This is a genomic window from Modestobacter sp. VKM Ac-2985, assembly GCF_026967925.1.
Classification (GTDB): domain Bacteria; phylum Actinomycetota; class Actinomycetes; order Mycobacteriales; family Geodermatophilaceae; genus Modestobacter.
This window is the reverse complement of sequence record NZ_JAPVBI010000002.1, coordinates 1-226380: the sequence shown is the minus strand read 5'-3', so window position 1 is coordinate 226380 and position 226380 is coordinate 1. Positions and strand designations below refer to the sequence as shown.

At 74.2% G+C, this 226380-nt stretch carries 224 protein-coding genes, 3 tRNA genes, 1 pseudogene and 1 riboswitch (1 of these 229 only partly in view); of the genes and pseudogenes, 116 read left to right on the top strand and 112 right to left on the bottom strand.

Features of this window, described 5'->3' with window-relative positions; translation table 11 throughout:
• The 8 genes from O2V61_RS10310 to O2V61_RS10275 all read left to right on the top strand — a co-directional run.
• Window positions 1-702: the 3' portion of a DUF6049 family protein gene (locus tag O2V61_RS10310; protein WP_269183219.1), read on the top strand. 1635 nt of this gene lie to the left of the window's left edge; the window shows 702 of its 2337 coding nt (coding positions 1636-2337); the start codon falls outside the window, past its left edge; it ends in the stop codon at window positions 700-702.
• Between the two features lie 233 nt (window positions 703-935).
• Window positions 936-2735 (top strand): murein biosynthesis integral membrane protein MurJ, encoded by a 1800-nt coding sequence (gene murJ / locus O2V61_RS10305; protein ID WP_269183218.1) that lies wholly within the window; start codon window positions 936-938, stop codon window positions 2733-2735.
• 70 nt (window positions 2736-2805) lie between these two features.
• A complete protein-coding gene (locus O2V61_RS10300; protein ID WP_269183217.1) occupies window positions 2806-4413 on the top strand; it encodes a protein kinase family protein in 1608 nt (535 codons plus the stop codon).
• A 52-nt stretch (window positions 4414-4465) separates the two neighbouring features.
• The gene (gene trxB, locus O2V61_RS10295) at window positions 4466-5482 is read left to right on the top strand and encodes a thioredoxin-disulfide reductase (RefSeq protein ID WP_269183216.1); all 1017 of its coding nucleotides are present in this window, start codon (window positions 4466-4468) and stop codon (window positions 5480-5482) included.
• Between the two features lie 58 nt (window positions 5483-5540).
• Entirely contained in the window at window positions 5541-5870 is a 330-nt protein-coding gene (trxA, locus tag O2V61_RS10290; protein ID WP_014743508.1) for a thioredoxin, read from the top strand.
• Between the two features lie 235 nt (window positions 5871-6105).
• The gene (locus O2V61_RS10285) at window positions 6106-7236 is read left to right on the top strand and encodes an N-acetylmuramoyl-L-alanine amidase (protein ID WP_269183215.1); all 1131 of its coding nucleotides are present in this window, start codon (window positions 6106-6108) and stop codon (window positions 7234-7236) included.
• A 52-nt stretch (window positions 7237-7288) separates the two neighbouring features.
• Complete coding sequence (locus tag O2V61_RS10280) at window positions 7289-8731, top strand: aminotransferase-like domain-containing protein (RefSeq protein WP_269183214.1); 1443 nt, start codon at window positions 7289-7291, stop codon at window positions 8729-8731.
• Complete coding sequence (locus O2V61_RS10275) at window positions 8728-9732, top strand: D-alanine--D-alanine ligase family protein (RefSeq protein WP_269183213.1); 1005 nt, start codon at window positions 8728-8730, stop codon at window positions 9730-9732. The genes O2V61_RS10280 and O2V61_RS10275 overlap by 4 nt, the downstream gene beginning before the upstream one ends.
• A gap of 37 nt (window positions 9733-9769) precedes the next feature.
• Here O2V61_RS10275 and O2V61_RS10270 read toward each other — a convergent pair whose 3' ends face one another.
• The 8 genes from O2V61_RS10270 to rpmH all read right to left on the bottom strand — a co-directional run bounded on the left by O2V61_RS10270 (window position 9770) and on the right by rpmH (window position 15564).
• A complete protein-coding gene (locus tag O2V61_RS10270; RefSeq protein WP_269183212.1) occupies window positions 9770-10813 on the bottom strand; it encodes a ParB/RepB/Spo0J family partition protein in 1044 nt (347 codons plus the stop codon).
• A 67-nt stretch (window positions 10814-10880) separates the two neighbouring features.
• Window positions 10881-11996 (bottom strand): ParA family protein, encoded by a 1116-nt coding sequence (locus O2V61_RS10265; protein ID WP_331254222.1) that lies wholly within the window; start codon window positions 11994-11996, stop codon window positions 10881-10883.
• A gap of 76 nt (window positions 11997-12072) precedes the next feature.
• Complete coding sequence (gene rsmG, locus O2V61_RS10260; protein WP_269183211.1) at window positions 12073-12711, bottom strand: 16S rRNA (guanine(527)-N(7))-methyltransferase RsmG; 639 nt, start codon at window positions 12709-12711, stop codon at window positions 12073-12075.
• A 74-nt stretch (window positions 12712-12785) separates the two neighbouring features.
• Window positions 12786-13427 carry a Jag family protein gene (locus O2V61_RS10255; protein WP_269183210.1) on the bottom strand — a complete coding sequence of 214 codons (642 nt, stop codon included), beginning with the start codon at window positions 13425-13427 and terminating at the stop codon, window positions 12786-12788.
• Window positions 13428-13517: 90 nt separating this feature from the next.
• Window positions 13518-14615 (bottom strand): membrane protein insertase YidC, encoded by a 1098-nt coding sequence (gene yidC, locus O2V61_RS10250; RefSeq protein WP_269183209.1) that lies wholly within the window; start codon window positions 14613-14615, stop codon window positions 13518-13520.
• Window positions 14608-15036, bottom strand: a complete 429-nt coding sequence (gene yidD / locus O2V61_RS22425) for a membrane protein insertion efficiency factor YidD (protein WP_269183208.1) — start codon at window positions 15034-15036, stop codon at window positions 14608-14610. Before yidD ends, yidC begins: the two co-directional genes overlap by 8 nt.
• The gene (rnpA, locus tag O2V61_RS10240) at window positions 15033-15425 is read right to left on the bottom strand and encodes a ribonuclease P protein component (protein WP_269183207.1); all 393 of its coding nucleotides are present in this window, start codon (window positions 15423-15425) and stop codon (window positions 15033-15035) included. The genes yidD and rnpA overlap by 4 nt, the downstream gene beginning before the upstream one ends.
• Window position 15426: 1 nt before the next feature.
• Window positions 15427-15564, bottom strand: a complete 138-nt coding sequence (rpmH, locus tag O2V61_RS10235; protein ID WP_036333061.1) for a 50S ribosomal protein L34 — start codon at window positions 15562-15564, stop codon at window positions 15427-15429.
• A 719-nt stretch (window positions 15565-16283) separates the two neighbouring features.
• On the opposite strand from rpmH, the gene dnaA reads away from it, so the two are divergent.
• The 15 genes from dnaA (at window position 16284) to O2V61_RS10160 (ending at window position 33892) form a co-directional block, all read left to right on the top strand.
• Window positions 16284-18056, top strand: coding sequence for a chromosomal replication initiator protein DnaA (gene dnaA / locus O2V61_RS10230; RefSeq protein ID WP_269183206.1), 1773 nt, complete (start codon window positions 16284-16286; stop codon window positions 18054-18056).
• Window positions 18057-18787: 731 nt separating this feature from the next.
• Window positions 18788-19960: a DNA polymerase III subunit beta gene (gene dnaN / locus O2V61_RS10225; protein ID WP_269183205.1), complete on the top strand. Its 1173-nt coding sequence runs from the start codon at window positions 18788-18790 to the stop codon at window positions 19958-19960.
• A 17-nt stretch (window positions 19961-19977) separates the two neighbouring features.
• Window positions 19978-21072 carry a phosphogluconate dehydrogenase (NAD(+)-dependent, decarboxylating) gene (gnd, locus tag O2V61_RS10220; protein ID WP_442929173.1) on the top strand — a complete coding sequence of 365 codons (1095 nt, stop codon included), beginning with the start codon at window positions 19978-19980 and terminating at the stop codon, window positions 21070-21072.
• A 68-nt stretch (window positions 21073-21140) separates the two neighbouring features.
• Window positions 21141-22337 carry a DNA replication/repair protein RecF gene (gene recF / locus O2V61_RS10215; protein WP_269183204.1) on the top strand — a complete coding sequence of 399 codons (1197 nt, stop codon included), beginning with the start codon at window positions 21141-21143 and terminating at the stop codon, window positions 22335-22337.
• A complete protein-coding gene (locus tag O2V61_RS10210; RefSeq protein WP_269183203.1) occupies window positions 22330-22830 on the top strand; it encodes a DUF721 domain-containing protein in 501 nt (166 codons plus the stop codon). Before recF ends, O2V61_RS10210 begins: the two co-directional genes overlap by 8 nt.
• Window positions 22831-22882: 52 nt before the next feature.
• Window positions 22883-23932, top strand: a complete 1050-nt coding sequence (locus tag O2V61_RS10205) for a hypothetical protein (RefSeq protein WP_269183202.1) — start codon at window positions 22883-22885, stop codon at window positions 23930-23932.
• Window positions 23933-23945: 13 nt separating this feature from the next.
• Window positions 23946-25733: an ABC transporter ATP-binding protein gene (locus O2V61_RS10200; RefSeq protein WP_269183201.1), complete on the top strand. Its 1788-nt coding sequence runs from the start codon at window positions 23946-23948 to the stop codon at window positions 25731-25733.
• 261 nt (window positions 25734-25994) lie between these two features.
• Window positions 25995-28031 (top strand): DNA topoisomerase (ATP-hydrolyzing) subunit B, encoded by a 2037-nt coding sequence (gyrB, locus tag O2V61_RS10195; protein ID WP_269183200.1) that lies wholly within the window; start codon window positions 25995-25997, stop codon window positions 28029-28031.
• 134 nt (window positions 28032-28165) lie between these two features.
• The gene (gyrA, locus tag O2V61_RS10190) at window positions 28166-30634 is read left to right on the top strand and encodes a DNA gyrase subunit A (protein WP_269183199.1); all 2469 of its coding nucleotides are present in this window, start codon (window positions 28166-28168) and stop codon (window positions 30632-30634) included.
• Window positions 30635-30793: 159 nt separating this feature from the next.
• Complete coding sequence (locus O2V61_RS10185) at window positions 30794-31855, top strand: DUF3566 domain-containing protein (RefSeq protein WP_269183198.1); 1062 nt, start codon at window positions 30794-30796, stop codon at window positions 31853-31855.
• 81 nt (window positions 31856-31936) lie between these two features.
• Window positions 31937-32010, top strand: a tRNA-Ile gene (locus tag O2V61_RS10180).
• A 116-nt stretch (window positions 32011-32126) separates the two neighbouring features.
• On the top strand, window positions 32127-32270 hold the full coding sequence (locus tag O2V61_RS10175) for a DLW-39 family protein (protein ID WP_269183197.1): 144 nt from the start codon (window positions 32127-32129) through the stop codon (window positions 32268-32270).
• Between the two features lie 38 nt (window positions 32271-32308).
• Window positions 32309-32381: transfer RNA gene (locus tag O2V61_RS10170), tRNA-Ala, on the top strand.
• 96 nt (window positions 32382-32477) lie between these two features.
• Complete coding sequence (locus O2V61_RS10165) at window positions 32478-33014, top strand: peptidylprolyl isomerase (protein ID WP_269157674.1); 537 nt, start codon at window positions 32478-32480, stop codon at window positions 33012-33014.
• Window positions 33015-33148: 134 nt separating this feature from the next.
• Window positions 33149-33892 carry a rhomboid family intramembrane serine protease gene (locus tag O2V61_RS10160; RefSeq protein ID WP_269183196.1) on the top strand — a complete coding sequence of 248 codons (744 nt, stop codon included), beginning with the start codon at window positions 33149-33151 and terminating at the stop codon, window positions 33890-33892.
• On the opposite strand, the gene O2V61_RS10155 is transcribed toward O2V61_RS10160, so the two are convergent.
• Window positions 33889-34293 carry a PH domain-containing protein gene (locus tag O2V61_RS10155; protein WP_269183195.1) on the bottom strand — a complete coding sequence of 135 codons (405 nt, stop codon included), beginning with the start codon at window positions 34291-34293 and terminating at the stop codon, window positions 33889-33891. The genes O2V61_RS10160 and O2V61_RS10155 overlap by 4 nt on opposite strands.
• A 98-nt stretch (window positions 34294-34391) precedes the next feature.
• Between O2V61_RS10155 and O2V61_RS10150 the strand changes: the two genes are divergently transcribed.
• On the top strand, window positions 34392-35552 hold the full coding sequence (locus O2V61_RS10150; protein ID WP_269183194.1) for a thiolase family protein: 1161 nt from the start codon (window positions 34392-34394) through the stop codon (window positions 35550-35552).
• Between the two features lie 614 nt (window positions 35553-36166).
• Here O2V61_RS10150 and crgA read toward each other — a convergent pair.
• Window positions 36167-36439, bottom strand: a complete 273-nt coding sequence (gene crgA, locus O2V61_RS10145; protein ID WP_269183193.1) for a cell division protein CrgA — start codon at window positions 36437-36439, stop codon at window positions 36167-36169.
• A 148-nt stretch (window positions 36440-36587) separates the two neighbouring features.
• Here crgA and O2V61_RS10140 point away from each other — a divergent pair, with 148 nt between their 5' ends.
• Both O2V61_RS10140 and O2V61_RS10135 read left to right on the top strand, forming a co-directional pair.
• The gene (locus tag O2V61_RS10140; protein ID WP_269183192.1) at window positions 36588-37334 is read left to right on the top strand and encodes a DUF881 domain-containing protein; all 747 of its coding nucleotides are present in this window, start codon (window positions 36588-36590) and stop codon (window positions 37332-37334) included.
• Window positions 37335-37415: 81 nt separating this feature from the next.
• A complete protein-coding gene (locus tag O2V61_RS10135; RefSeq protein ID WP_269183191.1) occupies window positions 37416-38078 on the top strand; it encodes an aminodeoxychorismate/anthranilate synthase component II in 663 nt (220 codons plus the stop codon).
• 48 nt (window positions 38079-38126) lie between these two features.
• Here the strand turns inward: O2V61_RS10135 and pknB are convergent, their stop codons facing one another.
• The 7 genes from pknB to O2V61_RS10100 form a co-directional block, all read right to left on the bottom strand.
• A complete protein-coding gene (gene pknB / locus O2V61_RS10130) occupies window positions 38127-39908 on the bottom strand; it encodes a Stk1 family PASTA domain-containing Ser/Thr kinase (RefSeq protein WP_269183190.1) in 1782 nt (593 codons plus the stop codon).
• A 136-nt stretch (window positions 39909-40044) separates the two neighbouring features.
• Complete coding sequence (locus tag O2V61_RS10125) at window positions 40045-41781, bottom strand: serine/threonine-protein kinase (protein ID WP_269183189.1); 1737 nt, start codon at window positions 41779-41781, stop codon at window positions 40045-40047.
• Window positions 41781-43226: a peptidoglycan D,D-transpeptidase FtsI family protein gene (locus tag O2V61_RS10120; protein WP_269183188.1), complete on the bottom strand. Its 1446-nt coding sequence runs from the start codon at window positions 43224-43226 to the stop codon at window positions 41781-41783. The genes O2V61_RS10125 and O2V61_RS10120 overlap by 1 nt, the downstream gene beginning before the upstream one ends.
• Entirely contained in the window at window positions 43223-44650 is a 1428-nt protein-coding gene (locus O2V61_RS10115; RefSeq protein WP_269183187.1) for an FtsW/RodA/SpoVE family cell cycle protein, read from the bottom strand. Before O2V61_RS10115 ends, O2V61_RS10120 begins: the two co-directional genes overlap by 4 nt.
• On the bottom strand, window positions 44650-46077 hold the full coding sequence (locus O2V61_RS10110) for a PP2C family protein-serine/threonine phosphatase (RefSeq protein ID WP_269183186.1): 1428 nt from the start codon (window positions 46075-46077) through the stop codon (window positions 44650-44652). Before O2V61_RS10110 ends, O2V61_RS10115 begins: the two co-directional genes overlap by 1 nt.
• On the bottom strand, window positions 46074-46535 hold the full coding sequence (locus O2V61_RS10105) for an FHA domain-containing protein FhaB/FipA (protein WP_269157662.1): 462 nt from the start codon (window positions 46533-46535) through the stop codon (window positions 46074-46076). The genes O2V61_RS10110 and O2V61_RS10105 overlap by 4 nt, the downstream gene beginning before the upstream one ends.
• Window positions 46536-46569: 34 nt before the next feature.
• Window positions 46570-47367, bottom strand: a complete 798-nt coding sequence (locus tag O2V61_RS10100; protein WP_269183185.1) for an FhaA domain-containing protein — start codon at window positions 47365-47367, stop codon at window positions 46570-46572.
• Window positions 47368-47591: 224 nt separating this feature from the next.
• On the opposite strand from O2V61_RS10100, the gene O2V61_RS10095 reads away from it, so the two are divergent.
• Window positions 47592-47677, top strand: a tRNA-Leu gene (locus tag O2V61_RS10095).
• A gap of 82 nt (window positions 47678-47759) precedes the next feature.
• On the opposite strand, the gene O2V61_RS10090 is transcribed toward O2V61_RS10095, so the two are convergent.
• A complete protein-coding gene (locus O2V61_RS10090) occupies window positions 47760-48146 on the bottom strand; it encodes a nuclear transport factor 2 family protein (protein ID WP_269183184.1) in 387 nt (128 codons plus the stop codon).
• A 76-nt stretch (window positions 48147-48222) separates the two neighbouring features.
• Complete coding sequence (locus O2V61_RS10085) at window positions 48223-48738, bottom strand: DUF1707 SHOCT-like domain-containing protein (protein WP_269183183.1); 516 nt, start codon at window positions 48736-48738, stop codon at window positions 48223-48225.
• Window positions 48739-48900: 162 nt separating this feature from the next.
• Here O2V61_RS10085 and O2V61_RS10080 point away from each other — a divergent pair, with 162 nt between their 5' ends.
• From O2V61_RS10080 to O2V61_RS10070, 3 genes are read left to right on the top strand one after another with little or no spacing between them, the layout of a single operon-like run.
• The gene (locus O2V61_RS10080) at window positions 48901-49836 is read left to right on the top strand and encodes an aldose epimerase family protein (protein WP_269183182.1); all 936 of its coding nucleotides are present in this window, start codon (window positions 48901-48903) and stop codon (window positions 49834-49836) included.
• On the top strand, window positions 49833-50561 hold the full coding sequence (locus O2V61_RS10075; protein ID WP_269183181.1) for an MOSC domain-containing protein: 729 nt from the start codon (window positions 49833-49835) through the stop codon (window positions 50559-50561). Before O2V61_RS10080 ends, O2V61_RS10075 begins: the two co-directional genes overlap by 4 nt.
• A gap of 19 nt (window positions 50562-50580) precedes the next feature.
• A complete protein-coding gene (locus O2V61_RS10070; protein ID WP_269183180.1) occupies window positions 50581-50796 on the top strand; it encodes an RNA-binding S4 domain-containing protein in 216 nt (71 codons plus the stop codon).
• A 177-nt stretch (window positions 50797-50973) separates the two neighbouring features.
• Here O2V61_RS10070 and O2V61_RS10065 read toward each other — a convergent pair whose 3' ends face one another.
• The gene (locus tag O2V61_RS10065; RefSeq protein WP_269183179.1) at window positions 50974-51948 is read right to left on the bottom strand and encodes an endonuclease/exonuclease/phosphatase family protein; all 975 of its coding nucleotides are present in this window, start codon (window positions 51946-51948) and stop codon (window positions 50974-50976) included.
• 128 nt (window positions 51949-52076) lie between these two features.
• Between O2V61_RS10065 and O2V61_RS10060 the strand changes: the two genes are divergently transcribed.
• Window positions 52077-53642, top strand: coding sequence for a CYTH and CHAD domain-containing protein (locus tag O2V61_RS10060; RefSeq protein ID WP_269183178.1), 1566 nt, complete (start codon window positions 52077-52079; stop codon window positions 53640-53642).
• 36 nt (window positions 53643-53678) lie between these two features.
• Window positions 53679-55013 (top strand): metallophosphoesterase, encoded by a 1335-nt coding sequence (locus tag O2V61_RS10055; protein WP_269183177.1) that lies wholly within the window; start codon window positions 53679-53681, stop codon window positions 55011-55013.
• 16 nt (window positions 55014-55029) lie between these two features.
• Here the strand turns inward: O2V61_RS10055 and O2V61_RS10050 are convergent, their stop codons facing one another.
• On the bottom strand, window positions 55030-56058 hold the full coding sequence (locus O2V61_RS10050) for an ATP-dependent 6-phosphofructokinase (protein WP_269157651.1): 1029 nt from the start codon (window positions 56056-56058) through the stop codon (window positions 55030-55032).
• 85 nt (window positions 56059-56143) lie between these two features.
• On the opposite strand from O2V61_RS10050, the gene O2V61_RS10045 reads away from it, so the two are divergent.
• A complete protein-coding gene (locus O2V61_RS10045; RefSeq protein WP_269183176.1) occupies window positions 56144-56884 on the top strand; it encodes a GntR family transcriptional regulator in 741 nt (246 codons plus the stop codon).
• 16 nt (window positions 56885-56900) lie between these two features.
• Here the strand turns inward: O2V61_RS10045 and O2V61_RS10040 are convergent, their stop codons facing one another.
• The gene (locus tag O2V61_RS10040; RefSeq protein ID WP_269183175.1) at window positions 56901-58019 is read right to left on the bottom strand and encodes a GAF domain-containing protein; all 1119 of its coding nucleotides are present in this window, start codon (window positions 58017-58019) and stop codon (window positions 56901-56903) included.
• A gap of 105 nt (window positions 58020-58124) precedes the next feature.
• Between O2V61_RS10040 and O2V61_RS10035 the strand changes: the two genes are divergently transcribed.
• A complete protein-coding gene (locus O2V61_RS10035; protein ID WP_269183174.1) occupies window positions 58125-59993 on the top strand; it encodes an EAL domain-containing protein in 1869 nt (622 codons plus the stop codon).
• Here the strand turns inward: O2V61_RS10035 and O2V61_RS10030 are convergent.
• A complete protein-coding gene (locus O2V61_RS10030) occupies window positions 59954-60592 on the bottom strand; it encodes an MBL fold metallo-hydrolase (RefSeq protein WP_269183173.1) in 639 nt (212 codons plus the stop codon). The genes O2V61_RS10035 and O2V61_RS10030 overlap by 40 nt on opposite strands.
• Window positions 60593-60737: 145 nt before the next feature.
• Between O2V61_RS10030 and O2V61_RS10025 the strand changes: the two genes are divergently transcribed.
• Entirely contained in the window at window positions 60738-60953 is a 216-nt protein-coding gene (locus tag O2V61_RS10025; protein ID WP_269183172.1) for a hypothetical protein, read from the top strand.
• A gap of 20 nt (window positions 60954-60973) precedes the next feature.
• Here the strand turns inward: O2V61_RS10025 and O2V61_RS10020 are convergent, their stop codons facing one another.
• From O2V61_RS10020 to O2V61_RS10010, 3 genes are all read right to left on the bottom strand, one after another.
• The gene (locus tag O2V61_RS10020) at window positions 60974-61774 is read right to left on the bottom strand and encodes an enoyl-CoA hydratase-related protein (RefSeq protein WP_269183171.1); all 801 of its coding nucleotides are present in this window, start codon (window positions 61772-61774) and stop codon (window positions 60974-60976) included.
• A 10-nt stretch (window positions 61775-61784) separates the two neighbouring features.
• On the bottom strand, window positions 61785-62678 hold the full coding sequence (locus O2V61_RS10015) for a 3-hydroxyacyl-CoA dehydrogenase family protein (RefSeq protein ID WP_269183170.1): 894 nt from the start codon (window positions 62676-62678) through the stop codon (window positions 61785-61787).
• Between the two features lie 337 nt (window positions 62679-63015).
• The gene (locus tag O2V61_RS10010; RefSeq protein ID WP_269183169.1) at window positions 63016-63414 is read right to left on the bottom strand and encodes a hypothetical protein; all 399 of its coding nucleotides are present in this window, start codon (window positions 63412-63414) and stop codon (window positions 63016-63018) included.
• A 187-nt stretch (window positions 63415-63601) separates the two neighbouring features.
• On the opposite strand from O2V61_RS10010, the gene O2V61_RS10005 reads away from it, so the two are divergent.
• The 3 genes from O2V61_RS10005 (at window position 63602) to O2V61_RS09995 (ending at window position 68529) form a co-directional block, all read left to right on the top strand.
• The gene (locus O2V61_RS10005) at window positions 63602-64705 is read left to right on the top strand and encodes a glycerate kinase (RefSeq protein ID WP_269183168.1); all 1104 of its coding nucleotides are present in this window, start codon (window positions 63602-63604) and stop codon (window positions 64703-64705) included.
• Between the two features lie 148 nt (window positions 64706-64853).
• The gene (locus O2V61_RS10000; RefSeq protein WP_269183167.1) at window positions 64854-66581 is read left to right on the top strand and encodes a protein kinase domain-containing protein; all 1728 of its coding nucleotides are present in this window, start codon (window positions 64854-64856) and stop codon (window positions 66579-66581) included.
• Window positions 66582-66801: 220 nt separating this feature from the next.
• Entirely contained in the window at window positions 66802-68529 is a 1728-nt protein-coding gene (locus O2V61_RS09995) for a SpoIIE family protein phosphatase (RefSeq protein WP_269183166.1), read from the top strand.
• Between the two features lie 9 nt (window positions 68530-68538).
• Here O2V61_RS09995 and O2V61_RS09990 read toward each other — a convergent pair whose 3' ends face one another.
• Together O2V61_RS09990 and O2V61_RS09985 are read right to left on the bottom strand one after the other, a co-directional pair.
• Window positions 68539-68910 (bottom strand): hypothetical protein, encoded by a 372-nt coding sequence (locus O2V61_RS09990; RefSeq protein ID WP_269183165.1) that lies wholly within the window; start codon window positions 68908-68910, stop codon window positions 68539-68541.
• Window positions 68907-69752, bottom strand: a complete 846-nt coding sequence (locus O2V61_RS09985) for a hypothetical protein (RefSeq protein WP_269183164.1) — start codon at window positions 69750-69752, stop codon at window positions 68907-68909. The genes O2V61_RS09990 and O2V61_RS09985 overlap by 4 nt, the downstream gene beginning before the upstream one ends.
• A gap of 147 nt (window positions 69753-69899) precedes the next feature.
• Here O2V61_RS09985 and O2V61_RS09980 point away from each other — a divergent pair, with 147 nt between their 5' ends.
• The gene (locus tag O2V61_RS09980) at window positions 69900-71183 is read left to right on the top strand and encodes a competence/damage-inducible protein A (protein WP_269183163.1); all 1284 of its coding nucleotides are present in this window, start codon (window positions 69900-69902) and stop codon (window positions 71181-71183) included.
• 7 nt (window positions 71184-71190) lie between these two features.
• Here the strand turns inward: O2V61_RS09980 and O2V61_RS09975 are convergent, their stop codons facing one another.
• The gene (locus O2V61_RS09975) at window positions 71191-71730 is read right to left on the bottom strand and encodes a GNAT family N-acetyltransferase (RefSeq protein WP_269183162.1); all 540 of its coding nucleotides are present in this window, start codon (window positions 71728-71730) and stop codon (window positions 71191-71193) included.
• Between the two features lie 190 nt (window positions 71731-71920).
• Here O2V61_RS09975 and O2V61_RS09970 point away from each other — a divergent pair, with 190 nt between their 5' ends.
• Window positions 71921-72316, top strand: coding sequence for an SRPBCC family protein (locus O2V61_RS09970; protein ID WP_269183161.1), 396 nt, complete (start codon window positions 71921-71923; stop codon window positions 72314-72316).
• A 177-nt stretch (window positions 72317-72493) separates the two neighbouring features.
• On the top strand, window positions 72494-73192 hold the full coding sequence (locus O2V61_RS09965) for an NYN domain-containing protein (protein WP_269183160.1): 699 nt from the start codon (window positions 72494-72496) through the stop codon (window positions 73190-73192).
• A 33-nt stretch (window positions 73193-73225) separates the two neighbouring features.
• On the opposite strand, the gene O2V61_RS09960 is transcribed toward O2V61_RS09965, so the two are convergent.
• The 3 genes from O2V61_RS09960 to O2V61_RS09950 all read right to left on the bottom strand — a co-directional run bounded on the left by O2V61_RS09960 (window position 73226) and on the right by O2V61_RS09950 (window position 74997).
• A complete protein-coding gene (locus tag O2V61_RS09960) occupies window positions 73226-73573 on the bottom strand; it encodes a PRC-barrel domain-containing protein (RefSeq protein ID WP_269183159.1) in 348 nt (115 codons plus the stop codon).
• Between the two features lie 444 nt (window positions 73574-74017).
• Window positions 74018-74500: an ATP-binding protein gene (locus O2V61_RS09955; RefSeq protein ID WP_269183158.1), complete on the bottom strand. Its 483-nt coding sequence runs from the start codon at window positions 74498-74500 to the stop codon at window positions 74018-74020.
• 98 nt (window positions 74501-74598) lie between these two features.
• Complete coding sequence (locus O2V61_RS09950) at window positions 74599-74997, bottom strand: STAS domain-containing protein (protein ID WP_269183157.1); 399 nt, start codon at window positions 74995-74997, stop codon at window positions 74599-74601.
• Window positions 74998-75432: 435 nt separating this feature from the next.
• On the opposite strand from O2V61_RS09950, the gene O2V61_RS09945 reads away from it, so the two are divergent.
• Genes O2V61_RS09945 through O2V61_RS09930 form a run of 4 tightly spaced genes read left to right on the top strand, consistent with a single transcriptional unit; the run spans window position 75433 to window position 79064 of the window.
• Entirely contained in the window at window positions 75433-76074 is a 642-nt protein-coding gene (locus O2V61_RS09945; RefSeq protein WP_269183156.1) for an ABC transporter permease, read from the top strand.
• On the top strand, window positions 76067-77260 hold the full coding sequence (locus tag O2V61_RS09940; RefSeq protein WP_269183155.1) for an ABC transporter ATP-binding protein: 1194 nt from the start codon (window positions 76067-76069) through the stop codon (window positions 77258-77260). The genes O2V61_RS09945 and O2V61_RS09940 overlap by 8 nt, the downstream gene beginning before the upstream one ends.
• The gene (locus O2V61_RS09935) at window positions 77257-78084 is read left to right on the top strand and encodes an ABC transporter permease (RefSeq protein WP_269183154.1); all 828 of its coding nucleotides are present in this window, start codon (window positions 77257-77259) and stop codon (window positions 78082-78084) included. The genes O2V61_RS09940 and O2V61_RS09935 overlap by 4 nt, the downstream gene beginning before the upstream one ends.
• Entirely contained in the window at window positions 78084-79064 is a 981-nt protein-coding gene (locus tag O2V61_RS09930) for a glycine betaine ABC transporter substrate-binding protein (protein ID WP_269183153.1), read from the top strand. Before O2V61_RS09935 ends, O2V61_RS09930 begins: the two co-directional genes overlap by 1 nt.
• Here O2V61_RS09930 and O2V61_RS09925 read toward each other — a convergent pair whose 3' ends face one another.
• Window positions 79065-80009 (bottom strand): nucleoside hydrolase, encoded by a 945-nt coding sequence (locus O2V61_RS09925; protein ID WP_269183152.1) that lies wholly within the window; start codon window positions 80007-80009, stop codon window positions 79065-79067.
• Between the two features lie 1201 nt (window positions 80010-81210).
• Between O2V61_RS09925 and O2V61_RS09920 the strand changes: the two genes are divergently transcribed.
• Complete coding sequence (locus tag O2V61_RS09920) at window positions 81211-83031, top strand: gamma-glutamyltransferase family protein (RefSeq protein ID WP_269183151.1); 1821 nt, start codon at window positions 81211-81213, stop codon at window positions 83029-83031.
• 43 nt (window positions 83032-83074) lie between these two features.
• Here the strand turns inward: O2V61_RS09920 and O2V61_RS09915 are convergent, their stop codons facing one another.
• On the bottom strand, window positions 83075-84214 hold the full coding sequence (locus tag O2V61_RS09915) for a hypothetical protein (RefSeq protein WP_269183150.1): 1140 nt from the start codon (window positions 84212-84214) through the stop codon (window positions 83075-83077).
• 140 nt (window positions 84215-84354) lie between these two features.
• Here O2V61_RS09915 and O2V61_RS09910 point away from each other — a divergent pair, with 140 nt between their 5' ends.
• Complete coding sequence (locus tag O2V61_RS09910) at window positions 84355-86862, top strand: SpoIIE family protein phosphatase (protein ID WP_269183149.1); 2508 nt, start codon at window positions 84355-84357, stop codon at window positions 86860-86862.
• Window positions 86863-86883: 21 nt separating this feature from the next.
• Here the strand turns inward: O2V61_RS09910 and O2V61_RS09905 are convergent, their stop codons facing one another.
• The 7 genes from O2V61_RS09905 to O2V61_RS09875 form a co-directional block, all read right to left on the bottom strand.
• Window positions 86884-87324 carry an ATP-binding protein gene (locus O2V61_RS09905; protein ID WP_269183148.1) on the bottom strand — a complete coding sequence of 147 codons (441 nt, stop codon included), beginning with the start codon at window positions 87322-87324 and terminating at the stop codon, window positions 86884-86886.
• Between the two features lie 143 nt (window positions 87325-87467).
• Entirely contained in the window at window positions 87468-88046 is a 579-nt protein-coding gene (locus O2V61_RS09900) for a thiamine phosphate synthase (protein ID WP_269183147.1), read from the bottom strand.
• Window positions 88043-88870, bottom strand: a complete 828-nt coding sequence (locus tag O2V61_RS09895) for a thiazole synthase (RefSeq protein ID WP_269183146.1) — start codon at window positions 88868-88870, stop codon at window positions 88043-88045. The genes O2V61_RS09900 and O2V61_RS09895 overlap by 4 nt, the downstream gene beginning before the upstream one ends.
• A gap of 1 nt (window position 88871) precedes the next feature.
• Entirely contained in the window at window positions 88872-89078 is a 207-nt protein-coding gene (gene thiS, locus O2V61_RS09890) for a sulfur carrier protein ThiS (RefSeq protein WP_269183145.1), read from the bottom strand.
• Window positions 89075-90178 carry a glycine oxidase ThiO gene (thiO, locus tag O2V61_RS09885; protein ID WP_269183144.1) on the bottom strand — a complete coding sequence of 368 codons (1104 nt, stop codon included), beginning with the start codon at window positions 90176-90178 and terminating at the stop codon, window positions 89075-89077. The genes thiS and thiO overlap by 4 nt, the downstream gene beginning before the upstream one ends.
• A 5-nt stretch (window positions 90179-90183) precedes the next feature.
• Window positions 90184-90810 (bottom strand): thiamine phosphate synthase, encoded by a 627-nt coding sequence (gene thiE, locus O2V61_RS09880; RefSeq protein ID WP_269183143.1) that lies wholly within the window; start codon window positions 90808-90810, stop codon window positions 90184-90186.
• Window positions 90807-92150 (bottom strand): purine-cytosine permease family protein, encoded by a 1344-nt coding sequence (locus O2V61_RS09875; protein ID WP_269183142.1) that lies wholly within the window; start codon window positions 92148-92150, stop codon window positions 90807-90809. Before O2V61_RS09875 ends, thiE begins: the two co-directional genes overlap by 4 nt.
• A riboswitch (TPP riboswitch) is annotated at window positions 92141-92251 on the bottom strand. (Overlaps the previous gene by 10 nt.)
• A 44-nt stretch (window positions 92252-92295) precedes the next feature.
• On the opposite strand from O2V61_RS09875, the gene O2V61_RS09870 reads away from it, so the two are divergent.
• The 3 genes from O2V61_RS09870 (at window position 92296) to fabG (ending at window position 94428) form a co-directional block, all read left to right on the top strand.
• Window positions 92296-92892, top strand: coding sequence for a TenA family transcriptional regulator (locus tag O2V61_RS09870; protein WP_269183141.1), 597 nt, complete (start codon window positions 92296-92298; stop codon window positions 92890-92892).
• The gene (locus O2V61_RS09865; RefSeq protein ID WP_269183140.1) at window positions 92889-93518 is read left to right on the top strand and encodes a TenA family protein; all 630 of its coding nucleotides are present in this window, start codon (window positions 92889-92891) and stop codon (window positions 93516-93518) included. The genes O2V61_RS09870 and O2V61_RS09865 overlap by 4 nt, the downstream gene beginning before the upstream one ends.
• Window positions 93519-93672: 154 nt before the next feature.
• Window positions 93673-94428, top strand: a complete 756-nt coding sequence (gene fabG / locus O2V61_RS09860; RefSeq protein WP_269183139.1) for a 3-oxoacyl-ACP reductase FabG — start codon at window positions 93673-93675, stop codon at window positions 94426-94428.
• A 161-nt stretch (window positions 94429-94589) separates the two neighbouring features.
• Here the strand turns inward: fabG and O2V61_RS09855 are convergent, their stop codons facing one another.
• A complete protein-coding gene (locus O2V61_RS09855) occupies window positions 94590-95369 on the bottom strand; it encodes an SDR family NAD(P)-dependent oxidoreductase (RefSeq protein ID WP_269183138.1) in 780 nt (259 codons plus the stop codon).
• A gap of 26 nt (window positions 95370-95395) precedes the next feature.
• Between O2V61_RS09855 and O2V61_RS09850 the strand changes: the two genes are divergently transcribed.
• On the top strand, window positions 95396-95872 hold the full coding sequence (locus O2V61_RS09850; protein WP_269183137.1) for a hypothetical protein: 477 nt from the start codon (window positions 95396-95398) through the stop codon (window positions 95870-95872).
• A gap of 127 nt (window positions 95873-95999) precedes the next feature.
• Here O2V61_RS09850 and O2V61_RS09845 read toward each other — a convergent pair whose 3' ends face one another.
• The 5 genes from O2V61_RS09845 to O2V61_RS09825 form a co-directional block, all read right to left on the bottom strand.
• A complete protein-coding gene (locus O2V61_RS09845) occupies window positions 96000-96554 on the bottom strand; it encodes a dihydrofolate reductase family protein (RefSeq protein WP_269183136.1) in 555 nt (184 codons plus the stop codon).
• Between the two features lie 81 nt (window positions 96555-96635).
• Window positions 96636-97334 (bottom strand): hypothetical protein, encoded by a 699-nt coding sequence (locus O2V61_RS09840; RefSeq protein WP_269183135.1) that lies wholly within the window; start codon window positions 97332-97334, stop codon window positions 96636-96638.
• A gap of 24 nt (window positions 97335-97358) precedes the next feature.
• Window positions 97359-98651 (bottom strand): Nramp family divalent metal transporter, encoded by a 1293-nt coding sequence (locus tag O2V61_RS09835; protein ID WP_269183134.1) that lies wholly within the window; start codon window positions 98649-98651, stop codon window positions 97359-97361.
• Between the two features lie 115 nt (window positions 98652-98766).
• On the bottom strand, window positions 98767-99375 hold the full coding sequence (locus tag O2V61_RS09830; RefSeq protein ID WP_269183133.1) for a GNAT family N-acetyltransferase: 609 nt from the start codon (window positions 99373-99375) through the stop codon (window positions 98767-98769).
• A 7-nt stretch (window positions 99376-99382) separates the two neighbouring features.
• A complete protein-coding gene (locus tag O2V61_RS09825; RefSeq protein ID WP_269183132.1) occupies window positions 99383-100129 on the bottom strand; it encodes a Mut7-C RNAse domain-containing protein in 747 nt (248 codons plus the stop codon).
• A gap of 110 nt (window positions 100130-100239) precedes the next feature.
• On the opposite strand from O2V61_RS09825, the gene O2V61_RS09820 reads away from it, so the two are divergent.
• The gene (locus O2V61_RS09820) at window positions 100240-100752 is read left to right on the top strand and encodes a VOC family protein (RefSeq protein WP_269183131.1); all 513 of its coding nucleotides are present in this window, start codon (window positions 100240-100242) and stop codon (window positions 100750-100752) included.
• Between the two features lie 100 nt (window positions 100753-100852).
• Here O2V61_RS09820 and O2V61_RS09815 read toward each other — a convergent pair whose 3' ends face one another.
• Window positions 100853-101362, bottom strand: a complete 510-nt coding sequence (locus O2V61_RS09815; RefSeq protein ID WP_269183130.1) for a PaaI family thioesterase — start codon at window positions 101360-101362, stop codon at window positions 100853-100855.
• 150 nt (window positions 101363-101512) lie between these two features.
• Between O2V61_RS09815 and O2V61_RS09810 the strand changes: the two genes are divergently transcribed.
• From O2V61_RS09810 to O2V61_RS09800, 3 genes are read left to right on the top strand one after another with little or no spacing between them, the layout of a single operon-like run.
• On the top strand, window positions 101513-102697 hold the full coding sequence (locus O2V61_RS09810) for an N-acetylglucosamine-6-phosphate deacetylase (RefSeq protein ID WP_269183129.1): 1185 nt from the start codon (window positions 101513-101515) through the stop codon (window positions 102695-102697).
• Between the two features lie 2 nt (window positions 102698-102699).
• On the top strand, window positions 102700-103497 hold the full coding sequence (gene nagB, locus O2V61_RS09805) for a glucosamine-6-phosphate deaminase (protein WP_269183128.1): 798 nt from the start codon (window positions 102700-102702) through the stop codon (window positions 103495-103497).
• Entirely contained in the window at window positions 103494-104219 is a 726-nt protein-coding gene (locus O2V61_RS09800) for a GntR family transcriptional regulator (protein WP_269183127.1), read from the top strand. Before nagB ends, O2V61_RS09800 begins: the two co-directional genes overlap by 4 nt.
• A 67-nt stretch (window positions 104220-104286) precedes the next feature.
• Here the strand turns inward: O2V61_RS09800 and O2V61_RS09795 are convergent, their stop codons facing one another.
• The gene (locus tag O2V61_RS09795) at window positions 104287-104940 is read right to left on the bottom strand and encodes an FMN-dependent NADH-azoreductase (RefSeq protein ID WP_269183126.1); all 654 of its coding nucleotides are present in this window, start codon (window positions 104938-104940) and stop codon (window positions 104287-104289) included.
• Between the two features lie 101 nt (window positions 104941-105041).
• Between O2V61_RS09795 and O2V61_RS09790 the strand changes: the two genes are divergently transcribed.
• On the top strand, window positions 105042-105395 hold the full coding sequence (locus O2V61_RS09790; RefSeq protein ID WP_269183125.1) for a winged helix-turn-helix transcriptional regulator: 354 nt from the start codon (window positions 105042-105044) through the stop codon (window positions 105393-105395).
• Between the two features lie 3 nt (window positions 105396-105398).
• On the opposite strand, the gene O2V61_RS09785 is transcribed toward O2V61_RS09790, so the two are convergent.
• On the bottom strand, window positions 105399-105839 hold the full coding sequence (locus O2V61_RS09785; protein ID WP_269183124.1) for a rhodanese-like domain-containing protein: 441 nt from the start codon (window positions 105837-105839) through the stop codon (window positions 105399-105401).
• 110 nt (window positions 105840-105949) lie between these two features.
• Between O2V61_RS09785 and O2V61_RS09780 the strand changes: the two genes are divergently transcribed.
• The 3 genes from O2V61_RS09780 to O2V61_RS09770 all read left to right on the top strand — a co-directional run bounded on the left by O2V61_RS09780 (window position 105950) and on the right by O2V61_RS09770 (window position 108673).
• Window positions 105950-106609, top strand: a complete 660-nt coding sequence (locus tag O2V61_RS09780) for a GntR family transcriptional regulator (protein ID WP_269183123.1) — start codon at window positions 105950-105952, stop codon at window positions 106607-106609.
• On the top strand, window positions 106593-107615 hold the full coding sequence (locus O2V61_RS09775) for a 1-aminocyclopropane-1-carboxylate deaminase (protein ID WP_269183122.1): 1023 nt from the start codon (window positions 106593-106595) through the stop codon (window positions 107613-107615). The genes O2V61_RS09780 and O2V61_RS09775 overlap by 17 nt, the downstream gene beginning before the upstream one ends.
• A 113-nt stretch (window positions 107616-107728) precedes the next feature.
• Complete coding sequence (locus O2V61_RS09770) at window positions 107729-108673, top strand: UDP-glucuronic acid decarboxylase family protein (RefSeq protein ID WP_269183121.1); 945 nt, start codon at window positions 107729-107731, stop codon at window positions 108671-108673.
• Window positions 108674-108691: 18 nt separating this feature from the next.
• On the opposite strand, the gene O2V61_RS09765 is transcribed toward O2V61_RS09770, so the two are convergent.
• Entirely contained in the window at window positions 108692-110473 is a 1782-nt protein-coding gene (locus O2V61_RS09765) for an ABC transporter ATP-binding protein (protein ID WP_269183120.1), read from the bottom strand.
• 155 nt (window positions 110474-110628) lie between these two features.
• Here O2V61_RS09765 and O2V61_RS09760 point away from each other — a divergent pair, with 155 nt between their 5' ends.
• Both O2V61_RS09760 and O2V61_RS09755 read left to right on the top strand, forming a co-directional pair.
• The gene (locus O2V61_RS09760; protein ID WP_269183119.1) at window positions 110629-112155 is read left to right on the top strand and encodes an NAD(P)/FAD-dependent oxidoreductase; all 1527 of its coding nucleotides are present in this window, start codon (window positions 110629-110631) and stop codon (window positions 112153-112155) included.
• Window positions 112152-113042, top strand: coding sequence for a glycosyltransferase family A protein (locus O2V61_RS09755; RefSeq protein WP_269183118.1), 891 nt, complete (start codon window positions 112152-112154; stop codon window positions 113040-113042). The genes O2V61_RS09760 and O2V61_RS09755 overlap by 4 nt, the downstream gene beginning before the upstream one ends.
• Here O2V61_RS09755 and O2V61_RS09750 read toward each other — a convergent pair.
• Window positions 113028-113906 (bottom strand): glycosyltransferase family 2 protein, encoded by an 879-nt coding sequence (locus tag O2V61_RS09750; protein WP_269183117.1) that lies wholly within the window; start codon window positions 113904-113906, stop codon window positions 113028-113030. The genes O2V61_RS09755 and O2V61_RS09750 overlap by 15 nt on opposite strands.
• 100 nt (window positions 113907-114006) lie before the next feature.
• On the opposite strand from O2V61_RS09750, the gene O2V61_RS09745 reads away from it, so the two are divergent.
• Window positions 114007-115665, top strand: a complete 1659-nt coding sequence (locus O2V61_RS09745; protein ID WP_269183116.1) for an FAD-dependent oxidoreductase — start codon at window positions 114007-114009, stop codon at window positions 115663-115665.
• A gap of 3 nt (window positions 115666-115668) precedes the next feature.
• Here O2V61_RS09745 and O2V61_RS09740 read toward each other — a convergent pair whose 3' ends face one another.
• Window positions 115669-116685 carry a glycosyltransferase family 2 protein gene (locus tag O2V61_RS09740; protein WP_269183115.1) on the bottom strand — a complete coding sequence of 339 codons (1017 nt, stop codon included), beginning with the start codon at window positions 116683-116685 and terminating at the stop codon, window positions 115669-115671.
• A gap of 193 nt (window positions 116686-116878) precedes the next feature.
• Here O2V61_RS09740 and O2V61_RS09735 point away from each other — a divergent pair, with 193 nt between their 5' ends.
• Genes O2V61_RS09735 through O2V61_RS09705 form a run of 7 tightly spaced genes read left to right on the top strand, consistent with a single transcriptional unit; the run spans window position 116879 to window position 123298 of the window.
• Window positions 116879-117925, top strand: coding sequence for a Gfo/Idh/MocA family protein (locus O2V61_RS09735; protein WP_269183114.1), 1047 nt, complete (start codon window positions 116879-116881; stop codon window positions 117923-117925).
• Entirely contained in the window at window positions 117922-119130 is a 1209-nt protein-coding gene (locus tag O2V61_RS09730; protein ID WP_269183113.1) for a glycosyltransferase family 4 protein, read from the top strand. Before O2V61_RS09735 ends, O2V61_RS09730 begins: the two co-directional genes overlap by 4 nt.
• Complete coding sequence (locus O2V61_RS09725; protein ID WP_269183112.1) at window positions 119127-120125, top strand: hypothetical protein; 999 nt, start codon at window positions 119127-119129, stop codon at window positions 120123-120125. Before O2V61_RS09730 ends, O2V61_RS09725 begins: the two co-directional genes overlap by 4 nt.
• A complete protein-coding gene (locus O2V61_RS09720; RefSeq protein WP_269183111.1) occupies window positions 120122-121030 on the top strand; it encodes a glycosyltransferase family 2 protein in 909 nt (302 codons plus the stop codon). Before O2V61_RS09725 ends, O2V61_RS09720 begins: the two co-directional genes overlap by 4 nt.
• On the top strand, window positions 121027-122637 hold the full coding sequence (locus O2V61_RS09715) for a glycosyltransferase 87 family protein (RefSeq protein ID WP_269183110.1): 1611 nt from the start codon (window positions 121027-121029) through the stop codon (window positions 122635-122637). The genes O2V61_RS09720 and O2V61_RS09715 overlap by 4 nt, the downstream gene beginning before the upstream one ends.
• A gap of 35 nt (window positions 122638-122672) precedes the next feature.
• A complete protein-coding gene (locus tag O2V61_RS09710) occupies window positions 122673-122921 on the top strand; it encodes a type II toxin-antitoxin system Phd/YefM family antitoxin (RefSeq protein ID WP_269183109.1) in 249 nt (82 codons plus the stop codon).
• Window positions 122918-123298, top strand: a complete 381-nt coding sequence (locus O2V61_RS09705) for a PIN domain-containing protein (RefSeq protein ID WP_269183108.1) — start codon at window positions 122918-122920, stop codon at window positions 123296-123298. Before O2V61_RS09710 ends, O2V61_RS09705 begins: the two co-directional genes overlap by 4 nt.
• A gap of 3 nt (window positions 123299-123301) precedes the next feature.
• Here the strand turns inward: O2V61_RS09705 and O2V61_RS09700 are convergent, their stop codons facing one another.
• Window positions 123302-123835 (bottom strand): putative immunity protein, encoded by a 534-nt coding sequence (locus tag O2V61_RS09700; RefSeq protein WP_269183107.1) that lies wholly within the window; start codon window positions 123833-123835, stop codon window positions 123302-123304.
• 11 nt (window positions 123836-123846) lie between these two features.
• Window positions 123847-124320: a DUF6194 family protein gene (locus O2V61_RS09695; RefSeq protein ID WP_269183106.1), complete on the bottom strand. Its 474-nt coding sequence runs from the start codon at window positions 124318-124320 to the stop codon at window positions 123847-123849.
• 46 nt (window positions 124321-124366) lie between these two features.
• On the opposite strand from O2V61_RS09695, the gene O2V61_RS09690 reads away from it, so the two are divergent.
• A complete protein-coding gene (locus tag O2V61_RS09690; RefSeq protein ID WP_331254221.1) occupies window positions 124367-125104 on the top strand; it encodes a MerR family transcriptional regulator in 738 nt (245 codons plus the stop codon).
• A gap of 74 nt (window positions 125105-125178) precedes the next feature.
• On the opposite strand, the gene O2V61_RS09685 is transcribed toward O2V61_RS09690, so the two are convergent.
• From O2V61_RS09685 to O2V61_RS09665, 5 genes are all read right to left on the bottom strand, one after another.
• Window positions 125179-125556, bottom strand: coding sequence for a hypothetical protein (locus O2V61_RS09685; protein ID WP_269183104.1), 378 nt, complete (start codon window positions 125554-125556; stop codon window positions 125179-125181).
• A gap of 50 nt (window positions 125557-125606) precedes the next feature.
• Complete coding sequence (locus O2V61_RS09680; RefSeq protein WP_269183103.1) at window positions 125607-126335, bottom strand: alpha/beta hydrolase; 729 nt, start codon at window positions 126333-126335, stop codon at window positions 125607-125609.
• Between the two features lie 26 nt (window positions 126336-126361).
• Window positions 126362-126562 carry a hypothetical protein gene (locus O2V61_RS09675; protein WP_269183102.1) on the bottom strand — a complete coding sequence of 67 codons (201 nt, stop codon included), beginning with the start codon at window positions 126560-126562 and terminating at the stop codon, window positions 126362-126364.
• A 115-nt stretch (window positions 126563-126677) separates the two neighbouring features.
• Window positions 126678-127700 (bottom strand): NADP-dependent oxidoreductase, encoded by a 1023-nt coding sequence (locus O2V61_RS09670; protein ID WP_269183101.1) that lies wholly within the window; start codon window positions 127698-127700, stop codon window positions 126678-126680.
• Window positions 127697-128479 (bottom strand): SDR family NAD(P)-dependent oxidoreductase, encoded by a 783-nt coding sequence (locus tag O2V61_RS09665; RefSeq protein ID WP_269183100.1) that lies wholly within the window; start codon window positions 128477-128479, stop codon window positions 127697-127699. Before O2V61_RS09665 ends, O2V61_RS09670 begins: the two co-directional genes overlap by 4 nt.
• Before the next feature lie 55 nt (window positions 128480-128534).
• On the opposite strand from O2V61_RS09665, the gene msrA reads away from it, so the two are divergent.
• Together msrA and O2V61_RS09655 are read left to right on the top strand one after the other, a co-directional pair.
• Complete coding sequence (msrA, locus tag O2V61_RS09660) at window positions 128535-129188, top strand: peptide-methionine (S)-S-oxide reductase MsrA (protein ID WP_269183099.1); 654 nt, start codon at window positions 128535-128537, stop codon at window positions 129186-129188.
• 56 nt (window positions 129189-129244) lie between these two features.
• Window positions 129245-130159, top strand: a complete 915-nt coding sequence (locus O2V61_RS09655) for a haloalkane dehalogenase (RefSeq protein WP_269183098.1) — start codon at window positions 129245-129247, stop codon at window positions 130157-130159.
• Between the two features lie 42 nt (window positions 130160-130201).
• On the opposite strand, the gene O2V61_RS09650 is transcribed toward O2V61_RS09655, so the two are convergent.
• Entirely contained in the window at window positions 130202-131050 is an 849-nt protein-coding gene (locus tag O2V61_RS09650) for a LysR family transcriptional regulator (protein WP_269183097.1), read from the bottom strand.
• Between the two features lie 106 nt (window positions 131051-131156).
• On the opposite strand from O2V61_RS09650, the gene O2V61_RS09645 reads away from it, so the two are divergent.
• Entirely contained in the window at window positions 131157-131888 is a 732-nt protein-coding gene (locus O2V61_RS09645) for an SDR family oxidoreductase (RefSeq protein ID WP_269183096.1), read from the top strand.
• Between the two features lie 523 nt (window positions 131889-132411).
• On the opposite strand, the gene O2V61_RS09640 is transcribed toward O2V61_RS09645, so the two are convergent.
• Window positions 132412-134004: a methyl-accepting chemotaxis protein gene (locus O2V61_RS09640; RefSeq protein ID WP_269183095.1), complete on the bottom strand. Its 1593-nt coding sequence runs from the start codon at window positions 134002-134004 to the stop codon at window positions 132412-132414.
• Window positions 134005-134158: 154 nt separating this feature from the next.
• On the opposite strand from O2V61_RS09640, the gene O2V61_RS09635 reads away from it, so the two are divergent.
• A complete protein-coding gene (locus O2V61_RS09635; protein ID WP_269183094.1) occupies window positions 134159-135280 on the top strand; it encodes a class I SAM-dependent methyltransferase in 1122 nt (373 codons plus the stop codon).
• A gap of 13 nt (window positions 135281-135293) precedes the next feature.
• On the opposite strand, the gene O2V61_RS09630 is transcribed toward O2V61_RS09635, so the two are convergent.
• Window positions 135294-135785, bottom strand: a complete 492-nt coding sequence (locus O2V61_RS09630) for a phosphoribosyltransferase (RefSeq protein WP_269157570.1) — start codon at window positions 135783-135785, stop codon at window positions 135294-135296.
• A 190-nt stretch (window positions 135786-135975) separates the two neighbouring features.
• Between O2V61_RS09630 and O2V61_RS09625 the strand changes: the two genes are divergently transcribed.
• Window positions 135976-137586 (top strand): methyl-accepting chemotaxis protein, encoded by a 1611-nt coding sequence (locus O2V61_RS09625; protein WP_269183093.1) that lies wholly within the window; start codon window positions 135976-135978, stop codon window positions 137584-137586.
• 34 nt (window positions 137587-137620) lie between these two features.
• Here O2V61_RS09625 and O2V61_RS09620 read toward each other — a convergent pair whose 3' ends face one another.
• The 4 genes from O2V61_RS09620 to uraD form a co-directional block, all read right to left on the bottom strand.
• Window positions 137621-138355, bottom strand: a complete 735-nt coding sequence (locus O2V61_RS09620; RefSeq protein ID WP_269183092.1) for a GAF domain-containing protein — start codon at window positions 138353-138355, stop codon at window positions 137621-137623.
• 115 nt (window positions 138356-138470) lie between these two features.
• A complete protein-coding gene (pucL, locus tag O2V61_RS09615; protein ID WP_269183091.1) occupies window positions 138471-139376 on the bottom strand; it encodes a factor-independent urate hydroxylase in 906 nt (301 codons plus the stop codon).
• A 54-nt stretch (window positions 139377-139430) separates the two neighbouring features.
• Window positions 139431-139748, bottom strand: a complete 318-nt coding sequence (gene uraH / locus O2V61_RS09610; RefSeq protein ID WP_269157566.1) for a hydroxyisourate hydrolase — start codon at window positions 139746-139748, stop codon at window positions 139431-139433.
• Complete coding sequence (uraD, locus tag O2V61_RS09605; protein WP_269183090.1) at window positions 139745-140248, bottom strand: 2-oxo-4-hydroxy-4-carboxy-5-ureidoimidazoline decarboxylase; 504 nt, start codon at window positions 140246-140248, stop codon at window positions 139745-139747. The genes uraH and uraD overlap by 4 nt, the downstream gene beginning before the upstream one ends.
• A 20-nt stretch (window positions 140249-140268) precedes the next feature.
• Between uraD and O2V61_RS09600 the strand changes: the two genes are divergently transcribed.
• The 4 genes from O2V61_RS09600 to O2V61_RS09585 all read left to right on the top strand — a co-directional run bounded on the left by O2V61_RS09600 (window position 140269) and on the right by O2V61_RS09585 (window position 144237).
• Complete coding sequence (locus O2V61_RS09600; protein ID WP_269183089.1) at window positions 140269-141471, top strand: DUF6986 family protein; 1203 nt, start codon at window positions 140269-140271, stop codon at window positions 141469-141471.
• A 173-nt stretch (window positions 141472-141644) separates the two neighbouring features.
• On the top strand, window positions 141645-142655 hold the full coding sequence (locus O2V61_RS09595; protein WP_269183088.1) for a sensor histidine kinase: 1011 nt from the start codon (window positions 141645-141647) through the stop codon (window positions 142653-142655).
• Between the two features lie 113 nt (window positions 142656-142768).
• Window positions 142769-143617 (top strand): SDR family oxidoreductase, encoded by an 849-nt coding sequence (locus O2V61_RS09590; protein ID WP_269183087.1) that lies wholly within the window; start codon window positions 142769-142771, stop codon window positions 143615-143617.
• The gene (locus O2V61_RS09585; protein WP_269183086.1) at window positions 143614-144237 is read left to right on the top strand and encodes a MarR family winged helix-turn-helix transcriptional regulator; all 624 of its coding nucleotides are present in this window, start codon (window positions 143614-143616) and stop codon (window positions 144235-144237) included. Before O2V61_RS09590 ends, O2V61_RS09585 begins: the two co-directional genes overlap by 4 nt.
• On the opposite strand, the gene O2V61_RS09580 is transcribed toward O2V61_RS09585, so the two are convergent.
• The 3 genes from O2V61_RS09580 to O2V61_RS09570 form a co-directional block, all read right to left on the bottom strand.
• Window positions 144238-144471, bottom strand: a complete 234-nt coding sequence (locus tag O2V61_RS09580) for a hypothetical protein (RefSeq protein WP_269183085.1) — start codon at window positions 144469-144471, stop codon at window positions 144238-144240.
• 76 nt (window positions 144472-144547) lie between these two features.
• Window positions 144548-144943 (bottom strand): STAS domain-containing protein, encoded by a 396-nt coding sequence (locus O2V61_RS09575; protein WP_269183084.1) that lies wholly within the window; start codon window positions 144941-144943, stop codon window positions 144548-144550.
• A gap of 29 nt (window positions 144944-144972) precedes the next feature.
• Entirely contained in the window at window positions 144973-145554 is a 582-nt protein-coding gene (locus tag O2V61_RS09570) for an NUDIX domain-containing protein (protein WP_269183083.1), read from the bottom strand.
• A 52-nt stretch (window positions 145555-145606) separates the two neighbouring features.
• Here O2V61_RS09570 and O2V61_RS09565 point away from each other — a divergent pair, with 52 nt between their 5' ends.
• The gene (locus O2V61_RS09565; protein ID WP_269183082.1) at window positions 145607-146092 is read left to right on the top strand and encodes a J-domain-containing protein; all 486 of its coding nucleotides are present in this window, start codon (window positions 145607-145609) and stop codon (window positions 146090-146092) included.
• Here O2V61_RS09565 and O2V61_RS09560 read toward each other — a convergent pair.
• The 4 genes from O2V61_RS09560 to O2V61_RS09545 all read right to left on the bottom strand — a co-directional run bounded on the left by O2V61_RS09560 (window position 146051) and on the right by O2V61_RS09545 (window position 151005).
• Window positions 146051-146230: a hypothetical protein gene (locus tag O2V61_RS09560; protein ID WP_269183081.1), complete on the bottom strand. Its 180-nt coding sequence runs from the start codon at window positions 146228-146230 to the stop codon at window positions 146051-146053. The genes O2V61_RS09565 and O2V61_RS09560 overlap by 42 nt on opposite strands.
• Window positions 146231-146332: 102 nt before the next feature.
• Complete coding sequence (locus tag O2V61_RS09555; RefSeq protein ID WP_269183080.1) at window positions 146333-146869, bottom strand: hypothetical protein; 537 nt, start codon at window positions 146867-146869, stop codon at window positions 146333-146335.
• A 189-nt stretch (window positions 146870-147058) separates the two neighbouring features.
• Window positions 147059-148945 (bottom strand): hydantoinase B/oxoprolinase family protein, encoded by a 1887-nt coding sequence (locus tag O2V61_RS09550; protein WP_269183079.1) that lies wholly within the window; start codon window positions 148943-148945, stop codon window positions 147059-147061.
• On the bottom strand, window positions 148942-151005 hold the full coding sequence (locus O2V61_RS09545) for a hydantoinase/oxoprolinase family protein (RefSeq protein WP_269183078.1): 2064 nt from the start codon (window positions 151003-151005) through the stop codon (window positions 148942-148944). Before O2V61_RS09545 ends, O2V61_RS09550 begins: the two co-directional genes overlap by 4 nt.
• A 123-nt stretch (window positions 151006-151128) precedes the next feature.
• On the opposite strand from O2V61_RS09545, the gene O2V61_RS09540 reads away from it, so the two are divergent.
• Window positions 151129-151638, top strand: a complete 510-nt coding sequence (locus tag O2V61_RS09540; protein WP_269183077.1) for a hemerythrin domain-containing protein — start codon at window positions 151129-151131, stop codon at window positions 151636-151638.
• Window positions 151639-151693: 55 nt separating this feature from the next.
• Here the strand turns inward: O2V61_RS09540 and O2V61_RS09535 are convergent, their stop codons facing one another.
• From O2V61_RS09535 to O2V61_RS09485, 11 genes are all read right to left on the bottom strand, one after another.
• On the bottom strand, window positions 151694-154129 hold the full coding sequence (locus O2V61_RS09535; RefSeq protein WP_269183076.1) for an FAD-dependent oxidoreductase: 2436 nt from the start codon (window positions 154127-154129) through the stop codon (window positions 151694-151696).
• A complete protein-coding gene (locus O2V61_RS09530; RefSeq protein WP_269183075.1) occupies window positions 154126-155367 on the bottom strand; it encodes a beta-ketoacyl synthase N-terminal-like domain-containing protein in 1242 nt (413 codons plus the stop codon). Before O2V61_RS09530 ends, O2V61_RS09535 begins: the two co-directional genes overlap by 4 nt.
• Window positions 155364-156656 carry a beta-ketoacyl-[acyl-carrier-protein] synthase family protein gene (locus O2V61_RS09525; protein ID WP_269183074.1) on the bottom strand — a complete coding sequence of 431 codons (1293 nt, stop codon included), beginning with the start codon at window positions 156654-156656 and terminating at the stop codon, window positions 155364-155366. Before O2V61_RS09525 ends, O2V61_RS09530 begins: the two co-directional genes overlap by 4 nt.
• The gene (locus tag O2V61_RS09520) at window positions 156653-157084 is read right to left on the bottom strand and encodes a cupin domain-containing protein (RefSeq protein WP_269183073.1); all 432 of its coding nucleotides are present in this window, start codon (window positions 157082-157084) and stop codon (window positions 156653-156655) included. The genes O2V61_RS09525 and O2V61_RS09520 overlap by 4 nt, the downstream gene beginning before the upstream one ends.
• Entirely contained in the window at window positions 157081-158055 is a 975-nt protein-coding gene (locus O2V61_RS09515; protein WP_269183072.1) for an ACP S-malonyltransferase, read from the bottom strand. Before O2V61_RS09515 ends, O2V61_RS09520 begins: the two co-directional genes overlap by 4 nt.
• Complete coding sequence (locus O2V61_RS09510) at window positions 158052-158546, bottom strand: SRPBCC family protein (RefSeq protein WP_269183071.1); 495 nt, start codon at window positions 158544-158546, stop codon at window positions 158052-158054. The genes O2V61_RS09515 and O2V61_RS09510 overlap by 4 nt, the downstream gene beginning before the upstream one ends.
• 61 nt (window positions 158547-158607) lie before the next feature.
• Complete coding sequence (locus tag O2V61_RS09505) at window positions 158608-158862, bottom strand: acyl carrier protein (RefSeq protein WP_269183070.1); 255 nt, start codon at window positions 158860-158862, stop codon at window positions 158608-158610.
• Window positions 158829-160349, bottom strand: coding sequence for an acetyl-CoA carboxylase biotin carboxylase subunit (locus tag O2V61_RS09500; RefSeq protein WP_269183069.1), 1521 nt, complete (start codon window positions 160347-160349; stop codon window positions 158829-158831). The genes O2V61_RS09505 and O2V61_RS09500 overlap by 34 nt, the downstream gene beginning before the upstream one ends.
• A complete protein-coding gene (locus O2V61_RS09495; RefSeq protein ID WP_269183068.1) occupies window positions 160346-160876 on the bottom strand; it encodes an acetyl-CoA carboxylase biotin carboxyl carrier protein in 531 nt (176 codons plus the stop codon). Before O2V61_RS09495 ends, O2V61_RS09500 begins: the two co-directional genes overlap by 4 nt.
• Window positions 160873-162600, bottom strand: coding sequence for an acetyl-CoA carboxylase carboxyltransferase subunit alpha/beta (accA, locus tag O2V61_RS09490; RefSeq protein WP_269183067.1), 1728 nt, complete (start codon window positions 162598-162600; stop codon window positions 160873-160875). Before accA ends, O2V61_RS09495 begins: the two co-directional genes overlap by 4 nt.
• A 32-nt stretch (window positions 162601-162632) precedes the next feature.
• Window positions 162633-162959: a TcmI family type II polyketide cyclase gene (locus O2V61_RS09485; protein ID WP_269183066.1), complete on the bottom strand. Its 327-nt coding sequence runs from the start codon at window positions 162957-162959 to the stop codon at window positions 162633-162635.
• 375 nt (window positions 162960-163334) lie between these two features.
• Between O2V61_RS09485 and O2V61_RS09480 the strand changes: the two genes are divergently transcribed.
• On the top strand, window positions 163335-164045 hold the full coding sequence (locus O2V61_RS09480; protein ID WP_269183065.1) for a LuxR C-terminal-related transcriptional regulator: 711 nt from the start codon (window positions 163335-163337) through the stop codon (window positions 164043-164045).
• A 136-nt stretch (window positions 164046-164181) separates the two neighbouring features.
• Window positions 164182-164997 carry a response regulator transcription factor gene (locus O2V61_RS09475; protein ID WP_269183064.1) on the top strand — a complete coding sequence of 272 codons (816 nt, stop codon included), beginning with the start codon at window positions 164182-164184 and terminating at the stop codon, window positions 164995-164997.
• Between the two features lie 50 nt (window positions 164998-165047).
• Here the strand turns inward: O2V61_RS09475 and O2V61_RS09470 are convergent, their stop codons facing one another.
• Both O2V61_RS09470 and O2V61_RS09465 read right to left on the bottom strand, forming a co-directional pair.
• On the bottom strand, window positions 165048-166004 hold the full coding sequence (locus O2V61_RS09470; RefSeq protein ID WP_269183063.1) for an ABC transporter permease subunit: 957 nt from the start codon (window positions 166002-166004) through the stop codon (window positions 165048-165050).
• A complete protein-coding gene (locus O2V61_RS09465; protein WP_269183062.1) occupies window positions 166001-167014 on the bottom strand; it encodes an ABC transporter ATP-binding protein in 1014 nt (337 codons plus the stop codon). Before O2V61_RS09465 ends, O2V61_RS09470 begins: the two co-directional genes overlap by 4 nt.
• A gap of 335 nt (window positions 167015-167349) precedes the next feature.
• Here O2V61_RS09465 and O2V61_RS09460 point away from each other — a divergent pair, with 335 nt between their 5' ends.
• Together O2V61_RS09460 and O2V61_RS09455 are read left to right on the top strand one after the other, a co-directional pair.
• Window positions 167350-168627: a right-handed parallel beta-helix repeat-containing protein gene (locus O2V61_RS09460; RefSeq protein WP_269183061.1), complete on the top strand. Its 1278-nt coding sequence runs from the start codon at window positions 167350-167352 to the stop codon at window positions 168625-168627.
• Window positions 168628-168733: 106 nt separating this feature from the next.
• Window positions 168734-169108, top strand: a complete 375-nt coding sequence (locus O2V61_RS09455; RefSeq protein WP_269183060.1) for a VOC family protein — start codon at window positions 168734-168736, stop codon at window positions 169106-169108.
• Window positions 169109-169126: 18 nt separating this feature from the next.
• Here O2V61_RS09455 and O2V61_RS09450 read toward each other — a convergent pair whose 3' ends face one another.
• The gene (locus tag O2V61_RS09450; RefSeq protein WP_269183059.1) at window positions 169127-169963 is read right to left on the bottom strand and encodes a dienelactone hydrolase family protein; all 837 of its coding nucleotides are present in this window, start codon (window positions 169961-169963) and stop codon (window positions 169127-169129) included.
• Between the two features lie 140 nt (window positions 169964-170103).
• On the opposite strand from O2V61_RS09450, the gene O2V61_RS09445 reads away from it, so the two are divergent.
• On the top strand, window positions 170104-171675 hold the full coding sequence (locus O2V61_RS09445; protein WP_269183058.1) for a molybdopterin-dependent oxidoreductase: 1572 nt from the start codon (window positions 170104-170106) through the stop codon (window positions 171673-171675).
• Window positions 171676-171689: 14 nt separating this feature from the next.
• On the opposite strand, the gene O2V61_RS09440 is transcribed toward O2V61_RS09445, so the two are convergent.
• From O2V61_RS09440 to O2V61_RS09425, 4 genes and pseudogenes are all read right to left on the bottom strand, one after another.
• A complete protein-coding gene (locus O2V61_RS09440; protein WP_269183057.1) occupies window positions 171690-171893 on the bottom strand; it encodes an alpha/beta fold hydrolase in 204 nt (67 codons plus the stop codon).
• 44 nt (window positions 171894-171937) lie between these two features.
• Window positions 171938-172693 (bottom strand): annotated as a pseudogene (locus tag O2V61_RS09435) (alpha/beta fold hydrolase); the annotation flags it as partial.
• A gap of 174 nt (window positions 172694-172867) precedes the next feature.
• Window positions 172868-173479, bottom strand: a complete 612-nt coding sequence (locus O2V61_RS09430) for a hypothetical protein (protein ID WP_269183056.1) — start codon at window positions 173477-173479, stop codon at window positions 172868-172870.
• 108 nt (window positions 173480-173587) lie between these two features.
• Window positions 173588-174241, bottom strand: a complete 654-nt coding sequence (locus O2V61_RS09425; RefSeq protein ID WP_269183055.1) for a hypothetical protein — start codon at window positions 174239-174241, stop codon at window positions 173588-173590.
• A 134-nt stretch (window positions 174242-174375) separates the two neighbouring features.
• Between O2V61_RS09425 and O2V61_RS09420 the strand changes: the two genes are divergently transcribed.
• On the top strand, window positions 174376-175860 hold the full coding sequence (locus tag O2V61_RS09420) for a phosphatase PAP2 family protein (RefSeq protein WP_269183054.1): 1485 nt from the start codon (window positions 174376-174378) through the stop codon (window positions 175858-175860).
• Entirely contained in the window at window positions 175860-176732 is an 873-nt protein-coding gene (locus O2V61_RS09415) for a metallophosphoesterase (RefSeq protein WP_269183053.1), read from the top strand. The genes O2V61_RS09420 and O2V61_RS09415 overlap by 1 nt, the downstream gene beginning before the upstream one ends.
• Before the next feature lie 26 nt (window positions 176733-176758).
• On the opposite strand, the gene O2V61_RS09410 is transcribed toward O2V61_RS09415, so the two are convergent.
• Window positions 176759-177175: a MarR family winged helix-turn-helix transcriptional regulator gene (locus O2V61_RS09410; RefSeq protein WP_269183052.1), complete on the bottom strand. Its 417-nt coding sequence runs from the start codon at window positions 177173-177175 to the stop codon at window positions 176759-176761.
• Window positions 177176-177242: 67 nt separating this feature from the next.
• Between O2V61_RS09410 and O2V61_RS09405 the strand changes: the two genes are divergently transcribed.
• Together O2V61_RS09405 and O2V61_RS09400 are read left to right on the top strand one after the other, a co-directional pair.
• Window positions 177243-179090, top strand: coding sequence for an ABC transporter ATP-binding protein (locus O2V61_RS09405; RefSeq protein WP_269183051.1), 1848 nt, complete (start codon window positions 177243-177245; stop codon window positions 179088-179090).
• A 29-nt stretch (window positions 179091-179119) separates the two neighbouring features.
• On the top strand, window positions 179120-180526 hold the full coding sequence (locus tag O2V61_RS09400) for a metallophosphoesterase (protein ID WP_269183050.1): 1407 nt from the start codon (window positions 179120-179122) through the stop codon (window positions 180524-180526).
• On the opposite strand, the gene O2V61_RS09395 is transcribed toward O2V61_RS09400, so the two are convergent.
• The gene (locus tag O2V61_RS09395; RefSeq protein ID WP_269183049.1) at window positions 180527-180979 is read right to left on the bottom strand and encodes a hypothetical protein; all 453 of its coding nucleotides are present in this window, start codon (window positions 180977-180979) and stop codon (window positions 180527-180529) included.
• Window positions 180980-181119: 140 nt separating this feature from the next.
• Between O2V61_RS09395 and O2V61_RS09390 the strand changes: the two genes are divergently transcribed.
• Window positions 181120-182370 (top strand): methyl-accepting chemotaxis protein, encoded by a 1251-nt coding sequence (locus tag O2V61_RS09390; RefSeq protein ID WP_269183048.1) that lies wholly within the window; start codon window positions 181120-181122, stop codon window positions 182368-182370.
• 142 nt (window positions 182371-182512) lie between these two features.
• Window positions 182513-183853 (top strand): pectate lyase family protein, encoded by a 1341-nt coding sequence (locus O2V61_RS09385; protein ID WP_269183047.1) that lies wholly within the window; start codon window positions 182513-182515, stop codon window positions 183851-183853.
• Between the two features lie 42 nt (window positions 183854-183895).
• Here O2V61_RS09385 and O2V61_RS09380 read toward each other — a convergent pair whose 3' ends face one another.
• From O2V61_RS09380 to O2V61_RS09365, 4 genes are read right to left on the bottom strand one after another with little or no spacing between them, the layout of a single operon-like run.
• A complete protein-coding gene (locus O2V61_RS09380) occupies window positions 183896-184987 on the bottom strand; it encodes a M24 family metallopeptidase (protein WP_269183046.1) in 1092 nt (363 codons plus the stop codon).
• A gap of 19 nt (window positions 184988-185006) precedes the next feature.
• Window positions 185007-186104 (bottom strand): LacI family DNA-binding transcriptional regulator, encoded by a 1098-nt coding sequence (locus O2V61_RS09375; protein WP_269183045.1) that lies wholly within the window; start codon window positions 186102-186104, stop codon window positions 185007-185009.
• Window positions 186101-187018, bottom strand: coding sequence for a PmoA family protein (locus tag O2V61_RS09370; RefSeq protein ID WP_269183044.1), 918 nt, complete (start codon window positions 187016-187018; stop codon window positions 186101-186103). Before O2V61_RS09370 ends, O2V61_RS09375 begins: the two co-directional genes overlap by 4 nt.
• A 2-nt stretch (window positions 187019-187020) precedes the next feature.
• Window positions 187021-188202, bottom strand: a complete 1182-nt coding sequence (locus O2V61_RS09365; RefSeq protein ID WP_269183043.1) for a Gfo/Idh/MocA family protein — start codon at window positions 188200-188202, stop codon at window positions 187021-187023.
• A 414-nt stretch (window positions 188203-188616) separates the two neighbouring features.
• Here O2V61_RS09365 and O2V61_RS09360 point away from each other — a divergent pair, with 414 nt between their 5' ends.
• The 11 genes from O2V61_RS09360 to O2V61_RS09310 all read left to right on the top strand — a co-directional run bounded on the left by O2V61_RS09360 (window position 188617) and on the right by O2V61_RS09310 (window position 201068).
• Window positions 188617-189582 (top strand): carbohydrate ABC transporter permease, encoded by a 966-nt coding sequence (locus tag O2V61_RS09360; RefSeq protein ID WP_269183042.1) that lies wholly within the window; start codon window positions 188617-188619, stop codon window positions 189580-189582.
• Between the two features lie 19 nt (window positions 189583-189601).
• A complete protein-coding gene (locus tag O2V61_RS09355) occupies window positions 189602-190462 on the top strand; it encodes a carbohydrate ABC transporter permease (RefSeq protein ID WP_269169747.1) in 861 nt (286 codons plus the stop codon).
• A gap of 56 nt (window positions 190463-190518) precedes the next feature.
• Window positions 190519-191877: an ABC transporter substrate-binding protein gene (locus tag O2V61_RS09350; protein ID WP_269183041.1), complete on the top strand. Its 1359-nt coding sequence runs from the start codon at window positions 190519-190521 to the stop codon at window positions 191875-191877.
• Window positions 191878-191959: 82 nt separating this feature from the next.
• Window positions 191960-193378 carry a Gfo/Idh/MocA family protein gene (locus O2V61_RS09345; RefSeq protein WP_269183040.1) on the top strand — a complete coding sequence of 473 codons (1419 nt, stop codon included), beginning with the start codon at window positions 191960-191962 and terminating at the stop codon, window positions 193376-193378.
• Window positions 193379-193407: 29 nt separating this feature from the next.
• On the top strand, window positions 193408-194556 hold the full coding sequence (locus tag O2V61_RS09340; protein ID WP_269183039.1) for a Gfo/Idh/MocA family protein: 1149 nt from the start codon (window positions 193408-193410) through the stop codon (window positions 194554-194556).
• Entirely contained in the window at window positions 194553-195713 is a 1161-nt protein-coding gene (locus O2V61_RS09335) for a dihydrodipicolinate synthase family protein (RefSeq protein WP_269183038.1), read from the top strand. Before O2V61_RS09340 ends, O2V61_RS09335 begins: the two co-directional genes overlap by 4 nt.
• Entirely contained in the window at window positions 195710-196561 is an 852-nt protein-coding gene (locus O2V61_RS09330) for a sugar phosphate isomerase/epimerase family protein (RefSeq protein WP_269183037.1), read from the top strand. Before O2V61_RS09335 ends, O2V61_RS09330 begins: the two co-directional genes overlap by 4 nt.
• A complete protein-coding gene (locus O2V61_RS09325) occupies window positions 196558-197442 on the top strand; it encodes an NAD-dependent epimerase/dehydratase family protein (protein WP_269183036.1) in 885 nt (294 codons plus the stop codon). The genes O2V61_RS09330 and O2V61_RS09325 overlap by 4 nt, the downstream gene beginning before the upstream one ends.
• Window positions 197439-198530: a mandelate racemase/muconate lactonizing enzyme family protein gene (locus tag O2V61_RS09320; protein WP_269183035.1), complete on the top strand. Its 1092-nt coding sequence runs from the start codon at window positions 197439-197441 to the stop codon at window positions 198528-198530. The genes O2V61_RS09325 and O2V61_RS09320 overlap by 4 nt, the downstream gene beginning before the upstream one ends.
• A gap of 101 nt (window positions 198531-198631) precedes the next feature.
• A complete protein-coding gene (locus tag O2V61_RS09315) occupies window positions 198632-199741 on the top strand; it encodes an ABC transporter ATP-binding protein (RefSeq protein ID WP_269183034.1) in 1110 nt (369 codons plus the stop codon).
• 136 nt (window positions 199742-199877) lie between these two features.
• Complete coding sequence (locus O2V61_RS09310; RefSeq protein ID WP_269183033.1) at window positions 199878-201068, top strand: MFS transporter; 1191 nt, start codon at window positions 199878-199880, stop codon at window positions 201066-201068.
• Window positions 201069-201175: 107 nt separating this feature from the next.
• Here O2V61_RS09310 and O2V61_RS09305 read toward each other — a convergent pair whose 3' ends face one another.
• Window positions 201176-201604 (bottom strand): hypothetical protein, encoded by a 429-nt coding sequence (locus O2V61_RS09305; protein WP_269183032.1) that lies wholly within the window; start codon window positions 201602-201604, stop codon window positions 201176-201178.
• 128 nt (window positions 201605-201732) lie between these two features.
• Here O2V61_RS09305 and O2V61_RS09300 point away from each other — a divergent pair, with 128 nt between their 5' ends.
• Window positions 201733-202815 carry an alkene reductase gene (locus O2V61_RS09300; protein ID WP_269183031.1) on the top strand — a complete coding sequence of 361 codons (1083 nt, stop codon included), beginning with the start codon at window positions 201733-201735 and terminating at the stop codon, window positions 202813-202815.
• A 276-nt stretch (window positions 202816-203091) separates the two neighbouring features.
• Window positions 203092-203772, top strand: a complete 681-nt coding sequence (locus O2V61_RS09295; RefSeq protein ID WP_269183030.1) for a hypothetical protein — start codon at window positions 203092-203094, stop codon at window positions 203770-203772.
• 81 nt (window positions 203773-203853) lie between these two features.
• Here O2V61_RS09295 and O2V61_RS09290 read toward each other — a convergent pair whose 3' ends face one another.
• Together O2V61_RS09290 and O2V61_RS09285 are read right to left on the bottom strand one after the other, a co-directional pair.
• Complete coding sequence (locus O2V61_RS09290; RefSeq protein WP_269183029.1) at window positions 203854-204195, bottom strand: hypothetical protein; 342 nt, start codon at window positions 204193-204195, stop codon at window positions 203854-203856.
• A 98-nt stretch (window positions 204196-204293) separates the two neighbouring features.
• Complete coding sequence (locus O2V61_RS09285) at window positions 204294-204932, bottom strand: TetR/AcrR family transcriptional regulator (RefSeq protein WP_269183028.1); 639 nt, start codon at window positions 204930-204932, stop codon at window positions 204294-204296.
• An 80-nt stretch (window positions 204933-205012) separates the two neighbouring features.
• Between O2V61_RS09285 and O2V61_RS09280 the strand changes: the two genes are divergently transcribed.
• A complete protein-coding gene (locus O2V61_RS09280; protein ID WP_269183027.1) occupies window positions 205013-205420 on the top strand; it encodes a RidA family protein in 408 nt (135 codons plus the stop codon).
• A gap of 39 nt (window positions 205421-205459) precedes the next feature.
• Here O2V61_RS09280 and O2V61_RS09275 read toward each other — a convergent pair whose 3' ends face one another.
• Window positions 205460-206491 (bottom strand): aldo/keto reductase, encoded by a 1032-nt coding sequence (locus O2V61_RS09275; RefSeq protein ID WP_269183026.1) that lies wholly within the window; start codon window positions 206489-206491, stop codon window positions 205460-205462.
• A gap of 87 nt (window positions 206492-206578) precedes the next feature.
• Here O2V61_RS09275 and O2V61_RS09270 point away from each other — a divergent pair, with 87 nt between their 5' ends.
• Window positions 206579-207118 carry a TetR/AcrR family transcriptional regulator gene (locus O2V61_RS09270; protein ID WP_269183025.1) on the top strand — a complete coding sequence of 180 codons (540 nt, stop codon included), beginning with the start codon at window positions 206579-206581 and terminating at the stop codon, window positions 207116-207118.
• A gap of 21 nt (window positions 207119-207139) precedes the next feature.
• On the opposite strand, the gene O2V61_RS09265 is transcribed toward O2V61_RS09270, so the two are convergent.
• Window positions 207140-207754, bottom strand: coding sequence for a hypothetical protein (locus O2V61_RS09265; RefSeq protein WP_269183024.1), 615 nt, complete (start codon window positions 207752-207754; stop codon window positions 207140-207142).
• Window positions 207755-207954: 200 nt separating this feature from the next.
• On the opposite strand from O2V61_RS09265, the gene O2V61_RS09260 reads away from it, so the two are divergent.
• Complete coding sequence (locus O2V61_RS09260; protein WP_269183023.1) at window positions 207955-208245, top strand: hypothetical protein; 291 nt, start codon at window positions 207955-207957, stop codon at window positions 208243-208245.
• Here the strand turns inward: O2V61_RS09260 and O2V61_RS09255 are convergent.
• Genes O2V61_RS09255 through O2V61_RS09240 form a run of 4 tightly spaced genes read right to left on the bottom strand, consistent with a single transcriptional unit; the run spans window position 208196 to window position 212701 of the window.
• Window positions 208196-208855 carry an SRPBCC family protein gene (locus O2V61_RS09255; protein WP_269183022.1) on the bottom strand — a complete coding sequence of 220 codons (660 nt, stop codon included), beginning with the start codon at window positions 208853-208855 and terminating at the stop codon, window positions 208196-208198. The two genes, O2V61_RS09260 and O2V61_RS09255, sit on opposite strands and share 50 nt — an antisense overlap.
• Window positions 208852-211269, bottom strand: a complete 2418-nt coding sequence (cutA, locus tag O2V61_RS09250) for an aerobic carbon-monoxide dehydrogenase large subunit (protein WP_269183021.1) — start codon at window positions 211267-211269, stop codon at window positions 208852-208854. The genes O2V61_RS09255 and cutA overlap by 4 nt, the downstream gene beginning before the upstream one ends.
• Window positions 211266-211829, bottom strand: coding sequence for a (2Fe-2S)-binding protein (locus O2V61_RS09245; protein WP_269183020.1), 564 nt, complete (start codon window positions 211827-211829; stop codon window positions 211266-211268). The genes cutA and O2V61_RS09245 overlap by 4 nt, the downstream gene beginning before the upstream one ends.
• Window positions 211826-212701 carry an FAD binding domain-containing protein gene (locus O2V61_RS09240; protein ID WP_269183019.1) on the bottom strand — a complete coding sequence of 292 codons (876 nt, stop codon included), beginning with the start codon at window positions 212699-212701 and terminating at the stop codon, window positions 211826-211828. The genes O2V61_RS09245 and O2V61_RS09240 overlap by 4 nt, the downstream gene beginning before the upstream one ends.
• 164 nt (window positions 212702-212865) lie before the next feature.
• Between O2V61_RS09240 and O2V61_RS09235 the strand changes: the two genes are divergently transcribed.
• From O2V61_RS09235 to O2V61_RS09220, 4 genes are all read left to right on the top strand, one after another.
• Entirely contained in the window at window positions 212866-214335 is a 1470-nt protein-coding gene (locus tag O2V61_RS09235) for an FdrA family protein (protein ID WP_269183018.1), read from the top strand.
• Window positions 214328-215740, top strand: a complete 1413-nt coding sequence (locus O2V61_RS09230; RefSeq protein WP_269183017.1) for a DUF1116 domain-containing protein — start codon at window positions 214328-214330, stop codon at window positions 215738-215740. The genes O2V61_RS09235 and O2V61_RS09230 overlap by 8 nt, the downstream gene beginning before the upstream one ends.
• Before the next feature lie 90 nt (window positions 215741-215830).
• A complete protein-coding gene (locus O2V61_RS09225) occupies window positions 215831-216094 on the top strand; it encodes a hypothetical protein (RefSeq protein ID WP_269183016.1) in 264 nt (87 codons plus the stop codon).
• Window positions 216091-216786: a lysophospholipid acyltransferase family protein gene (locus O2V61_RS09220; RefSeq protein WP_269183015.1), complete on the top strand. Its 696-nt coding sequence runs from the start codon at window positions 216091-216093 to the stop codon at window positions 216784-216786. Before O2V61_RS09225 ends, O2V61_RS09220 begins: the two co-directional genes overlap by 4 nt.
• 18 nt (window positions 216787-216804) lie before the next feature.
• On the opposite strand, the gene O2V61_RS09215 is transcribed toward O2V61_RS09220, so the two are convergent.
• Window positions 216805-217890, bottom strand: coding sequence for a PP2C family protein-serine/threonine phosphatase (locus O2V61_RS09215; protein ID WP_269183014.1), 1086 nt, complete (start codon window positions 217888-217890; stop codon window positions 216805-216807).
• Window positions 217891-218072: 182 nt separating this feature from the next.
• Between O2V61_RS09215 and O2V61_RS09210 the strand changes: the two genes are divergently transcribed.
• Window positions 218073-218495 carry an organic hydroperoxide resistance protein gene (locus O2V61_RS09210; protein WP_269183013.1) on the top strand — a complete coding sequence of 141 codons (423 nt, stop codon included), beginning with the start codon at window positions 218073-218075 and terminating at the stop codon, window positions 218493-218495.
• Window positions 218496-218580: 85 nt separating this feature from the next.
• Window positions 218581-219621: an isopenicillin N synthase family dioxygenase gene (locus tag O2V61_RS09205; RefSeq protein WP_269183012.1), complete on the top strand. Its 1041-nt coding sequence runs from the start codon at window positions 218581-218583 to the stop codon at window positions 219619-219621.
• Between the two features lie 36 nt (window positions 219622-219657).
• On the opposite strand, the gene O2V61_RS09200 is transcribed toward O2V61_RS09205, so the two are convergent.
• The 4 genes from O2V61_RS09200 to O2V61_RS09185 form a co-directional block, all read right to left on the bottom strand.
• A complete protein-coding gene (locus tag O2V61_RS09200) occupies window positions 219658-220761 on the bottom strand; it encodes a ring-opening amidohydrolase (protein WP_269183011.1) in 1104 nt (367 codons plus the stop codon).
• Between the two features lie 11 nt (window positions 220762-220772).
• Window positions 220773-221741 (bottom strand): carbamate kinase, encoded by a 969-nt coding sequence (locus O2V61_RS09195; RefSeq protein ID WP_269183010.1) that lies wholly within the window; start codon window positions 221739-221741, stop codon window positions 220773-220775.
• Between the two features lie 50 nt (window positions 221742-221791).
• Window positions 221792-222040 (bottom strand): hypothetical protein, encoded by a 249-nt coding sequence (locus tag O2V61_RS09190; RefSeq protein WP_269183009.1) that lies wholly within the window; start codon window positions 222038-222040, stop codon window positions 221792-221794.
• A 73-nt stretch (window positions 222041-222113) separates the two neighbouring features.
• Entirely contained in the window at window positions 222114-222941 is an 828-nt protein-coding gene (locus O2V61_RS09185; RefSeq protein ID WP_269183008.1) for a PHP domain-containing protein, read from the bottom strand.
• A 79-nt stretch (window positions 222942-223020) separates the two neighbouring features.
• Between O2V61_RS09185 and O2V61_RS09180 the strand changes: the two genes are divergently transcribed.
• Window positions 223021-225261 (top strand): RecQ family ATP-dependent DNA helicase, encoded by a 2241-nt coding sequence (locus O2V61_RS09180; RefSeq protein WP_269183007.1) that lies wholly within the window; start codon window positions 223021-223023, stop codon window positions 225259-225261.
• Window positions 225262-225360: 99 nt separating this feature from the next.
• Window positions 225361-225990: an alpha-ketoglutarate-dependent dioxygenase AlkB gene (locus O2V61_RS09175; RefSeq protein WP_269183006.1), complete on the top strand. Its 630-nt coding sequence runs from the start codon at window positions 225361-225363 to the stop codon at window positions 225988-225990.
• The last annotated feature ends 390 nt before the right edge of the window (window positions 225991-226380 follow it).

Below are 226380 nucleotides of genomic sequence, written 5' to 3'. Positions count from 1 at the left end.
ACCGGCACCGACCCGGACGTCCGGCTGTCGGGCGCGGCGATGGCCGGCATCGTGGAGACCTCGGGGGTGCGGGACGACGTCGCCGCCGCCGTGGTCGGCGACGCCGACGAGGCGCTGGCCGGCTACGACGCGGCGATCGCCCGGGCGGCGTCCGCGCAGTGGCGGGGCGACCCGGAGGCGTTCCAGGCCGCGGTCACCGACCTGCAGGGCACGGTCGCCCGGCTCCGTGAGCAGGTCAGCCTCGTCTCCCCGGCGGACGGGACCTACACCCTCGCCTCCAGCGACGCCCCGTTGGTGCTCACCGTGCGCAACGACCTGCCCTTCGCCGTCGACGTCCGGCTGGACCTGCAGAGCCGGCGCAACGTCGGGCTGGTCACCGAGGACATCGGCGTGCAGACGCTGGCGCCCGAGTCGATCACCACGATCGAGGTGCCGGCCGACGTCCAGCAGTCCGGCGGGTTCGCGGTCACCGCACGGCTGACCACGCCGGCCGGGGGCCCCCTGGGCGAGCCGGTGCAGCTCCAGGTGCGGAGCACCGCCTACGGCCCGGTCACCCTGGCGATCACCCTCGGCGCTGCCGCACTGCTGGCTCTGCTCTTCCTCCGCCGGGCGGTGCGCTTCGTGCTGCGCCGCCGGCGGGGCGAGCCGGCAGCGACCCCGGACCAGGCAGCCGGTCTGCCGCCGACCCGGAGCCCGGTGTGAGCGGCCCACCGGCGGGTTCGGAGGACCAGCGCGCCGACTCACCCGACGCCCGACCCCGGACACCGGCACCACTGCCGCCGCCGCCGTACCGGGGGGCGCAGCCGGGGTCGGCGGCCACCCCGCCCGCCCCGGTCCCGGGCCCGGTGGTCGGCAACCGACCCGAGGCGCTGACCCCGCCGACCCCGGCGCGACCGCTGCCACCGCCCCCCGCCGGCTACCCGGCGGCGCGGCCGGTGGGCGACCGTTCCGCCGGTGACGGCGCCCGGCGGCGGGCCGCGCTGCCGCCGGTCCCACCGCCGGCCCGGCCCCGGCGCTTCGTGCCCGGCCCGGACGACACCCAGCTCATCCCGGTCATCCCGGCCGTGCCCCGCTACCTCGAGGACGAGCCGGAGGACACCGACGTCGGCCCGGGCCGCTCGGGGGGCAGCGGCGGCATCCTGCGTGCGGCCGGGACGATGGCCGTCGCCAGCCTGGTCTCCCGGCTGACCGGCTTCCTGCGCACCGTCGTGCTGACTGCCGCCCTGGGCTTCGGCCTGGTCGGCAACGCCTACACGGTGGCCAACACGCTGCCCAACATCGTCTACGAGCTGCTGCTCGGCGGGGTGCTGACGTCGGTCGTCGTCCCCCTGCTGGTCACCGCCCAGGAGCGGGACGCCGACGGCGGCGTGCGGTACACCCAACGGCTGCTCACCCTGGCCACCGTCGGGCTGGCCGTGCTCACCGTCGTCGCCGTGCTCGCGGCGCCGGCGCTGACCTGGTTGATGGGCATCCGGGAGGACCCGGGACAGGTGGAGCTGGCCAACTGGCTGGCCCGGATCCTGCTGGTGGAGATCGTCTTCTACGGGATCGGGGCGCTGGCGACGGCGGTGCTCAACTCCCGGCAGGTGTTCGGGCCGCCCGCCTGGGCACCGGTGCTCAACAACGTCGTGGTCATCGCCACCGGCGCGGTGTTCCTGCTGGCGGCCGGGCCGGGTGACCTGACGCCGGTCACGATCACCGCCTTCCAGGTGTGGCTGCTGGGCATCGGCACCACCCTGGGCATCGCCGTGCAGGCGTTCGTGCTGCTGCCGCTGCTGGGCCGCAACGGTGTGCCGCTTCGGCCCCGCTGGGGGCTGCGGGGCACCGGCCTGGCCGAGGCCGGCACGCTCGGGCTCTGGGTGATCGGCTACGTGCTGGTCAGCCAGGTCGGCGTCGTCGTCGCGAGCATCGTGGCCAACGAGGCCGCCGACGCCGGTGGCCTCGGCCCACTGGCGTTCGCCAACGCCAGCCTGCTGTTCCAGATGCCCTACGGGATCATCGGCGTCGCGCTGCTCACCGCCCTCCTGCCCCGGATGAGCCGGGCGGCCGCCCGGCACGACATGGACGGCGTCGTCGCCGACCTCTCGCTGGGCACCCGCCTGTCGGCGACCGGGCTGCTGCCGGTGACCGCTCTGCTGGTGGTCCTCGGGCCGGCGGTGGGCATCGTGGCCTTCGCCCGGGGCAACGCCGACGTCTCCGACGCCCGGGGGGTGGGCGTCGCCCTCGCGGTGGGCGCGTTCGGGCTGCTGCCGATGGCGGTGACGCTGCTGCAGCTGCGGGTGTTCTACGCCATGAAGGACGCCCGGACCCCGACGCTGATCCAGGTGGCGATGGTCGCCGTCCGGGTGCCGCTGCTGCTGCTCGTGCCGGTGCTGGTCGACCCGGAGCACGTCGTGGCCGGGCTGATGATCGCCACGAGCGCCACCTACGTGGCCGGCTGGGTCGTGGGTGCCATCGCCCTGGACCGCAAGCTCGGGGTGCGGGCCAGCGCCGAGGCCGGCACCACCGTCCTGCGGATGGGCGCGGTCTCGGCCGTCGCCGGGGCGCTGGGCTGGGCCGCCGTGTCGCTCGCGGGCAGGTCGCTGGGCACGTCGGTACCGGGCTCGCTCGGGACGGTCGTCCTCGGTACCGTGGTCATCGGCAGCGCGGTCGTCGCGGGTGCCGTGATGGCCGGTGTCCCGGAGCTCCGGGGCGTCCTGGCCGGGGTCCGGGCTCGACTCGGGCGCTCACGGTGACCGGACGCCGCTCGGCCGGAACCGGGGACGCCGTTCCCGGCCGAGAGTGACCAGGGGGTCGGCAGCGTCCGTGACGTCGACGACAACCGGCCTGCCCGATCGCTACCGTCCGCTGGACCAGGTGGCGCCCGACGAGGAGACGCCCACCGGCGTCATCCGCTCCTGGCGCGCCCGTGACCGCGTGCTCAACCGCGACGTGGCCCTGCGGGTGCACACCCCGGGTGGCCCGGCCGCGCGCGAGTGGATCAACCGCGCGCTGACCGCCGGTGGGCTGGCCACCCCCGCGCTGGCGATGGTCTACGACGCCGCCGAGGGCACCGGCCGCAGCGAGCCCGGCGGCGCCGCCTACGTCGTCAACGAGTGGATCGACGGCATCCGGCTCTCCGACCGGCTCGCCAGCGACGGCCCGCTGTCGGAGCGGGAGGCCCGGGCGGTGGTCCGCCGGCTGGCCGAGGGGGTCGCGGAGGCCCACCGGGTGGGTCTGGCCGTCGGTGGCCTCACCCCCGAGCACGTCGTGCTGCGTCCCGGCGGCCTGGTGGGCCTGCTGTCGGTACCGGCCGCCAGCGGCACCGAGAAGGGCGACATCACCGCGCTCGGGGCGCTGCTGGAGCTGTGCCTGACCGGCGGCCGCTCCACGGAGATCTCCTCGCCCGACCTCGCCGCCCTGGTGCGCCGGGCCCGGTCGACCGACCCGGCCACCGGCCTGTCGAGCGTCAGCACGATGGTCTCGCTGCTCGCCGACCGCCCGCGCACCGGCCCGCAGGAGACCGCGCGGCCCGACGGTCTCACCGACAGCGGCTGGGTGCGCCGCCTCCGCGACCGTCGCGACCTCGCCGACACCGAGGAGGGGGACGACGAGGAGGAGCCGGTCCGGATGGGCCGGCACCGCCTGCCGCCCGTGCCCGGGGGGGCCCTGCCGCGCCCGACCTCCGCCGGGCCGGGGAGCCACCGGGCCGAGGACGAGGACGACCTGGTCTTCGACGAGACCTTCGCCGCAGCGGACGACGACCCGGCGGACCCCGAGCCGGCGTCGTCCGCCCGGCGGCGGCTGGCCGTGATCGGCCTGCCCCTGCTGGCGTTGGCGCTGGTCGTGGCCATCGGCTGGTGGTTCGGCACCAACGTGCTCTCCGTGGCCGGCAGCGTCGAGGGCGGTCCGACCGGGTCGACGCCGCAGCCGAGCGTCACCGCCGGGGCCGACCCGGCAGAGGCTCCGGCGCCCCCGGCCGTCGGGGCCCCCGTGCCCATCACCGGCGCCTCGGTCTTCGACCCGTTCGGCGACGGCGAGCCGGAGAACGACGACGACGTCCCGCTGTCCTACGACGGTGACCCGAGCACCGCCTGGTCGACGCTGACCTACCGGGGCTCGGCCGACTTCGGCAACCTCAAGCCCGGTGTCGGCGTGCTGTACGACCTGGGCAGCGAGCAGACGATCGGTGGCGTCGCGCTGCGGACGACCCAGCCCGGGGCGACGGTCGAGGTGCGCACCGGCGGCTCGCCGGGCGCCGCACTGGAGTCCTTCCCGGTCGCCGCCTCGGGAGAGCTCACCGGCGACGACGTGCTGGCCTTCTCCGAGCCGGCCACCACCCGCTACGTGCTGGTCTGGGTGACCGGCCTGGTGCCCGTCGACGACGGCTTCAGCGCCGACCTGGCCGAGGTCACCGTCACCGCAGCCGGCTGAACCGCCCCCCGGGAGGGGTCAGGCCGGGAATGCGCGTCCTAGGCTGGCGGTTGTGCGCCCCGTGACGACGAACCAGCCGACGCCCGGTCCCGCGGTCTCGACCGACGGCCCGCCCGCCATCCCCCCGGCGGAGCACGACGGGATCCGTGACCTGATCATCATCGGGTCCGGCCCCGCCGGGTACACCGCCGCCACGTACGCCGCCCGCGCGAACCTGCACCCCCTGGTGTTCGAGGGCTCGCAGTTCGGCGGCGCCCTGATGACCACCACGGAGGTCGAGAACTTCCCCGGCTTCCCCGAGGGCGTCCAGGGCCCCCAGCTCATGGACGACATGCGCACCCAGGCCGAGCGCTTCGGCGCCGAGCTGGTGGCCCGGGACGTCACCGAGGTCGACCTCACCGTCGACCCCAAGGTGGTCAAGGTGGGCGACGAGGTGCACGTGGCGCACGCGGTGATCGTGGCCACCGGCTCCAAGTACCGCTACCTCGGGCTGGACAACGAGCAGCGCCTGCTCGGCCGCGGCGTCTCCGCCTGTGCCACCTGCGACGGCTTCTTCTTCCGCGACCAGGACATCGTGGTCGTCGGCGGTGGCGACTCGGCGATGGAGGAGGCCACCTTCCTCACCCGCTTCGCCAAGTCCGTCACCGTGGTGCACCGCCGCGAGGAGCTCCGTGCGTCCAAGATCATGCAGAAGCGTGCGCAGGACAACGCGAAGATCCGCTGGGCGCTGGGCAAGCAGGTGACCGACGTGCACGGCGACACCACGGTCGAGGCCGTCGAGCTGACCGACCTGGCCACCGGCACGACCGAGAAGATGCCGGTCAGCGGCCTGTTCGTGGCGATCGGCCACGACCCGCGCACCGAGCTCTTCGTCGGGCAGTTGAAGCTGGACGACGAGGGGTACGTGGTGGTCGACCACCCGACGACCCGCACCACCATCGACGGCGTGTTCGCCTGCGGCGACGTCGTCGACCACATCTACCGGCAGGCGATCACCTCGGCCGGCACCGGTGCCGCCGCGGCGATCGACGCCGAGCGCTGGCTCGCCGAGACCTTCGACGAGCGCTGAACCACCGACCGCGCTGAACCACAGACTGCACCGTCCCCTCTGAGCAAGGAGCAGCACCATGGCAGGCAAGAACACCGTGACCGTCACCGACGCGAGCTTCGCCAGTGACGTCCTGGGCAGCGACAAGCCCGTTCTCGTCGACTTCTGGGCCGAGTGGTGCGGGCCGTGCAAGATGGTCGCCCCCGTGCTGGAGGAGATCGCGGCCGAGCACGCCGACAAGCTGACGATCGCGAAGCTCAACATCGACGAGAACCCGCAGATCGCCCGCGACTACCAGGTCATGTCGATCCCGACCATGACGGTCTTCCAGGGTGGCAAGCCGGTCAAGAGCATCATCGGTGCCAAGCCCAAGGGCGCCATCCTGTCGGACCTGTCCGACTACCTCTGATCTCGTCGGGCCGGTCACCGGCCGACGGATCGCCGTGGCCCCCGCCACGGTGTGCGAACCACGGTGAGGCCCGCCCGTCCCCCCGGACCGGCGGGCCTCGCTCGTTCCCTCGAAGGTCACCCGGACGGGGGCAACGGACAACCCGGTGCACTGCTCGATCGTGCACACCCGCCACAATCGTCTCCAGCGTCACCCACCGGCCATCCCGACCCGAGCGAGGAGCGACGACCTCCGCATGGACGTCCTGCGACCTGGCAGCACCGGCCCCGCCGTGGCGGAGGTGCAGGCCATGCTCCGTTCCCTCGGCCTGCTGGTCGATGAGCCGGCGCGACCGGAACGGGCCGAGGAGCCGACCTACGACGCAGCGACCGAGCTCGCCGTCCGGCACTTCCAGCAGGTGCGTGGGCTCTCCGTCGACGGCCGGGTCGGTGACGAGACCTACCGCGCGCTGCACGAGGCCCGCTGGTCGCTGGGCGACCGGCTGCTGCGGTACGACCCGGAGCGGCCCACCCGGGGCGACGACGTCCGCCGGCTGCAGGAGCTGTTGCTCGAGCTCGGCTACGACGCCGGCCGGGCCGACGGCATGCTCGGCGCCGACACCGAGCTCGGGCTGCGCGCCTTCCAGCGCGACTACGGGCTGACCGCCGACGGCACGTGCGGCCCGGCCACGCTCCGCGCGCTGAAGCAGCTGGGCCGCCGGGTCACCGGCGGCCGGCCGCAGCTGCTCCGGCAGAGCGCCTACCTCGTCGACTCCGGGCCGCACCTGATCGGCCGGGTCATCGTCATCGACCCCGGCCACGGCGGCGACGACAGCGGGTACACGGCCGGGGAGACCACCGAGTCCGACCTGGTGTTCGACCTCGCCTCCCGGATCGAGGGCCGCCTGGCTGCCGCCGGCGCCACGGTCTACCTCACCCGCGGTCGCACCGTCGACCCGACCGCCGAGGACCGCACCGCCTTCGCGAACCAGGCCCGCGCCGACCTCTTCCTCTCCCTGCACATGGAGGCCCACGGGTCGGCGCACGCCCGCGGGGTCGCCAGCTACTACTACGGCACCGGTTCGGGCGCGAGCTCCACGGTCGGCGAGGAGTTCGCCAACCTGGTGCGTCGCGAGGTCATCGCCCGCACCGGGATGCTCGACTGCGGCTCGCACCCCAAGACCTGGGACATCCTGCGGATGACCAGGATGCCCGCCGTCCGGGTCGACTGCGGCTACCTCTCCCACCCGGTCGACCGCCTGTTGCTGCTGGACGCCCGCCTGCGCAGCACCGTCGCGCAGGCGGTCGTGGCCGCCGTCCAACGGCTGTTCCTGCCCGCCGACGCCGACCCGCCCACCGGCACCTTCCTGCTGCCCGCCCGCGGCTGACGGACGCGCCGGGGGAACGGCCCGGCAGCACGGACGGCCTAGACTCCCTGAGGTGACCCCTCCTGTGCCCGGCCCCTCGGTCGGAACCGGTCAGGCCGGGGCGCACTCCAGCGGTGCGTCCCCGCACGTCTCCCCGCGGCACCCGCGGCTGGACCCCCTGGCAGACCGGTACGCAGCACGCACCCACGGCATGAAGAGCTCGGAGATCCGGGCGCTGTTCTCCGTGGTGAGCCGCCCCGAGGTCGTCTCGCTCGCCGGTGGCATGCCCGCCGTCACCGCCCTGCCGCTGGACGCCGTCGGTTCGATGATCGGCGAGCTGGTGTCCGGCATGGGCGCCCAGACCCTGCAGTACGGCCCAGGTCAGGGCGACCCCCGACTGCGGGAGCGGATCTGCGACGTGATGGCCCTGGAGGGCATCACCGACGCCTCGCCCAGCGAGGTGGTCGTCACCGTCGGCTCCCAGCAGGGGCTCGACCTGGTCACCCGCGTGTTCGTCGACCCGGGTGACGTCATCCTCGCGGAGGCGCCGTCCTACGTCGGGGCCCTCGGTGTCTTCCAGGCCGCCCAGGCCCAGGTCCGGCACGTCGCGATGGACGACGACGGGCTGATCCCCGAGGCGCTGGAGGAGGCCCTGCTGGAGTGCCGGGCCCGCGGTGACCGGGTGAAGTTCCTCTACACGGTGCCCAACTTCCACAACCCGGCCGGCGTCACGCTGAGCGAGCCCCGCCGTGAGGCGATCATCGCGATCGCCGAGCAGTACGACCTGCTGGTCATCGAGGACAACCCGTACGGGCTGCTCGGCTTCGACCAGGAGCCCATGCGTGCCCTGCGCGCGCGCAACGAGCACCGGGTCATCTACCTCGGCTCGTTCTCCAAGACCTTCGCCCCGGGCCTGCGGGTGGGCTGGTTGCTCGCCCCGCTGGCCGTGCGGGAGAAGCTGGTGCTCGCCACCGAGGCGCAGGTGCTCTGCCCGCCCTCGCTCACCCAGTACGCCGTGGCCCGTTACCTGGACACCCAGCCCTGGCGCGAGCAGATCAAGGTCTTCACCGAGCTGTACCGCGAGCGGCGCGACGCCACGCTGGAGTCGCTCACCGCGCTCATGCCGCCGGGCACCAGCTGGACGAAGCCGGACGGCGGGTTCTACGTCTGGCTCAAGCTGCCGCACGGCCTGGACGCCAAGTTGATGCAGCCCCGTGCGGTCGCTGCGCACGTCGCCTACGTGCCCGGGATCGGCTTCTACGCCGACGGTGGCGGCCGGGAGCACATGCGGCTGTCCTACTGCTATCCCGAGCCGGACCAGATCCGGGAGGGCGTGCGCCGGCTGGCCCGGGTCATCGAGGCCGAGCTGGACCTGCACTCCACCTTCGACGCCGTCGACACCGGGACGTTCCGGGCGGTCCGCCCGGCCGCGACCCGGCCGGCGAGCGGTCGACCGACCCCGCCACCGGTGATCGGGCCGGCGAACAGCGACCAGAGCGAGGACCGTCAGCCATGACCGACCAGGCGGCCGCACCGGTGGCGGCACCCGGTGCTCGGACGACACCGCTGCGGGCCCTCGTGCTCGCCGGCGGCCTGACCTTCGAGCGGGAGGTCAGCATCAACTCCGGTGGGCAGGTGGTCGAGGCGCTGACCCGGGCGGGGGTGGAGGCCGAGATGCGCGATGCCGACGCCGAGCTGCTGCCCGGCCTGGCCGCTGCCCCGGCCGATGCGGTGTTCATCGCGCTGCACGGCGCCACCGGCGAGGACGGCGCACTGCGGGCCGTCCTCGACCTGGCCGGGGTCCCCTACGTGGGCTCACCGGCCGCGGCCTGCCGGCTGGCCTGGGACAAGCCCGCCGCCAAGTCGGTGGCGCGCACCGCCGGGATCTCCACGCCGGACTGGGTCGCGCTGCCGCACAGCACCTTCCGGGAACTGGGCGCCGGCGCCGTCCTGGACCTCATCGTGGCTCGCCTGGGACTCCCGCTGATGGTCAAGCCCGCCTCGGGTGGCTCCTCGCTCGGTGTGCAGAAGGTCAGCCGGGTGGACGACCTGCCGGCTGCGATGGTCAGCTGCTTCGCCTACGGCGACACCGTGATGGTGGAGCGGTTCGTCGACGGGGTCGAGCTCGCCCTGTCGGTGATCGATCTCGGGGAGGGCCCCGAGGCGCTGCCCGCGGTCGAGATCGCCCCGGAGTCCGGCGTGTTCGACTACACCTCCCGGTACACGCCCGGGATGACCGAGTACCACTCCCCGGCGCGGGTCTCCGACGAGGTCGCCGCTCGTGCCGCGGAGGTGGCTCTACGGGTGCACGAGGTGCTGGGGCTGGCGGGTCTGTCCCGCACCGACGCGATCGTCACCCCGGACGGCGAGGTGCAGTTCCTCGAGGTGAACGTCTCCCCGGGGTTGACCGAGACGTCGATGTTCCCGATGGCCGTCGAGGCAGCCGGCTACACCCTCGGCGAGGTGCTGGGTCGACTGCTCGCCCGAGCGGCCGCCGAGGGGCCGATCACGGGATGACGAGGTGCTGGTTGCGTCTGTGACGGAACCAGCACCGTCAGTCCTGCTGGCTCCGCCCGGTGATGTCCGGGGCCATCATGCCGACGATCCGCTGCAGATCGTCGACCGAACCGAACTCCACGACGATCCGGCCCTTGGCGCGACCGATCTGCACCTTCACCTTGGTCTCGAAGACGTCCGACAGCCGCCCGGCGAGGTCCTCGACCCCCGGGGCGCTGATCTTCCGCGCGGAACGGCGCGCCGCGGTGGGGGAGTCGGCGACCGCCATCGCGACGGCCTCCTCGGTCGCCCGGACCGACATGCCCTCGGCGACGATCCGGGTGGCCAGCGCGTCCTGGGCCTCGGCCTCGGGGAGACCGAGCAGCGCCCGGGCGTGACCGGCGGAGATCACGCCGGCGGCGACCCGGGTCTGCACCTTCACCGGCAGCTTCATCAGCCGGATGGTGTTGGTGACCTGGGAGCGGCTGCGCCCGATCTTGCTGGCCAGCTCCTCGTGGGTGGCGCCGAACTCCTCGAGCAGCTGCTGGTAGGCGGCCGCCTCCTCCAGCGGGTTGAGCTGGACCCGGTGGATGTTCTCCAGGAGGGCATCGCGCAGCATCGCGTCGTCGGTGGTGTCCCGGACGATCGCCGGCACGGTCTCCAGGCCGGCCGCCCGCGAGGCGCGCAGCCGGCGCTCGCCCATGATGAGCTCGTAGCGGCCGTCCCCGGCCTCCCGGACCACGATCGGCTGCAGCAGGCCGAACTCGCGCACCGAGTGGGTGAGCTCTTCCAGCGCCTCGTCGTCGAAGACCTGACGCGGCTGCTTGGGGTTCGGGACGATGTCGTCGACCGGGAGCTCGCGCAGCTGCGCGCCGGGCACGCCGGCGACCTCCTCGAGCGCACGGCTCGGGAGCTCGTGCACCGACGCCGTCCGGCCGGGCAGCTCGGAACGGGTGGCCCCCGCCTGGCCGACCGCGGTGGCGGCGACCTCGGCTGCTTCTGCGGCCTCCGCGGCGCGAGCCGCCGGGGTCGCCGTGGGAGCCGGTGCACTGGTGGGGATCAGAGCCGCCAGGCCCCGCCCCAGACCGCCGCGCTTGGTCACTGGTCCTCCTCGCTGATGCCCGGTGTCCGCAGACGCGGCTCGGGAGTGGGAATGGGGCGCACCGGGGTCATGTCGCGTGCCGTCCGCGCTGGGCGGGGGTCGTCGCTCGCTCACCGAGCACCAGCGCCGCCACCGACGGCGGCCCGCTCACCGGTGGCGGCGACCCACCCACCGGCGGCGGGTAGGCCGGTGCGGGGGCCGGTGGTGGGGGAGGAGGCTGGGTGATCGGCTGCGCCGTCGAGGCAGGCAGGGCCGCCCCCCGGCGGGCGAGCTCACGAGCCGCCTCCACGTAGCTGGTCGAGCCACGGGACCCCGGGTCGTAGGTGAGCACCGACTGCCCGTAGCCCGGCGCCTCGCTCACCCGGACGTTCCGCGGTATCACCGCGCTGAGCACCAGCTCACCGAAGTGGTTGCGGACCTCGTCGGCCACCTGGTCGGCGAGCTTCGTCCGGCCGTCGTACATGGTGAGCAGGATCGTGCTCACCGAGATGCCCGGGTTCAGGTGGGCGCGCACCAGGTCGATGTTCGAGAGCAGCTGCCCGAGGCCTTCCAGGGCGTAGTACTCGCACTGGATGGGGATGAGCACCTCGTCCCCGGCCACCAGCGCGTTCAGCGTGAGCAGCCCCAGGGACGGCGGGCAGTCGATGAGGACGTAGTGCGGGCGTTCCTCGGCGGGGAGCTCGTGCAGGTACGTCTCGATCGAGCGCCGCAGCCGGTGCTCCCGCGCGACCACGGAGACCAGTTCGATCTCGGCGCCGGCCAGGTCGATCGTCGCGGGGACGCAGAAGAGGTTCGGGCTCGCCGTCGTCGGGTGGGTGACCTCGGCGAGGGTGTTGTCCCCGACGAGTGCGTCGTAGATCGACGGAGTGCCCACGGTGTGCTCCACCCCGAGAGCAGTGCTGGCGTTCCCCTGGGGATCGAGGTCGATGACCAGCGTGCGGAGCCCGTACATGGCCAGGGCGACGCCGAGGTTCACCGTCGAGGTCGTCTTCCCGACCCCACCCTTCTGGTTCGCCACCGTGACCACCCGGATCCGGCCCGGCGCCGGGAACGGCTCCTGGTCGGCAGCGTGCAGCACCCGGGTCGCCCGCATCGCCTCCATGGCGATCGGGCTGTCGAAGTCGGGACCGACCGGCAGATCGGCAGCGAGACTGTTGCGCAGCCGCTCGCCCGGGTCCGTCATCGGTGCGTCCTCCTCACCACCGTGTTCCACGTGGAACAGGGTGCGGTCGCTGCGGCGAGTTCCACGTGAAACGGGCTCACCCTGCCGATCGCCCGGACCGGGAGCTGTCAGCGCGCGTCATGAGCACCACGGTAGTGGCTGCAGCCCCGAGCTCGACACCGACTGCCCGCGTGTGCACGTCCCGCATCCCCGCCGCCTCCAGCTCGGGCACCAGCGCGGGCACCTCTGCCGCTGCCCGCGCACCGACGAGGGCGATCAGCTGCGCTCCTGGGGTCAGCAGCCCACGGCACCAGCCCACCAGTCGGGGCAGCGGCGCCACCGCCCGTGCGGTGACCACGTCCACCGGCCCGACCGCGCGGACGACCGATCGCTCCTCGGCGCGCCCGCGGACCACCCGCCAGGGCGCACCCAGCTCCGCCACGACGTCCTGGAGGAACTCGACCCGGCGGGCCATCGGCTCCACCAGCGTCAGCGTCAGGTCCGGGCGGGCGAGCGCCAGCGGGATCCCGGGGAGCCCGGCGCCACTGCCCACGTCCACCACCCGGCTGCCCTCGGGCACCACCTCGGCCAGCGCAGCGCTGTTCAGCACGTGGCGGTCCCACAGCCGGGGCACCTCACGAGGCCCGATCAACCCACGGACCACACCGTCACCGGCCAGCATGGCGACGTAGCGCCTCACCTGGTCCACCGCAGGACCGAACAGCGCGGCGGCCACGGCAGGAGCTTCCGGAACAACAACTGTCTGATCCCCGGTCGTGGCCGCCTCCTCGGCCGGGCCGTCCCCGTCGATCACCGGTCCGGCAGGACCACGACGCGCCGGTTCGGCTCCTCGCCCTCCGACTCACTCCGCACGCCGGCAGCGGCGGCGATGACGTCGTGCACGACCTTCCGCTCGAACGGGTTCATCGGCGCGAGGCGCTCGGGAGCCCCGCTCTCGGCGACCCGCTCCGCCGCCTCGGAGGCGAGGCCGGTCAGGTCGGCCCGCCGCTTGGCCCGGAAGCCACCGATGTCCAGCATCAGGCGGCTGCGGACGCCGGTGGACTGGGCGACCGCCAGCCGGGTCAGCTCCTGGAGCGCCTCCAGCGTCGCGCCGTCCGGCCCGATGAGGGTCTTCAACTGGCCACCGACGACGGCGACCGATGCCCGGTCACCCTCGACGTCCAGGTCGATGTCGCCGTCGACGTCGAGGATGTCGAGCAGCCGCTCCAGGTAGTCGCCGGCGACGTCGCCCTCGCGGACGAGCAGGCCGTCCCCGCCCTCGTCGGCGTCCTCGTCGGTGTCGTCCTCGACGTCGACCGGCTCGACGACGGCGTCCGAGGACGCCGGGTCGGCGTCGGGCAGCGCGGGGTCACCGGTCCCACCGGCCGGGGTCAGCAGGGCGTCCGAGGTCGCCTCGGACGTGGCCACGGTGTCGTTGTCGGATGCACTCACGGAGTCCTCCAGGGTCGTGCAGGCGGCCGGGCGAGCCCGGTGGTCAGGGGGCGGGCACGCCGCAGGCTCACGCCCGGGTGCCGCAGCCGGTCAGCGGCGCTTGCGTTTGCCTCGGTTGGCGGGGCCGGCCGAGGACCGACTGCCCGAGGAACCCGTCCGCGGACGGGCACCACCGCCACCGGCGGGCCGGCCGTTGGTCGAGCCGCCCTCCACGTGCCCGTTGCCCGTGGCGGGGGTCGCACCCGCCGGCGGGACGTCGGCCGCGCCGGCGTCGCCGTCCACCGGGGACACCGGGGCCGCGGACGCGGGACGGGTGCCCGACTTGGGGCGCACCGGCTTCGCGCCCGGCTTGGGGGCGAGCGTCTTCGGGTCGACCTGCGGCTTGTCGGCGGCGGCCTTGGCCAGCGCGGCCGGCGATCCGGGCGGGGGCAGCTTCTTCAGGATGTAGAACTGCTGGCCCAGGGTCCACAGGTTGTTGGTGAACCAGTAGAGGAGGACGCCGATCGGGAAGAAGAAGCCGGAGACGAAGAGGCTCAGCGGCATGCCGTAGAGCAGCAGCTTCTGCACCATCGCGGCCTGACCCTCGACCGGGCCGGAGCGCTTCATGATCTGCTTCTGCGTGAAGAAGGTCGTGAAGCACATGATCACGATCAGCAGGAACGCGACGATCCGGATGTTCGTGTAATCGGCGATCTCGAGGATCGCCTGCTCCTTGGCCCCGGTCATGTTGAACGAGGAGGAGATCGGCGCGCCGAAGAGCTCGGCCCGGGCGGCCTGGTCGGTGAGCTGGTCGTCCCAGCTGTAGAGACCCGGGCGGTCGGGGGCGATCCGGCGCAGCACGTGGAACAGGGCCAGGAAGATCGGGATCTGCGGCAGGATCGGCAGGCAGCCGGCCAGCGGGTTGACCCCGCGCTCCTTGTTCAGCGCCATCATCGCCTGGCTGAAGCCCTGCTTGTCGCTGCCGTACTGCTTGCGGAGCTTCTGGATCTCCGGCTGGATCTCCTGCATCGCCCGCTGGCTCTTCACCTGCTTGACGAACAGGCGGAACAGCAGCACGCGGATGGTGACGACCAGGAAGACGATCGACAGCGCCCACGCGATGCCGCTCGCCGGGTCCAGGAACGTGGAGAACAGTGCATGCCACTGCTTCATCACCCACGCGATCGCGGTGTACAGCCAGTCAAGCAACGCCAGCCTCCTGCTGCGCAGACCGGCGCGGAGCCGGCGGGGTGGCACGGTCGGGACGACGAGTGCCGTCAGCCGTCGACGCGGTCGCCGCGGACGGTGCCGGCGGTTGCGCCGCTGTGCACGACGAGTGGGTGGGCTCAGCGGTTCCTGAGCCAGGTGGGTGACCTGCGTCGCCGGGGGGCGCCGAGGCGCCGCGCCGAGGGGGGACCAGGTCGACGCCGCCGCGGTGCCAGGGTGCGCACTTCGCCAGCCGGCACACGGCCAGCCAGCTGCCCCGCCCGGCGCCGTGGACCTCGATCGCCTCGGCCGCGTAGGCACTGCAGGTGGGCTCGAAGCGGCACCGCGGCGGGAACACCGGGCTGATCGCGCGCTGGTAGAAGCGGACGGCGGCCAGCAGCCCGCGGGCCGGCGAGCCGGTCACGGCCGTCGACCCCGGGAGCCACGGTCGCCGAGCACCCGGTCGAGCCCGGCGTCCAGGTCGCGGCTCAGCACGGCAGAACCGGCCTCGGCCGCCTCCGGGCGGGCCCGGATGACGAGGTCCGCCGTCGGCGGGAGCCGGTCCAGGCGGTCGCCGACGAGGTGTCGGAGCTGCCGGGTGACCCGGTGCCGGCAGACGGAGTTGCCGACGGTCTTGCCGACCACGAAACCGGCCCGCGGCCCGGTCGCAGGGTCCGCAGGACCCCCGACCCGGGCGACGGGCCGTTCGGAGAGGTAGTGCACCACCAGGGTCGGCCGCCCGGCACGCCGGCCGGACCGCACGACCGCGGTGAACTCCGGCCGCCGGCGCAGGCGTGCCTGCGCAGGCAGCACCTCAGGCGGAGAGCTTGTTGCGACCCTTGCCACGGCGGGCGGCGAGGATCGCGCGCCCGGCCCGGGTGCGCATCCGCAGCCGGAAGCCGTGGGTCTTGGCCCGGCGACGGGTGTTCGGCTGGAACGTGCGCTTGCTCACGAGGGACTCCCACTGCTGACGACGTCGGTGCGGCGCGGACCCGGTCGGGCAGCGCACGCGCGGGGCCGGGCAGGTCGTCGGCCCCGGTCTTCCCGGTCCCTGCGACCGTCCCGGGCTCCCGAGGCTGGTCTGCTGCGCGCCGGGCCCGGCGTTCACGCCCCACGAACTGGGGACGTACACCGGCTCCCGTGCACAGACTCCGACCAGCATAGCCGAGACCTGGCGGGTCCTGGTCTGCTGGCCGGACCCGTCATGGTGCACCGCCGCCGGAGACCTCCTGCGGCGGACACGCCGCGACCGGTCAGCGCGCCGCCGCCGTCGTCGTTGCCCGCCTGTGGACGGGGCTGTTAGCGTCGCCGTCGCTCCGGGTCGGACGACTGGGCGCCGGTTCTCCTGCCGACCCCGTCGGCCGACCTCTCGCCGGACCCCTCTCCGATCGCCCGCTGTCCGGGCGCTCACCAGCCACGACGTCGTGACCGGCAGCGCGCACGCCGGTCCCCTGGACCAGGTGTCGCCGAGCGTGCACAGACTGTGGACACTCGTGTGGACACAGCAGCGCTGGACGTCCACAGCTGGGGACCCGGCGGGGGATCCAGCGATCCGCCGACATCCGTCCCACCTGTGGACGAAGACTGCGGAGCCGCACCGAGGCTCCGGGGCCGCACCGGACGCAGCGCACGGGACACAGAGCACCGAAGGCACGGGAAGGGACACAGTCGATGGCCGACGATCCGGTCGACCTGGCGACGGTCTGGGACCAGGCCCGAGAGCGGCTCGCCAGCAGCCTGACCCCGCAGCAGAAGGCGGTGCTCAACCTCACGCGCCCGCTGGGCCTGTTCGAGGACACCGCCGTGCTCGCCGCCCCCAACGAGTTCACCCAGACGGTGCTCGAGTCCCGCATGCGCATGGTGCTGGCCGAGGCGCTGTCGGCGGAGATCGGCCGGGACATCCGGGTGGCGGTCCAGCTGGAGGACATGCCGCTGCCGCCCACGACCCCCGAGGTGCCCCGGCCGGGCGTCGAGCCGGAGATCCGTCGCTGGCCCAACGCCGAGCAGGACCGGCTGGACCAGGACCGCCTCACCCAGGACCGGCTGGCGCACGACCGGGCCTCGGAGGAGCTGGCCGCTCGCGAGCGGGCCGCGCACGACCGGGCCGCCGAGGACCGTGCCGACCGGGACCGGGTCGACGACGGGCGCAGTGCCTTCGGGGTGCGCGCCGACGCCGCCCGCGCCGAGGCGTGGCTGCCCGAGTCCGGGGACGGCCGCGACTGGTCGCGCGGGTCGGCCAACGACGACCAGTCCGACGGCGCTCCTCGCCGGCTGGCCCCGTGGGACCGTGACCCCGGCGACGCCGCCGGCCGTGACCAGGCACCGGAGGACGACCGCCGCCCGGCCGAACGCGCCGGGCGTGGCGGCGCCGCCGTCCCGCTGTTCGCCGACCGTCGCCCCGCCGGCCTGGACCCGGGCCTCAACGCCAAGTACGTCTTCGACAGCTTCGTCATCGGCAACAGCAACCGGTTCGCGCACGCGGCCGCCGTGGCCGTCGCCGAGGCCCCGGCCCGGGCGTACAACCCGCTGTTCATCTACGGCGACTCCGGCCTGGGCAAGACCCACCTGCTGCACGCGATCGGTCACTACGCGGCGCGGATGTTCCCCAACGTGCGGGTGCGGTACGTCAGCACCGAGGAGTTCACCAACGAGTTCATCAACCTGGTGCACTCCGGCCGGGCCGAGGACTTCCGACGCCGCTACCGGGACATCGACTTCCTGCTGATCGACGACATCCAGTTCCTGGAGCGCGCCGAGCGGACCCAGGAGGAGTTCTTCCACACCTTCAACACGCTGCACAACGCCAGCAAGCAGATCGTCATCACCTCCGACCGCGCGCCGAAGAAGCTGACGACGCTGGAGGACCGGCTGCGCACCCGCTTCGAGTGGGGCCTGATCACCGACGTCCAGGCACCGGACCTGGAGACCCGGATCGCGATCCTGCGCAAGAAGGCCTACGGCGAGCGGCTGCAGGCGCCCGACGCGGTGCTGGAGTTCATCGCCAGCAAGGTGCAGACCAACATCCGCGAGCTCGAGGGCGCGCTGATCCGGGTCACCGCCTTCGCCAGCCTGAACAAGCAGCCGGTCGACCTCGCGCTGGCCGAGATGGTGCTCAAGGACCTGATCAGCGACGAGCAGGGTCCGCAGATCACCGCGGCGATCATCATGGCCGCGACCGCCGAGTACTTCTCCGTGACGATGGAGGAGCTGCAGGGCGCCAACCGCAGCCGCACGCTGGTCAACGCCCGGCAGATCGCGATGTACCTGTGCCGGGAGCTCACCGAGCTCTCCCTGCCGCGGATCGGTGCCTCGTTCGGCGGCAAGGACCACACCACGGTCATGCACGCGGTCAAGAAGATCACCGGGTTGATGAGCGAGCGCCGGGCCACCTACACCCAGGTCACCGAGCTCACCGCCCGGATCAAGAGCCGCGCCCGCTCCTGACCACCGGCCTCGCTCGGCCCCGTCCGGGCCGAGCGAGGCCGCCGCACGTCCCGCCACCGACCGGTCCCCGGTCCGGGGCCCCTGCGGCATGCCTCGCCGGCCTGCAGCGCGGGTGCGCTCGCAGCAGGCCGGATGCGTCCCATGTCTCCTTGTCCCCAGATCTGTACACAGCCTGGGGAGAGCGGGCGTGCACGGACCACGGCCGGGCGGATCCCGCAGCCAGCCGCATCTGCGCAGGTCGAGCGGGTGCACCCGGGCGTCGCCGTCCCCCGGGTGTCCACAAGTCGCCCACCGGGGCCGGTGGACAGCCCCCTGAGCCCACACCGGATGGGGACGGACCTGCGGGTGGAGGGGGGACGCGGGGTGGAGAGGGCACGACGACGGTGCACGGCGGTCGAGTTGTCCACGTGTCGACACAGAAAGGCGGCTACCAGCCCACAGCGGGCCAACAGGCCCATTCCGGGGATGACCTGCGCGAAGAGGTCCCGTCCCCAGGATCCACACCTGTGATGACGAGGATGAGCTATATCTCCCAGGTGTTCTCGAACCACACTCTCGGTGGGGACGGGCCGGATCGGGGGGCTGCGCCACCCCGCCCGGCAGGCACCCAGGAAGCTGTTCCCTCGCCCTGAACTGCAGCTGTGACCAGGGGACTGGTCACGCAGGGGGGACGGCAGGAGAGGATGGGCGCCGCACACCGCGCGGGAGCAGCCGGCGCAGACGAGCTTGGGGTGGATGACGAGATGAAGTTCCGGGTGGCACGTGAGGTGCTCGCCGAGGCCGTGGCGTGGACGGCGCGCAGCCTGCCGCCGCGGCCGTCGGTGCCGGTGCTCGCCGGGATCCTGCTGGAGGTGGAGGGCGGCCAGCTCGCGGTCTCGGGCTTCGACTACGAGGTCTCGGCACGGTCGGAGGTCGACGTGCAGTCCACAGAGGCCGGCCGCGCGCTGGTCCCCGGCCGGCTGCTCGCCGAGATCACCCGGGCCCTGCCGCCGCACCCGGTCGACGTGGTCGCCGAGGGGGCCCGGCTGGCCATCAGCTGCGGCAACGCGAAGTTCAGCCTGCCCACGCTCCCGGTCGAGGACTACCCGTCCCTGCCGTCGATGCCCTCCACCGCGGGGGTCGTGGACAGCGACGCGTTCGCCGAGGCCGTCGGCCAGGTCGCCGTCGCCGCCGGCCGGGACGACACCCTGCCGATGCTGACCGGCGTCCGGCTGGAGATCGAGGACGACCTGGTCACCCTGGCCGCCACCGACCGGTACCGGCTCGCGGTCCGGGAGTTCGCCTGGCGCCCGGAGACCCCGGGACTGTCCGCCGCCGTCCTGGTGCCCGCCCGCACGCTGGCCGATGCGGCGAAGACGCTGACCAGCGGCCCCGAGGTGGTGCTCTCGCTGGCCTCGGGCGGCTCCGGGGAGGGCATCCTCGGCATGTCGGGCAAGGACCGCCGGACCACGACCCGCCTGCTGGACGCGGAGTTCGTGAAGTACCGCGCGATCATGCCCAGCGAGTCCTCGTCCTTCGCCACGCTGCCGGTCGGGCTGTTCACCGACGCCGCCAAGCGCGTGGCCCTCGTCGCCGAGCGCGGCACGCCGCTGCGGTGCGAGTTCACCCCCGGGCAGGTCACCCTGCGGGCCGGTGGCACCGACGACGAGGGGCAGGCCGAGGAGCGCTGCGACGTCGAGTTCGACGGTGAGCCGCTGACGATCGGCTTCAACCCGACGTTCCTGCTCGACGGCCTGGCGGCGGTGCACACCGACCGCGCCCGGATGGACTTCACGACGGCGCTGAAGCCGGCCGTGCTGTCCGGCGTCGACGAGCCCTCCGCCGACGACGAGGGCAACGGCAAGCCGGCCGAGCGGGCCGGCTCGTACCGCTACCTGATCATGCCGGTGCGGCTGCCCGGCTGACAGCGGGCCCGGCGCGCGTGCGCCGGGGAGGGCGAGCACGATGGACGGTGGCGTGCGCCCTGGGCCCTGCCCGGGTGCACCGGGTGCGCTGCAACGGTGCGGCTGCCCACCGAGACCTGCCGCGGGAGGACCGCGGCCCACGAGCGACATCGAGGACTGAGGAGCGAGACGTGCAGCTGGGCATGGTCGGACTGGGCAAGATGGGCGGCAACATGGCCGAGCGGCTCCGCCGCGCAGGCCACGACGTGGTCGGGTACGACGCGTTCTCCGAGAAGCGGGACGTGGAGAGCCTGGAGGCGTTGGTCCAGGCGCTCGAGGCGCCCCGGGTCGTCTGGGTGATGGTGCCCAGCGGCGAGCCCACCCGCTCGACGGTGCGCGAGCTGGGTGAGCTGCTGAGCCCCGGCGACGTGGTCATCGACGGCGGCAACTCCAAGTTCACCGACGACAAGGTGCACGGCGAGGAGCTGGGCGCCAAGGGCCTGGGCTACATCGACGCCGGGGTCTCCGGTGGGGTGTGGGGCCTGGAGAACGGCTACGCGCTCATGGTCGGTGGCTCGGTGGAGGACGTCGCCAAGGCGCAGCCGGTCTTCGACGCACTCAAGCCGCCGGCGCCCCACGACGAGGCCGGGCAGCCGATCGAGGGCGCGGGCTTCGTGCACGCCGGACCGTGCGGGGCCGGCCACTTCGCCAAGATGGTCCACAACGGCATCGAGTACGCGATGATGCAGGCCTACGGCGAGGGTTACGAGCTGCTGGCCGCGGTCGACCTGATCGAGGACGTGCCCGGCGTCGTCGCCTCCTGGACCCAGGGCACCGTCATCCGCTCCTGGCTGCTGGACCTGCTGGTCCGCGCGCTGCAGGAGGACCCGGAGCTGGAGAAGATCGCCGGGTACGCCGAGGACTCCGGGGAGGGCCGCTGGACCGTCGAGCAGGCGATCGAGCACAGCGTCCCGATGCCGGCGATCTCGGCGTCGCTGTTCGCCCGCTTCGCCTCGCGGCAGAGCGACTCCCCGACGATGAAGGCGGTGGCCGCGCTGCGCAACCAGTTCGGTGGGCACGCCGTCCAGGCCGTCGATGCGGCCGAGCCGGCGGAGGCCGAGTCCCCCGCATGAGCACCGGATCGACGGCCGTCCTCCACCAAGATGGCCATTTTGGTGGAGGACGGGGTCGGGGCTGACCGGTGTACCTCCGGCACCTGCAGGTCGGGCAGTTCCGCAGCTGGGAGGCCGTGGACCTGGCACTGACGCCGGGCCCGACCGTGCTGGTCGGCCGCAACGGCCAGGGGAAGACCAACCTGGTCGAGGCGGTCGGCTACCTGGCCACGCTGGGCAGCCACCGGGTCTCCTCCGACGCACCGCTGGTGCGGCACGGCGCGACCCAGGCGGTGGTGCGGGCGGCGCTGCGCCGGGACGACCGCGAGCTGCTGGTGGAGGTGGAGATCAACCCCGGCCGGGCCAACCGGGTGCGGGTCAACCGGGCGCCGCTGCCCCGGCCGCGGGAGCTGCTCGGGCTGGTCCGAACGGTCCTGTTCGCCCCCGAGGACCTCGCCCTGGTCCGCGGCGACCCGGCCGAGCGCCGGCGCTTCCTCGACGACCTGCTGGTCAGCCGCACACCGCGGCTGGCCGGGGTGCGCAGCGACTACGACCGGGTGCTCAAGCAGCGCAACGCCCTGCTGAAGACGGCGAGGCTCGCCCGCGGCAACGCGCTGGCCACCCTGGACGTCTGGGACGGCCACCTGACCGAGCTCGGCGGCCAGCTGCTGGCGGCCCGGCTGGCGCTCATCGCCGACCTCGCCCCCTACGTGGCGGAGTCCTACGCCGGGGTGGCCGGCCCCGGCGCCGACCGAGCGGCGCTGGGCTACAGCAGCTCCGTGCCGCTGGCCGGTGACGGTGCGCCGGTCGACCCGGCGCGGGCGCTGCCCGGTGCCGAGGAGCTGGCCGCGGCGCTCCGCGAGCGGGTCGCCGAGCGGCGCAAGGACGAGGTCGACCGCGGGGTGACCCTGGTCGGGCCGCACCGCGACGACCTGGTGCTGCACCTGGGGCCGGCGCCGGCCAAGGGCTACGCCAGCCACGGTGAGTCCTGGTCGTTCGCCCTGGCGGTGAAGCTGGCCTGCTTCGCGCTGCTCCGCGCCGAGGGCGACGACCCCATCCTGGTGCTGGACGACGTCTTCGCCGAGCTGGACTCCGGTCGCCGCGCCGCGCTGGCCGAGGTCGCCCGCAGCGCCGAGCAGACCCTGATCACCGCGGCCGTCGCCGAGGACGTCCCCGCGGTGCTGCTGGGCACCCGGGTGCAGGTCGCCGACGGGGAGGCGCGGATCCTGCCCGGTGAGCCGGCTGAGCACAGCGCGGCGGAGGAGGCAGGGGTGGACCGTGGCTGAGGAACGTCCGGCACGACCCTCCGACATCGCCCGTGCGGCGCTGGAGGCCGCCCGGGCCGCCTCGGCGTCCCGCCCGCAACCCACCCGTCGCCGGGTGGCCGGCCCGCGGCGCCGCTGGACCGGTCCGGGCCCCGGCGCCGACGACCCCCAGCCCCTCGGTTCCCTGGTCGACTCGCTGGTCACCCAGCAGGACTGGACCGCCCGCACCAAGGTCGGTGCGGTCTTCGGGCGCTGGGACACCCTGGTCGGACCGGAGATCGCCGCGCACTGCCGGCCGCAGTCGCTGAACGAGGGCGAGCTGCTGGTGGTCGCGGAGTCCACGGCCTGGGCGACCCAGCTGCGCCTGCTGGCCCCGAGCATCCTGGGCAAGCTGCGCGCCGGGGTGGGCGGGGACGTCGTGACCACGCTGCGCGTTGTGGGTCCGACGGCGCCGAGCTGGAAGAAGGGCCCGCGCACCGTCCGTGGCCGTGGGCCGCGCGACACCTACGGATGAGCCCGGACGAGCGACCACACCGGATGAGCGACGAGACGACGAGGAGTCAGCGATGAGCAGCCCGCGCGACCGCGACCGGGACGGTTTCGACGACGGCGCAGGCGGCCAGTGGCAGGAGCCCGCGCACCTCGGTGAGGACACGCCCAGCGGCGGTGAGCCCGGCCCGGCCGCCCCCCGCCCGGACCGGGACCGCCCCGACCAGCCTGCGGACGACCGTTCGGGGTCCCAGGCCTGGACGCCACCGGGCTGGGACCTGCCGGCGGTGGAGCCCGATCGCCCGGCCGCGTCCAGCCCCTCGCCGTCCACCCCACCGGCGCAGCACCCTCCGGCCCAGACCCCGCCGCCCGCGCCACGGGACGAGCCCGCCTGGCGGCCACCGGAGGCCGACCAGTGGCAGTCCGACGCGCCGCCGCCGGAGCAGGCCGAGCGCCCCCGGCGAGGGCTGGGCGGCCTGTTCGGTGGCGGACGCGCCCGGCCGTCGGGCGACGCCGGCGCCGGGGACCGCGAGGTGCAGCCGGACCCGGCTGCCGCGGAGGACCCCTACGGCACGGAGTTGTGGGCCCGGCAGTTCGGCTGGGCGCTCTCCGACGGGACCGCACCGGAGGACGAGCCGCTGGACGCACTGGTGCGGTCGGCGCCGGTCCGGCCCGGCAAGGAGGACCAGGCGAGCCGGGTGGTGCGCGGCCGGGGCAACGGACTGGACCTGGTCGCCTTCGACATCGTCTCCCCGGTCGGCCGCGGCTTCGTCAGCACCCACGGGGTCACCGCCGCGCCGGTGCTGGGCGCGGTGCCCGCGTTCCGGCTCTCGCCGGCCCGGATGTGGCGGCACGGCACCGGCGGCATGCTGCAGATCCCCAGCCCGGACCCGGAGTTCGACCGGCGCTGGGTGCTGCTCGCTGCCGAGGACGGCCCGCAGGTCCGCCGGATCGCCGAGGACCCCGTCGTCCGGCAGTCGTTGCTGGGCAGTGACGACGGCGACGAGATCTGGTCCGCGGCCGGCTTCGTCGCCGCCGTCCGGCCGGACGCCAACCGGCCGCAGCTGATCGAGCACCACGCCCGACTGCTGGCCGCCGTGGTCGGCGCACTCGCCGCCGCGGCCTGACCGGAGCCCCGCGATGACCAGCGGCGGGTCGACGACGGCGGAGCCGACGCCGACCGCCGGGGTGCGCGAGCTGCTGCCCCTGCTGCGCCCGCACCGCAGGGCGCTCGGTGCGGCCGCGGTGCTCTCGCTCGTCTCGGCCGCGGCCGCGTTGGCCCAGCCCGCACTGGTGGGCCAGGTGATCAGCGCGGTGGGCTCGGGCGGTGCGGTGCTGCCCGGGGTGGTCGCGCTGGTCGTCGTCCTGGTGGTGGCCGCGGTGCTCGGTGCCGGGCAGCAGTACCTGCTCCAGCGCACCGCCGAGGGCGTCGTCCTCAGCACCCGGCGACTGCTGGTCGACCGACTGCTGCGGCTGCCGATCGCCGAGTACGACCAGCGGCGCACCGGGGACCTGATGTCGCGCGTCGGCTCGGACACCACCCTGCTGCGGGCCGCCGTCACCAGTGGGGTGGTGGAGCTGGTCGGGTCGGTGGTGGTCGGCGTCGGTGCGCTCGTGGCGATGGCCCTGGTCGACGTCTGGCTGCTGCTGGTCACGGTGCTCGCGGTGAGCATCGGGGTGACCACCGCGGTGGTGGCGTCCCGCCGCGTCCGGGTGCTGTCCCGGCAGGCGCAGGAGCAGGTCGGTGCGATGAGCGCGGCGGTGGAGCGGGCGCTGTCGGCGGTCCGCACCATCCGGGCCAGCGGTGCCACCGCCCGGGAGGTGGACACCGTGGGCACCAGCGCCGAGCGGGCGTTCACCGCCGGTGTGCAGGTCGCCCGGCTGGAGGCGCTGGTCTCACCGGCCGGGTCGATCGCCGTCCAGGGTGCGTTCCTGGCCGTGCTCGGGCTGGGCGGCTACCGGGTGGCGACCGGCTCGATCGCCGTGGCCGACCTGGTCACCTTCATCCTCTACCTGTTCCTGCTGGTCATGCCGCTGGGACAGCTGATCGGTTCCTACACCCAGCTGCAGGCCGGCCTCGGGGCGCTGGCCCGGGTGCAGGAGGTGCTGGCCCTGGAGCCCGAGCACGACGAGCGGCCGGAGCGACCGGCGACCGGCCGGTCGCCGGCGGTGCTCCACACCCCCACGGGCGGTGACCCCGTCCCGCTGCTCGAGCTGGAGGACGTGGGCTTCGGCTACCCGGACGGGACGGCGGTGCTCCACGGCGTCTCCTTCGCCGTGCCGGCCGGCACCCGGGTCGCGCTGGTCGGGCCGTCGGGCGCGGGCAAGTCCACGGTGCTGGCACTGGTGGAGGGCTTCTACCCGCTCTCCTCCGGCACGGTCCGGTGGGGCGGCACCGACGTGCGCGAACTGCCGCGCGCCACGCTGCGGGCCCGGATGGGCTACGTCGAGCAGGAGGCGCCGGTGCTGGCCGGCACGGTGCGGGAGAACCTGCTGCTGGCCGCGCCCCATGCCGGGGAGGAGCAGCTGTGGCAGGCGCTGGCCGACGTCGGCCTCACCGGCGTCGTGCAGCGCTCCGCCCGCGGGCTCGACGTCGCCGTCGGGGACGACGGGGTGCTGCTGTCCGGCGGGGAGCGCCAGCGGCTGGCGATCGCCCGGTCGCTGCTGGCCCGGCCGGCGCTGCTGCTGCTGGACGAGCCGACCGCCAGCCTGGACGCCCGCAACGAGGGCCTGCTGCGGGACACCCTCGCCGCGGCGGCGGCCGACCGGGCCCTGCTGGTCGTGGCCCACCGGCTGTCCACGGTCATCGACAGCGACCAGATCGTCGTCCTGGACGGCGGGCGGGTGGTCGCCGTCGGCACGCACGCCGAGCTGGTCGACACCAGCCCGCTCTACCGCGAGCTCGCCACCGCCCAGCTGCTCGTCTAGTCCCCGGTTCCACGTGGAACCGGCGGACACCAGTCGCCGCAGGACGGCGTGTCGACCCGGGGGGCAACACGGGTGGTGGCGCATGGGTCGGGAGAGGCTCTCGCGCCACGTCAGGCCCCGGACGGGCGGTCTGGGGTGTACGCACCCGTTACTCTGGAGGGGACACACCCCCAGCAGCCCGCTGAGAGCCGTCCTGCGCGCCTCGACATCGTCGTCGACGTGGCGCCGCGGCCGCGAGGTTGCGCAAGAGAAGGGCCCCACGTGGTCGCTCAGCCGCAGACCGAGAACGCCTACTCCGGCAGCTCCATCACCGTCCTGGAGGGGCTGGACGCGGTCCGTAAGCGCCCCGGCATGTACATCGGCTCGACCGGTGAGCGGGGCCTGCACCACATGGTGTGGGAGGTGGTGGACAACGCCGTCGACGAGGCGCTGGCCGGGTACTGCGACACCGTCCGGGTGACCCTGCTCGCCGACGGCGGCGTCCGGGTCGAGGACAACGGCCGTGGCATCCCGGTCGACATGCACCCGGTGGAGAAGCGGCCGACGGTCGAGGTCGTCATGACCATCCTGCACGCGGGCGGCAAGTTCGACGGCAAGAGCTACGGCGTCTCCGGTGGTCTGCACGGCGTCGGCGTGACCGTGGTCAACGCCCTGTCCCACGCGCTCGACGTGCGCATCTGGCGCAACGGGACCGAGTGGACCCAGCACTACGACGTGGCCAAGCCCGGCGCGCTGACCGAGGTGGGCCCGACCGACAAGCGGGGCACGGCCATCACCTTCTGGGCCGACCCGTCGATCTTCGAGACGACGGTCTACTCCTTCGACACGATCAACCGCCGGCTCCAGGAGATGGCCTTCCTCAACAAGGGCCTGACCATGGTGCTGCGCGACGAGCGTCCCGGGCACAGCAAGGCCGAGACGGGTGCCGGCGACGAGGCCTCGCTGGCCGAGGCCGCACCGACGGTCGGTGCGGAGGAGGCGGCCTTCGAGCCCACCGAGGTCACCTACCGCTACGACGGCGGCCTGGTCGACTACGTGACCTACATCAACCGCCGCAAGACCGCGATCCACCGTTCGGTCATCGGCTTCTCCGCCGACGGCGTGGGCAAGAACGACACCGCGATGTCGGTCGACGTCGCCATGCAGTGGTCCGACGCCTACTCGGAGTCGGTGCACACCTTCGCGAACATCATCAACACCCACGAGGGCGGCACCCACGAGGAGGGCTTCCGTGCGGCGCTGACCTCGATCGTGAACAAGTACGCGATCGAGAAGAAGCTGCTCAAGGAGAAGGACGACAAGCTCACCGGTGACGACATCCGGGAGGGCCTGGCCGCGATCGTCTCGGTGAAGCTCGGCGACCCGCAGTTCGAGGGGCAGACGAAGACCAAGCTCGGCAACACCGAGGTCAAGGGCTTCGTGCAGAAGGTCTGCAACGACCAGATCGGGCACTGGTTCGAGGCCAACCCGGCCGAGGCCAAGACGATCATCACCAAGGCCACGTCGGCGGCCCGCGCCCGCCGCGCCGCGCAGGACGCCCGCAAGCTCGCCCGCAAGAGCCTGCTCACCGTCAGCGGCCTGCCGGGCAAGCTGGCGGACTGCCGCTCGACCGACCCGCGCAACTCCGAGGTCTACATCGTCGAGGGCGACTCCGCCGGCGGCTCGGCGAAGTCCGGCCGCGACTCGATGTACCAGGCGATCCTGCCCATCCGCGGCAAGATCATCAACGTCGAGAAGGCGCGCATCGACCGGGTGCTGAAGAACACCGAGGTCCAGTCGATGATCACCGCCTTCGGCACCGGCATCCACGACGAGTTCGACCTGTCGAAGCTGCGGTATCACAAGATCATCCTGATGGCCGACGCCGACGTCGACGGCCAGCACATCACCACGCTGCTGCTGACCCTGCTGTTCCGCTTCATGCGGCCGCTGGTCGAGGCCGGCCACGTCTACCTGGCGCAGCCGCCGCTGTACAAGATCAAGTGGGGCAACAAGACCCCCGACGACTACGTCTACACCGATCGGGAGCGGGACGAGCTGCTCAAGAGCCGCGCTGCCGAGGGCCGCAAGCTCCCCAAGGACGACGCGATCCAGCGGTTCAAGGGCCTCGGTGAGATGGACGCCAAGGAGCTGTGGGAGACCACGATGAACCCGGACAGCCGGATCCTGCGCCAGGTGACCCTCGACGACGCCGCCGCCGCGGACGAGCTGTTCAGCGTGCTCATGGGCGAGGACGTCGTCGCCCGCCGGAGCTTCATCACCCGCAACGCCAAGGACGTCCGCTTCCTCGACGTCTGACGAAGGACCCCCTCGCCCCCCACCGCTCGCGAGCTCGCGGCGGTGGGGGGCGAGGGGGCCGGGGGCGAAGACCCCGGGGGCGCGTGTAGCGCGCATTCATCCACCGCTGTGTATCGACTTGTGGAGAACCAGACGTGACAGAGACACCCAGCCGCGACCGCGTCGAGCCGGTCGACCTCCAGCAGGAGATGCAGCGCAGCTACATCGACTACGCGATGTCGGTCATCGTCGGCCGGGCACTGCCCGACGTGCGGGACGGCCTCAAGCCGGTGCACCGCCGCGTGCTCTACGCGATGTTCGACCAGGGCTTCCGGCCCGACCGGGCGACCGTCAAGTGCGCCCGCGTCGTCGGCGAGGTGATGGGCAACTACCACCCGCACGGTGACTCGTCGATCTACGACGCCCTCGTGCGGCTGGCCCAGCCGTGGTCGATGCGCTACCCGCTGATCGACGGCCAGGGGAACTTCGGCTCGCCGGGCAACGACCCGGCCGCGGCCATGCGGTACACCGAGGCCCGGCTCACCCCGCTGGCCATGGAGATGCTCCGGGACATCGACGAGGACACCGTCGACTTCCAGCCCAACTACGACGGCAAGAACCTGGAACCACTGGTGTTGCCGGGGCGCATCCCCAACCTGCTGGTCAACGGCTCGGCCGGCATCGCCGTCGGCATGGCGACCAACATGCCGCCGCACAACCTGCGCGAGGTCGCCGCCGCCGTCTTCTGGATGCTCGAGCACCCCGAGGCCGAGGCGGAGGAGGCGCTCACCGCGTGCATGGAGCGGGTCAAGGGCCCGGACTTCCCCACGCACGGGCTGATCGTCGGCCGCGAGGGCATCGAGGACGCCTACCGGACCGGCCGCGGCTCGGTGCGGATGCGCGCCGTCGTCACCGTCGAGGAGGACAGTCGGGGCCGGGTGCAGCTGGTCGTCACCGAGCTGCCCTACCAGGTCAACCCGGACAACCTGGCCGAGGCGATCGCCGAGGGCGTGCGCGACGGCCGGCTGCAGGGCATCTCCGAGATCGCCGACGAGTCCAGCGACCGGGTCGGCCGCCGCCTGGTGATCACGCTGCGCCGGGACGCCGTCGCCAAGGTCGTGCTGAACAACCTCTACAAGCACACCCAGCTGCAGACGACCTTCGGCTGCAACATGCTCTCCATCGTCGACGGCGTGCCCCGCACCCTGCGGCTGGACGAGCTCATCCGGCTCTGGGTGACCCACCAGATCGAGGTCATCGTCCGGCGCACGCGCTACCGGCTGCGCAAGGCCGAGGAGCGCGCGCACATCCTGCGCGGCTACGCCAAGGCGCTGGACCACCTGGACGAGGTCATCGCCCTCATCCGCCGCAGCGAGTCGGCCGAGGCCGCCCGCAGCGGGCTGATGGAGCTGCTGGACGTCGACGAGATCCAGGCCGTCGCGATCCTGGACCTGCAGCTGCGCCGGCTCGCCGCCCTGGAGCGCCAGCGCATCCTGGACGAGCTGGCCGAGATCGAGGCCCGGATCGCCGAACTGCAGGCGATCCTGGACTCTCCTGCGCGGCAGCGGCAGATCGTCCACGACGAGTTGGCCGAGATCGTGGAGAAGTACGGCGACGACCGGCGCACCCAGTTCGTGGCCAACGACGGTGACGTCTCGATGGAGGACCTGATCGCCGAGGAGCAGGTGGTCGTCACGATCACCCGCACCGGCTACGCCAAGCGCACCAAGGCCGACCTGTACCGCTCGCAGCGCCGCGGCGGCAAGGGCGTCATGGGCGCTCAGCTCAAGCAGGACGACCTCGTCCAGCAGTTCTTCGTGGGCTCCACCCACGACTGGATCCTGTTCTTCACGAACAAGGGCCGGGTGTACCGGGCCAAGGCCTACGAGCTCCCCGAGGCGGCCCGCACCGCCCGCGGTGCGCACGTGGCGAACATCCTGGCCTTCCAGCCGGACGAGAAGATCGCCCAGGTCATCCAGATCAAGGACTACACGGTCGCGCCGTACCTGGTGCTGGCCACGGCCCGCGGTCAGGTGAAGAAGACCCGGCTCACCGACTTCGACTCCCCCCGTTCCGGCGGGGTCATCGCGATCAACCTGCGGGACACCGACGAGCTGGTCGGGGCGGCGCTGATCAGCCCGGACCAGAACCTGCTGCTGGTCACCCGCAAGGCGATGTCGATCTGCTTCAAGGCCAATGACGAGCAGCTGCGCCCGATGGGTCGCGCCACCGAGGGTGTGCGCGGGATCTCCCTCGCCCCGGACGACACGCTGCTGTCGATGATCGTGGTCCAGGAAGGGGTCGACGTCCTGGTCGCCACCGAGGGCGGCTACGCCAAGCGGACCGGGATCGAGCACTACCCGGAGCAGGGCCGGGGCGGGAAGGGCGTGCTCACCGCCGACCCGAAGGCCCGCAAGGGGGTGCTGGTGGGTGCCCTGGCCGTCGTGCTCGGTGACGAGCTGTACGCCATCACCTCCGGCGGCGGGGTCATCCGCACACCGGTGAACGGCGTCCGGCACACCCGGGACCGGGCCACCATGGGTGTCAAGCTCATGAACTTGCCGGAGGATGTCTCCATCGTGGCTATCGCGCGTACGACGGACAACGACGAGCCCGACGCCTAGGGTGGGCGCGGATGCCGAACCGGTGTCGCGGACGACGACGTCCGCGATCCGGGTCGGCAACGACGACCACCGCAGTGACCGGCCCACCGCGCTCTGCACCATGGCGGACCCGGTGGGTGCACCGACGCGGCGCGGGCCGCAGGGCGACAGGAGACTGGGATGAGCGACCGGGCACGCAGTTCGGTGCGTACCGACTCCCGTGAGGGGGACGGCGCCGCCGATGCGGCACCGGACGGCGCCACCCCGGTCGCCGCCCGGCCTGGGCCGGCCGGCTCGGGCACCGCGCCCTCGGCCGAGGACGGGGGCGAGTCGTCGTCCGGCTCGCCGGCCGGGCCAGCAGCTGCCGGTCCCACCCCGGCCGCTCCGGCGAAGGCGACCACGGCACAGGCAGCCCCGGCCACGTCCGGGCCCGCGAAGGCCGCGCCCGGGAGGTCCGCGAACGGCGGTCCGGCCGAGCGGGCCGGTGCGTCCCCGGCCGGTACGTCGGCGACGGCCAAGTCCCCGACGGCCAAGCCCCCGGCGGTCGTGCCCCCGGGGGCCGGCGCCCAGGCTGCGGACCGGCCCGTTCGGCCCGCTGCCTCCGGACGGGACGGTGCGCCGGCGACCGGCTCGCCGGCCTCGCCGGGGAACCGCGCCACGAGTGCTGCCCGGTCGAACGCCGCCCCCCGGAGCGGGGTGCCGGCCGCCGGCTCGGCCCCGGTCGACTCGACCCAGGCGGTCGGCCTGCCTCCCGCCGCGGCACGGCCGATCGACCCTGCGGCCCGACCCGACCCGGCGCGCGCCGCGGCCCGGCCGTCCGGTCAGGGCGCCGGTCGACCCTCGGCCGGGAAGGGACGCAGCACCGTCAACCGGGGCCCGCGCCGGGCCCGGCTGCAGCTGCGCCACATCGACACGTGGTCGGCCCTGAAGATCTCGCTGGTGCTCTCCATCGCGCTGTTCTTCGTGTGGATGGTGGCCGTCGGCATCCTCTACGGGGTGCTCGGCAGCCTGGGTGTCTTCGACACGGTCAACGACCTGATCGGGCAGCTCGCGACCACCACCGACGCCACCGAGGGGGGCGGTGAGGTGATCACCGCCGGCGTCGTCTTCGGCGGTGCCGCGGTGATCGGCGCGATCAACATCGTGCTGCTGACCGCGCTGTGCACCGTCGGCACGTTCGTCTACAACCTCTGCTCCGACCTGGTGGGTGGCCTCGAGGTCACCCTCGCCGAGCGGGACTGAGCCGGCCGCCCTCGCCAGGCCCCCTCTGGCCCCCCGCGTCGGGGGGCCTCGAGGGGGCAGGTAAGATGTTCACCGGTCCACGGGCCTGTAGCTCAGACGGTTAGAGCGCATCCCTGATAAGGATGAGGCCGGAGGTTCAAGTCCTCCCAGGCCCACCCGTGCACCGACGGCGGGCGACGGAGATCTCCACGGGGATCACGGTCGCCCGCCGCTGGTTCCCGGCAGCGGTCACCGGCACCGCGGTGGTCGACACCGTTCGAGGAGGTCCCGCGTGCTGAAGAAGCTGGCGATGGCAGCGCTGGCGGCCACTGCCCTGGCGGCCGTGCGCAAGCGCAGCAGCGGCAAGGGTGAGGCCGACCTGTGGGCCGAGGCCACGCGTGGCCCCGGGTCGGTCAGCACGCCGCGCGCCTCCTGATCCCGCGGCTGCGGCCGATCGACCACCGCAGCCTCTCCGGGGACGTAGCTCAATTGGCAGAGCACCGCCTTTGCAAGGCGGGGGTTAGGGGTTCGATTCCCCTCGTCTCCACTCCAGCCCGGACGGGCCGTCGCCGGGCGACCGGCCACAGCCCGGTCGCACCGGTCGCCCAGCAGCCGCACGGGCCGCAGTGGGAGAGTGGTGGTCGTGACTGAACAGACCTCCGCCGCACGGCGCGCCGTCCTGCACACCAACCACGGCGACATCACCGTCGACCTGTTCCCCGACCATGCCCCCAAGACGGTCGCGAACTTCTCCGAGCTCGCCGAGGGCAGCCGCGAGTGGGTCGACCCGCGCACGCGCGAGAAGACCACCGACAAGCTCTACGACGGCACGGTGTTCCACCGGGTCATCCCGGGCTTCATGATCCAGGGCGGCGACCCGCTCGGTCAGGGCACCGGCGGCCCCGGCTACCGCTTCGGTGACGAATTCCACCCCGACCTGTCGTTCAACCGCCCCTACCTGCTGGCCATGGCCAACGCGGGCCCGGGCACGAACGGCTCCCAGTTCTTCATCACCGTCACCAGCACGCCGCACCTGAACAACAAGCACACGATCTTCGGTGAGGTGGCCGACGACGCCAGCCGCCAGGTCGTCGACGCGATCGCCGCCACCCCGACCGCCCGCGGTGACCGCCCGGTCGAGGACGTCGTGATCAACTCCGTCGAGGTGCAGCGCAGCTGAGCACCCCCGAGGGCAGCGGGGGTGCCGGCGCGGAGAACCCGCAGCCGGCGCCCCCAGCCACCTGCTACCGGCACCCGGACCGGCCGACCGGGGTCCGCTGCACCCGCTGCGGCCGGCCGATCTGCCCGGAGTGCATGAACCCGGCCGCGGTCGGCTTCCAGTGCCCGGACGACGTCCGGGCCGGGAACGCCACCGTCCGCCGTCCCAAGCGCACCACCGGGCTGCGCGGCGCAGCGCGGCGCTGGGGGCCGGTCACCCTCTCCCTCATCGCGCTGAACCTGCTGGTCGCCCTCGCGACCGCGGTCTCGGCGATCAGCGTCGGCGTCAACCCGCTCCGCAGCTTCCGCTCACCGCTGCAGGACGAGTTCGCGATCGTCCCCTACCTGGTCGACGTCGGTGAGTGGTGGCGGGTGGTCACGAGCGCCTTCACCCACGTCGGGCCGGTGCACCTGGCTTTGAACATGCTCGCGCTGCTGCTGTTCGGCTCCGAGCTCGAACGGATGCTGGGCCGGGGCCGCTTCCTGACCGTCTACCTGGTCTCCGCGCTGGGCGGCGTGGCCGCCCTGCAGTTGTTCGGCACCTACCTCGGTGCGGTGGTCGGCGCATCGGCGGCGATCTACGGCCTGCTCGGGGCCCTGGGCGTCGTCCTGCTGAAGCAGAAGCAGGACCTGCGCGGGCTGCTCACCCTCCTGGTGATCAACCTGGTGATCAGCTTCCTGCCCGGGGTCTCCCTCCTCGGGCACCTCGGCGGTCTGGTGGTGGGCGTGCTCACGGCCGGCGTCCTGGTCCTGGCCCGCGGCCGCCGGTCGGTCGCCGTCGGCGGGATCGCCGCCCTCGCGGTCGTGCTGCTGGTGCTGGTCCTCGGCGGCTGGCGCTAGCCGGCTCCCGCACCGGCCGCGTGCAGTGCCCGGGCCACCGTGGCCGGGTCCTCGCCCAGCTCGCGGCGGCCCAGCACGACCAGGACGGCGTCGTCCGTGCCGTCCTCGAGCTCCAGGGTCTGCGCCCGCAACCCCCACCGTCGCGAGGTCCGCACCCGGGCCCGCAGGGCCGGCCAGGCGATCGTCGTGCCGCCGCTGAGCGCCCGCACGGTGACGCCCTGCGCGTCGGCCCGCAGCCGGGGGCGGAGCAGCAGGTCGCGGGCGGCCAGGCCGAGCAGCAGCAGGGCGCCGCCACCGACGAGGACCCGGCCCAGGGGGTCGACCACCAGCGTGGCCAGCGCGAGGGCCACGCCGGTGGCGGCCATCGCCACCGCCTCGCCGATCCGGGGCGCCCAGTGCACGGGCCCAGCTTGTCAGCACCGACCGCGGACCCGCAGCCGCCGCTTAGCATCACCGGTACCGGACGTCTGAGACGTCCCCTGTCGGCGAGGAGTGGTCCATGCGTGATGCCGTCATCTGTGCCGCCGTCCGCACACCGGTGGGGAAGCGGGGGGGCGGACTGTCGGGCGTGCACGCCGCGGACCTGTCCGCGACCGTGCTGCAGGCGCTCGTGGCGCGCACCGGCCTCGACCCCGCCCTCGTCGACGACGTGTTCTGGGGCTGTGTGAGCCAGGTCGGGGAGCAGACCAGCAACATCGGCCGGGTGGCGGCGCTGGCGGCCGGCTGGCCGGAGTCGGTGCCGGGCACCACCATCGACCGGCAGTGCGGCTCCTCCCAGCAGGCGGTCGCCTTCGCCGCCGCGACGGTCGTCAGCGGGCAGGCGGACGTCGTGGTCGCCGGCGGGGTCGAGTCGATGAGCCGGGTGCCGATGGGCTCCTCGGCCGGTGACGGGTCGGCCGGCCGGCCGCTGGGGCCGCAGTACCTGGCCCGCTACGGCGGTGTCGCGCCCGACCAGGGGGTCGGCGCCGAGATGATCGCGACGCGGTGGGGCCTGTCCCGGGCCGAGCTCGACGAGTTCGCCCTGCGGTCGCACGACCGGGCTGCCAAGGCACGGGCCGACGGGGCCTTCGACGCGGAGCTCGTCCCGGTCAGGACCCCCGAGGGCGTCGTGGTGTCCGCCGACGAGGGGATCCGCACCGGCGGCACCCTCGAGGCGCTGGGGGCGCTCAGGACGCCCTTCCAGGCCGATGGCGTGATCAGCGCCGGGAACGCGAGCCAGATCTCCGACGGGTCGGCCGCCGTGCTGGTCACCACCTCCGACCGGGCGCGCGAGCTCGGGCTGACCCCCCTCGTCCGGGTGCACACGACGGTCGTGGCCGGCGACGACCCGGTGATCATGTTGACCGCTCCGATCCCGGCCACCCGCAAGGTGCTGGACCGCTCCGGGCTCGCCCTGGCCGACATCGGGGTCTTCGAGGTGAACGAGGCGTTCGCCCCGGTGCCGCTGGCCTGGTGCCGGGAGATCGGCGTCGGAGCCGACGTGGTCAACCCCCTGGGCGGTGCGATCGCGCTCGGGCACCCACTGGGCGCCTCGGGGGCACGCATCATGACCACGCTGGTGCACCACATGCTCGCCAGCGGGACCCGGTACGGGCTGCAGACGATGTGCGAGGGCGGCGGCATGGCCAACGCCACGATCCTGGAGCTCCTCGACCACTGAGGTCACCGACCGGTCCGCCGCACTCCGTCCACAGCCCCCGTCCCCACGGCCGGGGGCTGTGCCGTTCCCGGCGACCCCCACCAGGGTGGGGATGTCGACAACTCTCCCGGACACGCGCGGGAACGGCCCGTCACGCTGCTGGTTTGCGGTTGCCAGCGACGGGTAGTAAGGGCCCGGTCGGGCGTCGTCCGCGATCGGGTTTCCCACAGCTGTGTACACAGCTGGGGACGGAGTTCCACGGGTGTAGTTACCCCTGTGCCGTTTCCGTCCCAGCAGTCACAGCCCCGGCATATCCGCAGGTCAAGCTGGGATGTGGTCGGCTCGACAACCCACAGATCGTGGACAGACCCGTGGACGGCCGGACCGGTCGCCTGTGGACGACGATCGGCGCTGTGCACAGACGATCTTCCGGCGGGCCGCTGACCTGCGGGTTGACCGTTTGTCGACCCTGCGAGCCGGTCACTGAACGCTGTGCACCGGTGACCGTTCGGAGTACCGGGAGTTCGACCTGGGCTCCGGCGGCGGCCTCGGTCCGGGAGGGTCACCGTGCCGGAACGACGAAGGCCCCCGTCCCCGGAGGGACGAGGGCCTGTCGGTCGGGCCGTGCGCGGGTGTCAGCGCCAGCGCATCGACATGATCAGACCGGCGACCATGGCGCCGAACCCGATGGCGAAGTTCCACGGGCCGAGCGTCACCATGACCGGGATCCGGTCGCCTGCGACGTAGTAGACGACGATCCACAGCAGGCCGAGCAGCATCAGCCCGATCATCACCGGGGCGTACCACCGTGGGCTGGGCTTCGCGGCCTGCGCCCGGGCCGCGCTCGAGGGCAGCACGCCCTCCGGCGGCGTGTAGACCGACTTCTTGCGCACCTTCGACTTCGGCACCTGGCGGACTCCCTCCCGGGCCGGTGGCCTGACGCCCCGGCGTGAACGGTCACCAGCCTAAGCTGAGAGACCAGCAGTCCCGCCCCGTCACGCGGCGACGTCACCCGGTCCGCCCTCCCGCGGTGGACGTCGACACCAGGAGGTGTGCATGGCCCGCACCGCGCGCTCCCGCCGGTTCGACCCGTGGGTCGGGCTCGTGCCCGTCGTCGCCCTGGCTGCCGGCCTGCTGTTCGCCACCTCCAGCCGGACGGCGCAGGGCACCGATCTACGGGGCGGGGAGATCACGGAGCTGTCCGCGCTGATCGAGCAGCGGGACTCCGCCGTCGCCCGCCAGCAGGCCGAGCTGGCCGCCCTGCAGGAGCAGGTGCAGGCGCTCACCGACCTGGCGGCCTCCCGGAACAGCGAGGTGGCTGCCGCGCAGCAGCGGGTCGCCCCCGGGGTCGGCTCCGCCGGGCTCGCCGCGCTGACCGGGCCGGGGATGTCCATCGTGTTGGACGATGCACCGCGCCAGCTCACCGGCATGTCCCCGACCGAGGGCAACCCGGACAACCTGGTCATCCACCAGTCCGACGTCCAGGGCGTGGTGAACGCCCTCTGGGCCGCTGGTGCCGACGGGGTGGCCATCATGGGGCAGCGGCTGATCGCCACCAGCGCGGTCATCTGTGTCGGACCGACCCTGCTGTTGCACGGCCGGAAGTACTCCCCGCCGTACGTGGTCACCGCCGTCGGCGACGCGGACGAGATGCAGGAGGAGCTGGCGGCCTCCCCGGAGGTGCAGGTCTTCCAGGACGCGGTCGAGGACTACGGGTTGACCTTCGACCTCGACGAGCAGGACCAGCTGACCCTGGCGGCCTACGACGGCGCGCTGGACATGCAGTACGCCGGCGTCGGCTGAGCCCGTGCCCAGCCCGGCCGTCCGCCCCCCAACGCCCTGGAGATCGAGCCCCGTGTCCCGCACCTACGTGAGCCTCGCGCGATGAGCCTGCCCGCCGTCCGGCCGGTGCTCGTCGTCGACAACTTCGACAGCTTCGTCTACAACCTGGTCCAGTACCTCGGTCAGCTCGGGGTGCCCAGCCTGGTGCGGCGCAACGACGCGGTGACGGTCGACGAGCTCGCCGACCTGGACGTCGCCGGGGTGCTGCTCTCCCCGGGGCCCGGCACCCCGGTCGACGCCGGGGTGACCGTGCCGATGGTGCGGGCCGCCGCCGACGCCGGGCTGCCGGTGCTCGGCGTCTGTCTGGGCCACCAGGCGATCGCCGAGGCCTTCGGTGGCGTCGTCGGCCGGGCGCCGGAGCTGCTGCACGGCAAGACCAGCCAGGTGGTGCACGACGGCGTGGGCGTGCTGACCGGGCTGGGCAGCCCCTTCACCGCCACCCGGTACCACTCGCTCGCGGTCGAGTCCGACAGCGTCCCGGCCGAGCTGGAGGTCACCGGGCGCACGCCGTCGGGCATCGTGATGGCGCTGCGGCACCGGGAGCTGCCGATCGAGGGAGTGCAGTTCCACCCGGAGTCGGTGCTCACCGAGGGTGGGCACCGGCTGCTGGCGAACTGGCTGTCCGGCTGTGGGCTGGCGCCGGACCCCGCCCGGGTCGAGGCCGCGGCGGCCACCGCCCGCCGGCTCACCACCGTCACGGTCTGAACCGGCCACCTCCCACGCCGCCGAGGCGCGGTGGGAGGTGGCACCCGATCAGCTGTCCGGCAGGGCTGGGTCGGGCACCGGCGCCGTGGGGGTCGGCGCCGTGGGGGTCGGCGTCGGCGTGGGGGTCGGCGTGGGGGTCGGCTCTGCCGGCGTCGGGACGGCGATCAGCAGGGTGACCGTCTCGCCGGCCGACACCGAGGCCCGCGGCCCCGGATCGGTGTCGACCACGGTGCCCGGGGTGGCGTCGTCCCGCTCGACGTTGTTGGGCACGATGACCCCGTTGTCGATCCCGGCGTCCACGAGGGCCTCCCGGGCAGTGGGCTCGGTGAGACCACGCACGTCGGGCAGGGTGATCGAGCCGGTGGAGATGCTCAGCCGGAACGACACGTCCGGGGCCGCCTGGCTGCCCGGCGCGGGGTCGAGGGCGACGACGGTGCCGGCGGGCTCCAGGCTGTCGACCTGGTCGGTGCTCGTGCTCCCGGTGAAGCCGGCCCCCTCCAGCCGGTCGATCGCCGCGTCCTGCTCGTCGCCGAGCACGTTGGGGACGGCGATGGTGTTCGGGCCGCCGCCGACGACCAGGGCCACCCGCGTCTCCGGGTCCACCTCGGTCCCTGCTGGCGGGTCGGCGCTGAGCACGGTGCCCTCCTGGGCCTCCGTGCTCGGCTCGCGGGTGATCGGGCCGATCAGGAGGCCCTCGGCCAGGATCTGGGCCTCCGCGTCGGCCTGCGGGACACCGACCAGGTCGGGGACCGCCACCTGCTCGACGACCGGGGTGTCGGGCTCGTCCGACGCACCGTTGAGGGCCAGCGCCAGGCCGATGGCCCCGGCGAGGAGCACCACCACGGCGACGACCACGGCGATGATCCGGTTGCGCCGGCGCTTGTCGTCGTTCTGCCCGTCGTCCCACTCGTCGTTGCCGTACCCGCCGGGGGTCACGCCGATGATCGTGGTCTTCTCGGCGTCGCTCATCACCGGCGTGGCCTCGACCCGCTGGCCGGCCACGGCGCGCAGCAGGTCCGCCCGCATGTCGGCGGCCGACTGGTAGCGGTTGGCCGGGTTCTTGCTCATCGCCTTGAGCAGGATGGCGTCGAGCTCCGGGGGGATCTCCGGGTTGATCGACGAGGGCGTCCGCGGGTCCTCCCGCACGTGCTGGTAGGCGACGGCCACGGGGGAGTCGCCGGTGAAGGGCGGGGTGCCGGTGACCAGCTCGTAGAGCAGGCACCCGGCGGAGTAGACGTCGGAGCGGGCGTCGACCCCCTCACCCCGGGCCTGCTCGGGGGAGAGGTACTGGGCGGTGCCGATCACGGCGGCCGTCGAGGTCATCGTCGCAGCGGAGTCGGAGACCGCGCGGGCGATGCCGAAGTCCATCACCTTGACCGTGCCCTGCGGCGTGATCATGACGTTGCCGGGCTTCACGTCCCGGTGCACGATGCCGTTGCGATGGCTGAAGTCCAGGGCCGCGCAGATGTCGGCGGTCAGCGACATGGCCCGCTCGGGGGGCAGCCGCCGCTCACGGCGCAGCACGTCGCGCAGGGTGTCGCCCTCGACGTACTCCATGACGATGTACGGGGTCGCGCCGGTCGCGGTGCGGTCCTCCCCGGTGTCGTAGACCGCGACGATCGCCGGGTGGTTCAGCGACGCGCTGGCCTGGGCCTCGCGGCGGAACCGGACCTGGGACGACGGGTCCCGGGCGAGGTCCTGACGCAGCACCTTGACCGCGACCTCGCGCCCCAGCCGGAGGTCCCGCCCCCGGTGCACCTCCGCCATGCCGCCGCGGCCGAGCACCCCGCCGATCTCGTAGCGCTCGCCGAGCACCTGGGGGGTGGTCATCGGTGGTCCTCTCGGGTGGTGCGGTGCGGCGGTCGCAGCTCCGGGACGGCAGGACCGGGGAGCGGTGCGCCGTCGCGGAGCCTAATCGCTGGCCGCGTCGCGACAGGCGCGACGCGAGCGCCGGGGGACGCGTGTGTCATGGGGTTCTCGCGAGGTCTGCTGACGCCAGTGTCCCGGCCCCCTGGCTGTCCGTGGACGGCGTCGGCTCGACTGGTTCTGGCGCTGGTTCGGGCGCCGGCTCAGGGGCTGGGGCCGGCGCTGGGGCCGGCGCCGGGGCCGGCGCCGACCGGGTCGCCGTTGTCGTCGGCGACGAGGTGGCTGCGTCCCTCGGGGTGCTCTGCGTAACGGTGGCCGTCACGGTGGCGGTCGTCGGGGCGGTGGCACCGCCGTCGTCGTCGGCCTCGGAGGTGGGAGCAGCCTGTGTCGGCTCGTCGTCGTCAGCCTCGGGCGCGTAGGCCTCGGCGGCCACGGCCAGCGTGACCGTCGAGCCCTGCGGCAGCGTGGCCCGCGCCGGGTTGGCGGTCACGACGGCGTTCTCCGCCAGGGCCACGCCGGCTGCCGCCAGCTCGGCGGCGGTCGCGTCCCGCTGCCGCACCTCGAAGCCCAGCTCCTCGAGCTCGTCGGAGACGGTGTCCGCGTCGTCCCCGACGTAGTCGGTCACGTCGAAGGCGAGTGCGCCGGAGGCAGTGGCGGTCGCCGGTGCGGAGGTCGACGGGGAGCTGGTGCCCGGGGACGCGGCCGAGCCGTCCGGGTCGTCGGTCCCGGACATGACCAGGAACACCCCGGCGGCGACCAGCCCCACGAGGGCGAGTGCGGCGGCCGCCCACAGCAACCGGGTGCGCCGGACGTCCGGCGGGTCGTCCTCCCCGCCGGTCCAGGTGCTCGCCCCGTCGCCGTCGACCGGGGGGCCGTGCAGCGGGGGCATGGTGCGGGGCGCGGTCGAGGGGCCGAGGGCGGTGCCGGGGCCGGTCGCCGGGAGCATCGTGGTCGCCGTGCCGTCGTCCCCGACCACCTGGGTCATGGCGGTCGCGGCCGGCACGGTGCCACCGGCCGCGACCCGCCGCACCGCCTCGGCGAAGGCCGCCCCGTCGGGGAAGCGGGCAGCGGGGTCCTTGGCCAGGCACCGCTCGATCAGGGCCCGGACCTGCCAGGGCACGTCCGCCGGCATCGGGGGTGGGGGGCGGTTGATCTGGGCCAGCGCGATCGCCACCTGCGACTCGCCGTCGAACGGGCGCACCCCGGCGATGCACTCGTAGCCGAGCACGCCGAGTGAGTAGACGTCGGAGGCGGCGGTCACCACGTGCCCCTGGGCCTGCTCGGGGGAGAGGTACTGCGCGGTGCCGACCACCATGCCGGTGCGGGTCAGGGGGGCGGCGTCGCGGGCGTAGGCGATGCCGAAGTCGGTCAGCTTGACCACGCCGTCCGGACGCACGAGCAGGTTCCCGGGCTTGATGTCCCGGTGCACCATGCCGGCCGCGTGCGCGGCGGAGAGGCCGTCACCGGCCTGCCCGAGGACGTCGAGGGTCTGCTCGGCGGTGAGCCGCCCGCGCTCGGCGAGGACGGTGACCAGCGGCTTGCCCTCGACGAACTCCATGATCAGGTAGGCCAGCCGTTGCCCGTCCTCGGTGGTCTCGCCGTAGTCGTAGACCGAGGCGATGTTCTGGTGCGACAGGGCGGCGGTGTGCCGGGCCTCGTTGCGGAACCGGATGAGGAAGCTCGAGTCGCCGGTGTACTCGCTGCGCAGCACCTTGACCGCGACGATCCGGCCGAGGGTGCGGTCGCGGGCCTGCCAGACCTCCCCCATCCCGCCGGTGGCGATCGGGGCGGTGATCTCGTAGCGACCGGCCAGCATGCTGCCCACGCGGACCGCCATCAGCCGCCGCCCTGCAGGTGGGCCTCGATGACCTCGCGCGCGATGGGTGCGGAGATGTCCCCGCCGGTGCCGCCACCGTTGCGGATGAAGACCGCCACGGCGATGCTCGGGTCCTCGGCGGGGGCGAAGCCGATGAACCAGTTGTGGTCGGGGCCGGCGTTCTCCGCCGTACCGGTCTTGCCGGCCACCTCGATGCCGCTGATCTGCGCGCGCCGGCCGGTGCCCTCGTCGACGACGTTGGTCATCATCCGGGTCAGCTGCTCGGCGACGTCGGCGGAGAAGGGCTCGGAGAACGTCTCGGGCTCGGTCTGGTCGATGACCGTCAGGTCGGGGGCCTGGACCGACTCGACCAGGTACGGGTCCATCAGCACGCCGTCGTTGGCGACCGCGGCCGCGATCATGGCGGCGTGCATCGGGGTCAGGGCGACGTCGCGCTGCCCGATCGAGGTCTGGCCCAGCGCGGCGTCGCTCTCGATGTCGCCGATCGTGCTGCCTTCCACCGGGAGCGGGATGTCGAAGCTCGTGCCGTCGATGCCGAGCGCCTCGGCCATCTCCCGGACGGCGTCCTCGCCCAGGTCGATGCCGAGCTGGGCGAAGGCGGTGTTGCAGGAGATGGTGAGCGCCTCGATCAGCGGCTGCTCGCCGCTGGGGCTGCACGGCCGGTCGCCGAAGTTCTGCAGGTCGGTCGAGGTGCCGGGCAGGATGTAGTCCTGCGGCGCCGGGATCACCGTCTCCGGCGTGTACTCGCCACTGGCCAGGGCCGCGGCGGCGACGACCACCTTGAAGATCGACCCGGCCGGGTAGCGCTCGGAGATGGCGATGTTGGTCCGGGGGTCGGTCTCCTGCGCCTCCAGCTCCTCGGCGTAGGCGCGGATCGCAGTGGGGTCGTGGCTGGAGAGCAGGTTCGGGTCGTAGGTCGGGGTGCTGGCCAGCCCCAGGACGGCGCCGGTCTGCGGGTCCAGGGCGACGACGGCACCGACCCGCCCCTCCAGGGCCGACATCGCCGCCTCCTGCACCGCCGGGTCCAGCGTGAGCTCCACGCTGCCACCCGAGAGGTCCTGCCCGGTGAACAGCTCGGTGAGCCGCCGGAAGCTGAGCGCCAGCCGCGCGTCGTCGCCGGACAGCACCTCGTCGACGGCCTCCTCCAGCCCCCGGTTGCCGAAGATCAGCGAGTTGTAGCCGGTCACCGGTGCGTAGAGGGGGCCCTGCGGATAGCGGCGCAGGTAGGTGAGCGGACCGTCGGTCGCCTCGGACACGGCGATCTCGGTGCCGTCGACGATGATCGAGCCGCGCTGCTCGTCGTACTGCTCGACGAGCACGCGGGTGTTGCGCGCGTCGGCCCGCAGCTCGTCGGCGCGGAAGACCTGGATGACGTTGACGTTGACGATCAGCAGCGTGAACAGCACCAGCACGCTGATGGCGACCTTGCGCAGCGGGGCGTTCACTGCTGCACCACCTCGGTCGGTGCGTCGGTGAGCTTCGGCGGCGTGGCCACGGCTGCGCCGGCCGGCCGGCGGGCGGCGTCGCTGATCCGCACGAGCAGCGCGACCAGGCCGAAGTTGGCGACCAGCGAGGAGCCGCCGTAGGCGAGGAACGGCGTGGTCAGCCCGGTGAGCGGGAGCAGGCCGGTGACCCCGCCGAGGACGACGAACACCTGCCAGGCGAGGGAGAAGGCCAGCCCGGCGGCCAGCAGCTTGCCGAAGCCGTCCCGGACCACCAGGGAGGTGCGCAGCCCCCGCTCGACCAGCACCAGGTAGATCACGATCATCGCGACCAGGCCGAAGAGGCCGAGCTCCTCACCGATGGCGGCGGCGATGAAGTCGCTCTTGGCCACCGGCACCTGGTCCGGCCGCCCGCCACCGAGCCCGGCGCCGAACAGGCCGCCGGTGCCCAGGCTGAACAGCGACTGGACCACCTGGTAGCCACCGGTGTCGGCGTAGGCGAACGGGTCCAGCCAGGTGTCGACCCGCACGCGGACGTGACCGAACAGCTGGTAGGCGACGAACGCCCCACCGGCGAACAGCAGCAGGCCGATGACCAGCCAGCTGGCGCGCTCGGTGGCGATGTAGAGCATCACCACGAAGATGCCGAACAGCAGCAGCGAGCTGCCCAGGTCGCGCTCGAAGACCAGCACCAGGATCGAGGCGACCCAGGCCAGCAGCACCGGGCCGAGGTCGCGGCCACGCGGCAGCTCCAGGCGCAGCACCCGGCGGCTGGCCAGCGCCAGCACGTCGCGCTTGTCGACCAGGTAGGCGGCGAAGAAGACGATCAGGCAGATCTTGGCGAACTCGCCGGGCTGGATGGAGAACCCACCGAACCGGATCCACAGCTTGGCGCCGTTGATCTCGGAGTTCGGCAGCACCGCGGGGAGCGCCAGCAGGACCAGCCCGATGAGGGCCAGGGTGTAGGCGAAGCGGGAGAGCGCCCGGTGGTCGCGCACGATCACCAGCACGGCGATGAACAGCACCAGCCCGACGGTGGCCCACACCAGCTGGACCGGGGCGTCGACGCTGACGGCGCCGTTGCTGCCGACCTGTTCACCGGCGATGTCCAGCCGGTGGATCATCGACAGGCCCAGCCCGGAGAGCACCGCGACGCAGGGGAGCAGCAGCGGGTCGGCGTAGGGCGCGAACCGCCGGACGACGACGTGGGCGACGACCCACAGGGCGGAGAACCAGAGGCCGAAGGTGACCATCTCGGTGCCCGGGGACCCGGTGACGGTGATGTCGATGATCAGGTGCGCGGCCAGCGTGATGAGCACCGCGAAGCCGAGCAGGAGCAGTTCGGTGCCCCGCCGGGTGGGGACGGCCGTGCCGGGGGCGAGGGCAGCGCGCGGGTCGGTGCCGGGGCCGTTGACCGGCGCAGCCACTAGTCGACCTCCCGGCAGTCCACTCCGGGCTCACCGGAACGCGTCAGCCCGGGGGCCGCGGCCGAGCGCGTCGGCTCGGCGGTGCCGGGGACGGTCGTCGTGACGGTCGTCGTGGCGGCCGCGGCGTCCGGCTGGCCCGGGACGGCGGCGGGGGTGGGCTCCGCTGCCGGCGTGGGCGTGGCGGACGGGGTGCTGGCGGCCACCGCCGGGGTCGTCCGGCACAGCGGCAGCTGCTGGCCGCGGAGGTTGGAGAGGATCCGCTCGGCGTCGTCCGGGTCGTCGGCGGGGATCCCGTCGGCCACCCGGTTGCGAGCGGCCGGGGTGAGGTCGGTGGTGGCCAGCGCCGTCGCCTCGTCCAGGCGGTAGAGGTCCAGGCCGACGACGGAGGCGTTGAGCCCGCGGAAGACCCCGACCCGGTCGCCGTCGGCGGTCTCGGCGACCCCGACGAACCAGTGGCCCATCACGAACAGGTACGCACCGATCGTCGCGGCGCCCAGCACCACGACGGCGGCGAGGGCGAACAGGGCGGTGCGCAACGGCCGTCGACGTCGCGGCGGTGGGGAGCTGGTGGTCAGGGCGGTGGCGTGCCCGGCCGCCTGCGGGTCGGCGAGCGCGGCGCGACCGGCGGCCGACCGGGGATCGACCTCCCGCTGACCCACGTGGTCGCCGGCGGCGCCGTCGACGACAGGCTCGACGAGCACACCGCGGCCGTCGTCCTCCACGACGTCGGCGACGATGCAGGTGATGTTGTCCGGACCCCCGCTGCGCAACGCCAGTTCGATCAGCCGGTCTGCGGTCGCCTGCGCATCGGGCTCGTGCATCGCGGCGGCGAGCGTCTCGTGGCTGACCACGCCGGACAGTCCGTCGGAGCAGAGCATGTAGCGGTCGCCGGCGCGGGCCTCGCGCATCGACAGGTCCGGCTCGACGTCCTGGCCGTTGAGGGCCCGCAGCAGCAACGAGCGCTGCGGGTGGCTGTTCGCCTCCTCCTCGGTGATCCGGCCGTCGTCGATCAGCGTCTGCACGAAGGTGTCGTCGTGGGTGATCTGGTGCAGCTCGCCGTCGCGCATCAGGTAGGCGCGGGAGTCGCCGACGTGGCACAGCCCCAGCCGGCCACCGGCGAAGAGGACGGCGGTGAGCGTCGTCCCCATGCCCTCGAGCTGTGGGGACTCCCGGATGACCTCGCGCAGGTGCTCGCTGCCCTCGAACACCGCATGGCGCAGGGCCTGGAGCAGGTCGCCGGAGGGGGCGTCCTCGTCGAGGTGCTCGAGAGCGGCGATCACGACCTTGCTGGCGACGTCGCCCGCCGCGTGCCCGCCCATGCCGTCCGCGACGGCCAGCAACCGGGGCCCGGCGTAGACCGAGTCCTGGTTGGTGCCGCGGATCAGGCCGCGGTCGGAACGCGCCGCATAGCGGAGGACCAAGCTCATGAACGCAGCTCCAGGACGGTCTGCCCGATCCGGATCGGCTGGCCGGGGGCGACCAGCAGCGGACCCTGCACGCGCTGCTGGTCGAGGTAGGTGCCGTTGGTGGACCCGAGGTCCTCCACGTACCACTGGCCGCCGCGGTTGGTCAGCCGCGCGTGCCGGGAGGAGGCGAAGTCGTCGGTGAGCACCAGCGTCGAGTCGTCGGCACGACCGATCAGGATGGCCTGTTCCCCCAAGGTGATCCGGGTGCCCGACAGCGGGCCGGCGGTGACGACGAGGTGGCGGGGCCCGCGGCCACCGCGCTTGCGGGCGGCGGCGGCGCGCGGCGGCACCGAGGCCACCCGGCCGGCCCGGCCGCCGAACAGGTCGGCGCGGACCACCCGGAAGGCGGCGAAGACGAACAGCCAGAGCAGGAGCAGGAAGCCGAAGCGGAAGGCCTGCAGCACGATCTCCGCGGTCACTGCTCGGCCCCGCCCGGGCCTGCGCTCAGCCTTCTCACGCGCCGTCCTGCCGGTACACCAGCACCGAGTGGCCGATGCGGAGGACGTCGCCGTCGGCCAGCTCCTGCCGGCTGACCCGGCGGCCGTTGACCAGGGTCCCGTTGGTGGAGCCGAGGTCCTCGACGACGACCGTGCTGCCGGCCAGCTGGACGTCGGCGTGCTTGCGGCTCACCCCGGTGTCGGGCAACCGGACGTCGGCCTCGGTGCCGCGGCCGAGGACGTTGCTGCCCTGCTCGAGGACGTGCTTGGTGCCGGGGCCGTCGACGACCAGGACGTGGCTGACCCGCTGGCCGGCCCGGCCCACGACCGAGGGTGGCTGGGCGCCGGTGTCGGTGGTCCCCGTGGCGGCGCCGGGGAGCCGCGGGAGCGGGGGGAGCCCGGGCGGCGGGGGCGGCGGGGCGGCCGAGGAGCGGCTCGGGGCACCGCCGGTGACGTGCGAGGCGACCTCGAAGACCCCGGTGCGCAGCTCCTCGTCGAGCTCCAGCCGCACCTCGATGTCACCGAAGGTCTGGTAGCCCTCGCGCTCGATGTGCTCGGCGACCATGTCGGCGAGCTCGGCGGCCAGCTGCTCGGACCACTCGACCAGGTTCTCGTGGTCGGTGGGGCCGAGCATCACGACGTAGACGTTCGGGGCGAGCACCCGGTCACCGCTCAGCACCGAGCGTTGCTCGTCGGCCTCACGTTGCAGGGCGTGCGCGATCTCGGCGGGGTGGACCTTGCCCTTGAACACCCGGGCGAAGGCCAGCCCGACCATGCCCTCGAGGCGTCGCTCGAAGCGCTGCAGCACACCCACAGTCGCTCCCTTGCGCTCGGTCGACCTCCCACTGCCTGAGCGCTGATCGTAACCGGGGGAGGGTCGCCGGGACGTCGCGCAGCGCAGGACGCCCCGGACGATGTCGTCCGTGCCGCGTCGGCACACCGTTCTACCAGCGCACCGCCCGCCGTGGGGCGGCGCCGTGCCGACCGGGGGCCTGCGGGAACTGCCTCGAAGGGGGCTGCTACTGTTCTTCCTCGCCAGGGCAAGTGGCGGAATGGCAGACGCGCACGGTTCAGGTCCGTGTGTCCGAGAGGACGTGGGGGTTCAAGTCCCCCCTTGCCCACCAGAACGACCAGCAGGGGCCACCCATCGGGCGGCCCCTGCTGCGTTGCCGGGCCCTCTCTGGGTGCCTGGCCGCACGGGCCAGGTCAGGCCGTGCCGCTGCGGCCCTGCAGGAAGGCGGCCGAGTCGTAGTACGTGCGGACGCCGCTGAGCTGCTCCTCGTCGCCCTCGATCACGGTGACGCCGCGATAGGTGAACGGCTTCCCGCTGCGCAGCGTGCCGGTGGAGGTCCACTCCAGCGCCGCGCTGGACTCGCCGACCACGGTGTGCGTGAACGTCGTCTCGATCTCGTCGAAGACGTCGCGGTAGTCGGTCCAGAACGTCGTCGCACCCTCCCGGCCGCGCGTCTCGTGCTGTTCGTCGAGCTTGACCAGCTGGGTGTCGTCACCGGCGAGCTCGACGAGCGGGCCGGTGTCGCGGTCGGCGTCCAGGCGGTGCAGTGCGTCGGCGAAGCGGTCGGTCATGGTGTGCATCGGGTCCTCCGGGATCCTGGGCTCGGTCCCGGTCGCCTACCCGCTCCGGTCCCGGCTGACCCGGGACACGCCCGGCTCAGTCCCCGGTGCGGTGGGGGAGCTGCTGCCGCCGGTCGGGCCCGCGCTGTCCGCTGACCGTCTGGGCCAGCAGGACGAGCCCCCACGGCCCGATCACCCAGATCGGCCAGGGGTAGATCCAGCCGTCGGTGGCCAGCGAGGTGATCAGCCAGATGCCCACCACGATGACCGCGGTGCTCAGCCAGCTCGCCCAGGCCGCCCGCATGCTCGACCCGCCGGCCCAGGCGCCGGCGCCCCCGTGCCAGCCGTGGACCGCCCAGGGGCCGCCGCCGGCCGGGCCGGTCGGTGGACCGGCGACGGCAGGTGCCTCGGCGGTCCGGCTGCCGGCCGGCTCGGCGGGGGGGAGGTCGGTGGTCAGCTCGGCGAGCTCACCGTAGGTGCGGGCCGCGTAGGCGCGGGCGAGCCGGTCGTCGTACTCCTCGACGCTGAGCCGGCCGGCGGACATGTGGTGGCCGAGGATCTCGGCCACCGCGGCCCGGTCGGCGTCGGCGGCACGCAGGTGTGGCTCGGGCATCGGGGGCTCCTCGTCGTCGGTGCGTGTCCAGTCTGTCGCCGCACGGCCCGCCGAGGCCACTGACGTCTGTCACGACCCTCTCCGGCGCCGGTGGTTCCACGTGGAACGGGTGCACCGGTGCTGTGGTGAGCTGTCCCGGAACCGTCTCCCCGGGAGGACCGCATGTCGCTCGCACCCTCGTCCACCGACCGCCCCTGGCCGGCCACCGAACCGCGGGACGTCGAGGTGGCCGCTGGTCCCGCCCGGCTGGCCGTGGACCTGCGCGGCGGAGCCCTGCGCGAACTGGTGGTCGGTGACTGGCACGTGCTGGACGGCTACGCGTCGGGCACCGTCCCGGCCGGCCGGCGCGGCGGTGTCCTGCTGCCCTGGCCCAACCGGCTCCGCGGCGGGCGCTGGTCCTGGCGGGGCCGGGAACTGCAGCTCGACGTGGTCAGCGGGTCCACCCCGAACGCGGTGCACGGGCTGGTCACCGCCCAGCCCTGGCAGGTGCTGGCCCAGCGGGCGGACGCCGTCACGGTCGGGACGACGATCGAGCCGCGCACCGGCTACCCCTTCCGGCTGGCCGTCGCGGTCGACCACACGCTGACCGCCGACCGGCTCACCGTGACCGTGCGGGTGCGCAACGCCGGGGACGAGGACGCACCCTTCGGGGCGGGGATGCACCCCTACTTCTCGGTGGGGGCGCCGGCCCCGGGCGACGTGGCCGCGGCCGAGCTGACCGTGCCGGCCCGCACCGCCCTGGTGCTCGAGGGCGGCCTGCCGACCGGGGAGCGGCGGCCCTACGACGGCGCGGTCGGCCGGGTCGGTGACCAGGCGATCGACACCGCCGTGACCGACCTCGTCCGGGACGACGACGGCTGGGCCCGGACCCGGCTCAGCGGGCCCGCCGGTGCGCTGGAGGTCGCCGTCGACCCGGCCTGGACCTGGCTGCAGGTCTACACCGGCGACACCCTGCCCCCGGACCAGCGGCGGCGCAGCGTGGCCGTGGAGCCGATGACGTGCCCGGCGAACGCGCTGGCCGATGGGGTGGACGTGCTCGTCCTCGCGCCGGGGGAGGCCTGGTCGGGAACGTGGACCGTGGGCTGGACCCCGGCGTGAGCGATGACCTCCGGGTCGCCGAGGTCTGGCGGTTCCCGGTGAAGTCGCTGCAGGGTGAGCGGCTGGCCCGGGCGGAGATCGGCCCGGAGGGCGTCGCCGGTGACCGCGGCTGGGCGCTGTTCGACCTGACCACGGAGTTCGGGCTGACCGCCCGCCGGGTGCCCGAGCTGCTGTTCGCGGCCGGCCGGTTGCGCGCCGACGGCGGCGCCGAGGTGGTGCTGCCCGACGGCACGGTGACCGCCGAGGACGACGTCCTCTCCGACTGGGCCGGGCGCCGGGTCGGCCTGCGCCCGGCGGCGGCGGTCGCCGGTGCCCGTCGCTATGAGAACCCGTCCGACGCCGAGGACGAGGACACCGGCCGGTGGAACCCCTTCTCCGGCGCGGACGGCGCCTTCCACGACAACGCCGACGCCCGGGTGACGCTGGTGTCCGCCGGCACCCTGGGCGGCTGGGACCGCCGCCGTTTCCGGGCCAACCTGGTGCTGGCCGGCGCGGGGGAGGACGAGCTGGTGGGTCGGCGGGTGCGGGTGGGCGGCGCGGAGCTGGACGTCGTCCGGCGGGTGCCCCGGTGCGTGATGACCACCCGGCCGCAGTCCGGCGGCGTCGGACGGGACACCGCCGTGCTGAAGGCGATCCACCGTGACCGCGGAGGTGCCCTCGCGGTGGGGGCGCTGGTGGCCCGCCCCGGCGAGCTCTCGGTGGGCGATGTGCTGACCCCGGCGTGAAGCGGGGAGGATCAGCGGCGTGCGCACCATCGAACTCCGCTCCGGCGAGGACACCATCCGGCTGGGTCAGCTGCTCAAGCTGGTCGACGCCGTCCCCACCGGCGCCCAGGTGAAGGACGTGCTGCTCGCCGGGGAGGTCCGGGTCAACGGTGAGCCGGAGGAACGCCGCGGCCGCCAGCTGCACCGCGGGGACGTCGTCTCGGTGGCGGGGCAGGACGACGTGCGCATCGGCTGACCTGCCGATCCCGTGCGTGACCGTGCGCGTGGTGTCACCCCGCGCGGGCGGTGGGGATGAGTTAACCCAGATGTCACACAACTCGCGTGCACGCCGCCGGGATGCGGGCATGAGATGCACTGCCCGGGCGGCGGTGCCGCGGAACCCGCCGCCCGGGGCACCCTCTCCCCGCTCCGGTCAGCCGGCGGCCGGGAGCCGCAGGTCCGCGACGAGTGCCCGGTGGTCCGTCCCGGGCACGTGCACCACCTGCAGACCCTCCACCGCGATCCGCGGGTCGACCAGGACGTGGTCCAGGGTGAGTCGCGGGTGCGGCACCCGCATCGGCCACCAGGTGGCCCGCCGGGCCTGGCCGGTCGCCGCCGCGGCGTCCACCCAGCCCCGGCCCAGCAGCCGCCGGAACGCGGCGTGGTCGGGCGTGGCGTTGAAGTCGCCGGCCAGCACCCGCAGCACGCCGGGCTCCGGGTCGGGCAGCAGCCGGAGGTCCTCGACCCAGCTGGCCACCTGGGCGGGGGAGCTGGTCGGTGGGTCCGTGTGCACCGCGGTCAGCTCGACGTCGAGCGCACCGGGCACGGTCAGCAGGGCGGCCGGCTGCCCGAACCGCCCCGGCACCACCGTGCGCCCCCGGACCTCCAGCCGGGTCCAGAGCGCCCCGCCGGCGCCGGCGGGCTGCCCCTCGCCGGCGGGCACCACGTGCCCGGCGGGCAGCAGGTCGGCGACCCCGGCAGCCAGCAGCGCGGACACCGCCTCCGGGGTGACCTCCATCAGCGCCAGCACGTCGGCGTCCTGGTCGGCCGCGAGGGCCACCAGGGCCGCCGGGTCGGCCCGTCCGTGCCGCATGTTGGCCGAGACGACGCGCAGCCGCGGCCCCTGGGGCGGCAGCGCCGGGGCGGCGGGCGCGGCCGGCCGGCGCATCGCGGCCGTCAGCACCGCGGCCGAGGCAGCCGCCAGCACGGCGGCACCGCGCGACCGGGACACCAGCGCCGCGGCCAGCGGGAGCGCGCTGGTGGCCGCGATGTAGGGGGTGAAGGCGAGCGCGGGCACCAGGGGGAACCCCCGTTCGGTGCCGGTCGACCGGAGCACGGCCGCCGCAGCCCACGGGACGGCGAAGACGGTGGCGGTCCAGCGGCGGCGGGTCGGGGGTCGGCGGGACACGGCGTCCATGGTGCCCACCGCGGTGCGATGATCATCAGCGGGTGCGCCGTTCACCTGCGTGCGGTAGGACGGTGAGCTCACAGCGGGGCGCCCAGCAGGGGTGGCCCGGCAGAGGAGGCGTGGCACTGGTGGCTGTCGAGCATGTGGAGATCGAGCGGAAGTTCGACGTCGACGAGGCGTTCGAGCTGCCCGACCTCGGCGGCGCGCCCGGCGTGGTCGAGGTCCGTGAGCCGGTCGAGCACGCGCTGGAGGCCGCCTACTACGACACCGCCGATCTCCGGCTTGCCCGCGCCCGGGTGACGATGCGGCGCCGCACCGGCGGCCCGGACGCCGGCTGGCACGTGAAGCTCCCGGCGGCCGCCGGCGCCCGCCGGGAGCTGCAGTCGCCCCTCGGCCGGGCGACCAAGACGCCGCCGAAGGCGGTGCTGGAGCCGGTGCTGGGCATCGTCCGCCGTGCCCCGGCGGCGCAGGTGGCGTCCCTGCGCACCCGTCGGGTGGTCAGCGAGCTCGTCGCCGACGACGGGCGGGTGCTCGCCGAGGTCGCCGACGACCACGTCACCGGCACCGCGCTGCCGGCCGCTCCCGGCGAGGCCGCCGTCGTCACCACCTGGCGGGAGGTGGAGGTGGAGCTCGTCGCCGGCGACGAGCAGCTGCTCTCCGACGTCGCCGGGCTGCTCGTGGCCGCAGGCGCCCAGCCGGCCTCGTCCCCGGCCAAGCTGACCCGCGTGCTCGCCCACCGGCTGGCCGACGCCGCCGCACCGCCGGCCCCGGCGCAGGCCGGGAAGACCAAGAAGGGCAAGAAGAAGAAGCACCGGCACGCGCCGGGCACGCCGGCCGGCGAGGTCGTCCGTGCCGCGCTGGCCGCGCAGGTAGGGGCTCTGCAGGACGCCGACCTGATGGTCCGCACCGGGCAGCCCGACGGCGTCCACCAGGTGCGGGTGGCCTGCCGCCGGCTGCGCAGCACGCTCGCCGCCTTCCGCCCGGTGCTGGACCGCACGCAGACCGACCCGCTGCGCGAGGAGCTCGCCCGGGTCGGGTCGGCGCTGTCGCCCAGCCGGGACGGCGAGGTGGCGGTCGCCCACCTGCGCGAGCTGGTCGACGCCGAGCCGGCCGAGCTGGTGCTGGGCCCGGTGGTCGCCCGGCTGCAGCAGGAGGCGGTCCGGGACGAGCAGGCCGGTGACGCGCAGGCGCGCAAGGCGCTGAACGCGCCCGCCTACCTGCAGCTGCGCGACGACCTCGACGCGCTGGTCGAGGAGCCACCGCTCACCGAGGCCGCCGGCCGCCCGGCGGACGAGGTGCTCCACGAGGTCGTCGCGCGCACCGGCCGCCGGTTGCGGCGCAGCGTCGAGGCGGCCCAGGACACCGACTCCCCCGAGGCCCTGCACGACGTGCGCAAGGCCGCCAAGCGGCTCCGGTACACCGCCGAGGCGGCGGTGCCGGTGCTGGGCGCACCGGTGGTCGAGCTCGTGTCGGCACTGAAGAGCGTCCAGGAGGTGCTCGGCGACCGGCAGGACACCTTCATCACCCGCCCGCTGTGCCTCCAGCTCGGCCGGGCGGCCTTCGCAGCCGGGGAGAACACCTTCACCTGGGGCCGCCTGCACGCCCTGGAGGAGGCCCGGTGCGAGCAGGCGGAGCGGGACTTCTGGCTGCGCTGGCCGGAGTTGCGTTCGGTGCTGAAGAGCCGGTCGACGTAGCGTCGGGGTCCCACCTCGACCTCCAGGAGCGCGCCGGTGTCCCTGATCGGCCTGCTCGGCTTCGGCCTGACCGTGCTGCTCGCCGTGTCCCTGCTGCACGGCTATCTCTGGTGGCGGCTGGTGCGCAGCACCACCCGGACGGGGCCCGTCCGGCGCAGGCTCACGGTGCTCCTGGTCGTGCTCGCCGTGCTGCCGGTGCTCGTCGTGCTGCTGCGCGGCCGGTTGCCGGTCGTCGGCCCGGTGCTGGACTGGGTCGGCTTCACCTGGCTGGGCCTGGCCTTCTACCTGTTCCTCGCCACGCTGGCGACCGAGCCGATCCGCCTGCTCGCCCGGCTGGTGCAGCGTCGTCGCCGGCCGGATGCCGTCTCCGCGCGGGAGCCGGGTGATGTCGAGTCCGCACCGAGCCCGGTGCTGGTGCCGGACGGGGCACGCCGCACCGACGCGGCTCCTCCCGGGCCGGGCCCGGCACCGGAGGGCGGTGCGGTCCGCGCGGACCGCGGTGTCGTCGACCCGTCCCGCCGGCTGTTCCTGGCCCGCACGCTGGCCGTCGGGGCGGGTGCGGTCGCGATCGGGACGGCGGGCACCGGCGTCGTCCTGGCCAACACGACCCCCGTCGTCCGCCGGGTGCCGATCCGGATCCCGCGGCTGGACCCGGCCCTGGCCGGGCTGCGGATCGTCACCTTCTCCGACGGGCACCTGTCCACCACCTACGGCGGGCGGCGCTTCGAACGGCTCGTGGAGACCGTCAACGCCCAGCGTCCCGACGTGGTGGCGATCGTCGGTGACCTGGTCGACGGCGAGGTGAGCGAGCTGCGCGAGGACGCCGCCCCGCTGGCCGACCTCGTCAGCGACCAGGGCGTCTACTTCGTGACCGGCAACCACGAGTACTTCGTCGACACCGGCCAGTGGCTGCGGCACCTGTCCACGCTGGGGGTCGACGTGCTCCGCAACGAACGGGTCTCGATCGGCCGCGGCGGGGCGACGCTGGACCTGGCCGGCATCGACGACCGGACGGCGGCCGCCTCCGGGTTGCCCGGGCACGGCGCCGACCTGGACGCCGCCCTGGACGGCCGGGACGACGCCGTCCCCGTCGTCCTGATGGCGCACCAGCCGGTGCAGGTGGAGCAGGCGCGGGCCGCGGGGGTCGACCTGCAGCTGTCCGGGCACACCCACGGCGGTCAGCTGTGGCCCTTCGACTACGCCGTCCTGCTGGACCAGCCGGCGGTCGAGGGCTGGTCGACCCACGGGGACACCCAGCTGTACGTGACGTCAGGGGCCGGCTACTGGGGGCCGCCGATGCGGGTGGGCGCCCGCCCGGAGGTGACCGTGATCGAGCTGCAGCCCGGCGAGCCGACCCCGCCGCGCCGCTGACCCCCGGCCGGCCGGGTCAGCCGGTGAAGGCGGTGGTCTCGCCGAGGCGGGACGGGGGCACGGTCTTCAGCCGCGCCACGGCGTCGGCCAGCGGGACCAGCCCGATCTCGGTGCCCTGCAACGCGACCATCTGCCCGACGTGCCCCTCGTGGGCGGCGATCGTGGCGTGCAGCCCGAAGCGGGTGGCCAGCACCCGGTCGAACGAGGTCGGGGTGCCGCCGCGCTGCACGTGGCCGAGCACCGTCGTCCGCACCTCCTTGCCGGTGCGTCGTTCCAGCTCCTCGCCCAGCTGCTGGGCGACCCCGGTGAACCGCCGGTGGCCGAACTCGTCGAGCCCGCCGTCGCGCAGCGGCATCGTGCCCGGCTTGGGCGTGGCGCCCTCGCTGATCACCCCGATGACGTGCCGGTGGCCCCGCTCGAACCGGGCGGTGACCATCTCGCAGACCTCCTCGATGTCGAAGGGCTGCTCGGGGGTGATCACCAGGTGCGCGCCCGCGGCCATCCCGGAGTTCAGCGCGATCCAGCCGGCGTGCCGGCCCATCACCTCGACCAGCAGCACCCGCTGGTGGGACTCGGCGGTGGTGTGCAGCCGGTCGATCATCTCGGTGGCGATGCTGACCGCGGTGTCGAAGCCGAAGGTCAGGTCGGTGCCGTCGATGTCGTTGTCGATCGTCTTCGGGACGCCGACCACCGGCACGCCCTCCGAGGACAGCCACGCCGCGGCGGTGAGCGTGCCCTCGCCGCCGATGGGCACCAGCACGTCGACCCCGTGGGCGTCGAGCACCTCGCGCATCCGGCCCAGCCCGGCGTGCAGCTTCTCCGGCGCCACCCGGGCCGAGCCGAGGATCGTGCCGCCGCGGGTGAGCAGGTTGTGGACCATGGGCCGGTCCAGCGGCATCGCGTCGTCGTCGAGCAGTCCGCGCCAGCCGTTGCGGAAACCGACCACGTCGCTGCCGTACTGCTTCTCCGCGGTGCGGACCACCGCTCGTAGGACGGCGTTGAGACCGGGGCAGTCTCCACCGCCGGTCAGGACTCCGATGCGCACGTGCTCTCCTCCGGACGAGGGGGTCGGGCGGGTGAACCGTACGTCATGACGTCTAGACGTCTCATGGTGCAGTACCTTTCTGGGCGTGGCGAGTTCGGAGGCGGGGCCCAAGTACCTCGCCGTGCGCGAGGCGTTGCGGCGACGCGCCTCCGCGCTGCCTGAGCACACCCTCCTCCCCCCCGAGCCGGTGCTGTGCGCCGAGTACGGCGTCAGCCGGATCACGCTGCGCCGCGCGGTCGACGGACTGGTCGCCGACGGGCACCTGATCCGCGAGCAGGGCCGGGGCACGTTCGTCAGCCGGCCGGGTATCCGGCACGAGTACCGCGAGAGCTTCGTGCACCGGATCGCCGGCTTCCACTCGGTGATGACCGAGCAGGGCGCCCAGGTGGGCACCTCGGTGCTGACCCAGCGGGTCGTCCCGGCCGCCCCGCCGATCGCCGTCGAACTGGCGGTCGCCACCGCCGACGACGTCGTCGAGCTGGTCCGGCTGCGCAGCGTCGACGGGCTGCCCAACCACGTCGTCCGCAGCTTCCTGCCCGCCACCCGCTACCCCAAGGCGGCCACCGAGGACTTCAGCCACGGCTCGCTCTACGAGTTCCTGCGCCGGGAGTACTCCGCCGACCTGGCGCACGCCCGGCTCGTCGTCGACGTCGGGACGGCGGCCGCCGACGAGGCCGACGTGCTGGCGGTGACCGCGGGCTCGCCGCTGCTGGTGGTGCGCACCACCGTCCGGGACACGTCCGGGCACCCACTGGTGCACTCCTTCAGCCGGCTGCGCCCCGACGTCAGCCAGGTCGAGTTCGAGGTCTCCGTCGGCGGTCGCTGAGCCCTGCCGACCAGGCTCAGCCTCGGTCGGGCCCGGGTGGCCCGAGCGGCAGCTCCGCCAGCCGCAGTCGCTGCTCGCGCAGCAGCACCCGGTCCAGGGCGTGGCCGACCGGGCGGGCCAGGTCGGTGACGACGGCCCGCACCGGCGCGTCCAGCATCCGGGGCTGCCGCCAGCTGACCAGCAGTGCGGCATCGGAGTGGTGCTGACCGAGCGGCAGGTGGACGGCGAGGACCGGACCAGCACCGGGGAGCTCCCGCAGCCCCGGGAGGGCTCGGACCTCCCCCGGGGTGGCGATCGCCACCAGTTGCCGGTCACGCATCGCCGCCGCCAGCGGGTGCGCCTCGTCGACCCCGAGGAGCGCGACGGGACCGCTCCGTGAGCCGGCCGTCGCCGACCAGACCTGCAGTTCCGGGCACCCCACCTCGGCCACGCCGAGCAGCACGGTGGTGGCGCCCAGCGGGGACCGGACCAGCCGGTCCACCGTGTGCAGCAGGTCGGGGAGCGTCTCCGCCGACAGCAGGGCGGTGCTGAGCCGGGCGACCACGCGGGCGCGATCGGCGTCGGCCTCGGCCAGCACGAACGCGGCGCGCGCCGCCTCCGCGGCGCTCTGCGCGGCGCTGTCGTCCCGGAGGGCGACCGCGTGCGCCTCCTGCTCGGCCAGCTCGATCGCCCGGAACCGGAGCTGCCGCGAGCTCTCGTCGGCCATCCGGTGCAGGGTGGCGAGCTCGTCGCCGGTCCAGTCGCGGGGGCGGGTGTCGATGGCGCACAGCACGCCGATGGGCTGTCCGTGCACGCCCCACAGCGGCATCCCGGCGTAGGCGACGGCGTGGAGCTCCTGGACCGAGGGGCCGGTGGCGAACTCGGGGTGCTCCCGGGCATCCCGCAGCGCCAGGGGGCTGCCGCTGGTGGCCACCTGCTTGCTGATCGAGTGGCTCAACGGCATCGAGCGGCGGCTGGCCCACGGCTCGGGCAGCCCGAAGGCCCCGGGGAACACCTGCCCGGCCTTGGAGACCAGGACGACCAGTGCCCGCGGGGCGTTCAGCTCCTCGGCCACCGACTGGGCCAGCCGGTCGAAGGCAGCGTCGGCCAGGGCCGGCAGGACGGACCAGGTCGGCAGTTCGTACGCAGCGGTCACCGTGCCCCCCTGTCTTCTGCGGCTGCCCGGCGACGTCCACCGTGGTGCTCACCTCTCGGGAGCACGACGATGCTGTCAGACTCCAGGGGTCGATGCCCGGCTCCGATGGGGGACGACGTGGAGCAGTTCCGGGAGCAGTGGGCGACCGGTGTCCGGGCGGTGATCGCGGACCGGGCGCTGACCAGCGTCTTCCAGCCGATCGTCGAGCTGGCCAGCGGGCGGGTGGTCGCCTACGAGGCGCTCGCCCGCGGCCCGGAGGGCCCGTTGGGCGCGCCGGACGCCCTGTTCGCCGCCGCCCGAGCCGAGGGCTGCCTGACCGAGCTCGACCAGGCCTGCCGGGCCGCCGCCCTGCGCGGGGCGGTGTCGAGCGGCCTGCTGGCCCCGTCGACCGTCTTCGTCAACGTCGAGCCCGAGGTGCTGGACGACACCCCGGTGGCCGCGCTGTTCGACGCCGGCGAGCCGGTGCCCGCGGGGCTGCGGGTGGTCCTGGAGATCACCGAGCGTGCGCTGGCCGCCCGTCCCGCGGAACTGCTGCGCACCATCGCCCGGGTGCGCGAGTTCGGCTGGGCGATCGCCCTGGACGACGTCGGCGCGGACTCCCTCTCGCTGGCCTTCATGCCGCTGCTGCGCCCCGACGTCGTCAAGCTCGACCTGCGCCTGGTGCAGGACCGCCCGGGCCCGGCGATCGCCGAGATCATGAACGCGGTCAACGCCTACGCCGAGTCGACCGGGGCGCTGGTGCTCGCCGAGGGCATCGAGAACGGCACGCACCTGACCATGGCGCGGGCACTGGGCGCGACCCTGGGGCAGGGCTGGCTGTTCGGGCGCCCGGGGCCCGGTGCCGCCCCGGGGGCACGACCCGGCACGCTCCGGCTGCCCGTCGTCCGGCCCACCGACCCGCGGGGCGAGCTGGCCTCCCCGTTCGCCTGCCTGCCGGCGCGTGCACCGGTCCGGGAGGCGCCCAAGGCGTTGCTGATCGAGCTCAGCAAGCAGCTGGAGCGGCAGGCCATGCGCCTGGGGGAGACCTGCGTGGTCGTCGCCACGTTCCAGGAGGCGCGGCACCTCACGCCGGCGACCCGGCTCCGCTACCGCGACCTGGTCGAGCGGGTCGGGTTCGTCGCCGTCCTCGGTGAGGACCTGCCGGTGGAGCCGATGCCCGGCCTCCGCGGCGCGGACCTGGCGCCCGGTGACCCGGTGCGCGGCGAGTGGGACATCGTGGTGCTCAGCCCGCACTTCAGCGCGGCCCTGCTGGCCCGCGACCTGGGGGACGACGGGCCGGACCGGGAGCGTCGCTTCGTCTTCGCGCTCACCTACGAGCGCGACACGGTCGTCCGGGCTGCCCAGGCACTGCTCTCCCGGGTCGCGCCCAGCACCGCGCAGCGCGCGTCGGCGGCGGACGGCGAGGTGCCGCCGGTGCCCGCCGGCGTGCTCCCGCCGTTGCCCGGGCGGGCGGCCGGTGACCCGGGTGAGGCGCTCCTGCAGCGTGCGCTGGCCGCGGTCGGCACCGGCGTCACCGTCGTCGACCTGCGGCTCCCCGACCAGCCGCTGGTCTACGTCAACCCGGCGTTCGAACGGCTGGCCGGGCAGCCCGCCGCCGAGCTGCTGGGCCGCAACTGCCGCTTCCTGCAGCACCCGGACACCGACGCCGCCGCCGTGGCCCGCATGCGGGCGGCGATCGTGGCCGGTGCCGAGTGCCGGGAGGTGCTGCTCAACCGGCGGGCCGACGGCAGCACCTGGTGGAACCAGTGCACGCTCACCCCGGTGACCGACGAGTCCGGCGTCGTCGTCCAGTACATCGGCATCCAGGCCGACGTCACCGACCAGGTGGAGACCGAGCGTGCTCTCCTCACCGAGCGGGACCGGGTGCGCCGCCACCTGGCCCGGATCGCCGAGCTGGACCCGCGGGTCACCGTGCCGGTGTCCTCCGCGACACCTCACGCCTCGATGGACTCCCCGGGGGCCAGGCGCGCGTAGGGCACCGGCTGGCCGGGGCCGCGCTCTCCGAGCAGGCCCGCCACCAGACCCAGGCCGGTGTCGTTGAGCAGGCCGTCGTGCACGGCGAGTGCCCGCTCCGCGCGTACCTCGCGCAGGTAGTCGATCAGCTCGGCGGTCTTCGACCACGGCGCGTGCGCCGGCAGCAGCAGTGTCCGGACGGCCACCTCGGGCACGGTGAGCGCGTCGCCGGGGTGGAAGACCCGGCCCTCGACCAGGAACCCGACGTTGCGCACCCGTGGGAGGTCCGGGTGGATGACGGCGTGCCACTCCCCGTGCACCGTGACCTCGAAGCCCGCGGCGGTGACGGCGTCACCGGCACCGACCACGTGCACCCGCGGACCCGCGCCCGCCAGTTGCTCGGCCACCGCGGAGTTCGTCCACACCTCCAGGGCCGGGTCGGCGTCCAGTGCGGCGCGGACCTTCTCGGGCACGAAGTGGTCGGGGTGCTGGTGGGTGATCAGCAGGGCCGAGGCGCCGTGCCAGGCGTCGTCCGCGGTGAACGCACCCGGGTCGACCACCAGCCGTCGGTCGCCGTCGGACAGGACGACACAGGCGTGTCCGTGCTTGATGAGCTGCACCGGGGCCTCCTCGCAGGCGGTGGGACGTCGCTGGGCACGGTGCCACGGCCGGCGCCACACCTGCGCAGCGGGCGGGGTCATCCGATGGGGTGAGCCGGCGACGGAGCCGCTGCGCCGGCGGGCCGGGGCTGCCGACGACCCAGGGGTGACCACGCAGACGCTCACGTTCGCCGCCGCCCGCAGCCGTGCACACGGGCCGACCGCCGCGCTGTGGCACGCCGTGGAGGTGCACCGGGCCCCGGCCGACCTGGACGGCGCCTGCGAGCTGACCGTCTGCGGCACCCTGGCCCGGGTCAGCACCGAGGAGCACTGGCCGGTGCGTGGCGCCGACGTCTGCCCCGCCTGCGCCACCGGTCGCTGACGGGTTCCACGTGGAACCCGTCAACGACCGGTGAAGACCGCCGGTCGCTTGCCCAGGAACGCCTCGACGGCCTCGCGGTGGTCGGCGGTCGCCCCCAGGTCGGTCTGCAGGCTCGCCTCCAGCGCCAGGGTGTCCGCCAGGCTGTCCGTGGCCGCCGTGGCCAGCACCGTCTTGATCGCGCGGTAGGCCCGCGTCGGTCCGGCGGCGAGCCGGGTGGCGAGCGCGGTCGCCTCGACGAGCACGTCCGCGGCCGGGACGACGCGGTGCACCAGCCCCCACTCGGCGGCGGTCTCGGCGAGGAACGGCTCGGGGAGCAGCAGCAGCTCCGTGGCGCGGGACCCGCCCACGCAGTGCACCAGCCGCGAGGCCAGCGCCGAGTCGCTGGAGAGCCCGATGCCGGCGAACGCGGTGGTGAACTTCGCGCCGGCGGCCGCGACCCGCAGGTCACCGGCGAGCGCGATCCCCAGCCCCGCGCCGGCACAGGCGCCGTTGACCCCCACGACGAGGGGCACCCGCAGGCCGGCCAGGGCCAGCATCAGCGGGTTGTACTCGGCCTCGACCACCGACAGCGAGGGCTGCGCGTCCGGGCGCTCGGAGCGCAGTCCCTCGACGTGCTCGGCGAGGTCCTGGCCGACGCAGAAGGCCCGGCCGCTGCCGGTGAGCAGCACCGCACGCACCGACGCGTCGGCGGCCACCTCCTGCACGTGGGCCAGGAGCTCGGTGCGCAGCCGGTGGGACAGCGCCGGCCGCTGCAGGGTCAGGGTGGCGACGCCGTCGGCATCGGCACGCGTGACGGTGGGCTCGGAGCCGGGTGTGGACATCGTCGTCCTCTCAGTCCTGCGCGTAGTCGTGGAAGCCGCGGCCGGTCTTGCGGCCGAGCTCGCCGGCGGCCACCTTGTCACGCAGCAGCTGCGGTGGGGTGAAGCGCTCGCCCAGGGTGCCGGCGAGGTACTCGGCGATCGCCAGCCGCACGTCCAGGCCGACGAGGTCGGTCGAGCGCAGCGGGCCCATCGGGTGCCGGTAGCCCAGCTCCATCGCGGCGTCGATCGCCTCGGCGTCGGCGACGCCCTCCTCCAGCATCCGGATCGCCTCCAGCCCGAGCAGCACGCCCAGCCGGGACGACGCGAAGCCCGGGGAGTCGCGGACCACCACGTCGGTCTTGCCCAGGGCGCGCACCCAGACCCGGGAGGCCGCGACGACGTCCTCGGCGGTCTCTGGCGCCACGACCACCTCGACCAGCTTCGAGGCCGGCACCGGGTTGAAGAAGTGCAGGCCCAGGAAGCGCGCCGGGCGCTGCAACGCGGCGGCCAGCTCGGTGACCGAGAGGGAGGAGGTGTTGGTGGCCAGGACGGCGTCGGGCCCCAGCACGGACTCCGCGGCGGTGAGCACGGCGACCTTGAGGTCCGCCCGCTCGGGCACCGCCTCCACGACCAGGCCGGCGTCGCGGGTCAGCTCGGTGGGGGAGTCGACCAGGGTGAGCCGGTCGAGGGCCTCGGCGACCTCGCCGGTGAGCTTGCCGCGCCGGGCCGCCTCCTCGAGCCCGGAGGACACCCGGCCGCGGGCGGCCTCGGCGGCCTCGTCCCCGGCCTCGACCACCTCGACCCGCGCGCCGGCGGCCAGGAACGCCTGGGCGATCCCGGCGCCCATCCGGCCGCCGCCGATCACCCCGACCTGGTGGGGCAGTGCGGTGCTGATGGCATCGCTGGTCCGGTCGCTGCTCGTCACGGGGTGTCCTGGGGGTGCATCGACAGCTCCTCTGCTGGCGGCGGTCCGGGCGCGGCCCATTCTGCTGCCCGGACGGCTCCGGGGCGCCCGGGGTCGTCCCACCGGTGGATGCGCAGGGACCAGTGATGTCGCCGAGCCGGCCGACCCCGCGCCGACCCGTCGTCCGGGGCGGCGGCCGACGGTGTTCCTGCCGGCGCTCGTGCTCTGGCCGCGCTGGTGCGCCAGAGCACGAGCGTCCAGAGGGCAGGTCGGTCGGGAGCCGTCGCGAGCGGCTGACCCGGGGCTCCCCGGCGTGGGCTGCCGCGGGCTGGCGACCGGTGACCGGTCCGGCGTGCCGTCAGGCGGGGCAGGCGAGGGGCTGCTGCACGCCGTGCCGGGCCAGCACGTCCAGCAGGGCGGTGATGTCCTGGATCGTCCCCGCCGACGCCGGGCCCAGGGGCAGCGCCGCCCAGGTCTGCTCCAGGTAGGCGCGGGTGATCGGGTGGCCGGCCGGCAGCTGCCCGGTCAGGCGGTCCCGGGCGACGGCGGTGGCCAGCGCCGGCACGAGTGAGCGACCGTCGGCCCGCTCGCCGTCCGCGGTCAGCTGGACGCCGGTCGCCTCGGCGAGCAGCGCGCGGTCCTCGGCGGTGAGCGCGGCGAGTGCGTTCCGCCGCCAGCGCGCCGGGTCGGTGGCGCGCATCGTGACCGGCCGGAGGGCTCGGGCCGGGGTGGCGGACGTGGACGTGGCACCGATCATCGGACCTGCACTCCTGGTCGTGGGCTTGCGCGAGCGGCCGTCGGGCTCCTTCTCGGCACCGCGGGTATCGGTCGGAACGTGCCGGCGGCACATTTCTCCGCCCCCGGACCCGGCCGGCTTGCCGCCCGCCCCCGGCACCGGCGAGGCTGCCCGTCATGTGCTGCTGCGACGACGACGGTGACCGCGGGTGACCCGGGTGGTGATCGCCCCCGACTCCTTCAAGGGCACGCTCGGCGCGGCGGCGGCCGCCGAGGCGCTGGCCGAGGGCTGGCGCCGGGTGCGGCCGGAGGACGAGCTGCTCACCGTCCCGCTCGCCGACGGCGGTGAGGGCACCCTCGAGGCGCTCGGGCACGACCTGCCCGCCGGCTGCTGGCGCAGCGCACCGGTGACCGGGCCGGACGGGCGCGCGGTGGACGCCGCCTGGCTGCTCCTCCCGGACGGGACGGCGGTGGTCGAGATGGCCCGGGCCGCCGGGCTGCCGCTGCTGGAGCGACCTGACCCGCTCGGCGCGACGACCCGCGGGCTGGGGCAGCTGCTGGCCGCCGTCGCCGCCGACCCGGCCGTGCACCGCGTGATGCTCACCCTGGGCGGCTCGGCCACCACCGACGGCGGCACCGGTGCGCTGGCCGCCCTCGGCGCCCGGTTCCTGGACGCCGACGGTGCCGAGCTGCCCCCGGGCGGCGGCGCCCTGTCCCGGCTGGCCCGGGTCGACCTGACCGGGCTGACCCCGCCGCCGGCCGGCGGCGTGCGGTGCCTGGTCGACGTCACCGCGCCGCTGCTGGGGCCGCTGGGCGCCGCCGGCCAGTTCGGGCCGCAGAAGGGCGCGGACCCCGGGCAGGTGACCGAGCTGGACGCGGGCCTGGCCCGGCTGGCCGACCTGCTCGGTGGTGACCGGGAGGCGCCGGGGGCCGGCGCGGCCGGCGGCACCGCCTACGGCTTCGCGGTCTGCTGGGGGGCGGAGTTCGTCAGCGGTGCCCAGGCGGTGGCCGCCGCCGCCGGCCTGGACGAGGCCCTGCGGGGCGCGGCCCTGGTGGTGACCGGTGAGGGGCAGTTCGACGCCCAGTCGCTGCGGGGCAAGGTCGTGGGCGACCTGGTCGACCGGGCGGCGGGCGCGGAGGTGCCGGTGGCGGTGGTCGCCGGCCGCGTCGTGGCGGCGGAGCGGCTGCCGGTGTCCCGTGCCCTCTCGCTCACCGAACTGGCCGGTTCGGTTGCAGGAGCCATGGCCGAACCGGCCCACTGGCTGGCGACGGCGGGGGAGCATCTCGCACGGGAACAGTCCGTCTCGACCTGACGTTGCGGCGGTGGCTGAGAATCCGGCCGTGGGCAGGTGTACGAACGCCAGTACGGGGCACCCACCCCGTCGGTGCGTCCAGCCGCCAGCGCCGGCCGGCTGGGATCGCATCCGATGACGAGGCAGGACGAGGGGACGGCGCACGGTGGTGGAGCCCGCGAGGAAGACCCTCGGGAACCGCTACGAGTTGGCGACCCTGCTGGCCTCCGGTGGCATGGGCCAGGTCTGGCGCGCGCACGACCAGCTGCTCGGTCGGGCCGTGGCGGTCAAGGTGCTGCGCAGTGAGTACACCGGCGACGAGCTGTTCCTCGCCCGCTTCCGGGCCGAGGCGCACCACGCGGCCGCGCTGAGCCACCCGAACATCGCCGCCGTCTACGACTACGGCGAGGAGCCGGCGGTCGACGGGTCGGGCGAGCACCTCGCCTACCTGGTCATGGAGCTGGTCGAGGGCCAGTCGCTGTCGACCGTGCTGGCCCGCGAGGGGAGCCTGTCGCCGGACCGCACGCTCGACGTGCTCCGGCAGACCGCCTCCGCGCTGGCCGCCGCGCACGCAGCCGGCGTGGTCCACCGGGACGTCAAGCCGGGCAACGTGCTGGTCCGCTGGGACGGCACGATCAAGATCACCGACTTCGGCATCGCCTGGTCGGCCGGGAGCGTCCCGCTGACCCAGACCGGCCAGGTGGTCGGCACGGCCTCCTACCTCTCCCCGGAGCAGGCCGCGGGCGCGCACGCCACCCCGGCCAGCGACGTCTACGCCCTCGGCATGGTCGGCTACGAGTGCCTGACCGGTCGGCGCGCCTTCGACGGCGACAACTCGGTGACCATCGCGCTGCGCCACCTCCGCGACCAGCCTGACCCGCTCCCGGCGGAGCTCCCCCAGGGCGTGCGGCGGCTCGTCGAGTGCGCTGTCGTCAAGGACCCCGCCCAGCGCTACCCCGACGGTGCGGCCGTCGTCGCGGCGATCGACGAGGTGCTCGCCGGGCGCGAGCTGCCCGCGGTGCAGCGCACCGACACCCAGAGCTTCTGGCTGCTGCCGGACGCCGCCGCGCTGGCCGGTGCCTCCTCGGCGAGCGAGCCCGCCACCCGCCGTCCCGCCCCGCGGACCGGCGTCGGCCGGCTGCTGGTCCCGCTCGTCGCGCTGCTGGTCGGGGCCGGCCTGGCCGCCGTCGTGCTGCAGGCCCTCGCCCCGACCGGGACGACCCCGATCGCCGCCGCGGTGGAGGTCCCCGGTGAGGTCGTCGCCTCCCCGGCGACCGTGGTCCTGGACGCCGAGGACTACCTGGGCCGCCCGGTCGACGCCGTCCGCGCCCAGCTGGAGGCCCTCGACCTGGTCGTCGAGGCACAGCCGACGGAGACCGACTCCGCCGAGCCCGGCACGGTCGTCGACGTGGCGCCGCTGGCGACCGAGCTCCGGGCGGGCGGCACGGTGCTGGTCAGCTACGCCGTCGCCCCCCGTGACACCCCGGCGCCGGTCCGGCCGAGCCGCGGGCCGGTCGACGCCGTGGTCCAGCAGCCGGCCCCCGTGCCGACCCCCACGCCGACCCCGACCCCGACCCCGACGCCCAGCGGGTCGCCGACGGGTGCGCGCGACGAGGAGTCGACCGAGGACGAGTCCACCGACCCCGACCAGTCGGCCGACCAGGACGAGTCAGCCGACCCCGCGGAGCCGACCGGGGACGAGGGCACCGACGAGGACGAGGGCACCGACGACGGCACCGGCGAGGACGCCGACGGCGAGGACGAGGCCGCCGAGACGCCGGACTCCCCCGGCACCGGGACGCCCACGCTCCCCGCCGGCAACGGCAACGGCCCGGTGAACGGCCCTGGCCCTGGGAGCGGCAACGGCCCCGGCAACGGGAACCCCGGCAGAGGCTGAGCGAGGCCGCCCCGGCGGGGGTCCGCGCCGGTATGTTGCCGATCACCGGCCCGGTCCGACGGGGCGGTGGCCGTGGGGGGCATGAGGGGTCGTGGGCGCGCGGGCGAACGGGCCGGACCAGACCGGCGCCGAGGTGCCAGCCGGTGGCTCCGGCGCGGGCGGCGCTCGCCCAGCACTGCCTGACCCAGCACTGCCCGACCACGCAGCGCTGTTCGCTGCGATGCCCACTCCCTACCTGGTGCTCACGCCGGAGCTGGTCATCGCCGACGCCAACCCCGCCTACCTGGCCACCACCGGCCGGACCCGGGACGAGCTGGTCGGTCGGCCGGTCTTCGATGCGTTCCCCGGCAACCCCGACGCGACCGCGACGGACGGCGCGGGCCGCATCCGCGCGTCGCTCGAGCGCGCCCGGGACAGCTGCCGGCCGCACACCCTCCCGGTCCAGGAGTTCGACATCCCGGACGGGTCCGGTGGCTTCTCCAAGCACTTCTGGAGCCTGATCAGCATCCCGGTGCTGGACGACGCCGGGCGCTGCCGGCACCTGCTCCAGCGCGCGGAGGACATCACCGACTACGTGCGCCAGCAGGCGATGTCCGACCACCCCAGCGGCAGGGGGAGGCGCTGGCACCGCCGGGTGCTGGAGGTGGAGAGCGACCTGTTCGCCCGCGGCGCCGAGCTGCGCGCCGCCCGGCAGGCCGAGGCCGACGCGGCCCGTCGGCTGGCCGCCCTCTCCGGCGTCGCCCTGGCCCTGGGCCGGGCCGAGACCCTCGACGACCTCGCCCGGGTGGTCAACGAGCGCGGCCTGGTGGCGCTGGGCGCGCACGGCGGCGCGATCGGGGTCTGCGACGGGGAGCACAACCTGCGGCTGGTGCTCACCGACGGGATCGCCCCGGTCGGCGTCGGACCGGACACGGTGCTGTCGCTGGACGGCCCCTACCCGGGCTGCGTCGCAGCCCGCACCGGGGAGCGGGTGCTGTTGCCCGACCAGGCGGCCACCGACCAGTTCTCCCCCCAGCTGGCCCGGCTGGCCGCGGAGACCGGGGTCCAGGCCTGGGCGGCGGTGCCACTGGAGAGCGGCTCGCGCCGGATCGGGTCGCTGAGCGTCGGCTGGACGCGCCCGGCGACGCTGGACCAGGGCGACATCGAGCTGCTGCTCGCGCTGGCCGGTCAGTCGGCGCAGGCGTTGGAGCGGATCCGGGCGCGGGCGGACGAGCGTGCCCAGCACGCCGTCGTCGAGGGCATGGCGGAGGCCCTGCAGCGCAGCCTGCTCACCGAGCCGCCGGAGACCGAGCACCTGGAGGTCGCCGTCCGGTACCTGCCGGCCGCGTCGTTGGCCCAGGTGGGCGGGGACTGGTACGACGCCTTCCTGCTGGGCGACGGCCGGCTCGCGCTGGTGATCGGCGACGTCACCGGGCACGACCGGCACGCCGCGGCGGCGATGGCCCAGGTCCGCAACGTGCTGCGGGGGGTCGCCCACAGCCGCCGGGACTCCCCGGGGGCGGTGCTCGGCGCGCTGGACCGGGCGCTGCAGGACCTCCAGGTGGCCGCCCTCGCCACCGGCGTCCTGGCCACGGTCGAGTCGGCAGGGGACGACGGCCGGCTGCTGCGCTGGAGCAACGCCGGGCACCCGCCACCGCTGCTGATCGACCCCGACGGCACGGTCACCGTGCTGGAGCGTGCACCGGACCTGCTGCTGGGCGTCGACCCGTCCTTCCTCCGCAGCGACCACGTCCAGCTGCTGGTGCCCGGTGCGACGGTCGTCCTCTACACCGACGGGCTCGTGGAGCGCCGGGGTGCGGTGCTGGACGACGGCATCGACTGGCTGGCCGATGAGCTCGCCCGGTGGGCGCACCTCCCGCTGGAGGAGCTGTGTGACCGGCTGCTCGCGGCGCTCGACGGGTCGGTGGAGGACGACGTCGCGGTGCTCGCGGTGCGGGTGCGCGGGTAGCGCCCGCGCTCAGCCCGCCGTGCCCTTGACCCACCGGGTGCCCGTGACCCACCGGGTGCCCCTGGCCCACCGGGCCGGGACCACACGGTGCCCGGCAGCCCGGCAGCCGACCACCAGGCACGCCGCCGCGCCGGCCAGGGCCAGCCGGCCGGACGAGGCGTCCAGCCCCCCGAGCAGCAGCCCGACCCCGGCGGCGACGAGCGCGGCGGTGAGCCACTGGTCCTGCCCACGGCGCAGCCCCACCACCCCCAGGGCCAGGGCGGCGAGGACGGCGACCCGGGCCGGGTGCCCAGCGCCGGACAGCTGCCCGGCCCACGGCAGCCCGAGCGAGGCGAGGGCGAGCGCCGCGGCGCCGAGGAACCAGCCGCGGCCCGGGGTCACTCCGGGCGGCCGGGGGACAGGGCCACCGCCGCGCCCGTGGCGGCCAGGGCGGCGGTGAGCCAGAAGCCACGGTCGCTGACGGCCAGCGGGAGGGCCACCAGCACCCAGAAGGCGGCGAGTGCGATCGAGCCGCCGGCACCGACCCGCCACGCCGTACGGGCGGATGAGCCGCGGCCGGCCAGCGCGGCGACCGCGGGGGCGAGTGCGACGAGGGTCGCGACGGTGGCGAAGGTCGACCAGGTCGGCACGACCTCCCACAGCGACTGGTTGCCGAAGTCGAGGGCGAGTCCCAGCTGGACCAGCGCGATCCCGAGGACGCCGAGCGCGAGGGCGACCAGCTCGGTCCCGGGACGCCCCGGCGAGCGGACTGCGGCCAGCCGGGAGCGGACCGAGGACGACGACGAGCCGCCGCCCTGCTGCCCCGCGGACGTGCCGCCGGGCGCGGTGCCCGGGGTGGTGGCCGGCCCCGGGACCGGCGGCGGCGTGGGCGTGAAGCCGGGGACGACGTCGACCGGGCCGGTCCGGTGGGTGCCGGTCGGCGGGTCGTAGGACGGCTGGTAGGGCGGGTGGCTGCCGTGCTCCCCGGCGTCCGGCTGCTCCGGCTCGGCCGTCTGGCGCTGGCTGGGCGGCAGCAGGATCGACTGGGTGCGGGGGTCCTCGGTCGGACCGGTGACCGCGGGCTCGGTGGCCGGGTGCTCGGTGACCGTGTGCCCGGTGGCCGTGTGCCCGGTGGCGGCCTGCTCGTCCCCGGCCTGCTCGTCGGCAAGGTCCCGGGTCGCGCCGGTCGGTGCCGACCCCGGCTGCGGCTGCGGTTCGGGGATCGGTGGGTGCGGCTGGCTCACGTGTCCTCCTCGTGGGGTGCGCCGAGGCGCTGGCGGCCCGGTCCCGTCCGGCAGGACGGCGGACAGCGCGCTGGTCACCGTAGCCGCGCAGGGCTGCGGGGTCCGTCCCCCGCGCCGTGGTCCGCCCGCCCGCCTAGGGTCGGTCCCGTGGCAGCGCGCGCGGGCATCCTCGTCACCGGCACCGAGGTGCTCACCGGCCGGGTGGCCGACCGGAACGGGCCGTGGCTGGCCGAGGCGCTGCGCGTGCTGGGTGTCGACGTCGCGGCCGTGGTCGTCGTCGGTGACCGGCCCGAGGACCTGCGGGCCGCCCTGGCCTTCCTGGCCGGCGGGGGCACCGACCTGGTGATCACCACCGGCGGGCTGGGCCCCACGGCCGACGACCTGACCGCCGCGCTGGTCGGTGACTTCCAGGGCCGGCCCTCGGCGGTCGACCCGGCCCTGGAGCAGCGGATCGCCGCCGTGGTCGCCCGGCTCAGTGCCCGCCGCGGCTGGCGGCTGGACCCGGCGGCGACCGCTGCCGGGGTGGCCAAGCAGGCACAGGTCCCGGCGGGGGCGACGGTGCTGGAGCCGGTCGGCACGGCCCCGGGCCTCGTCGTCCCGGTGGCCGACGGCCGGGCCGGGCCCCCGGTGCTGGTGCTGCCCGGGCCGCCGACGGAGCTGCAGGGGATGTGGCCGGCGGCGCTGGCGGCCGAACCGGTGCGCCGGGCGCTGGCCGGGGCCACCGAGCTGCGCCAGTCGACGCTGCGGTTGTGGGGCACGCCGGAGTCCGAGCTGGCGGCCACCCTGCGGCGGGTCGAGGACCAGGTGGCCGGCCTGGAGATCACCACCTGCCTGCGGGACGGCGAGCTGGAGATCGTGACCCGGTACGCCCCGGACGACGACGTGGCGCACCAGCGGCTGGTGCAGGCGGTCACCGCCGACTTCGGCGACACGTTGTTCAGCGACGGGCCGACGGTGGACGAGCTGGTCGCCGCCGCGCTGGACGAGCGCGGGTGGACCGTGGGCATCGGCGAGTCGTGCACCGGAGGCCTGCTCACCGCTCGGCTCACCGCTCCGGCGGGCTCGTCGGCCCGGGTGCTCGGCGGGGTGGCGGCCTATGCCGACAGCGCCAAGACGCAGCTGCTCGACGTGTCCGTCGGCACGCTGACCAGTGGCGGTGCGGTCAGCCACGAGGTCGCCGCGGCGCTCGCCGCCGGCGCCCGGAGCCGGTTCGGCGCCGACGTCGGGGTGGGGGTCACCGGCATCGCCGGTCCGGGTGGCGGCACCGCGGAGAAGCCGGTCGGCACGGTGCACCTCTGCGTCGTCGGCCCGGACGGCGCGGTCGCCCGCACGCTGACCCTCTTCGGGTCGCGGGAGGCGGTGCGGCAGCGGTCGACGACGCTCGCCCTGCACCTGCTGCGACAGCTCCTGCTCGGCGGCCCGCCGGCCTGACGGTCGCTCAGGACGGGTCGTCCGCCCAGCCCACCACGCGGCTGCGGCGCTCGAGGAACAGCACGTCGTGCCAGCTGGCCCGCCCGTGGACGACCCGGCGACCGATCCGTTCGCGGCGGCCGACCACCCGGAAGCCGAGCCGCTCGTGCAGGGCGAGGCTGGCCGGGTTGGTCGGGAAGACGGCCGCCCGGATGGTCCAGATGCCATCGGCCTCGGTGGAGTCGACCAGCGCCTGCAACAGCAGCCGCCCGACACCGCGGCCGGCCGCGTCCGGGGCGACGTAGACCGAGTGGTCGACCACGCCGGCGTAGGCCGCCCGCGGCGACTCTCGGGTGCACGCCACCCAGCCGAGGACGGTGCCGGCGTCGTCCGTGGCCACGTGCCGGTGACCGGGCAGGCGCGAGGCGTCGAAGGCCGTCCAGCTCGGCGGCTCGGTCTCGAAGGTGGCGAGGCCGGTGGCGATCCCGGCGGCGTGGATCGCGCGGACGGCGGGCCAGTCGCCCGCCGTCATCGGGCGGAGGACCGGGGAGGGAGGGGACCCGGGCACGGCACGATCCTCGCGCGCGGCCCGGGCCGTGGTCCGCGGGGGTTCCACGTGGAACCGGACCTGCAGCGTCGGCGGGTGGGGCGCATCATGGTCCCGCGCGGATGGACTGGCCTGGGTCACTCTCGGGGGCGGACCCCGGCCATGAGCCCGCCCGGGTGTCAGTCGGCAGCTGGGCGGGCACCCGTCCCGGGTGACCACACTGACCCTGCACGCCACCGGCCCGATCGAGCCCGACGAGGTCTGGGACCGCTTCGTGCGCCCCGCCCGCTGGTCGGAGTGGTCCCCGCAGATCAGCCGGGTACAGGCCACCGCCCCCCGGATCGCCCCGGGCGTCACCGGCCGGGTGTACGACCCGCTGCGCACCTCCGTCCCGTTCGTCGTCGACGGCGTCTCCGACGCGACGCGGTGGTGGAGCTGGCAGGTCACCGTCGGTCCGACCCGGCTGCGGCTGGCGCACTGGGTGAAGCCGGCCCCGGACGGCGGGACGACGACCGGCCTGCGGATCAGCGGGTTCGCGCCCCTCGTGCTCGGCTACGCCCCGCTGGCCCTGCTGGCGATCAAGCGGCTGGTGACCATCGCGACCTGAGCGCGCGGGCATCTCGTACGGTGCCGGGGTGAGCTGGTCGCGATGCCGTCGTCCCGGCGACGGAGCGGTCCGGTGACCGGCCGCCGTCGGCGACGGGCGACCGCCCCGGGCGGCACGCCCACCGCCGTTCCGCGACCACTGGACCCGCGGCCGGACCCGGACCGGCAGACTGAGCCGATGACCGAGATCCTCGACGACGCGACCGGATCGGTGGACGGGCACGACGAGTTCTCGCCCGAGGGGCCGCGCCCGTCGCTGGACCTCCTGGTGTGGGACGCGCCGAACATCGACATGACCTTGGCGAACGTGATCGGCACGCGCCCCACCGCGGCGTCCCGGCCGCGGTTCGACGCGATCGCCGCCTGGTTCGTCGAGGGGGCCGAGGAGTTCGGCGCCGTGCAGCCGCCGGACGTGGAGGCGTGCGTCTTCGCCAACGTGCCGCCGCAGCACGCCACCTCGCTGCAGCGCTGGGTGGAGGCGCTGCGCAGCTTCGGCTACGCCGTCTTCGCCCGGCCGAAGCTCCAGCCCGACGACGACATCGACCAGTCGATGCTCGACCACATCAGCGTGCGGGCGCACAGCCACCGGCTGCGCCGGCTGGTCGTCTTCTCCGGTGACGGCCGGAACTTCGCCGAACCGCTCGAGGACCTGGCCCGCGCCGGGACCGAGGTGGTCGTCGTCGCGTTCAGCGAGGTCGCCGGCTACGCGATCAGCTCCGAGTTGCTGCAGTTCGTCGACATCGAGGACGTCCCCGGGGCGTTCGTCGAGCCGCTGGACCGCGTCCGGCTGGACGCCCTGCCGACGGACGGCGCATGGCTGCGGCCGACCAAGAGCCTGCGGGACGCCGCCGGTCTCTTCGCCGCCCGCCGGTCCTGACGGCCCCGTGCCGGGGGGCACGGGGCCCCCTCGCTAGCGGCGGGCCAGCCGGCGCACGCCGCCGGTGTAGGGCATCGAGTAGTGCGCGAAGACGTCGGGCTCCTGCTCGACGGTGAGCTCGCCGTCGGTGTCGATGGACGGTGCGTTCTTGGTGAGGTCCTTGGACACGGTCACCGTGATGTGGTCGGGGGACACGGTGGCGCCGGTCAGCGGCACGAACGTCAGCTGGCGCCGGCCGATGAAGCCGGTGATGACCGCGGCGAAGAACGGTTGGTCGGTGGTGGTGTCCACGTACACCGACTCCAACGTGCCGATCTTGCTCCCGTCCGGGTCGACGACGTTCAGGGTGCGCCAGTCACGGATGTTCTCGGCCGGGAACACGGGGTCCTCCTCAGTTCTCGGGACAGTTGCCCCCTCCATGCCCCCGGTGATCGCCCCGCAACCGTCCGCACCGAGCCACGCCCGGACGTGCACCCGGTCGGTCCCGGGTGAGAGGACGGCGTGGCGCACCAGGAGCTCGTGGTGATGGTCGGGTTGCCGGGCGCGGGCACGTCCACCTGGGTGGCCGAGCGCCTGGCCGGCACGCACGCGGTGGTCAGCGAGGACCACTGGCCGAACGCCCGCCGTCGTGAGGCCGCCGACAGCGGGTGGTGGCCGCCCTCCTCGCCGAGGGCGCCAGCGTCGTCGTCGACGACACCTCGCCCTCGCCGGCCGAGCGGGCGCCACTCGTCGCGCTGGCGGCAGCGACGTGCGGCGCGTCGGCGGTCGACCCGGGCGGTCCGGTGGGAGTGGGGCCGAGGTCGTCGCGCGCAGGGAGGAGCCCGGTCAGAGACCCGGGCCGGAGGAGGAGCGCGGCCGGGGGACCGACGCGGTGGCGAGCCCGGAGGGCAGCCGGGCCCAGACGTGCTTGCGCTCGACGTCGCTGCACCAGCCGTAGTCGACCGACAGCTGGGCCACCATCGGCAGCCCCATGCCGCCGTACGCCGGGTCGCGGTCGACGGCGGGGCGGGGCGGGGCGTCGGGCGAGCCGTCGGTGAGCACGATCAGCCAGCCGGTCGGGACGGCGACGATCAGCGCCACCACTGCACCGCCACCGTGCCGCAGTGCGTTCGAGCTGAGCTCCTCGAAGACCAGCAGCAGGCCCTCGCGGGCGTCCTCGGTGGACCGAGCGGCCAGGGACGGGTGGGCGAGCCGGGCCCGCAGGTCCATCCGGACCCGGGACGCGTCGTGCACCGTCGGGAGCTCCCACCGCCAGACGTCGCCGTCCTCGTGGGGCACGTCGGCCGATGGCCAGACCAGTGCACTCACTCTTCGGGCCTCCCGCCGGCCGGTGTCTCCGCCGCGACCATGGTGGCGGACGCAGGGGCCCGGCGCAGCACGGGGGGTCACGTACCGGCTCGGCGGGGTCAGCGCCGCGCCCGGTCCTCACTCCGCTGCGCGGGCGTGTCGGCCCGTTGCGCGGCGGTGTCGCTCTCCTGGGGGCCGGCGGCGACGCCGGGCATGCCGTGGACGTCCAGCCGCTGGAGGAGGCCGGTCAGCTCCAGCGGACCGGTGACGATCCGGCTGGTGGCGATGACCCCGACGTGCTTGCCGGCCGCCTCGGGGTGCTGGCTGACCCAGACCAGAGCGGTGACGCCGGCCGACCCGAAGAAGCTGACCCCCGACAGGTCGATGGTCAGCAGCCGCTCTGCCCGGCGCAGGGCGATCAGCAGGGTCTGCTGCAGCAGCGGGTTGCTGGCGGCGTCCATCTCACCGGACACCGAGGCGACGAGCTGCCCCGGCTCCGGGCCGTCCGCGAGCCGCACCTGGAACGGGGCCTCGTCGGCTGCCGACCTGACCGTGTTGATGGGTCCTCCTCCAGACCAGGACACGTGCGTCGCGTCCGTCCTCGATCGTCTCCGCCACGGACGTGCCCGTGGAGGAGGTCGGCTGGTGTCCCTACCCCGATCGGGGCAGCGGCAGTCACCGCACGGCGCCCCGGCCGAGAACCGTCATGACCTCGTCACACGGTTGAGGTCGCCAACCGTGTGACGGGTGTGTCACCGTGTCACACGGCCGAGATGAGGCCGCCGTGCTCGGTACCGCTGGGGCGCGGCGGTGGAGCCCTCGCTGCCGCGCTGTGCGCGCCGGGGGCGCTCGCCCACCAGGTCGCCCGTGTCCTCGCCGGACCGTGTGCGGCGCCGCGAGGACGACGAACGCCCCGACCCGTCGTGGTCGGAGTGCGGAGAGGGGGTGGGCCGATGTGGGAGTACCTCGTCGACCGGCGCGGGCTGATCGCCTTCCAGGCCTTCCAGCACGTGAGCCTGGTCGTGCAGTGCGTGCTGCTGGCCACCGTGATCGCGATCGGGCTGGCCGTGCTGGCCTACCGCAGCCCGCGGCTCACCGGGCTGGCCAACGGTCTCTCCGCCATCGGGCTCACCATCCCGTCCTTCGCGCTGCTGGGCATCCTGCTGGCGCCGTTCGGGTTCGGGATCACCCCGGCCGTGCTGGCGGTGACGTTCTATGCCGCCCTGCCGATCCTGCGCAACGCCGTCGTCGGCCTGGCCGGCGTGGACCGCTCGCTGGTGGAGTCGGCCCGCGGCATCGGGATGAGCAGGCTGAGCACGCTGTGGCGGATCGAGCTGCCGCTCGCGTGGCCGGTGATCCTGGCCGGGATCCGGGTCTCCACCCAGATGGTCATGGGCATCGCCGCGATCGCCGCCTACGTGCTCGGCCCCGGCCTGGGCAGCTTCATCTTCTCCGGACTCTCCCGGCTGGGCGGTGCGAACGCACTGAACGCCACGCTCGTCGGGACCATCGCGATCGTCCTGCTGGCCCTCGTCCTCGACGTGGTGCTCGTGCTGGTCGGTCGCCTCACCACCTCGAGGGGCATCCGTGTCTGACACCATCGCTGCGGCCACCGGCGACACCGTCGAGCAGCCCGCAGGCACCGAGCGCCAGGTCAGCGGCGTCTCCATCCGGCTCGAGGGCGTGACCAAGAGCTACCCCGGGCAGGGGAAGCCGGCCGTCGACGCCGTCGACCTGGACATCCCGGCCGGCCAGATGGTCATGTTCGTCGGCCCCTCCGGCTGCGGGAAGACCACGCTGCTGAAGATGCTCAACCGCCTGGTCGAGCCCACCAGCGGCAAGATCTTCCTGGGTGACGAGGACGTCACCGGTCAGGACGCCGACCAGCTGCGCCGCCGGATCGGGTACGTCATCCAGGCCGGCGGCCTCTTCCCGCACATGACCGTGGCCACCAACATCGGCCTGGTCCCCGGGATGCTCAAGTGGGACCGGAAGCGGATCGCCGCCCGGGTCGACGAGCTGCTCGAGCTGGTCGGCCTGGACCCCGAGGTCTACCGCGACCGCTACCCCCGCGAGCTCTCCGGTGGCCAGCAGCAGCGCGTCGGGGTCGCCCGGGCGCTCGCCGCGGACCCGCCCGTGCTGCTGATGGACGAACCGTTCGGGGCGGTCGACCCGATCACCCGCCAGCGGTTGCAGGACGAGCTGCTGCGCATCCAGGAGGAACTGGGCAAGACGATCGTCTTCGTCACCCACGACTTCGACGAGGCGGTCAAGCTCGGTGACCGGATCGTCGTCTTCGACGTCGGCGCCCGCGTCGTGCAGTACGACACCCCGGAGGCGATCCTCGCCGACCCGGCGGAGGAGTACGTCGCCGACTTCGTCGGTGCCGGGGCGACGCTGAAGCAGCTGACCCTGACCCGGGTCGGGGACGTCGAGCTCCTCTCCCCGCAGCTGGCCCGGGTGGGTGAGGACGCCGCCGAGGTCGTCCGCCGCGCGTCGGCTGCCGGGGAGAAGTACGTCGTGGTCACCGACCGCAAGGGCCGGCCGATCAGCTGGCCGTCGCTGGCGGAGCTGTCCCGGGTGGCCACCGTGCCCGACACCGTGGACGAGAAGCTCCCGGTGGTCGGCCTGCGCTCCACGCTCAACGACGCGCTGGACACCATGCTCGCCGCCAGCCAGGGCGGCGTCGTCGTGACCGGCCGGGACGACGTCGCCGGCGTCATGGTGGTGGAGACGGTGATGGCCGCGATCCAGCGCACCCGCGACGAGGTGGAGGGATGACGGCGCCCCGCCCCGCCGCCACCGGGGCGTACCCCGAGACCGAGGTCGACGACGCGCTGGCCCAGACCCAGACGCCGGTCGCCGGCCGGTCGGACGAGGCCCGCGGGGCCTGGCGCGGTCTGCTGGTGCAGCCGGTCCTGGTGCTGGCCGGCGTGCTGGCCTTCGTCGTCTGGCGGTCGACCGCCGAGCTCGCCGACACCGAGCAGCGCCAGCTCGGGTGGAGCGTGCTGGGCCGCAGCATCGTCGAGCACCTGGAGCTCACCCTGCTCGCCGCCGCGATCGTGCTGCTGATCGGCATCCCGCTGGGGATCCTCCTCACCCGCGGGCCGTTCCGCCGGGCCACGCCGCTGGTGCTCGGCGTGGCCAACACCGGCCAGGCCGCGCCGGCGATCGGGCTGTTCGTGCTGCTGGCCACCTGGCTGGGCTTCGGCTTCCGCTCCGCGGTCGTGGCCCTGGTGCTCTACACGGTGCTGCCGGTGCTGCGGAACACCATGGTCGGGCTGCAGGGCGTCGACGCCCGGCTGGTCGAGGCCGGCCGGGGGATGGGCATGAGCGCCCTCGCCGTCCTGCTGCGGGTGGAGCTGCCGCTGGCCGTGCCGGTCATCCTGGCCGGCGTCCGCACCGCCCTGGTGCTGCTCGTCGGCACCGCCACGCTGGCGACCTTCATCAGCGGCGGCGGCCTGGGCCAGCTGATCACCACCGGCATCAACCTCTCGCTGGACAGCCTGCTGTTCAGCGGGGCCGTCCTCGTCGCCCTGCTCGCGCTGGCCATCGACTGGCTCGGCCGCGTCGTGGAGCACGTCGCCCGACCGAAGGGACTCTGATGCGGACCCGCGCAGCCGCCGCGTCCTCGCTCGCGGCAGCCACCCTGCTCACCGGGTGCGGTCTGCAGGCCGCCACGCAGTACACCCCGGCGTCCGCGCCGGCCGACATCCAGCCGATCGAGGGGGTGGCGGGCGAGGAGATCGTGGTGGGGTCGAAGAACTTCACCGAGCAGCTGATCCTCGGCAAGATCGCGGTGATCGCACTGCAGACCGCCGGGTTCGACGTCGTCGACCGGACCAACATCCCCGGCTCGGTGCCGGCTCGCCAGGGCATGGTCAACGGCGAGATCGACATGGAGTGGGAGTACACCGGCACCGCGTGGCTCTCCTACCTCGGCGAGACCGCCCCGATCGCGGACCCGCTGGAGCAGTACGAGGCCGTCCGGGACGCCGAGCTGGCCACCGGCCTGACCTGGCTGCCGCCCGCGGAGGCGAACAACACCTACGCCTTCGCCGTCCGCAGCGAGGCGGTCGACGACCTCGGCGGGATCAGCACGCTGTCGGAGATCGCCGAGCTGCCCGTGGAGGAGCGCACCTTCTGCGTGGAGAGCGAGTTCGCCAGCCGCAACGACGGGTTCGTCCCGATGCTGGAGACCTACGGCCTGGAGCTCGGTGATGCGCAGGGCGTGCCGCGGGACAACGTCAGCACGCTGGACACCGGCGCGGTCTACGAGGCCACCGACCAGGGTGCGTGCAACTTCGGCGAGGTCTTCACCACCGACGGCCGGATCCCGGCGCTGGACCTGACGGTGCTCGAGGACGACCGGGCGTTCTTCCCCAACTACAACATCTCGCCGGTGCTGCTCACCGAGACCTTCGAGGAGCACCCCGAGCTGGCCGACCTGTTCGGGCAGATCACCCCGCTGCTGACCAACGACGTGCTCCAGGAGCTGAACGCCCGGGTCGACGTGGCCGGTGAGCAGCCCGGGGACGTCGCGCTGGAGTGGATGGTCTCCGAGGGGCTCGTCGAGCCGGCCTGATCAGGCCCGCTCGGCCAGCCCGCACATCCGGCTGACCAGGAACTCCACCGCTGCCTCGCTGTCGACGCCCTCGGCCACCGCCACCGCGGTGGCCGAGGACGACGTCGTCCGGCGGTCCACCAGGGTCTGCCCGCGCCCGGCCCCGTGCCCGGTGTCCACCACGACGTCCCGGTGCACCGTGGTCAGCGTGCCCGGCACGATCGCCTCGGTCAGCGCCAGGGCGTCGTGCACCACCACCCCGTCGACGCCGTAGCTGCTGCGGGCGTGGTCGACGTACTGCCGCAGGATCGCCGCCGCCTGGGCGCCGACCGGGCCGGCCGCGGCGAAGCGGGCGATCCCCGCCTCGGTGAGCACCGTGGGCAGCGTGACGTCCAGGCCGACCAGCACGGTCGGCAGGCCGGCCCCGAACACCGCTGCGGCGGCCTCCGGGTCGGCCCACACGTTGAACTCCGCGGCCGCGGTGACGTTGCCGCCGCGGGCCGCCGAGCCGCCCATCACCACCAGCCGGCCGATCCGCGCCGCTGCCTCGGGGTACACGCCCAGCAGCAGGGCGATGTTGGTCAGCGGGCCGATCGCGGCCACGGTCACCGGCTGCTCGCTGGCCAGCAGCAGCTCGGCCAGCGCCACCACCGCCGGCCTGGGGTCGAGGGCAGCCGGGGACGACGGCAGCACGACGCCGCCCAGGCCCGCCGTCCCGTGCACGTGCCCGGCGCGCTGCGGCTGGGGGAAGACCAGCGAGGTGCGGGCGCCCGCGGCCACCGGCACGTCCGACCGCCCCGCCAGGTGCAGCACCCGCAGCGCGTTCTCGGTCGTCTCGGCCAGGCCGACGTTGCCGTGCACCGTCGTCACCAGCTGCAGGTCGACCTCGGGACTGGCCAGCGCGAGCAGCACGGCCAGCGCGTCGTCGATGCCCGGGTCGGTGTCGATCACCAGGGGGGTGCGCATCCGCCCATCCCACCAGACCGGCCCGACACGCCGGTGCGCCGGATCGGCAGCCGAGGTCATCGGCTCGCGAGGGCGGCGCTGACCTGGCCTTTCGCCCGGGGTTGTCGACTAGTGCCCGGGTCCGGAGGTGGGTCATCGACCGCTGCAGAGGGGTCCGGCAACGGTTGGGTCACGCGGTCGGGGAGGGGTGTCCCGAACGGGGGTCCGGGGGTTCCGCCGTCCGTAACTTCTTCCTTGCCCGCGGCCCCTTCCCCGGCCGCGGCGACTACTTCCCCGGGAGGGCAGCAATGGCGATCCAGCTGGCACCGGTCCGGTCGACCGCCCTGCCCGCCCCCCGGGAGACCGGGCGGCTCGGGCTGTTCGGCACCGACACCCCGGCGCCCAACACCACCGACCTGGCGTTCGGCCTCGCGGTCGGCCTGGCGTGCGGCGTGCTGGGCATGCGCCCCAGCCCGCTGGCGGACGACGCCGTCCCGGTGCGCCCGGCCCGGTCCCGGCGTCGCCAGCTCGCCCGCCGCGCCGCCGGCTGGGGCGCCGGCGAGGACGGTGCGCACCTGGCCTGGCGCCCGAGCCCGCTGCCGGTCTACCGGCTGACCGACGGGCCGGCCCCGTCCGCGCGGCGTGCGGCGCCCCCGTCCCCGGTCGCCCCGGCGGTGCGGCCGGCCCCCGCCCCGTCCCGGCCACCGGCCGTGGACCACGAGCTCGAGGCGGCGATCGAGTTCGCCACCGACTTCTCCGTCGACCTGCTCACCACGCCCGTGCGGCTGGCTGCGCCGGCGCCGCGGCTGACCGCCCCGGTGCGGCAGCTGCTCGGCCGACTGCGGGGCGTGCGCCGGCGGGCGGCGGCCTGGGGCAGCGGCCCGAACGGGGCCTCGCTCAGCTGGGGCCGTCCGCTCCTGCCCCCGGTGCACCAGCTGACCCTGGCGGCGCTCCCCGAGCCCGATCCGCGGCCGGCCCGGGTGGTCGTGCCCGCGCCCCGGCAGCCGGTCGACCTGTGGCCCGCCGGCGTCGACCTGCGGCAGCACGACATCGTCCTCCGGCATCGAGCCCCGGAGGACGACGACGCCCCGCCGATGCGGGAGCTGCCCAGCACCCCCACCGCACCGCCTCGGCCCCGCAGCGCGGTGACCGAGCCCCGCAACCCGGGGACCGAGCCGTCGCGACCCAGCGCGAACCGGCCCCCCCTCTCTAGGGTGGCTGGGTGTTCACCACGCGGCCGGAGCTCGCCGGCACCTTCGGGATGGTCGCCTCGACGCACTGGCTCGCCAGCGCCGCGGGCATGGCGACCCTCGAGGCCGGTGGGAACGCGTTCGATGCCGCGGTCGCTGCGGGCCTCACCCTGCAGGTGGTCGAGCCGCACCTCAACGGCCCGGGGGGCGAGGTCCCGATCCTCTTCGCCCGGAGCCCGCGGGCAGCCTCCGGCGCGGGGGTCCCCGTGGTGCTGTCCGGTCAGGGGGTCGCCCCCGCCGGCGCCACGATCGACGCCTTCGGGAGCCTCGGTCTCGACCTGATCCCAGGCACCGGTCTCCTCGCCGCCACCGTGCCCGGCGCCCTCGGCGCCTGGCTGACCCTCCTGCGCGACCACGGCACCCTGCCGCTGGACGCCGTCCTCCGCTTCGCCATCGAGTACGCCGAGCACGGCCACCCGGTCCACCCCCGGGTCGCCGCGACCGTCGCCTCGGTCTCCGAGCACTTCCGCACCCACTGGCCGACCTCGGCCGCCACCTGGCTCGCCCCCGACGGAGCACCCCCCACCGCCGGCCGCCTGTTCCGCAACCCGGTCCTCGCCTCGACCTACCGCCGACTGCTCGACGCAGCGCGCGGACCCTCCCGAGAGGCGCAGATCGACGCGGCACTGGCGTCCTGGTACACGGGGTTCGTCGCCGAGGCGATCGACGAGTTCTCCCGTGTCCCCGTGATGGACGACTCCGGTCGTGCCCACCGCGGCCTCCTCACGGGTGAGGACCTGGCCAGCTGGGCACCGAGGTACGAGCCGCCGGTCACCCTCGACTGGCAGGGGTGGACGCTCGCGAAGGCCGGGCCGTGGTCCCAGGGCCCGGCGCTGCTCCAGGCGCTCGCGATGCTGGACGGCCACCCGGCAGCAGGGGCCGGGGCCGGGTACGCATCGGGCACCGCCGATGCCGACCTGGTCCACGTCAGCGCGGAGGCGGTGAAGCTGGCGATGGCCGACCGGGAGGCCTGGTACGGCGACACGGCCGAGGCCCCCGTGGACGACCTCCTCTCCACCAGCTACACCGAGCAACGGCGGGCGCTGATCAGCGACCGGGCCAGCACCGAGCTGCGGCCCGGCTCGCCAGGGGGGCGCCCGCCCCGGCTCCCCGCGTTCGTCACCGACGCCGCCGCCGGCGTCCGGGTCGACCGCGGCACGATCGCCGGGGTCGGGGAGCCCACTGTGGACACCCGGGGCACCACCCGGGGCGACACCTGCCACGTCGACGTCGTCGACCGCTGGGGCAACCTCGTCTCGGCCACCCCCTCCGGCGGCTGGCTGCAGAGCTCGCCGGTCATCCCCTCGCTGGGCTTCGCGCTGGGCACCCGGGCGCAGATGTTCTGGCTGGAGCCCGGGCTCCCCAACTCGCTGCAGCCGGGCAAGCGGCCGCGCACCACGCTCACCCCGTCGCTGGCGCTGCGCGGCGGCGTGCCGACCCTGGCCTTCGGCACCCCCGGCGGTGACCAGCAGGAGCAGTGGCAGCTGTGCTTCTGGCTGGCCCACGTGCTGGGCGGGCTGGACCTGCAGGCGGCCATCGACGCGCCGGCCTGGCACACCACCAGCTTCCCGTCGTCGTTCTACCCGCGCGAGATGTCCCCGGGCGAGCTCGTGGTCGAGTCCCGGCTCGGCGACGACACCATCGCCGAGCTGCGCCGTCGCGGCCACGCGGTCACCGTCTCCGACCCCTGGTCGCTGGGCCGGCTGTCCGCGGTCTCGGTCGACCCGGAGACCGGCATCCTGCGCGCCGGGGCCAACCCGCGGGGGATGCAGGGCTACGCCGTCGGTCGCTGAGCCGTCGGTCGCTGAGCCGTCGGTCGCTGAGCCGCTGGTCGGTTCAGCTGGGCGCCTCCTCCTCGGCCAGCTCCTCGGGCACCACCGCGGCCAGGCAGCGCCGGATCGCCAGGGCGATGCTGCTGGCGGCGAAGAGGTCGTCGTCGGTGTGCCGCCGGGCGCGCCGCAACTGGTCCTCGAGGGCGTGCAGCTCGTCGTAGGCGGCGCGGGTGACGTCGGGCTCGGCGGTCGGGCCGTCCACCGAGCGCAGCACCTCGGCCAGCCCGCCCAGCGCCGAGGCCGCGCACGGCCGCAGCGACGGGCCGAGCGCCACGTGGGAGAGGTCGGCGGTCTCGGTCTCCGCGATCAGCTGGGTGAGGTCCTCCACCATCAGCGTCAGGCGTTCCAGTGCCCGGGCCTGGGCGTACTGCCGATCGGCGTCCTGCTGGTGCCGCCGGGCCCGGAGGTTGCCCCGGCGGGCCTCGTCGGTCTGCTGGACCGCTGCGCGGGTCTGCGCCAGCACCGGGTCGATGGTGTGGATCCGCTCGCGCCACTCGTCCTCGGTGGGCGGGTGCTCCAGTTGCAGGCCCTCGGCGAGGTCCTCCAGCTGGGTGGCCAGCAGGTCGCGCAGCCGGCCGAGCTCGGTCTGCGAGGGCGCCAGCGGCAGCGGCGGGAAGAGCGCCAGGACGGCCGTCCCGATCAGCGCACCGAAGAAGGTGAGCCCGGCGTACCCCACCACGTAGTCGAGTGGGTCACCACCGCCGATGATCAGCACGAAGATCGCTGCGGTGGGCACCCAGCTGCCGGAGCTGCCCAGCCGGTGCCAGCCGGCGAAGAGCACCCCGACGGTCACCACGATGGCCACCCGGGCCACGATCGGGACGGGCAACGCGTCGACGGCCAGCGCCACCGCCGCCCCGAGGGCGATCGCGGACACCGACTGCGCGGCCGACCGGGCCGAGCCGGCCAGGGTGGTGGAGATGGCGATCACCGCACCGAACGGCGCGTAGTAGGGGTACTCCTGCGCCGCTCCCGGGATCAGGCGGGCGAGCGCCCAGGCGATCGTCGCCGCGAGCGCGGCGCGCAGGGCCAGGCCGATCTGCGGGTGCCGGGCCCAGCTGCGCTGCACCGCACCGGACCAGGAACGGGGGTGCCACGAGCGCGGCCGGCCGACCTGCGACCACGGGCGGGTGGTTCCGTCCATCCGGTCATCGTCCCCCGTGGGCGGCGGCGGCGCCTGGGATGGCTCTGTGCAGTGCGCCGGTGCCACGAGGCATGATCAGTTCCGGTACGCAGCGGTGGAGACCCCCGCCGGCGGGCGTACGGAGCGGGGGCAGGTAGGCCATGTCGGTGCAGCACCCCGATCGCGTGGCGCCGGTCGCCGGTCCCCTGCTGCAGCGGCTGACCGATCTGGCCGTCCGGCTGCTGGGGCCCGACGTCGCCCAGCTCTCGCTGGTCGGCGCAGCGGAGTCGGCGGCCGTCGTCAGCGGTCCGGCTGCCGGTCCCGCGGGTGTCGGGACGCCGCTGGTGGAGGCGCTGTGCGCCCTGACCGTCGAGTCGGGGGAGCCGCTCGTCGTCCGGGACGCCGCGCACGACCCCCGGGTGGCGGGCCGGTCGCCGGCGGTCTCCGGTGCGGTCGGGGCCTACCTCGGGGTGCCGCTGGAGGGCATGGCAGCCGCGCTGTGCGTCGTCGGTGCAGCGCCACGGGACTGGACCGACCGGGACGTCGCCGTCCTGGAGCTGCTCGCCGAGTGCGCCGCGAGCGAGCTCCGGCTGGCCGGGGTCAGCGCGGAGTCGGAGGCCGCCGGGTGGCGGTGGGCGCTGGCCATCGACGCGGCCGAGATCGGCAGCTTCGACTGGGACGCCGTCGCCGACCGGCTGATCTGGGACGACCGGCTGCTGCCCCTCTACGGCTGGGACCGCGCGGACTTCCCCGGCACGCTGGACGCCCTGGTCGTGCGGGTGCACCCGCACGACCGGGAGGGCGTCATCGCGACGATCAGCACGGCGCTGGCGACCGGGGACGGCTTCGACCAGGAGCACCGGGTCCAGCTGCCCGGCGGCGAGGTCCGCTGGGTGCGTGCCCGCGGCCGTGCCGTCCTGGACGACGCCGGGACCGCGGTCCGGGTCGTCGGGGTCGCCCATGACGCCACCCAGCGGCGGCGGACCGAGGCGCAGGTCTCCCGGGTGCTGGAGTCGATGCCGGCGGCCTTCTTCTCCCTCGGCCGGGACTGGTCCTTCACCTACGTCAACGCCGAGGCCGAGCGGCTGCTGGGCAACGGCCGGGCGGAGCTGCTGGGCGGCGACCTCTGGGAGCTCTTCCCGGCCGCGGCCGGCAGCGACTTCGAGCGGCACTACCGGCACGCCATGGACAGCGGCGAGCCGGCGCTGTTCCGGGCGTGGTACCCGCCACCGCTGGACAGCTGGTACGAGGTGCGGGCCTGGCCCAGCGACGAGGGGCTGTCCGTGTACTTCCTCGACGTCACCGAGCGTCACCGCGCCGAGGAGGCCGCCCGCCGGGACGCCGAGCGCCTCGCGCTGGTCGCCCGGGTGTCGGACGTCCTCTCCACCGCCCTCGTCGACCGGCGGGGTGCACGCGGTGCCCTGCAGGAGATCGTGCAGGCCGTCGTGCCCGACCTGGCCGACTGGGCGATCGCCAGCCTGGTCGAGGAGGACGGCCGGCTGCACGACGTGGCCAGCTGGCACCAGGACCCGGCCGCCCGCCCGGTCGCGGCCACGTACGCCCGGCTCCGGCTGGCGGCGCTGACCAGCACCGCCCCGATCGTCGACGCCCTGGCGACCGGTGAGGTCACCGTCGTCCCCGACATGGCGGCCGCCGTGGGGAACGGGCTGCCGGCGGGAGAGGTCCGCGAGGCGTACTGGGTGCTGGACCCCGGGACCGCGGTGGCGCTGGCGCTGGTCGCCCGCGGGCAGGTGCTCGGGGCGGTGACCCTCTACCGCGACCGGGGCCGGGCCCCGATGGACGCCCGGGAACTCGAGCTGCTGCGGGAGGTCGCCGACCGGGTGGCGGTCGCGCTGGACGGGGCGGCGCTGCAGGAGCAGCAGCGACGGATGGCCGAGGAGCTGCAGCGCAGCCTGCTCACCGACCCGCCGGAGTCCGACCACTGCGAGACCGCCGTGCGCTACGTGCCCGCCGTCCAGGCCGCCCAGGTGGGCGGCGACTGGTACGACGCCTTCCGCCAGCCCGGCGGGGCGACGGTGGTGGCCATCGGGGACGTCGTCGGCCACGACACGGTGGCCGCCGCGGCCATGGGGCAGCTGCGCAGCCTGCTGCGCGGCATCGCCTACAGCGGCGGTGCCGGGCCGGCCGGGGTGCTCACCGACCTCGACCGGGCGATGGAGGGGCTGCAGGTGCGCACGCTGGCCACCGCGGCCGTGGCCCGGCTCGAGCGCGAGCAGGTCGACCGGGACCGCGGCGAGACCCGGCTCCGCTGGTCCAACGCCGGCCACCCGCCGCTGCTGGTGCTCACCCCGGACGGGCGGGTGGAGGTGCTGGCCACCGAGCGGGCCGACCTCATGCTCGGCATCGACCCGACCACTGCCCGGCGTGAGCAGGTGACCGTGCTGGAGCACGGGTCCACCGTGCTGCTGTACACCGACGGCCTGGTCGAGGGCCCCGACCTGCCGCTGGACGAGGGCGTCGCCCGGCTGGTCGGCCTGCTCGCCGAGCTGGGGCAGCTGCCGCTGGAGCTGCTGCTGGACCAGATCGTCGTCCGGCTGCGCCCGCAGGGGTCGGAGGACGACGTCGCGCTGGTCGCCGTCCGGCTGTACCGGGAGGACCTGACCCGCCCGGTCGAGAGTGGGTCGGACGTGCGGTCGCCGGGGAGCTGAGCCGGCTCAGCGGCGGGGGACTCAGCGGCGGGGGAGCAACGCCCAGACGCTCTTCTGGCCGTCGGTGAGGTGCCAGCCGTGCGCGTCGGACATCTCGGCGATCAGGTAGAGGCCGAGCCCGCCCTGGCTGGGGTCACGATCCACCGCCGGCTGCGGGGGGCGCTGGGCCGCGGAGTCACGCACCTCGATCAACCAGGCGTGCGGCGTCCGCTGGACCGAGGCCTGCACGCCACCGCCCCCGTGCCGGAGGGCGTTGGAGGCCATCTCGTCGAACGCGAGGACGACGGCCTCGTCGAGCTCGATCGCCTCGCGGTCGCCCCGGGACTCCTCGGCCAGCCCACGGCGCAGCTGGGCGCGCACCCGGGGGAGCTCGGCCACGCTGCTCAGCGCCCAGTGCCAGCGGTCCTCGGCGGGCGGCGGAGGGGACGACGGCCACGCAAGGCTGGTGCGCTCGCCCGTCACCCGGTCTCCTCGCTGTCTGGCCGCCTGTCTGCACGGCGAACCCCTGTCTTGTCTCGGCAGGGGCAGGTCCAATCATGAACCTGCTGTGATGCCCACCTCACCGGTCCGGGGTGGGTCGCGCCAGTCGAACGGCGCGTCGTCCCTCAGCCGGTGAGCACGGCCAGGTGGTCCCGCACGGACGACGGGTCGCGCATCACCCCGCCCATCACCGCCACACCCCGGGCGCCGGCGGCGAGACAACCGGCGACGTCGTCGGGGCCGATGCCGCCCAGCGCGTAGACCGGCGGCCCGTGCGGGACCAGCTCGGCCAGGCCGGTCAGCCCGAGTGCCGGGCCGTGGCCGGGTTTGGAGGCGGTCAGGAACACCGGGGACAGGAAGGCGTGGTCGCACCCCTCGGCCCGGGCCCGGGCCAGTTCGGCGGCGGTGTGGCAGGAGCGGCCGAGCCGGCCGGGGCGCGGCGTCGGCAGGGGGTCGGCCGCCGACAGGTGGACGGCGGACCACCCTGCGCTGCCGGCGGCCCCGGCCCAGACCAGGGCGCCGCCCACCGGGGACAGCAGGGCCTGCAGCTCGGTGGCGAGGCGCGCCCGCTCGTCGAGCGGGAGGTCCTTCTCCCGCAGCACCACCGCCCGGGCGCCGGCGTCGACGGCGGTGGCCACGGTGGCGGTCAGGCTGCCCCGGCACTGTGTGCGGTCGGTGAGCACGAGCAGCCGCGGCAGGGTCACAGCTCGGGCAGCCCCTGCATCGACGTCGACGCCTCGGCCAGCCAGCGACGCGGGATCCGGCCCGCCCCGCGGGCCAGCCGGCCGCCCTCGACGGCCTGCCGCATGGCCAGCGCCATCTGGACCGGTTCCCGGGCCCGGGTCACCGCCGACGCCAGCAGCACCGCGTCGCAGCCCAGCTCCATCGCCAGGGCCGCGTCGGAGGCGGTGCCGATCCCGGCGTCCAGCACCACCGGCACGCTGACCTCCTCGCGGAGCAGGGCGATGTTGTAGGGGTTGCGGATGCCCAGCCCGCTGCCGATGGGTGAGCCGAGCGGCATGACGGCCGCGCAGCCGACGTCGGCGAGCCGCCGGCCGAGGACCGGGTCGTCGGTGGTGTACGCGAGCACGGTGAAGCCGTCGGCGACCAGCTGCTCGGCGGCGTCCATCAGCTCCACGGCGTCGGGCAGCAGCGTGCGGTCGTCGCCGATGACCTCCAGCTTGATCCAGTCGGTCTCGAACGCCTCCCGGGACAGCTGGGCGGTGAGCACCGCCTCCCGGGCGGTCTGGCAGCCGGCCGTGTTGGGCAGCAGCCGGACCCCGCAGCGGTTGAGCACCTCGAGCATCGCGCTGCCCGCAGCTGCCTCGACCCGGCGCAGCGCCACGGTCACCAGCTGGGTGCCCGAGCTGCGCACCACCCGTTCCAGCACCTCCAGGCTGGGCAGGCCGCCGGTGCCCAGGATCAGCCGGGAGGTGAACGTCTCCCCGCCCAGGGAGAACGGGTCGGTGGCCTCTTCCTGCTCGAGTGCGGGAGCCAGTTCCTCGGTCAGTTCGCGGTCCTTCTGCATCTCAGCCTCCTGCCGTGGGGGCGAGCACCTCGAGGCGGTCGCCGGGGGAGAGCTCGGTCGTCGTCCAGTTGCTGCGCGGGACGACGTCGCCGTTGCGGGCGACCGCGACCCGGTCGTGCCCGCTGGTGCGCTGCGCGACGAGCGCGGCCACGGTCGTGCCGGCCGGCAGCTCGACGGGGCTGCCGTTGACGGTCAACGGGATGGTCATCGGTGTGGGAACCTCTCGACGGTGAACGGGGCGGCCAGCTCGGGCAGCTCGCCGGTGGCCAGCAGCTCGGCGACGACGTCGCCGGTCACCGGGGTGAGCAGGACGCCGTTGCGGTGGTGACCGGTGGCGAGCACCAGCCCAGGCAGCCCGCTGGGGCCCAGCAGCGGGGCGTTGTCGTCGGTGCCGGGCCGCCAGCGGGCGAGGGTCTCGAGCAGCTCCAGCTCGGTCACCCCGGGCACCACCTCGATCGCGTCGTGCAGCAGGTCGTGCACCCCGCCGGCGGTGACCGTGGCGTCGAAGCCGCGGTCCTCGGTGGTCGCCCCGACGATCAGCCCGTCCTCGCCGTAGGGCACCAGGTAGACCTGCCGGCCGCGGACCAGCGCCCGCACCGTGCCGGTGAGCAGCCCGGCCGCGCCGGCCATCCGCAGGATCTGCCCCTTCACCGGCCGGACCGGCAGCGGGGGCACCCCGGGGAGGGTGCCGCTGTGCGCGCCCAGGGCCAGGACGACGGTGCTGGCGGACAGCACCGAGCCGTCGGTCAGCTGCAGCCCGGTGGCCCGCCCACCGGCGACCTCCACGCCGGCCACCCGGTCCCGGACGAACCGCACCTCGGCGGCCTCGGCGGCTGCGGTCAGCGCCCGGTGCAATGCCCGGCCGTCGACCGAGTGGTCGCCCTCGACGGCCAGTCCACCGCGCAGGCGGGGGGTGAGCGCGGGCTCCCGGCGGCGGGTCTCCCGCGGGGTCAGCCGCTCGACGGCCAGCCCGAGCTCCTGCTGGTAGCCGTGCAGCGCGTCCAGCGCCCGCACGTCGTCGGCGTCGAAGCCGACCACCACGGTGCCCGCGGTGCGCAGCCCGACCGGCAGGCCGCCGGCCGCCTCGACCTCGGCGGCGAACGCCGGGTAGCGCTGGAGTGAGGCCAGGCACAGCCGGAGCAGCGCCTGCTCGCCGTAGGCGGCCTCGGTGACCGGCGCGAGCATCCCGGCGGCGGCCGCGGAGGCGCCGCTGCCCGGGGCGTCGTCGACGACGGCGACTGAGAGGCCGCGCTGGGCCGTCCGCCAGGCCACCGACAGCCCGATCAGCCCGCCTCCGGCGACCGCCACGTCGATCACCGGGGGGCCGCCAGGGCCCGCAGCAGCTCCGCCGTCGCGGCACCCGGGTCGGCGGCGCCGGTGACCGCACCGACCACCGCGACCCCGGCGGCGCCGGCGGCCAGCAGCTCCCCGACCCGTGCCGCGGTGACCCCGCCGATGGCGATGACCGGCACCGGCACCGCGGCGGCCACGGCACCGATCCCGGCGACCCCGATCGGGGCGGGGAGACCGGTCTTGGTGGTGGTGGCGAAGGCCGGGCCGACCCCCAGGTAGTCCGCGCCCTCGGCCACCAGCTCCCGGGCCCGCTGCGGGTCGCGGGCCGTGCCGCCGAGAAGGTGCCCCGGCCCGGCGACCCGCCGGGCGGCGGCGAGGGGGAGGTCGTCGGCGCCCAGGTGCGTCCCGTCGGCGCCGACGGCCAGGGCGACGTCGACCCGGTCGTTGACCAGGACGGTGGTGCCGGCGGGCCGGCAGAGCTGCACGACCGCGGAGGCGAAGTCGTGCAGCACCCGGTCGCTGCAGCCCTTCGCCCGGACCTGCACCACCGGCGCCCCCGCGGCCACCGCGGCCGCGACCACGGCGAGCGCACCGGGGCCGCCGTCGGCGTCGGTGAGCACGTGCAGCCGGCCCAGCGACCCGGTCATGCCCGCTGCCGCCCGCGGCGGGCGTCGAGCAGTGCGACCACCGCGGTGAGGGACGCCGCGACCGCCAGGCTGACCAGCGAGGCCGACCAGCCGTTGGCCGGGTCGATGCCGAGGTCGGCCTGGCGTGCGGCCCACCAGGAGGTCCAGCCGGCGCCGACGCCGGAGAAGAAGGTCGGCAGGGTCAGCTGGTAGGCGACGAACCCGGCCAGCCACGGCAGCAGGTAGACCAGCCGGGCCGGGGCGGTGTCCGAGGTGTCCCACCGGCCGGGGGCGCTCAGCGCGTAGGCGACCAGGAAGACGCCGATCAGCGGGACGAAGACCGCGCCGATCAGGAAGAGGAACGGCTCGTAGGCGACGATGTCGAAGCTCAGCGCGAGCACGGTGGCGGTGGCACCCACGCCCAGCGCGAGCAGCCGGCGGTCCAGCCGGGCCACCACGTTCTGCGCCGACACGGCCGTGGAGTAGACGTTCGCGAAGGCCTCGTCGAGCTCGACCACGACGAGCACCAGCACCGCCACCGCTCCGAGCTGCACGGCCAGCAGCGCGTCGATGACGTCGAGCCCGGAGCTGCCGTAGGCGGCCAGCGCCAGCACGCCCAGGGTGAACATGGCGGTGGTGGCCAGGCCGTAGCCCAGGGCGGTGCTGGTGCCGGCGACCCGGCCGCTGCGCACGTGCCGGGTGTAGTCGGCGGCGAGCGGGAACCAGGAGACCGGCAGGGCGATCACGATGTCGGTCGCCGTCCAGAACGAGGCGGCGCCGCCGGCGTCCAGCGGGGCCAGCGGCTCGGAGAGCACCTCGACGAACAGGTAGACGATCGCGGCCAGTGCCAGCCACACCGCGTACCGGGACAGCACCCGGACCACGCCGAGGGGCCGCAGCGCCATCGCGGTGGCGAGTACTCCCGCGACCAGCACGAACGGCCACCGCGGCGCGTCCAGCACCCGGGACGCCGCCTCGGCGATGATCACGATCTCGAAGGTGGCCCAGCCGATGCACTGCACCAGGTTCAGCGCGGTGGGCAGGTAGGAGGCCCGCCGGCCGAGGAGGCCGCGCAGCAGCACCATCCCCGGCACGCCCTCGCGGGCGCCCGCGGCGGCGGCCAGCCCCAGCAGCGATGCGCCGATGACGGCGCCGACGACGATCGCGGCGAGCGTGACCGACAGCGGCCGCCCGGGCAGGACGACGTAGACGGCGGCCACCGGCAGCAGCAGGCTGATGCCCAGGTTGCCCCACAGGCCCGCGGACTCGCGGAAGCCCAGCGTGCGGGCCGCCGGCTCGGTGAGGGTGAGCGGTGCGTCCGCCCCGGACGTGGTCGTGCCGACGGTTTCAGATGTGCTCATCACGGGCTCCCTACGCCGGCATTACCCGGTCAGGTTCCAGCGGTCGGCGGCGCGTCAGCCGCCCTCTCAGCCCGGTCCTCCGAGCTCCCGCACATGGCTCGACGCCATGACGTGGCCACCCTAACCACCTCGTAGAGTCCGCGCCGTGCCGGTCTCCGAGCTGCTCCGACGTCATCCCGAGAGCTGGCGCGCGGCCACCGCGCACCCGTTCCTGACCGCGGTGCGCGACGGGTCGCTGCCCGCCGGCGCCTTCGACACCTGGCTCGTCCAGGACGCCCGCTTCGTCGCCGACCTGCTGCGCTTCCAGGCCCGGCTGCTGGCCCGCGCGCCGCGGCCCGCCCAGGCCGTGCTCGCCGGCGGCCTGGTCGCCCTGGTCGAAGAGCTGGCCTGGTTCGAGGAGCAGGCGGTCGCCCGCGGCCTGGACCTCACCGCACCCGCGCTGCCGGCCACCGCGGCCTACGCCGAGCTGCTGGACCGGCTGGACGCCGCCGAGGTGCCGGTCGCGCTGACCGCGCTGTGGACCATCGAGCGCACCTACCTCGACGCCTGGACGACCGCGCTGCCCGGCGCCCCGGCCTACCGCGAGTTCGTCGAGCACTGGACCGTGCCCGGCTTCGCCGGCTACGTCGCCGGCCTGGAGACGGCGGCCGACACGCTGGGTGGCGGACAGGACGACGTCTTCGCCGAGGTCGTCGCCGCCGAGATCGCCTTCTGGGACATGGCCCTGGAGCAGGCGGCGTGAGCCTGGCCGCTGACCTCTGGGCCGCCAACGCCGATCTCGCCGCCGTCGCGCTGGCGCATCCGTTCGTGCAGGGCATCGGCGACGGCAGCCTGCCGGCGGAGCTGTTCGCCGGCTACGTGGCGCAGGACGCGTTCTTCCTGGAGTCCTTCGCCCGCGCCTACGCCCTCGGCGCCGCGCACAGCCCCGACCGGGCCGGGCTGGACGTCTTCGCCGACCTGCTCGCCGGGGTCCGCGAGGAGCTGCGGCTGCACGAGGGCTACGCGGCCCGGTGGGGCATCGACCTGGCCGCGGTGGAGCCACTGCCGGCCACGCTGGCCTACACCGAGTTCCTGCTCGCCACGGCGTCCCTGGGCGGGGCCGGGTTGACCTGCGCGGCGATGACGCCGTGCATGCGGCTGTACGCCCACCTCGGGCAGTCCCTGGCCGGCCGGTCGGCGAGCACCTACGCCGAGTGGGTCAGCACCTACGCCGACCCGGGCCTGGAGGAGCTGACCGGCACGCTGGAACGGCTGCTGGACGGGACGGCTGCCGACACCCCCGCGGTGCGCCGCGCCTACCGCCGGGCCATGGAGCTGGAGGTCGGCTTCTTCGACGCCGCCTGGCGCGGTGGTGTGGTGCCCGGCTGAGGCCTGCTCCCCGGTCCGCGAGCCGACGGTGACGATGCCGGGCTCCGGTGGGCCCGGCCGGGTGCGCGAGCCCGCTGCACCTGGTGCTATGCACTGAGGCAGCACGGCGGGCCGGACGACCGTGGCCCGCCGACGTACTCGACGAGGAGATGCAGTGGCTCAGCAGCGGACGGCGATCATCACAGGAGCGGCGCGCGGGATCGGCGCTGCCATCGCACGGCGGTTCGCCCAGGACGGGATGGCCGTCGCCGTCCTGGACCTGGACGAGGCCGCGTGCGCGGGCACGGTCGAGGAGATCCAGAAGGCCGGGGGCGAGGCGCTCGCGGTCGGCGCGAACGTGGCCGACGAGGCGTCGGTGGACGCCGCGGTCGAGCGGATCGCCGCCGAACTCGGTGCCCCGACGGTGCTGGTCAACAACGCCGGGATCACCCGGGACAACCTGCTGTTCAAGATGAGCGTCGAGGACTGGGACGCCGTCATGGGCGTGCACCTGCGCGGTGCCTTCCTGATGAGCAAGGCCGCGCAGAAGCACATGGTGGAGGCGGAGTTCGGCCGGATCGTGAACCTCTCCAGCGTCTCGGCGCTGGGCAACCGCGGCCAGGTCAACTACTCCGCGGCCAAGGCGGGCATGCAGGGCTTCACCAAGACCCTCGCCATCGAGCTCGGCCGGTACAACGTGACCGCGAACGCGATCGCCCCCGGCTTCATCGAGACCGAGATGACCGCGCAGACCGCCGAGCGGGTGGGCGTGCCGTTCGAGCAGTTCAAGGAGATGGCCGCCAAGCAGATCCCGGTCGCCCGGGTCGGCCAGCCCGAGGACATCGCGCACACCGCGTCGTTCCTGTGCAGCGAGGGCGCAGGCTTCGTCTCCGGCCAGGTCATCTACGTCGCCGGCGGCCCCCGCGACTGACCCGGGCCCGCCATCCCCCGGGCGTGGCCGGGTCCCCGCACGATCAGGTCACCTGGTCGTGCGGGGACCCACCTGGTGGCAGACCGTGCGGTAGGTCCCCACGGGATCAGGTCACCTGGTCGTTGAGATGGGCCGCGCGGCGGCTGGACCGGTCTGACCGGTCACCCCGCGCGGCGGCTCGGTCCGCCGTGCACGCCGCGGCGGGCGAGTTCGGCGGTGAGCCGGGTCCACAGCCGGACCGGCAGCAGCCGGGCCAGCTTCATCGCGACCATCATCGGCACCGGGAAGACGACCTCGGCCTTGTCCCGGGCGATGCCGTCGGCGATGGTGCGGGCCGCGACGTCGGCCTCGACCTTGAACGGCATCGGATGGGTGTTCCGGTCGGTCAGCCGGGTGGTCACGAACCCCGGGTTGACGATCTGGACGACGACGCCGCGCGGGGCCAGCGAGCCGCGCAGGCCCTCCAGCAGGTTGATCAGCGCCGCCTTGCCCGCGTTGTAGGCCTCCGAGCCCGGCAGGCCGCGGTAGCCGGCGACCGAGGCGACCCCGACGACCCGGCCGCGCCCGGCGGCCAGCATCTGCGGGACGACGGCCTCCATGGTGTGGACCGCGCCCATCACGTTCACCTGCAGGTGGTCGGCGAACAGCTGCGAGTCCCACGGTTCCACGTGGAACGACGACCAGGTGCCGGCGTTCAGGACGGCGACGTCCAGGCCGCCCAGGGCCTCCCGCACCCGCTCGCCCGCCGCCACGGTGGCCGCCCGGTCGGTGACGTCCACCGGGACGACGACCATCCGGCTCCCGGCCACCTCGGTGAGCTGCTCGGCGTTGCGGGCGCTGATCGCCACCCGGGCCCCTCGATCGGCCAGCTCCGTCGCCAGCGCCGCACCGATGCCGGTCGAGGCGCCGGTGACCCAGATGCGCGCACCGGAGATCTCCATGCGGCCCAGCCTGGATGATGGCGGGCATGGCAGCACGCAAGAAGTCGTCCGCCGGGCCGGCCCCGCGGCTGGGACACGGCGAGTTCGTGGCCTACCCGGGTGGCCCGACGGCGATCTACGACCTGCTGGAGCGCCTCAGCGCAGCAGCCGGGGACTCCCCGGACTTCGGCACCCCCGGGATCAGCCTGGACCGCAAGCGGCTGACCGTGCGCTGGCACGGCGAGCTGCCGGGGCCGGTGCGCGCCGTCCTGGCCGACCCGGGCGTCGAGGTGACCGTCCAGCAGACCCCGTGCCGCCCCGGTGACCTGCGGGCGGAGGCCGAGCGGCTGCTCCGGGAGCACCCCGACGTCCTCGCCGCCGCCACCGCCCGCCCGGAGGGCGACGGCATCGAGGTGCTGGTGCCCCCGGCGGTTGCCGACCCCGCCGGCGGACCGGATCAGGCGGTGGCCGGGCTCAGCGACGTCCCCCTGTTCGCCGAGGTCGGCGAGGCCCCACCGGCCTGAGGCCGGCGACCGGGGGGGGGCGAAGTCGCGATCGTGGCCTCTCGGTGGCCGGCTCTCGCGCCGGTCCCTCCGCTCTCGCGCCGGTGCAGCGGCGCAGGAGAGCGGGGAACGGCGCACGAGCGAGGCGTCAGCCGGCGGCCGGGCCGTAGGTGAGGTGGGCGACGCCGTTGCTCAGCGACTCGGTGCCGAGGAGGGACAGCGACTGGGACGTGCCCTCCGGGAACAGCCGGATCCCGGTGCCCACGGCCAGCGGGTAGACGTAGAGGTGCAGCTCGTCGACCAGCCCGTCGGCGAGCAGTGCCCGGACCAGCGTGACGCTGCCGCTGACGTACAGGTCGCCGTCCACCTCGTCCTTGAGCGCCCGGATCCGGTCGGCCGAGTACCCGCCGAGCACGGTCGAGTTCCGCCAGACCGACTCCGCATCGGTCAGCGTCGAGCTGACCACGTGCTTGCGGGTGTCGTTGAAGAACGGGGCGCCCTCGTCGTCCTCGACGGTCCGGGTCGACCAGGCCGGGGCGAACATCTCGAAGGTGTTCCGGCCGAGCAGGATCCCGGTCGAGGCGCCGGTCAGCGTGCCGATGGAGGCGGCCAGGTCGTCGGGGAAGCCGTAGTCCATCGTCCACATCGGGGCGTCGACCACCCCGTCGACGGTGGTGAACTCGTGGACCTTGATCGCGCTCATGTGCAGTGCTCCTCTGTCGGGGGCCGGCGGTGTCGTACCTGAGACGGCGCCGGACGCCGTTCCTCATCGGTGCGGCGGTGCTCAGCCGTAGCTGGGGTCCAGCGGGGTGGACGGGTCCACGGCCACGGCGTCGAGGTCCGGGGCGGTCAGGACGGCGTCGATCGCCGCGCGGCTGCCACCGACGTAGGTCAGGTAGCCGTCGATCTCGGTGGCGACCAGCCACGCCCGGTCCGCCGGCCACCACAGGCTCGCGCACCGCCACGGCACCTCGGCGGGCAGCACCGGTGCAGCGGCGACCGGGCCGGTGAGCAGGTGGTACGCCCGGTGGGGGATCTCCACGCGCATCGGCCGGTCGGTCCAGGCCTCGGTCTCCTCGAGGCCGAAGCCCTCCCAGAGACAGAAGCAGGCCTCCGCCGGCGTCCCGGTGAACTCGCTCAGCACGTCGGCGAGGGTTGCGGTCTCGCGGGCGTCCAGCCCGCCGTCCGAGGGCCGGCCCCAGCGGCTGGAGCCCGCCACCAGGTCGTCGAACCGGATGTCGGCGGTCAGCGGCACCCCGGTGACGGCGGCGATCTCTGACCACCGGTGGCGCGGCTCGCCTTCGGAGTCCTCGTAGCTGGGCGGCAGCACCCGGGCGTAGGCCTCGAAGACCGGCGGGACGAGCCCGGCGACCGTCCACGAGGTGGGCCCCGGGGTCAGCGCGGTCTCGATCCACTCCGCCGGGCCGGTGTCGGCCAGGATCGACATGCCCGGCGCCCAGCCGACCGGCTCCCGCGTGTCCATCCCGGCATCCTGCCGGGTGAGGGGTCAGCTCAGGAAGGTGCTGACCAGCAGGTAGGCGTTCAGCGCGATGATCAGCGCGGCGACGACCGACCCGACGAGGGTGGTGACCCGCCGGTTGACCCAGCCGCCCATCAGGTCCTTGCGAGAGGTCAGCCACAGCAGCGGCACCAGGGCGAACGGGATGCCGAAGCAGAGCACCACCTGCGACCAGACCAGCGCCGTCGTCGGGTCACCGCCCAGGCCCAGGACCAGCAGCGCTGGGGCGAGGGTGACCAGCCGGCGGACCAGCACGGGGATGTGCTTGCGCAGGAACCCGGCCATCACGACCTGGCCGGCGTGGGTGCCGACCGAGGAGCTCGCGAACCCGGCGGCGAGCAGGGCGACGGCGAAGGCGAGCGCCGCGCCGCTGCCGAGCTGCTCGCCCAGGCCGGCGTGCACGCTCTCCAGTGACTCGATGCCGTCGCCGGAGGTGAACAGCTGCGCGGCGATCACCAGCATCGCGGCGTTGACCAGCCCGGCCAGGCCCATGGCGATGAAGACGTCGATCCGCTGGGCCCGCAGCAGCCCGCGCCGTCCGGAGTGCGACCTCCCCGCGGTGACGGTGTCGCCGTACCGGCCCGGGGTGAGCGCGGAGTGCACGTAGATGACGTGCGGCATCACCGTGGCGCCCAGGATGCCGGTGGCGAGCAGCAGGCTGTCGGTGCCGGCGAAGCTCGGCACCATGCCGGAGGCGACGCCGCCGGGGTCGATGCCGGAGCCGATCAGCGTGTAGACGAACCCACCGCCGATGACCAGCAGCAGCCCGGTGATCACCCGCTCGAACGGCCGGAAGCCGCGGGACTGGGCGGCGAGCAGGATGAACGCGACGATCGCGGTGATGATCCCGCCGATCCACAGCGGTACCCCGAACAGCAGGTTCAGCGCTACCGCCCCGCCGACGATCTCGGCCAGGTCGGTGGCGATGGCGACCGCCTCGGCCTGCGCCCACAGCCCCCAGGTGACCGGGCGGGGGAACCGCTCGCGGCAGCAGGTGGCCAGGTCGCGCCCGGTCGCCAGCCCCAGCTTGGCGGTGAGGGTCTGGATGAGCATCGCCATCAGGTTGGCCGCGACGATCACCCACAGCAGGGTGTAGCCGAAGGAGGCGCCGCCGGAGAAGTTGGTCGCGAAGTTGCCGGGGTCCACGTAGGCCACCGCGGCGACGAACGCTGGCCCGAGCAGCGGCCAGAGCCGCCGCTTCGGCGCCGGTGGGGTGGGCCGCGGCAGGGTGCGCGGCAGCGTGCTGGTGAGGACGGCGGCCTCGGTCTTCGACAGGTACACGGTGACCTCGCGGGGGCGGCGGCAGGAACGGTCGTCCCTCTCCTGCCCGACCCCCGCGGGCCACCGGGGCCGACCTGTGGCCCCCAGGGGTCAGGTCAGGCTCACCTGCGTCGGGTCAGCTCCGCTTCGGCTGGCGGACCATGGTCCAGATCGGCAGCTCGTGGTCGACCGCCGTCCGGGTCGAGTGGGTGACGGCGAAGCCCGACCGCTGCAGCCACCGGACGACGGTGGAGGTGTAGACCGTCGCCGCGGCCGGCACCCGGTCGGCGTCGCAGCGCTCGAGCACCGGCTGGAGCACCGCCGCGCCGAGCCCCTGGTGCCGGGCGGCGGGCCGGGTGCCGACGGCGTGCAGCCACCAGTGCGGCTCCTCGGGCCGGCCCAGTGCGCCGAGCCGCTCGCTGGCCAGCACGACCGGCTGGCGGGCGCCGAACACCCGCGGCAGGTCGCGGTCGATGACCGCCTGCAGATCCGCGGCGTGCTCTCCGGCATCGGGGGCGACCCAGGCAGCGGCCGCGCTCACGTCGTCGGTCACCCACGCCGTCCCCGCCAGCACCGGCACCAGCGCGCCCCACAGCTCCGCCCAGCGGGACAGTCGCTGGGTGCGGCCGTCCTCGGGCAGCGCCCAGGAGGTCCAGCGGTAGTCGGGGTAGGCGACGGCCAGCGTGGCCGCCAGCCGGGGGACGTCGGCGCGGGTGGCCTTCCGCACGACGGGGGGTTCGCTCACCCGAGGATCAGACCACGGGTGGCTGCAGCGTCGCCCGGGTCCCGGCGGCCTGCTGCAGGATCGCGTCGATCCGGGTGGCGTGCGCGCCGCGCCAGTAGACCTGGCCGCACCGGGTGCACCGGGAGAACTCCTCGACGGTTCGGCGGGTACCCGGCTCCAGCAGGTCGGCCACCGCGGCCTTGGGCGCCGGCCGCAGCTCGCCGTTGCACGTGGTGCACCGGGTCAGTGGCGCCGGGACGACGGCGAACCGGTCCAGGACATCGGCGAGCTGCTCGTCCGTGCCGCCGCCGCGCACCAGGGCCCCGGCCGGGAGCGCCCGGCGCATGAGCAGTCCGCGGTCCTGGGTCAGCAGCACCCGGTCCTCGGCCGTTGCCTGGGCCACGAGCTCGGGATCGTCGGCGTCGTTGCGCCAGGCGGCGTCCAGGCCGAGCAACCTCAGCCGCCGGGCCAGTCCGCCGAGCCCGACGTCCAGCAGGAACCCCCCGGTGGGGACCGGCTGGGGGCGGTCTACCGGCCGCACCTCCAGGACGGCGCCCGGCGCGGGCCGGACGTCGAGCGCCGCCTGCGCGCCGGCGACCACCACCGGGCCGACCTCGGTCAGCGGGACGCCGGCCGCCTGCACCAGGTGCCCGACGGTCGCATCGGGGTCGAAGGGCAGCCGCCGGTCGCCGGCGGACCGGAACCGCGGCGCGAGCAGCCACCGCAGCTCCGGGTCCAGTCGGACGACGACGTCGTGTGGCACTGGTCCGGACACGTCCCGGCCCTACCCGCTCCGCTCGGGCGGGTCACACCGTCGGGATTTTGCTTGAAGAATCAAGTAGTACGGCGCAGACTGGGCACCTCGACCGATCCCAGGAGTGCACCGTGCCCGTCCAGCGCCTGAACCACGCCGTCCTCTTCGTCCGGGACGTCGACCGCAGCACCGCCTTCTACCGCGACGTCCTCGGCTTTCGGGTGCGGACGGAGATGCCCGGTCGGGCGGTGTTCCTGCAGGCCGAGGGGTCGACCAACGACCACGACCTGGGGCTCTTCGCGGTCGGTGCGCAGGCCGGCCCCTCCGGTGCCGGGCGCAGCACGGTGGGGCTGTACCACCTGGCCTGGGAGGTCGACACCCTCGCCGAGCTGGCCCGGATCCGTGGCGCGCTGGCCGACGCCGGGGCGCTGGCCGGGGCCTCCGACCACGCCACGACCAAGGCGCTCTACGCCAAGGACCCCGACGGCATCGAGTTCGAGGTCTCCTGGCTGCTGCCGGCCGACCTGATCACCCCGGACGTCCAGGCCCTGGGCGCGACCACCCGCCCGCTGGACCTGGACGCCGAGATCGCCCGCTACGGCGCCCAGACGCGAGGCGGCATCGGCGTCAGCGTCCCGGCCTGACGGTGCCAGGCGCGCGTCGAGTGCGCAGTTCTGGTCGCCGACACGGCACGACACGCCGCGCGGGGCGACCTCGACTGCGCACTCGAGGACGGCGCGGGCCTCAGCCGACCTGGGTGCCGGGCTGCGGGCGGATGACCAGGATGCTGCTGCTCGCGGTGCCGAGCAGCCGGTCCTCCGCGTCGAGCAGGCGGGCCTCGGCCAGCGCCGTCCGGCCGCCCAGGTGGGTCACCGTGCCGACGCAGGTCACCCGGCCGGTGTCCAGGGTGATCGCGCGGAGGAACTTCACCGTCAGGTCCAGGCTGGTGTAGCCGACGCCGGCCGGCAGCATCGAGTGGACGGCGCAGCCGGTGGCCGAGTCGAGCAGCGTTGCGTAGACGCCGCCGTGGACCGAGCCGATCGGGTTGTAGTGGTACTCGGCCGGCTCGAACGCGAAGACGACGCGGCCCGGCTCCACCTCGATCAGGTCGAACCCGAGGGTGTCGGCGATCGGTGGCCCGGGGAGCTCCCCGGCCACCACGGCGCGCAGCACGTCCACCCCGGCGCTCGCGCGGGCGGCCGTGGCGGTCTGCATCGGGTCGCCCCAGGCGAAGGTCCTCGTCCGATCGGTCACGGGCGGACGCTAGCGCGGGTCGTGGACGGCGGGCGCACGGCGGTGCGGAGTTGACATCGCCCGCGCCCGGCGACGATCCTCCGGTCAACTGGTCATGACCAGTTGACCACCCGACCGGCGCCCGGCGCGCCCCGAGCACCCGAGGGGGCCGTGATCCTGAGCGGCACCGCGCCCGGCTCCGTGCTGCGGGGCCGGCTGGTCACCGGCGGCTCGGTCGTGGACGACGGGGTGCTCGCCGTCGCCGGCGACCGGGTCGCGTTCGCCGGCCCGGCGCGGGACTGGACCGGTGCGCTGCCGGCCCCCGCGCCGGGGACGCTGCTGCTGCCCGGCCTGGTCGACCTGCACTGCCACGGCGCGGCCGGGCACGGCTTCCCCGATGCGGACGTCGCCGGGGTGCGCGCCGCAGCCGCCCACCACCGGGCGCACGGGACGACGACGGTGGTGGCCAGCCTGGTCTCGGCCCCGGCGGCGGTGCTGCGCGAGCGGCTGACCGTGCTGGCCCCGCTGGTCGAGGCCGGCGAGCTGGCCGGGGTGCACCTGGAGGGACCGTTCCTCTCCGCCGCCCGGTGCGGCGCCCAGGACCCGGCTGCACTCGTCCCGGGAGATCCGGCGCTGCTGGCCGAGCTGCTGACCCTCGGGCGGGGGACCGTCGTCTCGATGACCCTGGCGCCGGAGACCGCGCACCGGGCCGAACTGGTCGACCTGCTGCGCGCACACGGGGCGCTGCCCAGCTTCGGGCACACCGCCGCCGCCGCCGCCGAGGTCACCGCCGCGATCCGGTCGGCTGCCCCTGGCGGCCCGCTGTCCGCCACCCACCTGTTCAACGGCATGCCCCCGCTGCTGTCCCGGGCGCCGGGCCCGGTCGCCGCCTGCCTGGCCGCCGCTGTGCGCGGCGAGCTGGTGGTCGAGCTGATCGGCGACGGCGTGCACCTGGCACCGGAGACGGTGGCGACGGTCTTCGCCCTGGTCGGTGCGGGGGCGATCGCACTGGTCACCGACGCGATGGCCGCCGCCGGAATGGCGGACGGCAGCTACCGCCTCGGCTCGCTGCCGGTCGAGGTGCGCGACGGCGTCGCCCGGCTCGCCGGGGGATCGGGCGCCATCGCCGGCGGCACCGCCCGGCTGGTGGACGTCGTCCGGTCGACGGTGGCAGCTGGAGTCCCACTCGCTGATGCCGTCCGTTCGGCGACCGCCACCCCGGCCCGGTTGCTGGGCCGCGAGGACGTGGGCGAGCTGGCTCCGGGCCGGCGGGCCGACGTGCTCGTCACCGACCTGCACCTGAACCCCACCGCCGTCCTGCGGGCCGGCGCGTGGGTGCACCGAGAGGAGAGCTGACCGTGGAGGTCGTCCTGCTGCCCACCCCCGAGGACTGCGGGCGGGTCGTCGCCGACGCCGTCGCCGGGTCGGTGCTGGCCGCGCTGGGCCGGGGCGGGCCGGTGGTGCTGGGCCTGGCCACCGGGTCCTCGCCGCTGCTGGCCTACCGCGAGCTCCTGCGCCGGCACCGGGAGGAGGGGCTGTCCTTCGACGGGGTGCAGGCGTTCCTGCTCGACGAGTACGTGGGCCTGCCCGCCGGCCACCCGGAGAGCTACCGCGAGGTGATCCGCCGGGAGCTGACCGACGAGCTCGGCCTCGACCCGGCGGTGGTGCACGGCCCGGACGGCGCAGCGGCCGACCCGCTGCAGGCCGCCCACGACTACGAGGACCGGCTGTTGGCCGCCGGGCCGGTGGCGGTGCAGGTGCTCGGGATCGGGGCCAACGGGCACCTGGGTTTCAACGAGCCCGGCTCGTCGCTGGCCAGCCGCACCCGGGTCAAGACGCTCACCGAGCAGACCCGGTCCGACAACGCGCGGTTCTTCGGCGACGACGTCACCGCGGTGCCCCGGCACGTGATCACCCAGGGGCTGGGCACGATCCTGGGTGCGGAGCACCTGGTGCTGGTGGCGACCGGGGAGGCCAAGGCCGCCGCGATCGCCGCCGCCGTGGAGGGGCCGCTGACGGCGTCCTGCCCCGCGTCGGTGCTCCAGCTGCACCGGCACGTCACCCTCGTCGTCGACGAGGCGGCCGGTGCCCAGCTGGCCCGGGCCGACTACTACCGCTACGTGCTCAGCCACAAGCTGACCGACCAGAGGTGGTGACCGCGCTGATCGTCGACGGGGTGGTGCCCAAGCACGAGCAGCTGCGCGCCCGGCTGACCGAGCTGGCCACCCGGCTCCCGGCGGGCGCCCCGTTGCCCGGGGAGCGCCAGCTGTGCGTCGAGCACGGGGTCAGCCGGATCACCGTGCGCGAGGCGATCGGCCAGCTGGTCAGCGAGGGCGTGCTCGTGCGGGTGCGGGGCAAGGGCACCTTCGTGGCCGAGCGGCCCGCCCGGTCCCGGCTGCACCTGGCGTCCTTCCACTCCGACATGCGCCGGCTCGGGCTGCGGCCGAGCACCGTCGTCCTGGCGGTCGCCCGCGCCGTGCCGCCGCCGATGACCGGGGCCGCGCTGGAGCTGGCCGCGGGCGAGCGGGCCTGGCACGTGCGCCGGCTGCGGCTGGCCGACGACCAGCCGATGTCGGTCGACGACGGCTGGTACCCGGTCGCGGTGGCGCCCGACCTGGACGAGGCCGACCTCACCGGCTCGCTCTACACGCTGTTCGCCGAGCGGTACGGCTGTGCGATCGAGCGGGCCGAGCAGACGGTGCGGGCGGCGGAGGCCGACCGGGAGTGCGCCGTCCTGCTGGGAGTGTCGCCGTCCCGCCCGGTGCTGGTGTTCGACCGGGTCTCCTACAGCGCGGGCCGGCCGGTCGAGCACGCGCTGTCGACCTACCGCGGAGACCGGTACGAGGTGGCGATGACCGTCGAGCTGGGGCAGGGCTGAGCCGGGTGAGCTGCGACCGACGACCCGCCCCCGGCGCTGCACCGAGCCGGGGTGCGGACGTCGTGGCTCAGGCGGCGGCGGGGGTGCTGCTGAGCAGCCGGCCGTGCTCGGCCGCCTCCCGATCCGCGGTGGCCTTCAGCTCGGCGGCCATGTCCGTGAAGGAGTCCAGCGCCGGGTTGACCCCGACCAGGGTGAAGTCCCGCTCGACCACCCGGAGGTCCAGCTGCCAGACGTCGGCCAGGATGCGCCGCAGCCAGGAGGTGGCGTGGTCCCAGCCCTCGCGCGGGGTGCCGGCGCTGTAGTTGCCGCCGCGCACCACCGCCAGCACGGCGGGCTTGCCGGCCAGCGGGGGCTCGGCGCGGGGACCCATCCGCGGGTCGGTGATGACCAGGTCGACCCAGGTCTTGAGGTGCTGGGAGACGCCGAAGTTGTACAGCGGGACGGCGAGGAGCAGCGCCTCCGCGTCGACGAGCTCGTCGGTCAGCGTCGCCGCCAGGGCCAGGGCGTCGGCCTGCTCCGGCGTCCGCTGCTCGGCCGTGAGGTAGGAGCCGGCGACGGCGGCGCCCCAGGCGTCGGCCGGCAGCGGCTCGGTGCCGACGTGCCGGCGGGTGACCGGGGCGTCGGGGTTCCCGGACCGCCACTCGCGCTCGACGATGTCCGCGATCTCGCGGCTGGCCGACCCCTCGACCCGGATGCTGGCGTCCAGACGGAACAGCGACATGACACTCCCTCGAAGCTAGTTGCTAGCGGATTGCTAGCACTTCGAGAAAGCTAGCACTTCGATCCCAGGAGCACGAGGGTCGACGGCTCTACGATGACCGGGTGGTCGAGGACGTGGTGCACGCGCCGGAGGCGTGCGACGACGCGCTGGCGCGTGCGTTCGGCTTCCTCGGCAAGCGGTGGAACGGGCTGATCATCGGCGTGCTCGCCGGCGGGCCGGCGACCTTCACCGGGCTCCGCCGGGCCGTGGGCGGGATCAGCGACTCCGTGCTCTCCGACCGGTTGAGCGAGCTGGCTGCGGTCGGGCTGGTCCACCGCGCCGTGGACGAGGGGCCGCCGGTGGCCGTGAGCTACCAGCTGACCGACGCGGGCCGGTCCCTGACGCCGGTGCTCGAGCAGCTGACCACCTGGGCCCGCGAGAGCCTCCCCGCGCAGTCGTGTGCGGGCCGGCACTGAGGCTCAGCAGCCGCAGCTGACCCCTGCTGGGGCGGTGAGCGGGTCGACCGCCGGGCGGGTGGTCCCGGTCGCGGTCTCCACCGGCAGGCCCTCCCGGGCCCAGTACTCGAACCCGCCGATCATCTCCCGCACCCGGTAGCCCAGCCGGGCCAGGGTCAGCGCCGCGCGGGTGGCACCGTTGCAGCCGGGCCCCCAGCAGTACGCCACCACCGGGACGGCGGGGTCGAGCTCGACCGCCGCCCGCCCGGCGATCTCCCGTCCGGGCAGGTGGACGGCGCCGGGCACGCGCCCCTGCGCCCAGGACTCCGCGCTGCGGGTGTCGACCAGCGCGAAGCCGGGCCGGCCGGACTCCAGGGCCGCGTGGACGTCGGAGACGTCGGTCTCCACGGCCAGCCGCCGGACGAAGTGGGCGGCGGCCTCGGCGGAGGTGGTGGTCCAGTCCATGCCGTCGATGCTGGCGGCGGTGCGCCGGGGCGGAACAGCGCCCGCCCTGCCGACGACCGCAGCGATCCGGCCCTTGACATCGCAGGCAACTGACATGTCAGATGTCAGTTGTGCCCCTCGACCCTGTGCCGCGCGTGCTGCTGCGCGACGAGGCGCTGACCCGGATCCGCGACGCGATCGTGGCCGGTGACCTCCCGCCCGGGACGGTGGTGAAGGACGCCGCGCTCGCCAGCCGGCTCGGTCTCTCCGTGGCCCCGGTGCGCGCCGCCCTGGCCCGGCTGACCGACGAGGGGCTGGTGGAGGCCAAGCCGCAGAGCCACACCCGGGTGACGCCGCTGGTGCTCGAGCAGGTGCGGGACGCCGCCGTCGTCGTCCGGGCGATGCACGAGCTGGCGGTGCGCGAGGCCGCCGGCCGGGTCACCGCCGAGGACGTCGCCGCGATGCGCGCGGCCAACGAGCGGTTCGCCGCCGCGCTGCGGGCGGCGGACGTCGACGCGGCGATGGACGCCGACGACGAGCTGCACGACGTCCTGCTGGCCCGCTGCGGGAACGCCGCCCTCACCGCCACCGTCGACCGCTTCACCCCGGCGATCCGCCGGCTGGAACGGCAGCGCTTCGCCGCCCACGGCGAGGGCTCGGTCGCCCTGCACGACCGCCTGATCGCCGCCTGCGCGGCAGCCGACGCCGACACCGCCGTCGCGACCACCACCGAGATCTGGACGGCGCTGCTGTCCCAACTGGAGGAGACCACCGATGGCCAGCCTTGCTGACTTCCCCCGCCACTCCCTGCTCTTCGGCCCCTCGCCGGTGCACCGGCTCGACCGGCTCACCGAGCACCTGGGCGGCGCCGCGGTGTGGGCGAAGCGGGAGGACGTGAACTCCGGCATCGCCTACGGGGGCAACAAGACCCGCAAGCTGGAGTACCTGGTCGCCGACGCGCTGGCCCAGGGCTGCGACACGCTGGTCTCGATCGGCGGGGTGCAGAGCAACCACACCCGGCAGGTCGCCGCGGTCGCCGCGCACCTCGGGCTGAAGTGCGTCTTGGTGCAGGAGAGCTGGGTCGACTGGCCGGACGCCGTCTACGACAAGGTCGGCAACATCCTCATCTCCCGGCTGGCGGGGGCCGACGTGCGACTGGTCAAGGCCGGGTTCGGCATCGGGTTCAAGGAGAGCTGGGAGACCGCGCTGGCCGAGATCGAGGCGCGCGGCGGCAAGCCCTACCCCATCCCGGCCGGGGCGTCGGACCACCCGCTCGGCGGGCTGGGCTTCGCCAACTGGGCGCACGAGGTCGCCCAGCAGGAGGCGGAGCTCGGGGTCTTCTTCGACACCGTCGTCGTCTGCTCGGTCACCGGCTCGACCCAGGCGGGCATGGTCGCCGGCTTCGCGCAGCTGGAGGAGCAGGGCGCCCGGCCGCGCCGCGTGCTCGGCGTCGACGCCTCGGCGAAGCCCGCGGAGACCCGGGACCAGGTGCTGCGGATCGCGCAGCGGACGGCGTCGGCGATCGGCGTGCAGCGCGAGCTCACCCTGGACGACGTGGAGCTCGACGAGCGGTACCACGCCGGGATCTACGGCATCCCGGACGAGACGACGATCGCCGCGATGGAGCTGGCCGCGCGCACCGAGGGGATGGTCACCGACCCGGTCTACGAGGGGAAGTCGATGGCCGCCACGATCGACCTCGTCGGCCGGGGCGAGATCGACCGGTCGTCCACCGTGCTCTACGCCCACCTCGGCGGCCAGCCGGCGCTGAACGGCTACAGCGCGCTGTTCTCCTGACCCGCCCCGGTCGCCGTCCGCTCCCTGCGCCGCGGAGCGGGCGGCGGCCGACGTGGGAGCATCCCGCGGGGCCACTCGACCGGGTGCGCAGCAGGACGACAGGAGGGCACGACGTGCCGCAGAGCAAGCGGGTCATGGTCACCGGAGGTGCCGGCTTCATCGGCTCGCACCTGTGCGACCGGCTGATCGACCTCGGGCACGACGTGCTGTGCGTGGACAACTTCTACTCCTCGACGAAGTCGAACGTGGCCCATCTGCTCGGGCACCCGCGCTTCGAGCTGATGCGGCACGACGTCACGTTCCCGCTGTACGTGGAGGTCGACGAGATCTACCACCTGGCCTGTCCGGCCTCGCCGATCCACTACCAGCGCGACCCGGTGCAGACCACCAAGACGGCGGTGCACGGGTCGATCAACGCGCTCGGCCTGGCGAAGCGGACGAAGGCACGGATCCTGCTCACCTCGACGTCGGAGGTCTACGGCGACCCCGAGGTGCACCCGCAGACCGAGGACTACTGGGGCCGGGTCAACCCGATCGGCCCGCGAGCCTGCTACGACGAGGGCAAGCGCGCGGCGGAGACGCTGTTCTTCGACTACTGGCGGCAGCACGAGCTGGACATCAAGGTCGTCCGGCTGTTCAACACCTACGGCCCGCGGATGCACCCGCAGGACGGCCGGGTCGTCTCCAACTTCGTCGTCTCCGCGCTGGCCGACGAGCCGCTGACCGTCTACGGCGACGGGTCGCAGACCCGGTCGTTCTGCTACGTCGACGACATCATCGACGGGCTGGTGGCGATGATGGCCAGCTCCCGGGAGGTCACCGGCCCGATCAACCTCGGGAACCCGGGCGAGTTCACCATCCGGGAGCTCGCCGACCTGGTCGTGGAGCTCAGCGGTTCCGGCTCGACGCTGGACCGCCGGCCGCTGCCGGTCGACGACCCGACCCGGCGCCAGCCGGACATCACCCGGGCCCGGGAGCAGCTGGGCTGGGCGCCGACGGTGGAGCTGCGCGAGGGCCTGGAGCGCACGATCGAGCACTTCCGCACCATCGTCGGCTGAGCCGCGCCCAGGCCTGGATCAGCCTGGCGCCCCCAGCAGCCTGCCGTTGCGCTGCACCAGCTCGGGGAACGGGGCCACGTCGACCAGCCGCCCGTCGTCGACCAGCGCCACCCGGTCGCAGTCCTGCACGGTGCTCAGCCGGTGCGCCACGGCGATGATCGTGCGGTCGTTCCGCAGCGCGGACAGGGCGGCCATCAGCTGGCTCTCCGTCTGGCTGTCCAGCGCCGACGTCCCCTCGTCGAAGAAGATCACGCTGGGCCGCCGGTACAGCGCCCGGGCGATGGCCAGCCGCTGGCGCTGCCCGCCGGAGACCTTGACCCCGCGTTCGCCGATCACCGTGTCCAGCCCCTCGGGGAGCGAGGAGACGAAGCCGTCGAGCTGGGCCAGGGTGACGGCCTCGGCGACCCGGGTCTCGTCCACCTCGTGCGCGGGCACGCCGAGGGCGATGTTGCCGCGCAGCGTGGTGTCGGACAGGTGGACCACCTGGTGCACCACGCCCAGGCTGGTGTGCCAGCCGGCCGCCGAGGAGGCGATGTCCCGGCCGTCGACCGTCACCCGACCCGAGGCGGGTTCGATCAGCCCGAGCATGACGTCGACGAGCGTGCTCTTGCCGCCCCCGGTCGGACCGACGATGCCGAGGAACTCCCCGGCCCGGACGGTGAGCCGGACGTCGGTGAGGGAGTTCCGGTGTGCGCCGGGGTAGCGGACGCTGACGTCCTCCACGCACAGCTCCTCGCGCAGCGGGACGGGCTCCACCGAAGGGCTGCCGGAGGTCCTCGGCGGCGGGAAGAGCCGCAGGTCCGCGTGCAGCAGGTCGATCCCCGGGCTGACGAACTTCAACGCGTTCAGCGCGGCCAGCACCTCGTTCAACGAAGGCTGCAGGCGCACCGCCGCGTAGCCGAACAGGCCGAGGGTCGGGAGCGCGTCCAGCGCTCCGCCCTCGGTCAGCAGGCTGACCCCCAGGACGCTCAGGATGGCGAGCACCAGGCAGCTCTCCAGCGCCACCCGGGGCACCTCCTTGGCCGTCGACCGGAGGTAGCGGGTGCGGGACAGGCTCCGGCGGTCCTCGGCGAAGCGCTGCACGAAGAACGGCTGGTTGCCCAGCAGGGTGATGTCGCGCCAGCCGGCGAGGCTCTCGCTCAGCGTCTGCAGGGTGGTCTTGGACATCGCCTGGGAGACCTGGCCGAGTCGTTTGACCCGCGGCTGCACCAGCCGCAGCAGGGCCCACACGAGCGGCCCGAGGACGGCGATCACCAGGAGGGTGGCCACCGGGCTGGTGACCAGCAGCACCGCGACCAGCCCGACGATGATCAGCGAGTGCGAGAGCAGCTTGACCGCGGGCACGAGGGCCTCGCGGACGAACTGCTGCACGATGTCGTAGGTGTTGCGGACCAGCTCGGCCGAGTTCCGCTGCAGGTGGAAGGTGTTCGGCATCGCCAGGTAGCCCTCGAGCAGCCGGGTCGCCAGCCGGGCCCCGGCGTTCTCGGCCACCCGGTACTGCACGTAGGCCTGCCCCACGATCACCACGCCGCGCAGCAGGAAGACCCCGGCGATCGACCCGCCGACGACGACGGCCAGCACCGTCTCGTCCCAGCCGGGCAGGACGTCCCGCAGGTCGCCGAGCAGGGGCAGGTCGAAGGCGCTGGCCTCGGTGGTGATGCCGGCCAGCAGCCACACGACCAGCAGCGCGCCGAGCACCTCCAGGCCGGCGGCGAGCAGGGCGAGGAGCAGGACGACGACCCACCGGAGGCGATGGCCGGGACCGATCAGGTCGGAGCACTTGCGAGCGAGGTCGAGCATCGCGATGAGGGTCCCGGGGGTGCGCCGACGGTGGTCAGGTCCAGCGGCCGAGGCTACTCAAGCGCGACCGGGCGGCACCCGGACCGGCCCGGGTGGGGGCGCGTCGCTGTGCCACCCTGGTCCCCGTTCGACCGCCGCCCGAGGACGAGGAGCTCATGGACACCGGAACGGCCAGCGAGGCCACGACCGCCACCGGATCCCAGCACGTGGTCGTCCTGGGCGCCGGTCCGGCCGGCCTGACGGCGGCCTGGCGGCTCAGCCGGGACGACGTCGCCGTCGAGGTCCTGGAGGCCGACCCGAGGAAGGTCGGGGGCATCTCGCGCACCGAGGAGTACAAGGGCTTCCGCTTCGACATCGGGGGCCACCGCTTCTTCAGCAAGTCACCCGAGGTGGAGAAGCTGTGGCGGGACATCCTCCCGCCCACGGAGTGGCTGTCCGTGCGGCGGATGTCCCGGATCTACTACCGGCGCCGGTTCTTCGACTACCCGATCAAGGCGGTCGACACCCTGCGCAAGCTCGGGGTGGGCACCTCGGTGCTGTGCGTGCTGTCCTACCTGCGGGCCCGGGCCTTCCCCCGCCGCGAGGTGCGCAACTTCGAGGACTGGATCGTCAACAACTTCGGGCTCCGGCTGTACCGGATCTTCTTCAAGACCTACACCGAGAAGGTCTGGGGCCGGCCCTGCACGGAGATCTCCGCGGACTGGGCTGCGCAGCGGATCAAGGGCCTGTCCCTGCTGTCCGCCGTCCGGCACGCGCTGCCCCGGCGGCAGCGGGCGGGCAGTGCGGTGATCAAGACGCTGATCGAGGTCTTCGCCTACCCGCGGCAGGGGCCGGGTCAGATGTGGGAGCACGCCGCCGAGCAGATCCGCTCGGCCGGTGGCGCCGTGACCCTCGGCACCCGGGTCGTCGAGGTCCACCACGCCGGTGACCGGGTGACCCACGTGGTGGCCGAGGACGCCGCGGGACGGCGGGAGGTCGCCGGCACGGACTTCATCGCCACCCTGCCGCTGCGGGAGCTGGTGTCCGCCATGCGACCGGCCGCACCGCCGCACGTGCGGGAGGCGGCCGCCGCCCTGGACTACCGCGACTACCTCACCGTCGTCCTGGTGGTGGACCGCCCCGACGTGTTCCCGGACAACTGGATCTACATCCACGAGCCCGAGGTGCTGCTCGGCCGCATCCAGAACTACAAGAACTGGTCACCGGACATGGTCCCGGACTCCTCGCAGACCGCGCTGGGGCTGGAGTACTTCACCACCGAGGGCGACGTGCACCTGTGGGAGCAGGACGACGAGGCCCTCATCCGGCTGGGCATCCGCGAGTGCGCGCAGATCGGGCTGGTGGACCCCGCCGAGGTCCAGGACGCGACCGTGGTGCGGATGCCCAAGGCCTACCCGGTCTACGACGACAGCTACGCGATGAACGTCGGGGTCATCCGCGGGTGGCTGGACGCCGTCGCCACGAACCTGCAGACCGTCGGCCGCAACGGGATGCACAAGTACAACAACCAGGACCACTCGATGATGTCCGCGCTGCTGGCCGCGCGGAACCTCCTCGGCGAGGACTGGGACCCCTGGAAGGTCAACACCGACGCGGAGTACCACGAGGAGGTCGTCGCGGGCGCCGACCAGGCCGGGCGGCGGATCCCGGGGCGCGCCGCACCCGTCCCGCACCGGTCATGACGTCCTGCACCGTCGTCGTCCCCACCCGGGACCGGCCGGCGCTGGTCCGCGACGCGGTGGACAGCGCGCTGGGCCAGACCGCCGCGGACACCCGGGTGCTGGTCGTCGACGACGGGTCGCAGACCCCGGTCGAGCTGCCGGCCCACCCCCGGCTGGACGTCGTCCGCCACCTGCGTCCCCGGGGGGTCTCGGCGGCCCGCAACCTCGGGATCTCGCTGGCCACCACCGAGTTCGTCACCTTCCTCGACGACGACGACCGGCTCCGGCCGGCGATGGTGCAGCGCTCCCTCGAGGTGATCGCCGCGGCCGAGGCGCCGGCGCCGGTGGCCGCGCTGTCCGGGGTGGCGGTGCTCGACCGCGACGGGGCCGAGGTCGACGTCCGGCTGCCGCCCGACCTGTGCCCGCGCGGCGCGCACTTCTCCCTCGAGCCGGTCCAGGAGGGTCGCTCGTACTTCGGGAAGCAGACCCTCGTCGTCCCCCGCGCGGTCCTGCTGGCGATCGGTGGCTTCGACGAGACCTTCCGGTCGCGGGTGGTCACCGAGCTGTTCTGGCGGCTCAACCCGGTCTGCTCGATCGTCGGCCTCCCGGAGGTCACCTACGAGCTGCGGGCGCACGAGGGGCCGCGCATCTCCACCGACCGGCGGCTGCGGCAGCGCAGCTTCCGGCAGCTCGTTGCCACCCACGGGGAGCTGCTGCGCGCCCATCCCGAGGGGTATGCCGACCTCCTCGCCCAGCACGCCCGCACCTCGGTGCGCGCCGGTCAGCCCGTGGCTGCGTTCACCGCGACGGCGCGGCACGCGCGGCTCGACCCCCGGCGCACCACCGGTGGCCTCCGGGACGCGCTGCGCCGGGCGCCGACGTCCCGCCGGGGGTCAGCGACGCCCTGACCCCACCCGGTCCCGCACCGCGGCCAGGGAGCTGCGCCCGGTGGTCAGCGGGTGCAGCCGGAGTGCCCGGACCCAGGTGCTCAGCGCCGGGCCGCGCTGACCGCCGTCCCAGAGCTTGACCGCCTGGTGGCACACCAGCTCGGCGTGCCGTCCCCGGCCGGCGGCGGCGAACACGTCGCCGTGCTTGGCCTCGAGCATCCGCATGCTGCGCGCCCGGACCGCCGGGTCACCGGAGACCTGCGGGCCGTCGTGCCGCCGCCGCCGGTAGGTGGTGGTGGGCAGCCCGAGGAGCGAGCAGACCGGGTTGAGCCGGAGGAACAGCTCGGTCTGCACCCGGGAGCGGAAGGACTCGTCCCACCCGCCGATCTCCTGCAGCACGGTGCGCTCCACCACCAGGGTCGACTTCAGCGCGAACGAGCGACCGGGCTGCGGGGGCTCCAGGTGGAACCGGGCGCCCCGCGGCAGGGTCGGGGGCAGCCGGGTCTCCACGACCCGGCCGGTGCGGTCCACGACCTCCACCCCGGACAGCGAGGCCACCGGCGCGGGGAGGTCGGTGTCGGCCAGCGCCGTGAGCGCCACCTCGAGGTGGTCCGGGAGGAGCAGGTCGTCGTCGTCGAGGTAGGTGATCCACCGTCCGCGCGCCTCGGCCAGGCCGACGTTGCGGGCCGCGGAGACGCCCCGGTTGGTCTCGAGCCGGACCACCCGCAGCAGGGGGTGCGGTTCGAGCCGGACCGGCGTGGTGGACGCGTCGTCGACGACGAGCACCTCGTGGTCGACCCCGGTCTGGGCCAGTGCGCTGTGCACGGCCTCGGCCAGCAGCTCGGGCCGGTTGAAGGTCGAGATGACGACGGTGGCTGCGACCATCCGTGGACCCTACGACGGGGCGGTCCGGCGGTGCGCTGGGCGCGGGAGCCCGCGCGTTACTGTTCTGGCGCCCCGACGCGGACGTCGGAGGCCCAGGCCGATGTCCAGCCCGGGGGGCGCCGTGATCGTGGAGCTGGCCGACGTGCACGAGGACGTCGCGCACGCGGACGTCGCCGTCGTGGGGGCGGGTTTCGCCGGGATCGACCTCGCCGTGCAGCTCGGCCGCCGCGGCGTCCGGGTGCTGCTCATCGAGGCCGGCCGGGACTCCTTCGACCCGGCCGCCCAGGACCTCGCGCGGTTCCGCAACGTCGGCAAGCCGCTGCGCGAACCCGATCCCGAGGGCCCGCACAACCCCTACCTCGACCCGAGGTTCCGTGGCGAGACCCGGATCCGGCAGCTGGGCGGCACGTCGACCATCTGGACCGGCAAGTGGCGGCTGCTCAACCCGCTGACCTTCCAGCAGCGGGACTGGGTGCCGGGCAGCGGCTGGCCGGTCAGCCGCGCGGAGCTCCTGCCCTTCCACGCCGAGGTGGCGCGGGACCACGGGATCGCCGACGTCGACACGCTGGTGGACGGCGGTGAGCGGCACCCGCTGGCCGCGGAGTGCGCCGCTGCGGGGATCGACGGCTCGCTGCTGCACTGGCAGGCGAGCCCGCTGCGGATGGCGGAGCGCTACCGCGCGGAGCTCCGCGACACGCCGAACGTCCAGGTGCTCCTCGGGGCGACGGTGACCGAGCTCGTGCTCGACGACGCCCACCGGCGGGTGCGGACCGTCAGGGTCGCCTCGCCCGGCGGGCGCCGGGCCGACCTCACCGCCGACCAGGTCGTGCTGGCCACCGGCGGACTGGAGCCGGCCCGGCTGCTGCTGGCGTCCTACCGCCAGGTCCCCGAGGGCATCGGCAACGCCCACGGCCTGGTGGGGCGCTACTTCCAGGACCACCCCAAGACCAAGCGGGCGGTCCTGCGGCCGAGCCCCGCCCTGCGGGGGATGGCCGACTGGCTGGCCACCGACCCGCTGCCCCGGGACCAGCTGCTGTTCGGCCTCTCCCTCGACGAGCAGCGGGAGCACCGGCTGCTGGACCACGCGGTGTCGGTGCGTCCGGTCTTCGACTACGAGCTGGACTACCCCGCCGCGGACGTGATCGCCGTGCGGGAGGCGCTGCGGACCCGCAGCGCCCGGGGGCTCACGGCGGCGACGCTGGCCCGCGCGGCAGCTCCGCGCACGCTGCGCCAGTACGCCGGCCAGCGGGTGCACCGCCGGCGACGCGGACGGGTGGCGCACTACGCGACGGCGATCTACCTGGAGCAGGCCCCCAACCCGGAGAGCCGGCTGCGGCTGGGCCCGCGCCGGGACGCGCTGGGCATGCCGGAGCTGGAGATCGACTGGCAGCTCAGCCCGCTGGACCACGAGTCCTTCGCCCGGCTGCAGCGCCTGTTGCCCGCCGCCTTCGCCCGCGCCGGCCTCGGCGAGCTCGACTTCGGGCCCGACGAGCTGACCCTCTCCGATGCCGGGGACGCCAACCACCACATCGGGGCGACCCGGATGGCGGCGCGACCGGAGGAGGGGGTGGTGGACCGGGACTGCCGGGTCTTCGGCACCGACAACCTGTACATCGCGACCGCGTCGGTGTTCCCCACCGGCGAGTGCGCCACGCCGACCTTCACCATCATGGCGCTGGCGCGCCGGCTCAGCGCCCACCTGCTGTCCCTGCGGGACGACGACCGGGTCACGGTGACGTCGACGCCCGGCTCCCGGTGACCGTCAGGGCCGGGGCGCGCTCCTGACCGACGGCGTGGCGGTGGGCGCCAGGTGGTGGCGGACGACGACGTACCCGAAGACCGCGCCGCTGTAGGCGTAGGAGAGCCACAACCACGGGACGGTGGCGGCGGCGAACGGCACCCCGCGGTGCCGGGCGTAGAACCGCAGCAGGGGGGCGTCCAGGGCCAGCAGCGCGCCTGCCGATGCCGCCGCGAGCCCACGCCCGGCCCCTCGCCGTCCGGCGAGCAGGCCCAGCAGCAGGGTCCCGGTCGCGGCCACCTTCGCGCGGCCGGCCCGGTCGATGTTCAGGTCGTCGTCGAAGCCGGTGCGGCTGACGATGAGCTCGCTCCAGGGCAGCGCCCGGGACAGCACGTCGGCGCGCACCAGCGAGGTCGCCGTCCACCGCTTGAGGTGCTTGACCTGGATCTCCGGGACGACGTGGATGCGCCCACCGGCGGCCCGCAGCCGCTGGCCGAGCTCGATGTCCTCGATGCTGGGCTCGGTGTAGGACTCGTCGAAGCCGCCCAGGTCGGTGAACGCCGACCGGCGGATCGCGCCGCACGCTCCCCAGAAGGTGAACCCCTCCCGGCGGGAGCGGTGGTGCACGAAGTGGTTGAGCAGGTTCTTGTACTGGGAGAGGAAGTTCGGTGCGCCCGGGGAGTCGTCGTAGGAGCCGATGAGCGCATCGATCTCGGGGTGGGCCTCCACGTGGGCCGCGACCCGGCCGACGAGGTCGGTGGGCACCTCGACGTCGGCGTCGATGAAGAGCAGCACGTCTCCCCGCGCGGTGCGCGCGCCGATGTTCCGGGCGCGACCCGGGCCGCCCCGGGTGGTCAGCGGGATCACCTCGGTGGCGTGCGGCCGCACCCGCTCCACGACCTCCGGATCGGCGCCGTCCACGACCACGACCACCTCGACCGGTGCCGGGTCCAGGGCGTCGATCGCGGCGAGGCAGCGGCGCAGCTCCGGGCCGTCCCGGTGGACGGGCAGCACGAGGGAGAGCGACGGTGGTCCGCTCATCGGAAGGCTCCCTGTCGGTGCGGTGCGGCACCCGTCGTGGGCACGCCCGAGGGCGTTGATCAGGACCGGAGCGGACGCTAACACGCCGCCGGCGCCCGTCCCGGCGACCGACGGGACGGGCTGGGTCCGGCCGCTAGCCTGTTCCGGAACGTCGCCACCCGCCCGGCGGCGCCGTCGAGCCAGGGGAGTGGACGTGAGCGCACCGATCGGCGTGGGCCTGGTGGGCTGTGGCCGGATCGCCCGGATGTTCCACCTGCCGATCCTGCGCGACCTGCCCTCGGCCCGACTCGTCGCCGTCGCCGAGCAGAACGCCGGTGCCCGGGCGGCGGCACTGGAACTGGCGCCCGGCACGGTCGGCGTCGCCGACGTGGAGGGGCTGCTGGCGATGCCCGCGGTCGAGGCGGTGGTCATCTGCCTGCCCACCCACCTGCACGCCGAGACCGCGATCGCCTCGTTCGAGGCCGGCCGGCACACCTACGTGGAGAAGCCGCTGGCGCTGGACGGCGAGGAGGCGCGCCGGGTCCACGCGGCCTGGGCGGCCAGTGGCAAGACGGGCGCGATGGGCTTCAACTTCCGGTTCCACCCGCTCTACCGGCAGGTCCGCCAGGTGCTCGCCGACCAGCAGCTGGGGGAGGTCGTCGCGCTCCGTTCGGTGTTCAGCTCGGCGCCGCGCGAGGTGCCGGAGTGGAAGCGCGTCCGGGAGACCGGTGGCGGCGCGCTGCTCGACCTCGCCTCCCACCACGTCGACCTGGTCCGCTTCCTGCTCGGCGCGGAGGTCCAGGCCGTCTCTGCGTCGATCTCCTCGCGGCACAGCGTCCAGGACACCGCCGCGGTGACGCTGCAGCTGTCCACCGGCGCTGTCGCCCAGCTGCTGGCCACGGTGTCCGCCGCCGCCAGCGACCGGATCGAGGTCCTGGGCACCAGCGCCACCCTGGAGGCCGACCGGATGGGCCGGCGGCGGCTCACCGTCGTCCCGGCCAGCGCTGCCGGTGGCCCGGCGGCCGCGGCCCGGGCGCTCGTCTCCGGCGTGTCGGCCACCCTGGACCGCCTGCGTCCCCCGCCCGAGCCGTCGTTCGCCGCCGCTCTGACGGCGTTCGTCGACGACGCCCGGACCGGGGCCGCGACCGGTGCGACGATCGAGGACGGCGTGCGCAGCCTGGCCGTCGTGGAGGCGGCGGAGGAGTCGGCCGCCACCGGTGCACTGGTGTCCGTCGCGCAGTCCGCGGGGCCGACTGGGTGAGGGTGCTGCTGCTCAACGACGGCGGGACCCCGGTCGGGGGTGCCGAGCTGCAGGCCCTGCGCACCCGGGACCTGTTGCGGGGTGCCGGCCACGAGGTCCGGCTGCTGTCCTCCGGTGCCTCGGAGCTCGGGGTCCCCTCGCAGGCGGACGCCGTCTGCTTCGGCACCACCCACCCGAAGCTGCGGGTGCTCTCCCAGACGGCCAACCCCTCGGCCGCGCTGGCCCTGCGCCGGGAGCTGGCGAGCTTCCGGCCCGACGTCGTCCACCTCCGGATGTACCTGACCCAGCTCTCCCCGCTCGTCCTCCCGCTGCTGCGGGGCGTCCCGACCGTGTGGCAGGCCGTCTACTACAAGGCCATCTGCCCGCGCGGGACGAAGGTGCTGCCCGACGGCTCGCGCTGCGCGGTCCCGGCCGGGCGGGCCTGCCTGCGGAACCGGTGCGTGACGCCGCAGTCCTGGGTGCTGGACATGACCCAGCAGCAGCTGCGCAGGCGCTGGGCCGGGTCGCTGGACGCGGTGATCACCCTGAGCGAGACGATGCGCCGGCGGCTGGAGGAGAACGGCATCCCGGTGGCCGACGTGATCCCCAACGGCGTCCGGCAGCGGCCGGCGCGCCCGCCGCTGACCGGACCGCCCACGGTGGCCTTCGCCGGCCGGCTCGTGCCGGAGAAGGGCGTGCAGGTGCTGGTCGACGCGTTCGCGCAGGTCGCCGCCGCGGTGCCGGACGCCCGGCTGCTGGTCGCCGGGGACGGCCCCGGCCGCGCAGCGCTGGACGAGCAGGTCGACCGGCTGGGCCTCGCCGCGCAGGTCGAGGTCACCGGGCACCTGGATCGGGAGACCCTGGAGCGGCGGTTCGACACCGCTTGGGTGCAGGCCGTCCCCGGGGTGTGGGAGGAGCCGCTGGGCAACGTCACCCTGGAGGCGATGATGCGTGGCACCGCCGTCGTCGCCAGCGACCTCGGCGGACCCGGCGAGGTGGTCCGGCACGACAGCACCGGCCTGCTGGTCCGGCCCGGTTCCGTGGACTCGCTCGCCGCAGCGCTGCGGTCCCTGCTGATCGACCGGCCGCGGTGCGAGGAGCTCGGTCGCCGTGGTCGGGAGATCGCGCTGACCAGCTACGCCGAGCACGTCACCGTCCAGCGCCTCGAACGGCTCTACCGCTCCCTGCTGCCCCCTGCCGCCGACGACGTGAGGTCATCTGCATGAGCACCGGTCCGGCCCTGTCCATCGTGGTCGTGAGCCCGCACGACTTCGCGCACGTGCGGCGCACCGTCCGCCACCTGCGTGAGCAGGACGACGCCGACCAGCTGGAGCTGGTGCTTGTCGCCACCACCGAGGCCGCGGTCGCCGATGCCCGGCCCAGCGAGCTGGTCGGTTTCGCGGCCACCCGCACGGTGGCCGTCGGCGCGATCCCCAACGTCGACCGGGCCGCAGCCCGGGGGGTGCTGGCGGCGAGCGCGGACCTGGTCGCCGTCATCGAGGACCACGCCTACGTCGCCCCCGGCTGGGTCCGGGCGGTGCTCGCGGCCTACCGCGACGCGCCGTGGGTCTCGGTCGGGTCGGTGATGGAGAACGCCAACCCGGACAGCAGCCTCAGCTGGGCGAACCTGGTGCTCGGGTACGGCTGGTGGATCGACCCGGCCGCGGCGGGGGAGATGCGCGACGTGCCGAGCCACAACGGGTCCTACCGACGGGCGGCGCTGGCCGCCTTCGGCGAGGAGCTGCCCGACCTCATGGTCCGGGGCGGGGGCCTGCACGACCGGCTGCGAGCGGACGGCGGACGGATGTTCCTGGCCGCGGACGCCCGGATCGCCCACGTCAACCCCTCGACCCTCCCGGCGACGGCGGACCTGCGGGTCAACGCCGGCCGGCTCTACGGCGACGAGCGGCGCCGCCAGGAACGGTGGCCGGCGGCCAAGCGCGTGCTGTACGCCGTTGCCGCGCCGCTCATCCCGGCGGTGCGGTTCCGGCGGATCCGTGCCGAGCACCTGGCACCGGGGCGCGAACACGCGCGGCTGTTCCCGCGGGCGCTGCCCGGGATGATCGCCGCGCTGGTGCTGGACGCCGCCGGGCAGGCTCTCGGGTACCTGCGCGGGGCCGGGCGGGCACCGGAGGTCCTCGCCGTCTTCGAGATGGACCGGATGCAGCACCTGCGCCGCAGGGACCGGGAGCGGCTGGCCGAGGCGGTGCCGGCCCGATGAGCGAGCCCGACGTGTCGGTCGTCATCCCCGCCTACCGGCGTCCGGACCGGCTGCGCAGCTGCCTGACCGCGTTGGCCGGCCAGGACCACCCCCGGGACTCCTTCGAGGTGGTCGTGGTGGACGACGGCAGCCCCGAGCCGCTCGCCGCGCTGCTCCCGGAGTTCACCGACCGGCTGCGGCTGACCGTGCACCGGCAGGCCAACGCCGGCCCGGCGGTGGCGCGCAACGTCGGCGCCGAGCAGGCCGCCGGGCAGCTGCTGGCGTTCACCGACGACGACTGCGAGCCGGAGCCGGGCTGGGTCGGGGCGCTCGCCGCCACCCACCGGGCCACCCCTGAGGCGATGATCGGCGGCTCGATCGTCAACGCGCTGCCCGACCAGCGGTGCGCCGAGGCCAGTCAGCTGCTGGTCGGCTTCCTCTACGAGTGGTTCTCCGACGGTGCGGCGAGCCGCTTCTTCGCCAGCAACAACCTCGCCGTCCCCCGGGCGGACTTCCTGGCGCTGGGTGGCTTCGACACCACCTTCCCCCGGCCGGGTGGGGAGGACCGGGAGCTGTGCGAGCGCTGGCGGCGGACCGGCCGGGACATGGTCGAGGCCCCGGACGCGGTCGTCCGGCACTCGCACACCATGGCGCTGCGCGGCTTCTGCCGGCAGCACTGGAACTACGGGCGCGGTGCCTACGACGTGCACCGCCGCCGGGTCGCCGCCGGGGAGGGGAAGGTGCGGATCGAGCCGGCGCGCTTCTACTGGGAGCTGCTGACCTACCCGTTCGGCCGGGCCCCGCTCGCCCGGGCGGTGCCGCTGGCCGGGCTGATGGCCGTCTCCCAGGTCGCCAACGCAGCCGGCTTCGCCTTCGAGCTGCGGCAGCAGCGCGGCCGGCGCGGCGGCGTCGAGGCGGCGGCGTGAGCACGACGGCGACGCGAGCCGAGCCCCGTACGTCCGGCTGGCACGCAGTGACCCGGGAGCCCTGGCGGACGGTGGCCGTGGTCGCCCCGCTCGCGGTCGTCGGGCTGCTGCTCGCGCCGCTGTTCCGCAACGACATCGGGCTCGACGGCCTGGCCTACGTGTCGATCGCCCGGCAGTACGCCGAGGGCGGGCTGCCGGTCAACGGCTACTGGGGGCCGCTCTGGTCGTGGTTCCTCGTGCCGCTGCTCGTGGTCGGCGTGGAGCCGCTGCTGGCCGCCGGCGTGCTGCAGGTGGCCTCCGCCGTCCTCGCGCTGGTGGCGTTCCGCCGGCTCGCGGACGTCGCCGGGGCGCGGCCCGCCGTGCGCGACGCCATGGCCCTGGCGATCAGCCCGTTCCTGCTCGCCATGGCGCACTACGGCGTCTTCGTCGACGTGCTGATGGCGGGCTTCCTGCTGCTGTGGTGCAGCGAGGTGCTCCGGCCGGACTTCCCGACCAGCCGGTCAGTCGCGCTGCGGGCCGGGCTGTGGGCCGGGCTGGCGGTGCTGACCAAGATCTACGCGCTGCCGTTCGTCGTCGTCCACCTGGCGGTGGTGCTGGTGCTGCACCTGTACCGGTCGCGGGGTGTGCCCGGGGCCTGGCGCCGGGTGGGCGCCTCCGGCGTGCTGGCGGTCGTGGTGATCGGCGTCCTGTTCGCGCCCTGGGTGGCGGCGCTGACGGCGACCTACGACCGGTTCACCGTGACCAAGTCGGCCCGCTACAACGTGACGATCGCCGGGCCGGGGTCGGAGGGCAACCCGATCCGCTACGCCGGGCTGCTGACGCCGCCGAGCGAGGAGGCGGTGAGCATCTGGGAGGACCCGTCCCGGATGCCGGTGAACGCCGACGGCTGGGACGCCGGCGGCGAGTCGGCGGACCGGCTGCTGGACAACGTCACCGACACCGTCCTGCTGGGCACCGACCTGCTGACCGACGACATGGTCGTGGTGTCCGCGCTGGGCATCGCCGGCACCGTGCTCGTGCTCTTCGTGCGACGCCGTGAGCGAGTGGAGTCGTCGTCCCGGCTGGTGGTGACCGGGATCGTCGCCGCGGGGGCGATCTACGCCGGCGGCTACGCGGTGCTGTTCGTGGAGCGCCGGTACACCTGGTTCCTGCTGCTGCTGCTCGCCGTCCCGGCGGTGCTGCTGGTGCAGGAGCTGCTGGCCACCCAGCCCGCCCGGCGGCGGCGCTGGCTGCTGCCGGTGGGTGCGACCGTGCTGGCCCTGACGGTGGCGCTGCAGGCGGTGCCGCGGATGCTGGAGCAGGCGGACGAGGGGGCCCGGGCCCAGGAGGTGGCGGCCGCGCTGCGCAGCGCCGGCGGGGTGACCGGCCCGGTCGCGTCCAACGGCTTCTGGGAGCGGACGGCGGTGATCTGCTTCGAGCTGGAGTGCCAGTTCTACGGCCAGCCGCGCGACCACGAGCTGGGCGAGGGGCTGGACGAGCTGCTGGAGGAGCGGGGGATCGCCACCTTCGTCGCGTGGGGTGACCCGCTGACGGACCCCCCGGGCCGGGAGGTGACGCCGGACGGGCTGGAGAACGTGCACGTCTACGAGGTGTCCTCCGCGAACTGACGGCTGCTCGGTAGCACAAGTGCTACTTTGGTGGCATGGCGACCGTCGGACTCCGTGAGCTGCGCCAGCAGGCCTCTGACCTCATCCGACGCGTCGAAGCGGGCGAGGAGGTCACCGTTACGGTGGCCGGCCGGCCCAGCGTCCGTCTCGTGCCCGCCAACGCGCGCACCTGGCGTTCGTGGGCCGACGTCGAGGAGCTGTTCTCCGGGCCCGCCGACCCGACGTGGGAGCAGGACCGTGAGCTCGTCGACCGGGAGATCAGCGACCCGTGGGTGCCACGGTGAGGGCTGTCCTGGACACCAGCGTCGTCATCGCCCGGGACGTCGGCCCACTGGCCGGTGAACTGGCCGTCAGCGCCGTGACGCTGGCCGAGCTGCACTTCGGTGTGCTCGTCACCGCCGACCCAGCGGCGCGGGCCGAGCGGCTGCGCCGCTTGTCCGTCCTGCAGGGGCGGTTCGACGCCCTGCCCGTCGACGAGGCCGTTGCGGCCAGCTACGGGCAGTTGGCCGCCGCAGTGGTCGCGGCAGGTCGTCGACCGCGTGCCCGGGCGATGGACCTGCTGATCGCCGCGACCGCGCACGCCCACGGCGCACGGCTCTACACCCGCAACGCGGCCGATCTGCAGGGGGCTGACGAGTTCGTCGAGGTCATCCCGGTCTGACGTTCATCGCGCGGCGATGTCGGCCTGGATGCGTCGGATGACGTCCGCCAGGACGCCGGTGGCCAGGAGCCCCGGACCGAGGGGTCCGGCCGAGTCCTCACCCAGCCGCGGCAGCTGCCGCAGCGCCGATCGGGTCGGCATCGTGAGGCGGTCGAGCTGCCAGCGCACCTCGTGGACCACGGCGTCGGGCTCGGCTGCCGCGAGCCCGGCGGCCTTGGCGGCGTAGGCGGCTGCGCCGAGCGCGTGCGCGCCCATGTGGGCGACGCCGGCCGCCTGCGCCCCGGCACGGGCCGCCGCCGCAGCAGCGGGTGAGGTGACCGCGCCGGCTGCTCGACCGGCGAGGAAGCGCCGGCGGATCTCTCCTGCCGTGTCGAGCTCGCCACGGCCGAAGGCCCGGGCGCGCGCGATGGCGTCGCGCATGCGCTCGTCGTCGGGCGCCGCGGCCTCGAACAGCGGCAGGACGTGTTCGGCGCAGTCGGCGGCCCAGCCGGCGAGGAGCCGTCGGTCGGCTGCGCTGAGCGTCTGGGGGCTGGGCACGTGGTCCTCGCTCAGTTCGACCGCTGGTACCGGGACCGCGCGTTCTCCCACGCGACCGTCAGCAGTGCGCGCGTGATGGCCTCGGTGCGCTCGCCGGGGTTGATGACGGTCAGCCACCCTGCGCGGCCGTAGGTCGGGTGGGGGCGCAGCACGTCGGCAGCGGCCAGCTCGCTCCCGCCCGGCTGCGCGCCGGTGCAGTCGGTGCTCCGCTGCTGTGCGAGGGCCCGGGCGGCGGCGTCCGTCCCGACGTGGATGTTGACGCGGAAGGTCCCGGGGCGGTGCAGCTGGCTGCTGGAGTCGTCGGGGTAGTCCTTGGTCACGATGGTGGCGAAGGGCTGGGTGGCCGCGGGAACCGTGCCGCCGGGGGAGTAGTAGACGAAGGAGTCGCCCCAGGCGATCTCGGGTGATCCGTCGCCCGGGGACGCCGTCCAGACCACCACCCCCTCCAGCGTGGCGACACAGGTGGTGACGTCGTCGTCGGTCATTGCTCCAGGGTTGCAGTGAAGTGCTGGTGGAGGCTTTGCTGCACGAGTGAGCGAGTCCTCGGGCAGAACCCTCCAACGGGCCGTTCTGCGGCCGGTGGACGTCGCTCGCGCTCTGGGCTGCTCGGTGCAACTGGTGCGCGACCTGGAGGCCCAGGGAGTGCTCCCGGCCGCCGACCGCGCCGACAGCGGCTACCGGCGCTACACGGAGAGCCACGTGAACGCCGGCCGCGCCTACCGCGCGTTCGCCGCGGGGATGGGGCCGGTGGCCGCCAAGGTCCTCCTGCGGGCCTTCCACCGGGGAGAGGTGGAGACGGCACTGGCGCTGCTGGACTCCGCCCACGCGCAGTTGCACCACGAGCGCTCGTTGCTCGAGCAGACCCGCAGCGCGCTGGACCACCTCGCCGCGGAACCGGTCCTGCCGACGCGGCCCGCCGACGCGATGGGGATCACCGAACTGGCCGACGCGCTGGGGATGCGTCCCTCGGCGCTGCGGCACTGGGAGGCGGAAGGCCTGCTCACCGCCGACCGCCAGGGGGAACGTGCGGCGAGGCGGTACTCCCCCGAACACGTGCGCGACGCCCGCGTCGTCCACCAGCTGCGGGCCGCCGGGTACCGCATCCCCACGATCAGCCGCCTGCTGCCCGAACTCCGGCGCGCTGGTCGGTCCGCCCGCGTCGCGGCAGCCCTGGGCGACCGGGAGTCCACCCTGACGAACAGGTCCAAGGCGCTGCTGGACGGTGCAGCCTGCCTGTCGAAGGCCGCCTGGCCGTCGCCCGCTCGATGACCGCCCAGCGCGGGACGACGAGCGCGACGCCGACGGTGTTCGGCTGTGCCTCCTGTCCGTCGAGACCGAGTTGGTCAGTCGTGGTGCCGGACGTGCTGGCGCACCGGTGCCGTCAGCAAGGGCAGTGCCTGGCCGAGGAAGCTGAGCGCCACGAGCGCGGCGCGGGGATCGGTGAGTGCGGCGAGGCCGTAGACGACCACGCCGACGAGCGCGCTCACGACGACCACCCCGCGAGCCACCCGGCTGTGCCCCCGGTACACGGTCGCCAGCAGCAGGCAGCCGACGACCATCCAGGACCAGCCAGCCGCTTCCGCGCCCACGTGGCCGTGGTCGGTCAGGACCACCTGGAGCGCGAGGAAGAGGGCGGACAGGCCGAGCGCGACCCGGACGTGCTCCCGGTGCGGAGCCGCGACGGCAGTCTCATCGGTCGATGGCTGGACAGGTGCGCGCACCGGGCCATCCTCGCCCAGGCCACCGGGTCGCGGAAGGGCACGGCCACGGGTCAGAGCGGGACGGCGAGGCCCTCGGGGCTGGGCTGGCGCAGCGCCTCGGCGATCGCCTCGGGCATCGGCGCCAGCCCGGCCCCGGCCAGGACGACGTCCCGGGCGAAACGGTGCCAGCGCTGCGACCGCCGGACCATGCCGTGCCCGCCGACGATGGTGAACCGGGCGACCCGGGCCTTCGCCCGGCGGGCCCGCACCGCGAACTCCGCGGACAGCCGCGGGGGCACCCAGCGGTCACCGCGACCGTGCAGGATCACCACCGTCTGACCGCCCAGGTGCATGACCGGCTCGCCGGGTGGGGTCCACGGGGCGAGGGCGCAGACCGCGGTCACCGAGGGCTCACCGCCGGCCCGGAGCGCGGCCCGACCGCCCATCGAGTGCCCGACCAGCACGATCGGGACGTCGGTGCCGTGCTCCTCGCGCAGCTGCGCGATCGCCCAGCGGACGTCCTGGTACGCGTCGGCGGCCTCACCGTTCCAGCCGGCCACCCGGTAGCGCAGCACCGCGGTGGCGATGCCCTGGTCGGCGGTGCTGGCGTGCACGTACTGCTCGAAGGCGCGCATCCGCACCAGCGAGAGGGCCCGGGTCTTCGGTGGCTCGATGCTGGCGGGAGTTCCGCCGTGACAGAACAACGCGACGCCCCGGGTCTCCCCGACCGCCGGCCGCTGCTCGAGCTCGGGGGAGCGGGGGTCGGGGCGGTCGGCGTCGGGGCTGGGGGATTCGGTCACGTCGTCCTCGTGGGTGTGGGCTGCGGTCAGCGGCGGCGCTTGCCGCCCAGCTTCACACGCGCCTTCTCGCCGAGGTCGCCGGCCTTGAGCAGCCCCTTGCTGATCGCCGACGGTCCCGTGCGCTTCTCCAGCGCCTGGCCCAGCTTGCGCAGCACCGTGATGACCACCGGGGCGAGGACGGTGAGGATGACCCACATGCGGAAACGGCGGGTGAGGAAGAGCCACATGATCAGCACTCTGCCCGGATCTCGCGGCCGCCAACCGGGTGGCCGCCCATGATCACCACGGGCTGACGGTGGTCTCGGTGGGCCGGAGACAGCCGTGAGCCCGTGGTGATCATGATCAGGACGGGTCGGGCGCCAGCCGGACGACCATCTTCCCGGTGTTGCCGCCGCTGAGCAGCGACCGGAACGCGTCGACGGCGGAGTCCAGCCCCTCGATCGTCGTCTCCCGGGCGACGAGCGAGCCGTCCCGCAGCCACCCCGACACCGCACCGATGAACTCCGGCCGCAGGTCGGCGTGGTCGCCGACGATGAACCCGCGCAGCGACAGCCGCTTGCCGACGATCAACCCCAGGTTCCGCGGCCCGGGGGGCGCCGTGGTGGCGTTGTAGCCGGAGATCGCCCCGCAGAGCGCCGCTCGCCCGTAGGTCCGGAAGGCGCCGATCGCCGCCTCCAGGTGCTCCCCGCCCACGTTGTCGAAGAAGACGTCGATCCCGTCGGGTGCGGCGGCGGTGAGCAGCTCGGCGACCGCGCCGTCGTGGTAGTCGAACGCCGCGGAGAAGCCCAGCTCCTCGCGCAGCCAGCGGACCTTCTCCGGCGTCCCGGCGCTGCCCACGACCCGCGACGCCCCGCGCAGCCGGGCGAACTGACCGACGAGGCTGCCGACCGCCCCGGCGGCGCCGGAGACGAAGACGGCGTCCCCCTCGCGGAAGTCGGCCAGCCGGAACAGGCCGGCCCAGGCGGTGAGCCCGGGCATGCCGAGCACGCCCAGGTACAGCGAGAGCGGCAGGCCGGGGAGCGACTCGACGACGGAGACGTGCGTGGCCGGGAGGACGGCGACGTCCCGCCAGCCCTGGCCGTGCAGCACGAACGCGCCCTCGGGGACGGCGTCGGAGCGGGAGGCGACCACCTGCCCGACCGCCCCGCCCTGCATCGTCTCGCCGAGCTCCCAGCTGGCGGCGTAGGACTTCGCGGCGCTCATCCGGCCACGCATGTACGGGTCCACCGACATCGCGATGGTCTGCACCACGACCTCGCCCTCCGCGGGGTCGGGCCGGGTGACGGTCACCAGCCGGAAGTCCTCGGCCACCGGCTCGCCGTGCGGACGCCGGACCAGCTGCCACTCGCGGGCGGAGATGCTCATCGCGGGAAGTCCGGCTCGTTGCGGGGGATGACGAAGGCCTCGGGGACGAAGCTGGTGTCGGGCATGGTGACCATGGTGAGCACCATCCGGGCCACGTCGGACGGCGGCATCATCCGGTGCGCCGGGATGCCCCAGCGCTCCATCATCGGGGTGTCCATCGCGGCCGGCACGATGCTGTGCACCCGCGCCGGGAAGGGGACCTCGGTGCCGTCGGGGGTGACCGTCCCCTTCTCCCGCAGCTCCCGCTGGATGCACCGGGTCGCGCTGCGGAAGGCGGCCTTCGAGCTGTTGTAGGCGATCGCGCCGCTGCCCGAGGTCACTGCGGACAGTGACGTCACGTGCACCACGTCGGCGACGGTGTCGGCCGGGCGGTGCTGGACGGTCTTGAGGAACTCGCTGGTGAGGAAGACCGGGCCCTCGCAGTTCACCGCCTGCACCATCCGGTAGTCGGCCAGGTCGATGTCGGTGATGTAGCCGGGGCGGTCGATGCCCGCGACGTTGACCAGCAGGTCGAAGGCGTCCCCGTGCCGGGCGAACAGGTCGGCGACCACCCGGCGGCGGGTGTCGTCGTCGGTGACGTCGAGTTCGACCACCTCGGCGTCCCGGCCGATCTGGGCGCGGGTCGTCTCCGCGCCCTCGGTGTCGACGTCGCCCAGCGCGACCGTGGCCCCGGCCTCGGCCAGGGCGACCGCGACCGCGCGGCCCAGGCCGCTGGCCGCGCCGGTCACCAGGGCCACCCGGCCCGTCAACTGATCTCCGGTCTGCTGTGTCGTCTGCACCGGGCCACCTTCGCCGACCCGCCCCGAGGCCGCAGGTCGGACCTACGATCGGATCATGTTCTTCTCCCGCGCCAGGACCCGGCCGGTCACCGCCGCGGACGCCCTGACCGGCCGTTCCGAGCCGCTGCCCGGCGTCCCCGAGGTGCACGCGGTCAACGGCAACCGGATCCAGCCCCCCTTCCCGGCGGGTCTGCAGACGGCCGTCTTCGGCGCCGGCTGCTTCTGGGGGGTGGAGAAGGTGTTCTGGGAGACCCCGGGCGTGTACTCGACCGCCGCGGGCTACGCCGGCGGGTACACCCCGAACCCCACGTACGAGGAGGTCTGCTCGGCGCGCACCGGGCACACCGAGGCGGTGCTGGTGGTCTTCGACCCGGCGGTCACCTCCTACGACCGGCTGCTGAAGGAGTTCTGGGAGGAGCACGACCCGACCCAGGGGATGCGCCAGGGCAACGACATCGGCACCCAGTACCGCTCGGCGATCTACCCGCAGGGCCCGGAGCAGGAGGCCGCTGCCACGGTCAGCCGCGACGTGTTCCAGGAGCGCCTGACGGCGGCCGGCTACGGCGGGATCACCACCGAGATCGCCCCGCTCGGCGACTTCTTCTACGCCGAGGGCCACCACCAGCAGTACCTGTACAAGGTGCCCGGCGGCTACTGCCCGGTGAACTCCACCGGCGTCAGCTGCCCCGTCGGCCTCCCCGGCGTCTGACGTCCGGGTCTCCTCGATAGCGTCGGGCGGAGTCCCACCAGTCGAGGAGGCCTGTGATGGACGCGCTGCGCACACCCGAGGACCGGTTCGCCGACCTGCCGGAGTTCCCTTACCAGCCCCGGTACGTCGAGGTGGACGACGGGGACGGCGGCCGGCTGCGGGTCGCCGTCCTCGTCGAGGGGCCGGACGACGGCGAGACGGTGCTGCTGATGCACGGCGAGCCGTCCTGGTCGTTCCTGTACCGCCGGATGATCCCGGTGCTGACGGCGGCCGGGCTGCGCGTCGTCGTCCCCGACCTGGTCGGCTTCGGCCGCTCCGACAAGCCCACCGAGCTGACCGACTACACCTACGCCCGGCATGTGGGGTGGCTGCGGCAGGCGCTGCTGGACGAGCTGCGGCTCACCGACCTCACCCTGGTCTGTCAGGACTGGGGCGGGCTGCTCGGCCTGCGGCTGGTGGCCGAGCACCCCGACCGGTTCGTCCGGGTCGTCGTCGCCAACACCGGCCTGCCCACCGGCGACCGCCCGATGAGCGAGGCGTTCCTGGCCTGGCAGCGGGCGGCGGCCGGCATGACGGACATGCAGGTGGGCCGGATCATCTCCAACGGCACGGCGACGGAGATGGCGCCCCAGGTGGTCGCGGCCTACGACGCCCCGTTCCCCGACGCCCGGTACAAGGCCGGCGCCCGGGTGTTCCCGTCGCTGGTGCCGACCCACCCCGACGACCCGGCGGCCGAGGCCAACCGGGCCGCCTGGGGTGTGCTGCGCAGCTGGGAGAAGCCGTTCCTGACGGCGTTCTCCGACAGCGACCCGATCACCGGCGGCGGCGACGCGGTGTTCCAGAAGCTCGTGCCCGGCGCCCAGAGGATGCCGCACACCACGCTGGCCGGCGGCGGGCACTTCCTCCAGGAGGACGTCGGCCCGGAGCTGGCCCAGGTCGTCGTCGACCTGATCGCAGCCACCCCGCGATAGCGCTGCTGGCTCGACACGGGCACGGATCGAGCCTGCAGGGAGTCAGAGGCGCAGCGCTGTCCGGATGAGGTCGGCGACGGGCCGGGACCTGCTGTGCGGTGGCCAGGCGATGACCGTGGTGACCTCTGGTGCGTCCACGATCGGCACGGCGACGAGGTCGTCGTGCAGCTGCGACCTGCAGGAGTCGGGCGCGACCATCAGGGCCCGGCCGAGGGAGATGAGCTGCAGGAGCTGGCTGTGGCTCTGCACCTCGGGGCCGGGACCGTCCGGGTAGCTGCCGTCGGGGCGGGGCCAGCGGGGCATGGGCAGGTCCGGCACGTCGGCCAGCTCGCTGAGGTGCAGGTCCGTGCGGACGGTGAGGGCATGGCCGGCCGGGAGCACCGCCATCTGCCCCTCGGTGAGCAGTTCCTCGACCTCGAAGCCCGTCGTCTCGTCGAACGGACGGTGGAGGAGCGCCACGTCGGCACGGCCGTTGCGCAGCAGCCGCTCCTGCTCGCCGGGACCGCAGAGCAGCACGTCCACCTGGATCGACCTCGGTTCGGCGGCGTAGGCGTGCAGCAGTTTCGCCAGCAGTTCGCTGGAGGCGCCGGCCTTGGTGGCCAGCACGATGCTGGCCCGACCGGCGGCTGCCAGCGCTGCACGCTGGGCGCGGTGCTCGGCTGCCTCCACCGCGTCCAGGGCCGTGCGACCTTCCTGCAGCAGGACCGCGCCGGCCTCCGTCAGCGTCACCGACCTGTTCGTGCGCTCCAACAGGACGACGCCCATGCGGCGCTCGAGCTGGCTGATCGCGCGGGACAACGGTGGCTGGGCCATGCCCAGGCGTTGCGCCGCCCGGCCGAAGTGCAGCTCCTCGGCGACGGCGACGAAGTACCGCAGCTCGCGAGTCTCCACAGCGGGGAGCCTAGCCAGGTCCGGCCCGGCCGTCGATACCCGTGCGGTATCGCTGCTGACCGAGGCGGTGTTGGACGGTCACCCGGACGGCCCACAGGCTGAGGACATGAGTGAGACGAAGACCGCCCTGGTCACCGGGGCGAACAAGGGCATCGGCTACGAGATCGCGGCGGGGTTGGGCGCGCTGGGCTGGAGTGTCGGGATCGGTGCCCGCGACCGGGCCCGCCGTGAGGATGCGGTGGGTCGGCTGCGCGATGTCGGCGTCGACGCCTTCGGCGTCCCGCTGGACGTGACCGACGACGGCAGCGTCACCGCCGCCGCCGAACTGATCGCCGAGCGTGCCGGACACCTGGACGCCCTGGTCAACAACGCCGGCATCACCGGCGGGCACCCGCAGCAGCCGAGCACCGTCGACCCGGCGGTCATCCGCACGGTCGTGGAGACCAACGTCATCGGCGTCATCCGGGTCACCAACGCGATGCTGCCGCTGCTGCGCCGCTCGGCCTCGCCGCGGATCGTGAACATGTCCAGCGGCGTCGGTTCCCTCACCCGGCAGTCCGGCCCCGGCAGCGAGACCACCACCGGTCCGGTCGCCGTGGCCTACGCGCCGTCGAAGACGTTCCTCAACGCGGTGACCCTGCAGTACGTCCAGGAGCTGGCCGACACGAACGTCCTCGTCAACATGGCCTGCCCGGGTTTCGTCGCCACCGACCTCAACGGCTTCCGCGGCGGGCGGACCCCGCAGCAAGGCGCCGCGACCGCCATCCGGCTGGCCACGCTGCCCGACGGCGGCCCGACCGGTGGCTTCTTCGAGGACGCCGGCGTCGTGCCCTGGTGACGGCACGGCACTGACCCACCCCGAAGCTCCGCTCGCCCCGACACGACGGTCCCCGGCACCAGGAAGAGGCCATGAACATCGCGATCCTCGGCAGTGGCGGGGTCGGAGCACTGTCAGTCCGGCGATCGACCGTCCTCAGCTCTGCCTGAGTCGGGAGCCGAGAACCACCCGCGGCTCCGACCGATCCGGTGGTTGCGGCGAGCCAGCCACAGGTACGCGGTGGCTCCGACGAGGCAGCCCAGCCCGAGACCGACCTCGTCGTGCCACAGGGACCATGCGGCAAGCCCGATGAGGACGATCGACATGGCGACGGTGACCCGGATGTCGCTGCGCACGTCCGCTGGGTCATCCGGGTCGAGGCTGCGAGAGAACCTCAGTGAGCTCTCCGTTCCTCGGGAACACCACGCCTGCTGTCCGTCAGCCTCTCACTGCCCGACCCGGGCGGCCTGGAGTCCGCCACGCCGACTCGGAAAGGTCGTGCAGTGGCTCGCCGTCGTCGCGCCCAGATCGCGGGCCGGCCCGCTCACCAGGTGAAGCGGCCCACCGCCCCGCGCAGGCCGGTCGCCATCCGGGAGAGCTCGGCCACCGCGGTCGTCGTCTGGGTCAGTGCCTGGGTGGTGGAGTCGGCTGCCTGGGAGACGCCGGTGATGTTCGCCGCGATCTCGCTCGACCCGCTGGCCGCCTCGGTCACCGAGCGGGCCATCTCCGCGGTGGTCGAGGTCTGCTCCTCGACCGCGCTGGCGATCGTGGTCTGGTGGTCGCTGATCTGCCCGATGACGCCGCTGATCCGGTCGATGGCGGTGACCGCGCCGGCGGAGTCGGCCTGGATCGCCTCGACCCGGCGGACGATCTCCTCGGTGGCCCGGGCGGTCTGCTCGGCCAGTTCCTTGACCTCGCCGGCCACGACGGCGAAGCCCTTGCCGGCCTCCCCGGCGCGGGCCGCCTCGATGGTGGCGTTGAGGGCGAGCATGTTGGTCTGCTCGGCGATCGAGGTGATCAGCTTGACCACGGCGGTCACCTCCCGGCTGGACTCGCCGAGGGCGGTGACGGTCGCGGTCGCCTGCTGAGCCTGGGCCACCGCGGCGGCAGCGACCACGGCCGCCGCGTTCGCGCTCTGCGAGATCTCCCGGATCGAGGCGCCCATCTCCTCGGCGCCCGCCGCCACGGTGTCGACGCTGCGGGACACCTCCTCGGCGGCCGAGCTCACCACCTGGGACTGGGCGCTGGTCTCCTCGGCCGAGGAGGCGATCTGGGCCGCCGAGGCGGACAGCTCCTCCGCGGCGGCGGCGACCGCGTCGGCGGACGACCCGACCTCGGCCAGCACGCCACGCATCGCGCCGGTCGCCTCGTCCAGCGCCGCGCTCATCCGGCCGAGCTCGTCCGTGCTGGTCAGCCCGGTGCTGCGGGTCAGGTCGCCCACGGCCAGCCCCTCGGCCACGTACTGCACCGAACGGATGCCCCGGGTGATCACCGAGGCCACCAGCAGGCCGATGCCCGCCGCGACCGCCAGCCCGATCCCGAGCACGACGAGGGCGACGGTGCGGTGGTGCTCGTAGGACTCCCGGGCGTTGGCGGCTGCGGCCGCGGCCTCGCGGGTGTCGATGGTGCGGAGCTCGTCGAGGTCCGCGATCACCTCGGTGAGCAGCGGGTCGACCTCCTCGGCCCCGGGCGGCACCGCGGTCGTCCCGCCGCCCGCTGCGGCGGCGGGCACCAGGACGGTGCTGGTCAGCGTGTCGATCTGCGCCAGGTCCTCGGTCGCCTCGACGAGCAGGTCGTGCTCCCGGCCGGCTTGGTGGGTGGCGGCGTAGGCGCTCACCTGGTGTCCGTAGTCGGCGATCAGGGTGTGGACGTCGGAGAGCTGCGGGGCGTGGGTGTCGATGGCGGTCGCAGCGCTGATCGCCAGCCGGATCTGCTCGACGTCGTCGATCATCAGGCCGATCTCCTCGATGCTGAGGACGTTGTCGGCGTAGATGGCCTCACTGGTCGCGGCCGAGTCGGCCAGCGCGGTCAGGCCCAGTCCGCCGACCACCGCGGCGACGGTGCCGGCGGCGGCCGTGGAGGCGAGGACCTTGATCCGCACCGGACGGTCGGCGAACCACTGGGTGGTGCGGGGCATCGGGTTCTCCCGGAGACGGTGATCCGCCGACCGTGGGGCCACGACCGGCAGTACGCACATCGGCAATGGGAGCGCCCTTCCGGAACAGCATCACCCGATCGGGCGTACGGGGGCGGTGTCGGTCCGTGCCTGGCCGCCGGGCACAGTGGGACGCGTGGTCCCCGACGAACTGTTCGCCCAGCTCCGCCGCGAGCCCGACGTCGACGCGCCCGAACTGGTCGCCGTCGACGCGACCGACCGCCTGCTCCTGGACGAGGCGGCCGAGCTGATCCGGCAGCACCCGGACGGCGTGGTCGTGATCGACGACTCGCACGGCGCGCTCACCCTCGGCGCGGTGGCGCTGCACGGGGCGACGGACGTCCGGGTGCACCAGGACCTGCTGGTCGGTGAGCTGGCCCTGGCCGGCAACGCCGAGCGCACCGGGTACGCCGGCACCTACCGGTCACTGCCGCTGGGGTCGGAGCTGGTGCGCGGCGCCCGGGTGGTGCTGGCCCAGGCGCCGAAGGGGCTGGACGCGCTGCGCGAGCTGGCCGAGGTGGTCGCCGCCGACGCCGCCCCCGACGTCACGCTGCTGGTCGGCGGGCGGGTCAAGCACATGACCCACGCGATGAACGACGTCCTGGGCGAGCGCTTCACCGACGTGCACGCGACCCGCGGCCGGCAGAAGTCCCGGCTGCTGGTCGCCCGGGGGCCGAAGCCGGGGACGTCGTCCTTCCCGGTCTGCCGGGAGCACCCCGACCTCGGGCTGACCGTGTGCGCCCACGGCGCGGCCTTCGCCGGTGCCAAGGTCGACCGCGGCACCCGGGCACTGCTCCGGTCGCTCCCCGGCGCCGTGCCGGACGCCGCGACGGCGCTGGACCTGGGCTGCGGCACCGGGGCGCTGGCCGTCGGGCTGGCCATGGCCCGGCCCGGCCTGTCGGTCGTCGCCTCGGACCAGTCGGCGGCGGCCTGCGCCTCGGCCGAGGCGACGGTGGCCGCCAACGGGCTGACCGGCCGGGTCACCGTCATCCGGGACGACGCCGCCAGCAGCGTCCCGGACGGCAGCGTCGACCTCGTCGTCTGCAACCCGCCGTTCCACCTCGGCGTCGCCGTGCACGCCGCCGCCGCAGAACGGCTGTTCGACGCCGCGGCCCGGGTGCTGCGGCCTGGCGGTGAGCTGTGGGCCGTCTACAACAGCCACCTGCCGCACCGCGACGCGCTCCGTCGGATCGTCGGCCCCACCCGCCAGGTGACCCGCGACCCCACGTTCACCGTCACGGCCTCGACGCGCCGCTAGGCCGGGTCCTCGTTCAGTGGCCGGTGCCGCCGCGGGAGACGACCGGCGGGAGGGTCGACCACGGGAAGTCGATCCAGGCGTCGGTGTGCTTCCAGGTGTAGTCACACCGCACCAGTGACCGCGGCTTCTCGTAGACCACGGCGGTGCGCACCTCGGTGACGTGGCCGGCGCAGAACTCCTTGACCAGCTCCAGGGTCTTGCCGGTGTCGGCGACGTCGTCGGCGATCAGCACCTTGGTGCCGGTCAGGTCGACGACGTCGAGCGTCGGCGGCAGCACCACCGGCAGCTCCAGCCGCTCGTCGACACCGGTGTAGAACTCGACGTTCATCACGAAGAGGTTCTTCACGTCCAGCGCGTAGCCCAGCGCGCCGCCGAGGAAGAGCCCGCCGCGGGCGATGGACAGGATCAGGTCCGGCTCGAAGCCGCTGTCGGCGACCTGCTGGGCCAGCTCCCGGGCCGCCCGGCCGAAGTCCTCGTAGGTCAGGGTCTCCCGCTCGTCGCTCACGCACGGATCTTGGCAGGTCCGGGGTGGACCCGCGGACGGGGCGGTGGACGTGTGATGCACAAGACGGACGTGCGCGGCTCGCCTTCCGTTTGTTGCGGTTCCGTTGTGATACCCGTCTCGGCTGCAGACCGTCGCGTCCTGGTCGACAACGGAGGTACGGCAACTGTGCCGTCGACGACGGGAGCACGGCATGGCCACACGACTGCGGGAAGCCCTCACCGGCGGGGGGTTGCGCCGGACCCGGATCAGCACCCGGCTCCTGGCGCTGGTGCTGGTGGCCGTGGTCGGCATGGGCACGATCGCCGTGATCGGCGCCCTCCAGGTGCGCCAGACCATCGAGGCCGAGCAGCGGAACAAGGCCCAGTCCGCGGTCGAGGCGGTGCTCGGTGTCGTGGCCTTCTACGGTGCGCAGGAGACCGCCGGTGCGCTGACCCGGGACCAGGCGCAGGCCCAGGCCAGGAGCGCGCTCAGCGGGCTCCGGTACTCGGGGCAGGAGTACTTCTGGATCAACGACATGGACCCGACGATGGTCATGCACCCGATCAAGCCCGAGCTGGACGGCACCGACCTCAGCGCGAACACCGACCCGACCGGCAAGGCGCTGTTCGTGGAGATGGTGCAGGTCGTCGAGCGTGACGGCAGCGGCTTCGTCGAGTACATGTGGCCCAAGCCCGGTGAGGAGGAGCCGCAGGCGAAGATCTCCTTCGTCGCGGGCTACGAGCCCTGGGGCTGGGTCGTCGGTTCGGGGATCTACGTCGCCGACCTGAACGGCGCCTTCCTCGACGTCCTGGGCACCATGCTCCTGTGGGCGACGCCGGTGGTGCTGGTGATCGCCCTCGTCTCGCTGCTGGTGTCCCGCAGCGTCACCCGGCCGCTGCGCCGGATGACCGACGTCCTCGCGGCCGGAGAGCTGCAGGAACGGCTGGACGTCGGCGCGGGGCGCAACGAGCTGGACCAGCTCGCCGGTGCGCTGAACACCACCCTCGATCGGGTGTCCGACGTGGTCGACGAGGTGGCCGAGGCCTCTCGGATGCTGGACGGGGCTGCCAAGTCCCTGTCGGCCACGGGGACGACGATCGCCGGCGCGGCCGGGCGGTCCACCGGGCAGGCCGACGCCGTGACGACGGCGGCGAAGGACGTCAGCTGCTCGATCGACGCCGTCGCCACCGGGGCGGAGGAGATGGGTGCCTCGATCCGGGAGATCGCGCACAACGCCGCGGAGGCGGCGCGGGTGGCCGGGAGCGCGGTGACCGCGGCGGAGAGCGCGAACCAGACGGTGGCCCGGCTGGGTGAGTCCTCGGTCGAGATCGGCAACGTGGTCAAGGTGATCACCTCGATCGCGGAGCAGACGAACCTGCTGGCGCTGAACGCCACGATCGAGGCGGCGCGGGCCGGTGAGGCCGGCAAGGGCTTCGCGGTGGTCGCCAACGAGGTCAAGGAGCTGGCGCAGGAGACGGCGAAGGCCACCGAGGACATCGCCCGGCGGGTGGAGGCCATCCAGGCCGACACCGACAGCGCGGTCGGCGCCATCGGCGGGGTCACGTCGGTCATCGCCCAGATCAACGACTACCAGATGACGATCGCCTCGGCGGTGGAGGAGCAGACCGCCACCACGAACGAGATGAGCCGGGCCATCGGCGAGGCCGCGCAGAGCGGGCGGTCGATCGCCGAGACGGTCGCCGAGGTCGCCCGGGCTGCCCAGGAGACCCACGCCGGCGTCGCCGAGATGCAGTCGGCCACCTGCGACCTGGTCCGGATGTCGGAGGCCCTGCAGCAGTCGGTGGACACCTTCCAGCGGTGACCCCCGGGGTGGCCGGTGCGCCGGCCACCCCGGCTCAGGTACCGGTCCCGGCCGCTGCCGACAGCTCGGCCATGCTCAACCGCTCCTCCAGCACCGCCTGGGCCACCGCGTCCAGGTCCTGGTCCGAGCCGTAGGCGTGGGCGCGCAGCAGGCTCAGCGCATCCGTGTTGTCCAGCTCCAGCCCGATCCCCACGAAGCCGACGGCCTGCCAGACGAGCGAGCGGCGTCCGGCGGCCGGCGCGTCCAGCCAGGACGGTCCGGTCTCGCTGCGCGGCTCCTCGTCCATCGCGATGGCGAAGAGCGCGCTGAGCGCAGTGCCGACGGTGAGGGTGTCGGCCAGGCTCAGGTCCCGGACGGAGCCGGGCGGCGTGACGTACAGGTCCAGGGCGCCGATCCCCTCCAGTCCGCCGCGCAACGGCAGCGACACGATGCCGCGGAAGGGGGTGTGCGTGGCGAGTGCGTCGTGGAAGACCGGCCAGCGGGTGCGCAGCTCGTCCTCGTCGGCGAACACCGGCTGGCCGAGGCCGTGCGCGGTCAGGCAGGGCCCCTCCCCGACGGTGAACTGCAGGCGCTCCGCGGCGGAGGCGATCGGCTCGCTGCCGCCCAGCGGCAGTCGCCGGTCCGCGGAGAAGTAGACGCTGATGCCGGCGGCGGCGACGGGCAGCACCTGCGCGCAGGCCCGGGCCAGCCGCACGGGCAGCAGCTCGGGGCCGGGCAGGTCGGCCTCCGCTGCGGTGACGTGCGCCGTGAACTCCTGCGTGAGGTCCATGCCTCCCTCTCCGGGAGCGGACCGCGGTGGAGGGGGCCGGGGCTGGGCCGCGGGTCCGCGGTCTCGCCGCGTCCGGGTACCCCCACCCGCGGGCCCGGCACACCTCCGGTGCGGGTCAGCAGAAGCCGGGGGTGCCCACCCAGGCGGCCGGCGCGGCCGGGACGTCGTCCCGCAGCACCGTCCCCTCGATCAGCCCGTAGGGCCGGTCGTCGGCGTGGTAGACCACCGCGCCCGGGCCGTCGAGGTCGTTGTCCAGTCCGAACGCGGAGAGGTCCTGCAGGAAGTGGTGCTTGTTCGGCATCGACATCCGCACCTCGGCCACGTCCCGGTGCTGCTCGAGCACCGCCTCGCCCATCGCGTAGAGCGACTGCTGCAGCGCGAGGGAGTGGGTGGCGGCGAAGGTCTCCAGCAGCGTCGTCCGGACGGCGTCGTGGGTGGTGTTCCAGTCGACGTCGAGACCGGTGTACCGCCACCGGGCGGTCACCGCGGTGGCCAGGATCCGGTCGGTGGTCTCCGGCAGCGTGGTGTACCGGTCCCGGGGGAACCCCCAGAACTCCGAGCCGGTGGTCTTGAGGACGACGAGGTCGCTGAGCCCGGCGAGCACGTGCAGGTCCCCGCCGTCCGCGGTGACCACCGCCGTCCGGACGTCGCCGCCGGTGCGGGAGAAGGCGTGGTCGTGCGGCGCCCCGCCGACCGCGATCCGGTCCCAGCCGTAGGACTCGATCGCCACCCGGGCCCCGGTGACCCAGTCGAAGGAACCGGCGAGGTGCCGGGCCAGCCGGAGGCCGAACTCCTCGGGCGAGCCGATGCCGTCGCGGGCGAAGGCGAAGACGGTGTTCTTCTGCGCGTCGGTGGTCAGCACGTGGGCGTTGTCGCCGGCGGTGTGCGCGGCCGCGAAGTCACCGCGCAGCGCCGAGCTGACGTTGAGGTCGACGAGGGAGTGCCGGGCGGTGGAGCGGTCGACCGCGACGACCCGCACCTCCGCCTTCCCGTACTGGTTGGGCCCGAGGACGATCGCCATGCGCGCACTCTCGCTCATCTGCGTTGCGGGGATGTTGCACGTGGAACCGGAGGTTCACGAACCCCGGTAGGTGGAGTAGGCGAACGGGGAGAGCAGCAGCGGCACGTGGTGGTGCTCGGCCGGCTCGGCGACGGTGAAGGTCAGCACCACCTCGGGCCAGAACGTCTCCCGGCCCAGCCCGGCGGCCCACTCGCCGGTGCCGAAGACGATCCGGTGCGGGCCGGCGGCGGTGGGCTCCTCGGTGAGCCGGCAGCGGCCGTCGGCGTCGGTGACCCCGGCGGCGACCTGTCCGGCGTCGTCCAGCAGCTGCACCGTCATCCCCGCTGCCGGGCGACCGGCCACGGCGTCCAGCACGTGCGTGGAGACGCTCATGCCAGGAGTCCTGCGACCCGCAGGCCGGTGATCTGGGCCAGTTGCTCGGTGGCCTCGGCGCGCTCGGTCTCCGGGTCGTTGCCGAGCCGGCGGTGCAGCTCGGCGAGCATCTCCTCGGCCGACCGGCCGGATGCACGGATCAGGAAGACGTGGCCGAACCGCTCCTCGTAGTCGTGGTTGCCGTCGACCATCGCGGTCCGCACCGAGTCGGCGGCCGTGGTCATCCCGCTCTGCTCCTCCCGCGACGTCCGGGCCTCCGCCGAGGCGCCCTGCATCCGGTCGCCGATCCGGGCGTGCGCCGCCAGCGCGGCGCCCACCTCGGCCCAGGGAAGGGCACGGCTGACCTCCTCGGCGCGGGCGACCAGTGCCTCGGTGGAGTCGTAGGGGCGGCCGGCGGTGACGGTCGGGGCGAAGGAGGGCGCTGCGTTGCAGGACCGCAGCAGCTCCTCGGCCCGCGCTGCCGGTTCGGCGTTGAATCTGTCCAGCGGGGAGTCGGGCACGGCTGACAGGATGCCAGCCCATGATCCCCGCACAGCTGTACGACGAGCTCGACCGGCGGCTGGCGCCCGTGGACGCCGCCCGACTGGCCGCCTACCCGGGGGAGTCGTCGGCCCGGCAGCCGGTGCACACCTGCTACGTGCCCGCCGACGCCGTCGTCCCCGGGTTGATCTCCTCCTGGGGTGCCGCGGCGCTGTCCGCGCTCGACGAGCACGGCCTCCCCGACCTCGGCCTGGACGCCGGCCTGGTCGACCAGGTGCTGCCCCGGGTGCGGGCCAAGCTGGCCACCGAACCGGTCGAGGACCTGCGCATCGACGCCGAGGACGGCTACCGCGGCGGCGGTGACGCCGAGGACGGCGACGTCACCGCCGCCGCCGCGGTGCTCGCCGCCGAGACCGGGCTGCCGCCCTTCCTCGGGGTCCGGGCCAAGTCGCTGGAGGAGCCCACCCGGCGCCGCGGGGTGCGCTCCCTGGACCTGTTCCTCACCGGCCTCGCCGGGGCCGGCCGGGAGCGGGCGATCGTGACCCTGCCCAAGGTGACCGCGGTCGAGCAGGTCGCCGCGTTCCTGCCGGTGCTGGACGCCCTGGAGCAGGCCAGCGGGCTGGCGCTGGACCTGGAGCTGCAGGTGGAGACCCCGCAGGCGGTGCTGGGTGCCGACGGGACGACGACGCTGGCGCGGATGCTGCACGCCGGCGGAGGCCGGGTGGTCGGTCTGCACTACGGCACCTACGACTACAGCGCCGCCCTGGGCGTCGCCGCGGCCCACCAGTCCTCCGACCACCCGGCGGCCGACGTCGCCAAGCAGACGATGCAGGTGGCCGTGGCCGGCACCGGGGCGCGCGCGGTCGACGGCTCGACCAACGTGCTGCCCGTCGGCACCACCGCCCAGGTGCACGAGGCCTGGCAGGTGCACGCCGGGCTGGTCCGCCGGGCACTGGAACGCGGTTTCTACCAGGGCTGGGACCTCCACCCGGCACAGCTGGTCACCCGCTACCTCGCCACGTACGCGTTCTTCCGGGCAGCTCTGCCGGCTGCCGCCGCACGGCTGGCCGGCTACGTCAGCCGGGTCGAGGGCGGGGTGCTCGACGAGCCGGCCACGGCCCGGGCGCTGGCCACCGTGGTGCTCCGCGGCCTGGACTGCGGGGCGCTGGACGTCGCCGAGGTCACATCGGCCACCGGGCTGGACCGGGCGGAGCTGGACACCCTGGCCGGGCGCCGCCGCTGATCCGACACGCGGGCGGCCCTCACGCAGCGCCTGCGGCTGGTCGCTCGCGGTGCGACTGTGCGGCGGTTCACCCGTTCGGGGGAGTGCCGTTCCCGGGGCCGGTTGCCGAGACCAGGGGTGGGTGATTGAGAATGCCAGCAGTTCCCAGGGTCCACCGTCGGTCGAGAGGTGTCGTGTCCGTTCTCGGAGCTCGGCCAGCGCTGCCGGTGCAGCGCGCCCTGGACGAGGCGCCGAGCTCCCGGCCCGCGCCGACGCGCGGCCACACCGCACTCGTGGTCGGCTCCGACGACGCGCTGCTCGCCGGCGCCGTCCCGTGGCTGGAGGCCGGCCTCGCCGCCGGGGACGTGACGGTGCTGTCCTGCGCGGAGGAGACGGCCGAGCTGCTGCGCTCGGCGGTGGGGGCCCCCGACACCCGGCTGCTCAGCGACCCCCGCATCGCGATGCGCGGCGCCCGGGCGCCGGACGCCGTCATCGCCACCCGTCGGCTGCTCGACCAGGCCGCCGCGTCGCACACAGGGGTGCTCCGGGTCCTGGGCACCCCGGACTTCGGTCCGGCGCCCCGCACCTGGCGGGAGGGGCAGCGCTACGAGTCGGTGGTCAACGACCTGCTCGCCGGCTCCCCGCTGGACGCGCTGTGCGTCTACGACCAGCGGCAGCTGTCCACCGACGTCATGAGCAGCGCCGGGTACACCCATCCACACCTGCTCGTCGACGGCGTCCGGGTGCCCAGCGCCGACTACCTGCCGCCGGCGCACTACCTGGCCACGCTGCCGCTGCCGCGTGAGCCGATGGAGGACGGCCCGCCGCTGTTCGCCGTCGACGGCGCCCGGGCGCTGGCGACCCTGCGGCACCAGCTGGCCGCGGTGCTGGCCACCTGCGTGCCCGACCGGGACCAGGGCACCGACCTGCACCTGGCGGTCAGCGAGATCGCGGCCAACGCGTTCCGGCACGGCACCCCGCCGGTGGCGGCCCGGGTGTGGGCCTCGACCGACCGGGTGGTCTGCACGATCAGCGATCGCGGAGCCGGGTTCGCCGACCCACTGGCCGGGTTCCAGCCGGCGCACGGCGACGACCTCTCCCAGGGCGGGATGGGCCTGTGGCTGGCCCGCAAGCTCTGGGACCACGTCGACCTGGTCAACGAGCCGGACGGCCTGACGGTCCGGCTGAGCTCACCGCTGCGCTGAGCCCGGCCCCGGCGACGGCCGGGGTCGCGCGTCGGTCCGCCGATGCCCTCGATCTCCCCCCATCCGGGCACGGGAGCTGCCCGGGGAGGTCCTTCAGAACTAAGGTGTCCGGTGTGATCGTGGTGACTGCGGCCGGCGGCCTCACGGGAACGGCGGTCGTGCGCGCGCTGCGCGCCCGAGGGGAGACCGTGCGGGCCGTGGTCTCCCGCCGAGGCCCCCGGCCCGAACTGGCCGAGCTCGGCGCCGAGGTCGTCGTCGCCGAGCTGACCTCGCCGATGGCCTGGTCGTCGGTGTTCGCAGGCGCGGACGCCGCGTACCTGATCTGGCCGAACTTCGACCCGGACGAGGCCGAGGGGGCCTCCGCGCTGTTCGCCGAGGCCCGCCGGGCCGGGCTGCCGCGGATGGTCTACCACTCGGTGATGCGCCCGCAGCTGCGGGTGATGCCCCACCACGCCGGCAAGGACCTCGCCGAGGAGGCCCTGGACGCCAGCGGGCTCTCGTCCTGGCGGGTGCTGCAGCCCTCCTCCTACGCCGAGAACCTGCACCCCGAGCTGGAGGCGGCGCGCACCAGCGGCGTGCTCCGCAGCATGTGGGGCCTGCGGGCGGCGCAGTCCCTCGTCGACGTGCGGGACGTGGCCGAGGCCGCCGCCGTGCTGCTCACCGAGGACGGCCTGGACGGCGGCACCTTCGAGGCGGCCGGCCCGGAGGCGCTCACCGCACCGCGGATCGCCGAGCTGATCGGCGAGTGGCTCGGTGACGAGGTCGTCGCCGACGACGTCATCCCCGGGGGCGAGGTGCCCACCGGCTACGCCGCCCGCTGCCGGCGCACCATGTTCGACCACTACCGGGCGCACGGCTTCGTCGGCAGCCCGCGGGTGCTCACCGACCTGCTCGGCCGCCCGCCGCGCACGTTCGCCGAGCACCTCGCCGACCTGCCGCGGGCTGCGGAGCCGACCCCGTGAGCGACCTGCTCGACGGGTCGACGCCCATGCGCGGCGGCGAGGACACCGGCACCGGGGACGCCATGGACGTGATCCTGGCGCAGTGGGCGCAGGAGCGGCCGGACCTCGACTGCTCGCCGATGGGCGTCATCGGCCGGATCAGCCAGCTGCAGCGGGAGGTCTTCCTGGCCCAGCGGGCCACCTTCGCCCGACACGGGCTCGATGCGCCGTCCTTCGACGTCCTCGCGGCCCTGCGCCGGGCGGGGGAGCCCTACCAGCTGACCCCCACCGCGTTGATGCGCACCGCGCTGGTCACCTCCGGGGCCATCACTCAGCGGCTGGACCGGCTCGAGGAGAAGGGCCTGATCACCCGCGGACGCAGCGAGGCCGACGGGCGGGCCGTCGTGGTCACGCTGACCGCCGCAGGCCGGACGGCGCTCGACGCGGCGCTGCCGGACCACCTGGAGACCGAGCACGGGATGCTCGGGGCCCTGTCGCCCGAGGAGCGCACGGAACTGGCCAGTCTCCTCCGTCGCTGGCTGATCAGCCTCGGCCGCGTGCCCGGCGGCAACCCCGACCCCAGCTGTCCGCGGTGGGGCAGCGCCACAGCGCTGCCCCACCGCGGGAGATCGAACCGGTGATCAGCCGTCGGTCTCCTCGTCGACCTCCTGCTCGGCGTCGTCGACGCCCTCCTCGATCTCCTGCTCAGCGTCGTCGACGCCCTCCTCGACGTCGGTGACACCCTCGTCCACCTCCTGCTCGACGCCGTCGTCGACGACGTCGTCTCCGCAGGCGGCTGTGGTCACTGACGCAGCGGCGATGGCGAACGCGGCGAACGCGCGGCGGACGGTACGGGGACGGGTGGAGCGGGACATGCGACCTCCTCGGTGGGTCCTGCTGACCAGGAAGGGGTGCCCGGTGCCGCCCGTCGGAAACGAGGGGACCAGAAGGTCAGCTGTGCTCGGGGCTGCGCGGGGTGGCCTCGTGCACGTCCTCCGGGTGGCCCTCGCGGCGGTCGATGATGGTGAAGCGCCGCCACAGGCCGCTGAGCTGGAGGGGGCGGGCGACGGCGGCGGTGTGCACCACGAGCGGGGTGTCGATGCCCCGGGGCTGGGCCATCCGGTCCAGCTGCACCAGCGTCGCCATACCGGCGGAGTTCATGAAGGTCACCTCGCACAGGTCGACCCGGACCTGCTTGAGCGTGGCCCCGGCCAGCATCAGGTCGGTCATCGCGCGCACCAGGGGCCGACGCGCGTGCTCGGTCAGCTCACCGAGGACCGTGATCTCGGCGGACTCCGCATCGTGCGTGGTGACCGTGACCTCGACGTTGGGGGCAGGTTCGTCCATGGCTCCTCGTTTCCCGTCCGGGCTGGAGTTCACTCCTCGGGTTCCCCCACCGGCGCCGTGTCGGTCTTCGCGGCGCGGGCGAGCAGGAGCAGGCCGTAGGCGGCCAGCGAGGGACCGTCGGAGAACCGGCCGTCGCGCACCATCGCCCGGAACTCGGCCTCGGTGACGAACGCCGCGCGCATGTCGGCCTCGGTGGCCTCGCGGTCGGTGGGGCCGGGCGTCAGGTCCTCGGCCAGCCAGACGTCGAACTCCTGCGTGGTGAGCCCCGGCGCCAGGTCCAGGTGCCCGAGGTGTCGGAGGGAGGCGGCGCGCAGACCGGTCTCCTCGGCCAGCTCGGCGCGGGCCAGCGCGTCCGCCGACCCGTCGGCGCCGTCGGGCTGGACGCCCCCGGACCAGGTGCCCTGCGGGAACTCCCAGGTCCGCCGGCCCAGCGGGTGGCGGAACTGCTCGACCAGCCAGAAGCCGTCCCGCTCGGCGCCGATCACCAGACCGAAGTGGGGCCGCTCGACGACGGAGTAGATGCTCGGCGATCCGTCGTCCAGTTCGATGGCGTCCTCCCGAAGTCGGAGCCACGGGTTCCGGTAGACCTCGCGCGTGCTCGTCGTCCGCATGCGTCCCAGACTGGCAGAGGAGCCGGGTGGGGGAGCGTGGAGGAGGACGCCGATGACGGAGCGCAAGCCGGAGGGCATGTCGTTCGAGAGCTGGGTCGAGCACCAGATCGCGCAGGCCCGCGAGCGGGGAGACCTGGAGGGGCTGGCCGGCGCGGGCAAGCCGTTGCCCCGGCGGGACCGGGAGAAGACCACCTACGAGTGGGCGCTGGAGTGGGCGCGGCGGGAAGAGGCCGACGTCGCCGCGATCATGCCCACCGGGCTGGCCCTGCGGAAGGAACGCGAGGAGCTGCCCGCCCGGGTCGCCCGGCAGCCGACCGAGGAGCTGGCCCGCGCGGTGGTCGAGGCGCACGTCGCCCGGGTCGACCGGTACTACCGGCAGCCGGTCGACGGGCCGTGGATCGCGGTCGGGATGCCGGACGTCGAGGAGGTGCTCGCCGAGTGGCGGCGGGGCCGCCCGTTCGTCGTCCCCGAGCCCGAGGCGCCGGAGCCGGTGGTGTCACCCCGCCGGCGGCGGTGGCTCCGGCGACGGGCGGCCTGACCGGTCGGGCTCGTCGGTCCCGTCGTCGTCGGAGTGGCGGGCCTGCAGCTCGCGGGTGGCCATGCCGCCGGTGCCGCCCTCGTCGTGCTGGCCGGGGTGCAGGTTGGGCTGGTCGGTCTCGGTCTCGGGCTCGTTCATCGCGGTCGAGCCTGCGGCGTCCGGTCGACGTCGGCCACCTGGTGCGGCGCGTGCGGCACCCTCCCGGGCACCACACGAGCCCGCACGGGGGTCACGGTGGCGTCACTCGGTCTCGGTCGGCACCGACGTGTCGACGCTGTCCGCGGCGATGTAGTCCTGCAGCTCGAAGTCGGCGAACGCATCGTCGGCCAGGTCGATCCCCAGTTCCTCTTCGACGGTGGTCTCGCTGTACCCGCTCTGCACGGTGCCGGTGACCTGCACGACGTCGCCCTCCGTGAGGGCGTCCGACGAGTCCGCGCCCACGACGAGCAGCGGCTCGACGGAGGTGTCCTCGGTGCCGCCGATGCTGAAGGAGTTCGGGCCGAAGACCTCGTTCACGGTCGCCGACACGGTCACCTGCTGGCCCACGTAGTCGCTCGTCCCCAGGTAGAACGCGGAGTCGTAGAGGCCGTCGTAGCCCAGCCCGGCCTCCGCGCCGGGGTCGACGCCGGCGTCGACCCCGGGGTCCTCCTGGATCTCCGCGACGCTCACGTCCTCCTCGGGGCCGGCGGTGTCGTCGCCACAGGCGGCCAGGGTGAACGGGGCCACGACGAGGCCACCGGCGAGCAGGAGCTGGGTGATGGGACGGGTGTGCTGCACGGTGGTTCCTCTCGTCGGGGGCGGGCCCGGGAGAGCCCGCCGCAGAGTTCGGACACCACGGTCATTGCCTCAGCTGACCGCATCACGCTCGACGGCGGGCAGCTGATGCGAACTCGTGACGGACCGGTACGTACCTCCCGCCCTGCACTGCTCCCCGGGGCAGGCGTGACCCGGTCGTGACGAGCCCGGTCAGAGGAGGTCGAACTCGTTGTAGGCCTCGCCGCCGGAGAGCAGGGCGTAGCCCGGGCCGCGGTCGAAGAACGGCTCGACCTCCGGTCGGGCGGCCCGCATCGACGCCCGCAGGGTCTCGCTCGCGGCGTCGTCCGCCGTGCCGTCGTCCCGGACCACCACGCCGTAGTCGTCCCGGGCGCCGGCGACGCTGACCTTGTGCCAGGCGATGTCCCGCAGCACCTCGTCGACCGGCCGGTCCAGCGGGTCGCCCCAGCCGCCGCCGCCCGTCGTCCGCACCCGCACCACGGTGCCGGCCGTGAGCGGCTCGGCGTCGGCGAGCGCGTCGACCTCGTGCTCGTCCGGTCCGCCCGGGTCCACGGTGATCGAGAACGGCCGCCCGGCCTTGCCGCCCTTGACCCCCCAGCAGGACAGGATCGACCGGTCCGCGATGGACATGAAGTGCGCGTCGCGGAGCACCCGGATGTCCTTCTCGTAGCCGCAGCCGCCGCGGTACCGGCCCGGCCCACCGGAGTCCTTCGCCAGCGCGAGCCGCTCGATCCGCAGCGGGAACCGGGACTCGGTGAACTCCGTCGGCAGGTTCCGGGAGTCCGGCACGACGTGGATGGTGTCCTCGCCGTCGGCGTAGTACCGCCCACCGGAGCCGCCGCCGAGCACCTCGCGCATCAGGTACGGCTCACCGGTGGCGTCGGTGCCGTAGACGCCGGTGTAGCGGATCGTCTCCTGGTCCGCGGGCATCCGGCCCCCCGTGGCCTTGGCCAGCACCCCGGCCAGCACGCCGAGCAGCCGCAGGATGACGAACGTCCGGGCGTTGGTGGGCGCCGGGAAGATCGGGGTGAGCAGCGTCCCCTTCTCCGGGAACCGCATCTCGATCAGCGGGACGACGCCCTCGTTGACGTCCAGCTGCGCCATCCGCTCCGGCGACTCGGCCAGGTTGCGCAGGATCGGCGCCAGCCACTTCTTCAGGAAGTTGCCGTCGGCGTAGTCGCCGCAGTGGTTGATCGGGCCCTTGGCCTGCGGGCCGGTGCCGGTGAAGTCGATGACCAGCGGGACGTCCTTGGTGGAGTCCATGGTCAGCGTGATCCGCTGCCGGTGCAGCTGGGGGGCGTCGACGCCGTCGTGCTCGGCGTAGTCCTCCCAGACGTAGGAGCCGTCCGGGATCTGGGAGAGGATCTCGCGCCGGTACACCTCGGTCGAGCTGCTCAGGATCGACTCGAAGCAGGCCTCCACCGCGGCCACCCCGTACCGGTCGAACAGCTCACCGAGCCGGCGTGCCCCGGCCAGGCAGGCCGAGCACTCGGCGTCCAGGTCGGCGGCGAGCGAGTCGGGCATCCGCGAGTTGCGGGTCATGATCGTCAGTGCGGCGTCGTTGCGGACGCCGCGGTCCCACAGCTTGATCGGGGGGACCATCAGGCCCTCCTCGAACACGCTGGTGGCCGCGGACGGCATCGAGCCGGGCACCGCGCCGCCGATGTCGTCGTGGTGGCCGAACGCCTGGATGAAGGCCACGACCTCGGGCTCGCCGGTCGGGCCGGCCGCGAAGACCGGGACCGTCACGCACAGGTCGGGCAGGTGGCCGATCCCGCCCTCGGAGAGGTAGACGTCGTTGTGGAAGTAGACGTCGCCGGGGTTCATCGTGTCGATCGGGTGGTCGCGGACCACCGGCTGCACCAGCGCGGAGTACGAGCGGCCGGTGAGCTTGCGCAGCTGCCGGTCGTGGATCCCGGCCCGGAAGTCGTGCGCGTCGCGGATCATCGGGGAGCGGGAGGTCCGCCCGATCGACGTCTCCACCTCCTTCTCGATCGCGGCCAACGTGCCGGCGACGATCTCCACCAGCACCGGGTCGGCGGCGTCCGAGCCACCAAGATGGCCATTCTGGTGGTTCATCGGGCGGTCTCCTTGGTGAGCAGCAGGTTGCCGAAACGGTCGACGGTGGCGGAGAAGCCCGGGTGCACCGGGACGGTGGAGCCGAACTCCTCGACGATCGCCGGGCCGGTGACGACGTCACCGGGGGAGAGGTCCGGTCGCCAGAACAGCGGCGCCTCGACCCACTCGTCGAAGAAGACCGGCCGGGTCCCGCGGCGGGCGTCCCGGCCGGACGGCGCGAGCTCGACGATCTCCGGCCGGCGGATCGGGCCGATCCCGCTCACCCGCAGGTTCACCCACTCCACCGCCTGGCGCGGGTCGGTCGCGAAGTCGTAGCCGTAGAGCTGGCGGTGCGCCGCGTGGAAGGCGGTGGCCACCGCGTCGATCGCCGCCTGGTCCAGGTCGCCCGCACCGACCGGGACCCGCACCTCGAAGGCCTGGCCGACGTAGCGCAGGTCGGCGGTGCGCTGCATCCGCTGCTCGCCGCGCGGGAACCCCTCGCCGTCCAGGGCGACCTCGGCCTGGCCCTCCAGGTCGGCGAAGGCGGTGGCCAGGGTGGCGGGGGAGACGTCGGCGTGCCGGGCGACCATCGTCTGCACGTAGTCGTTGCGGACGTCGACGGTCAGCAGCCCGAAGGCGCTGACGTTGCCCGGGTTCGGCGGCACCAGGGTGCGCGGCAGCCCCAGCACGTCCATCAGCCGGCAGGCCAGCAGCGAGCCGGAGCCGCCGAAGGTGGTGAGGGTGAAGTCGCGGACGTCGAGGCCGCGGGCGACGGTGACCTGGCGCAGTGCGTTGGCCTGGTTCCACGCCGAGATCTCCAGGATCCCGCTGGCCAGCGCCTCGACCGACAGGCCGAGCTCCCCGGCCAGCTGCTCCAGCCCGACTCGGGCCGCGTCGACCGACAGCGGGATCTCCCCGCCCAGCAGGTGCGGGGGGATCCGGCCGAGGACGACGTGCGCGTCGGTGACGGTGGGCTGCTCGCCGCCGTTGTCGTAGCAGATGGGCCCCGGGTCGGCGCCGGCCGACTTCGGCCCCACCTTGAGCGTGCCCTCCGGCGACAGCCAGGCGATCGAGCCGCCGCCGGCGCCGACGGTGACGACGTCGATCATCGGGATCTTGGACGGGTAGTCGCCGACCGAGCCCTCGGTGGTCAGCGTCGGCTCGCCGTCGATGACCACGGTGACGTCGGTGGAGGTACCGCCGCCGTCGCAGGTGAGCACCCGGTCGAACCCGGCGGTGCCGGCGATCAGCGCGGCGCCCAGCGCGCCCGCGGCGGGGCCGGAGAGCATCGTGGTGATCGGCTGGTGCACCACCTCCGCCGCGCTGAGCACGCCGCCGTTGCTCTTCATCACGTAGAAGGGGACGGCGGGGGCGATCTCGTCGAGGCGGCGGCGGATGTTGGTGACGTAGGCGCCGACCTTCGGCTTCACCGCGGCGTCGACGAGCGTGGTCACCGAGCGCTCGTACTCGCGGTACTCCCGCAGCACCTGGGAGCTGATCGACACCACGGCGCCGGGATGTTCCACGTGGAGCACGTCGAGCATCGCCCGCTCGTGGGCGTCGTTCGCGTAGGAGTGCAGGAAGCAGACGCCGATCGTGGTGATCCCGGCGTCGCGGAAGAACCGGGCGGCGGCGACGGCGTCCTCGGGCGAGAAGGGCCGGACCTCGGCGCCGCTGACGTCCAGTCGGCCGCGCACCGTGCGGACCAGGTCGGCCGGCACGATCCGCGGCGGCTTGACCCAGAAGTAGCTGTTCCCGTAGCCGTCGGGCACCGACTGCCGGGCGATCTCCAGCACCGACCCGTAGCCCTCGGTGGTGATGAAGCCGATCCGGTCCAGCTTGCCCTCGAGCAGCTGGTTGGTGGCGACCGTCGTCCCGTGGCTGACCGCGGTCACCGACGACCCGTCCAAGCCCAGCTGGCCGAGCACCTTCTGCACGCCGGCGAGGAAGCCGTCGGCCGGGTCGCTCGGGGTGGACGGCGTCTTGGTGGTGGCGACCTCCCCGGTCTCCTCGTCGACGGCGACCACGTCGGTGAAGGTGCCGCCCGTGTCGATCCCGATGCGGACCCGGCGAGTGCTCATGCCGAGAAACCTTAGTGCTGAGATACCTCGACCGGAAGACGTCGACCGACGAACGTCGTCCTGCTCGTCAGTTCGACCGGCGGACGGCGCATCCCGACCGGTCGCCCGGGGCAACGAGCCACCATGGACATCACCGAGATCATCCTGGAGCAGCACCACCAGCAGCGGCGCATGTTCGCGCTGCTCGACGAGATGCCGCGCGGTGACAACGAGGCGCTGGGCGCCATGTGGGACCGGCTGGCCGCCTTCCTCGAGGTGCACGCCGAGGGTGAGGAGAAGTACTTCTACCCGCAGGTGCTCGAGCTGGGGAAGGGCAACCCGGACGGCGGCGTGCACGACGAGGTCGAGGACGCGGTCTCCGACCACAACGAGATCCGGGACGCCGTCCGGAAGACCCAGGACCACCGGGTCGGCAGCGACGAGTGGTGGACGGCGGTGTGGGAGGCGCGCAAGGCAAACGACGACCACATGGCCGAGGAGGAGCGGGAGGACCTGCTCGACTTCCGGCACCACGCCGACCTGCAGGTCCGGCACGACATCGCCGTGCAGTTCCTGACCTACGAGGCCACGCATCCCGTCGGCGTCCCGATCCGGGACAAGGACCCGGAGGAGTACATCGCCGCGAACAGCTGACCGGTGTCGGCGGCGGGGGACCCCGCACGGCGCGCGCCGCGCGGGGCCATGGACCTCAGCCGGCGAACACCCCCGCCAGGTGCTCGCGCAGGGCCGGCTCGCTGACCGGCCGGGTGCGGAAGCCGACGTGCCCGTCGGGCCGCACCAGGTAGGCCGCCGTCCCCGCCCCGCCCGTGCCGTAGGCGGCGGCGAACGCACCCCGCGCATCCCGCAGGACCGGCAGGTCGACCAGCGGCGGGACGGCGACGTCCGGACCGGCGACCAGGTAGGGGCGCACCTGGCCCCCGGTCGACCGCCGGACCGACGCGGCCAGCTCCTCCAGCGCGCGCAGCTCGTCGGCGCCGGCTCCGTCCCCGGCGGTCAGCAGCAGCGTGGCGTGCGTGCCCCGGGTGAGGTCGAACAGCCGCAGGTCGTGCGCGACCCCGAACCGGCGCAGCCCGAGCACGTCGGGTGCCCGGTGCCCGGGCTGCGGCCCGCCGGTGAACCCGGCCGGGCCGGTGACCTCCCCGACCAGCGGGCTGTCGGCGTAGTTCATCGTCATCTGCATCTCGAGCAGGAACTGCGCCCGCTCGTCGTCCATGTCCATCTCGTCGGTGAACGCGACGGCCACGGCGCGGTCGACGATGGCCTTGCCGGCGGGCCGGCGCTCGGCCTCGTAGCTGTCCAGCAGCCCGGGGGCGCCCTGCCCGCGGACGGCCAGGGCCATCTTCCAGGCCAGGTTCCAGGCGTCCTGGATGCCGGTGTTCATGCCCTGGCCCCCGGCCGGCGGGTGCAGGTGCGCGGCGTCCCCGGCGACGAAGACCCGGCCGGTGCGGTACCGGTCGACGATGCCGTGCTTGACCCGGAAGATCGACGACCAGCGCAGGTTGCTCGCCGTCGTCCCGGCCGGGCCGAGGTCGTCGATCGCGGCCTGGATGTCGGCCAGCCCCGGCGGGTCGTACTCCTTCCAGAACCCGGGCGGCACGACCCCGCTGCCGATCGTCTTCTGCAGCCGCTGCGGGGCCAGCGTCGCCACCCGGTACCGGTTGTGGCCCTTGAGCGGCACGCACACCAGCATCCCGGTGAAGTCGCCGTCCTCCTCGATCCGCACCCAGCGCACCAGGTGCCCCGGCGGCATCTCCCAGTCGACGTCGACGTCCCCGAGCATGAACAGCTGCGGGAACATCGACAGGCCGCCGTCGAAGGTGAGCCCCAGCTGCTCCCGGACGACGCTGCCGGACCCGTCGGCGCCGATCAGGTACTGCGCGCGGGTGCTGGACCGGTTCCCGGCGGCGTCGACGAGCTCGGCGGTGACGCCGTCGTCGTCCTGGGTGAAGCCGGCGAGCTCGACCCCCCGGTCCACCGGGACGCCGAGGGAGGTCAGCCGGTCGATGAGGATCCGCTCGGTCTCGTACTGCGGGAGCCCGAGGTGGGCGTAGGGCAGCTCCTCCAACCCGGACCAGTCGACCTGGTGGGTCTGCTTCCCGTTGACGAACACCGTCTGCCCGTGCAGCCAGCTGCCGGCGTCCATCGCCTCCGTGACGATGCCCTGGTCCTCCCAGATCTCCATCGTCCGGCAGTGCACGCCGATGGCCTTGTCCGCCTGGGTCGCGGGCCCGCTGCGCTTGTCCAGCACGCGGACGGCGATGCCCCGCCGGGCCAGCTCGATCGCCGCGGTCAGCCCGGTCGGTCCCGCGCCGACCACCAGCACCTCGCACGCCGTGCGGGTGGGGGCGGCCACCGGCGGGGTGACCGCGGCGACCGCCGGCTCGGGCCGGGGCGCCGGCACGCCGGTGGCGGCGGGCGCCGCTGCCGGGGCCGGGGCGGGCGCCGTGGCCCGGACTCCGCGGACCCCGGCCTCCTGCGGGCGGAAGCGGATCTCGTACAGCTTCCGCTCGAAGAAGACCGACAGCCAGCGGATCAGCGGACCGCTCTGGTCGGCGTGCGAGGGGTCGTCCACCCAGTTGCGGAAGTCCTGGTCGGACTCCCACTCGGCGAAGATGTGGAAGATGTCCGAGCCCGGTTCCCGGAGCAGCTCCTCCCGGATCAGACCGGGCGTGCCGCGCAGCCGGTCGGTGACGATCGCGTACGCCCGCTCGAACGCCTCCTCCTCCCCGGGCGCGACCCGCGTGCTGATGTCGACGCGGACGTGCGAGGCCTGCTCGCCGCCGGTGACCCCGTACCGGATCTCGTAGGTGCTGCGGTCGGCGTCCTCCCGCAGGTCCCGCAGCGCCGCGGTCAGCGCCTCCCGCGCGGCGGACCGGCCGAAGGAGTCCACCGCCGCCCGGTCGACCCACTCACCCACGACCACGAAGGTCCGCGGGTCGTTGGCGTCCCGCATCAGCTCCTGCCGGAGGTTGCCCGGTTCCCTGGCGATCTGGACCGCTGCCGTGCGCCACGCCTCCTCGAACTGCTCCTCGCACCCCTCCCGCACCCGCATCCGCAGCAGCGTGCGCACCGCGCCGCCCTGCTCGGCGGCGGTGGCCGTGGTCGGGTCCTCCAACGTCGTCATGACGTCCTCTCCTCGGTGGGGCGGCGCAGGACCAGGCTGCTGTTGAAGCCGCCGAACCCGCGGGCGAGGACGACGACCGTCTCGACCTGCTGGGCCCGGCTGTGCTGGACGAGGTCGAGGCCGGGGGCGTCGACCGGGTCGTCGAGGTACGCGGTGCCGGGCACGATCCCGTCCCGCATGGCGAGCAGGGCGGTGGCGACGTTGAGCGCCGAGCCGCCGGCCATCAGCCGTCCGGTCCAGGACGACGGCGCGGTCACCGGGACCGGCCGGGACCGCGCGCCGAAGACCCGCTGCAGCGCCTCGAGCTCGAGGGCGTCCAGCTCCGGTACGCCGGCCCCGTCGGCGAGGACCAGGTCCACGTCCTCGGGGGTGATCCCGGCGTCGGCGAGGGAGAGCTGGATGGCCCGGGCGTACTGCCGGGCGTCGGGTGCGGCGTCGGCGTGGTGGTGCGCATCGTGCGTGGCACCGTGGCCGGCCACCTCCCCCCACACCCGTTCCACCCCGCGGGCCCGGGCGGCGCCGGGCTCCTCGACCAGCAGGATCGCCCCGCCCTCGCCGAGGACGTGGCCCGAGGCCCGCCGGTCGAACGGCTTGTACGCGTCCTCGGGGGCCGTCGCCGTGGAGAGCCGGCCGCTGGTCGCCTGGCAGAGCAGGGCGTACGGGGTCACGCCGGCCTCGGTGCCGCCGACCAGCACGGCCGGGGTGCCGCGACGGACGACGCGGCGGGCCCAGCCGATGCTGTCCAGCCCGCCCGCCCCCTCGCTGACCACGACGCCGGAGGGCCCCTTGTAGCCGTCCCGGATGGAGATCTGGCCGGTGCTGGCCGCGTAGAACCAGGCGATCGACTGGTACGCGCCGACCGACTTGGGTCCCTTGGCCCACAGCCCCTGGATCTCGTGCTGGCTGAACTCGTTGCCGCCGGAGCCCGCGGCCAGGAACACCGAGGTCGCGTAGGCGTCCTCCGGCGCGGTGTACCCGGCGTCCTGCGCGGCGAGGGTGGCCGCCGCCAGCGACATCCACGTCCACCGGTCGGTCTGCACCATCAGCCGGGGGTCGACGTGGTCGGCGGGCACGAAGTCGGTCACCTGCCCGGCGAGGGAGACGCCGTACTGCGCCGGGTCGAAGCCGACGATCGGCCGGATGGCCGGCTCGCCGCGCACCAGGGAGGACCAGTGCGCCTCCACGCCCACGCCGGTCGGCGCGACCACGCCGATCCCGGTCACCACCAGTTCGGTCATGGGGTCCTCCTCGTCGGGTGGGCGAGCACGATCGCGGACTGGAAGCCGCCGAACCCGCTGCCCACCGACAGCGCGACGTCGACCTTCTGCTCCCGGGCGGTGTTGGGCACGTAGTCCAGGTCGCACTCGGGGTCGGGAACCGCGTAGTTGGCCGTCGGCGGCACCACCCCGCGCTGCACCGCGAGCGCGGTGGCGGCGATCTCGATCGAGCCGATCGCGCCCAGCGAGTGGCCGATCATCGACTTGATCGAGCTCATCGAGACCCGTTGGGCGGTCGGGCCGAGGCTCAGCTTCACCGCGGCCGTCTCGTGCCGGTCGTTCTGCTTGGTCCCCGAGCCGTGCGCGTTGACGTAGCCCACCTCGTCGGCGTCGATCCGGCCCTGGTCCAGCGCCAGCCGGATGGCCTCGGCCATCTCGACCCCGTCGGGGCGCAGCCCGGTCATGTGGTGGGCGTTGCACCGGTTGGCGTAGCCGCTGACCTCGCAGTAGACGTCCGCCCCCCGCCGGCGGGCGTGCTCGAGCTCCTCCAGCACCAGCACCGCGGAGCCCTCGCCCATCACGAACCCGTCCCGGCGGGCGTCGAACGGCCGGGCGGCGTGCGCCGGGTCGTCGTTGTTGCCGGTCGTGGCCCGGATGGTGTCGAAGCAGGCCATCGAGATCGGGGAGATCGGGGCGTCGCTGGCCCCGGCGATGACGATGTCGGCGTCGCCGTCCTCGATCAGCTGGCTGCCGTAGCCGACCGCGTCGATGCCCGACGTGCAGCCGGTGGAGACCACGGTCGCCGGCCCGCAGGCGCCGAAGCGCACCGCCAGCTCGGTGGCCCCGCAGCTGGGCACCAGGGCGTGGTGCAGGAACCTCGAGGCGTACTGCGGGTCGACCAGCCAGTGCGCGCCGGCGTCGCTGACCGCGACGTACTCGTTCTCCAGCCGCATGGTGGCGCCGACCGCACTGCCGAGGACGACGCCCACCCGGTCGGGATCGGGGGCGTCCAGGGCACCGCTGCCCAGCCCCAGCCCGCTGTCGGTGACCGCCTCGTCGGCGGCGACCATCGCCATCTGCACGAAGCGGTCGTTGCGGAACACCTCGTGCGCGGTCAGGCCCTGCGCGCGACCGTCGAAGTCGACCTCGGCGGCGACCTGGGAGCGGAAGCGGCTGGGGTCGAAGAAGGTGATCCGCCGGGTCGCCGTCCGGCCGGCGGTGATCATCTCCCAGAAGCCCTCACGGCCCATCGACCCGGGCGCGACGACACCGATCCCGGTGATGACCACCCGGCGCCCGGTGGTGCTCACCGGACGCCCATGGAACCCGGCGAGGGCTCGGTGTCGACGTGGCCGAGCTCCGGGCGCGGGGCCAGCGGGCCGGCCAGGAAGACGAAGAACGCCGGCTCCACGCCGTCGTTGACGATGCGGTGCCGGACGCCGATCGGGATGTGCAGCGCCGACTCGCCGCCCAGCCGGCGCTCCTCGCCGTCCAGCGTGACCAGCACGTCGCCGGAGACGCAGTAGAGGAACTCCTCGGAGTACGGGTGCCAGTGCTCGGTCACCACCTCGCCCGGCTCCATGGTGAGCGTGCCCATGAACCCGGCGGTGGCGCCCACGCTGGTCGGCGAGAGCAGCACCCGGATGTCACCGCCGCGGCGGCGGTTGGGGGCGGCGTCGGACCGGGACACGGTGGGCCCGCAGCGCACCTTGGTCGTGGGGTGCTGGATGGTGGTCATCTCTCTCCTCTGCTGGGCGCAGCGCCGGTGAGCGCGTGTGCGGGACGTGCGGGCGGGTCGGGCAGGCCCGGTCCGGTGGCCAGGTGGACCGGGAGGTCGGGGTGGACCTGGCGGATGAGCGGGCCCAGGGTCGGGACGGCGCCGACCTCGACGACCCAGGTCGCGCCGGCCTCCTCCACCAGGGCGTGTGCGGTGGCCTCCCACTGCACCGGCGACGTCAGGTGCCGGTGCAGGCAGCCGGCCAGGTGTTCCGGGTCGCGGGAGGGCCGGGCGTCGACGTTGGACAGGACGGGCACGTCCGGGACGGACCAGTCCAGCTCGTCGAACGAGTCGGTGAGGCGGGCGGCGATCGACTGCATGAGCGGGCCGTGGCCGGCGGCCCGACCCGGCAGCCGGACCAGGTCCAGGCCGGCGGCGAGGACGGCCTCCCGGGCATGGGCCAGCTCCGGGCACCAGCCGGAGAGCACCACCTGGGCCGGGCCGTCGTGGGCGGCGATCGCCAGACCCGAGGTGCCCCCCAGGTCGGCGATCACCGCGCGGGCGACGTCGCCGGCCCCCGGCCCCACGACCGCGGCCATCCCGGCGGTGGACGGACGGGGCGAGTGCGCCAGCATCTCGGCCCGGCAGTCGACGAGGTCGACCACCTGGTCCAGGCGCAGGGCGCCGGCGGCCACCAGGGCCGCGTACTCGCCGACGCCGTGCCCGGCCACGGCGACCGCCCGCAGCCCGGCACGCGCCAGGCTGCGGGCGCCCGCCACCCCGACCACGAGGGAGGCCAGGTGCGCCACCGCCGGGTCGTGGAGGTTCAGCGGGTCGCCCCACCACTCGACGACGTCCCGACCGAGGACGTCGGAGGCCTCGGCCACGACGTCCCGGGCGGCCGGGTCGGGCAGCCAGGCCTCCAGGGCACCGGGTGCGGTGGTCCACTCGCCCGGGAGGACGAGGGCCGCCCCGGTGCGGGGGCCGGTCACCGAGCAGGCTCCGGATGCCGTGCTGCCGCCTCCACCTTGTCCCGGATGATCGCCATCTGGACCTTGCTGTTCGCGTCGATCCGCTCGGTCATGCCCGCGGTGTCGATGGGGGCCTCCGGGCGCATCCGGAAGTCCTGCACCCACTGCATCCGGGTGCCGGTGCCCTCCGGGGCGTAGCTCCACCGGATGTCCATGAACTCGAAGGGACCGGGCTCGACGCGGTGGGCCACCACCTCGTGCCGGGCCTCGTCGAGGGTCCGTTCGGAGACCCAGCTCCAGACCCGGCCGCTCTCGTCGGGGTGCATCTTGAGCCGGAACCGGAAGGTCGAGCCGGTGTGCGCGAGCACCTCCACCTCGGCGTACTCGGTGAACAGGTCCGGCCAGGACGGCAGGTCGTTGGTCATCCGCCACACGTGGTCGATGTCGGCGTCGATGAAGATCGAGTTGTCGGTGTGGCCGACGGTCCGACCGGTGTTCTCGGGAGTGCTCATCTGGGTCCTCCGGTTGTCGATGGGGTGTGACGGCGGGGTCCGGGGAGGGACGGGGCCGGCGTCAGGCCGGCTGGGACTGGGCCGCGGAGACCTTCTCGACGATGTCGCCGAGCGTGTAGCGCTCCGCGTCGTCGTCGGGCATCTCGGTGCCGAAGCGGTCGTGCAGCTCCGTCTGCATCGAGAGGAAGGCCAGCGAGTCCAGCCCGATGTCGGAGAAGTGGGCGTCGGGGTCGGTGGTGCGCGACTCCGGCGGGAGACCGGCCTTCTCCGACAGCAGGTCCATCAGGTCGTCGAGGGTGAACGGGGTGTCGGACATGGCGGTGTTCCTTCCTGGGACGGTGCCGGGGCGGGAGCCTCCGGCCGGTGCTGCTCGGGGGCCGGGACGAGTTGCAGGGGGCCGTGCGGGACGGGGAGCCCGGTGGCCGAGCTCTCCACGAGGGCGGCTGCCTGCACGAGGAGGTCGGGCAGGGCACGGTCGAGGAACTCGATGTCGTGGCGGTCGGCGCACACGTCGGGGTGGCGCAGCAGGGCCCGGTGCAGGTCGACGGTGGTGCGCAGGCCGGGGCCCTCGACCCGCAGCTCGGCCAGCGCCCGGTCCATCCGCCGGATCGCCTGGTCGCGGTCGGGCGCCCAGACGATGAGCTTGCCGAGCAGCGAGTCGTAGTGCGGGCTGACGTCGTCGCCCTGGCGGTAACCGGTGTCGAACCGCGTCCACGGGCCGCCCGGCGGGCGCAGCACGTCGAGGTGACCGGGTGCCGGGGCGAAGCCGCGGGTCGGGTCCTCGGCGTTGATCCGGCACTCGATCGCGGCCCCGCGCGGGACGACGTCCTCCTGCCGCAGCTGGAGCCGCCGGCCGCCGGCGACCAGCAGCTGCTCGCGGACCAGGTCGACGCCGGTGAGCATCTCGGTGACCGGGTGCTCGACCTGGATCCGTGCGTTCATCTCCATGAAGTACGCGCCCGCCGCGTCGACGAGGAACTCGACGGTGCCGGCCCCGGTGAAGCCGACCGAGAGCGCGCCCTGCACGGCCAGGGCCCCCAGCTCCTCCCGCTGCTCGAGCGAGAGGTGACCGGCCGGGCCCTCCTCCAGCAGCTTCTGGTGCCGCCGCTGGAGCGAGCAGTCCCGCTCGCCGAGCGAGACGCCCGAGCCGTGCGCGTCGCAGAGGACCTGGACCTCCACGTGCCGGGCCCGGGTCAGGTAGCGCTCCACGTAGACGGTGGCGTCGCGGAAGACGGCCCGGGCGACCGCCCGGGTGCTGGTGTAGGCCTCGGCGAAGTCCGCCGGGTCGGTCACCACGGTCATCCCGCGGCCACCTCCGCCGGCGACGGCCTTGATGATCACCGGGTAGCCGATCGCGTCGGCGATGGCGCGGCCCTCGTCCGCCGTCCGGACGGGCTCGACGACCCCGGGCAGCAGCGGCAGGCCGGCGTCGGTCATCAGCCGCCGGGCGGTGGCCTTGTTGCCCATCTGCTGCATGACCTCCGGCGGCGGGCCGACGAAGGTGAGCCCCTCCTTCTCGCAGATCTCGGCGAAGTCGGGGTCCTCGGAGAGGAAGCCGTACCCGGGGTGCACGGCGTCCGCGCCGGTGCGCAGGGCCGCCTCGATCAGGTTGGGCATGTGCAGGTAGCTGTGTCGCGGCGCAGCCGGGCCGATGTGGACGGACTCGTCGGCCATCTCCACGACCGCGGAACCCCGGTCGGGGGTGGAGCAGGCAGCGACCACCTCGATGCCGAGCTCCCGGCAGGCGCGGGCGATCCGGACGGCGATCTCGCCGCGGTTGGCGATGAGCAGCCGGCTGATCACCGGGGCCCCCCGTCGCAGCGCAGGTACATCAGCACCTGCCCGTACTCCACCGACTCCGCGTCCCCGGCGACGACCTGGGCGACCACGCCCGGCTCGTCGGCCACGATCGGGTTCATCAGCTTCATCGCCTCGACGATCCCGAGCGTCTGTCCGGCCTCGACCTCGTCGCCGACCTGGACGAACGGCCCGGCGTCCGGTGCGGGGCAGGTGTAGAACGTGCCGACCAGGGGCGCGTGGACGGCGGTGAGGTCCGCCGGGACCTCCGGGTCGGCGGAGGGGTCGGCCGCGAGGGTGAGACCGCGCTGGCCGGGGACGCCGGGCGTGTCGACCGCCGCGTGGTCCTCGGCCGCCCACTCGACCTCGATGGAGCTGTCCCCGCTGCGCACGGTGAGCCGGCGCAGCCCCGCGGGCAGGGTCCGGGCCAGGTGCAGCACGTCCTCGCGCAGCGAGCGGACCGCGTCGTCCTCCCCGGCCGGCGGGCCGGGCACCTCGGCTCGCTGGGCGAGCTCCCCGGGGCGCACGGTCACCGCTCCACCGGCAGGACGGGCTGCAGGGCCCGCACCGGCCGGCCGTCGTCGACGTCGATCCGGGAGAACCGTCGCGACCGGGCCGCGAGCAGGGTCTCGACGTCCTGGCCGGCGAGCTCGTCCAGCTCCCGGCGGACCGCGGCGCGGAGCAGCCTCGCCGCCGCGGCGGGGTCGGTGTGGGCGCCGCCCGGGGGCTCGGCGACCACGGAGGTGGCGATGCCGGACCGGTACAGGTGGGCCGCACCGAGCCGCATGGCCCGGGCTGCGGTCGGTGCTGCGGTGGCCGTCCGCCACAGGATGGCGGCGCAGCCCTCGGGGCTGATCACCGACAGGTAGGCGTTCTCCAGCACCAGCAGCCGGTCGGAGGTGCACAGGGCCAGCGCGCCGCCGCTGCCGCCCTCCCCGGTCACCACCGAGACCACCGGCACGCGCAGCCGGCTGCTGCGCATGATGATCTCGGCGATCGCGTGGGACTGGCCGTGCTCCTCCGCCTCCGGGCCCGGGTGGGCGCCGGGGGTGTCGACCAGCGTCACCACGGGCAGCGAGTGCGTCTCCGCGTGCCCGAGCAGCCTCAGCGCCTTGCGGTACCCCTCCGGGTGCGGCATCCCGAACTCGTGGGCCACCCGTTCGCGGACCGAGTGGCCCTTCTCGTGGCCGAGGACGACGACGGAGTGCCCGCCGATCGAGGCCACGCCGCCGATCAGGGCAGGGTCGTCGCCGAAGGCGCGGTCGCCGTGCAGCTCGACGAAGTCGTCGAAGGCGGTGTGCAGGTAGTCCAGGGTGGTCGGCCGCTCGACCACCCTGGCCCGCTGGACGACCTCCCACGGGTCGCTGTCCAGCGGCGGCGTGTCGTCGGCGGCGGCGGCCGGCTCGTCGTCAGGCACCCCGCGTGGCCGGTCCGGCGCGTGCAGGGCCAGCAGCCGGGCGAGCAGCGGACGCAGCTCGGCCCGGCTCTCCACCCGGTCCACCAGGCCGTGTGCCAGCAGGAACTCCGCGGTCTGGAAGTCGCTGGGGAGCTCGGCGCGGATCGTCTCCTGCACGACCCGCGGGCCGGCGAAGCCCACGTGCGCACCGCGCTCCCCGACGAGGACCGAGGCGAGGGTGGCGAAGGACGCGGACACGCCCCCGTAGGTCGGGTCGGTGAGCACGCAGACCGAGAACAGCCCCGCCTCGCGGAGCCGGCCGAAGGCCTCGCTCACCCGGGCCATCTGGAAGAGCGAGAAGACGCCCTCCTGCATCCGGGCCCCGCCGCTGGCGCACACGGCCACCAGGGGCAGGCCGCGCTCGAGCGCCAGGGCTGCGGCGCCGCTCACCCGGCGCCCGACCTCCACGCCCATGCTGCCGCCGAGGAAGCCGAAGTCCATGACGGCCAGGGCCGCGGGGGCGCCACCGATCGTGGCCACCCCCACGACGACCGCCTCGGACTCCCCGGAACGGTGCGCGGCGTCCCTCAGCCGGTCGGGGTAGGCACGCAGGTCGGTGAAGTCGAGCGGGTCCCCGTCGCGCTGCGGGAACACCGTCTCGGTGAAGCTGCCGGGGTCGACGAGCTGGTCGATGCGAGCCCGGGCGCCGAGCCGGAGGTGCGCGTCGCACTCCGGGCAGACGTGCAGCTCACGCTCGAGGCGCTTGCGGTACAGCAGCCACCCGCAGGCGGGGCAGGAGGTCCAGTCCGCCGGTACCCGGGGTGCGGGCACCCCGGGCGTGGTCATCGAGGAACGTGTCATGTCGGCCTCTCAACCGTGTGCTGCCGCTCGCCTCACTCGGGCGAGGACGTCCAGTGGTAGAAGCGGCGGGCCATCGCGTCCTGCGGTGAGCGCCAGGTGGGGCTGTACGCCTCGATGTAGGGCTTCAGGTCCTCGCTCACGGCGCGGAAGGCCGGCAGCGACTGGGCGACCTGCATCGAGTCCGCCGGGGGGCGGTCGAAGCCGATCAGGTGCACGTAGAGACCGTGGAACTGGAAGAGCGACCGGTGTCGCACCCCGATCTCGTGCGGCATCGACGTCGCGTCGTAGCGCCCGAAGACGGCGGCCACGTCGTCGGCGTCGGCCGGGTCCATCTTCGCGATGATCATCGTCTCGTGCACGGTTGCTCCTACGGCGTCGGGACCGGACGAACGAGACGAACGCTAGGGCGGCGGCGGGTGCTCGGGCATCGGCCGGACGGGCGGTTCCGGAGGCGCGTCCCGGGGTGGGGGAGGGGGGGCACCTCGTCCGGAGGGAGGGCGCCGGTGCCCGCCGGACGCGCGGGGTGGCCCACCCGCCGTCGGTCACCCCCGCCGCCCGGAGCAGGCACGGAGCGCGCCCCGGAGCGCAGGGACCACGACCCGGGTATGAACCGGCGGGGCATTCGGCCCGGACGCGCCCAAGGCGGTGGCGCTCACCGTGCGTCATCCCCTAACTTCCGAGACCGGTGGTGTCCAGGCGACCACTCCCGCCCGTCACGAGCGGAGTTGACAGGGATGACCGGCGACTCGTTCGCAGGCACGGCACAGGAGGTGCTGTCCGGGAGCGATGGCGTCCCCTTCCGGGTGCTGATCTGCGACGACCACGAGGTGCTGCGGCAGGGGCTGCGCGCGGTGCTGCTCCGGGCGACGGACCTGCGCGTGGTGGCCGACGCCGGCTCGGCGGTCGATGCGCTGGCCCTCGCCGCCCGGCTCCGGCCCGACGTCACCGTGGTCGGGCTGGGTGCGTGGGGGCCGGTCGTGGCCGAGCTCGTGCGGTCGTTGAGCGGCCTGGGGGTGCGGGTGATCCTGCTGGGTGAGCCCGGGTCGGGCGGCGACCTGGTCGACGCGTTGCAGGCCGGTGCGTGCGGCTACGTGCACACCACGGTCAGCCCGCAGCGCCTCGTCGACGGGGTGCGTGCGGTCGCCCAGGGCGAGGTCGTGCTGGACGCGGCCGCCACCGGTGAGCTGCTGCACCGGCTCGACGACGCCCCGCGGCACGCCGACGGTTCGCGGGCGTCGTCCGTCGGGGCGCTGACCGGGCGGCAGATGGCCGTGTCCCGGCTGGTCGCCGAGGGCCTGACGAACGCGGAGATCGCCGAGCGGCTCGAGGTCAGCCGGGCGACCGTCAAGGGGCACATCACCGTGGCGCTGCGTCGGCTGGGGCTGCGCGACCGCACCCAGCTGGCGATCCACTTCCACCGCACGGCCGGCGACCTACAGGCCTGAGCGCGGGCTGTGAGTTCCGTGGACAGAAATCGACACGAGCACTCAATTGTCCGTTACCGTTCTGTCACCGCAGCTCCCGCCGACTCGTCGGGGAGGTCAGGGGGCGCTCGTTGCGGCAGCAACAGGGGGAGTCCGCATGAACCTCGCCGAACCAGGGGCCGATCCGGGGCACGCCGATGCACGCCTCCGCCCGGCCGAGCCGCCGAGCGCCCGGGCCCTGCTGCACGACGTGGCGCTCGGGCCGGCTCCCGCACCGCCCCGCTCCGACCTCCGGCCCTGTGCGCATCGACCGCCCCGGCCCCTGGTGCGGGTGCTGCTCTGCGAGGACCAGGAGGTCTTCCGCCTCGGGCTCCGCACGGTCTTCGAGGCGCAGCCCGACATCGCGGTCGTCGCCGAGACCGCTGACCTGGCGGAGGTGCTGGCGGCCGCTGACGGCCCCGGGAGCCGGGTCGTCGTCGTCCGGCAGAGCCTGGTGGGCAGCGCCGCGCTGCCGGTGCTCCGCGAGCTGTGCCAGCGCGGGATCGGTGTGCTCGTGCTCGCCGAGGCGAACGGCGGGAGCCGGACCAGCCTGATGGACGTCCTGCAGTGCGGGGTCCGCGGCTTCCTGCCGCGCCGCGCAGCCGCGCAGCGGCTGGTCGAGGCGGTGCGCGCGCTCGCTCGCCAGGAGCCCGCCCTCGACGCCGCCGTGACCAGTCAGCTCGTGCGGCAGCTGACCGGGGAGGTGCCGCGGCCCACCGCGGTGGCCCGGGCCCTCGACCGGCTGACCGAGCGTCAGCGGGAGGTGGCCGAGCTCGTGGCGCAGGGGCTGAGCAACGAGGAGATCGCCGGGCGGTTGTTCCTCAGCTCGGCGACGGTGAAGAGCCACCTGACGGCGGTGATGCGCCGGCTCGACGTCCGGACCCGGACGCAGCTGGCCATCCTGGTCAACCGGGACCACGCCCCGGCCGCCTGAGCACGGGACCTGCCCTCCCCCCGCGCACGGGAGGAGGGCAGGTCCCGTGCTCAGACGACGTCCCGCCGGGTCAGCAGCAGTGCGGTCAGCACGGTGAACAGCACGAGGAACCCGGCCAGCACCCCGGCGGCCTGGGCCCCGTCGACGATCGCCGCCACCCCGGGTGTGCGGAGGGTCGCGCCGTCCCCGGCGAGTGCGGCGACCAGCGAACCCGCGTTGACCCCGGGCAACGCGGCCTGGGCGGTGTCGAAGGCCCCGAGCAGCGGCGCGGCGACGTTCACGATCAGGTTCTCCACGGCCAGCACCCAGACCAGCCCCAGCGCGATCGGCAGGGCAGTGCTGCGGAGCGCGTGCCCGAGCAGCAGTCCCAGCGACCCCCAGGTGGCCGCGATCAGCAGGCCGCCGCCGAGTCCCCGCAGCAACCGGCCGACGGTCGGCCAGTCGGCGGTGGCCGACTCACCGGCGGCGATCGCCCCGCTCGCCAGGGCGGTCAGCCCGAAGCTCACCAGGACGGCCACGGCCAGCACGACGAGCAGGGCCAGCAGCTGGGCCGCCAGCACCTGGAGTCGGCGGGGGCCCTGACCGAGCAGCGTCTTCAGGGTGCCCCAGCCGTACTCGCTGCCGGCCAGCAGGGCACCGAGGGTCAGCAGGAGCGCCCCGCCGAACAGCGGCAGCCCGGAGAGCGAGTTCAGCACCAGCTGGTCGGGCAGCATGCTCGCCAGGACGGCCTCCGGCGGGAGTCCCTCGAAGGTGGCGCCGCGCTGGTAGCTGACGAAGGGGATGACCGTGCTGAACACCAGTTGCAGCGCGGGCCAGAGCCCGACCAGCACCCAGGTCGCCGGTCGCCGCAGCAGCTTGGTCAGCTCGGCCCCGGTCATGGCCCCGAGCGACCCCGCCGTCCGGCCCGTCGGCTCCGTGCGCCGCCCGGCCTCGGCCGTCCCGCGGGCGGGCCCCGCAGGCTCCGGCGTCCCGCTCCCGGTGCCCTCGGTCTCCGTCGTCGTGCTCACCGCTCCGCTCCTCTCCGGGACAGCCGCCCGGTCCGCTGCGCCGGAGGACCGTCCGGATCGGGGCCGGCGGCGACCAGTTCCGACCCGGTCATCTCCAGGAACACCGCCTCGAGGGTCTGCGCCTCCTGGCGGAGCCCGGACACCTCGACGTCGGCCAGCACCAGCGCCCGGTTGATCCGGGCGGCGTCCTCCGGCCCGGCCTGGGCGTGCACGGCCCCGCCGACGACGGAGACCCGTTCCGGGCCGAGCAGCCGGGTGGTGATCGCCGCGGCCTCGTCCAGGGGCTCGGCCTCGATCACCAGGCGATGGAGACCGAGGAGCTCACCGACGCTGCTCTCGACGACCAGCCGGCCCGAGGAGATCACCGCCACCCGGTCGCACACCTGCTCGACCTCCCCGAGGAGGTGGCTGGACAGCAGCACGGTGTGGCCGTCGGCGGAGAGCCGGCGGAGCAGGGCCCGCATGTCGGAGATGCCCGCGGGGTCCAGCCCGTTCGTCGGTTCGTCCAGGACGACGAGCTCCGGGTCCTTGAGCAGCGCCGAGGCGACGCCCAGCCGCTGCTTCATGCCCAGGGAGTAGGTGCTGTAGCGGTCGCGGGCACGGTCGGTCAGGTCGACCGTCCTCAGCACGGTGTCGACCCGACCGGCGGGTGCCCCGGCGTAGCGGGCCAGCACCCGGAGGTTCTCCCGGCCGGAGAGGTACGGGTAGAAGCCGGGGCCCTCGATCAGCGCGCCGACGCCGGACGACGCCGCCCCGGCCGGCCGGCCCAGCACCAACGCCGTCCCGCTGGTCGGGCGCACCAGTCCGAGGAGGGCGCGCAGGGTGGTCGTCTTGCCCGCCCCGTTGGGGCCGAGGAAGCCGTACACCTCCCCGCGGCGCACGGTGAGGGAGAGGTCGTCGACGACGGTGCGCGACCCGTAGCGCTTCGTCAGGCCGGCGATCACCACCACCTCGTCAGCGGGGCGGGGCTCGACGGGTGGCCGCACACCGACGGCCTGCGCTGGGGGCATGGCGGGACTGTGCTCCCAGCGCCTGCCCGCTGTCGACGGCGACCCGGGGTCGATCCGCAAATCCCTCGGCGGGCGGCAGACCTGGGGTGCGCGCCACAACCAAGGCCTACGACCCGGGACGCGTCCGGGACACGACCTCGGTCGGGGGTCGACTCCGCCGCCGGTCGGGATGTGCCACCTCGGGTGGGTGGGAGTTGTCGACCCGCGGCGTCTGGGCGCGGTGCGGTGCGTCATCGATGGTTGTCCTCGCCTCGGGACCGATGCGGGACCGGGACGTCGGAGTGGGCGCCGCACCGGCGCGGCTCACCAGTGCGGTTCCTTCCAGGAGGGCGAGAATGAGAAGCACCAGCACAGCCAGGGCAGACCGGACCAGCTGGCAGACCCGCGGCCGGACGATCGTCCTGGCGGCGGCACTGACCATCGGAGCCCTGCCCGTGGGAACCGCCGCCGCGGGCGGCCCCAGCACCCTCGTGGTGCGGCCTGGCGAGTCGATCCAGGCGGCGGTCGACCGGGCGTCCTCCGGGGACACCATCAAGATCGCGGCCGGCACCTACCAGGAGGCCGTCTGCGTCGAGGGCAAGGGCCTCACGATCGTCGGGGCCGGCCCCAACACCACGCTGATCACCTGGCCGGAGTGGGGCCAGGGCGCACCGCTGCCGGAGGTCGCGCCCAACGCCTGCTGGGAGGCGCACGAGGCCACGGACGCCGAGGGCGACCCCGGCACCCTCGCCGACGACGTCTCCGGGATCTTCTTCCTCAACCCGGACAGCCCGGTCAGTGTCGCCAAGCTGGGCACCCGCAACCACCCGGCCAGCGGGATCCTCGGCTGGCAGGCCCACGGCTTCACCGTCAAGGCCACCTCCGGCATCGGCCACGAGCGGTACGGCGTGCTCGCCTCGGCGTCCACCGACATCACGATCGCCGGCAACGTCGAGAAGGGCGTCGACCGGGGCGCTCCCTGGTTCTCCGGCACCGCCGGGATCGGGATCGGCGACTCCGACGGTGCGAACGCCCGGGTCACCGCCAACTACGTCGAGGGCTTCAACCTCGGCATCTTCGTCCGCGAGTCGCGCGGCGGCTCCATCGTCGCCAACAAGGTGACCGGCAACTGCGTCGGCGTGCTCTTCTTCGACGACGCGGTCACCGAGGTCCCGGACAACACCCGGCAGGTCCAGGGCGGTGACTTCACGATCAAGGGCAACGCCTCGATCGCCAACAACCGGTACTGCATCGCCGGGCGCGGCGGCGAGCAGCTGGTCTCCGGGGTCGGGATGTCGATCACCAACGCGGACTCGGTGCGGGTCGTCGGCAACCTGATCAAGGGCAACCGTCCGGTCGTCCCGGCCGGTGCGGAGCCGGTCAACTACCCGGCCGGTGGGCTGACGCTGGTCAGCTTCGCCCCGCCGCCGGGCACCCTGCCGCCGGGCGTCGAGGGGCCGGGGCTCGTGGAGAACATCGAGGTCACGTCGAACCGGATCCTGGACAACCAGCCGGTCGACATCTGGGTGACCCGGCCGATCCCGAACACGCTGCTGCAGGAGGCGGGCCCGGGGATCACCTTCCGGGGCAACAACTGCCGGGTGAGCGACCCGGCGGGCATCTGCGCCCGCTGACGAGCGCACCGTGCGAGGCCCCCTCCCGAACGGGAGGGGGCCTCGTGCTCGTGATGGCGGGCCGCCGCCCTGGTGAGCTGGACCGATCGACCCCGAGGAGGCTGCCGTGCCCGACCGACCGCGGATGACGTTGACCGCCACCGTGCTCGACACCCCGGACCCGCGCGGGCTGGCGCGCTTCTACGCGACGCTGCTCGGCTGGCCGATCGCCGCCGACGACCCCGAGTGGGCCACGCTGCGCCCGGGCGGTCCGGGTCTGTCGTTCCAGCTGGAGGCCGACCACGTGCCCCCGGTCTGGCCGGCCGGCCCCGGGGACCCGCGGATGCAGGCGCACCTGGACATCGCCGTCGACGACCTGGACGCCGCGGTGCAGTTCGCCTGTTCCCTGGGTGCGACCGTCGCGGAGTTCCAGCCGCAGGCCGACGTGCGGGTGCTGCTGGACCCGGCCGGCCACCCGTTCTGCCTCCACCTCCCGGAGTAGGACCGGCCGGGCCTGTCGTCAGTTCGTCCCGGCGCCGACCCGGTCAGCCGGCTGGGTGGCCAGCCGGTCCCGCAGGAAGGCCACCACCTGCTCGCGTGCCTCGTGGGTCGGGTGGCCAGGGGTCTCGACGTCCCGGCTGGTCAGCACCTGGTGCTCGCGCTGGCCGATGCCGGCGTCGTTGCCCGGCCGGTTGTTCAGCGACACCGGCAGCCAGCTGTCGCCGAACGCCGCGCGCAGGGCCCGGAAGCGGTCGCTGGGGGAGGCGGCGTCCTCGCTGAACCGCAGGCCCATCAGGCACAGGCCCTCGCTCGTGACCCGTCGCTGGACGGCCTCGCGTTCCCGGTCGGACATGCCCACGTCGCGGCGGCGCCCCGGGGTGAGGGGCAGCGGCGTCGACGGTTGGCTGGCGACGGGCGCGAGCACGGCCGGCTCGGCGGCGGAGGCCAGCGCGAAGCCCCCGCTGAAGCACATGCCGATGACCCCGACGCCCGGCCCGCCCACCCGGTCGTGCACCCGACGGGCCACGGCGCGGACGTACTCGGCCACCGGCCGGTCGGCCCGCTTGGCGAAGGCGCGGAACTCCCGGCTGATGCAGGCCCCGGCGAAGCTGCGTGCCGCGTACCCGGGGCTCATCGGCCGGCCCGGGTCACCGAACAGCTCCACGACGGTGACGGTGAAGCCGGCGCCGACCAGGTGGTCGGCGAGGCCCAGCACCTCCGGCGTCAGGCCCGGTACCTCGGGCAGCAGCACCACGCCCGGCCCGGAGCCGCGCGTGTACAGGGTGTGGGTGATGCCGGCGTTGGTGAAGGGCTCGGGGGCCCAGCCGGCCAGGACGGCGGATGACGACTCTGTCATCGGCTGATCGTGGAGCACGGAGGCCGATCGGTCGAGTCCTCCCGCCGTGTCCGTCGATCCGGTTCACCTGTGCGTGACGATCCGGCGTCGGTTCCCCGGCTCCGCGTGTGGCACCGACCGCGCCGGGCGAAGCTGGGTGCATGGGCGAGCCACGACTGGTCGAGCGATCGCGGGACGACCACGCGGCGCAGCGGGTGACGGCCGACCGTGCGGCGCTGTCCGGGCTGCTGGCCGCGGCCACGGGCATCGCCGTGGTCGAACTGGTCGCCAGCGCCGTCGGCGCCGTGCCGTCGCTGGTGATCTCGGTGGGGGACACCGTCATCGACAGCGTGCCCGGTTGGTTGGAGCGCGCGGCGATCGCCGCGCTGGGCACCAACGACAAGCCGGTGCTGCTGGCCTGCATCGCGCTGGTCGCCGCCCTGCTGGGCGCCGCGACGGGTCGGCTGGCGCGGCGCCGGTTCCTGCTGGGTGCGGTGGCGTTCGTGCTGATCACCGCGCTCGGTGTCGCTGCCGGCCTCGCCGCGCCGGACGCCTCGCCCGTGCCCACCGTGCTGACCGGCGCGCTGGGCGCCGCGGTCGGGGTCGCCGTCCTGTACCGCCTGCTGGCTGCGGCGGCCGAGGAGCCGCCGGCCGACGGCTCCTCGACGACGGACCGCCGCAGCTTCCTCCTGCTGGCCGCCGGCGCCGCCTCGGTGGCGGTGGCCGGCGGTGTGGGCGCCTGGTTCCTGGGTGGGCGGGAACGGCTGACCGAGCTGCGGGCGGCGATCCGGCTGCCGGTGCCGGTGCGGCCGGCCGGGCCGGTACCCCCGGGCGCCGACCTGGAGGTCCCTGGTCTCACGCCGCTGTTCGTCCCCAACGACGAGTTCTACCGGATCGACACCGCGCTCCGGGTGCCCATCATCGACCCGGCCGACTGGCAGCTGGAGATCCGGGGCATGGTGGACGAGCCGTTCACCATCACCTACGACGAGCTGATGGCGATGCCGCAGATCGAGGCGGACATCACGCTGACCTGCGTCTCCAACGAGGTCGGTGGGGACCTGGTCGGCAACGCCCGGTGGCAGGGCGTGCCGCTGCGCGCGCTGCTCGAGCGCGCCGGCGTGCAGGCGGGCGCCACCCAGCTGCTCGGCCGCTCGGTCGACGGGTTCACCGCCGGCTTCCCCACGCTCACCGCGCTGGACGTGGAGGAGGCGATGGTGGCGGTCGGGATGAACGGCGAGCCGCTGCCGACCGAGCACGGCTTCCCCGCCCGGCTGGTCGTCCCGGGGCTGTACGGCTACGTCTCGGCCACCAAGTGGCTGTCCGCCATCGAGCTGACCGACTGGGACGTCGACGGCTACTGGATCCCGCGCGGCTGGGCCAAGGAGGGACCGATCAAGACGGCGTCGCGGATCGACGTCCCCCGGCTCGGGGGCACCGTGCCCGCCGGCCGGCAGCCGATCGCCGGGGTCGCCTGGGCGCCCACCCGGGGGATCGAGGGCGTGGAGGTGCGCATCGACGACGGGCCGTGGCAGCAGGCCGAGCTGGCGGAGCGGCTCGACGTCGACTGCTGGCGGCAGTGGTACCTGCCCTGGGACGCGACGCCTGGCGTGCACGTGATCGCCGCCCGGGCCACCGACGGGCTCGGGGAGCTGCAGACCGACGAGCAGCTGCCGGTGGCGCCCGACGGTGCGACCGGCTACCCGGTGATCGAGGTCGTCGTCGAAGGCTGACCGGCGGCCGGGGGTCAGCCGCCGGTTGCGGCCTGGGACCGGTCCAGCAGGTCGTCCAGGGCCGCGTCCACGGCGTCGGGGTGGGTGGTGTTCACCATGTGCCCGGCGCCGTCCACCATGACCAGCTCGGCCTGCTCGCCGATCTGCGCCGACATCCGACGCGCGGAGTGGGCGGGGATGGTGCGGTCGTGCGTCCCGGCCAGGACGAGGACCGGCACGGCGCGCAGGACCGCGATCGCTGGTCGTAGGTCGCCAGGCTCCGCAGGTAGGCAGACAGGACACCCACCGGGGTCTGCGCCCACATCCGGTACGTCGCCTGCGCCGCGCCCGCGGGCGGGTCCCCGGCGAAGAGCTGCCGGCGCAGCACCCGGCGCCCGGGCCGGGTGCGGAACGGTCGGAGCGTGCCGGCCAGCGGAGCCGCCAGCCACAGCGACCACGCAGCGCCGGCGGACAGTCCGGTCCAGGCCCGGGCGGTGACCCGGTTGTCGGCCCGTTCTGCGCCGGTGAGCGGCGCGGCTCGGGTGCTCAGGAGCGCGGCACCGCGGATCCGGGAGCCGAACAGCTCCGGCCGCTGGGCGGCCAGCGCGAGCACGGCCATGCCGCCCATCGAGTGCCCGACCACCACGACCGGCCCGTCGCCGTCCAGCTGGTCGACCACCTGGCCGAGGTCGCGGCCCAGTCGGGCCACCGTCGCGGCCCGCCCGCCCGCCCAGCCGCTGGCCCCGTGCCCACGCTGGTCGTAGCGGACCACGCGTGCCCGGCCACGCAGCGCCGTCCACTGCGGGTCGAACATCGTGGCGTCTGCGCCGATGCCGTGCACGAGGACGACCGTCGGCGCGGGGACCTCCTCGGCGACCTCCACGTGCAGCCGGATCCCGTCGTCGGTCCGGACGGACGGTGACGACCCCGTCGTCCGGCGGGCCAGCCGGCGGGCCTCTGCCCGGCGGGCTACGACCGCGGCGACCAGGCCGGCCGAGGCCAGCGCGGCGGCGGCCACCCCGTGGTCGCGTGCGCTCATCCGGCGACGTGTGCGGCGTCCAGGGCGGCGGCGGCCGGGGGAGTTCAGGGCGTCAGGCACGACGGTGGCCTTCCGTGGGAGCGGTGCGATGGTCAGAGGGCGTCCGACAGACGACGGCGTCCCCGGACCGCAGCAGCTGCGGGCCGGGGACGCCGTCGTGGGTCCAGCGTGGGATCACTCCACGAGGGTGATCTCCGACGCCTGGACGTAGTAGTCGCCGGTCTCCAGCTCGTCAGCAGGCGTGTAGAGCTGCAGGCTGGAGAGGAACTCCTCGTCGATCTGCTCGAGGGTCCCGCCGAAGCTCACCGTGTCGCCCTCGGCGACCTCGAACGGGGACTCCGTGCCCTCCGTGCCGCTGAAGGGCTCCAGCCGGACCATGATCGTCTGGCCGGCCTCCGGGCCGACGAAGAACGCCTCGTCGGCGACGACCGCCTGCACCTCGACGGTGTTCGCCTGGACGGGCTCCCCCACGCTGGCGCTCAGGTCGACGTCCGGGGACAGGACGTCGAGGTCGCCGATGAGCACGGCACCCAGCCCGATCTCGGACGCTGCCGCCGGCGTCTCGGTCTCGGTCCCGGTCACCTCCGTCTCGGTCTCGGTGGTCGTCTCCTCGACCACGGCGCCCGTGTCGGCGCCGACGTCCAGGTCGTCGTCGTCACCGGCGAACTCGGCGATCAGCCACCAGATGACGAGCGCAGCGATCAGGGCGGCCAGCAGGAGCCATGGCCAGATGGGCCGCTTCTTCGCGGCGGCGACGGTGGCGCCGCTCGTGCGTGGGTCGGTCATCGGTAGGTGTCCTCCAGGTCGGTGACGGATGTGCGCTCACTGGGGTGCCCGGGGAAGGCCGTGCGGCGCATCAGTCGGTGGAACGTGACCGGATCGCAATCCGGCCGGTCACTCGTCGGTGGTCTCCTCGACCGGGTCGGGGAACCCGGTGTCGTCGGTCGGGTCCTCGTCCGGGTCGGGGAAGCTGAACCCCTCGAACGGCTCGCTGTCGTCCGCGGACACCGGCACCTCGACGGTGATCTCGCCGGCCTCCTCGAACACGAAGGTGACCGGGATCGACTGGGACGAGCGCAGTTCGGTCTGCAGGCCGACCAGGACGATCGAGGGGGAGCCCTCGGCGCCGATGTAGGTGTTGTCGTTCTGGGCGACGACGATCTCGAGGGCGTCGCTGTCCTCGGCGCTCCCGCCGGTGCTGACCGCTTCCTCGAAGTCGGGGCCGGTGACGTCCACCAGGGTGACCGGCTCGGTGCCGGTGTTCGTCAGGGCGGCGTAGAGGGGCACCTCCTCGCCGACCTCGTAGAGACCGTCGACCGGGTAGGCGAGCTCGATGCCGACGAGCTCGACGTCCTCGTTGATGCTGACCACGGGGGAGTCCGGTCCGCCGACGATCTCGGCACCCTCGTCGTCGACGACCTCACCTTCGTCGTCCTGCAGGCTCGGGGAGTCCTCCGTGTCGCCGCAGCCGGTGACGAGGAGCAGCGGTGCGGCGACGGCGAGCGCGACGCCCGGCCACCGCCGGTGGCGAGGAAGGTGGGAGGTCATGAGCCAGTCCGTTCTCTCGGCGAGCAGGGATCGGACGGCCCGTACCCGGCGCCCCGGGGGGTAGGCATGCGCCGCAGGTCACGGTGTCGCAACGATGACCGGTGTTCCGGGCCGAGCTGGGTAGCGGGAGTCCCATGAGTCGGCCCCTCCCCACCTCGACCCAGTCACCGCCCGACCAGGAACAGTCGCGGGCAGCCGGCCGGTTCAGCGGCCGTGCGGTCCTGGGGCTGGTGGCCCTGCTCGTCGGCGCCGTGCCCTTCCTGGCGCTGTGGCTGCTGGTGCAGCAGAGCTGGTCGCCGCTGGCATCCCTCGACGGGGACGTGGCGGCGGACCTCAACGAGGCGGTCAGCGGCTCGTCGGTGACGGTGAGCATCCTGCGCGGCGTGACCGACCTCGGGGGCACCGGCGCCTCGGTGCTGGTGACGGTGCTCGCGACGCTCTTCCTGCTCATCCGCCGGCACCGGCGGATGGCCGCCTACGTCGCAGTCACCGGGATGGGCCTGCCCGTCCTCATCCTGCTCACCAAGTACGTGGCCGACCGGGCCCGCCCCGTGGTGCTGAACCCGGTGGTCGACACCCCCGCCAACCAGAGCTTCCCCAGCGGTCACGCGATGACCGCCGTGGTGACCTGGGGGGTGCTGCTGCTGGTGCTGCTGCCGGTGGTCAGCCGCCGGGTGCGCCCATGGCTGATCGCGCTGTTCGCGCTCTTGGTGTTCGCGATCGGTTTCACCCGGCTGGCCCTCGGCGTGCACTTCGTGTCCGACGTGCTGGCCGGCTGGGCACTCGGAGCGGCCTGGCTGGCGATCATGACGGCGGCCTTCCGCGGCTGGCAGCACGACCGGCACGAGTACACCGACGAGCCGCTGGACCCGCTGGAGGTCGACCCCGCGGAGATGCCCCGTCCGGCCCCCACCCACCAGGCGGTGCTCCCCGCCGGACGGACGACGGTCCTGCAGCTGGTCGGTGCGGCGGCGGCGTTGTACGCCGTGCTAGTAGGGCTCGGGCTGCTGGTCACCCGCGTGCTGCGGGACACCGCTCTCGGCCGGCTCGACCAGAGCATCACCGTCTGGTTCGTCGACCAGCGCACCGAGACGCTCACCACGGTGGCCGACGCGGTGGGGATGTTGTCCGGCACCCGGGCGGTCATCGCGGTCGGGCTCACCCTGGCGGTCCTGTCACTGGCCTGGGTGGGCAGCTGGCGCCCCGTCGCCTTCGTCCTGGTCACGATCCTCGGCGAGGTGGTCATCTACTTCCTCGTCGGCCTGGCGGTCGGCCGGGTGCGGCCCGACGTCGTCGACCTGACCGAGGGGTTGCCGGCCGGCGCCAGCTGGCCGTCGGGCCACTCGGGGATGGCCGTCGCCCTCTACGGCGGCCTGGCCGCGCTGGTGATCGGCTACCGGGTCAGCCGCTGGCGGTGGGCCGTGCTCGCCGTGCCGGTGCTGCTCGCACCGGCGATCGGCATCACGCGGATCTACGTCGCGGCCCACTTCCCGACCGACGTCCTCGCTGGGCTGCTGCTGGGCACCGTGTGGGTCCTGGCCTGCGCCTGGGCCTTCCGGCTCGGATCCGGGCAGGGCGTCCGGCATCCCGCCACGGGCGCGGGCATGGCGAGCCGGTGATGCGGCGCTGGTTCGTCCGTGGCGGGGTGGCCCTGCTCGCGGCCCTCGTCCTGCTCCTCGGCTACGGCGTCCTCATCGAGCCGCGGTTGGTCCTCGACGAGGACCGGTACGCGGTCGAGCTCCCCCGGCTGCCCGCGGAGTCGGCCGGGCTGGAGGTCGCCCTGCTCGCCGACATGCAGATCGGCATGTGGTGGGCCAACACGGGGATGGTCGAGCGCGCCGTCGAGCGGGTGGTGGAGGAGGACCCCGACCTCGTCCTGCTGGGCGGGGACTTCGTCTACCACGCCGGCCCGGACGTCGAGCCGGAGGTGGCGGCGGCGATGGACCTGCTGAGCCCGCTGCTGGACTCCGGCATCCCCACCTACGCCGTCCTCGGCAACCACGACTACGAGAGCGACGCCGCTGAGGAGCTGACCGCCGCGCTGGAGGGCGCCGGGGTCCCGGTGCTGCTCAACGAGTCGGTGCCGGTGCCCGGCACGGGGGACGACCCCCTCCACGTCGTCGGCGTCGGGCCCGCCCGACCCGGCCTGGTCGACGTCGACCAGGCGCTGAGCGGGCTCCCGGCAGAGGCGCCGCGCGTGGTGCTGATGCACAACCCGACGGCCTTCCCGGAGATGCCGCCGGGCAGCGCGCCGCTCACCGTGGCCGGGCACACCCACTGCGGGCAGTTCGCCCTCCCGGGTACTCCGCACCGCAGCTGGCTCGGCCTCACCGAGGAGGAGGCGGTGGTCGCCGACGGGTGGGCGGAGGCCGGTCACGGGGCCGAGGGCAACGCGCTCTTCGTGACCTGTGGCCTCGGGTTCAGCGTGGTGCCGGTGCGGATCAACGCCCCGCCGGAGGTCGTGTTCTTCGAGCTGCGACCGGCGGACTGACCCTCCGACCGAGGGCGGCCGGTCGCTCAGTCGGTGAGCTGACGCAGTATCCGTTCGAGCTCGGCGCGGTCTGCGGCCGACAGGCGGGCGAACAGCTCGTGGGAGTCCGCAGCCCGGGCGTCGTCCACCTCGCGCTGCACCCGGCGGCCGGCCTCGGTCGGGGTCAGCCGCACCGCCCGCCGGTCCGCGGGGTCGGCGGTGCGCTCGACCAGGTCCCGCTCCTGCAGCCCGTCGGCCACCTCGGTCGCCGAGCGCGGGGCGATGCGCAGGGCCTCGGCCAGCTCGGAGAGCCGGACGCCGTCGCGCGAGCAGACCACCCGGAGCGCCCGGGCCTGGTGCGGCGAGAGGTCCCAGGGGGCGAGCGTGGCGATGAACCGGCGGCGCAGCGTGCGGGCGACCCGCATGAGCAGGTCGCCGAGCGTCGCCGTGCCGCCGTTCCCCATGGCGGGAACAGTAGCGGCACCCCTGAGGTTGCCACACGGTGAGGTAACCTCAGGAAAGCAGAGAGGGGTGCTCGCCATCGACGACACCATGAACCCCGGCCGGGGCGGCGGGCGCTCCGGCGGCCGGCCCGACCCGGCCGACCGCGCGCAGCTGGAGCGCGCTCCCGTGAGCTGGCGCCGCGTGGCCCGGCTCTTCCGGCCCCACCGTCGACAGCTCGCGGTCGTGGTCGCGCTCATCGTGACCAGCTCCGCCATCGCGCTCGCCACGCCGTTCCTCATCCGGCTGGTCATCGACGAGGCGATCCCGGAGCAGGACGTGCCGCTGCTGGGCTGGGCGGTCGCCGGCATGGTCGCCGTCGCGGCGGTGACCGCCGTCCTCGGGGTGCTGCAGACCTGGCTGTCCACCACCGTCGGCCAGCACGTCATGCACGGGCTCCGCACGTCGGTCTTCACCCACCTGCAGCGCCAGTCGCTCGGCTTCTTCACCCGCACCAAGGGCGGCGAGGTCCAGTCCCGGCTCACCAACGACATCGGCGGCATGCAGTCGGTGGTCACCACCACCGCCACCTCCTTCGCCGCCAACGCCACCACGGTGATCGGCACCGTCGTCGCCATGGCCGTGCTGAGCTGGCGGTTGTCACTGCTGTCCCTCGTCGTCCTGCCGCCGGCCGTCTGGCTGACCCGGCGGGTGGCCCGGATGCGCCGGGAGATCACCGCCGAGCGCCAACGGTCCCTGGCGGACATGCACTCCCAGGTCGAGGAGGGGCTCAGCGTCAGCGGGGTGCTGCTGGGCAAGACCCTCGGCGCGGGCCCGGCCCAGTCCCGGCGGTTCGCCGGCACCTCCGACGTCCTGGTCGGGCTGGAGGTGCGTTCGCAGCTGGCCGGTCGCTGGCGGATGGCGACGATGAGCATCGTGTTCGCCGGCATCCCGGCGCTGATCTACCTGATCGCCGGGCTGCCGGCGACGTCGGGCGGGATGACCATCGGCACGCTGGTCGCGTTCACCGCGCTGCAGGGGGCGCTGTTCCGCCCGCTGATGGGACTGCTGGACATCGGCGTCTCGCTGACCGCCTCGATGGCGCTGTTCAGCCGCGTCTTCGAGTACCTGGACCTGCCGGTCGACATCGACGACCCGGCCCACCCGGTGCCGCTCGACCCGCGGACGGTGCGCGGCGAGGTGCGGTTCTCCGCCGTCGGGTTCCGCTACCCCGACGGCGCCCGCGACGCGCTGGACGGCGTCGACCTGACCGTGCCCGCCGGGGCGACCCTGGCGCTGGTGGGGGAGACCGGGTCGGGCAAGAGCACGCTGGCCTCGCTGGTCGCCCGGCTCAACGACCCCACGTCCGGGCGGGTCACGATCGACGGCGTCGACGTGCGGGACGTGGCCCTGGCCGACCTGGCCCAGGTGGTCGGCGTCGTGGCGCAGGAGACCTACCTGCTGCACGGCACGATCGCCGACAACCTGCGGCACGCCAAGCCCGACGCCACCGACGCCGAGATGGTCGACGCCGCCCGCCGGGCGCAGGTGCACGACGTCATCGCCGCGCTGCCGGCCGGCTACGAGACCGTCGTCGGCGCCCGTGGCCACCGGTTCTCCGGCGGGGAGAAGCAGCGGCTGGCGATCGCCCGCACGCTGCTCCGCGACCCCCGGGTGCTGGTGCTCGACGAGGCGACCAGCGCGCTGGACAACACCACCGAGCGCGCCGTCCAGACGGCCCTGGACGAGGCCAGCCGCGGCCGGACGACGATCACCATCGCCCACCGGCTGTCCACGGTGCGCGACGCCGACCTGATCGCGGTGCTCGCGCAGGGCCGGGTGGTGGAGCAGGGCACGCACGAGGAGCTGCTGGCGCTGGGTGGCCGCTACGCAGAGCTCGCCGGCGCAGCCGAACGGGACGCCGTCCTGGTCGCCTGAAGCCGCAGGGCACCGGGTAGGGGACGGCGATGACCGAGACGCGCTTCGAGCCCTACGTCCACCTCGTCGACGTCGGCCCCGACCGGGCCCTGATCGCCTGGGGCGGCTTCTGGTTCCGGCGCCCGGACGGCGGCGCGCGCTGGCGGCTGGTCGACGACGAGCAGCTGGACGCGGTGGACGAGGGCCGGACCGGCAGCATCGGAGCCCGCTCCCGGTCCTACGGCGAGGCGGTCGTGGAGGTGCTCGACGACGAGGGTGGGACGGTCGGCCGGGCGGTCACCGGGGAGCGGAACCACGCGTGGGTCGGTGGTCTGCGCCCGGACACCCGCTACCGCTACCGGATCACCGTCGACGGCCGGCCCTGGGCCGACGGCGAGCGGTGGGACTGGGGTCCGGTGTCCCGCGGCGGGCTCGACCTGCGGCCGGCCGGGCGGGGCTACGACCTGACCTTCCGGACGCACCCGGCACCCGACGTCCGGGCTCCGCTGTCCTTCGCCGTCCTGGGCGACTACGGCGTCGGGGTCGTGGTGGACTCCGAGGAGGGCCGCCGGCAACGGCGGGTCGCCGCGGTGCTCGACCGGCTGGCCGACGACCGCGGGATCCGGCTGGTGCTCTCCACCGGCGACAACGTCTACCAGGGCGAGAGCGGCCGGGTGAGCACCGGCACCGGCGTCGCAGACGCCGACTGGTTCTCCAGCTTCTACCAGCCCTACCGGTACCTGCTGGCCCGGGTGCCGGTGTACCCGACGGTCGGCAACCACGACACCAGCGACAGCGAGTCCAGCGACGACCGCGAGCAGGTCCGCGACAACTTCCACACCGACCTGCGTTTCACGCCCGAGTCGGCCGGTGAGCGGGCGTCGATCGACCCGGGCATGTTCTACCGGTTCCGGTACGGCGCCGACGTGGAGTTCGTGTGCATCGACACCTCGCTGGCCGATCCGCTGCCCACCGAGCACTTCTTCCAGAACCCGCGACACCAGGCCTGGTTGGACCGGGCGCTGCCCGCCGACGACCACGGTGGGCCGACCTGGCGGCTCCCGTTCTCCCACCACCCCACCTACTGCGCGGGGCCGCACCATCCGAACACCGACTCGATGGTGCGCGAGCTGGTCCCGCGGTTCCGCCGGGCCGGTGTCCGGGCCGCCTTCGCCGGACACGAGCACAACTTCCAGCTGTCCCGGGTCGACGGCATCGACTACTTCCTCTCCGGCGCCGGTGGGCAGCTGCGCGACGACCCGCCCACGGAGTTCGCCGGGGCCGGCACCGTCGCCTGGGCGGCGCAGTCCCACGTCCTGCTCGCCGAGATCGACGGCGACCGGCTGGTCGTGACGCCGTTCAGCGGCATCGCCGAGGACGGACGGCTGCAGCCGATGACGGCGCTGTCGCCGGGCGACGAGGTCGTGGAGGTGCCGTTCGTGGTGTCGGCCGGCTGATCAGCGCCCCGGCTCGCGCGGCGCCTCCGTCATCGCCAGGACGCTCCCCGCGACGCCGATGACCAGCAGCGCGAGCCCCACGCTGACCCAGCCGAAGGTGTCCCAGTAGACGTCCTCCAGCTGGATCAGCAGCGCCGCCTCGTCGACCACCAGCGCCAGCCCGATGCCGAAGAACAGGCCCAGCCCTGCCCGCACCCGGGGGGAGCGGTCGCCCAGCGCGACCCCGCCGACGAGGGCGAGCAGCAGGATGCCCCAGAGGTGGTGGTGCAGGTGCGTGCCGCCGACGGCGACGTCGCCCAGCAGCGCGACGTCCTCGCGGATCAGCCAGGTGATCAGCCGCAGCAGCGCGAAGGTCGCGGTGAAGCCCCACCAGGCGAGCACGTACCCCCGGCGGGTCGCGAGCACCTCGCGCAGCCGATGGGGACGACGGTCGGTCTGCTCGCGGGAGGTCATCGGCAGACCGTGCCCCGCTGCACCCCGGAGAACTCACGGCGGCCGACTTGATCGCGCACCATCCGTGCCGATAGCTGGGCATGACGACGACGTCGACCGGAGTCCCTGCGCGCGTCCCGTTCCTGCCGCGCGGTGTCCGGTTGGACGAGGCGAGCTTCGCGGCCCGCCACCGGGTGATCTCCCTGGTGCTCGCCGCGCACGTCCCCGTGCTGGCCGGACTCGGGCTGGTCCGGGGCGTCGGTGGGTGGCTGCTGTGGGGTCAGCTGGCCGTGCTGGTCGTGCTGTTGCTGTCGGGTCAGGTGCTGAGCGGCCAGGTCGCCCGGTCCAGCGCGATCGCCGTCGGCCTGATGATCGGCGCCGACGTCCTCGTGCACGTCGGCGGCGGCCTCACCGACCTGCACATCTGGTTCTACGTCGTCCTGGCCCTGGTCGCCCTGTACCAGGCCTGGGTGCCGTTCCTGCTCGCCGTCGTCTTCGTCGCCGTGCACCACGCGGTGATGAGCCTGGCCATGCCCATGTCGGTCTTCTCCACCGCCGAGGCCCAGGCCGACCCGGTGCTCTTCGCCCTGCTGCACGCGGTGTTCCTGCTGGCCGAGGCGACGTTCCTGGCCTACGGCTGGAAGTTCGCCGAGCAGGCCGAGCGGGCCCGGCAGGCCCAGCAGCAGCTCGCCGAGGAGCAGCTGGCCGCCCAGGTGGCGGCCCAGGAGGAACTGGCCGAGGAACGGGCCCGGGTGGCGGAGGAGGCAGCGGACCGGCTCCGGGAGCGCGCCGACCGCGCGGCCGCCCAGCAGGACCAGCTGGCGGGGCTGCTCGGCGCCGGGCAGCGGCTCGACGCGAACGTCGGGGTGGCGACCGAGGTCATGGTCGGGCTGCGGGAGGCGATCGGGGAGATCGCCGCGGCCGCGTGCCAGGCGACGTCGACGGCCAACCAGGCCAGCCTCCAGTCCCGGGACAGCGCCGCCACGGTCGAGCGCCTGGCCGGCACCATGGCCGAGATCGACCAGATCGCCGGCAGCATCTCCAGCATCGCCGACCAGACGAACCTGCTGGCCCTCAACGCCACGATCGAGTCGGCGCGCGCCGGTGAGTCGGGCAAGGGCTTCGCCGTCGTCGCCGGGGAGGTCAAGGACCTCGCCACGGAGACCGCGCAGGCCACCGAGCGGATCCGGCGGGTGGTCGACGCCGTTCGCGGCGACGTCGCCGCAGCCGGGGCTGCGCTGAACGGCGTGCAAGAGGTCATCCGGGGCGTCGTCGACGCCCAGACGACGATCGCGGCCGCGGTCGAGGAGCAGAACGCCTCGTCGGCGCAGGCCCAGGAGGCGATCACCGGGGCCTCCCGGGAGGCCGCCCGGATGGCCGCGGACCTGCGGGGCCTCGTCTCCGGGATGTGACCCGGCCGGACACGCCGAGGTGGCCGGCGGGACAGCGGGCGAGTCGTCTCGGACGTCTTGACACCGTTTCGAGAGCGCCGTTAACGTGACGCGCCTCACGTGGGAAACCGCTTTCCCACCGCCTTCGAGATCTTGGAGTGACATGCGCGCACTGCGTCGCACGCTGATCGTGACCGCGGCCGGAGCACTGGCCGTCACGCTCGCCCCCACCGCTGCCGCCGCGCACGGCAAGGACGTCGGCCGGCAGGTGCTCGGCCCGCAGGACGGCTGGGCCGCCGCCGAGGGGGGCACCACCGGCGGCTCCACCGCCGCCCCGGAGAACGTGTTCCACGTCCGCACCTGGGAGGAGTTCCGCGCAGCCCTCGGTGGCGACGCGGCGCGGGGGGACACCACGCCGCGGGTCGTCCACGTCCACGGCGTCCTGGACGCCCAGCTGCGCACCGCCGACGGCGCCGTGGACTGCGCGGCCTACGAGGTCGAGGGCTTCGACATGGCCGACTACATCGCGGCCTACGCGCCCGAGGTCTGGGGCACCGAGGCCGAGCCCACCGGCCCGCTGGAGGACGCCCGGGCGGCGTCCGCGGACGTGCAGGAGGCCCAGGTGCGCCAGTACGTCGGCTCCAACGTCACCATCGTCGGCGTCGGCCGGGACGCCGGCATCGTCGGCGCCGCGCTCACCGTGCGCGGCTCGGACGACGTGATCATCCGCAACCTCCGGCTGTCCGACGCCTACGACTGCTTCACCGCCTGGGACCCGACCGACGGCGACGCCGGCGCCTGGAACGCCGCCTACGACAACCTCTGGCTCGCCGAGTCCACGCACGTCTGGGTCGACCACAACACCTTCGACGACGGGCAGAACCCCCCGGAGGCGCTGCCCACCGTGTACGGCCAGAAGTTCGAGGTGCACGACGGCCTGCTGGACATCACCAACTCCACCGACCTGGTCACCGTCTCCTGGAACGAGTTCCGCGACCACGACAAGACCAACCTCGTCGGCTCCTCCAACAGCCGGGTCGCCGACCGCGGCCGGCTGCGGATCACCTTCCACCACAACCTGTGGGAGGACATCGGCCAGCGGGCGCCCCGGGTGCGCTACGGCGACGTGCACGTCTACAACAACTGGTACGTCGTCTCGGACCCGGAGACCTACCAGTACAGCTGGGGCGTCGGCGTGGAGGCGGAGATCGTCGCCGACAACAACTTCGTCCAGCTGGCCCCGGGCGTCGACCCGGCGTCCTTCATCGAGGACTGGCGCGGTGACGCGCTCGACGGCACGGGCGTGGACGAGTCGGGGACGCTGGTCAGCAGCGGCCGCTCCTGGCCGCGCCGGACCAGCCTGGTCGAGGCCCACAACGCCGCGAACGACCCCGACATCCCGACGACGGTGAGCTGGACGCCCACCTTCGTGGAGCGGATCGACCCGACCCCCGCGGTGCCCGCGCTGGTGCGGGTCAAGGCCGGCTCCGGCCGCCTCCGCTGAGCGGGGCCGCCCTCCCCGCCGAACCGGCGGGGAGGGCGGCCGTCACGGGCGGACCAGGACGTCGGGGCGCAGGAGCCCCAGCTCGTCGCGGGTGGTCGGCCACAGGCCGTCGGTGGTGAGCACCTCCAGGCCGCCCTCGCCCAGCAGCAGGGTGTCCTCGATCTTCACCCCGGGGGCGGACGGGTTCCAGGCCAGGGCCTGCCCGGCCACCAGCCGCACCGCGCTGTCCGGGGTGGCGACCGGGTCACGCCCCCAGTAGCCGGTCGGGCCGCCCTGGTGGTGCCGGGTCCACTCGTCGGCCGGGAAGCCCTGGTCGGCGTAGGCGCTCGCACCGGCGGCGAAGACCTCGCCGAGCGACCGCCCGGGGGTGGACGCGGCCAGGAACGCCGTCTCCACCGCCCGGATCCGGGCGTCGGCGTCAGCCTCGGCCGCGGTCGGCGGGGCGAGGGCCACCCAGCGCGTCGCGTTCGCGATCAGGCCGTGCCGCCGCGCACACACGACGAGCATCACCCGCCGGCCGAGCACCCCGTCGGTGGGCAGCGCGTGCCGGAAGGGCAGCCGCGCCTCCCCGGCGACCAGGACGACGAACGGCTCGGCCCCGCGGGCGATCAGCTCACCGCCGAGTCGGGCCGCCGCCTCGCGCTCGGCCGTCCGGGGCTCCAGCGACAGAGCGGTCGCGGTCAGCGCCTCGGCGGCGTCCCGGCCGAGCCGGCGGTACCGCTCGGTCTCGACCGGGAGCAGGCCGGCCCGGGCGGCCCGCAGCCCCTCAGCGGCGACCGGGTCGGCCTCGGTCAGCACGCCCGGGGTGCCCGGGGCCAGGTCGGGTCCCAGCAGCGGGGCCCACCAGTCGGTCACCTGCACCCGGACGTCGCTGGGCAGCTCCTCGGCGGCGAGCCGGTCGGCCTCGTTGTTCGGCACGAACACGGTGTCCCCGGAGGCGTCGACCACGACGGCGATCACCCCGTCCTCGGCGGACAGCTTGACGGCCGGCCGGGCGCCGTCCAGGTACCAGGACAGCGAGCCCACCGAGGTGAGCACCAGCCGCTCCTGCCCGGTCCGGCGCAGCAGGTCGAGCACGCGTTCGCGCTTGACCGCCCGATCGGCGGCCGACGGTCGGTCCAGGTGGTGGTGCACGGTGTCCTCCGGTGGTGGTTCAGGCGAGCCGGCGGGTGCTGTCCCGCAGCACCACCTCGGCGCGGACCTTGACGGCCTGGCTCGTGGTCTGGGGTCCGGTGTCCAGTGCCAGCTGGGCCGCGCGGGCGCCCATCTCCTCCAGTGGGAGGTGCACCGAGGTGAGCGAGGGGACGACGTCGCGCAGCGGGGCGATGTCGTCGAAGCCGGCCAGCGAGACGTCCTCGGGCACCCGCACGCCGGCGGACCGGAAGGCGGCCAGTGCGCCGAGCGCCATCACGTCGTTGACCGCGAAGACACAGGTCGGCAGCGGTCCCGCGGCGATCAGCTCGGCGGCCAGGCTCTCCCCGCCCTCCCGGGTGAACTCCCCGTGCAGCACCTGGAGGTCGGCGACGTCGACGCCCTCGGCGGTCAGCCCCTCCCGGAAGCCGATCAGGCGGTCGCGGGAGGTCAGCAGCCCGCGGGGGCCGGCGAGCACCGCGAAGCGGCGGTGGCCCAGCCGGCACAGCTCCCGGGCCAGGGCGCGGGCACCGGAGCGGTTCTGCGGCACCACGGCGTGCGTGCCCAGCCGGTCCTGGCTGATCACCGCGGCCTGACCGCCGGCCGCCGCGTAACCCTCCAGCTCGTGGGCCAGGCGCTCGTTGTGCACCCGGTCGGTGGTGCGGCTGCCGCAGATGATCAGCGCCCGCACCCGGTGGGAGCGCATCGTCTGCACGAACTCCAGCTCGCGGTCGACGTCGCTGTGCGTGCTGGCCAGGAAGACCACGAGCTCGCGCTCCTCCACCTGCCGCATCACCCCGCCGGCGATGCTGGAGAAGTACGGGTCCAGGACGTCGTGGATGATCAGGCCGACCACGTTGCTGGCGCCACGGGCCACCGCCTGGGCCTGCGCGTTGGGCGTGTACCGCAGCTCCTGGGCAGCGGCCAGGACCCGGCCGCGGTGCGGTTCACCGACCGAGCGGCTGCCGCTGAGCACCCGGGAGGCGGTGGCCAGCGAGACGCCGGCGTGCGCGGCGACCTCGGCGAGCAGCACGGGGCCGTTCCGGCGGACGGCGAGGGGGCCGGCAGCCCCGTCCTGCTCGGTGCGACGGCCGGTCGGGCTCTCCCGAGCAGTGGTCATCGCGACCCACCCTGGCCCGGCGTCGTCGCGAGCGCATCCCCGATGGCCGCGGTGCCCGGCGTCCCGTCGGCCACCAGGGCCCGGAAGCTGCGGGTCGTCGCCTCCCCGGCGGCCAGTCGCACCGGGTGCTCGGCGGCCAGCTGGGAGCCCAGCCCGGGGTAGTCGTCGACGCGGACGAACCAGGGATCGGCCCGGGTGGCCTCGTCGGCACCGGCCAGGGCCACGGTGAACGGCGCCGGGCCGGTGGCGGCGAAGGCCACCCAGGCCGCGTTCGAGCCGTGCACGGCCTCCTCGCCCTCGGCGTCCGGGCTCCACACGCGGGCGCCGGAGACCGGTGGGAACCGCCAGAACAGCCCGCCGTAGCCGGCGCCGCTGCGCCCGTTGGTCGCGGGGCTGCCCAGCCCCAGCGGGGCGTCGGTGGCGTTGCGCAGGGTGGTGGTGAGCTCCAGGCTCCAGGCGCCGGGGAGGGTGGCCCGGGCCGCCCGCACGGTGCGTTCCTCGGTGAGCAGCGTGCGCCCGTCCGGCCCCTGCCAGTCGAGGGTCTCCCGGAAGCCGTCGGGTGCCTGTGCCGCCCAGCCGGTGTGCACCTGGCGTCCGTGGTCGGCCCGCCAGGTGTAGCCCTGGTCCCGCAGGTAGGTGCGGCCGCCCCAGACGTTCGCCCCGCCGACGTCCTGCAGGGTGACCGAGACGCCGAGGTGCCAGCGGTGGTCGTCGGGCTGGGCGTCGGTGACCGGGACGCCGCTCAGGGTGGTGACCGGGTGCAGGAACGGCCGGGGGGCGAGCACGCCGGGCAGTCCGGCGCCGTCCCAGCAGGTGGCGACGACGGTGCCGGCCACGGTGAGCGAGGCAAGCGCACTGCCGGCCGGCGACGGCTCGTCCGGGACATGGCCCTGGTGCAGGGTCTTGAGGGCCACGGTCAGCTCCCCACGGCGGCCGGCTGCCGCACCGCCGGTGAACGGGCCCAGGGGGCGCCGAGCTCGGAGAACAGCCGCAGCTCCTCGGCGGCCCGGTCGACCAGCGCGTCGACGCCGGGTACGACCTGGTGGGCGGTGGCGCCCTCGCCCTCGGCCCGCCGGTGCCCGGCCGGGATCTCCGCCGGGTCCGGGGCGCAGCGCACCGCCTCCACGACCTCCATGAAGGAGCGCGTCGCTGCGGGCGGGACGAGCAGCGGCCGGGTGCGGTCGCGCAGGTGGGCCAGCAGGTCCTCGAGCAGGTCGGTGCCGGTGTGCGTCGTCGTCTCGTCGACGCCGTCGCTCTGCAGCCGCACCTCGCCGGTCTTGTAGGACAGCGTGATCCGCCCGGCGCTGCCGTGCACGACGAGCACCGGGTCGCGGGGGTGCTCCGCGGCCAGCGTGGCGGCGACGACCACCACCTGCCCGTCAGCGGTGCGGATGCGCAGGCAGGAGGTGTCGTCGGCCTCGATCGGGTTGGCCCGGTAGAGCTCCACCTCGACCGACTCCAGCGAGCCGGCGTGCGTGGCCCCGGTCAGCGCCAGGGCGGTCGCCACGGCGTGCGCGAAGGGGTTGGTCAGGGCGCCGTCGACGACCGGCACCCCGTCGACGCTGCGTCGCCCGGCCCAGCTCGCCCGGCCGTAGTAGGACGCGTCCCGGACCCACGCGCAGGCGCCGCCGATGCCCCGCACCGTGCCGATCGCGCCCTCCTCCACCAGGTCGCGCACCCGGCCGATGGCCGCCGAGCCCAGGCTCTGGAAGCCGATCTGGCAGGCCGCGCCGGTGGCCTCGATCCCCTCGACCAGCCGGTCGAACTCGGCCAACGTCGGGGTGGGGGGCTTCTCCAGGAGCACGGCGCTGCCGGATCGGGCCGCGGTGAGCGCCAGGTCGGTGTGCGTGTGGATCGGCGTGCAGATGACGGTGACGTCGGGGCTGGTCGCGGCGAGCAGCTCCGCCAGCGACGCGGCGACGGGGACGTCGCCGGCCAGTGCGCGCAGCTCGTCGTCCAGCGGCCGCGGGTCGCAGATCCCGACCAGCTGGGCGTCGCCGACCGCGGCCAGTCGGCGGAGGTTCTGCAGGTGCCAGCGACCGTGGCCGTGGGCGCCGACGAGCACCACCCGGCCGGGGAGCTCGGACAGTTCTGGCACGTGATCCCCCTTGATCGAGCCAGGCGCCGGCGCGGTCGCCGACGGGGGCCGAGCGTAACCAGACCGGCGTGTCTGGGAAAGCCCTTGCCGGGGGGTGCGCCCGGTCCCGCCGGTCGCCGACCTCGGCGACGAGGGCGAAGAACCTGGTCAGAGCCGCGCACGAGGCGTCGTTGCGCTTTCGTGACCGGCCGGTCCGAGTCGACTCGTTGACATCGTGGAGCCGTCCCGAGTAGAAAGCGCTTACCCAGTTGTGAGGCAGCGCACAGCTCCAGCCGGGTGGTCAGGGCTCCCTCGCCGAGCGTTGACAGGGTCCCGGACGAGGGTCTAGAAAGCGCTTACCGAGCATGTGACCTGCTGCACACCAGACGCACCGGACGACGAGGTCCGACGAGCTGCACAGAGAGGTGAGAGCCCGTGTCGTCAACGCTCGACGTCCCGCCGCGCGAACGCTCGCACGGCGAGGCTCCCGGGGGCGCGAGCCGCGCTGCCTCCCGTGCACGGAGACGGAGGTCCGGCTGGCTCACGCCCTACCTGTTCCTGGCCCCGTGGTTCGCCGGCCTGCTGTTCATCACCGCCGGGCCCATCGCCGCCTCCGCCTACCTGTCCTTCACCGACTACAGCCTCATCGGCGCGCCGGAGTGGATCGGGCTGGACAACTTCCAGCGGATGTTCGACGACCCGCGGTTCTACCAGTCGCTGAAGGTCACGTTCATCTACGTCGTCGTCTCGGTGCCGATCCAGCTGGCGTTCGCACTGTTCCTGGCGATGATCCTGGACCGCGGCCTCCGCGGCCTGGCCCTCTACCGGTCGATCTACTACCTGCCCTCGCTGATCGGCGGCAGCGTCGCGATCGCCATCCTGTGGCGGCAGATCTTCGGCTCCGACGGGCTGCTCAACCAGGTGCTCCGGTTCGTGGGGTTCGAGAACCCGCCCGGCTGGGTCTCCGACCCCGACTACGCCCTCGGCACGCTGATCATCCTGAACGTCTGGACGTTCGGCGCCCCGATGGTCATCTTCCTGGCCGGGCTCCGGCAGATCCCGACGATGTACTACGAGGCGGCGTCCCTGGACGGCGCGGGGAAGGTCCGGCAGTTCGTGCAGGTCACGCTGCCGCTGCTCTCGCCGATCATCTTCTTCAACCTCGTGCTGCAGACCATCAACGCGTTCCAGACGTTCACGCAGGCGTTCATCGTCAGCGGCGGCACGGGTGGCCCGGCGGACTCGACGCTCTTCTACACGCTCTACCTCTACCAGCGCGGCTTCGGCAACTTCGACATGGGCTACGCCTCGGCGCTGGCCTGGTTCCTGCTGCTCATCGTCGGTGGGCTGACCGCGATCAACTTCATCGCAGCGAAGTACTGGGTGTTCTATGGCGACTGACCTGACCGTGGCCCCCCCTGTGGCTGCCACGGAGAAGCTGCCCGACCGGAAGAAGAAGCAGCGGCCGCGCTGGCTGGCGCACATCGTGCTCATCCTGGGCGCGCTGCTCATGCTCTACCCGCTGCTGTGGATGCTCTCCAGCTCGTTCAAGTTCACCGAGGACATCTTCAGCCAGACCGGCTTGATCCCCGAGCGGGTCACCACGGAGAACTACCCCGACGGCTGGACGGCGCTGCCCCGGGACTTCGGCCACTACATCTGGAACTCGCTGGTCATCGTCGTCGGCTCGATCATCGGCAACCTGCTGGCCTGTTCCGCGGCGGCCTATGCGTTCGCACGGCTCGACTTCAGGTTCAAGAAGTTCTGGTTCGCGGTGATGCTCGGGACGATGATGCTGCCGATCCACGTGGTGATCGTGCCGCAGTACATCCTGTTCGCCGAGCTCGACTGGATCAACACCTACTGGCCGTTGATCGTGCCGAAGCTGCTGGCCACCGACGGCTTCTTCATCTTCCTGATGGTGCAGTTCATCCGGGGCATCCCGCTGGAACTGGACGAGGCCGCCCGGATCGACGGCTGCGGGCACTTCGCCATCTTCTGGCGGATCGTGATCCCGCTGTCGGTGCCGGCCCTGGCCACCACGGCGATCTTCACCTTCATCTGGACCTGGAACGACTTCTTCAGCCAGCTGATCTTCCTGACCGACCCGGAGATGTACACCGTCCCGGTCGCCCTGCGGACGTTCGTCGACGCGACGAGCCAGACGCCGTGGGGTCCCGTCTTCGCCATGTCGATCGTCGCCCTGGCGCCGGTCTTCGGCTTCTTCCTCGCGGGCCAGCGCTATCTCGTCCGAGGCATCGCCACCACGGGTCTCAAGTGACGACACCCGGCACCTCACCCGACATCTCACGCAGCACTTACAAGGAGGTAAGGAACGTGCACACGAACCGGAGCAATGGGGCGCGTACGCCCTGGCCCACCCGCATCGGCGTCACCGGCGGCGTCCTCGGACTGCTGCTGACCACCGCGGCCTGCGGTGGCGACGACGGAGGCGGCGCAGCCGCCGACGGGGGCACGACCCGCGACGACGGGCCGGTCACCATGCGGATGTCGTGGTGGGGCAGCGACACCCGGCACGCCGCCACCCAGGAGCTGATCGACCTCTACGAGTCGGAGAACGAGGGCGTCACGGTCGAGGGCGACTTCACCGGCTTCGCCGACTACTGGGACCGGCTGGCCACCAGCACCGCCGGCGGTGACGCGCCCTGCCTGATGCAGCAGGACACCCGGTACGTCCGGGAGTACGCCGACCGTGGGGCGCTGCTGGACCTCACCCCGTACATCGAGGACGGCACGATCGACACCAGCAACCTCGACCAGAACGTCGCCGAGACCGGCACGGTCGAGGACGCCACCTACGCCATCCCCACCGGCGTGAACGCCTTCTCCGTCGTCATCGACCCCGCGGCCTACGCCGCCGCCGGGGTGGAGGTGCCCGACGGCGAGTCCTGGACCTGGGACGAGATGGTCGACACCGCCGCCCAGGTCACCCAGGCCACCGGTGGCCAGGTGTACGGGATGCAGGCGATGGGCCTCAACGGTGGGGACACCAACTTCGAGGTCTACGCCCGCGAGCAGGGTGAGGCGCTGTTCGACGAGAACGGCGAGATCGGCTTCACCGCGGAGACCCTGGCCGACTGGTGGGCGATCGAGAAGGAGGCCTCGACCACCGGGGCCGAGCCGCCGCCGTCGACCACCGTCGAGGTGTTCAACGGCGGGGTCGACCAGGCGCTGGTCGCCACCGGCGCCGGGGCCTCCGGCTTCTGGTGGACCAACGAGCTGCCGGCGTTGACCGCCGGGGCCGGCACCGAGCTGCAGTTCCTCCCGTTCCCCACCACGGAGGGTGACGGGGAGACCGGCATGTACCTGAAGCCGGCCATGTTCTGGGCGATCAGCAGCGACTGCGAGAGCCCGCAGGAGGCGGCCATGCTCCTCGACTGGCTGATCAACTCCGAGGAGGCGGTGAACATCGTCAAGGCCGACCGCGGGCTGCCGGTGAACACCGAGCTGCGCGACCAGATCGCCCCGACCCTGGACCCCGCCGGCCAGGCCGCGGTGGCCTTCGTCGAGGAGATCACCCCGAGCCTGCAGGAGCCGCCGGCGCTGCCCCCGCAGGGCGCCGGTGAGGTGCAGGCGATCCTGCAGCGCTACACCGAGCAGATCCTGTTCGACCAGATCTCGGTGGAGGACGCCGCCGAGCAGTTCATCACCGAGGTCGAGTCGGCCATCGCGTGACCCCCGGCCAGGGGGCGGCCGGTCATCGGCCGCCCCCTGGCCCCGGTCCCCGGACCACCTGCCGAACAGTCGAGAGGGAGACGTGACCACCACCGACCCGTCCGGAGCCCCGGCGCCACGTCGCTACGCGATCGTCGGCACCGGCCACCGCGCCGAGATGTACGTCGCCGCGCTGCTGGGCAGCCACGCCGACGTCGGTCGGCTGGTCGCCCTCTGCGACCCCAACCGCACGCGGATGGCCTACCACCAGCGCCAGTTCGCCGCCGCCCACCCCGACGCGGCCCCACTCCCGGCCTACGTGCCCGAGGACCTCGACACGATGCTCGAGCGCGAGCGGCCGGACACCGTCATCGTCGCCAGCGTCGACCACACGCACGCCGAGCACGTCTCCCGGGCGCTGCGTGCCGGGTACGACGTGATCACCGAGAAGCCGCTCACCGTCGACGCCGCGGGCTGCCGCACGATCGCCGATGCCGTCGCCGACAGCGGCCGCGACCTCGTCGTCACCTTCAACTACCGGTACTCGCCGCGGAACGCCGAGGTCCGCCGGCTCATCGCCGAGGGCGTCATCGGTGCGGTCACCTCGGTGCACTTCGAGTGGGTGCTGGACTCCGTCCACGGCGCCGACTACTTCCGCCGCTGGCACCGGGACAAGTCGCTGTCCGGCGGCCTGTTCGTGCACAAGGCCACCCACCACTTCGACCTGGTCAACTGGTGGGTCGATGCGGTCCCGGAGACCGTCTTCGCCCTGGGTGACCTGCGCTTCTACGGCGACGCCAACGCGAAGGAGCGCGGTCTGGGCGACCGCCCGGCGCGCAGCCACGGCGCCCCGGACGCCCACCGCGACCCGTTCGCCCTCGACCTGGCCGGCAACGACCGGCTGCGCCAGCTCTACCTGGAGGCGGAGGCCGAGGACGGCTACATCCGCGACCAGGACGTGTTCTCCCCGGGCATCACCATCGAGGACAACATGGCGCTGCTGCTCCGCTACGCCGGCGGCCCGATGCTCAGCTACTCGCTCAACGCCCACGGCCCCTGGGAGGGCTACCGGGTGAGCATCAACGGCACCGAGGGCCGGATCGAGCTGTCGGTGGTCGAGCGGGCGGCGGTGGTGGCCGCGGACGACGTCATCGGCGGGTTCGGCGTCGCCGTCGACCCCAGCGCCACGCCGGAGGAGGTCGCGGCGGCGTCCGGTGCCCGCACCGAGGGCACCGAGCTGGTGCTGCAGCGCCGCTGGGAGACCGCCCAGCGGATCCCGGTCCCCGAGGGGGCCGGCGCCCACGGCGGTGGCGACGCCGTGCTGCTGGACGACCTCTTCCGCCCCGGCACCCGGCCCGACCCGCTGGGCCAGGCAGCCGGCTGGCTCGACGGCGTCCGCAGCGTGCTCGTCGGCGCGGCCGCCAACCAGGCACTGACCACCGGCCAGGTCGTCCACCTGGCCGACTTCGGCATCCCGCTGCGGCCCCAGGCCGCAGCCGCTCCCGCCGGGAGCACCCGATGACCCCCTCACCCGCTTCGGAGGCAAGAACCGTGTCCAGCTCGATCGGCATCATCATGAACGGCGTCACCGGCCGGATGGGCTACCGCCAGCACCTGGTCCGGTCCATCCTCGCGATCCGGGACGCCGGTGGCCTCCTGCTCGCCGACGGCAGCCGGGTCGTCCCCGAGCCGATCCTGGTCGGCCGCAACGAGCGCAAGCTGGCCGAGCTCGCCGCCCAGCACGGCATCGAGCGGTGGACGACCGACCTCGACGAGGCGCTGCGGGACGACTCCGCGCCGATCTACTTCGACGCGCAGGTGACCCAGGCGCGGGAGAAGTCGATCAAGGCCGCGATCACCGCCGGCAAGCACATCTACACCGAGAAGCCGACCGCGGAGTCGCTCGAGGGCGCTCTGGAGCTGGCCCGGCTGGCCGCCGAGGCGGGCGTCAAGAACGGCGTCGTCCACGACAAGCTCTACCTGCCCGGCCTGGTCAAGCTGAAGCGGCTGATCGACGGTGGCTTCTTCGGCGAGATCCTGTCGGTGCGCGGCGAGTTCGGCTACTGGGTGTTCGAGGGCGACTGGCAGGAGGCCCAGCGGCCCAGCTGGAACTACCGCAAGGAGGACGGCGGCGGGATCGTCGTCGACATGTTCTGCCACTGGTCCTACGTGCTGGAGAACCTCTTCGGCCGGCCGGAGGCGGTCACCGCCAAGGCGGTCACGCACATCCCGACCCGGATCGACGAGCACGGGCAGTCCTACCCGGCCACCGCCGACGACGCCGCCTACGGCATCTTCGAGCTGCCCGGCGGCGTGATCGCGCAGATCAACTCCTCCTGGGCGGTGCGGGTCTACCGGGACGAGCTGGTCGAGTTCCAGGTCGACGGCACCGAGGGCAGTGCCGTCGCCGGGCTGCGCGAGTGCAAGGTCCAGCACCGGGCCACCACCCCCAAGCCGGTCTGGAACCCCGACCTCCCGGTCACCGAGCCGTTCCGGGACCAGTGGCAGGTCGTGCCGGACAACGCCGACCTGGACAACGGCTTCCGGGCGCAGTGGGAGCAGTTCCTCCGGCACGTGCTCGAGGACGCCCCGCACCCCTACGACTTCCTCGCCGGTGCCCGCGGCGTGCAGGTCGCCGAGCTGGGCCTGCAGTCCTCGGCCGAGGGCCGCCGGATCGAGATCCCCGAGGTGACGGTGTGACGGCGATCCGCCTGCCCCGCACCGACGGCACGCTCGCCGAGCACCAGCTCGGCGAGCCCGGCGCCTTCACCCGCCCCGACGGACCGCTGACCAGCCGCACCGCCTACGCCGCGGCGCACGTGGTCGCCGACCCGTTGGGCGACAACACCCCCGGCGCGCCGGTGGACGTCGACTGGGAGGCGACCCTCGCCTTCCGCCGGCACCTGTGGTCCTACGGCCTGGGCGTCGCCGACGCGATGGACACCGCCCAGCGCGGCATGGGCATGCCGTGGAGCACCACGGCCGAGCTGATCCGCCGCTCGGCCGCCGAGGCCCGGGCCTGCGGCGGGCTGCTGGCCTGCGGGGCGGGCACCGACCAGGCGCCGGCCGAGCTGGCCAGCACCGACGAGGTGCTGGCCGCCTACCTCGAGCAGATCGAGGTGGTCGAGGGCGCCGGCGCCAACGTGATCATCATGGCCAGCCGGCAACTGGCCCGGGTGGCCCGCAGCGCCGAGGACTACGCCAAGGTCTACGCCCGGCTGCTCGAGCAGGTGTCCCGGCCGGTTGTCCTGCACTGGCTCGGCCCCATGTTCGACCCGGCGCTGGCCGGCTACTGGGGCTCGGCGCAGCTCACCGAGGCCACCGACACGGTGCTCCAGGTGATCGCCGACCACAGCGCCAAGGTCGACGGCATCAAGGTCTCGATGCTCGACGAGGCGCACGAGGTGGACATGCGCCGCCGGCTGCCCGACGGCGTCCGGCTCTACACCGGCGACGACTTCAACTACCCGACGCTGGTGCGCGGGGACGGCGAGTCCTACTCGCACGCCCTGCTGGGCATCTTCGACGCCATCGCCCCGGCCGCCTCCACCGCCCTGCAGGCACTCGACCGTGGTGACCTGGCCACCTACGACCGGCTGCTCGAGCCGACCGTGGCGCTGTCCCGGCACCTGTTCGGCGCGCCCACGTACTACTACAAGACCGGGATCGTCTTCCTGGCCTGGTTGGCGGGCCACCAGCCGGGCTTCCGGATGGTCGGCGGGCTGGAGAGCTCGCGCAGCCCGGTGCACCTGGCCGAGGTGTTCCGGCTCGCCGACGCCGCCGGGCTGCTGCCCGACCCGGAGCTCGCCGCGGGCCGGATGCGCACCTACCTGCAGACCGTCGGGGTGGCCCAGTGAGCGTCGACCCCCGGCTGGACCGCCTGTCGATCAACCACAAGACGGTCGAGGGCTGGCCGATGCCCGACTTCGTCGACGGCGTGGCCGCGGCCGGGCTGTCCGCGCTCGGCACCTGGCGCGAGCCGGTCGCCGAGTACGGCCTGGAGCGCTCCGCCAAGCTGATCCGGGACGCCGGGCTGCGGGTCACCTCGCACTGCCGCGGCGGGTTCCTCACCGCGACCGACCCGGCCGCCCGGGCCGCGGCGGTCGAGGACAACCGGCGGGCGATCGACGAGACCGCCACGCTGGGCGCCGAGTCGCTGGTCATGGTGGTCGGCGGGCTCCCCGCCGGCTCCCGCGACCTCGCCGGCGCCCGCGAGCGGGTGGCCGAGGCGCTGGCCGAGCTCGCCCCCTACGCCGGCGAGCGCGGGGTGCGGCTGTCCCTGGAGGCGCTGCACCCGATGTACTGCGCCGACCGGGCCGTGCTCTCCACCCTCGGCCAGGCCCTCGACCTCGCGGCGCCCTTCCCGTCGGCGCAGGTCGGCGTCGTCGTCGACACCTTCCACCTCTGGTGGGACCCGGAGGTCTGGCGGTCGATCGCCCGGGCCGGTGACCGGATCGCCTCCTTCCAGGTCTGCGACTTCCTCATGCCGATCCCGGCCGACGCGCTGATGGCCCGCGGCTACATGGGCGACGGCGTGATCGACTTCCCGCCGTTCGTCGCCGCGGTCGAGGCGGCGGGGTGGACCGGGGACGTCGAGGTGGAGATCTTCAACGCCGACGTCTGGGCCCAGCCCAAGGCCGAGGTGGTCGAGACGGTGAAGCGGCGGTACCTGGACGTCGTCGTCCCCGACGTGGTGCCGGCATGAGGGTGCTGGTCACCGGGGGCGCCGGCCGGCTGGGCCGCAGCGTCGTCGACGGGCTGGCCGACGCCGGGCACGAGGTGGTCTCGGTCGACGTCACCGCCGCGCCACTGGAGAAGGCCGCCGACACGTTCCCGGCCGACCTGACCGACCTCGGCCAGGCCTACGGGGTGATGGCCCGGTACCGCCCGGACGCCGTCGTCCACCTGGCGGCGATCGCGGTCCCGTTCAGCCGGCCCGAGTCCGTCATCCACGCCACCAACACCGCGCTGGCCTACAACGTGCTGCAGGCGGCGGTCGACCTCGGCGTCGGCACCGTGGTGACCGCGAGCAGCCCCACGGTGATGGGCTACGGCAGCCCGGCCGGTTGGGCGCCGCAGTACCTGCCGCTGGACGAGGCCCATCCGCCGCGGCCGTGGAACGCCTACGGGCTGTCCAAGCTGGCCGCCGAGCAGACCATGCGGATGTTCGCCGCCCAGCACGGCGACCGGGTGCGGCTGGCGGCGTTCCGGCCGTGCTTCGTCATCGCGCCGGAGGAGTGGGCCGGCGCGCCGACCCAGCAGGGGCACACGGTGCGCGAGCGGATCGCCGACCCCCGGTACGGCGGGGTCACGCTGTTCAACTACGTCGACGCCCGGGACTGCGCGGACTTCCTGGACACCCTGCTGGGCAAGGCCGGCGAGGTGCCCAACGGCGAGGTGTACTTCGTCGGCGCCCAGGACGCGCTGGCGGACGCGCCGCTGGCCGAGCTGCTGCCCGAGTTCTCCGGGGTGGCCCCCGAGCTGGCCGCCGGGCTCACCGGCACCAGCCCGGCCTTCAGCAGCGCCAAGGCGGAGCGGCTGCTGGGCTGGACGGCGTCCCGCAGCTGGCGGACGGAGCTGCGATGAGCACCGTCGCCCGGCTGTCCAGCCGGCTGTTCCGGCTGCCGCTGGCCCGGCCGTGGGGCGCCGACGTGCCGGCGCTGCACCTGCTGGTCACCGAGCTGGAGACCAGCGACGGGCGCACCGGCACCGGCTTCAGCTGGACGCCGTCGATCGGGGCCCGGGCGCTGCAGGCGCTGGTCGACCACGACGTCGCCCCGGTGGTCGTGGGCGGGCCGGTGGAGCCCGGCGTCGTCTGGGACCGGCTGTGGTGGCACCTGCACGAGGCCGGGGGCGGCGGGCTGACCACGATGGCGATCGCCGCCGTCGACACCGCGTTGTGGGACCTGTCGGCGAAGGCGGCCGGGCAGAGCCTGGTCGACCACCTGGGCCGCCGGCGCGACTCGGTCGCCGTCTACGGCAGCGGGGTCAACTTCCACTACTCCCTCGAGGAGCTGGTCGCGCAGACCGAGCGCTGGGTCGCCGACGGGTGCACCGCGGTGAAGATCAAGGTGGGCCGGCCCGACCTGGCCGAGGACGTCGAGCGGGTGGCCGCCGTCCGGGCGGCGCTCGGGCCGCACCGGCGGCTGATGGTCGACGCGAACCAGCGCTGGGACCTGCCGACGGCGCTGCGCGCGGTCCGGGCGCTGGCCCCCTTCGACCTGTACTGGGTGGAGGAGCCGCTGGTCGCCGACGACCTGCCGGCGCTGGGCCGGCTGCACGACGCCGGGCTGGGGGTGCCGATCGCGGTGGGGGAGAACGTCTACACCACGTTCCAGTACCGGGCGCTGCTCGCCTCCGGGGCCGCGGACGTCGTCCAGCCCAACGTGGTGCGGGTCGGCGGGATCACCCCGTTCCTGCGGATCGCCCAGCTGGCGGCTGCGGCGAGCGTGCCGGTCGCCCCGCACCTGCTGCCCGACGTATCCGGGCAGCTGGCGATGTGCCTGCCGCTGGCCACCATGGTCGAGGACGTCGAGGACGCCTCGTTCGCCGCACTCGGCGCGCTGGCCGAGCCCAGCGGGGTGACCATCGCCGACGGCGTGCTCCGGGCGCAGACGGCGCCCGGCCACGGGCTGGTCTTCGCCACCGACCGGATGGAGTCGCTGGACGGCTGAGCAGCCATCGACCTGCACGACCCACCATTGATCGCGGAAAGCGCTTGCCGTACGGTGACGGCAGTCACAGGCGCGACAGCGGACGAGCGAGGGAGCTCCCCATGGCATCGGTCACCTACGACAAGGCGACCCGGCTCTACCCCGGCAGCGACAAGCCGGCGGTCGACCAGCTCGAGCTGCAGATCGAGGACGGCGAGTTCCTGGTGCTCGTCGGCCCCTCCGGGTGCGGCAAGTCCACCTCGCTGCGGATGCTCGCCGGCCTGGAGGAGGTCGACGGCGGCGCGATCCGGATCGGGGAGACCGACGTCACCGACGTGGCGCCGAAGGACCGGGACATCGCGATGGTGTTCCAGAACTACGCGCTGTACCCGCACATGAGCGTCGCGGACAACATGGGCTTCGCGCTGAAGATCGCCGGGATGGGCAAGGAGGAGCGCCGGGAGCGGGTCGTCGAGGCGGCGAAGCTGCTGGACCTGGAGCCCTACCTGGACCGCAAGCCGAAGGCGCTGTCCGGTGGTCAGCGGCAGCGGGTGGCGATGGGCCGGGCGATCGTCCGCAAGCCGCAGGTGTTCCTGATGGACGAGCCGCTGTCCAACCTCGACGCGAAGCTGCGGGTGCAGACGCGTACCCAGATCGCCTCGTTGCAGCGCCGGCTGGGCATCACCACCGTCTACGTCACCCACGACCAGGTCGAGGCGATGACGATGGGCGACCGGGTCGCGGTGCTCAAGGACGGACTCCTCCAGCAGGTCGCCAGCCCGCGGGAGATGTACGACCGGCCGGCCAACGTGTTCGTCGCCGGCTTCATCGGCTCCCCGGCGATGAACCTGGCCGAGGTGCCGCTGGTCGAGGGCGGTGCCCGGCTCGGCGACGTGGTGGTCGAGCTCCCGCGCGAGACGCTGACCGCAGCGGGGTCGGACCGGTCCGTCACGCTCGGGTTCCGGCCCGAGGCGATGGAGCTGGCCGAGCCCGGGAAGGGCTTCCGAGCCCAGGTCGACCTGGTCGAGGAGCTGGGCTCCGACGCCTTCGTCTACGCCTCGATCGCCGACCCCGAGCTGGCCGAACACCTGCACGGTGGCGAGACCGCGCAGATCGTCGCCCGGGTCGACGCCCGGCGACCACCGGCCAAGGGCGGCGAGATCTGGTTCAGCATCCGCCCCGGCGAGGAGCACGTCTTCTCCACCAGCACCGGCCGTCGGCTGTCCGCCTGAGGGAAGGCCCGTCCTCGAGCTGAGGGCAGGCCCTGGTCACGGGGCCACGGAGGTCGGAGCGGAGTCCGGCATCGGGTGGCTGATGCTCAGGGCGCGCACCGGGACGGGGCCGCCTGCACAGACGGGGAGTCCAGGGGTGTCGACGTCCGGCGCCGCGGCGTCCACTCCTGGGCGCTCGCCGCGCTGGCTGTTCCAGCTGCTGGGCGTGATGGCCCTGATCCAGGCGGCCATCGCGGTCGCCCGGCCGGTCTCCGCGTACCGGGCGATCGACCTGGGCGCCGGGGCCACCGAGATCGGCCTGCTGACGGCGGCGTTCGCGCTGCTGCCGATGGTGGTGGCGCTGCCGCTCGGCCGGGCCGCCGACCGCTGGCGCCCGGAACCGATCCTGGTCAGCGGGGTGGCGCTGCTGGTCGTCGGCTGCGTGCTGCTGGCGACCAGTGGCTCGCTGCGGGCGCTGGCACTCGGCAACGTGGTGCTCGGGCTGGGCAACCTCGGCTGCATCGTCGGCGGGGAGAACGTCGTCGCCCGGCTGCCCGGCGACCGGCTGGACTCCGGGTTCGGGCTGTTCACCGCGGTCGTCTCCGCCGGTCAGCTCGTCGGGCCGGCGCTCGCCGGTGCCGTGCTGGCCACCGCGCCGGGGGAGCTGTCGACCGGCACGGCCCGCGCCCTTGTGCTGTCGGCCGCGCTGGGTGCCCTCGCCCTGCCGGCGTCCTGGTGGCTCGCCGCCGGACGGCGGTTCCCGGCGGCCGCGGCCCGGCCGACCGGTCGGACGTCGGCCTTCCGGCTGCTCGGCCGGCCGCCGGTGCGCTCCGGGATCTTCGCCAGCCTGGTGCTGGCCGCGGCGGTCGACCTGCTGACCGCCTACCTGCCGCTGCTCGGGGAGGACCGCGGCATCTCCCCGGCGGTGGTCGGGGTGCTGCTCAGCGTCCGGGCCGGCGCGACCGTGGCCTCCCGGGTGCTGGTGCAGCGGATGCTGGTCCGGGTCGGCCGGGCCCGGCTCGTGGTGCTGAGCACCGTCGGCTCGGGGATCGCCGTGGCGTTCCTGCCGGCCACGGGCAACGTCTGGGTGCTGGGTGCACTGCTCGCGCTGATCGGTTTCCTGCTGGGCGTGGGTCAGCCGCTGCTGATGACGTTGATCATCCGGGCCGTGCCGGACGACGCTCGCGGCACCGCGCTGGCGCTGCGGCTGGTGGGCAACCGGGTCGGGCTGGTCGGCACCCCGGCGGCGGCCGGACTGCTCGCCGGGGCGGCCGGGGTCTCCGCCGCGTTCTGGCTGCTCGGCGGCCTGCTCGCGGTGGCCGTGGTCGGCGCCCGGCACAGCGACTGACCGACCGGCAGGGGGAGGCGCCTTCGCCCAGTGACAGCTGAGCGGGCTCTCGTGCCCGGGGAAGCCCGCTCAGCTGTCACTCGGCGCCGGTCACCACGACGGAGGAGTCAGTCGCCGAATGTCACCGCGCAAACAACCTGGGGCGAACTCACTGTGCAGGTCGCTGTCGGAGCCGGTTTGAGCAGTATGGCGAACAGTGCGACGCCAGAACCGACTAGCACGAGTCCCCACCCGACGAGACTGAACCGCTCAGCCCAGCGCTCCGTCATGTCCTCCGCAATCTGGAGGAATTGGACCACCGCACCAGCGCACAGCGTCGCGGCACCGGTTGCCTCGATGAGCTGGTGTTCTCGGATTCCGAAGACGAGCAGTGCGCCGAGAGCTACTGACGCGATGGCCGCGACGACGCCGATGCAATTCAACAAGAGAACCCAGCGGATGCGTGATCGGCGGAGTTGCTGACGCGGCCACCCTGCGGCTACCGCTCCGGCGACGACACCAATCCCCAGGAGGCCCACGACCGATGTGGTGACCATGTCCCCTCCCGGGCTCCGTCCCTCGAGTTCCCAGGTCGCTCATCGGCAGGGTGTCGTCGCGGAGTGACGGTCGCCGCAGTCGGCGTCCGACTGGAATGGTGCGCCGGGGCAACGACCTTCCACCGACCATGGACTTGTTCTCCCCCATCACGCTCGGCGACCTCGAGCTCGCCAACCGCGTCGTCATGGCGCCGCTGACCCGCATGCGGTCCGGTGCCGCCGGCGTCCCCGGGGACCTGGTGATCGAGCACTACGCCCAGCGGGCCGACGTCGGCCTGATCATCACCGAGGGCACCTACCCGAACGTCGAGTCGCGCGCCTACCCCGGCCAGCCCGGGATCACCGACGACGAGCAGGAGGCCGGCTGGCGGCGGGTCGCCGACGAGGTGCACGCCCGGGGCGGGCGGATCGTGATGCAGGTGATGCACGGTGGCCGGGTCTCGCACACCGACATCACCGGCACCGACCGGATCGTCGCGCCGTCGGCCATCGCCATCCAGGGCGAGGCGCACACCCCGAAGGGCAAGGCGGCCTACCCGGTGCCGCACGCGCTGACCACCGAGGAGGCGCGCGCCACGCTGGCCGACATCGTCGCCGCGTCGAAGCGCGCCATCGCCGCCGGCCTGGACGGCGTGGAGGTGCACGGCGCCAACGGCTACCTGCTGCACGAGTTCCTGTCCCCGGCGTCCAACCAGCGGGACGACGTGTACGGCGGCTCCCCGGAGAACCGTGCCCGGTTCGTGGTCGAGGTCGTCACCGCGGTCGCCGAGGCGATCGGTGCAGGCCGGGTCGGGCTGCGGATCTCCCCCGCGCACAACATCCAGGACGTGCTGGAGACCGACCCGGACGACGTCCGGGCCACCTACGGCGCACTGCTCGACGCGCTCCGCCCGCTGGGCCTGGCCTACCTGTCGGTGCTGCACTCCGAGCCGGCCGGCGACCTCGTCCAGGAGCTGCGTCGCCGGTTCGGCGGTCCGCTGGTCGCCAACAGCGGCTTCGGCACCGTGACCACCCGCGCCGAGGCGGTGCAGCTGATCGAGGCCGCGCACGCCGACGCCGTCGCGGTCGGCCGCGCGGTCATCGCCAACCCCGACCTGGTCGCTCGCTGGGCCGGCGAGCACCCGGAGAACGAGCCGAACCCGGCGACCTTCTACGCCGTCGGCGCCGAGGGCTACACCGACTACCCGACCCTGCAGCTCAGCCAGAGCTGAGCCGCGGGCCCTCCCGTCGGCGCCGTGGGCGATGCGTCCCGGCGCCGGCGGGCGTCCTTCCCCTGATGCGCCGGTGACCCGGCGCCCGCGGCCGTCCGGGCGGTGGGGCGCTGCCCGCGTGTGAGGTATCGATCCGGTGACGGTCCAGGCCGGCGTCGTGCAGGAGCCGATCCGGTGGGCAACCACGGAGTTGCGGGCCGCCTGCGTCATGCGCGGCGATCGCCACGGGCCGACACACGACATCCTGGGCCGGCACGGCCTGGTGAGGAGACCGTCATGCGCACCTCCCCCCTGTTCCGCTCGTCCTCCGCCCGTCCGGGTCGGCGCAGCCGCCTGGTCTCGGTGCCGGTCACCGGAGCGGCCGCACTCGCCCTGGTGCTCACCGGGTGCGGTGTGGAGGAGGAGGACGGCGTCACCGCGGTCGACCTCTACAACCAGGAGGCCGAGGTCCTCGAGCAGGACACCGAGCCCCTGCCCAACGTCGGGGTGCTGGACGACCTCGGGGCTGTGGAGGACGAGGCCGGCGAGGACGGGGCTGTGGAGGACGGGGCTGTCGAGGACGGGGCCGGGGAGGCCGAGGCCGCCGTCGTGCCGGGGTCGTTCGTGGCCGGTGGCGTGGCGATCCCGCCGCTGCTGGCCGAGGTGGACCCCCAGGCCGCGCTGGCCGAGCTGCCCGACGTCCCGGCTGTGGCCACCCTCGTCCCGGTGCTGGCCGTCCCCACCGACGAGGGGTTCTGGGTCGGCAACGAGCAGTCCCGGATCTGGGTCCAGCTGGTCGAGCCGGGTGAGTCCCCGGTGAGCGTCGCCCCGGGGGACCTGGTCTCCTTCACCGGTGAGGTCGTGCCGAACGCCGACGGCTTCGTCGAGGGCCTGGCGCTGCCCGCCGACCAGGCCGCCGCGCTGACCGCCCTGGGCTACCACGTCGAGGTGCCGGCGGGCGACGTCACCGTCGGCTGATCCATCGCTGGACCGATCACTGTGCGCTGATCGTCGCTCCTCCGCAGCGGGGTCGACGGTCAGCGCACAGCGCTGTGCGGATCAGGCGGCGTGCTGGGCGGGGAGCTGGTCGGTGAGGGCCTCGGCCAGGTGCCGGCCCCGGGGCGGGAGCGGCGGCGCCGCGCGGATGACCTGGACCGGCTCGGGCGTGGTCTCGGCCGCCGGGGTCTCGGCTGCCGGGGGCTCCACGGCCCGGACCGGCTCGGCCACCGGGGCGGCCTCGGGCAGGGGCATCCGGACCGAAGCCGGGTTCTCCGCGATGGTGGCGACGGCGGCCAGGCCATCGGCGTGGATGCCTGCGATGGACGCCAGGACAGCGGTGGCCATCTCCTCGATGGCCTGCGCGTCCGTGGTGGCGCGCTCGGCAGCAGCGTGGATGCTCATGCCTGGGTTCTCGGCAGCCTCGTGCGCCGTCGGAACCGGTTCGTCACCGGGATCTGCGAGCGAGTGGCGGAGACGGCGCACCCCGCCCGCCACGGACGTCAGCCGGGGCGCGGGACCTCGTCGTCCGGGGCCGGGCGGTGCCAGCCCTGTTCCACCGAGGCGCGGGCGCGCTCGGGGTCGTCGCCGCAGGCGGTGAACAGCGCGCTGAGCAGCAGCGGGCCGTGATCGAGGGCCTCGCGCGGCAGCGGACCGGTGGCGACCAGGGAGACCAGCCCGTGGCCGATCGCCCAGCTCTGGATCGCCAGGTCCAGCGGGACGACGTCGGCGCGGACGCGCCCGGCGTCCCGGCCCCGGCCGGCGGCCTGGACCAGGTGCTCCAGGGTGGCGTCGGCGGCCGGGAGGTCCTCCAGGTCGACGCTCGCGTCGAACATCACCCGGTAGAGGTCGGGATGGGTGAGCGCGTTGTCCAGGTAGGCCGCGGCCAGCGCGGTCAGGTCGCGCACCGGGTCGTCGGACGTCGCCACGCTCGCCAGCCGGGCGCCCAGCCGGGTGAAGCCCTCCTGGCGCACCGCCTGCCACAGGCCGTCCATGCCGTGGAAGTGCGTGTAGACGGCCATCGTCGAGACGCCGGTGCCGGCGACCAGCGAGCGCAGGGTGATCGGCTCGCGCGCCCGGAGCATGACGGCGGCCCGCTCGATCAGCTGGGTGCGGACCGCCGGGTCCTTCGGGCGGGCCATGGCCGGAAGACTACATGGCATAGCAATGCTATGTTCAGCGCAGCCCGGAACGGCCGGGTGTGCTCGAAGGAGGAGCCAGCATGGCGATCACCCTGGTCAACCCGAGCGGGCTGCCGGCCACCGACATGTACCACCAGGTCTCGGTGGCGAGCGGCTCGCGACTGGTGTCCGTCGCCGGCCAGGTCGCCGTCGACGCCGCGGGGGAGAAGGTGGGCGTGGGCGACTTCGCCGCCCAGGTCGAGCAGGCCTACCTCAACGCGGGCACTGCGCTGGCCGAGGTCGGCGCCACCTTCGCCGACGTCACCAAGCTGACCCTCTACGTCGTCGACTGGACGCTGGACAAGATGCCCGCCTTCCTCGACGGGGTGGCCCGGGCGGCGGCGCGGCTGGGCGTCACCCCCGCTGCCCCGGGTTCCATGATCGGGGTGTCGGTGCTCTTCGACCCCGACTTCCTGGTCGAGCTCGAGGTCACCGCCGTCCTCGACTGACCCGGGCCGGCGAGGCCGCCGGTCCGGGCCGCAGGACCGCTACCGGCGGCGGGCCGCCGTGGCCAAGGCGGGCGTCGTCCACATGTTGTCGCCGACGTTGACCGTGTGGCCGGGCGGGACGATCGCGTCGATGCGGTCGAGCACGTCGGCCGAGAGCTCGACCCCGTCGGCGGCCAGGTAGGACTCCAGGTGCTCCATCGTGCGCGGGCCGACGATCGCCGAGGTCACCGCCGGGTGCCGGACGACGAACGCGATGGCCAGCTGCACCAGCGTCAGCCCGGCCTCGTCGGCGAGCGCGCCCAGGGCGTCGGCGGCGTCGAGCTTGGCGGCGTTGGCCGGGTTCGCGGCGTCGTAGACGCCGGGGAACCGCTGGGCGCGGCCGACCGAGCCCGGCCCGCTGACCTCCTGGCCCTTCCGGTACTTGCCGGACAGCCAGCCGCCGGCCAGCGGGCTGTAGCTGAGCACGCCCATCCCGTACCGCTGGGCTGTGGGCAGGACGTCGGCCTCGACGGCGCGGGTGAGCACCGAGTACGGCGGCTGCTCGGTGCGGAACCGCTCGCGGCCCCGGCGCTCGGCGGTCCACTGTGCCTCGACGATCTCCGACGCCGGCACCGTCGAGGCGCCGAAGGTCCGGATCTTGCCGGCGTGCACCAGGTCCGACAGTGCGCCGAGCGCCTCGTCGACGTCGGTGGCCGGGTCCAGGCGGTGCACCTGGTAGAGGTCGATCCAGTCGGTGCCCAGCCGGCGCAGCGAGTTCTCCACCGCCTGGGTGATCCAACGCCGCGACATGCCGCGCTGGTTGGCGTCCTGGCCGAACGGCAGGCCGACCTTGGTGGCGAGGACGACGGCGTCGCGCCGGCCGCCGGCCAGCGCCTTGCCGACGACCTCCTCGGACTCGCCACCGGAGTAGACGTCGGCGGTGTCGATGAACGTGATCCCGGCGTCGAGCGCGCGGCGCACGATCCGCACGCCCTCGTCGTGGTCGGGGTTGCCGACGGCGCCGAACATCATGGCGCCGAGGCAGAGCTGGCTGACGGACATGCCGGTCCGGCCCAGGGGTCGCTGTTCCACGGTGTGCTCCTCGCGGTGGGTACGATCTGCCCGAAGTGGACAGGCTGTCCACCTACCGTACCGGACACCCTCTCCACTTAGGGAGCCATGCCTGCGAGACGTGCCGACGCCGAGCGCAACCGCGAGCGGATCCTCGCCGCCGCGCGAACCGGGTTCGCCGAGCCGGGCGCCCCGCTGTCGATGGCCGAGGTCGCCCGCCGGGCCGGGGTCGGGATGGCCACGCTGTACCGCAACTTCCCCGGACGGCGGGACCTGCTGGAGGCGCTCTACACCGACCAGGTCGACGCCGTCTGCGCGGCCGCGGCCTCGGTCGACGGGTCGCCCAGCGACCGCTTCCTCTCGTGGGTCGACCACTTCGCGGGCTTCTTCGCCAAGAAGCACGAGATCGCCGGCGAGCTGCTCGCCCAGGCCGAGGGCCCCGGCCCGGTGCTGGACCGGAGCCGGGAGCGGGTGCTGGCCGCCGGCCGGCCACTGCTCGCCGCCGCACAGGAGGCCGGCGAGGTCCGCGGCGACCTGTCGCTGGAGCAGGTGCTCGACATGGTGATCGCCGTGAGCGCGATACACGGCGACCCCGAGTACTCCCGCCCGATCCTGCAGACCGCACTCGACGGGCTGCGCGTCAGCTGACGAGCACCGCCGACAGCGGGGTCAGTCCCTGGCGTCGTCCCCGCTGTCGGTCCACCGCTGCCACCGGTCGCCCCAGGCGTCGTCCACCCGCTCGGTGATCCACGCCTCCAGGTCGGCCAGGCGCTCGTCGGCCTGCTCCTGGGTCAGGTCGCCGTCGGCGACGGCCTCGGTGACGCGCTCCTGGGCGGCCGCGACCAGGGCGTCGACCAGGGTGTCCACGGCCACGCCCTGGTCCTCGGCCACCGAGGCGAGCGTGGCGCCGTCGGCCTGCAGGGCCGTCCGCAGGTCCTCCTCCGTCATGCCCAGGGCCGTCGCCGCGGTCTCGAGGCCACCGCCGTCGCCGAGGCTGCCGTGCCACCCGCCGTGCCACCCGCCGTGCCACCCGCCGTGCCCGCCGTCGTGTCGACCACCGAGGTCGGCGGCGTCGAGGGTGGTGGCCACCTCGTCGACCTGCTCCTGGGTGAGCGAACCGTCCTCGACCAGCCCGGCCAGCGCCTCTGTGATCCGGTCGGCCCGCGAGGAGCCCGCCGCGGCGGGGTCGGCCGAGTCCGTGTCGGCCAGGGCAGGGACGGCGACGGCGGCACCACCCACGGCGAGCAGCCCGGCGGTGGTGAGGGTGATCAGCTTCGTGCGCACGATGGTCTCCTCCGACTCCGGTCAGGCGATCCGACCGCTGCCCTCAGCGTCGGCTGCCCGGCTGTGCGCAACCTGTGGTCTCCCTGCGCATCGCCCCTCGGGATGGCCGACCCACCGCGACCAACCACCCCCTAGGGGGTGGTCGAGAGCGCCCCACGAGGGGGACGGCGGCGCGGCTGGGAGTCCCTACGGTCAGGATCATGACGTCGGTCCCCCGAGCGGTGCTCGGCCTCGCCCGGCAGGAACTCGCGCCGCGGGCCTCCGCGCAGCGGAGCCTCCTCCTGCTGGGAGCGCTGCTGCTCGCCTCCTCGGCCGTGCACGGCGGCATCGCCCTGGTGGCGGCCGTCGACGGGGCCGCCTGGGGTGGCAGCGTCTGGCGCAAGCCCGTGCTCTTCGGCTTCTCCTTCGGGGTGCTGCTGTGGTCGGTGGCCTGGCCGAGGCTCAGCCGCGGCGGCCGAGGAGGTAGCCGATCCAGACGCCGAGCAGGGTGAGCAGGCCGCCGCCAGCGGCGCCGACCAGCAAGGGCCGTGCCTCGGTCGGTACCCACCCACCCTCCGCGGACGGGGTCTTGGCGTAGGTCACCGGCGCAGTGGGGGTGGCAGCAGACGGTTCCGCGGAACCGTCGTGCGTGACCGGGAGGGCCACCACCTCGGCCACCACGTTCGGCTCCACCAGCTCTTTGTCGATCGCGGAGAAGAACTGCCCGGCCATCTTCTTCGCGACGCCGGTGATCATCCGCTGCCCCACGCCCGCGACCGCGCCACCGACCACGGCGTCCGCCGAGTAGGTCAGCTCTGTGCCCTCACCCGAGGGGACGAGCTCGATCTGCACGGTGGCCCGCACGGACCCCGGCCCACCGGAGCCGGACGCGTGCATGACGTAGGAGGAGGGGAAGGCCAGGTCGCTCAACCGCACCTCGCCCGCGTACTTCCCGCGGATCGCGCCCACCCCGGCCGAGACGACGATCGTGTAGCTGTCCTCGCCGACCTGCTGCAGCGATTCACACCCCGGGATGGTCCGCGCCAGCACAGCCGGGTCGGTGATCACCGCCCAGACCTGCTCCGGTGCCGCCGAGAGGACCGCACTGCCGTCCAGGTTCACGCCATCGCTCCAGAGTCGTGGGGAGAAGAGTTGGTCACGCGCTCGGCGTCCGAGCGCACCAGGTCGTACAGCTCGGTGGGGGAGATCGGCATCGCCGCGATCCGCCGTCCCACCGCGTCCTCGATCGCCGAGGCGATCGCCGCCGAGCCGGGGATGACGCCGGCCTCGCCGGCGCCCTTGATGCCCAGCTCGTTCAGCGGCGACGGCGTCGACTGGTGGTCGATGTCCACGTCGGGCACCTCGGAGGCGTACGGCATCAGGAAGTCCATGAACGAGGCGTTGGTCAGCTGCCCGTCGCGGTCGTAGGCCATTCGCTCGTACAGCGCCCCGCCCACGCCCTGCGCGACACCGCCGTGCACCTGACCCTCGACGATCATCGGGTTGATGATCGTGCCGCAGTCGTGCACCACCGCGTACTGCTCGATCGCGATCTCCCAGGTCGCCGGGTCGATCTCCACCACCACGGCGTGCGCACCGGAGGCGAAGGTCGAGCGCAGCGGGGAGTAGTAGTCGGTGTGCTCCAGCCCCGGCGCGTCCCCGACCGCCACCGGCGGCTTGGAGTCGTCGCCCGGCCCGGAGAACTGGGTCGCCTGCCGCGCCGCCTCGTCGAAGGCGTACCGCAGCGGGTTGGACAGGACGGCGACCGTGCGCAGCGGGATGGAGGCGCCCGGCGTCCCCTTGACCTGGACCAGACCCTCGTCGATCTCCAGGTCGGCCGGGTCGGCCTCCAGCACCTCGGCGGCGATCCGCAGCGCCTTCTCCTTCACCCCGCGCGCCGCCAGTGCGACGGCGTTGCCGCTCACCACCGCGGCCCGGGAGGCGAACGTGCCGACCGCGTACCCGAAGCGCCGGGTGTCGCCGGTGGTGACCACGACGTCCTCCATGGGGACCCCGAGCTCCGCGGCCGCCAGCTGGGCGAACACCGTCTCGTGCCCCTGGCCCTGCGAGGTCAGCCCGGTGGAGACCAGCACCTTGCCGCTGCCCAGCACCTGCACGTGCGCGCCCTCGTACGGCCCCGGCCCGGTGCCCTCGACGTAGGGCGCCATCCCGATGCCCAGCAGCTTCCCGCGCGCCTCGGCCGCGGCTCGCCGCTCGGCGAACCCGTCCCAGTCGACCAGCACCTTCAGCTTGGCCATCATCGCCGGGTAGTCGCCGGAGTCGTAGATCAGCGGCCGGCCGTCCTGGAACGTCAGGCCCCAGTCGTAGGGGAACTGGTCGGGCTGGATCAGGTTCCGCTCCCGGACCAGCGCGCGGTCGATCCTGAGCGCCTGGGCGATCCGGTCCATCGTGCGTTCCATCGCGAACGTGCCCTGCGGCCGCCCGGCCCCGCGGTACGGGGTGACGATGACGGTGTTCGTGTAGACGCTGTTCACCCGGGCCCGGTAGACCGGGATGTCGTACGGCCCGCAGAGCTGGGTCGCCGTGTTGATCGGCACGATGATCCCGTAGGGCGTGTACGCGCCGTTGTCGTGCCAGACGAGGACGTCGAGGGCCGCGATCCGCCCGTCGTCGTCGTACCCGACGGTGATCTCCTGCCGCTGCTGACGCTCGTGCGCGCTGGAGATGAAGTGCTCGCGCCGGTCCTCGGTCCACTTCACCTCGTGGCCCAGCAGCCGAGCGGCCATCGGCACGAGCAGCTCCTCCGGCCACGGGTGCACGATCTTCACGCCGAACCCACCGCCGACGTCGGGGGCGATGACCTCGACCTTCTCCATCGACAGCTCGAGCTTGGCCGCGATCGCCGCGCGCACCGACGTCGAGGCCTGGGTGGAGGAGTAGACCCGCAGCGAGGAGTCGGCGTCGTCCCAGCGGGCGTGCACGCCCTTGCCCTCCATCGGCATGGAGGCGCTGCGCTCGAAGTACTGGGTGAAGGACAGGGTGTGCGCACTGGCGGCCAGCGCCGCCTCGACGTCGCCGGTCTCCTGGTGGTGCCGGGCGGCGACGTTGTCCGGGACGTCGTCGTGCACGGTGCGCTCGGCGGCCTCGGCCGCGTCGACGCCCACCACGACCGGCAGCTCCTCGTAGCTGACCTCGATCAGCCCGGCGGCGTCCTCGGCGATGTACCGGTCGGTGGCGACCACCATCACGATCGGCTCGCCCACGTGCTGGGCGACGTCCTTCACCAGCGGGTAGCCGGTGCGCGGGGCGGTGAGCTGCGGGTGCGGGATCAGCACCGGCAGCGGCTCGGCCATCGGGCCGGTGAGGTCCTCGTAGGTGTAGATCGCCAGCAGGCCGTCGACGTCCATCGCCGCGCTGACGTCGATGTCCAGCACCCGGGCGTGCGCGTACGGGCTGCGGACGAACGCCGCCTCGTAGGCGCCGGAGCCGATGTCGTCGAGGTAGCGGCCCTGGCCGATGATCAGCCGGGCGTCCTCCCGCCGGCGCACCGGCTCCCCGAACAACTTGGTCGTCACCGCCCTGCCTCCTCGTCCCCGGCAGAGATGGCCATCTCTGTCGGGGTGGCAGCCTCGCGCATGGTCGCTGCTGCGTGCCGGCAGGCCTTCTTGATGTTGGCGTAGCCGGTGCAGCGGCACAGGTTGCCGCCGACCATCTCGTCGACCTCCTCCTCGGTGATCTCCACCGACGGGTCCCGGGCGTCCAGGCCGGCCGCGATCGTGGTCAGGAAGCCCGGCGTGCAGAACCCGCACTGCAGCGCGTGGCACTCCCGGAACGCCTCCTGGATCGGGTGCAGCACCTGCCCGCCCTGGTGGTCCGACCGGGACAGGCCCTCCACGGTGGTCACCTCGCGGCCGTCGACCTGGACGGCGAGCACCAGGCAGGAGCGGGTCGGCTGCCCGTCGACCAGCACCGTGCAGGCCCCGCAGACGCCGTGCTCGCAGCCCACGTGGGTGCCGGTCAGCCCGAACCCGTGCCGTAGCGCATCGGACAGCAGCCAGCGCACCGGCACCGTGGCTTCACGTGGAACACCGTTGACGACGACGGAGATCGCCCGCTCGGTACGAACCTCGGTCACGCGGTCCTCCTGGCTGCTTCGGCGCCGGCGTCGGCCAGCGTGCGGGCGGTGAGGGTCGCGACCAGCAGCCGCCGGTAGTCGGCGCTGGCGTGCAGGTCGCCGTCCGGGTCGACCTTGCCGCGGGCCAGTTCGCCGGCCGCAGCCCAGTCCGCGGAGTCGACCGGCTGGCCGACGACGGCGTCGGTCAGGTCGTGCACCTCGGGCACCAGCCCGACGGAGAGGTAGGCGGCCCGGGCGGAGCTGACCCGCCGGTCGTCGTCCAGCGTGACGACCACGCCGGCCCCGCACACGGCGTAGTCGCCCTTGCGTCGCGAGATCTCGGCGAACGCGGTGCCCGACCGCTCTGGGAGCGCGGGGAAGAAGGCGTCCAGGACGACGGCCGGGCCGTGCACCGAGGTCTCCAGCGGGCCGAGGAAGAAGTCGGCCCAGCCGACCGTCTCGCGGCCGTCGGGCGTCGCGACCGTGACGGAACCGTCCGTCAGCGCCAGCACCGCGGTCATCTCACCCGAGGGGTCGGCGTGCGCGATCGAGCCCACCGTCGTCCCGCGGTTGCGGATGGCCGGGTGTGCGACGTTCGCCGTCGCCCGGCCGAGCAGGGGCTGGACGCCGGCCGCCTCGGCCGAGGCGAGCAGCTGGGCGTGCCGGACCAGTGCACCCACGCGCACCCCGTCGGGGCCGGCGGAGATCTGGTCGAGCCCGGGCACCCGGTTGATGTCCACCAGGGTGGTGGGCGCGGCCAGGCGCATCGAGAGCAGGGGGAGCAGCGACTGCCCGCCGGCGAGCACCTTCGCCCCCTCGCCCTCCGCGGTCAGGACGTCGAGCGCCTCCTCGACCGAGGTCGGGTCGGCATAGCTGAACGGAGCGGGCTTCACCGGGTGCGGGTCACCTCCGAGTGCGGGCCTACGGATCGGGGAAGGCGCAACTGTGTCACCGGATCCGGGGACACGGAAGTACCTCAGCGCTAAATCTTCGTCGCTGCAATGCGGCCTGGAACTACCTCACCGCTGAGACAGTTTCTCCGGTAGCGTCCCGCCAGGTGAGCGACAGTCCAGTCCGGCACGTCTCCCTGCGCAGCGGCGTCTACGCCGACTCCGTCCGGCTCATGCAGGTCAGTCGCGAGATCGGTGACCGCCCCGGCGTGCACACCGTCGTCGTCGCGATGGCCACGCCGCTGAACCTCGAGCTCGCCGCCGGCATGGGCCTGGCGCCCGACGGCGAGGCCAAGCCCGACCAGCTGCTCATCGCGCTGACCGCCACCGACGACGCCGAGCTGGCCGCCGCGGTCGCCGCCGTCGACGCCGCGCTCACCGCCCGCGCCGACCGGGGCGAGGCGCAGACCATCCCGGCCCGCACGATCGGCGCCGGCCTGGACGGCGCGGACGACCCGGCGCTGGCGATCATCAGCGTGCCCGGGCCGTACGCGGTCGCGGAGGCCGCCGACGCCATCGCCGCCGGCCGGTCGGTGCTGATCTTCAGCGACGGGGTGCCGGTCGAGCACGAGGTCGCGCTCAAGCGGGCCGCGCACGACGCCGGCGTGCTGGTGATGGGCCCGGACTGCGGGACGGCGATCGTCTCCGGCCTCGCCCTCGGCTTCGCCAACGTCGTCCGGCGTGGCCCGGTGGGCCTGGTCGCGGCGTCGGGCACCGGCGCCCAGCAGGTCAGCTGCCTGCTCGACGCGGCCGGCGTCGGCGTCTCGCACGTGCTCGGCGTCGGCGGTCGCGACCTCTCCGAGGCCGTCGGCGGGCTGGCCACCCTCGACGCGCTGGCCGCGCTGGACGCCGACCCGGCCACCGAGCGGGTGCTGCTGGTCTCCAAGCCGCCGGCGCCCGCGGTCGCCGCCCGGGTGCAGGAGGTGGCGGCCGGCCTGTCGGTCCCGGTGCGCTCCGCCGCGCTCAGCCCGGAGCAGCCCGACCTCACCGCCGCAGTGGAGGCGCTCCTCGCTGACCTGGGCGTCGCCGTCCCCGCGTGGCCCTCCCGGCCCGGGACCGCGGACGCCGTGCCCGCGGGCGCCGTCCTCAAGGGCTTCTACTCCGGTGGCACCCTCGCCGACGAGACGATGCTGATCGCCGCCCCGGCCCTGGGCGACATCCGCTCCAACACCCCGCTGCGTCCGGAGCTCGACCTCGGCACCGACCTGGCCGCCCGCGGGCACGTGGTCGTCGACTTCGGCGACGACGCGCTCACCGTGGGCCGCGCGCACCCGATGATCGACCCGACGCTGCGGCTGGAGGCGATCGCCGGCCTGGCGGAGAGCGGAGAGCCCGCCGTCCTGCTGATCGACGTCGTCCTCGGCCACGGCGCCGACCCCGACCCCGCCGCCGCCCTCGTCCCGGCGATCCGGTCGGCCGGCCTGCCCACCGTCGTGGCGCTGGTCGGCACCGAGGCGGACCCCCAGTGCTGGTCCCGGCAGGCCGACGCCCTCGCCGAGGCCGGCGCCGCGGTCTTCGCCTCCAACGCCGCCGCCACCCGCCACGCCCTCAGCCTGATCGGAGACGGCCATGAGTGAGCCCCTCGGCGGACTGCTGTCCGCCCCGCCGTCCATCGTCGCCGCCGGCGTCGAGGTCTTCTCCACCGCGCTCCGGCAGCAGGGCGCGAGCGTCACCGACGTCGACTGGCGCCCGCCGGGCTTCGGCAGCCCCGACGACCTCACCCAGCTCGCGCTGGACCCGCGCCGGGCGGCCGCCAACCGGGTCGCCGTGGAGCGGGTGCTCGCCGCCGGCTCGCTGCTGGTCGACGTCCGGCCCGCCCGCGAGGTCCTCGACCTGCCTGACCGGATGCTGTTGCACTCCGGACCGCCGCTGACCTGGGAGACCGCCTCCGGCCCGATGCGCGGGGCGCTCATCGGCGCCTGCGTCTTCGAGGGCTGGGCCACCGACGTCGCCGACGCCGAGCGGATCCTGGCCGCCGGGGAGATCGCGCTGGACCCCTGCCACCACCACCGCACGGTCGGCCCGATGGCCGGGGTGACCAGCCCCTCGATGTGGATGTGGTGTCTGGAGGACCCGGCCAACGGCGGGCAGGCCTGGTGCAACCTCAACGAGGGCCTGGGCAAGGTGCTGCGGATGGGCGCCTACAACGACGAGGTGCTCACCCGGCTGGCCTGGATGCGCGACGTGCTCGGCCCGGTGCTCCAGCGCGCCGTCCGGAGCCGGCCGGAGCCGCTGGACGTCAAGGCGATCCTCGCCCAGATGCTGCAGATGGGCGACGAGGGGCACAACCGCAACCGCGCCGGCTCGCTGATGGCGCTGCGCGAGCTGTCGCCGTCCATCGTCGGCGTCGACGCGCCGGCCCAGGACATCGCCGAGGTGCTGCGCTTCATCGGCGGCAACGAACACTTCTACCTGAACCTCGGCATGCCCACGGCGAAGCTGGCGATGGACGCCGCCCGCGACGTCCCGGGTTCGACGATGGTCACCGTGCTGTCGCGCAACGGCACCGAGTTCGGCATCCAGACCGCCGGTACCCGGGACCGCTGGTTCACCGCCCCGGCCAACACCCCGGTCGGTCTCTACCTCGGCGACTACGGCCCCGAGGACGCCAACCCCGACATCGGCGACTCCGCGATCATGGAGGCCTACGGCGTCGGCGGGTTCTCCATGGCCGCGGCACCGGCGATCGTCCGGTTCGTCGGTGGCACCGTCCCCGACGCGCTGGCGACCACCGAGCGGATGTACCAGCTGACGCTGGCCGAGAACCCGGCGATGCAGATCCCGATCATGGGCTTCCGCGGCTCCCCGACCGGCATCGACGTCCTCCAGGTCGCCCGCACCGGCTGGCTGCCGCAGATCAACACCGGCATGGCCGGCCGGGTCGCCGGCACGGGCCAGGTCGGTGCCGGTCTGGTGCAGCCGCCGCAGGCATGCTTCGAGCAGGCGCTGGCGGCGCTGGCCGAGGAGTCCCGGGCGGCCTGACGGGCCTGGACGGTGCTCGTTCACCTCCCCGGGTCAGCGGGTAGTCGCCGACGGCGGTCGGAACCGGCCGCGACGACGGAGGGTGGGGCCATGGCCAGCTGCGAGGTCTGCGGGAACGACTACCGGCTCAGCTTCGAGGTGCACGCTGCCGGCGCGGTGCACACCTTCGACAGCTTCGAGTGCGCCATCCACGCCCTGGCGCCGGTGTGCGAGCACTGCGGCGTGAAGGTGGTCGGCCACGGCGTCGAGGCCGACGGCGTCTTCTTCTGCTGTGCGTCCTGCGCCCGGATGCACGGGCAGGACAGCGCCGAGCAGCTGGTCGACCATGCCGGCCGGGCACCGGACGAACGGTGAGCGTGGACGCATACCCGGTCGTCCGCGCGCTCGTGCGTCCGCTGGTCCTGGGCCTGTTCCGGCCGCAGGTCGAGGGGGCCGACCACCTCCCGGCCACCGGGCCGGTCATCCTCGCCGGCAACCACCCCTCCACGCTGGACCAGTTCTTCCCCCCGGTGCTCAGCCACCGCCGGGTGACCTACCTGGCCAAGAGCGAGTACTTCACTCGCCCCGGGCTGCTCGGGCGGGCGATGCGCCTGCTGCTGGAGAGCATCGGCATGGTCCCGCTGGACCGCGGCGGGGCCACGGCCGCCGAGGCCGCCCTGCGGCGCGGCCGGGAGGTGCTCGCCGACGGCGGGGTGCTGGGCATCTACCCGGAGGGCACCCGGTCGCCGGACGGCCGGCTGCACCGCGGCAAGACGGGGGTGGCCCGGCTGGCGCTGTCCACCGGGGCCCCGGTCGTGCCCATCGCCGTGATCGGCAGCCGGGCGCTCATGCCCCCGGGTGCCCGGCTGCCCCGGCCCGGCCGGGTGGTCGTCCGGATCGGCGAACCGCTGGACTTCTCCGACCACCCGGGGCCGGCCGACGACGGCGCGGCGCTGCGGGAGGTCACCGACCGGGTCATGGCCGAGCTGCAGCGGCTGTCCGGCGCCGAGTACGTCGACCGCTACGCCGCCGACGTCAAGGCCGAGGGCCGCGGCCGCGCGGCCTGACCCGCCGGTGCCCCGTGCTCAGCCGGGGACGCGGACGGCGAGCAGGGCCACGTCGTCGTCGACCCGCCCACCGAGCTGGCCCAGCAGGTCGTCGCAGAGCCGGTCGAGGGGTTCCCGGCCGGTCCTGGTCAGCTCGCCGACCACCCAGGTCAGCCCGTCGTCGAGCGGTGCGCCGCGGCGTTCGACCAGCCCGTCGGTGTAGAAGAGCAGCGTGTCGCCGGCGCCCAGCTCCAGGGTGTGGTCGGTCCGCCGGACGCCGGGTGCGATGCCGAGCAGGCTCTCGGGGGCGGCCGCCAGCAGGCCGACCTCGCCGCCGGCCCTCGCCAGCACCGGTGGCGGGTGGCCCGCGTTGGACCACCGGAACCGCCGCGTGCCCGCAGCGGACGACGGTGCGTCGACCTGCGCCACGATCACCGTGACCAGGGTGTGCAGCTCCAGACCGGCGAGCACCTCGTCCAGGGCGCACAGCACCTCCGCCGGCGAGCCGGTCGAGCGCTGGGCGATCGCCCGCAGCATCGCCCGGACCTGTGCCATGGTGGCGGCCGCCGGCGCGTCGTGGCCGGCGACGTCCCCGATGACCAGCATGGTGCTCCCGTCCGGGAGGGGGAACGCGTCGTACCAGTCGCCGCCCACCTGGGTGTGCCGGCTGGCCGGCAGGTACCGCACGGCCGACTCCAGGCCCGCCACCCGCGGCGGCGGCCCGAGCAGGTTCAGCTGCAGCGCCTCGGCCGTCTGCAGCGCCGCCTCGGTGGTCGCCGCCTGCGCGCTCAGCCGGGCCAGTTGGGCCTCGCGGCGCAGCCGGAGGCTGCAGGCGCCCACCGCCAGGACGCCGCCGCCCGCCACCGCCAGCAACCGGACGACCTGGGGGAGCAGCGTGCTCGCGGTGTACTGCTGGTCGTAGACGCCCAGCAGCGCCGCCAGCACGAGGGCCAGGACGGCGTAGCCCACCGTGCCCCGCCTGCCGAGCGTCGTCGCCGCCAGCAGCGGCGCCATGACGACCAGGCCGAGGACCACCTGCTCGGGCCCACTGACGACGTCGGTCACGGTCACGACGGCCAGCACCCCTGCGGGCAGTGCCCGCTGCAGGCGTTGCGACCTGGTCACTGCTGCAGCTCCTCGTCCGTCCGGTCTCCCCCCGCGGGTCCGGCGCAGCGATCAAGGTAGCGAACCCACTGGTCAGGACCACGCACCCGAGGAGTGTGAGCGAGATCGGCCTCGGGACGGACGTGCGGCCGGTCCGCTGGGTGCACAGTGGGTGGTACACCCAACCACCTGGAGGACCGCTCATGCCCAGCGTCTACACCGCCGTCGCCACCGCCACCGGTGACGGCCGCAACGGCCACACCCGCTCCTCCGACGGTCTGATCGACCTCGACCTGGCCACGCCGAAGGAGATGGGTGGCGAGGGCGGCGCCACCAACCCCGAGCAGCTGTTCGCCGCCGGCTACGCCGCGTGCTTCCTGTCCGCCCTGAAGATGGTGGCCCGCACGCAGAAGGCGCCGATCAGTGACGCCGGGGTCACCGCGGAGGTCGGCATCGGGCCGAACGACGCCGGTGGCTTCGGTCTGGAGGTCGCCCTGCACGTCGAGCTCGGCGGCGTCGACCAGGCGACCGCGGACCAGCTCGTCGAGGCCGCGCACCAGGTCTGCCCCTACTCCAACGCCACCCGCGGCAACGTCCCGGTCACCCTGGAGACCACGGTCGCCTGACGGAGCGCCAGGATCGCGTCGGCGGGCCACGTGGACGCGATCCTGCCGTGACGCCCGGGCAACACGGCCCGGTCACCCTCGGCGCATGAGCTTCAGCGTCCCGGTCGTCGACATCTCCCCGTACGTGCTCGGCGGATCCGTCCAGGAGCAGGCCGCCGTGGCGGCGGCGATGGACGAGGCCTGCTGCACGGTGGGCTTCATCCAGGTCGTCGGCCACGGGGTTCCCGGCCGGGTGGCCGAAGGCCTGGCCGCAGCGATGGACGGCTTCTTCGGTCAGCCCCTGGAGGCCAAGCAGGCCTGGCGCACGCCCCCGGAGGTCAACCGGGGCTACAGCCCACCGAAGAGCGAGTCGCTCTCGCTGTCCCTGGGGGTGGAGTCCGCGACGCGGATGAACGACTTCTTCGAGGCGTTCAACGTGGGCGCCTCGCAGGCCAGCTACCCGCACGCGCCCGGACTGCCCCAGCCCGACTACGCGGAGAACACCTGGCCCGACGTCCCCGGCTTCCGGCCCGCCGTCGAGGCGTGGTTCGGCGAGGCGGGCCGGGTCGCCCGGGTGCTCACCCGCGTCTTCGCCGACGCCCTGGGGCTGCCGGCGGACTTCTTCGCCGACCTGACCGGGCACTCACTGGACGTGCTGCGGATGAACAACTACGCGCTGCCGGAGGGCACGGTCCGGCTGGACGGCGAGCTGACCGGGATGGGGGAGCACACCGACTACGGGATCGTCACCGTGCTCTGGGCCGACCAGGTGGCCGGCCTGCAGGTGCTCGACGCGGACGGCGGCTGGCACGACGTGCTGCCCGCGGACGGCGCCCTGCTCGTCAACCTGGGCGACGTCACCGCCCGGCTGACCAACGACCGGTGGACGTCCACGCTGCACCGGGTCACGCCACCGGTCGTCGACGGCACCATCCAGCGGCGCAGGTCGGCCGCCTTCTTCCACGACGGGGACGTCGAGGCGGTGATCGCGCCGCTCCCGAGCTGTGTGGGGCGGGGCGAGGAGCCCCGCTACCTGCCGGTGACGATCGGTGAGCACATCGCCGCCAAGCTCCGCGGCTCCCGGGCGGGGGTGGTCAACACCGCCGCCGAGCGGGAGGCCGCCCGCGTGCTCGCCGCCCGCGGCTGAGGGCGCCGGCCGGGCTGACCCGGCCGGCGCCGTCGCTCAGGCCTTGACGATGGCGGCGACCGGGCCGCCGCCGGAGGGACCCTGGTGCACGGCGGCCACCGACACGAACACCGCGGGGTCGCCGGTCACCGAGGCGGCGACGCCGCCGACGGTGGCCTTGATCTGCCGGTGCCAGAAGACGTCGGAGTCGTCGAGCATCGCGTTGCGCCGACCGCGCACGTAGCCGGTCGGGTCGGCCTCGCACTTGAGGAAGACGTTGACCAGGTCGTCGCCCAGGTCGGAGGTGTGCGGGCGCTCCGGCAGGTCGAGGCCGGCGTCCCGGATGGCGTTCCAGATCCCGTCCTGGTCGAGGGCGTCGGTCATCACCGAGTGACCGATCCGGTAGTCGCCGCCGTGGCCGCGGGCGTTGCCGACGACGATGATCTGCGCCCGGTCCAGCTCGACGCCCGAGGAGCAGGAGGCGACCGCGCTGAACAGGTCGAAGTCGCGCATGACCTGCTTCTGCTCCGGCATCTCGATCTCGCCGAGCGCCAGCGCGATGCCCAGCGCCGTCGTGCCGTTGGAGAGGTCCATCGAGCCGTGCGGCTCGTCGTAGTAGGTCTCCTGTCCGCGGGACTTGGCCTCGCGGATCGTCTCGATGGTCAGCAGCGGCGTCTTGGTCTGCACGTAGTGGACGTCGGCCGGGTCGGTGATGCCCGCCTCGGCCATCGCCCGGCGCACCCCCTCGGCCACCTTCTCCACCATGGTCAGCCGGCCGATGTCCTCGGGCAGCAGCACCTCGCTCATCGCGAACCCGACGGTCAGCCGCGGCTCGTCGGTCTTCTCCACCGAGTCCTCGGGCAGCGTGGCGAAGATCGTGGCGTGCGGGCTGATGACCCCGTCCGTGCCGCCGGACCACACGATCGGGATCTCCCCGACCTGCTCCTTGCTGCGCGAGCCCTTCTCCATCAGCACCTCGCGGAACGCGCGGTCGGCGATGATCCGGGTGTAGTCGTTGACCCCGCCGTTGCCCTCCGTCTTGCCGATGACGGCGATGATGCGGTCGGCCTCCATGACGCCGTCGTCGATGAGCTTGGCCAGCTCGGAGGCGTCGCTGACGTTGTGCAGCGGGACCTTGCGGACCTCGATCGGTGCGGGCATGTCTTCTCCTTCTATGCGGTGACGACGGTGCCGACGTCGTCACGGGCGACGGCGTCGGAGATGTGGGGCAGTGCGGTGATGACGGCGCGGGCGCCCTGACGGCCGTCCCCGGAGTCGGTCACGAACCGGAGGGCAGCCTCGACCTTGGGGCCCATGCTGCCGCGGGCGAACTGGCCGGCCTCGGCGTGGGCGCGCATCTCGGCGGCGGTGACCCGGGCCAGCGGGCGGGCCGACGGAGCGCCGAAGTCGACCATCACGTGCGGGACGTCGGTGGCGATGACCAGCGTGTCCGCACGCAGCTCCCGGGCGAGCAGGGCGGCGGTGAGGTCCTTGTCGATGACGGCCTCGACACCGATCAGCGCGTCGCCGTCCGCGGCGCCGGGGACCACGGGCACGCCGCCCCCGCCGGCGCAGACGACCACGAACCCGGCCCCGCTGAGCGCCGAGATGGCCGGGACGTCGACCACCGACAGCGGCTCCGGCGAGGCGACCACCCGCCGCCAGCCGCGCTCACCGCGGTCCTCCCAGTTCTGCCCGAGATCGATGAAGCGCTGCGCCTCGTCGCGCGGCAGATACCGGCCGACCGGCTTGGACGGCGTCGCGAACCCCGGGTCGGCGGGGTCGACGAGGGTGCGGGTGACCAGCGCAGCGGTGCGCTGGGGGGAGCCGAGGGCGGCCAGTGCGGCGTCCAGCTCGTCGGCGAGGGTGAAGCCGATGGTCGCCTGGGTCTGGGCGACGTTCCAGTCCAGCGGGACCGGTGGGACCACGTGCGCCGCCAGCTCGTTCTTGACCAGCAGGTTGCCGACCTGGGGGCCGTTGCCGTGCGTGAGGACCACCTCGGCCCCGGTGGCGACGACGGCGGCGATGTGCTGGGCGGCCGCGGAGATGGCGTCACGCTGGGCGCGGGGCGTGGCGGAGCCGTCGGCGCCGGTCATCGCGTTGCCGCCGAGGGCGATGACGACACGACGGGGGAGGGCCATTGCGTGACCCTAGCGGGGAACTGCCTTAGCGGTGAAGTAGTTCCGCCAGATCAGGCGGCGGCTGCGCTCCCGGACCGGAGGACGACCGCCGGCCGCTCGGCCGTGCGGAGCACCCGGACGGGGTCGGCCGGCTGGTCCCAGCTCTCGGCCAGCGCGGCGATCGCCGCCAGGGCCTCGTCGTGCAGTCGGGCGATGACGGCGAGGCCGGTGGTCGTCGCGTCCTGGACGACGGTCTGCGGGCCGAAGGGGACGGGGTCGTCCCCGTCGGTCGGGGCCTCGAGGGCAGCCGGAGCGGTCACGCCCTCCTCATCGGCAGTCCACGACCGGATCGACACCCACCGTTCTCGGCCCCTCGTCGTCCCGTGGGCGGCCTCAGCGGCGCCAGAAGTCGAAGCGGTCCCGTCCGGGTCGGAAGCCGGCCTGCTCGACGACGTCGACCGCCAGGTCGAACCGCTGCCCGACCAGGTGCGGTTGGTGGCCGTCGCTGCCGAAGCTGACGGCGTCGCCGCCCTCCTCGCGGTACCAGCGGAGCAGCTCCACCGACCACAGCGGGCTGGTGGTGTTCACCTCGAGGGCCCGGTCGCTGGCCGCCAGCGCCCGGAACACCGCCCGGTACTCCTCCTCGAACACCGCCTGCGGGTACTGCTCGCGGCCGCCGGGCCAGTAGCGCCGCGGGTAGTCGCAATGAGCCAGCACCTGGAAGACGTCGCTGCTCTCGATCATCGCCACCATCTCGGTGAGGTACCGGCGCATCGTGGCGATGACGTCGATGCCCGGGGCGTGCAGCAGCCGGTTGACGCCCATCAGCCGGCCGTCGACCGGCAGCGAGTGCAGGGAGCCGAGGACCCGGTCGACCGGGGAGGCGCCCAGGTGAGCAGCCACACTGGCCCCGAACAGGTGTGGTTCTCCGGCCTCGACGCCGGACCACACCCGCAGCGTCGGGAAGCGCTGCCGGGCCTCCCAGATGGTCTCGGCGTAGAGGTCGACGTCGATCGGCAGCTGGTTGGCCGGGTGCCGATCGGTGAGACCTTGCGCGGTGGCGCGGTCGGCGGCGTCCCAGACGGTGAAGTCCAGGTGCTCGGTGAAGGCGATGGCCGGGAGACCGATCTCCACGGCCCGCTCGCAGGCACGCAGCAGCGACGCTCGTGGGCCGGTGTCCCAGGAGAACTCGGAGTGCACGTGGTTGTCCGGGGGCAGCATCGACGCCCATCCAACCGTCCGTCCACAGCCACCGCACGCCCAGGTCCCCGTCGTCGGTGTCGCCGCCTACGGTCGGGGCATGAGCACCGCTGTCGAGACCGATCTGGCCGATGAGGCGCTCGGCGTCCTGCGCGAGCTCACCGGCCGCGCCGACGCGGTCTTCCGCGAGGGTCAGGACGCCGCCGTCACCGCGCTCGTCGAGCGGCACGAGCGCGCCCTGGTCGTGCAGCGCACCGGCTGGGGGAAGTCCGCCGTCTACTTCGTCTCCACCGCCCTGCTGCGCCGCCGCGGAGCCGGGCCGACGCTGCTCGTGAGCCCGTTGCTCGCGCTGATGCGCGACCAGGTGGCCGCAGCCGCCCGCGCCGGGATCAAGGCCGTGGAGATCTCCAGCTCCAACGTGACCGAGTGGGACGACATCAACGCCCGGCTCGCCGCCGACGACGTCGACGTCCTGCTGGTCTCCCCCGAGCGGCTGACCAACCCACGCTTCCGTGACGAGCAGCTGCCCAGCCTGGTCGAGCGCTGCGGCCTGCTGGTGGTGGACGAGGCGCACTGCGTCTCCGACTGGGGGCACGACTTCCGGCCCGACTACCGCCGCATCCGCGACCTGCTCGGCCAGCTCCCCGCCGGCACCCCGGTGCTCGCGACGACCGCCACGGCCAACGAGCGGGTGGTCGCCGACGTCGCCGAGCAGCTCGGCGCCGGCGGTGTCGAGGTGACCACCGTCCGCGGCCCGCTGGCCCGGGACTCCCTGCGGCTGGGCGTGCTGCGGCTGGACACCGACCGCGCACGGCTGGCCTGGCTGGCGGCGCACATCGGCGACCTGCCAGGCAGCGGGATCGTCTACACGCTCACCGTGGCCGCGGCCGAGGAGACGGCGGCGCTGCTCCGCGACGCCGGCCACGAGGTCCGCGCCTACACCGGGCGGCTGGACGACGCCGACCGCAAGGACGCCGAGGAGGCGCTGCGGGAGAACCGGGTGAAGGCCCTGGTCGCCACCTCCGCGCTGGGCATGGGGTTCGACAAGCCGGACCTTGGCTTCGTCGTCCACCTGGGTGCGCCGTCGTCGCCGGTCAGCTACTACCAGCAGGTGGGTCGTGCCGGCCGCGCCGTCGCCAACGCCGACGTGCTGCTGCTCCCGGGCCCGGAGGACATCGCGATCTGGCAGTGGTTCGCCACCTCCTCCATGCCCCGGGAGGACCACGCAGCCGCCGTCCTCACCGCGATGGCCGACGGCAGGGCCTGGTCGGTGGCGAGGCTGGAGACAGTGGCCGACGTGCGCCGCTCCCGGCTCGAGCTGCTGCTCAAGGTGCTCGCCGTCGACGGTGCGGTGGAGCGGGTGCAGGGCGGCTGGCGTTCCACCGGCGTGCCGTGGGTCTACGACGCCGAGCGGTACTCCCGGGTCACCGCGACCCGGGAGGCCGAGCAGCGGTCGATGCTCACCTACGCACGGCCCGTCGACACCGCGGAGTGCCGGATGGCCTTCCTGCAGACCGCCCTCGACGACCCGACCGCCAGCCCCTGCGGGCGCTGTGACGTCTGCGCCGGCCCCTGGTACCCCACCGACGTGCCGGCCGGCGCAGCCGAGGCGGCCGATGCCCGGCTGGACCGGCCCGGTGTCGAGCTCCCGCCGCGGGCGCAGTGGCCCACCGGCGCCGAACGGCTCGGGGTCGAGGTCAAGGGCAAGATCGCGCCGGGTGAGCAGATCGCCACCGGCCAGGCCGTGGCCCGGCTGACCGACCTGGGGTGGGGCCAGCGCCTGCGCACCCTCCTGGGGGACGACGGGGTCGGTGGCGTGGCCACCCTGGCCGAGGACCTCGAGGCGCCCTCGATCGAGGAGGACCCAGACGCCGCCTACGAGGTGAGCCACCGGGTCATGCGCCCCGGCCTGCCCAACGACGCACCGCCGGACGCAGAGCTGCTGAAGGCCTGCGCCCGGGTGCTCGGCGCCTGGGACTGGGCGCAGCGCCCCGCCGGCGTGGTCGCCATGCCGTCCCGCCGGCGGCCCGCCCTGGTCACGGGCGTGGCCCAGGGGCTGGCACAGCTGGGGCGGCTGCCCTACCTGGGCGCCCTCGACCTGGCCCACGGCGGCCCCACCGGCGGGCCGGGCGGCAACAGCGCCTTCCGGCTGGCCGGGGTCTGGCAGCGCATCGTGGTCGGGCCGGAGCTCCGGGCCCGGCTGGCCGAGCTCGGCGATGCCCCGGTCCTCCTCGTCGACGACCTGGCCGACTCGCGCTGGACCATGACCGTCGCCGGCCGAGAGCTGCGGCTGGCAGGGGCCGGCTCCGTCCTGCCGTTCGTGCTCGCGCTCAGCGCCTGAGGGAGCATCCCGTCCTCATCCCTCCGGCGAGGGAGGACGAGGAGGCGGTTGTCCACAGGTTTTCGAACACCTGTGCGAAACCGGGAGTAGCCTCCCTCCATGTCGCTCGCACACCAGCCGTCCATCTGGGACGTCGCCGGCGAGGTCGCGCTCACCCCGCTCGCTGGGCGGGTCTCCCGGCACCTGTTGAGCCGCGGTGCCTGGGTCGACCACCTCGCCGGCTGGGTCGAGGGCTCCGACAGCGTGCTCGACGTCCTGCTGGGCGACATCGGCTGGCGGGAGGACCGCCGGCAGATGTACGACCGCGAGGTGGCAGTCCCCCGACTGCTGCGTTGGTACGGGGCGGGGGAGGCGCTGCCGCACGCTGTGCTCGCCGAGGCCCGCGCGGCCCTCGACGCCCACTACCGGCCGGAGCTGGGCGAGCCGTTCGTGACGGCGGGCATGTGCCTGTACCGCGACGGGCGCGACAGCGTCGCCTGGCACGGCGACCGCATCGGGCGCAGCCGCACCGAGGACACGATGGTCGCCATCGTCTCGTTCGGCTCTCCCCGGCCACTCCTGCTGCGGCCGGTGGGTGGCGGCGAGAGCCGGCGCTTCACCCTCGGGCACGGCGATCTGGTGGTGATGGGCGGTTCCTGCCAGCGCACCTGGGAGCACTGCATCCCGAAGACGACCAAGCCCGTCGGTCCCCGCGTGAGCGTCCAGTTCCGCCCCCGCGGGGTGGCCTGAGCCCCGTTCTCCCAGCTCAGCAGCACATTCGGACCGTTCGAGGACCCCGCCGGGGGACCCCCCTGCAAAGCCCCTCTGAGGGCGTGTAGTGTTCTCCATGCACCAAGCGAGAACGGACCGGGCCGCAGGGCCTGGGAAACCGCCGGACGAACCCCCGAGGTTCACCCGCTGCGGAACTTGGTGTAAAGTGGAAATCACCGCCACGAAGAACGGCCAAGAAATTGGTCGGGGAACGTGCGCGTCCGCTCCTTGAGAACTCAACAGCGTGCCGAAAGTCAGTGCCAAGTAACAAATCCCCCTTCGGTGTCCTTCGGGATGCTGATTGGGTTCCTTTGGTTGATTGAACGAGAGTGCCAACTCTCGGTCTCAGCTGCGATCAAATCATCTACG

Bases quoted from the DNA above. Each gene is read 5' to 3' on its own strand.
- O2V61_RS09575 (WP_269183084.1), bottom strand. From the start codon at position 144,943: ATGGACGAACCTGCCCCCAACGTCGAGGTCACGGTCACCACGCACGAT.
- O2V61_RS09430 (WP_269183056.1), bottom strand. From the start codon at position 173,479: ATGACCGACCCACGCACGAGCGGCGCCACCGTCGCCGCCGCGAAGAAG.
- O2V61_RS09570 (WP_269183083.1), bottom strand. From the start codon at position 145,554: ATGCGGACGACGAGCACGCGCGAGGTCTACCGGAACCCGTGGCTCCGA.
- O2V61_RS09290 (WP_269183029.1), bottom strand. From the start codon at position 204,195: ATGAGCATCCACGCTGCTGCCGAGCGCGCCACCACGGACGCGCAGGCC.
- O2V61_RS09580 (WP_269183085.1), bottom strand. From the start codon at position 144,471: ATGTCCCGCTCCACCCGTCCCCGTACCGTCCGCCGCGCGTTCGCCGCG.
- O2V61_RS09935 (WP_269183154.1), top strand. From the start codon at position 77,257: ATGACGGCGCCCCGCCCCGCCGCCACCGGGGCGTACCCCGAGACCGAG.
- O2V61_RS09505 (WP_269183070.1), bottom strand. From the start codon at position 158,862: ATGTCCGACACCCCGTTCACCCTCGACGACCTGATGGACCTGCTGTCG.
- O2V61_RS09930 (WP_269183153.1), top strand. From the start codon at position 78,084: ATGCGGACCCGCGCAGCCGCCGCGTCCTCGCTCGCGGCAGCCACCCTG.
- O2V61_RS09910 (WP_269183149.1), top strand. From the start codon at position 84,355: ATGTCGGTGCAGCACCCCGATCGCGTGGCGCCGGTCGCCGGTCCCCTG.
- O2V61_RS10285 (WP_269183215.1), top strand. From the start codon at position 6,106: ATGGACGTCCTGCGACCTGGCAGCACCGGCCCCGCCGTGGCGGAGGTG.
- O2V61_RS09855 (WP_269183138.1), bottom strand. From the start codon at position 95,369: ATGGAGATCTCCGGTGCGCGCATCTGGGTCACCGGCGCCTCGACCGGC.
- O2V61_RS09300 (WP_269183031.1), top strand. From the start codon at position 201,733: ATGGACTTGTTCTCCCCCATCACGCTCGGCGACCTCGAGCTCGCCAAC.
- uraH (WP_269157566.1), bottom strand. From the start codon at position 139,748: ATGAGCGTCTCCACGCACGTGCTGGACGCCGTGGCCGGTCGCCCGGCA.
- O2V61_RS10080 (WP_269183182.1), top strand. From the start codon at position 48,901: ATGTCGCTCGCACCCTCGTCCACCGACCGCCCCTGGCCGGCCACCGAA.
- O2V61_RS09180 (WP_269183007.1), top strand. From the start codon at position 223,021: ATGAGCACCGCTGTCGAGACCGATCTGGCCGATGAGGCGCTCGGCGTC.
- O2V61_RS09510 (WP_269183071.1), bottom strand. From the start codon at position 158,546: ATGAGCACTCCCGAGAACACCGGTCGGACCGTCGGCCACACCGACAAC.
- O2V61_RS09645 (WP_269183096.1), top strand. From the start codon at position 131,157: ATGAGTGAGACGAAGACCGCCCTGGTCACCGGGGCGAACAAGGGCATC.
- O2V61_RS09375 (WP_269183045.1), bottom strand. From the start codon at position 186,104: ATGACCACTGCTCGGGAGAGCCCGACCGGCCGTCGCACCGAGCAGGAC.
- O2V61_RS09415 (WP_269183053.1), top strand. From the start codon at position 175,860: ATGCGGCGCTGGTTCGTCCGTGGCGGGGTGGCCCTGCTCGCGGCCCTC.
- O2V61_RS09785 (WP_269183124.1), bottom strand. From the start codon at position 105,839: ATGGACTGGACCACCACCTCCGCCGAGGCCGCCGCCCACTTCGTCCGG.
- O2V61_RS10160 (WP_269183196.1), top strand. From the start codon at position 33,149: ATGAACCCGGCCGCGGTCGGCTTCCAGTGCCCGGACGACGTCCGGGCC.
- O2V61_RS09945 (WP_269183156.1), top strand. From the start codon at position 75,433: ATGTGGGAGTACCTCGTCGACCGGCGCGGGCTGATCGCCTTCCAGGCC.
- O2V61_RS09995 (WP_269183166.1), top strand. From the start codon at position 66,802: ATGCCCACTCCCTACCTGGTGCTCACGCCGGAGCTGGTCATCGCCGAC.
- O2V61_RS09400 (WP_269183050.1), top strand. From the start codon at position 179,120: ATGACCGAGACGCGCTTCGAGCCCTACGTCCACCTCGTCGACGTCGGC.
- O2V61_RS09720 (WP_269183111.1), top strand. From the start codon at position 120,122: ATGAGCGAGCCCGACGTGTCGGTCGTCATCCCCGCCTACCGGCGTCCG.
- O2V61_RS09315 (WP_269183034.1), top strand. From the start codon at position 198,632: ATGGCATCGGTCACCTACGACAAGGCGACCCGGCTCTACCCCGGCAGC.
- O2V61_RS09915 (WP_269183150.1), bottom strand. From the start codon at position 84,214: ATGGACGGAACCACCCGCCCGTGGTCGCAGGTCGGCCGGCCGCGCTCG.
- O2V61_RS09260 (WP_269183023.1), top strand. From the start codon at position 207,955: ATGACGTCGGTCCCCCGAGCGGTGCTCGGCCTCGCCCGGCAGGAACTC.
- O2V61_RS09420 (WP_269183054.1), top strand. From the start codon at position 174,376: ATGAGTCGGCCCCTCCCCACCTCGACCCAGTCACCGCCCGACCAGGAA.
- O2V61_RS09725 (WP_269183112.1), top strand. From the start codon at position 119,127: ATGAGCACCGGTCCGGCCCTGTCCATCGTGGTCGTGAGCCCGCACGAC.
- O2V61_RS09205 (WP_269183012.1), top strand. From the start codon at position 218,581: ATGAGCTTCAGCGTCCCGGTCGTCGACATCTCCCCGTACGTGCTCGGC.
- O2V61_RS09460 (WP_269183061.1), top strand. From the start codon at position 167,350: ATGAGAAGCACCAGCACAGCCAGGGCAGACCGGACCAGCTGGCAGACC.
- O2V61_RS09655 (WP_269183098.1), top strand. From the start codon at position 129,245: ATGGACGCGCTGCGCACACCCGAGGACCGGTTCGCCGACCTGCCGGAG.
- O2V61_RS09875 (WP_269183142.1), bottom strand. From the start codon at position 92,150: ATGAGCACATCTGAAACCGTCGGCACGACCACGTCCGGGGCGGACGCA.
- O2V61_RS10085 (WP_269183183.1), bottom strand. From the start codon at position 48,738: ATGCCCGAGCCACACCTGCGTGCCGCCGACGCCGACCGGGCCGCGGTG.
- O2V61_RS10185 (WP_269183198.1), top strand. From the start codon at position 30,794: ATGAGCGACCGGGCACGCAGTTCGGTGCGTACCGACTCCCGTGAGGGG.
- O2V61_RS09565 (WP_269183082.1), top strand. From the start codon at position 145,607: ATGACGGAGCGCAAGCCGGAGGGCATGTCGTTCGAGAGCTGGGTCGAG.
- O2V61_RS09675 (WP_269183102.1), bottom strand. From the start codon at position 126,562: ATGTGGCTCTTCCTCACCCGCCGTTTCCGCATGTGGGTCATCCTCACC.
- O2V61_RS09640 (WP_269183095.1), bottom strand. From the start codon at position 134,004: ATGCCCCGCACCACCCAGTGGTTCGCCGACCGTCCGGTGCGGATCAAG.
- O2V61_RS09270 (WP_269183025.1), top strand. From the start codon at position 206,579: ATGCCTGCGAGACGTGCCGACGCCGAGCGCAACCGCGAGCGGATCCTC.
- O2V61_RS09280 (WP_269183027.1), top strand. From the start codon at position 205,013: ATGGCGATCACCCTGGTCAACCCGAGCGGGCTGCCGGCCACCGACATG.
- accA (WP_269183067.1), bottom strand. From the start codon at position 162,600: ATGACACGTTCCTCGATGACCACGCCCGGGGTGCCCGCACCCCGGGTA.
- O2V61_RS09600 (WP_269183089.1), top strand. From the start codon at position 140,269: ATGATCCCCGCACAGCTGTACGACGAGCTCGACCGGCGGCTGGCGCCC.
- O2V61_RS09395 (WP_269183049.1), bottom strand. From the start codon at position 180,979: ATGACCTCCCGCGAGCAGACCGACCGTCGTCCCCATCGGCTGCGCGAG.
- O2V61_RS09195 (WP_269183010.1), bottom strand. From the start codon at position 221,741: ATGGCCCTCCCCCGTCGTGTCGTCATCGCCCTCGGCGGCAACGCGATG.
- O2V61_RS10205 (WP_269183202.1), top strand. From the start codon at position 22,883: ATGAGCAGCCCGCGCGACCGCGACCGGGACGGTTTCGACGACGGCGCA.
- O2V61_RS09545 (WP_269183078.1), bottom strand. From the start codon at position 151,005: ATGAGCACTCGCCGGGTCCGCATCGGGATCGACACGGGCGGCACCTTC.
- O2V61_RS09965 (WP_269183160.1), top strand. From the start codon at position 72,494: ATGACCGAGATCCTCGACGACGCGACCGGATCGGTGGACGGGCACGAC.
- O2V61_RS09745 (WP_269183116.1), top strand. From the start codon at position 114,007: ATGTCCAGCCCGGGGGGCGCCGTGATCGTGGAGCTGGCCGACGTGCAC.
- O2V61_RS09895 (WP_269183146.1), bottom strand. From the start codon at position 88,870: ATGCAGAAGGACCGCGAACTGACCGAGGAACTGGCTCCCGCACTCGAG.
- O2V61_RS09320 (WP_269183035.1), top strand. From the start codon at position 197,439: ATGAGCACCGTCGCCCGGCTGTCCAGCCGGCTGTTCCGGCTGCCGCTG.
- O2V61_RS09850 (WP_269183137.1), top strand. From the start codon at position 95,396: ATGGCAGCACGCAAGAAGTCGTCCGCCGGGCCGGCCCCGCGGCTGGGA.
- O2V61_RS10140 (WP_269183192.1), top strand. From the start codon at position 36,588: ATGGCCCGCACCGCGCGCTCCCGCCGGTTCGACCCGTGGGTCGGGCTC.
- O2V61_RS09445 (WP_269183058.1), top strand. From the start codon at position 170,104: ATGGGCGAGCCACGACTGGTCGAGCGATCGCGGGACGACCACGCGGCG.
- O2V61_RS09670 (WP_269183101.1), bottom strand. From the start codon at position 127,700: ATGAGCATCTCCGCCCGCGAGTGGCAGCTGGTCCGGCGTCCGCACGGC.
- O2V61_RS09475 (WP_269183064.1), top strand. From the start codon at position 164,182: ATGAACCTCGCCGAACCAGGGGCCGATCCGGGGCACGCCGATGCACGC.
- thiE (WP_269183143.1), bottom strand. From the start codon at position 90,810: ATGACCGGGTCGCTGGGCCGGCTGCACGTGCTCACCGACGCCGACGGC.
- O2V61_RS09840 (WP_269183135.1), bottom strand. From the start codon at position 97,334: ATGGACACGCGGGAGCCGGTCGGCTGGGCGCCGGGCATGTCGATCCTG.
- O2V61_RS09200 (WP_269183011.1), bottom strand. From the start codon at position 220,761: ATGCCCGCACCGATCGAGGTCCGCAAGGTCCCGCTGCACAACGTCAGC.
- O2V61_RS09540 (WP_269183077.1), top strand. From the start codon at position 151,129: ATGGACATCACCGAGATCATCCTGGAGCAGCACCACCAGCAGCGGCGC.
- thiS (WP_269183145.1), bottom strand. From the start codon at position 89,078: ATGACCATCCCGTTGACCGTCAACGGCAGCCCCGTCGAGCTGCCGGCC.
- O2V61_RS10035 (WP_269183174.1), top strand. From the start codon at position 58,125: ATGGGGGACGACGTGGAGCAGTTCCGGGAGCAGTGGGCGACCGGTGTC.
- O2V61_RS09530 (WP_269183075.1), bottom strand. From the start codon at position 155,367: ATGACCGAACTGGTGGTGACCGGGATCGGCGTGGTCGCGCCGACCGGC.
- O2V61_RS09775 (WP_269183122.1), top strand. From the start codon at position 106,593: ATGGCCAGCCTTGCTGACTTCCCCCGCCACTCCCTGCTCTTCGGCCCC.
- O2V61_RS10110 (WP_269183186.1), bottom strand. From the start codon at position 46,077: ATGAGCTTGGTCCTCCGCTATGCGGCGCGTTCCGACCGCGGCCTGATC.
- O2V61_RS10265 (WP_331254222.1), bottom strand. From the start codon at position 11,996: ATGACGGACCCGGGCGAGCGGCTGCGCAACAGTCTCGCTGCCGATCTG.
- O2V61_RS09410 (WP_269183052.1), bottom strand. From the start codon at position 177,175: ATGGGGAACGGCGGCACGGCGACGCTCGGCGACCTGCTCATGCGGGTC.
- O2V61_RS09750 (WP_269183117.1), bottom strand. From the start codon at position 113,906: ATGGTCGCAGCCACCGTCGTCATCTCGACCTTCAACCGGCCCGAGCTG.
- O2V61_RS09695 (WP_269183106.1), bottom strand. From the start codon at position 124,320: ATGACCGACGACGACGTCACCACCTGTGTCGCCACGCTGGAGGGGGTG.
- O2V61_RS09535 (WP_269183076.1), bottom strand. From the start codon at position 154,129: ATGACGACGTTGGAGGACCCGACCACGGCCACCGCCGCCGAGCAGGGC.
- O2V61_RS09210 (WP_269183013.1), top strand. From the start codon at position 218,073: ATGCCCAGCGTCTACACCGCCGTCGCCACCGCCACCGGTGACGGCCGC.
- O2V61_RS09560 (WP_269183081.1), bottom strand. From the start codon at position 146,230: ATGAACGAGCCCGAGACCGAGACCGACCAGCCCAACCTGCACCCCGGC.
- O2V61_RS09325 (WP_269183036.1), top strand. From the start codon at position 196,558: ATGAGGGTGCTGGTCACCGGGGGCGCCGGCCGGCTGGGCCGCAGCGTC.
- O2V61_RS09520 (WP_269183073.1), bottom strand. From the start codon at position 157,084: ATGACCACCATCCAGCACCCCACGACCAAGGTGCGCTGCGGGCCCACC.
- pknB (WP_269183190.1), bottom strand. From the start codon at position 39,908: ATGACCACCCCCCAGGTGCTCGGCGAGCGCTACGAGATCGGCGGGGTG.
- pucL (WP_269183091.1), bottom strand. From the start codon at position 139,376: ATGGCGATCGTCCTCGGGCCCAACCAGTACGGGAAGGCGGAGGTGCGG.
- O2V61_RS10010 (WP_269183169.1), bottom strand. From the start codon at position 63,414: ATGATCGGTGCCACGTCCACGTCCGCCACCCCGGCCCGAGCCCTCCGG.
- O2V61_RS09385 (WP_269183047.1), top strand. From the start codon at position 182,513: ATGCGCGCACTGCGTCGCACGCTGATCGTGACCGCGGCCGGAGCACTG.
- O2V61_RS09755 (WP_269183118.1), top strand. From the start codon at position 112,152: ATGACGTCCTGCACCGTCGTCGTCCCCACCCGGGACCGGCCGGCGCTG.
- O2V61_RS10200 (WP_269183201.1), top strand. From the start codon at position 23,946: ATGACCAGCGGCGGGTCGACGACGGCGGAGCCGACGCCGACCGCCGGG.
- O2V61_RS10125 (WP_269183189.1), bottom strand. From the start codon at position 41,781: ATGGCGGTCCGCGTGGGCAGCATGCTGGCCGGTCGCTACGAGATCACC.
- O2V61_RS10150 (WP_269183194.1), top strand. From the start codon at position 34,392: ATGCGTGATGCCGTCATCTGTGCCGCCGTCCGCACACCGGTGGGGAAG.
- O2V61_RS10275 (WP_269183213.1), top strand. From the start codon at position 8,728: ATGACCGACCAGGCGGCCGCACCGGTGGCGGCACCCGGTGCTCGGACG.
- O2V61_RS09845 (WP_269183136.1), bottom strand. From the start codon at position 96,554: ATGAGCGCGATCAAGGTCCACGAGTTCACCACCGTCGACGGGGTGGTC.
- O2V61_RS09295 (WP_269183030.1), top strand. From the start codon at position 203,092: ATGCGCACCTCCCCCCTGTTCCGCTCGTCCTCCGCCCGTCCGGGTCGG.
- O2V61_RS09795 (WP_269183126.1), bottom strand. From the start codon at position 104,940: ATGTCGCTGTTCCGTCTGGACGCCAGCATCCGGGTCGAGGGGTCGGCC.
- O2V61_RS09740 (WP_269183115.1), bottom strand. From the start codon at position 116,685: ATGAGCGGACCACCGTCGCTCTCCCTCGTGCTGCCCGTCCACCGGGAC.
- msrA (WP_269183099.1), top strand. From the start codon at position 128,535: ATGTTCTTCTCCCGCGCCAGGACCCGGCCGGTCACCGCCGCGGACGCC.
- O2V61_RS09480 (WP_269183065.1), top strand. From the start codon at position 163,335: ATGACCGGCGACTCGTTCGCAGGCACGGCACAGGAGGTGCTGTCCGGG.
- dnaA (WP_269183206.1), top strand. From the start codon at position 16,284: ATGGCCGACGATCCGGTCGACCTGGCGACGGTCTGGGACCAGGCCCGA.
- O2V61_RS09185 (WP_269183008.1), bottom strand. From the start codon at position 222,941: ATGCTGCCCCCGGACAACCACGTGCACTCCGAGTTCTCCTGGGACACC.
- O2V61_RS10020 (WP_269183171.1), bottom strand. From the start codon at position 61,774: ATGTCCACACCCGGCTCCGAGCCCACCGTCACGCGTGCCGATGCCGAC.
- O2V61_RS09230 (WP_269183017.1), top strand. From the start codon at position 214,328: ATGAGTGAGCCCCTCGGCGGACTGCTGTCCGCCCCGCCGTCCATCGTC.
- O2V61_RS09425 (WP_269183055.1), bottom strand. From the start codon at position 174,241: ATGACCTCCCACCTTCCTCGCCACCGGCGGTGGCCGGGCGTCGCGCTC.
- O2V61_RS10090 (WP_269183184.1), bottom strand. From the start codon at position 48,146: ATGCACACCATGACCGACCGCTTCGCCGACGCACTGCACCGCCTGGAC.
- O2V61_RS09550 (WP_269183079.1), bottom strand. From the start codon at position 148,945: ATGAACCACCAGAATGGCCATCTTGGTGGCTCGGACGCCGCCGACCCG.
- O2V61_RS09305 (WP_269183032.1), bottom strand. From the start codon at position 201,604: ATGGTCACCACATCGGTCGTGGGCCTCCTGGGGATTGGTGTCGTCGCC.
- O2V61_RS09225 (WP_269183016.1), top strand. From the start codon at position 215,831: ATGGCCAGCTGCGAGGTCTGCGGGAACGACTACCGGCTCAGCTTCGAG.
- O2V61_RS09465 (WP_269183062.1), bottom strand. From the start codon at position 167,014: ATGCCCCCAGCGCAGGCCGTCGGTGTGCGGCCACCCGTCGAGCCCCGC.
- trxA (WP_014743508.1), top strand. From the start codon at position 5,541: ATGGCAGGCAAGAACACCGTGACCGTCACCGACGCGAGCTTCGCCAGT.
- O2V61_RS09710 (WP_269183109.1), top strand. From the start codon at position 122,673: ATGGCGACCGTCGGACTCCGTGAGCTGCGCCAGCAGGCCTCTGACCTC.
- O2V61_RS09765 (WP_269183120.1), bottom strand. From the start codon at position 110,473: ATGCTCGACCTCGCTCGCAAGTGCTCCGACCTGATCGGTCCCGGCCAT.
- O2V61_RS09620 (WP_269183092.1), bottom strand. From the start codon at position 138,355: ATGGACCTCACGCAGGAGTTCACGGCGCACGTCACCGCAGCGGAGGCC.
- O2V61_RS09760 (WP_269183119.1), top strand. From the start codon at position 110,629: ATGGACACCGGAACGGCCAGCGAGGCCACGACCGCCACCGGATCCCAG.
- O2V61_RS09175 (WP_269183006.1), top strand. From the start codon at position 225,361: ATGTCGCTCGCACACCAGCCGTCCATCTGGGACGTCGCCGGCGAGGTC.
- O2V61_RS10135 (WP_269183191.1), top strand. From the start codon at position 37,416: ATGAGCCTGCCCGCCGTCCGGCCGGTGCTCGTCGTCGACAACTTCGAC.
- O2V61_RS09285 (WP_269183028.1), bottom strand. From the start codon at position 204,932: ATGGCCCGCCCGAAGGACCCGGCGGTCCGCACCCAGCTGATCGAGCGG.
- O2V61_RS09450 (WP_269183059.1), bottom strand. From the start codon at position 169,963: ATGACAGAGTCGTCATCCGCCGTCCTGGCCGGCTGGGCCCCCGAGCCC.
- O2V61_RS09625 (WP_269183093.1), top strand. From the start codon at position 135,976: ATGGCCACACGACTGCGGGAAGCCCTCACCGGCGGGGGGTTGCGCCGG.
- O2V61_RS09925 (WP_269183152.1), bottom strand. From the start codon at position 80,009: ATGCGCACCCCCCTGGTGATCGACACCGACCCGGGCATCGACGACGCG.